General features: G+C 38.9%; 177 protein-coding genes, 2 tRNA genes and 4 pseudogenes (2 of these 183 only partly in view). 103 read left to right on the top strand and 80 right to left on the bottom strand.

Annotated features, from left to right (window positions below; translation table 11 throughout):
• The 9 genes from CJ263_RS05025 to CJ263_RS04990 all read left to right on the top strand — a co-directional run.
• On the top strand, positions 1-1,332 hold the 3' portion of the coding sequence (locus CJ263_RS05025; RefSeq protein WP_094996252.1) for a ParB/RepB/Spo0J family partition protein. The gene continues 456 nt to the left of window position 1, outside the view; 1,332 of the gene's 1,788 nt are visible here — the last part of the coding sequence; its start codon lies beyond the left edge, outside the window; it ends in the stop codon at positions 1,330-1,332.
• Between the two features lie 263 nt (positions 1,333-1,595).
• The gene (locus CJ263_RS20870; RefSeq protein ID WP_158657088.1) at positions 1,596-1,757 is read left to right on the top strand and encodes a hypothetical protein; all 162 of its coding nucleotides are present in this window, start codon (positions 1,596-1,598) and stop codon (positions 1,755-1,757) included.
• An 888-nt stretch (positions 1,758-2,645) separates the two neighbouring features.
• Positions 2,646-2,990, top strand: a complete 345-nt coding sequence (locus CJ263_RS05020) for a single-stranded DNA-binding protein (protein ID WP_008610761.1) — start codon at positions 2,646-2,648, stop codon at positions 2,988-2,990.
• Positions 2,991-3,063: 73 nt separating this feature from the next.
• The gene (locus tag CJ263_RS05015) at positions 3,064-3,408 is read left to right on the top strand and encodes a single-stranded DNA-binding protein (protein ID WP_094996251.1); all 345 of its coding nucleotides are present in this window, start codon (positions 3,064-3,066) and stop codon (positions 3,406-3,408) included.
• A gap of 77 nt (positions 3,409-3,485) precedes the next feature.
• A complete protein-coding gene (locus tag CJ263_RS05010) occupies positions 3,486-3,866 on the top strand; it encodes a DUF6876 family protein (protein ID WP_094996250.1) in 381 nt (126 codons plus the stop codon).
• Positions 3,867-3,877: 11 nt separating this feature from the next.
• On the top strand, positions 3,878-4,075 hold the full coding sequence (locus CJ263_RS05005) for a hypothetical protein (protein ID WP_008610764.1): 198 nt from the start codon (positions 3,878-3,880) through the stop codon (positions 4,073-4,075).
• Positions 4,076-4,518: 443 nt separating this feature from the next.
• The gene (locus CJ263_RS05000; RefSeq protein ID WP_008610923.1) at positions 4,519-4,899 is read left to right on the top strand and encodes a BfmA/BtgA family mobilization protein; all 381 of its coding nucleotides are present in this window, start codon (positions 4,519-4,521) and stop codon (positions 4,897-4,899) included.
• A gap of 11 nt (positions 4,900-4,910) precedes the next feature.
• A complete protein-coding gene (mobB, locus tag CJ263_RS04995) occupies positions 4,911-5,942 on the top strand; it encodes a MobB family relaxase (protein WP_094996249.1) in 1,032 nt (343 codons plus the stop codon).
• Positions 5,943-5,951: 9 nt separating this feature from the next.
• Positions 5,952-7,532, top strand: a complete 1,581-nt coding sequence (locus tag CJ263_RS04990; protein WP_094996248.1) for a type IV secretory system conjugative DNA transfer family protein — start codon at positions 5,952-5,954, stop codon at positions 7,530-7,532.
• A gap of 16 nt (positions 7,533-7,548) precedes the next feature.
• Here CJ263_RS04990 and CJ263_RS04985 read toward each other — a convergent pair whose 3' ends face one another.
• On the bottom strand, positions 7,549-8,283 hold the full coding sequence (locus tag CJ263_RS04985) for a LytR/AlgR family response regulator transcription factor (RefSeq protein WP_094996247.1): 735 nt from the start codon (positions 8,281-8,283) through the stop codon (positions 7,549-7,551).
• Positions 8,284-8,337: 54 nt separating this feature from the next.
• On the bottom strand, positions 8,338-10,116 hold the full coding sequence (locus CJ263_RS04980) for a tetratricopeptide repeat-containing sensor histidine kinase (RefSeq protein WP_158657087.1): 1,779 nt from the start codon (positions 10,114-10,116) through the stop codon (positions 8,338-8,340).
• 150 nt (positions 10,117-10,266) lie between these two features.
• On the opposite strand from CJ263_RS04980, the gene CJ263_RS04975 reads away from it, so the two are divergent.
• On the top strand, positions 10,267-10,830 hold the full coding sequence (locus CJ263_RS04975) for a hypothetical protein (RefSeq protein ID WP_158657086.1): 564 nt from the start codon (positions 10,267-10,269) through the stop codon (positions 10,828-10,830).
• 62 nt (positions 10,831-10,892) lie between these two features.
• Positions 10,893-12,938 carry a coiled-coil domain-containing protein gene (locus CJ263_RS04970; RefSeq protein ID WP_094996244.1) on the top strand — a complete coding sequence of 682 codons (2,046 nt, stop codon included), beginning with the start codon at positions 10,893-10,895 and terminating at the stop codon, positions 12,936-12,938.
• A gap of 22 nt (positions 12,939-12,960) precedes the next feature.
• Here the strand turns inward: CJ263_RS04970 and CJ263_RS04965 are convergent, their stop codons facing one another.
• The 9 genes from CJ263_RS04965 to CJ263_RS04925 all read right to left on the bottom strand — a co-directional run bounded on the left by CJ263_RS04965 (position 12,961) and on the right by CJ263_RS04925 (position 20,205).
• Positions 12,961-13,323 carry a hypothetical protein gene (locus CJ263_RS04965; protein ID WP_094996243.1) on the bottom strand — a complete coding sequence of 121 codons (363 nt, stop codon included), beginning with the start codon at positions 13,321-13,323 and terminating at the stop codon, positions 12,961-12,963.
• Positions 13,324-13,329: 6 nt separating this feature from the next.
• Entirely contained in the window at positions 13,330-14,163 is an 834-nt protein-coding gene (locus tag CJ263_RS04960; protein WP_094996242.1) for a DUF4138 domain-containing protein, read from the bottom strand.
• Positions 14,160-15,089: a conjugative transposon protein TraM gene (gene traM / locus CJ263_RS04955; protein WP_094996241.1), complete on the bottom strand. Its 930-nt coding sequence runs from the start codon at positions 15,087-15,089 to the stop codon at positions 14,160-14,162. The genes CJ263_RS04960 and traM overlap by 4 nt, the downstream gene beginning before the upstream one ends.
• Positions 15,090-15,141: 52 nt before the next feature.
• Complete coding sequence (locus CJ263_RS04950; protein ID WP_094996240.1) at positions 15,142-15,756, bottom strand: conjugal transfer protein TraK; 615 nt, start codon at positions 15,754-15,756, stop codon at positions 15,142-15,144.
• 12 nt (positions 15,757-15,768) lie between these two features.
• Complete coding sequence (locus CJ263_RS04945) at positions 15,769-16,611, bottom strand: hypothetical protein (RefSeq protein WP_094996239.1); 843 nt, start codon at positions 16,609-16,611, stop codon at positions 15,769-15,771.
• Position 16,612: 1 nt separating this feature from the next.
• Positions 16,613-17,167, bottom strand: a complete 555-nt coding sequence (locus CJ263_RS04940; RefSeq protein WP_229702374.1) for a conjugal transfer protein — start codon at positions 17,165-17,167, stop codon at positions 16,613-16,615.
• A gap of 76 nt (positions 17,168-17,243) precedes the next feature.
• On the bottom strand, positions 17,244-19,646 hold the full coding sequence (locus CJ263_RS04935; protein WP_094996237.1) for a TraG family conjugative transposon ATPase: 2,403 nt from the start codon (positions 19,644-19,646) through the stop codon (positions 17,244-17,246).
• Positions 19,633-19,917 carry a hypothetical protein gene (locus CJ263_RS04930; RefSeq protein ID WP_094996236.1) on the bottom strand — a complete coding sequence of 95 codons (285 nt, stop codon included), beginning with the start codon at positions 19,915-19,917 and terminating at the stop codon, positions 19,633-19,635. The genes CJ263_RS04935 and CJ263_RS04930 overlap by 14 nt, the downstream gene beginning before the upstream one ends.
• Entirely contained in the window at positions 19,918-20,205 is a 288-nt protein-coding gene (locus CJ263_RS04925) for a hypothetical protein (protein WP_094996235.1), read from the bottom strand.
• A gap of 188 nt (positions 20,206-20,393) precedes the next feature.
• Here CJ263_RS04925 and CJ263_RS04920 point away from each other — a divergent pair, with 188 nt between their 5' ends.
• Positions 20,394-21,047: an N-acetylmuramoyl-L-alanine amidase family protein gene (locus CJ263_RS04920; RefSeq protein ID WP_094999120.1), complete on the top strand. Its 654-nt coding sequence runs from the start codon at positions 20,394-20,396 to the stop codon at positions 21,045-21,047.
• 170 nt (positions 21,048-21,217) lie between these two features.
• Here the strand turns inward: CJ263_RS04920 and CJ263_RS04915 are convergent, their stop codons facing one another.
• The 37 genes and pseudogenes from CJ263_RS04915 to CJ263_RS04735 all read right to left on the bottom strand — a co-directional run bounded on the left by CJ263_RS04915 (position 21,218) and on the right by CJ263_RS04735 (position 64,020).
• A complete protein-coding gene (locus CJ263_RS04915) occupies positions 21,218-21,613 on the bottom strand; it encodes a hypothetical protein (protein WP_094996234.1) in 396 nt (131 codons plus the stop codon).
• Position 21,614: 1 nt separating this feature from the next.
• Positions 21,615-22,277, bottom strand: a complete 663-nt coding sequence (locus tag CJ263_RS04910; protein WP_094996233.1) for a P-loop NTPase family protein — start codon at positions 22,275-22,277, stop codon at positions 21,615-21,617.
• Entirely contained in the window at positions 22,261-23,022 is a 762-nt protein-coding gene (locus CJ263_RS04905; RefSeq protein ID WP_094996232.1) for a hypothetical protein, read from the bottom strand. Before CJ263_RS04905 ends, CJ263_RS04910 begins: the two co-directional genes overlap by 17 nt.
• A gap of 7 nt (positions 23,023-23,029) precedes the next feature.
• Positions 23,030-23,308, bottom strand: a complete 279-nt coding sequence (locus tag CJ263_RS04900; protein ID WP_094996231.1) for a helix-turn-helix domain-containing protein — start codon at positions 23,306-23,308, stop codon at positions 23,030-23,032.
• A 275-nt stretch (positions 23,309-23,583) separates the two neighbouring features.
• Positions 23,584-24,435 carry an RteC domain-containing protein gene (locus tag CJ263_RS04895; RefSeq protein WP_094996230.1) on the bottom strand — a complete coding sequence of 284 codons (852 nt, stop codon included), beginning with the start codon at positions 24,433-24,435 and terminating at the stop codon, positions 23,584-23,586.
• Between the two features lie 129 nt (positions 24,436-24,564).
• Entirely contained in the window at positions 24,565-25,161 is a 597-nt protein-coding gene (locus CJ263_RS04890) for an HD domain-containing protein (protein ID WP_158657083.1), read from the bottom strand.
• Positions 25,142-25,630: a hypothetical protein gene (locus CJ263_RS04885; protein WP_094996228.1), complete on the bottom strand. Its 489-nt coding sequence runs from the start codon at positions 25,628-25,630 to the stop codon at positions 25,142-25,144. The genes CJ263_RS04890 and CJ263_RS04885 overlap by 20 nt, the downstream gene beginning before the upstream one ends.
• A gap of 15 nt (positions 25,631-25,645) precedes the next feature.
• Positions 25,646-26,362, bottom strand: a complete 717-nt coding sequence (locus CJ263_RS04880; RefSeq protein WP_094996227.1) for a VIT1/CCC1 transporter family protein — start codon at positions 26,360-26,362, stop codon at positions 25,646-25,648.
• Positions 26,363-27,529, bottom strand: a complete 1,167-nt coding sequence (locus CJ263_RS04875) for an efflux RND transporter periplasmic adaptor subunit (RefSeq protein ID WP_094996226.1) — start codon at positions 27,527-27,529, stop codon at positions 26,363-26,365.
• 2 nt (positions 27,530-27,531) lie between these two features.
• Positions 27,532-31,866 carry a CusA/CzcA family heavy metal efflux RND transporter gene (locus tag CJ263_RS04870; protein ID WP_094996225.1) on the bottom strand — a complete coding sequence of 1,445 codons (4,335 nt, stop codon included), beginning with the start codon at positions 31,864-31,866 and terminating at the stop codon, positions 27,532-27,534.
• A 285-nt stretch (positions 31,867-32,151) separates the two neighbouring features.
• Entirely contained in the window at positions 32,152-33,525 is a 1,374-nt protein-coding gene (locus tag CJ263_RS04865; protein ID WP_094996224.1) for a HAMP domain-containing sensor histidine kinase, read from the bottom strand.
• Positions 33,522-34,190 (bottom strand): response regulator transcription factor, encoded by a 669-nt coding sequence (locus CJ263_RS04860; RefSeq protein WP_094996223.1) that lies wholly within the window; start codon positions 34,188-34,190, stop codon positions 33,522-33,524. The genes CJ263_RS04865 and CJ263_RS04860 overlap by 4 nt, the downstream gene beginning before the upstream one ends.
• A gap of 308 nt (positions 34,191-34,498) precedes the next feature.
• Positions 34,499-35,341: a bestrophin family protein gene (locus tag CJ263_RS04855; RefSeq protein ID WP_094996222.1), complete on the bottom strand. Its 843-nt coding sequence runs from the start codon at positions 35,339-35,341 to the stop codon at positions 34,499-34,501.
• A gap of 23 nt (positions 35,342-35,364) precedes the next feature.
• Positions 35,365-35,781: a DUF4440 domain-containing protein gene (locus CJ263_RS04850; protein WP_229702327.1), complete on the bottom strand. Its 417-nt coding sequence runs from the start codon at positions 35,779-35,781 to the stop codon at positions 35,365-35,367.
• 97 nt (positions 35,782-35,878) lie between these two features.
• On the bottom strand, positions 35,879-36,427 hold the full coding sequence (locus tag CJ263_RS04845) for an ion channel (protein WP_094996220.1): 549 nt from the start codon (positions 36,425-36,427) through the stop codon (positions 35,879-35,881).
• A gap of 575 nt (positions 36,428-37,002) precedes the next feature.
• Positions 37,003-37,550, bottom strand: a pseudogene (locus CJ263_RS04840) (DUF3347 domain-containing protein).
• A 22-nt stretch (positions 37,551-37,572) separates the two neighbouring features.
• Entirely contained in the window at positions 37,573-38,025 is a 453-nt protein-coding gene (locus CJ263_RS04835; protein WP_094996218.1) for a heme-binding domain-containing protein, read from the bottom strand.
• A gap of 37 nt (positions 38,026-38,062) precedes the next feature.
• Positions 38,063-39,424 carry an APC family permease gene (locus CJ263_RS04830; RefSeq protein WP_094996217.1) on the bottom strand — a complete coding sequence of 454 codons (1,362 nt, stop codon included), beginning with the start codon at positions 39,422-39,424 and terminating at the stop codon, positions 38,063-38,065.
• Positions 39,425-39,552: 128 nt separating this feature from the next.
• Positions 39,553-41,859: a multicopper oxidase domain-containing protein gene (locus CJ263_RS04825; protein ID WP_094996216.1), complete on the bottom strand. Its 2,307-nt coding sequence runs from the start codon at positions 41,857-41,859 to the stop codon at positions 39,553-39,555.
• Positions 41,860-41,891: 32 nt separating this feature from the next.
• Positions 41,892-42,725, bottom strand: a complete 834-nt coding sequence (locus CJ263_RS04820; protein ID WP_094996215.1) for a carbonic anhydrase — start codon at positions 42,723-42,725, stop codon at positions 41,892-41,894.
• On the bottom strand, positions 42,718-43,518 hold the full coding sequence (locus tag CJ263_RS04815; RefSeq protein WP_094996214.1) for an AlbA family DNA-binding domain-containing protein: 801 nt from the start codon (positions 43,516-43,518) through the stop codon (positions 42,718-42,720). The genes CJ263_RS04820 and CJ263_RS04815 overlap by 8 nt, the downstream gene beginning before the upstream one ends.
• Before the next feature lie 69 nt (positions 43,519-43,587).
• On the bottom strand, positions 43,588-44,151 hold the full coding sequence (locus tag CJ263_RS04810) for an AraC family transcriptional regulator (RefSeq protein ID WP_094996213.1): 564 nt from the start codon (positions 44,149-44,151) through the stop codon (positions 43,588-43,590).
• A gap of 287 nt (positions 44,152-44,438) precedes the next feature.
• Positions 44,439-44,852 carry an HYC_CC_PP family protein gene (locus tag CJ263_RS04800; protein ID WP_094996211.1) on the bottom strand — a complete coding sequence of 138 codons (414 nt, stop codon included), beginning with the start codon at positions 44,850-44,852 and terminating at the stop codon, positions 44,439-44,441.
• A gap of 61 nt (positions 44,853-44,913) precedes the next feature.
• A pseudogene (locus CJ263_RS21220) lies at positions 44,914-45,505 on the bottom strand (type IV secretory system conjugative DNA transfer family protein); the annotation flags it as partial.
• A 93-nt stretch (positions 45,506-45,598) separates the two neighbouring features.
• Entirely contained in the window at positions 45,599-46,120 is a 522-nt protein-coding gene (locus CJ263_RS04790; RefSeq protein WP_158657082.1) for a hypothetical protein, read from the bottom strand.
• Positions 46,121-46,506: 386 nt separating this feature from the next.
• A pseudogene (locus CJ263_RS21500) lies at positions 46,507-46,636 on the bottom strand (HYC_CC_PP family protein); the annotation flags it as partial.
• A 58-nt stretch (positions 46,637-46,694) separates the two neighbouring features.
• Positions 46,695-47,909 (bottom strand): site-specific integrase, encoded by a 1,215-nt coding sequence (locus CJ263_RS04785; RefSeq protein WP_094996209.1) that lies wholly within the window; start codon positions 47,907-47,909, stop codon positions 46,695-46,697.
• A gap of 600 nt (positions 47,910-48,509) precedes the next feature.
• Positions 48,510-49,460: an alpha/beta hydrolase gene (locus CJ263_RS04780; protein WP_094996208.1), complete on the bottom strand. Its 951-nt coding sequence runs from the start codon at positions 49,458-49,460 to the stop codon at positions 48,510-48,512.
• 104 nt (positions 49,461-49,564) lie between these two features.
• Entirely contained in the window at positions 49,565-52,279 is a 2,715-nt protein-coding gene (locus CJ263_RS04775) for an alpha/beta hydrolase-fold protein (RefSeq protein WP_094996207.1), read from the bottom strand.
• Between the two features lie 36 nt (positions 52,280-52,315).
• The gene (locus CJ263_RS04770) at positions 52,316-53,209 is read right to left on the bottom strand and encodes an alpha/beta hydrolase (protein WP_094996206.1); all 894 of its coding nucleotides are present in this window, start codon (positions 53,207-53,209) and stop codon (positions 52,316-52,318) included.
• A 49-nt stretch (positions 53,210-53,258) separates the two neighbouring features.
• Positions 53,259-55,010: a glycoside hydrolase family 43 protein gene (locus CJ263_RS04765; RefSeq protein ID WP_094996205.1), complete on the bottom strand. Its 1,752-nt coding sequence runs from the start codon at positions 55,008-55,010 to the stop codon at positions 53,259-53,261.
• A gap of 30 nt (positions 55,011-55,040) precedes the next feature.
• Positions 55,041-56,399, bottom strand: a complete 1,359-nt coding sequence (locus tag CJ263_RS04760; protein WP_094999119.1) for a glucuronyl esterase domain-containing protein — start codon at positions 56,397-56,399, stop codon at positions 55,041-55,043.
• A 17-nt stretch (positions 56,400-56,416) separates the two neighbouring features.
• Positions 56,417-57,619, bottom strand: a complete 1,203-nt coding sequence (locus CJ263_RS04755) for an esterase (RefSeq protein ID WP_094996204.1) — start codon at positions 57,617-57,619, stop codon at positions 56,417-56,419.
• Between the two features lie 29 nt (positions 57,620-57,648).
• A complete protein-coding gene (locus CJ263_RS04750; protein ID WP_094996203.1) occupies positions 57,649-58,815 on the bottom strand; it encodes an alpha/beta hydrolase-fold protein in 1,167 nt (388 codons plus the stop codon).
• A 21-nt stretch (positions 58,816-58,836) separates the two neighbouring features.
• A complete protein-coding gene (locus CJ263_RS04745) occupies positions 58,837-59,958 on the bottom strand; it encodes an alpha/beta hydrolase-fold protein (RefSeq protein WP_094996202.1) in 1,122 nt (373 codons plus the stop codon).
• Between the two features lie 22 nt (positions 59,959-59,980).
• Positions 59,981-61,555 carry a glycoside hydrolase family 43 protein gene (locus tag CJ263_RS04740; protein WP_094996201.1) on the bottom strand — a complete coding sequence of 525 codons (1,575 nt, stop codon included), beginning with the start codon at positions 61,553-61,555 and terminating at the stop codon, positions 59,981-59,983.
• Positions 61,556-61,557: 2 nt separating this feature from the next.
• Positions 61,558-64,020 carry a glycoside hydrolase family 95 protein gene (locus tag CJ263_RS04735; RefSeq protein WP_094996200.1) on the bottom strand — a complete coding sequence of 821 codons (2,463 nt, stop codon included), beginning with the start codon at positions 64,018-64,020 and terminating at the stop codon, positions 61,558-61,560.
• Between the two features lie 586 nt (positions 64,021-64,606).
• Between CJ263_RS04735 and CJ263_RS04730 the strand changes: the two genes are divergently transcribed.
• From CJ263_RS04730 to CJ263_RS04720, 3 genes are all read left to right on the top strand, one after another.
• Complete coding sequence (locus tag CJ263_RS04730) at positions 64,607-67,687, top strand: SusC/RagA family TonB-linked outer membrane protein (RefSeq protein WP_158657081.1); 3,081 nt, start codon at positions 64,607-64,609, stop codon at positions 67,685-67,687.
• A 32-nt stretch (positions 67,688-67,719) separates the two neighbouring features.
• Positions 67,720-69,252, top strand: coding sequence for a RagB/SusD family nutrient uptake outer membrane protein (locus CJ263_RS04725; protein WP_094999118.1), 1,533 nt, complete (start codon positions 67,720-67,722; stop codon positions 69,250-69,252).
• A gap of 110 nt (positions 69,253-69,362) precedes the next feature.
• Positions 69,363-72,698, top strand: a complete 3,336-nt coding sequence (locus CJ263_RS04720; RefSeq protein WP_094996198.1) for a VCBS repeat-containing protein — start codon at positions 69,363-69,365, stop codon at positions 72,696-72,698.
• Here CJ263_RS04720 and CJ263_RS04715 read toward each other — a convergent pair.
• From CJ263_RS04715 to CJ263_RS04695, 5 genes are all read right to left on the bottom strand, one after another.
• Positions 72,695-74,635 (bottom strand): sialate O-acetylesterase, encoded by a 1,941-nt coding sequence (locus CJ263_RS04715; RefSeq protein WP_199768159.1) that lies wholly within the window; start codon positions 74,633-74,635, stop codon positions 72,695-72,697. The two genes, CJ263_RS04720 and CJ263_RS04715, sit on opposite strands and share 4 nt — an antisense overlap.
• A 116-nt stretch (positions 74,636-74,751) precedes the next feature.
• On the bottom strand, positions 74,752-75,789 hold the full coding sequence (locus CJ263_RS04710; protein ID WP_094996196.1) for a glycoside hydrolase family 43 protein: 1,038 nt from the start codon (positions 75,787-75,789) through the stop codon (positions 74,752-74,754).
• A gap of 1 nt (position 75,790) precedes the next feature.
• The gene (locus CJ263_RS04705) at positions 75,791-77,248 is read right to left on the bottom strand and encodes an MFS transporter (RefSeq protein WP_094996195.1); all 1,458 of its coding nucleotides are present in this window, start codon (positions 77,246-77,248) and stop codon (positions 75,791-75,793) included.
• 10 nt (positions 77,249-77,258) lie between these two features.
• The gene (locus tag CJ263_RS04700; RefSeq protein WP_094996194.1) at positions 77,259-78,470 is read right to left on the bottom strand and encodes an endo-1,4-beta-xylanase; all 1,212 of its coding nucleotides are present in this window, start codon (positions 78,468-78,470) and stop codon (positions 77,259-77,261) included.
• Positions 78,471-78,606: 136 nt separating this feature from the next.
• A complete protein-coding gene (locus CJ263_RS04695) occupies positions 78,607-82,743 on the bottom strand; it encodes a hybrid sensor histidine kinase/response regulator transcription factor (RefSeq protein ID WP_094996193.1) in 4,137 nt (1,378 codons plus the stop codon).
• 396 nt (positions 82,744-83,139) lie between these two features.
• Here CJ263_RS04695 and CJ263_RS04690 point away from each other — a divergent pair, with 396 nt between their 5' ends.
• The 3 genes from CJ263_RS04690 to CJ263_RS04680 all read left to right on the top strand — a co-directional run bounded on the left by CJ263_RS04690 (position 83,140) and on the right by CJ263_RS04680 (position 89,099).
• A complete protein-coding gene (locus CJ263_RS04690; protein ID WP_094999117.1) occupies positions 83,140-85,284 on the top strand; it encodes an alpha-glucuronidase family glycosyl hydrolase in 2,145 nt (714 codons plus the stop codon).
• A 243-nt stretch (positions 85,285-85,527) separates the two neighbouring features.
• Entirely contained in the window at positions 85,528-87,804 is a 2,277-nt protein-coding gene (locus CJ263_RS04685) for an outer membrane protein assembly factor BamB family protein (protein ID WP_233726895.1), read from the top strand.
• A gap of 56 nt (positions 87,805-87,860) precedes the next feature.
• On the top strand, positions 87,861-89,099 hold the full coding sequence (locus CJ263_RS04680; RefSeq protein WP_094996192.1) for a cupin domain-containing protein: 1,239 nt from the start codon (positions 87,861-87,863) through the stop codon (positions 89,097-89,099).
• An 11-nt stretch (positions 89,100-89,110) separates the two neighbouring features.
• Here CJ263_RS04680 and CJ263_RS04675 read toward each other — a convergent pair whose 3' ends face one another.
• Positions 89,111-91,048 carry an SMP-30/gluconolactonase/LRE family protein gene (locus CJ263_RS04675; RefSeq protein WP_094996191.1) on the bottom strand — a complete coding sequence of 646 codons (1,938 nt, stop codon included), beginning with the start codon at positions 91,046-91,048 and terminating at the stop codon, positions 89,111-89,113.
• A 111-nt stretch (positions 91,049-91,159) separates the two neighbouring features.
• Positions 91,160-92,341, bottom strand: a complete 1,182-nt coding sequence (locus CJ263_RS04670) for a fumarylacetoacetate hydrolase family protein (protein WP_199768158.1) — start codon at positions 92,339-92,341, stop codon at positions 91,160-91,162.
• Between the two features lie 404 nt (positions 92,342-92,745).
• On the opposite strand from CJ263_RS04670, the gene CJ263_RS04665 reads away from it, so the two are divergent.
• From CJ263_RS04665 to CJ263_RS04590, 16 genes are all read left to right on the top strand, one after another.
• The gene (locus CJ263_RS04665) at positions 92,746-93,243 is read left to right on the top strand and encodes an RNA polymerase sigma factor (RefSeq protein WP_158657080.1); all 498 of its coding nucleotides are present in this window, start codon (positions 92,746-92,748) and stop codon (positions 93,241-93,243) included.
• A 112-nt stretch (positions 93,244-93,355) separates the two neighbouring features.
• Complete coding sequence (locus tag CJ263_RS04660; protein ID WP_158657079.1) at positions 93,356-94,552, top strand: FecR family protein; 1,197 nt, start codon at positions 93,356-93,358, stop codon at positions 94,550-94,552.
• Positions 94,553-94,632: 80 nt separating this feature from the next.
• Entirely contained in the window at positions 94,633-98,193 is a 3,561-nt protein-coding gene (locus tag CJ263_RS04655) for a SusC/RagA family TonB-linked outer membrane protein (RefSeq protein WP_158657078.1), read from the top strand.
• A 4-nt stretch (positions 98,194-98,197) separates the two neighbouring features.
• Positions 98,198-99,763: a SusD/RagB family nutrient-binding outer membrane lipoprotein gene (locus CJ263_RS04650; RefSeq protein ID WP_094999113.1), complete on the top strand. Its 1,566-nt coding sequence runs from the start codon at positions 98,198-98,200 to the stop codon at positions 99,761-99,763.
• A 61-nt stretch (positions 99,764-99,824) separates the two neighbouring features.
• Positions 99,825-101,324, top strand: coding sequence for a mandelate racemase/muconate lactonizing enzyme family protein (locus CJ263_RS04645; protein ID WP_094996188.1), 1,500 nt, complete (start codon positions 99,825-99,827; stop codon positions 101,322-101,324).
• A gap of 199 nt (positions 101,325-101,523) precedes the next feature.
• Positions 101,524-102,462, top strand: a complete 939-nt coding sequence (locus CJ263_RS04640; protein ID WP_094996187.1) for an RraA family protein — start codon at positions 101,524-101,526, stop codon at positions 102,460-102,462.
• 19 nt (positions 102,463-102,481) lie between these two features.
• The gene (locus CJ263_RS04635) at positions 102,482-102,952 is read left to right on the top strand and encodes a nuclear transport factor 2 family protein (RefSeq protein WP_158657077.1); all 471 of its coding nucleotides are present in this window, start codon (positions 102,482-102,484) and stop codon (positions 102,950-102,952) included.
• An 11-nt stretch (positions 102,953-102,963) separates the two neighbouring features.
• The gene (locus tag CJ263_RS04630) at positions 102,964-104,070 is read left to right on the top strand and encodes a bile acid:sodium symporter family protein (protein ID WP_229702328.1); all 1,107 of its coding nucleotides are present in this window, start codon (positions 102,964-102,966) and stop codon (positions 104,068-104,070) included.
• Positions 104,071-104,111: 41 nt separating this feature from the next.
• The gene (locus CJ263_RS04625; RefSeq protein ID WP_094996185.1) at positions 104,112-105,392 is read left to right on the top strand and encodes a mandelate racemase/muconate lactonizing enzyme family protein; all 1,281 of its coding nucleotides are present in this window, start codon (positions 104,112-104,114) and stop codon (positions 105,390-105,392) included.
• A 27-nt stretch (positions 105,393-105,419) separates the two neighbouring features.
• Positions 105,420-106,355, top strand: coding sequence for an RraA family protein (locus CJ263_RS04620; protein WP_229702329.1), 936 nt, complete (start codon positions 105,420-105,422; stop codon positions 106,353-106,355).
• Positions 106,356-106,521: 166 nt separating this feature from the next.
• On the top strand, positions 106,522-107,610 hold the full coding sequence (locus CJ263_RS04615; protein ID WP_094996184.1) for a Gfo/Idh/MocA family protein: 1,089 nt from the start codon (positions 106,522-106,524) through the stop codon (positions 107,608-107,610).
• A 158-nt stretch (positions 107,611-107,768) separates the two neighbouring features.
• A complete protein-coding gene (locus CJ263_RS04610) occupies positions 107,769-108,779 on the top strand; it encodes a zinc-binding alcohol dehydrogenase family protein (protein ID WP_094999110.1) in 1,011 nt (336 codons plus the stop codon).
• 14 nt (positions 108,780-108,793) lie between these two features.
• Positions 108,794-109,627 carry an amidohydrolase family protein gene (locus CJ263_RS04605; RefSeq protein ID WP_094996183.1) on the top strand — a complete coding sequence of 278 codons (834 nt, stop codon included), beginning with the start codon at positions 108,794-108,796 and terminating at the stop codon, positions 109,625-109,627.
• A 6-nt stretch (positions 109,628-109,633) separates the two neighbouring features.
• Positions 109,634-110,428 carry an SDR family oxidoreductase gene (locus tag CJ263_RS04600; RefSeq protein ID WP_094996182.1) on the top strand — a complete coding sequence of 265 codons (795 nt, stop codon included), beginning with the start codon at positions 109,634-109,636 and terminating at the stop codon, positions 110,426-110,428.
• A gap of 19 nt (positions 110,429-110,447) precedes the next feature.
• Positions 110,448-111,767, top strand: a complete 1,320-nt coding sequence (gene fucP / locus CJ263_RS04595) for an L-fucose:H+ symporter permease (protein ID WP_094999109.1) — start codon at positions 110,448-110,450, stop codon at positions 111,765-111,767.
• A gap of 3 nt (positions 111,768-111,770) precedes the next feature.
• The gene (locus tag CJ263_RS04590; protein WP_094996181.1) at positions 111,771-112,118 is read left to right on the top strand and encodes an L-rhamnose mutarotase; all 348 of its coding nucleotides are present in this window, start codon (positions 111,771-111,773) and stop codon (positions 112,116-112,118) included.
• Between the two features lie 170 nt (positions 112,119-112,288).
• Here the strand turns inward: CJ263_RS04590 and CJ263_RS04585 are convergent, their stop codons facing one another.
• The gene (locus CJ263_RS04585; protein WP_229702330.1) at positions 112,289-113,872 is read right to left on the bottom strand and encodes a sulfatase family protein; all 1,584 of its coding nucleotides are present in this window, start codon (positions 113,870-113,872) and stop codon (positions 112,289-112,291) included.
• Between the two features lie 442 nt (positions 113,873-114,314).
• Here CJ263_RS04585 and CJ263_RS04580 point away from each other — a divergent pair, with 442 nt between their 5' ends.
• From CJ263_RS04580 to CJ263_RS04550, 7 genes and pseudogenes are all read left to right on the top strand, one after another.
• The gene (locus tag CJ263_RS04580) at positions 114,315-114,701 is read left to right on the top strand and encodes an HYC_CC_PP family protein (RefSeq protein ID WP_094996179.1); all 387 of its coding nucleotides are present in this window, start codon (positions 114,315-114,317) and stop codon (positions 114,699-114,701) included.
• A gap of 106 nt (positions 114,702-114,807) precedes the next feature.
• Positions 114,808-118,593: pseudogene (locus CJ263_RS04575) on the top strand (efflux RND transporter permease subunit).
• Positions 118,590-119,804 carry a TolC family protein gene (locus tag CJ263_RS04570; RefSeq protein ID WP_094996178.1) on the top strand — a complete coding sequence of 405 codons (1,215 nt, stop codon included), beginning with the start codon at positions 118,590-118,592 and terminating at the stop codon, positions 119,802-119,804. The pseudogene CJ263_RS04575 and the gene CJ263_RS04570 overlap by 4 nt, the downstream one beginning before the upstream one ends.
• 8 nt (positions 119,805-119,812) lie before the next feature.
• Positions 119,813-120,340 (top strand): DUF3347 domain-containing protein, encoded by a 528-nt coding sequence (locus CJ263_RS04565; RefSeq protein ID WP_094996177.1) that lies wholly within the window; start codon positions 119,813-119,815, stop codon positions 120,338-120,340.
• 9 nt (positions 120,341-120,349) lie between these two features.
• A complete protein-coding gene (locus CJ263_RS04560) occupies positions 120,350-121,579 on the top strand; it encodes a permease (protein ID WP_094996176.1) in 1,230 nt (409 codons plus the stop codon).
• Positions 121,580-121,581: 2 nt separating this feature from the next.
• Entirely contained in the window at positions 121,582-122,319 is a 738-nt protein-coding gene (locus CJ263_RS04555) for a heavy-metal-associated domain-containing protein (protein ID WP_094996175.1), read from the top strand.
• 11 nt (positions 122,320-122,330) lie between these two features.
• On the top strand, positions 122,331-124,073 hold the full coding sequence (locus CJ263_RS04550) for an efflux RND transporter periplasmic adaptor subunit (RefSeq protein ID WP_094996174.1): 1,743 nt from the start codon (positions 122,331-122,333) through the stop codon (positions 124,071-124,073).
• 35 nt (positions 124,074-124,108) lie between these two features.
• Here the strand turns inward: CJ263_RS04550 and CJ263_RS04545 are convergent, their stop codons facing one another.
• Positions 124,109-125,134 (bottom strand): sugar phosphate isomerase/epimerase family protein, encoded by a 1,026-nt coding sequence (locus CJ263_RS04545; RefSeq protein WP_094996173.1) that lies wholly within the window; start codon positions 125,132-125,134, stop codon positions 124,109-124,111.
• Positions 125,135-125,682: 548 nt separating this feature from the next.
• Between CJ263_RS04545 and CJ263_RS04540 the strand changes: the two genes are divergently transcribed.
• On the top strand, positions 125,683-128,880 hold the full coding sequence (locus CJ263_RS04540) for a SusC/RagA family TonB-linked outer membrane protein (RefSeq protein ID WP_094996172.1): 3,198 nt from the start codon (positions 125,683-125,685) through the stop codon (positions 128,878-128,880).
• Positions 128,881-128,929: 49 nt separating this feature from the next.
• Entirely contained in the window at positions 128,930-130,684 is a 1,755-nt protein-coding gene (locus CJ263_RS04535) for a RagB/SusD family nutrient uptake outer membrane protein (RefSeq protein WP_094996171.1), read from the top strand.
• 507 nt (positions 130,685-131,191) lie between these two features.
• On the opposite strand, the gene CJ263_RS04525 is transcribed toward CJ263_RS04535, so the two are convergent.
• The 4 genes from CJ263_RS04525 to CJ263_RS04515 all read right to left on the bottom strand — a co-directional run bounded on the left by CJ263_RS04525 (position 131,192) and on the right by CJ263_RS04515 (position 135,400).
• A complete protein-coding gene (locus tag CJ263_RS04525) occupies positions 131,192-133,018 on the bottom strand; it encodes a tetratricopeptide repeat protein (protein ID WP_094996169.1) in 1,827 nt (608 codons plus the stop codon).
• 623 nt (positions 133,019-133,641) lie between these two features.
• Positions 133,642-133,770, bottom strand: coding sequence for a hypothetical protein (locus CJ263_RS21330; protein WP_262494258.1), 129 nt, complete (start codon positions 133,768-133,770; stop codon positions 133,642-133,644).
• Between the two features lie 113 nt (positions 133,771-133,883).
• Positions 133,884-134,144, bottom strand: a complete 261-nt coding sequence (locus tag CJ263_RS04520) for a hypothetical protein (RefSeq protein WP_094996168.1) — start codon at positions 134,142-134,144, stop codon at positions 133,884-133,886.
• Positions 134,145-134,164: 20 nt separating this feature from the next.
• Entirely contained in the window at positions 134,165-135,400 is a 1,236-nt protein-coding gene (locus CJ263_RS04515) for a 3-deoxy-D-manno-octulosonic acid transferase (protein ID WP_094996167.1), read from the bottom strand.
• Positions 135,401-135,491: 91 nt separating this feature from the next.
• Between CJ263_RS04515 and CJ263_RS04510 the strand changes: the two genes are divergently transcribed.
• From CJ263_RS04510 to CJ263_RS04495, 4 genes are all read left to right on the top strand, one after another.
• On the top strand, positions 135,492-136,646 hold the full coding sequence (locus tag CJ263_RS04510) for a DegT/DnrJ/EryC1/StrS family aminotransferase (RefSeq protein ID WP_094996166.1): 1,155 nt from the start codon (positions 135,492-135,494) through the stop codon (positions 136,644-136,646).
• Between the two features lie 42 nt (positions 136,647-136,688).
• On the top strand, positions 136,689-137,705 hold the full coding sequence (galE, locus tag CJ263_RS04505; protein ID WP_094996165.1) for a UDP-glucose 4-epimerase GalE: 1,017 nt from the start codon (positions 136,689-136,691) through the stop codon (positions 137,703-137,705).
• A gap of 74 nt (positions 137,706-137,779) precedes the next feature.
• Complete coding sequence (locus tag CJ263_RS04500) at positions 137,780-139,054, top strand: metal-dependent hydrolase family protein (RefSeq protein WP_094996164.1); 1,275 nt, start codon at positions 137,780-137,782, stop codon at positions 139,052-139,054.
• A gap of 21 nt (positions 139,055-139,075) precedes the next feature.
• The gene (locus CJ263_RS04495; protein ID WP_094996163.1) at positions 139,076-139,429 is read left to right on the top strand and encodes a hypothetical protein; all 354 of its coding nucleotides are present in this window, start codon (positions 139,076-139,078) and stop codon (positions 139,427-139,429) included.
• A gap of 32 nt (positions 139,430-139,461) precedes the next feature.
• On the opposite strand, the gene CJ263_RS04490 is transcribed toward CJ263_RS04495, so the two are convergent.
• Positions 139,462-140,565 carry an acyltransferase family protein gene (locus CJ263_RS04490; RefSeq protein ID WP_094996162.1) on the bottom strand — a complete coding sequence of 368 codons (1,104 nt, stop codon included), beginning with the start codon at positions 140,563-140,565 and terminating at the stop codon, positions 139,462-139,464.
• Between the two features lie 42 nt (positions 140,566-140,607).
• Positions 140,608-141,117 (bottom strand): alpha-ketoglutarate decarboxylase, encoded by a 510-nt coding sequence (locus CJ263_RS04485; protein ID WP_229702331.1) that lies wholly within the window; start codon positions 141,115-141,117, stop codon positions 140,608-140,610.
• Between the two features lie 122 nt (positions 141,118-141,239).
• Here CJ263_RS04485 and CJ263_RS04480 point away from each other — a divergent pair, with 122 nt between their 5' ends.
• Both CJ263_RS04480 and odhB read left to right on the top strand, forming a co-directional pair.
• Positions 141,240-144,044, top strand: a complete 2,805-nt coding sequence (locus CJ263_RS04480) for a 2-oxoglutarate dehydrogenase E1 component (protein WP_094996161.1) — start codon at positions 141,240-141,242, stop codon at positions 144,042-144,044.
• Between the two features lie 21 nt (positions 144,045-144,065).
• Positions 144,066-145,343 carry a 2-oxoglutarate dehydrogenase complex dihydrolipoyllysine-residue succinyltransferase gene (gene odhB / locus CJ263_RS04475; RefSeq protein WP_094996160.1) on the top strand — a complete coding sequence of 426 codons (1,278 nt, stop codon included), beginning with the start codon at positions 144,066-144,068 and terminating at the stop codon, positions 145,341-145,343.
• 51 nt (positions 145,344-145,394) lie between these two features.
• Here the strand turns inward: odhB and CJ263_RS04470 are convergent, their stop codons facing one another.
• Positions 145,395-145,850, bottom strand: a complete 456-nt coding sequence (locus CJ263_RS04470; RefSeq protein WP_094999107.1) for a retropepsin-like aspartic protease family protein — start codon at positions 145,848-145,850, stop codon at positions 145,395-145,397.
• An 84-nt stretch (positions 145,851-145,934) separates the two neighbouring features.
• Between CJ263_RS04470 and CJ263_RS04465 the strand changes: the two genes are divergently transcribed.
• The 8 genes from CJ263_RS04465 to CJ263_RS04430 all read left to right on the top strand — a co-directional run bounded on the left by CJ263_RS04465 (position 145,935) and on the right by CJ263_RS04430 (position 151,102).
• On the top strand, positions 145,935-146,702 hold the full coding sequence (locus CJ263_RS04465; RefSeq protein WP_094996159.1) for a TatD family hydrolase: 768 nt from the start codon (positions 145,935-145,937) through the stop codon (positions 146,700-146,702).
• Positions 146,703-146,718: 16 nt separating this feature from the next.
• Entirely contained in the window at positions 146,719-147,750 is a 1,032-nt protein-coding gene (locus CJ263_RS04460) for an asparaginase (RefSeq protein WP_094999106.1), read from the top strand.
• Positions 147,751-147,820: 70 nt separating this feature from the next.
• Positions 147,821-147,908 (top strand) — tRNA-Ser (locus CJ263_RS04455).
• Between the two features lie 77 nt (positions 147,909-147,985).
• Positions 147,986-148,735, top strand: coding sequence for a MotA/TolQ/ExbB proton channel family protein (locus tag CJ263_RS04450; protein WP_094996158.1), 750 nt, complete (start codon positions 147,986-147,988; stop codon positions 148,733-148,735).
• A gap of 32 nt (positions 148,736-148,767) precedes the next feature.
• Complete coding sequence (locus CJ263_RS04445; RefSeq protein ID WP_094996157.1) at positions 148,768-149,199, top strand: hypothetical protein; 432 nt, start codon at positions 148,768-148,770, stop codon at positions 149,197-149,199.
• Between the two features lie 11 nt (positions 149,200-149,210).
• On the top strand, positions 149,211-149,831 hold the full coding sequence (locus CJ263_RS04440) for an ExbD/TolR family protein (RefSeq protein ID WP_094996156.1): 621 nt from the start codon (positions 149,211-149,213) through the stop codon (positions 149,829-149,831).
• A gap of 24 nt (positions 149,832-149,855) precedes the next feature.
• The gene (locus CJ263_RS04435; RefSeq protein ID WP_094996155.1) at positions 149,856-150,338 is read left to right on the top strand and encodes an ExbD/TolR family protein; all 483 of its coding nucleotides are present in this window, start codon (positions 149,856-149,858) and stop codon (positions 150,336-150,338) included.
• A gap of 74 nt (positions 150,339-150,412) precedes the next feature.
• Positions 150,413-151,102 carry a porin family protein gene (locus tag CJ263_RS04430; protein ID WP_094996154.1) on the top strand — a complete coding sequence of 230 codons (690 nt, stop codon included), beginning with the start codon at positions 150,413-150,415 and terminating at the stop codon, positions 151,100-151,102.
• Here the strand turns inward: CJ263_RS04430 and CJ263_RS04425 are convergent.
• From CJ263_RS04425 to pyrH, 6 genes are all read right to left on the bottom strand, one after another.
• Positions 151,097-151,702: a hypothetical protein gene (locus CJ263_RS04425; RefSeq protein WP_094996153.1), complete on the bottom strand. Its 606-nt coding sequence runs from the start codon at positions 151,700-151,702 to the stop codon at positions 151,097-151,099. The two genes, CJ263_RS04430 and CJ263_RS04425, sit on opposite strands and share 6 nt — an antisense overlap.
• Positions 151,702-153,159, bottom strand: a complete 1,458-nt coding sequence (gene rpoN, locus CJ263_RS04420; RefSeq protein WP_094996152.1) for an RNA polymerase factor sigma-54 — start codon at positions 153,157-153,159, stop codon at positions 151,702-151,704. Before rpoN ends, CJ263_RS04425 begins: the two co-directional genes overlap by 1 nt.
• Before the next feature lie 38 nt (positions 153,160-153,197).
• Positions 153,198-154,631 (bottom strand): asparagine--tRNA ligase, encoded by a 1,434-nt coding sequence (asnS, locus tag CJ263_RS04415; protein ID WP_094996151.1) that lies wholly within the window; start codon positions 154,629-154,631, stop codon positions 153,198-153,200.
• Positions 154,632-154,715: 84 nt separating this feature from the next.
• Complete coding sequence (locus CJ263_RS04410; RefSeq protein ID WP_094996150.1) at positions 154,716-157,103, bottom strand: efflux RND transporter permease subunit; 2,388 nt, start codon at positions 157,101-157,103, stop codon at positions 154,716-154,718.
• 132 nt (positions 157,104-157,235) lie between these two features.
• Positions 157,236-157,790: a ribosome recycling factor gene (gene frr, locus CJ263_RS04405; RefSeq protein WP_094996149.1), complete on the bottom strand. Its 555-nt coding sequence runs from the start codon at positions 157,788-157,790 to the stop codon at positions 157,236-157,238.
• Positions 157,791-157,829: 39 nt separating this feature from the next.
• Positions 157,830-158,537, bottom strand: coding sequence for a UMP kinase (pyrH, locus tag CJ263_RS04400; protein WP_094999105.1), 708 nt, complete (start codon positions 158,535-158,537; stop codon positions 157,830-157,832).
• A gap of 175 nt (positions 158,538-158,712) precedes the next feature.
• Here pyrH and CJ263_RS04395 point away from each other — a divergent pair, with 175 nt between their 5' ends.
• Positions 158,713-160,581 (top strand): M61 family metallopeptidase, encoded by a 1,869-nt coding sequence (locus CJ263_RS04395; RefSeq protein ID WP_094996148.1) that lies wholly within the window; start codon positions 158,713-158,715, stop codon positions 160,579-160,581.
• Between the two features lie 72 nt (positions 160,582-160,653).
• Here CJ263_RS04395 and tsf read toward each other — a convergent pair whose 3' ends face one another.
• From tsf to rplM, 4 genes are all read right to left on the bottom strand, one after another.
• Positions 160,654-161,478, bottom strand: coding sequence for a translation elongation factor Ts (gene tsf, locus CJ263_RS04390; RefSeq protein WP_094996147.1), 825 nt, complete (start codon positions 161,476-161,478; stop codon positions 160,654-160,656).
• 61 nt (positions 161,479-161,539) lie between these two features.
• Positions 161,540-162,682 carry a 30S ribosomal protein S2 gene (gene rpsB, locus CJ263_RS04385; protein WP_094996146.1) on the bottom strand — a complete coding sequence of 381 codons (1,143 nt, stop codon included), beginning with the start codon at positions 162,680-162,682 and terminating at the stop codon, positions 161,540-161,542.
• A gap of 242 nt (positions 162,683-162,924) precedes the next feature.
• Positions 162,925-163,311 carry a 30S ribosomal protein S9 gene (gene rpsI / locus CJ263_RS04380; RefSeq protein WP_094996145.1) on the bottom strand — a complete coding sequence of 129 codons (387 nt, stop codon included), beginning with the start codon at positions 163,309-163,311 and terminating at the stop codon, positions 162,925-162,927.
• Positions 163,311-163,766, bottom strand: a complete 456-nt coding sequence (rplM, locus tag CJ263_RS04375) for a 50S ribosomal protein L13 (protein WP_094999104.1) — start codon at positions 163,764-163,766, stop codon at positions 163,311-163,313. The genes rpsI and rplM overlap by 1 nt, the downstream gene beginning before the upstream one ends.
• Positions 163,767-164,008: 242 nt before the next feature.
• On the opposite strand from rplM, the gene CJ263_RS04370 reads away from it, so the two are divergent.
• The 6 genes from CJ263_RS04370 to CJ263_RS04345 all read left to right on the top strand — a co-directional run bounded on the left by CJ263_RS04370 (position 164,009) and on the right by CJ263_RS04345 (position 171,668).
• A complete protein-coding gene (locus CJ263_RS04370) occupies positions 164,009-166,642 on the top strand; it encodes a DUF5916 domain-containing protein (protein ID WP_094996144.1) in 2,634 nt (877 codons plus the stop codon).
• A 91-nt stretch (positions 166,643-166,733) separates the two neighbouring features.
• The gene (locus tag CJ263_RS04365; protein WP_094996143.1) at positions 166,734-167,231 is read left to right on the top strand and encodes a lipocalin family protein; all 498 of its coding nucleotides are present in this window, start codon (positions 166,734-166,736) and stop codon (positions 167,229-167,231) included.
• Between the two features lie 141 nt (positions 167,232-167,372).
• Positions 167,373-167,798 (top strand): hypothetical protein, encoded by a 426-nt coding sequence (locus CJ263_RS04360; protein ID WP_094996142.1) that lies wholly within the window; start codon positions 167,373-167,375, stop codon positions 167,796-167,798.
• Positions 167,791-168,069 carry a hypothetical protein gene (locus CJ263_RS04355; RefSeq protein WP_158657076.1) on the top strand — a complete coding sequence of 93 codons (279 nt, stop codon included), beginning with the start codon at positions 167,791-167,793 and terminating at the stop codon, positions 168,067-168,069. Before CJ263_RS04360 ends, CJ263_RS04355 begins: the two co-directional genes overlap by 8 nt.
• Before the next feature lie 19 nt (positions 168,070-168,088).
• Positions 168,089-169,243, top strand: a complete 1,155-nt coding sequence (locus CJ263_RS04350) for a DUF4249 domain-containing protein (protein ID WP_158657075.1) — start codon at positions 168,089-168,091, stop codon at positions 169,241-169,243.
• Between the two features lie 10 nt (positions 169,244-169,253).
• The gene (locus CJ263_RS04345) at positions 169,254-171,668 is read left to right on the top strand and encodes a TonB-dependent receptor (RefSeq protein ID WP_094996139.1); all 2,415 of its coding nucleotides are present in this window, start codon (positions 169,254-169,256) and stop codon (positions 171,666-171,668) included.
• 3 nt (positions 171,669-171,671) lie between these two features.
• Here CJ263_RS04345 and CJ263_RS04340 read toward each other — a convergent pair whose 3' ends face one another.
• Positions 171,672-172,001 carry a T9SS type A sorting domain-containing protein gene (locus tag CJ263_RS04340; RefSeq protein WP_094996138.1) on the bottom strand — a complete coding sequence of 110 codons (330 nt, stop codon included), beginning with the start codon at positions 171,999-172,001 and terminating at the stop codon, positions 171,672-171,674.
• Between the two features lie 248 nt (positions 172,002-172,249).
• Between CJ263_RS04340 and CJ263_RS04335 the strand changes: the two genes are divergently transcribed.
• Complete coding sequence (locus CJ263_RS04335; RefSeq protein ID WP_094996137.1) at positions 172,250-172,810, top strand: hypothetical protein; 561 nt, start codon at positions 172,250-172,252, stop codon at positions 172,808-172,810.
• Positions 172,811-172,859: 49 nt separating this feature from the next.
• On the opposite strand, the gene polA is transcribed toward CJ263_RS04335, so the two are convergent.
• Positions 172,860-175,697: a DNA polymerase I gene (gene polA, locus CJ263_RS04330; protein ID WP_094996136.1), complete on the bottom strand. Its 2,838-nt coding sequence runs from the start codon at positions 175,695-175,697 to the stop codon at positions 172,860-172,862.
• A 59-nt stretch (positions 175,698-175,756) separates the two neighbouring features.
• A complete protein-coding gene (locus CJ263_RS04325) occupies positions 175,757-176,752 on the bottom strand; it encodes an isoaspartyl peptidase/L-asparaginase family protein (RefSeq protein ID WP_094996135.1) in 996 nt (331 codons plus the stop codon).
• Between the two features lie 41 nt (positions 176,753-176,793).
• On the opposite strand from CJ263_RS04325, the gene CJ263_RS04320 reads away from it, so the two are divergent.
• The 3 genes from CJ263_RS04320 to CJ263_RS04310 all read left to right on the top strand — a co-directional run bounded on the left by CJ263_RS04320 (position 176,794) and on the right by CJ263_RS04310 (position 179,191).
• A complete protein-coding gene (locus tag CJ263_RS04320) occupies positions 176,794-177,516 on the top strand; it encodes a copper homeostasis protein CutC (protein WP_094996134.1) in 723 nt (240 codons plus the stop codon).
• 56 nt (positions 177,517-177,572) lie between these two features.
• Positions 177,573-178,802 (top strand): metallophosphoesterase, encoded by a 1,230-nt coding sequence (locus tag CJ263_RS04315; protein ID WP_094996133.1) that lies wholly within the window; start codon positions 177,573-177,575, stop codon positions 178,800-178,802.
• A 92-nt stretch (positions 178,803-178,894) separates the two neighbouring features.
• A complete protein-coding gene (locus CJ263_RS04310; RefSeq protein WP_094996132.1) occupies positions 178,895-179,191 on the top strand; it encodes a thioredoxin family protein in 297 nt (98 codons plus the stop codon).
• Positions 179,192-179,227: 36 nt separating this feature from the next.
• Here the strand turns inward: CJ263_RS04310 and CJ263_RS04305 are convergent, their stop codons facing one another.
• Entirely contained in the window at positions 179,228-182,578 is a 3,351-nt protein-coding gene (locus tag CJ263_RS04305; RefSeq protein ID WP_094999103.1) for a glycosyltransferase family 117 protein, read from the bottom strand.
• 168 nt (positions 182,579-182,746) lie between these two features.
• Between CJ263_RS04305 and CJ263_RS04300 the strand changes: the two genes are divergently transcribed.
• From CJ263_RS04300 to infB, 6 genes are all read left to right on the top strand, one after another.
• A tRNA-Gln gene (locus CJ263_RS04300) sits at positions 182,747-182,817 on the top strand.
• A 249-nt stretch (positions 182,818-183,066) separates the two neighbouring features.
• Complete coding sequence (locus tag CJ263_RS04295) at positions 183,067-183,396, top strand: hypothetical protein (protein WP_094996131.1); 330 nt, start codon at positions 183,067-183,069, stop codon at positions 183,394-183,396.
• 381 nt (positions 183,397-183,777) lie between these two features.
• Positions 183,778-186,192 carry a TonB-dependent receptor plug domain-containing protein gene (locus CJ263_RS04290; RefSeq protein WP_094996130.1) on the top strand — a complete coding sequence of 805 codons (2,415 nt, stop codon included), beginning with the start codon at positions 183,778-183,780 and terminating at the stop codon, positions 186,190-186,192.
• Positions 186,193-186,303: 111 nt separating this feature from the next.
• Positions 186,304-186,765, top strand: coding sequence for a ribosome assembly cofactor RimP (gene rimP, locus CJ263_RS04285; protein ID WP_094996129.1), 462 nt, complete (start codon positions 186,304-186,306; stop codon positions 186,763-186,765).
• Positions 186,766-186,777: 12 nt separating this feature from the next.
• Positions 186,778-188,010 (top strand): transcription termination factor NusA, encoded by a 1,233-nt coding sequence (nusA, locus tag CJ263_RS04280; RefSeq protein WP_094996128.1) that lies wholly within the window; start codon positions 186,778-186,780, stop codon positions 188,008-188,010.
• A 42-nt stretch (positions 188,011-188,052) separates the two neighbouring features.
• The gene (gene infB, locus CJ263_RS04275) at positions 188,053-190,737 is read left to right on the top strand and encodes a translation initiation factor IF-2 (RefSeq protein ID WP_094996127.1); all 2,685 of its coding nucleotides are present in this window, start codon (positions 188,053-188,055) and stop codon (positions 190,735-190,737) included.
• A 14-nt stretch (positions 190,738-190,751) separates the two neighbouring features.
• On the opposite strand, the gene CJ263_RS04270 is transcribed toward infB, so the two are convergent.
• Positions 190,752-191,123 (bottom strand): SPOR domain-containing protein, encoded by a 372-nt coding sequence (locus CJ263_RS04270; RefSeq protein ID WP_094996126.1) that lies wholly within the window; start codon positions 191,121-191,123, stop codon positions 190,752-190,754.
• 233 nt (positions 191,124-191,356) lie between these two features.
• Here CJ263_RS04270 and CJ263_RS04265 point away from each other — a divergent pair, with 233 nt between their 5' ends.
• From CJ263_RS04265 to CJ263_RS04225, 9 genes are all read left to right on the top strand, one after another.
• Entirely contained in the window at positions 191,357-192,736 is a 1,380-nt protein-coding gene (locus tag CJ263_RS04265; RefSeq protein WP_094996125.1) for a cytochrome c3 family protein, read from the top strand.
• A 33-nt stretch (positions 192,737-192,769) separates the two neighbouring features.
• A complete protein-coding gene (locus CJ263_RS04260) occupies positions 192,770-195,886 on the top strand; it encodes a TAT-variant-translocated molybdopterin oxidoreductase (protein ID WP_094996124.1) in 3,117 nt (1,038 codons plus the stop codon).
• Between the two features lie 31 nt (positions 195,887-195,917).
• The gene (nrfD, locus tag CJ263_RS04255; RefSeq protein WP_094996123.1) at positions 195,918-197,666 is read left to right on the top strand and encodes an NrfD/PsrC family molybdoenzyme membrane anchor subunit; all 1,749 of its coding nucleotides are present in this window, start codon (positions 195,918-195,920) and stop codon (positions 197,664-197,666) included.
• 3 nt (positions 197,667-197,669) lie between these two features.
• On the top strand, positions 197,670-198,200 hold the full coding sequence (locus CJ263_RS04250; protein WP_094996122.1) for a DUF3341 domain-containing protein: 531 nt from the start codon (positions 197,670-197,672) through the stop codon (positions 198,198-198,200).
• A 2-nt stretch (positions 198,201-198,202) separates the two neighbouring features.
• Positions 198,203-198,763: a c-type cytochrome gene (locus CJ263_RS04245; protein WP_188669404.1), complete on the top strand. Its 561-nt coding sequence runs from the start codon at positions 198,203-198,205 to the stop codon at positions 198,761-198,763.
• 15 nt (positions 198,764-198,778) lie between these two features.
• Positions 198,779-200,110 (top strand): quinol:cytochrome C oxidoreductase, encoded by a 1,332-nt coding sequence (locus tag CJ263_RS04240; RefSeq protein WP_094996121.1) that lies wholly within the window; start codon positions 198,779-198,781, stop codon positions 200,108-200,110.
• Between the two features lie 32 nt (positions 200,111-200,142).
• A complete protein-coding gene (locus tag CJ263_RS04235) occupies positions 200,143-201,252 on the top strand; it encodes a cytochrome c oxidase subunit II (RefSeq protein ID WP_094996120.1) in 1,110 nt (369 codons plus the stop codon).
• Between the two features lie 56 nt (positions 201,253-201,308).
• On the top strand, positions 201,309-203,138 hold the full coding sequence (locus CJ263_RS04230; RefSeq protein WP_094996119.1) for a cytochrome c oxidase subunit I: 1,830 nt from the start codon (positions 201,309-201,311) through the stop codon (positions 203,136-203,138).
• 135 nt (positions 203,139-203,273) lie between these two features.
• Positions 203,274-204,101 (top strand): GIN domain-containing protein, encoded by an 828-nt coding sequence (locus CJ263_RS04225; RefSeq protein WP_094999101.1) that lies wholly within the window; start codon positions 203,274-203,276, stop codon positions 204,099-204,101.
• Here CJ263_RS04225 and CJ263_RS04220 read toward each other — a convergent pair.
• Complete coding sequence (locus CJ263_RS04220) at positions 204,098-206,362, bottom strand: acyl-CoA dehydrogenase family protein (RefSeq protein WP_094999100.1); 2,265 nt, start codon at positions 206,360-206,362, stop codon at positions 204,098-204,100. The genes CJ263_RS04225 and CJ263_RS04220 overlap by 4 nt on opposite strands.
• Positions 206,363-206,456: 94 nt before the next feature.
• On the opposite strand from CJ263_RS04220, the gene ruvB reads away from it, so the two are divergent.
• From ruvB to CJ263_RS04120, 20 genes are all read left to right on the top strand, one after another.
• Complete coding sequence (gene ruvB, locus CJ263_RS04215; protein WP_094996118.1) at positions 206,457-207,479, top strand: Holliday junction branch migration DNA helicase RuvB; 1,023 nt, start codon at positions 206,457-206,459, stop codon at positions 207,477-207,479.
• 29 nt (positions 207,480-207,508) lie between these two features.
• Complete coding sequence (gene queG / locus CJ263_RS04210) at positions 207,509-208,411, top strand: tRNA epoxyqueuosine(34) reductase QueG (protein ID WP_373288256.1); 903 nt, start codon at positions 207,509-207,511, stop codon at positions 208,409-208,411.
• 172 nt (positions 208,412-208,583) lie between these two features.
• Positions 208,584-209,903, top strand: a complete 1,320-nt coding sequence (locus CJ263_RS04205) for an MFS transporter (protein ID WP_094996117.1) — start codon at positions 208,584-208,586, stop codon at positions 209,901-209,903.
• Between the two features lie 116 nt (positions 209,904-210,019).
• Positions 210,020-212,314 carry an NADP-dependent malic enzyme gene (locus CJ263_RS04200; RefSeq protein ID WP_094996116.1) on the top strand — a complete coding sequence of 765 codons (2,295 nt, stop codon included), beginning with the start codon at positions 210,020-210,022 and terminating at the stop codon, positions 212,312-212,314.
• Positions 212,315-212,343: 29 nt separating this feature from the next.
• On the top strand, positions 212,344-212,925 hold the full coding sequence (gene ruvA, locus CJ263_RS04195) for a Holliday junction branch migration protein RuvA (protein ID WP_094996115.1): 582 nt from the start codon (positions 212,344-212,346) through the stop codon (positions 212,923-212,925).
• A 5-nt stretch (positions 212,926-212,930) separates the two neighbouring features.
• Positions 212,931-220,121: a T9SS outer membrane translocon Sov/SprA gene (gene sov, locus CJ263_RS04190; RefSeq protein WP_094996114.1), complete on the top strand. Its 7,191-nt coding sequence runs from the start codon at positions 212,931-212,933 to the stop codon at positions 220,119-220,121.
• Between the two features lie 85 nt (positions 220,122-220,206).
• Positions 220,207-220,587, top strand: a complete 381-nt coding sequence (gene gcvH, locus CJ263_RS04185) for a glycine cleavage system protein GcvH (RefSeq protein WP_094996113.1) — start codon at positions 220,207-220,209, stop codon at positions 220,585-220,587.
• Positions 220,588-220,669: 82 nt separating this feature from the next.
• Positions 220,670-220,978 (top strand): VanZ family protein, encoded by a 309-nt coding sequence (locus CJ263_RS21435; RefSeq protein ID WP_394339921.1) that lies wholly within the window; start codon positions 220,670-220,672, stop codon positions 220,976-220,978.
• 62 nt (positions 220,979-221,040) lie between these two features.
• Positions 221,041-221,745: an energy transducer TonB gene (locus CJ263_RS04175; RefSeq protein WP_094996111.1), complete on the top strand. Its 705-nt coding sequence runs from the start codon at positions 221,041-221,043 to the stop codon at positions 221,743-221,745.
• 178 nt (positions 221,746-221,923) lie between these two features.
• Positions 221,924-222,823: a heme o synthase gene (gene cyoE, locus CJ263_RS04170; RefSeq protein ID WP_094996110.1), complete on the top strand. Its 900-nt coding sequence runs from the start codon at positions 221,924-221,926 to the stop codon at positions 222,821-222,823.
• Positions 222,824-222,829: 6 nt separating this feature from the next.
• The gene (locus tag CJ263_RS04165) at positions 222,830-223,411 is read left to right on the top strand and encodes a cytochrome c oxidase subunit 3 (protein ID WP_094996109.1); all 582 of its coding nucleotides are present in this window, start codon (positions 222,830-222,832) and stop codon (positions 223,409-223,411) included.
• Between the two features lie 97 nt (positions 223,412-223,508).
• Positions 223,509-224,483 carry a cytochrome c oxidase subunit 3 gene (locus CJ263_RS04160; RefSeq protein WP_094996108.1) on the top strand — a complete coding sequence of 325 codons (975 nt, stop codon included), beginning with the start codon at positions 223,509-223,511 and terminating at the stop codon, positions 224,481-224,483.
• A gap of 34 nt (positions 224,484-224,517) precedes the next feature.
• The gene (locus CJ263_RS04155; RefSeq protein WP_094996107.1) at positions 224,518-224,901 is read left to right on the top strand and encodes a cytochrome C oxidase subunit IV family protein; all 384 of its coding nucleotides are present in this window, start codon (positions 224,518-224,520) and stop codon (positions 224,899-224,901) included.
• Between the two features lie 130 nt (positions 224,902-225,031).
• Complete coding sequence (locus CJ263_RS04150; protein ID WP_094996106.1) at positions 225,032-225,658, top strand: hypothetical protein; 627 nt, start codon at positions 225,032-225,034, stop codon at positions 225,656-225,658.
• 5 nt (positions 225,659-225,663) lie between these two features.
• Positions 225,664-226,389 carry an SCO family protein gene (locus CJ263_RS04145; protein ID WP_094996105.1) on the top strand — a complete coding sequence of 242 codons (726 nt, stop codon included), beginning with the start codon at positions 225,664-225,666 and terminating at the stop codon, positions 226,387-226,389.
• Between the two features lies 1 nt (position 226,390).
• Complete coding sequence (locus CJ263_RS04140) at positions 226,391-226,921, top strand: DUF420 domain-containing protein (protein WP_094996104.1); 531 nt, start codon at positions 226,391-226,393, stop codon at positions 226,919-226,921.
• 22 nt (positions 226,922-226,943) lie between these two features.
• Entirely contained in the window at positions 226,944-227,195 is a 252-nt protein-coding gene (locus CJ263_RS04135; RefSeq protein WP_229702332.1) for a hypothetical protein, read from the top strand.
• Between the two features lie 118 nt (positions 227,196-227,313).
• The gene (locus CJ263_RS04130; RefSeq protein WP_094996103.1) at positions 227,314-228,561 is read left to right on the top strand and encodes an ABC transporter permease; all 1,248 of its coding nucleotides are present in this window, start codon (positions 227,314-227,316) and stop codon (positions 228,559-228,561) included.
• A 34-nt stretch (positions 228,562-228,595) separates the two neighbouring features.
• The gene (locus CJ263_RS04125) at positions 228,596-229,855 is read left to right on the top strand and encodes an ABC transporter permease (RefSeq protein WP_094996102.1); all 1,260 of its coding nucleotides are present in this window, start codon (positions 228,596-228,598) and stop codon (positions 229,853-229,855) included.
• Between the two features lie 42 nt (positions 229,856-229,897).
• Positions 229,898-230,686, top strand: the 5' portion of a protein-coding gene (locus CJ263_RS04120) for an efflux RND transporter periplasmic adaptor subunit (RefSeq protein WP_094996101.1). The gene runs 327 nt beyond the window's last position; the window shows 789 of its 1,116 coding nt (coding positions 1-789); the start codon lies at positions 229,898-229,900; its stop codon lies off the right edge, out of view.

The following is a 230,686-nucleotide window of genomic DNA, read 5'->3' as shown; positions in this document are numbered from 1 at the left end:
GGAAGAACGGGTAACTTTATCAGACAACGACTAAAACTGGCAGGTTTGATAGAAGGCTTTAAACACTTTGTCCGTAATGGCGAAATGACCATTTCCTTGGGTGTAGGTGTCGCGCTCTTTGAACCGGAAGAACAGCAGATGATGTTGGAAACGATGGGCGAGGATTTTAATGCGCATCAGATAAACAGGATGATTAAAGACCAGACCTACGATTTGGAAAAAGTATCTTTTGATATATATGACAAAAAATTGGTTCCAAAAGTTGGGTCTTGTGTAGAATGTCCTTTCAATGCAGCAAATCAAGGCAATCTTTTCGGCGAAGGAAAAATGGTCTGTACAAAAGCAGCCTGTTTTGAAACGAAGAAAAGCAAATCGCTTTTGAACCTGATTGAAAAATCCAAAAAAGAGAATATCCTTTTAGTCCCTGAAATACAACAGTATTGGGTAGATGACGAAAACAATCAGCTCATTATATCCCAATTGGAAAAGAACGGATTGAAAGTCTATCTATTGGACGATGTTGAAATTATAGAGAATCCGATTGAGCCAACAATCGAGGCTATTCAGAAAGAATATCAGCATTACGATTATTCTGAAGATGAATTAAAAGCAGAATTGGATGAAGCAATGCAGAATTATAAAGAAGCATTGGAAAAATTCAATTCAGCAAAAGAAGATGGATTTAAAAACGGTATTGTGTTCCATCCCGATTCATTCCAGCACAAAGAAATTTTTGTAAAGATTGTTGAAAAATCAAAGAACGATTCTACGGAATATTCGGCACCATTGGCCAACAGAAAAATGGCAGATTGTACGCCTGAAGAACAAATCGTAAAAATCAACGAAAGGGAAATCCGGAAGAAGCAAATAGAGAACAACAAGCAGTTTGAAGAAGTTGTAGAAATGATTCGTGAGACGAAATACATTGATACCAAGAAGACACTTTCAACAGATGAAATGGTGGCATTCTCGATATCGCTATTTGAGAACAATGTGGACTATATGAGCCAACAAAAGTATTTCTCAAAGTTCTTGGGCGACACTTCAAAGATGACCAAAGTTGAAATGGTTGAGAATTTCAAGAAGAAGTTCAAAAAAGAAATCTTTCACAAGTTGATACGCTATATGCTCACAAAGCAAGTGCATTTTGGCGAAAGCAATCACGTCAATAATCTGACGAACATTTCATTCTACAACGCAATGCAAGGATATTACAAATCCAAGATTGCCGGCATAGAAAAGGAATATGCCGAGAAGAGAGACAAACGTGAGGAACGTTTGAAAGAGCGCATCACAGTTCTTGAAAAGCAAATTGAAGAACTCAACGATTAGCTTTTGTTGTTTGAAGAAGGGTCGGCATTCGTGCTGGCCCTTCTTCTTTTTTATGATAGTTTTTTAAAAGATGTATTTACAAGGAAGGGGTTATCAATCAATAGTTAACGCAAAGGTAAACTCGTAAAATACACCCATCAAAAGACTACGGCATAAAGCCAACGCAACATCCTAAGCTTATTTATTCCGTTTCCTTTTGAGCCAAGATTTTAGCTTCCGTTTGGTTTCTGCTCAAATATTGTTTAACCAAAAATTTTAACATTATGAAAAATACAGCTGTAAAATCCGACATTTCATTGCAAGAAGCAGAAGAACATTATCAATTGAGTAGTGAAAATTACACCATTGAAAGTGCGGAGAGTCATTTAGCTTACTACAGAGAAAAGCATCCCCTTTACTACCAAGTACTATTAAATAATGTTTAATCTGAAAATCACGAAGAACTTTTTGTAGAATGAGCTAACTACTCACAAAAGTAATATTGACCTTTTATCGAATTCAATTTTCTTAACCCGTTCAGCACATTCCCCTACATTCCGCGAAAAGCTACATTTCGGGAAAAGAGCTTCCTGTAAAGGTCTTGGACAAAACTCCAAAGATTCCGATTTCCATTACGTTAATCCCGAAAAAAATCGGGAAACACTTCATTCCCAATCTCCATCTTTGAAGTTCAGCCCCGCTTTAAACCCTACTGCATAAGGACAATCCATTTTCATAATTGTTCAGCACATTCCCCTGCATTTCGCGAAAAGCTACATTTCGGGAAAAGAGCTTCACTACAAATATCTTGAACACAATCCCCAATTTCGACTTTCCATTCCGTTAACCCTTCCCGATTCTCTGGGAAGGAACACTACATTTCCAAGCCAAAATCGTGAATAGCGTCCGCCAAATCGGAATTCCATTTAATCATTTGGTGCCACTTCCAATGTTATTGTACTTCACAAAGTCTTTAGAAATACTTCCGCACCCTCGCTGCCCTAACCTTTTTTTGCCAGCAAAATACCAACATTTTGAACTTGAACAGACTGCATAAACCATTACGCTGCGCTTCACTTTTTATAAGTCCTTATCAATTCAAAATCTTGAAACTGTATCAGCAACAAAAAAAGGTAACAGCGAGGGCGCTATGGGAAGTAAATCTAAAATAAAACTTATGAAATCTTACAAAAACATAAAAAAGGAAGCGACACCAAAAAAAACAAAAAAGGAAAACGCTCAAGATATAATAAGTAAATCACTTCAAAAAAATATAACAATAAACTGTCTGAATGGTTCGGATAGCATTTTAATTAATCTTTAAATCTTTTATTATGAGTACTTTAAAAAATCACGTACAGTTAATCGGAAACGTTGGACAAGAACCAACCATTACAAACCTTGAAAGCGGTAAAAAAGTAGCCCGTTTTTCACTCGCAACTAACGAGTATTACAAGGATGCCAAAGGCGAAAAACAAACAGAAACCAATTGGCATACCGTTGTGGCTTGGGGCAAGACTGCCGAAATTATCGAAAAATTTGTAGGTAAAGGCAAGGAAGTAGGTGTTACGGGAAAATTGAAATCCCGAAGCTACGAGGACAAAGAGGGTATCAAACGATATGTTACCGAAATCGAAGCAAATGAAATCCTTTTGCTTGGAAGCAAGAATGATAAGTAATCATTGAAATTTTAGAGGGCGTACCTCTCGAAAGTTGCGCCCTTTTTTATTAATAATCTTTAAAACTTTTATTATGAAAACTATTAAAAATCACGTTCAGTTAATCGGGAACATTGGGCAAGACCCACAGGTTACAAATCTTGAAAATGGAAAAATTGTGGCGCAGTTCTCAATGGCTACAAATGAAAATTACAAGGATGCAAAAGGCGAAAAACAATCTGAAACCCATTGGCATAGTGTTGTGGCTTGGGGAAAACTCGCTACAATTATTGAAAAATATGCAGTAGTAGGAAAACAAATTGCTATTGAAGGCAAATTGGCACAACGCTCTTATGAAACCAAGGAAGGCGAAAAACGATACTATACCGAAGTTGTAGCAAGGGAAATTCTTTTGCTCGGGTCTAAAAATGGTAAGTAACCATAAAAATTAAAGAGGGCGTTCTCGTCGAAAATTGCGCCCTCTTTTTAATTATCCACTAATAAAAATAGATAACAATGAAAGCACAAGTTAACGAAATCAAAGAAGGATTGCAACATTTTCACGGAACGGAAATGTTCTACCAAATCCCATTATTAAGAACACGTTTTACAGACGGACTAAAATATCTTGCCAATGTAGCAGATTGTTTTTGGCTCATTACGGACACGTCCGTAATTGCAAAAAGTCTGATGAACCGAAGCGAGTTTATAACCATAGACTTTAAAAGATTGTCCGAGGAAAAACAAGATTTTACAGGATACGAAGCTGAAATTATTTATACAGATGGCAACGATAATATTTTGGAAAAACACGGTTATCGGGCAACCGATTTTCCACTCGATGAACTGCGGTTATTTTTTGTAAATGATACGCTGATGTTACCAAGCGAATACTAAAATTTAAAGCTATGGTTTATCTCAATTTTACAGACTTGAGCGAAGAGGCTCAAAACCGACTTTTGGAAGATTCCAAAAAAGATGTGGAACGAAAATTTGGCGACGATATTCGCAAATACGTAAGAGAAAATTACACCTGTTTTGAAACGATGATAGAGGAAGAAGCATTGCGAAATTTATATTCCTATACGTTTGTATTTAACATCTGATTTTCTAAACTTTATAGTCAAGCACCTCTAAATTTTTGGAGGTGTTTTTGTATGCAATTAATTTCAAGTCGAGAAAAAAGCGTATCTTTATTTCGCTGAAATTCAGCACACATAAATTCATATAGTTATCCCATTTTTAACTTTCGCTGATAGCTGTATCCATCTATATTTTACATATAGGAATTTTCGGATTCCTAAAAGGCAATTGGCTTTTTAGCCAGATTGTATGAAATTTTTGTCACGCTTTGGCGTGACGAAAAGGAATAGCAAGAGGGTAACGGGCAGAGCCGCGTTACATATTCCTTTTAGCGTATAACCAATTGATTTTCAATAACTTGAAAATTAATGGATTATATATATTTCTTCGATTTGCGTCAAATGCCCTTGAACAACCTGTAAACAGGGATGGATTTACGTCAAATGCACAAAAAAAGCGAAAGAAAATGGATTCATTCATCACCATCAGGTTCAAAAGGAAAACTGCCAAACGTTTTCAGGAATTTTCAAAGACACACTTCAAGACCCATACCGAAGCAATGGAAAATATCCTTGATTTTTTCTTCTATAACGAGATATCGCCAAAGGAAAAATTGGGTCCGACAGGGCGAACCATCGAAGCCAAACTATTAAAAAGAATCAATGCAGTCATCGCTATAATGCGTGATGTTGAAAAGACACAAACCAAACCCACGGTCGCAATGATTCAATCCCTTTTTGAGACAGAACAGCCAAACAAAAAACCGCTGATTTTAGAAAAGAAATATGCCGAAGAAAAAAAGGAAGTACGCTTCCGTGAAAAACAAAATCCAAGTAACCAACTGTAAATTTTTGAGCTATGTACATTACAATCACACCTCAAAAATTAGGAGGTAATTATTCTAAAAGTTCGGCTGATTTTGTTGGCTATCTGGAGAAGGAAAACCAAGGATTGGAACAACAGGATATGGAGCATTTTTTTAACCAATATGGCGACGAGATTTCAGCAGAGGAAGTGGTCAGGGAAATTGATGGCAATACCGCAAAACTTGAAAAGCACGAGCCACGGTTTTATTCTATTACCGTAAGCCCTTCAAAATACGAACTGAAACGGTTGCAAAACCATAGTAAAGATTTGCAAAAATATACCCGTGAGATTATGAAGGATTATGTGGCTTCATTTAATCGCGAAATCAATGGGCGACCCATTACTATCGATGACATAAAATACTATGCAAAAATTGAACATCAAAGAACCTTCAAAGGCACGGACTTTCAGATAAAAGAAAACCAACCGTATGCCACAAAAATACTTCAGCTTAAAACTGAAATCCGAAATGTGCAAGATGGGCGAGCGGAAGGGAATGTCAAAAAATTGGAAAAAGAAATTGTGAAACTCGAAAGAGAAGCACCGCACCAACAGAACGGAAAACGAATCGTACAAGGAATGCCAAAAGCGGGAAACCAAAGTCATATCCATATAATTGTGAGCCGTAAGGATGCTTCCAATAAATTCAGCTTGTCCCCAGGAAGTAAATACAAAGCTTCCGATGTTGAATTAAATGGTAAAACGGTAAAACGAGGATTTGATAGAGATGGATTTTTTACGAAAGCAGAAAAGACTTTTGACCAGACTTTTGGCTATCGAAGAAACTTCGCCGAAACCTATAAGGCAAGAAAGGATTTCATCAAGAATCCGAAAATCTATTTTGCTTCATTAATGAAATTGCCCACCAACGAAAAAGCATTGGCGTTCAAAATAATGGGAAAAAGTGGCATCCCGATGATGCCGAGTATTCCTGTTACACAGGCACAATTGGCAATGAAAATTTTTAATAGGCTACGACGTGGTACGGAAGTGGCCATCAAATCGAGTTCCATCGGAATCTAATTTAAAATTATGCAAATGGACAATCTCGTAACGGTACTTTTTATTATTGGTTTGGCCAGTAGTGTTTTCTATGGAATATTTCGGGTTAGCAGATATGCCTTTGTCGTCAATTTTCTATTGATTGGCGCTTTTGTGTATTATTTAAATGAACAATTACCATTGGTGCAAATAGCACTTTATTTTGTTTGTCCTCTGATATTAATTAATATAGGAATGTATGTATTCTTGCATAAAACGGACACCCCTAAAAGTGGAAATGCCAAATATCAGGTCAACTTTGCCACGACCAAAGGAAACTTCAAATTGGATAACATCAAACGAGGTGTATCCATAATCGGTTCTGCGGGAAGTGGAAAGACAGAAAGTGTAGTCTATGGTTTTTTGAAACACTTCGAAAAAGAAGGGTTTTGCGGAATTATCCACGACTACAAGGATTTTGAACTGACTGAAATGGCTTATCCTCTTTTTAAGGATAGCGATATCCCGTTTAAGGTTATTTCCTTCGATAAAATCATCCATAGGGTAAATCCTATTGCGCCACGCTATTTAGAGAACGAGGAAAGCGTAAACGAAGTCTCACGTGTATTAATCGAAAACCTTTTAGAACAAAGAGAAAGCGGAACTACAGGAACAACAAAATTCTTTAACGATGCAGCTGAAGGTTTGATTGGTGGATTGATTTGGAAACTGAAATGCGATTATCCCAAATACTGTACGCTGCCACATTTGATTGCCATTTATCAAATGCTCGATACCGATAGCCTTATCCAATTTCTGGAAACCAACACCACATCAAGAGCGATGGCAGATGCTTTTATTAGCGGAAAAGATTCGGATAGGCAGACGGCTGGTGTTAAAAGCACTTTGGCGAATGCGCTGAAACGAATTAGTACACAACGTATTTTTATGGTATTATCCGCAGACGAAGTGCCATTGAATATCAATAGCGAGGAAAACCCTGCAATCATTTCGGTAGTGAACAATCCAAAATATGAAACATCCTATTCGCCAGTCATCGCCACGATTATTCACACTATAACCAAGCAAATGAGTATTCGTAACAGTAAGCCTTCATTTCTCTTGATGGAAGAAGCGCCTACCATTCGATTGTTGAATATGCACCGTATTCCTGCGACACTTCGGAGCTATAATATTTCTACGATTTACGTAATGCAGGACAAAATACAAAACGATATGATGTATGGGGATAAGGCAAGCAAGGCGATTTTGAGTAATTTGTCCTATCAGTTTTTCGGAAAAGTCAATGACCCAGACACGGCTAAATATTATGAGCGCTTTTTTGAAATCATCAAAGACCCTACGAAAAGCATAAGTCGAGGGCATAATCTCGATTTTGATACACGTATTACGACTGGAGAAAAAGAAATACCGAAAATTAGAGCAGATGTATTCTTTAGATTAAAACAGGGCGAGTTTATAACATATGCAGATGGAAAGGATAGGAAAGTGCAGTTTAAATTGGCTAATATTCAAAGGGAGCTACCGCAAGAATCGAAACAGTTTTCTCAAGTTGATTTGGAGGAGAATTTTGGGCGAGTTTATGAAGAAGTTAGGTCTATTTTTAGTTAGTTTATATTTCATTTCTTCAATAAAATTTTTTTAAAAACACATCCTTCCTTCTTGTAGCTATCGGTACTTGATTACCATTTTCCATTTGAACATAAGCCTGCTTTCCTTTATTAAATGTCTTAATCATTTCCATATTGATGAGATGGGATTTATGGCACTTAAAGAACAGCTTTTCGTCTAAAAGGTTTTCATAGAATTTTATTGGTTTACTAACAATTTGTTTTTTATGCTTAGTGTGAATATAGGTATAGTTACCATTCGCTTCCAAATGCACAATATCCGCTACCAAGACAGTTTCAAACCCTTCAACAGATGGAATTGTTAGCAGTTTCGGATGTTCCTGTTCTATATTTTTAAGTAATGATTCTACGCTATTGTTGTGCCCTTTTGATTGTAGTTCTTCGTTTAAACGAGCAATAGTTTCATTGAATTCGTCAAAATCTATGGGCTTCATCAAATAATCAAAAGCACTGAACTTAAAAGCCTTAATTGCATAATTGTCAAAAGCTGTGGTGAATATGGTCTTAAAGGAAATATGGTTAAGCTGTCGCAAAAAGTCAAACCCAGTTTTGTCATCGATTTCAATATCCAAAAAGACCAAATCCAAGGGGGTATCTTGGGCTATCTTTAATGCTTCATCTACCGTTTTACAGGTGGCAATAACATTAAATATTCCTGGCTTTCTATCGATTAAATACAATAAACGTTTAATGCAGTGAGATTCATCATCAACAATTAAGGTGTTTAGCATAGCAATTTTTGTTCAAGTAGGTTAAATTTAGGACTTCAAGATACTAAAATCCAATTAGCTCAATACCAAAGGAAGTGATACGATTACTTTGGTGCCTACTTTTTTATCTATGATTTTGACCGACCCATAAGTGCCTTTGGTTTTGTTCAGCACCTCGATTCTATTTTGAGTGATGGAAACACCCATAGAACTCTTTTTACGATGTTCGATTTTCATCTTGCTCATAGTCCGTCCTACACCGTTATCCTCTACGATACCTATTAGTTTGTGCTGTTCAGAATGGAAATTAATAACGATTTTACCACCTTTTTCCGATTTGGATAAACCGTGAACAATGCTATTTTCTACAAAAGGTTGCAGCAACATTGGTGGTAATAATACTTCATCTATATTGAGGTCATCAGAAACCTTAATTTCAAACTCAAAGGCTTTATCAAAACGTTTTTGCTCGATGGCCAAATAGGTGTTAAGCAACTGAATATCCTCTTCCAAAGTAATGAGCTGCTTATCCGAGTTTTCAAGGGTCATTCGCATTAATCGTGCGAATTTGCTGAGATAATCGCTTGCCGCTTGAGTATCATTATTCAAAATATAATCACCGATGGAATTCAGGCTGTTAAAGATGAAATGTGGATTCATTTGCGCTCGAAGTGCCTTCAGTTCAACTTCCGCCACAGTGACATTGAACTCAGCTTCTTTTTTGACCGTATCCGATTTCTGCTTTCGTCGATAGAATACAAACGCTAATAACGACGCCAAAACGATACCGCTTCCACTCACCAACGATATGTTTTTGATGGTACGTTGGCGTTCCGCTTCCGCGAAAGCGAGTGCTTCCTTTTTATCAGCCTCGTACTGTATTTCCTTTCTGGAAATTTCCACTTTTCGGTCTGCACTTACCAAACTGTCATTAAGAATATTGGCAGCTTTAAAATTTTTCAAAGCATTTTCATAGTCACCCTTTTTTTCTTGAATAGTTGCCAAGGTCTGTAAAGACTTGGTTTCCGTGTAAAGATTATTCAAGGATTTTACAGCATTAAGGCTTTCAGTAGCGTAATATTCAGCTTTATTCAAATCGTTACTGAGCATATAGACTTCTGCGGCATTGACATAAGCAGGGACTCTAATCACTTCAAGACCTAGAGAATCAATCATTTTAAGACCTGAAACTGTGTTTGTTAATCCTTTATCCAACCGTCCAGCCTGCGACTGTACAAGTCCTAAGTTACTGTATACGTTTGCCAGTTGCATCATATCATCAGTTCGCTTCGCCTCGTTAATGGAAGCTTTAAAGTAATACACAGCGGAGTCAGTTTGTTGTTGGAGGCCATAGATATTGCCAATGTTAGACAACGTATTGCTCTTTCTTTGTGGGTATTTTAGTAACTTTCTAAAAGTGGGCATAGCTTTGCCATAATCTTCCTGTTCATAATGTATTAACCCAATATTGGTCAACATTGAGAATTGATAGCGTTCCAAGGAAGGATTTTGTTCAGATATGTTGTATGCTGTTTGATAGTAATCCAACGCTGTCAAAGGGTCTGAACGAAAGTAATGATAGATAACACCGATATTATTGTTGGCTAACAGTATGCCTTTGGTGTAATTCAATTCCTCGGCCATAGACAATGTTTTCTTATTGAAGGACAGCCAAGTGGTATCGGAAGGTGTCAACATTGATTTTTTAGCAGAATAGCTATGTCTCAGATTGATTAGTGTAGTATCTATACCCTCATAATTTTCAATACGTTTCTGAATCGAATCTGCTTCTTTAAGTTGTGAATAACCAAGATGGTAGAAACATAGTAAGGCAAGGATTAATCGTATTTTCATTAACAGTTTGGTTTGGCTTAACAAAATACTCATTAAAAACGGTAATACAATTAAAACCTGACGATGCGCTAAAAAATACTAGCGATAATACATTTTCTATGGCTAATACAAAATGAATTAAGCATCTTTAATTCTTAAAATCTAAAGTATATGAAACGTTTTTTAGTAATTCTATTCGCAATGATATTGACCGCTTGTAGTAGCGACGATGATTCTGGCTTAACCGATGATGACAATGGTAATTTGTCAAATTCGTTCATTACAGCGAAAATAAATGGAAATGATTTTGAGGCGGTACCTGTAGATAGAGGTGTATCTACGATTTCGGCACAACTTGTTCAAAATGAAGCTTTTTTTACGTTTACCATTGCCGGTATTGACCTAGGTGTAGAAATCACCCAAGGTGAAGCTATTGCTTTTTCCTTGGCGGGAACAAGTTTTGACCTTGTCACGGAAGGCCTTCAGATTAACAATCCGATAACCAACCCATTGGCGCTACAATTCGCAGGTGGATATTCATCCAATGGAACTGGGGGTGAAAATTTTGATTTTGATACGGACGGTAGCTCGGGATTTTTAAGAATAGATATGATTGATAAACAGGAACAGATAATTTCCGGGGCGTTTGAATTTGAAGTGGAAAATTCAGACACTGGTGAAGTATTTCAAATTACCGATGGCACTTTCAATAATATTAATTATGTTATTGACTAATTGTTCTGTGTCTAGTACACTTAATTTAAATTTCAACCCATACCAATAAATTTATTTCATCTATGCTGGTCAAAAGAGTTTTATGCATATTCATTTTTACCTTTAGTACCTTTTTATTGACTGCACAGAATTGTAAAGATTTGGTAGAATGGATGGATTTGATAAAACAAGAATATCCAGAAACCACTTCCCTTCGGTATATGAACCGTGGCAAGATGCAAAAACTCGCTGCAAATTATTTCTCAAAGAACTATTTTGAATCTTACCGAGGAAAGCCTTACGCACAACTTTCCCAAAAAACATTGGCCAAGGATTTTAGAAAAATTCAGCTCTGTTTCGTTAAAGGCAACTATAGAAATGACCCACATTACAATTGGGTATTCCAAAATATCATTTACAACAATTATCTAGCTTACAGTAATCCAAATTTCATCAATCAAATAGCTACAGTCGATACTAAACGTAGTAAGTTGAAAAAAGAACTAGTAAATATTTCTGGAAACACTACATCCAGAGATGAACTTTTACAATTAAAGCAGCGTTTATCCGTTGAGTATGCTGTACTTTTAGACAGCGAATTACGGCAGGCTATTACAGAGATTGATGCTATCATTGCCAAAAAATCAGATGCCCAGCTTGATGAACTTCTTACGTATATTGAAAAATTAAACAGAGACAAAGAGTCCTTAGTCAAAATATCTAAGCTAAATCAAAAAGCTACTCAATTATTGCCTGAAGCTTCTCAAGCAAAGCAAACCGAATTTCAATCCAGACTGGACGCTAAAACAGTAGCCTTATTACAAAATGCGATAGACATAGACCTGGGTCCGCTCAATCAAAACTTGGATATTGCTCAAATCAATCAGAAACTTAAAGCCTTTAAACAGGATTATGGTTCCTTCTCAAGACATAGCCAAGTGAAGAAGGGTGAGCAAAAGCTGATTGCACAAAAAGAGAAGTTGGTCAATACTCAAATCAAAACCATCGAAGCTCAAATAGTTCAAGCCGATAATACTAGTTTCCCACGTTTGGAAAATAAATATATGAGCTATCTGCCACAACAATCCAGTCAATATCAAAAACTGAATGCACTATTTGCTTCAAGAAAAAAGCAACTGGTAGAACAGCAACGATTGGCACAACAGCAGAAGAAATTGGAAGGAAGCAATGAGCGCATCGCCTTTTTAGAAGCCAACGGCAAGGACGAGGGCTCGATGCAATTTAAAACGGTGGGATTAAATAATGCTGCCTTTTTTGACTACATCTATCGTGGCCATTTTGAGAACATTGAGCTAGATGTGTTCAGTAGTCATTTCTTGATGATTTTAAGTGGATATTTAAACACCTTTGGTAGTCTTTGCCCAGATGAGCTTCCAGAAAACAAGGTTGAGATAATGACCGACGTTTGCTCTCGGGAAAGCGTCACGACAGACGGCTATGGTGTGGAAGTCAGCAGATACTGTACTGCTTGGAAGACTATAGGTACAGGTATCTTTGCAGACCCAAAGTTGTATGCTGCAAAAATGCGTTTGGTTGCACAGCAAAATCAAGATGCGTTTCGTATTGCAGTCGATATGTATACCAATCCCGATGCTATGGGTAATTCCATAGACCAAGTCCACAAAGCAAAAGCACTGCTGAGTGATTGGTCCAATTTTTTTAGATTTAACGCGTGCGACTCAAAAAGTGTTAAGCAGTTTGAAACTAATTTATTGGCATTTGCCAATCAGCAAAAACCAGAACGCTTAAAAGGAATGAGCGTCTATGAAAAAATCAAAATTTTAGGTGGTCCAGCTGGTGACCAGAACCACGCTAAACTGCTCAATGACATAGTCAGTAATCAATCCAAAACTTGGGCATTGAACAAGTATACTGGTAATAGTATCAGTAACGTTCGCGAGTTAAAGTCGGCAGACCAAACACAAATGGTCACGCTAAAAGCTGATTATAACTTTAGTGGTTTGTTAGGAAAACAGACGGGTGGTGTAACTGTTAAGTTTAAAGATGGACTGCCAGATTGCATCTATTTTTCCGACTATCCTAATAACTGTAAAAAACCAAATAGCGCACTGGTCGCTAAATATGGATTGGGCGAATACGCCAAGTGATATCAATGAAAAGAGTGGTTTTTCAAAAAGGCCCTTTTTCCCTAGGACCTTTATTAGTGACTTTCCATTGGTTATCCTCTTTGACAAGTTTAAAGACACCTGATTTTCCATCAAAAGAGGTTTTATATTTCACCCAAGCAATCTCACCATCAACAGCTTCATCTAAAATTTCCACTTCGATGTTTTTATCAGAATCTGGTATCATATTCTGTACAGTAATCAAACTGGCATAGCCTTCTGTAGTAGTATGCTTTTTTAAAGCTGATTCATCTTTTGAGAAAAAACTTTCCGCAACTGCCTTGGCAGTTTCAGAAGGGGATTTTGTTGTGCTTTCTGAACAAGAAAGGAACAACAGTACAAGCGAGCAAATGACTATTCTTTTCATAATATTCTAATTTGGGTTATTGATATATCTGTGTGATAGTTTCATTTCTATGTTCCGTTCGCCATCCTTCTCGTTCAATTCCAAAATTGCCCTGCGGTCTTCTGATAACGAAAATTTGGGCATTACATAAATAAACTTAACTGTTTTACCTTCTGTAATTTTTGAAGGTAGACGATGCTTGTAAATTGGCTCTTGATGTAAACGCTGTAAAGATTTTCTTTTCCCTTTTTGTCGAGTCTCGATGGATAGTTTTAAGAAATTCAAATCGTAATCCAAAGTAGAATTATTCTCAATCTGGATAACGAAGTAGAGTTCTTCTTTATCAAAAACAACATTTTCAACATTCAAGACAATGCCTTGCGTTCGCTTCTTAATCCGACCAATACGTTGGTTTCTGTTAAGAAGATAGGAACAGAATTTTTGATAATAGTATGTTCTGTTATCTACATTCCTTTCAGAAGTTACAACCTGAATCGAATCGGTTACCATTGTTTTTTCATTCCCAATACTATTTGATAAAGGAATAAAATAATTGAGCTTTGATAGCTGTTTTTTATATCTTACAATATACGAAAAAATTGAACCATTTCTATTGACTACCAACAGATTACTTTCCTTCCCAGGCTTTGCCTGAAGAAGTCCAAAATACTGTTCTTTTTCACGATTGTAAGTAAATACAAAATTATCTGAACCGGTTATTCCTTGCCGTATGGGTTCTGGAAAGAATAACGCAACATTTTTGGTGTCGTTAGCATAAATGGTGTCGAGTGGTATTGGTTGCTGTTGTGCTTTCGCGAAAGCGGAAATTAACACCATCAATATTAGAATAAATGTTCTCATAATTTCGGTTTTAAGATTAATCTGTAATTGTTCAGGACAGTAACCTTTACGTTGCGGTTACTTCGTCTTAGTACTTTTGTAACGCCACCTACTTGCGGAACGGTAGGTATGTTGATGTCGCCAATAATATCGTCCAGAACTTCGGTGGTGGCTTCTGCCCTAAAATTGTTCTGTACATAGATACCTTCACTACCATCAGATAAATCAAAAGCTTTGAGTTTTGTAGGATGGTGCTTTATGTTTTCAATTTCGATTAGCGCACGATTGGGCTGAAAGCTGATGAAACCGAAAATAGGTGTGTTCTCAGGCATTTCTTTACCATTGATTGTAGCAGTTTTGGTCAGGCGCATCCGCAATCTAGTATTCGCTTTTACGACTTGGTCGCCATCTACTACTACGTATATAGTTTCATCTGTATTACCTATGATTGAAACTTCATTGGGTTTTGGCGAAGCAGCAAAGAACAATTGATGTTCTAAGCCTAATTCTTTGGCTTCAATTTTTTCTTCCCTTTTTACTTCAGCAGAATCAATTTTTGATACCATTTCGCGAACAGTTCTTCTCTGTCCCAAATTCTGGTATCGCTTTTCTGAATACTTAATCTTACCAGCTTCATAAATGCTATCTACGATACGCTCTTTTTCGCGTTCTGGAAGGTCTGGGTCGTAAAATCCCAAGGAATCAATCAGCTTTTCATCGTAGATGCTGGGTGCATTGTTTTCACGTACTTTTTTTAAGTCGTTGATTGCATCCAATTTGGAATCATACTCTTTTTGGCCTTCTTCCAAATCAGGAACTAAGGTCTGCTTAAGGTTTTCTGTTTCACTTTCATCATCGCCCATTACCATCACGGAATAGGAAATCAGAAATATGAAAATCACGGCCAATACCGCTGCAAATACTATCTTGTTTTTTTCTACTTTCATAATCGTGTTTTTTTTAAATGCCAATTACCTGCCCGAAGTCAGGCGGGTCGGCTCAACTTTCATCTGATATTTTCTTTAAGGTGTTTTCGAAATAGTTTGTAATCAATAATCCGTGCGGATTGTTCGGAAAGTTTCGGTCGACCATAATCAGGTTTCCGGTGGAAACCAATTCGTAGGTGTCGATGATTGAACCTCTATTGATTTCAAAAATGGTCGTCGTGGTAAAACTATACGAACCATTATTTTCAGTTATCCTTGAATCGATACTCAGCACTTTTTGAACCAATGAATACTGAAGTAATCTATTGTAAACACCATCGGCTTTTTTCTGGCGGTAGAGATTGTCCACGGAACTGTTACCCAACCACAATGCCTTTTCCAAGTTGCGCTCGTAATTACTGGCATCGATGTTATAGAAGTAGTTGTGGAACAGATCTAAATGTGCCATAGCTTCTACTCTGAAATTCTCTTTTTGAGTCACGAGCTTCAGCGGAATGATACTGCCATCGGTATTGATGGCAAAGGCACTATTGAGTGCTTTTTGATTGGTGTTGAATACCATCCATACTGAAAAAGTACTGGAAAGCAAGGCACATACAACAACCGCCAAAACGATAAATCGATTCAGTTTTAGGACATTGTAAATATTCTTATATGGTGTTTTCATATTTAATCTGATTTAGGCAGTAAATAATCTGAGTGTGAAGGACGTGGCACGTTTGTACAATTTGAATTTTAGGAAAACAATAAAGCCTACTGAGCCTAATTGAACCACAGGTGCAAAAAATCCACTTCCAACATCGGTGCCGAATAAATTCGTCCAAAAATTGGTGTTGATTTCTGTATAGAGCGCATTGATAAAAACGTTGACCAAAAAGAAGGCTGGTACGAGCATATAAACCGCAGCGTACAATTTGAAAAACGTATAGGCAAGTGAACGGAACTTTTCAAATACTGCCAAACTAATGACCAATGGAAAAAAAGCCTGCATTATCCCTAAAAGAAAAAAGCGTTCTGCCAAAAACAGCGGATAGATGAACAAATCTAAAATCCAGAGGAAAAGGCTAATGATAAAGGCAAATATTTTGAATCCATAAAGTGGTGTTACCAATGCTTCATATAATAGCGTCATAGCTGCCTTGGCTACTTCGATGATACTTACATCTTCTTCAATCGGGATGTCCTGCATTTGTAGGGGCAATAACGCAGGTGCAGTCCCTCTATATTGCCCTTCAATAGCCACTAAAATACCATCAAAAAATCCCAATATTTGCGTTGAAAATATGACTGCAATAACTATTGCAAAATTCTTGGCAAGTTCACCTGGACTTAATCCCCAAGTATATCCGTCCTTATCTGCAACACCTTCATTGTACTTTTTAAGGATATTGACCAGAAAAAATAGGACAGCAAGCGTTTTCATTCCGGCAATTGTATATTGCGAAAAGCTGCTGCTTTGTATAGTCTGGAACACCGTATCTATATATTCCAACCCAATCCCTAAAAGTATAGTTGCGGTCATTTTAATATCCTGTTTCGCGGTTATTTACCTTATCCTGCATTTTTCTGAAGGAAATAATATCACGATAGCGTTTCGTTTTTGTCTTTATATTGGAAACCATTTCATTTGATTCCTGTTCTTTCTGCTTCAAAACTTCAGCACGTTCAGCATCGCTCATTTTGAGATAGTCGCTCGATAGGACTTCATCGATAAAATCAACCGTGTCCAATGAGTTTTGAACTATGGCATCAAAAGATTCCACAACCCTTGAAACTGCATCGGGTTTGATGTAAGGCGAGTTAAGGATGTCCTGTACATCGTTTTGCATTATATTGATAAGGCGCTGATTGTTTTGTCCAATTTCTTCAACTGCCCTAAGTTGTTGGACAACACTTGATACTTTCTCTATGGCCTCTTTTGCATCTTTCAGGAATTTTACAGACTTAATCATTTGAGCCGTTTGCTTGCCAGATTCTATCAGTTGTTTTACCAAGCTGATAAAATTGGTATTATCATAAGTGGGCATTCCTTGGGCGGTAGCATTACCCGACACAAATAAGGTCAGGGCTACGGTCATTACTAAAATTTTGATTTTTGTTTTACTCATTGTAAAAAAAATGTTTTGGTATTCGTGAATCTTCGATTTCATAATATTATGTTTTAGATGTGAATTGAATAATTGCTTTTTGCATATCGTTATGCTCATTGTAGAGCTTCATTATTTCCTCATTTTCCTGTCCATCGGTCAAGTAAGCGGCATATACTTCTTTCGGAACTTCCAGACGGAAAATGTTGCTTTCCCGTCCAATTTTAATAAACATTTCGGTGTACTTGCGTGGACCGGAAAGATTGTTTTTAATGGATTTTAATTGGTTCAGGTCGTGGCTGGATAGGTTGAGCCTTTTGACCAATTCGTCATAGCCTTTCTCATTGTTAAGGCTATAGATGACCTGCGTATTTTCGAGTATGCTTGCCGATGTAGAATTGTTCGGAAGCTGATTTATCGACTGAAGAATAATCCCAATCGCACCGTTTTGTTTACGGATAGCTTGATAATAGAACTCGACACTTTCCAATACATTTTCAAACTTTAGTTGTTTGGCAAACTCATCGAACAGGATAATGCCTTTTTCAGCTCTGTTTTTCCAAATGGTTCTTTGTATAGCCGACTTAATCAGCTTCAGCATCACGGACAAGATTTCCTTATTGTCCTTTACTTCATCCAGTTCAAAAACAATCAATCTTTTGTCTTCAATCTTATAGGTTTGGTCTTCGCTTACTTCAAAGAGGAAGCTATATAGACCATCGCCGACATATTCGGACATTACGTGCAAGAAGCTGGTAACGTTGAAGTAGTCGGGATGGATTTTTAAGGTTTCCAGAAGATCTTTCTGATTCCTTTCTATAAAACTGTAGAAACCTTCCAAAGAATGATTCTCAGAAGTGCTATCATAATAATGGCGCAGTATTTTCTTGATGGAAACCGATTGGGCTTTGGTCACTTTCAAATCTGAAGCAAACAATTCAAAAAGAAACACAGATAAATCTTCAAGACGGTCTGGTGTTAAGTCTTTTAGATTACTGATGTAAAAAGGATTGATGCCCAAATTCTTTCCGCTCTCGTAACGCAGTACGGTATATTTTTCAGGATAGAGCTTTGCAAATTTGGTATATGAGCCACCCAAATCGATAATGACCAAGCGTACGCCACTTTCAAAATATTGGCGCAGAATGTTATTTGCCAAAAATGATTTGCCCTCGCCCGTTGGTGCAAAAATGGCAAAGTTTCGAGCCTTGATACGTTTTTTGCGTTCATCCCAAACATCCTTTAAAACGGGAATGTTATGCTCACGGTCATTGAAGATGATTCCAGTTGCATCGCTTTTGTAGTTGGTATTGTTGATGAACAGGCAAAGTGCGTGTTTTAAATCAGTAACGTATAAATCATTGTTCGAGAAGTTTGAAGAGAAACAGCAGTAACTATTTAGTATGTAATTTTTGCGTTCTTCCCCTCTTGGATAGTATGGGATAATATCTAGTTCCTTAAATTCAGTCTTGATTTTCGAGGTTATTTTGTCCAACTCTTTAGCTTCCTTCGCCCAATAGATAATATTGAGATGACCACGAATAATACGTGCATTATCATCCGCATTGATTTGGTCCAGAATGTGCTGGATTTTACCAAGTACCACTTTATTTTGCGAACCGAAATTTGAACTCTTATTGAGTTCCTCAATTTTCTTATCGAGCAACTTGCACCACTTCTGTTTGTCATCCAAATAAAGGATTTGGTTGACGATGTGATTCTCGTTAAGCGTAAGCCCTAAGCCATCAATAAACCCTTGATGAAACACAAAATCGTCAGAAGTGAATTTCTCATTGGTTTTGCTACTCTGTACACTTTCGCCAAAGCACAGTTCGCTATTGATGGCAAGGGCATCAAAATGGTTTTCGCCAATATTGACGCTTTTTTTATCCAGTAAAATATCAGTATCATAGCCTTCATTAAAGCCATTGAAATAGGCATTCGTTAGTTGCTGTATTTCTTCCGCTTTAAGCGAAACAAAATCCATCTTTCGGCTATTGTTAATGAAAGAAACCGAATCACTAACCGAGTTTACGAAGCTCTTTATGTTTTCATCCAGTTCCTGTACAATTCCCTTTGAAATTTTTCGGAATGGATTGACATATTTTGGGTTGTTGAGTGCCTTGTTCTTGGTTAAAATGAAGAACAGATAACATTTGTGTTCAATATGTCCACGACCTTTAAAATGCTCGTGTGTTGCTTTCTCTAAAAAAGTTTTATTGGGAAGCTGTGCCGAAGAATAGGATTTCTTCAGGTAGATATCCTGTTTGTGAACCACAGTTCCCACAGGCAATGATTTCAAAGCCTGAAACCAGGCACCGTGCATATCCTCAAAGTCTTTTTCTGATAAAGAGTAGATTTCTGGCAAGTTACCTTCATAGCACAAGACCACGTTACCATTATTGGCAAACACGATATTGTCCTGAATATCTGCAATGGGTTGATATGCCGAAAGGTTAATCTTGTTCATAATCGAAGCCAGAATTTCTTTTGTTACTGATGATTTGTGGAAATGTTTTTGCCATTTGGAAAAGTTGCGGATTGTGGTTTATTCGAGTCAAGGCGACATATAAGGCAGCATTGAAAACCAATATCCCTATAATTATCCGAAAGCTGAAAGAGAAAATAATTACTAACAGCGATGCAAGTATGGAAACCATCATCAAGGCAAACAGGGAAATGGGCAGCCCAAATATGACCGCCCGTTTCCTAATGTTTTTATAGACCTCGAACCGTTTCATTTATACTACGATTCCTATTAGGTAAGTGAAGATGCCTACGACTGCGCCTGCAATCAAAACAAATACGAGAACCCTTGTGATTCCTTTTTTGAGGTCAGCATTTTCCCCAAAGAAATGTCCTGCATTAAATAGGAAACCAACAAGGAAAATAACCCCTAAAATGATGGGAAAAATGGTTCGGATGGTGTTTGAAACATCATCGACCGAATCTTCAATGCCACCAATTTGTGCAAAAAGAGATGTTGAGATAAGTGAAAGAAATACTGCGAAATAGATTGATTTTTTCATAACGGAACGGTTTAAATTTTCTGTTGTTTTCGTTATTGGAAATTTACATATATTTGTTTATAAATAACTGATTATCAAATATTTGTGAATAAAATATTATTTGATTTAGTTTGAATTCGTTTGTTATTATTTGGCATCAAATTCTATGGATTTTAGAAAGTAAATTGTTGATAACCCAAAAATTGAAAATGAAAAAAGTGCTCAAAAACGTCAGCTTTGTGATTTTGCTCTTAAAAATGTGCATCATTTTTGGGCAGGAAAATTCAACTCAAAAACGAATTGTAATTGATGTTGGACACGGTGGAAAAGATTCTGGTGCAATCGGAATAAATAGTATCCAAGAAAAGGATGTGGTTTTATCAATTGCAAATGAGATTTTGAAGTTAAATAACGATTTGGATGAGCCTTTGGATATTTATTTGACCAGGTACAAAGACACTTTAATTTTATTATCGGACAGAACTAAATTGGCCAAAACCTTAAATGCTGATTTGTTCGTTTCTTTGCATTGCAATCATTCCAATAATCCGAATGCTAGAGGAATTGAAGTGTATGTGGCAAACGCCACTTCACAATATTCAAAGGATGCCAGTTGGTTGGCTTTTCAATTGCAAGCTGCGCTTAATAAAGAATTGGGTTTTGAAAGTAGGGGTGTGAAGTTTGCAAATTTTCAAGTGCTACGGGAAACGATTGGTTATTGTCCTTCTGTCCTTTTGGAATTGGGGTTTTTGAGTAATTGGGATGAGGGTAGCTATTATTGTAAGTCCAATAATTTTATAGCTATGGCTAAAGTATTAATTCAATATCTAAAATATGTAGTACATGAAGGAGTTAGGGATTGAAATAATGAAAGCTATTAAGAATATCATCGTAGAATTATACAAGACGCTCTACAAAGAGGGAATTAGGTAAAGAATTATCAAAAAGTCAATTAGAACTCAAACAACATTCACAAAAATATTTTAAGCTACTTCATTACAGATAGTTCAATTTTTTTCAAATTCTGAAAAACCTATTTTTCATCCTTAAGAAAATCGTCGTTAAAATAATCATAGCTATCAAAGATTTTTTTTGAATTCTTCTTTTTCTCAAACGTTTCTTTGGAAGGCATTATAAAGTTAGAATCAACTGGTTGATAGCGATAAGTACCACCATCATTTATTCTAATCGTTCTAGATTTAGTGTTTTCATTGATTGCATTAATTGAATTTGCATAGTAAAGCTTTACGAATACTTTGGGATTTGTAAAGTAAGGCGGATTTCCTGTAAGCCTTTTCCCTTCTTGAACACCTGCTATAAATAAAACCTTGCCAATCGATTGCCATGTATGTTCTCGTAAATAGAAACCGTACTTTAAGTTTGCCTCATAGTATTGCTCATATATGTTGAGTAAACCATTTGAATCCATATTATTTTCTTTTATCGTTAGTGGCTGTGTCGAAAGCAATCAAGTTAAACAGTTCTCGCATTCTGCTACGAACACGGTTTCCGTAACGTTCTTCCAATTCCTCGGCATTTAGGTTGGTGGTAGCGTGGGTTTTGACTTTGTGTTTGGTCTCAAGGTAAAGTTCGTATCGGGAAAGTAATACTTCGCCCATCACATTGAGATCCTTGCCATAAAACCTTCCGGCAGGTTCAACACCTAAATCATCAAAGCAATAAAATTTGGTATTGCCATATTCCTCGACCGTTTTAAAACCTAAATGATTGAAACTAAACGCTACATTTCTGCACGGTATCATTTCGTAAGATCGCTGTAATGGGACGATGTGTCGAAGTAATTTCATCAGCGTAGTTTTTCCGCAGCCTACGGGACCAGAAAGCAGAATGCCTTTGTCAATATCTATTTCATATTTTTCACAATTGTCCTTATCCTTTATGAAATAATGACAGAGTTTTCGGATGATTTCGATGTCTTCATCGTAGATTCTAAAATTCTTACCAAACAATTGTTTTCCCTTTGTATTGAGGTAAATCAGTATTTTCTCGAAATCGTATAGAACGCTTTTGCCATCAAACTTGCCAAGTGAATATTCCATACCACCTTCGATAATTTTAGAGGGGTTGTCCATAATCTTTGTTTTTAGTGGTTCGCAAGTTGTCCTTGATTTGGGACGCCTGTTTTTTGTTTGGTTTGTTTTCCTCGGCATATAATTCTGTTCTGTCCATCCAGTTCGTGGCCAAGGCACGCCAATCTCTAATTTCATTTCCATCACTCGTTTGCCAGTTCCGGGTTTCATAATGCTCAAAGAATTTTTTTCCTTCATCAGCATTAAAACCTTTTTCAATAAAAAAATTAATAACGGCCTGCCAGCCCTTTGGTTGTTTTATATTGTTTACTTGTTTGGTATTGTTTATAGTAGATACCAATGCTTGTCCACTGGTGGGACGGTGCGAGTCCACAGCTTGTCCATTATTGGGATGGTGTTGGTACACTACTGGTTCACGTATGGGACAGTACTGTTCCGCAAGTTGTTCTAATATGGGATTGTAGTGTCCCGTAACTGGTTCATCACTTGTCCCAAAATTGAACATCTTGATTCGGCTACCTTTAAATGGATTGTGTGAGGGTTCGTACAATAGGTATTTCCAATGGTGCATTTCTTTGATGCAACGATGGTAAGTAGTTTTTGAACCAATCTTGGAAAACCGCATCGCTTCTTCTCGATTGATATAGAATTCCATAGGAAAGTGATAATTGTTCCACAACTGAAATAATGCCACGTATAAACTGATGTGCGTGGGATTTAAACGGCCGTCTTTTGAGAATTGTAAGAATACGGCGTTCAAGTGCTTGATGTAGTTGACCTGCTCCAAAACGATTTTAAAATTTGTTATGAATTTTGTTATTTTCCATTACGCTCATTATTTCTTCATAATCGTAATAGAGTACACCGCCAACTTTGGTGAAGGGCAATGTGCCATTGATTCTTAAATTCTGTAAAGTGCCGGAAGAGATTCCCAAAAGTTTTTTTATTTCAGGGGATTTTAACCACCTTTTGGTAATATGGCCAGATTGGTTGTTGAGTAGTTCCTTGATATCATCGAGCAGTTCAAGTTTCAACTCTCGAAGGTCGTCTGTGGTAATAATACTTGTAGGCATAATAGAACGGATTAAAAGAAAGGGACTACCGTTTTGCTTTCATCTAAAATGATAGGCCCTGACCTGATTTGACTTTCGTTCTACAAAATTGGGGTAGTTTGATGGATTTTATTCACAAGTTAGGCCTACTTGGGTATTTTTTTTCTCTCATTTTCAATGTAATACAATAGAGGATTTTGGTACTTTCCTAAAAAAATACCCTATCTAAAAACCACCAAATAAAATGAGATTTTCAATAAAACGAGAAACACCCAAGTTGAAGCATCTTGGGTATTTTATTTTACGTTATCAGTATCATCCATCCTTTTGGTTAACTGCTTTTTTAGTATATCCAAAAATTTGGTTCTGCCATTTTTACGCATCCGTATTTCCAGAAATGCTCTGTAATAATCGCCCAAGTCCACTTTAAATGTTTTTTCAACAAAATAGGCAATATCTTTAATGTCAACAGTACCATTGTTGATGACATCTGTACTGTGCAAAGCGTAAATCAGTTCTATTAAATATATTTTATGGGCTGTCCACGTAATTTTGGTTTTCCTTTGTAACAATCTTAAATTTGTATAATTGTTTGTATTCTCCAATTTATCAATCTCCCGTTTTAACTGTACAATCAAAAGGTCATAAGCCAAAATTGTAGCTACTGTACTATCGTGGCTTGTTGCAAATTGTTCATCTACAAAAAAGTGAAATGAATCTGGGAATAACCGAATATCTGCCTTACCTCTTAAAAAATATTGTTCATCAAATACAGTAGCTTCCCTACGGTAATAATGGTAAAAATCGAGATTGTCGTTAAAGTAGGTTTGAAGTTTTTCAATATTACTGTTCAAATATTTTACTTGAGATTTATTACTTCCCCTTGGTCTTTTGCTTTCAATGTTAAATAGTTTTACGTAATAAATGAGTTTACTGTAAATTTTTGGTTTAGTACATTTAAAAAAAAGTATTTCCTCTAACTTGGTTTCAAATTCATAATCGATAATGATACTTCTAATTGTTTTAAGGGTTTGTTTTGAAAGTTTAATCCCTTTTTCGGCTTTCACTAATATATCTTCTTCTTCTATTTCAAGAATATCAAGGTCATTGTCTAATTTTTTTAATATGTATTCGTAATCTGTCGTCATTCTTGCACCGGTTAAAAAGCTTTAATCTATAACATTCGCTACATTATAGTAATTGTACATTTCGGGACCGAAGTAAACAAATAGAAAAAGAGATGCGAAATAAACATAAAAGTTTTGGAAATATCATTTTCATTGTAATCGTATCAATTGTTTTAATTTATCTAAATTTTCCTGTTTTCCATTTTCCAAAATCTCTTTACCATAAGTGGTCTTGAATCTGTGCTCTTCCAAAAAATTGATGTTAAGCATTTGCCATTCATCATCAGCCATAATTATATCACTAAACAGTTCCCATTCTTTTCGTAAGAGCATATTCTTATACAAAAAATTAGTTGTTCCCAAGTGGAACAAATCGGCATCACAAAGTACTTTGGCTAACACATTTGTTGGACGTTGAGGCATTTTAGTAGCATCTATACAATTACAGACTTTGTTGATAAAACTTTTATTAGCCTTTTGCTCTTTTAGAAATGTAGTAGCAATGAATTTACTTTGGTCTTCGTGACCTTTGTAAGTCATTGAAAAACCAGTATCGTGAAACCAAGCTGCAATGAGCAAAACCTCAGTATCCTGCTCATTTATATCCATTGCAGCACATAGGTATTTTACATTTTGTACTACTTCTTTAGTATGCTCCAAATTATGAAATGGTAATTCCTTACATTTTGAAGTTGTCAATAAATCTGTACAAAATGCAGCAACGCTACTAATCATCGTTGTGGTCATCGCGTCCATCTAATTGAATTGTATTCGTATTGCTTCTAATCTCTATATGGGTTATTTCGCCACCACTTGTTCCAACGTATTTTGAAATGCCTATTACCGTTACAGAAAGCAATAAAACGGCAACAAAACCGTATTTGTAAAATGAAAGTTTTTTGTATTGTAAAAAAAAGGTTATTAGCGATACGCCTCCTAAAATCAGCATCATCGTAAGAAACAATTCTGCATATTCTTCGTGTTTATGGATTAGTGTTTCACTAATTCCTGGTAAATTCTCAACTATTTCTTCAGCACCTTCACCTGTTAAAAAAGCTGCAATAGCTGTTAATGCAGAAAAAATAAAAATACCTAATGCTGTATTTTTGATTTGCGGTTTTTTCATAATTAAACCTGCTAACAACACTAAAAAACCAATCAATACGCCCACAATAGGCAAATGATTGACTACTAAATGAAAATGTGCGTCGTTCATAATTTTAAAATTTATTTAAGCAATATTTACATTAAACATATAACCCACTAATGCGGTTAGACCCATTGCAACTGTTCCCCAAAATGTGATACGAATTATAGCTTTCCCTATACTTGAACCACCGGTTTTTGCTGCCAATCCTCCTAATACAATAAGAAAGAAAAGTGCAAAACCATAAAGAGAATATTCCATACTATTTAAAGGCAGAAAAAGTGTTACCAAAAAAGGAAGTAATCCACCAACGGTAAATGCCGCCCCAGATGCAAAAGCCGCTTGAATAGGTTTGGCTTGGCTAATTTCATTTATTCCAAGCTCATCTCTTATATGTGCACCTAAGGCATCGTGTTCCGTTAATTCTTTAGCGACAATTAATGAAGTTGTTTTTTTTAACCCTCTTTTTTCATAAATTTCAGCTAATCGCTGTAATTCGATTTCTGGAATTTCATTTAGTTCTTGTTTTTCACGTTCAATATCAGCTTTTTCAATATCTGTCTGTGAACTTACAGAAACATATTCTCCTGCTGCCATGGATAAAGCACCAGCAACAAGACCAGCTAATGTTGCTAAAATAATGGGCTCTCGTGTGGCACTCGCTGCTGCAACACCTATTGCAAGACTCGCTGTAGATAAAATACCGTCATTAGCTCCAAGTACTGCTGCCCTTAACCAGTTACTTCTGTGGATGTAATGGTTGTCTAAATAATTGTCCATTTCTTCTGTTTTTTCTTCCATCTATTCTGTTATTAAATTAAAAGCTCCTTTGGTTAAAAATTGGGTGTCTGGTTTAAAATCATCCGCATTAAGGATTTGTGTAAAACCATTATTGGTTGTTCCTACCTTAACCAATACTCTTCTAAAAGTTTGCTCATTCTCTTTAACCAGAACAAAAAAGTCATTGTCAATATTGGCAACCGCCTCTGTTGGTAATGCAGGATGCTCTGACGAAGTGGTTAAAATTTCTGCTTCAATGTACATTCCAGGGGCAAATAATTTGGCGTCATCTTCATTCACCAAATCTCCGTGTATGTTTACAGTTCTATCTTCGGCGTTAATAGTTTTATTGACTAAATGTACTTTCCCTTGATACACTTTGTCCATATTGTTTTGTAATCGAAAATTGATGGGTTGCCCCATTTTAATCATTGGTAAATCTTTTTCAAAAATTTTCAACTCTATGTGCAAATCGTCTGTATTTGTGACTGTTATGGCCACATCCGAAGGGTTTAAATACATTCCTTTAGTAGCATTAATAGTTGTTGCGTAACCTGACAAGGGTGAAAGTACGCTAATTACTGACCGAATGTTATCTCCAGACAAGGTGTTTGGGTTAATATTCATTAAGCTCAACCTCTTTTTTAGCGATTGATATTGTGCTAATGTCACGGTATATTCTGATTCTGCTTTTAGGAAGTTCTTTTTGGATGTTACATTATCTGCAATCAATTCTTTTTGACGGTCATAGTCCGATTTTAGATAATTTAAGCGTCCCTTGGCTTCTAAAAAATTTTGTTGCACCTGTACATATTCAGGGTTCTCAATAGTGAATAATGTTTGACCTTTTTTGACTGCATCTCCAGGTAATAGGTTAATATCTTTTACATATCCAGCAAAATAAGCACTTACGTCTGCTTGATTTTCTGGCGGAACGGCAAACATACCATTCGCTTTTACAACAGTATTAAATGGTTGTGTTGTTATTTTGCCAAGCTCCATATCGCCTGATTTAAACTGATTCTCTGTTATGGTAGCTATATCTGTATTCTCTGCTTTTTCAGTTGCATCTGTATTTTTTACCTCAGATTTTTCTTTTGAATTACAGGATGCTAAAGCCATTATTGCCACCAATAAAAGACTCTTGATGTATATAGAATTCGATGAATTGTTACGTGTATTTTTCATTGTTAATTAGTTAAGTAATTTAATTCTAAAACTGTATTATTATACTTGTTTAGGTTTTGTAAATAGTTGATTTCGATATTTTTGGCACTCTCTAAAAGCTGTACATATTGCAAGAAATCTATCTCGCCATTTTGAAATGCTTTAGAAGCTGTTGTTGTTAATTCTTTAGAAAGTGCTCTTCCTGCAGTTTCATAATAATCTACTGTTTCTTGATATTTTTTTACATCGGAAAGTAAGGCGTCGTATTTTGATTGCAATTGAATTTTATAGTTTTCATATTCGTTGGCTACAATAAAGGTTTCGGTTTTTGCCGCATTGATTTTTGACTTGTTTGCTCCAAACCATAAGGGTATTGCAACACCCAATTGAAACCCATTGTAATTTTTTGCATTAACACCATTATTAGTACCTTGAAATACAGAAAATTGCAAACCTGGTAATAGCTTTTGTCTCTCTAAAGAAAGGGACGATTTTGCCAAATTTTCTATTGTATTATAATATAAAATCCCTGGGTGGTTTGCTATGGAAAAATCATCTAAGGTTAATCTCGGTAGTACATCTTCATTAACGGTAATCAACGAATCGCTTTGTACCCATTGATTGAGCATTGTGTAGGCTTTAGAAACGTCTTCTTTAGCTTGTGCAAGTGCAATGCTAATTTCTTTTTGTTTTGTTTCAGCGGTTAATTTTTCTAATAAATTGGTTTCTCCAACATCATATCGCTTTTTCGCTGCACTAGCAAATTGCCCGTATAAACTATCTAAATACGTATATTGCTTGACTAAATTATGACTGTAGACCACATTATAATAAGCGACATAAACCTCTTTAGTTAACATCCTTTCATTTAACTGATACAGTTGCGTTGTTAATGCCACTTTTTGTTTTTCTACTTTGTGCTGAGCTCCATAAATGGTTGGAAATTGAAATGACTGACTAACTCCAAAAACATTAAGAGGTAGACCATTTTCAGCTATATTATTTTGGTCATAACCATAGGAAACTTGTGTTTTATCTATATTAAAGGCACTACCTACCAATTGTTCTGATTGATTGATTCTTTTTGCGTTGGCTTGCAGTCCTTTATTATTCTCGATTGCCATTTCTACAGTCTGTTCTGCACTTATTGGATTTTGTTGTGCGCTACCAACAATTGGTGCTAGTAAGACCGCTATAATGCCAAGAGCTTTAAAGTTTACTTTTGTTTTTACCTTTGGATGATGCCCTTTTCTATCAAGCATTGCATACAAAATAGGTAATACTACAAGTGTCAATATGGTTGCAGTTATTAAGCCACCAACCACTACTGTCGCTAGAGGTCTTTGAACCTCTGCACCTGCGGAAGTCGAAATTGCCATCGGTAAAAATCCTAAAGCTGCTGCTGCTGCTGTTAATAATACAGGGCGCAATCTATTTTTTGTACCCATTATTATTCGTTTATTAATATTATTGACTCCGTGTGCTTTGAGTTCTTTAAACTCTTCAATCAACACAATACCGTTTAAAACTGCAATACCGAAAAGCGCAATGAAACCAACACCTGCCGAAATACTAAAAGGAAGGTCTCTCATATAAAGAAGCATAACACCACCAATTGCGGATAATGGAATGGCGCTGTAAATCATTAAGGCTTCTTTTACAGAATCGAAAGCAAAATACAACAAGACAAAAATTAGAATTAACGCGATTGGTACTGCTATTTTCAATCGTGCTGTAGCAGTTCTAAGGTTTTCGAATTGTCCACCGTAGCTTATGGAATATCCGGTTGGAATCTTCACATCTCTTTCTATTATTGCTTGAACATCTTTCACTACAGATTCTAAATCACGGTTTCTAACATTTACACCTACAACGATTCGACGTTTGGTATTATCGCGTGAAATTTTAGCAGGTCCTTTGGTATAACTAATATTAGCAAATTCGCTAAGTGGTAATTTTGTGCCATTAGGCAACGAAACCGATGCAGTTTCTAGGTTTTCAATATCTTTTCTGTGAGCATCATCAAAACGTAACACTAAATCAAATTGTTTTTCTCCTTCAAATACAGTTCCAGCAGTTTTTCCTGCAAATCCCATCGTAATAACTTTATTCAAGTCCTCAATGTTTAATCCATATTTAGCAATTTTCTGGCGGTTATATTTTACAGACATCTGTGGTAGACCAGCAGTTTTTTCTACAGAAATATCTGCTGCCCCCTCAACATTCTGAATAGCCTTTTCTATTTCTAATGCTTTTCTATACAATACATCTAAATCTTCTCCAAAAACCTTGATGGCCAAATCGGCTCTTACCCCTGTAATTAATTCGTTAAATCGCATTTCGATAGGTTGGGTAAATTCAAAATCTACCCCTGCAACTTCTGATAATGCCTCTTTAAATTTATCGGCCAATTCGTCTTTAGTCTCCGCGGATACCCATTCTTCTTTTGGCTTTAATTTGATGATAACATCGCTTTCTTCCATAGACATGGGATCCGTAGGTACTTCAGCAGCACCAATACGACTCACCACTTGTTCCACCTCAGGGAATTTTTTTAATATTTTTTCCATTCTGGTAGTAGCTTCAATAGTTTTACTTAAGGATGTTCCTGTCTTTAAAATTGGCTGAATTACAAAGTCGCCTTCATCTAAAGTGGGCACAAATTCACCACCCATTCTCGTAAATAAAAACCCTGTAAAAACTAATAAAGCTACAGCCATACCTAGTACTAATTTCTTTTTACGTAATGCCCAAGTAATAATAGGTTGGTATTTGTTTTCTAAATAAGTAATAAGTCTTGATGATATCGTTTTCTTTTCTGTATTAGACGGTTTTATAAATAATGAAGCCATTACTGGTATGTAGGTAAAGCATAAAATCATAGCTCCAATTAGGGCGAAACAAAACACTAATGCCATAGGACGAAACATTTTTCCTTCTACGCCTACTAGTGACAGAATTGGGATAAAAACGATGATGATGATTAACTGCCCAAATACGGCTGAATTCATCATTTTAGTTGCGCCTTGGTAGGTTATCGCATCTATCAACCCTTGTCTTTCATTTTTAGGCAGAGCCAATAATTTAGTACGCTGACTCGTAATTTTAAAGGCAATAAACTCAACGATAATTACAGCACCATCGATGATGATACCAAAATCTATAGCTCCTAAACTCATTAAGTTGGCATCAACCCCAAAAATGTACATTAGCGAAAGTGCGAATAGTAAACATAGCGGAATTACAGAAGCTACAACCAATCCTGAACGCCAGTTTCCTAAAAGTAACACTACTACAAAAATGACTATTAAACATCCTAAGATTAGATTTTCAGCAATTGTAGAGGTTGTTTTCGCAATGAGCTCACTTCTTTCTAAAAATGGATTAATTGAAATGCCTGTAGGTAAGGATGATTGTATTTCTGCCACACGTTTTTTTACTGCCTCGATTACAGCATTGGAATTGGCATCTTTAAGCATCATTACTTGTCCGAGTACTTTTTCTCCTTCTCCATTTCCTGTGATTGCTCCAAAACGATTTGCGTGACCAAATCCCACAGTAGCAACATCCCTAATATAAACAGGTAAATCACCCTTATTGGTTACAACAATATTCTCAATATCTTGAACTGAAGTAACTAAGCCTTCACCTCTTATAAAATAACTTTCATTAATTTTTTCAATATAACCTCCTCCGGCAACACTATTGTTTTTTTCTAAAGAAGAGAAAACATCAAAGACAGAAACATCCATAGCTCTTAGACGTTCTGGATTAACCGCAACTTCATAAGTTTTTAAGTAGCCTCCCCAAGTATTTACTTCTACAACACCTGGAATTCCAGAAAGTTGGCGTTTTACGACCCAATCCTGAATAGTACGTACATCTGATAATGAATACTGGTCTTTATATTTAGGGTCTACATCGATTACATATTGGTAAATCTCCCCAAGACCTGTAGAAACAGGACCCATAAAAGGTTTGCCAAAACCTGCGGGAATTTTTTCTTCTGCACTTTTTATTTTCTCTGCGATAAGTTGGCGCGGTAAGTATGTACCTAAATCATCATCGAATACAACTGTAACCACGGATAGCCCAAACTTTGATATGGAACGGATTTCCTTGACCCCAGGCAAATTTGCCATCTCCAACTCTACAGGATAGGTCAAAAATTTCTCTACATCTTCCGTCGCCAAGGTTCTTGAAGTCGTGATGATTTGAACCTGATTATTGGTTACATCTGGTACAGCTCCGATAGGAATATTGGATAGGGAATACAGGCCGAATCCAATAATTCCGGCGGTAAATAACAGTACGATAAGTTTGTGATGGATACTGTACTGGATAATACGTTCTAACATTTTTTGGTGGTTTATTAAATAATGAAACAAATGTAGATGCGTTATCTAAGTGTATTCTAAACGGTTTCTTAAGATTGGCTTAAGAATGTTTTATAGAAAAAGCAAAGGCCTTGAGAGTTCTCAAGACCTTTGCAGCTATTAACCAATAAAAACCAACCAAAAAACATTTAAAGGTTAAGGGGAACTTTTTTCTTTTTCAAATAGTAATTATTGTACTGTTGCTAATTCTTGTATAAATGTAGTATTGTAGTTTAAAGACTGTCTAAGGATAGTCTTAAGATTAGCTTAAAACTGAAGTGTGAAAGTAGTTCCGCTACCTAATTCACTTTCGACAAAAATACTTGCATCAATAGCATCAGCAGCTTTTTTAGCTATGGAAAGCCCCAAGCCATTACCAGAAATATTTTTATGGTTCAGTGCTTCAGACCTGAAAAAATTATTGAACAGGTTCTCTAAATCTTCTTTTCTAATTCCTATCCCTTCATCTTTCACTTTACAAACAAGTTTAGACTCTAATTGTGTAATAGAAATATGGATCTTGGTAGCATCCTTAGCATACTTTACTGCATTCCCAATAATATTTTCAAGTATTAGATTCGTAAAATATTGAGGCACTAAAGTCTCATTGTCAACCTCATTTTTGAAATTGATAGAAAGCTTCTTTTCTGAAATTTTGTTTTTATATCTTGATAGAATTTCGTCTATTATAGTTGCCAAAGGCCGCGAAGATTCGTCTGCTGCTTTTGAACTTGTATCTAATCTAGCCAACAGTAAAAGCTGCTCTAATGTAGCAGTCATTCGGTCTATTTCTGAAAGACAGAACTTGATTTTTCCCTCATATTCTTCTCGTTCCCTTGGCTTGCGAATTAATACTTCTAACGTACCTTTTAAAGTTGCTAAAGGTGTTCGTAATTCGTGAGACGCATCTGATGTGAATTGACGTTCCCTTTCCAGAGCATTCTCGATGCGTTGCAATAAGTCGTTAATCCCTGAAGATAAATCAAAAAGTTCATCTTTGTTTTGAGGTAATGTAACACGTTCGTTTAAGTTGTTTCGCGTAATTCTGTTAGTCGTTTCTGTAACATTCTTGACAGGTGTAATACTTCTACCTGCTATAAATTTGGAAATAAAATAAAGACTCGCTAAAAGTAGCAAATACACTAACAGCAAAATATTTCTTAAATTTAGCAATACCATTTGTGATGCTTCTAACGACATAGCCGCCACTATAAAACCTTTTATTTTACCGTTTTCTTCTATGGGTAATTGAATTTGTCTAATTGGTTTTTCATTAAGTATATCGTTAACATGACCACCATATTTAGATCGTGGATGAAATTCGAGCTCATTTTCTTTTAGGTTTGGGGATTTATCCATAAAAACACCGTTCTTATCTAAAATTTGGATAAAAACAGGATTTACTTGAACTTCTCTATGTTCTTTTTCTTCCCACTCTTTTTTATTTTTTATTTTGATGCTGTCGCCAACGACTTTCATTTCTCCGGTATGCTTTTCCGCTTCAAAAGAAAGGTCGTGGTCTATATTTTGATACACCACACCTTTGACCACAAAATAAACAGCTGTAAATGCTACAGCCATAATGATTGCGGTCGCAATCATATAATGAAATGCGATTCTATTTTTAAAACTTAAATTCATATTTCCTTTGCAATGTAGCCCACACCTCTAACTGTCTGAATGTAATTCTCGTCTTTCCCTAATTTCAATTTCTTGCGAAGCGCATTGATGAACACATCTATAACTCCTGTATTGTAGTCGAAATGAATATCCCAAACACTTTCAATAATTCGAGATCTTCTGCATACTATTCCCTTATTCCGTATCAAGTATTCTAATAAAGCAAATTCTTTTTGTGTAAGACTTATTTCTTCAGCTTCTTTATGCACTTGGTATGTTGAAGTATTGAGCGTGATATTTCCTATTTTAAAAACAGAATGCTCTCCAGTTTTAGGGCGTAGTTGTACCTTGATTCGTTCTAATAATTCTTCGAAATGAAAAGGTTTTTTTATGTAATCGTTTGCACCAGTTTGAAGCCCAAAAATAGTTTCGTCTAAAGTATCTTTCGCTGTTAAAAATATGACGGGTGTTTCTTTAAATTGTTTCCTAAATTGACGGCAAATTTCGATACCGCTTAAACCTGGCACCATCCAGTCCAATAGTAATAAATCGTATTCTCCTGAAAGGGCTAATTGAAGACCTTTCTTGCCTTCTTCGGCAATATCTACCGCATAGGACTCTTCCTCTAAACCTTGTTTAAGGAAATTAAATATACCTGGTTCGTCTTCTACGATTAGAATTCTCATTGCGCAAAAGTTACAATATTTAATTAAGTTAAGATTTGGCTTTTCTTAAGAATTGCTTAAATTTCTAACAAACAATAAATTTAAGAGAACATTATAGTGCTTTATCAGTTCTTCATAAGGGAACCTAAAAGCTAGCCTACCATAACAAAAACATTAAAACTAAAATAGTCGGGTTTTAATCTTATAAATTTATATAGATTGTTGACTAACAACCTTTTCTTTTTTGTATTAGACTATTTTGCCTTACATTATATAGAATTTTTCTGGTTTAAATGGTTCTGGTACTGATTCATCTTCTATAAGTTCCTTTATGTTATTTCAATAGTTCTGGCTATTGACGTTACAGCTGTATCCGTTGGTTGATTTTCAAACGGGTCTTGTATTTGATATGCTATCTTTTCTAAAAGAAAAAAAGGAATTGCAATCGCAATTAATAATGGTATATGTATAAAGTCATGAAATTCAGACAATGAATTAGACATGGACAAGGAAAGTAAAATCAAAAACAGATAAATGAATAATCTTAAAGTTAACCTATACGTTTTTGGAAAAAAGGTATTTTTTATGCGCTCCGCTCGTCCCATAGAAGTACAAAGCCTTTGCATTGTACTTTCTATCTGTATTTCGTGAAACTCACTAATCAATTCTGTTTTACGCATTTTTTTTAGATCATCGTAATGCAAGTCTAACAGCATCACCGGTATATTGCTTTTATTGTTCACAAGAATAAACTCTTCTTCAGATATAAACTCTTTCGAGTATTTCATTACCTCTTGTTTGCGTAGATTTTGACCAAGTGCATAACACCATGAAATTTGACGATATGCCATTTTGTTCAGAATGATTTTTCCAGCCTCGTTATCTGGCTGAATAAACGTTTTAAGTTGCATAACTAGAGACCTGGAATCATTCACAATGGCACCCCATATTTTTCTAGCTTCCCACCACCTATCATATGACTGGCTCAATTTAAATGAGAGAATCAAAGAAATTGATGTACCAAAAAAAGCACTAAAAGAGATGGGTAGTTTAAAGTCTATAAAATTGGAAGAAATTAAATGTATGACGGTTGCAAATGCTGAAATTATCAAAATATCAACAATAATCATTTTAAAGGGATAGTAAAGTGGTATTCTTTTGTTTATAATCATGATTTTCTAAACTTGTTATACTGTTAGCTTTTAAAATTTATGAAAGAGAAGCAACCACAACTGACCTTTGTTTCTGCTCTCTGTAGTTTCGCGCTTATAGGTAAGCTCCATCCTTTACTTTTAATAGTTCGCTCCTCTGTCCCTTTAGCCTTGTCACCCTTTAAAACTATCTTATACAGGTAATTTTCAGTTGTATATGCATGCGGTAAATTTACATTTGCATTAATTTTATAATCTGAAAATGTAAAACTTTTAAAGTGACCTAATTCTGGACCTAGATGCCCATTAATGTACTCTTTATAAGTGCCCTCTACTTTACCTTGTTCAAAAATAGTAGCATCCTCCGTAAAAAGTTCGAAAGTACCGTCTGTAGTCAGGTTTTGAATGGCATCTTTATACGACTTCATTACTTCTATGACCGCTAGTTCTTCTGTATCCAAATCTGTATTTTGACTAAAGATGTGGCTAGTTACAAATAACAATAGCGTTAATAATGTTGTAAGTTTTACTGTTTTTATACTGTTTTGTATTTAAAGATTATTTATTTACTCTGATTCTATTCACATTTGCGATACCAAAAACCAACACGAAAAATCTAAGTAATACCTCAAGTGTTACTAAAATTTTAGCTGGAACCGTTATTGGAACTATATCTCCAAATCCTACAGATGAAAATGTAATAAGGCTGAAATAGGATAAATCGAAAAATACCGAGAGTCCATTATTTCCAATGCTATTGTTGACTTTAAAATGAGTAGCGTCCAAAAATTGTAATACAGTAAAATCTATTGCAAACGAGAAAATAACCAACACAATCAAATATCCGAACAGCACCAATACGTGGCTCAAGAGATGACTTTGAGCAATTATTTTCATCAACTGATTAAAGGACAAGGCTATAATAAACCCAATTTTAATCAATGTTAAAACTAAAATTATAATTGTAACGTAAGACGCATCAAGACTAGGTATAGCATACAGTTCGACTACCGAAGCGATAAGCAGCACTAATAGTACATACTTTGAACCATAGAATAGCTGCCCATAAAACGCAGTTGTAGTTTCTATGTCTTTTTCTTTACCCATTCATTAATTTGTTAGCTATGATTTTTCATCATAGGTCTCTTCAATTATATTATTCTTTTAAACTAATATCTGTAGCACCAATGCACCGCCAATTATTGCTATTAATATTGCATACACTAAATAATTGAACCATTTTGCAAAAGAGCTCTTATTTTGGACTTTGCCATTATTTGTATTACAACAATCCTTCATTCACTTAACATATTTTTTGATTGTGATTAATAAACTGAAATCTTTATATTATACTTAAAAATGTGGGGCGAACTAGTATTAAACGATTAACCACTTAAGTCTTTCTTCTCATAAAATCAGATATTCTTTACTATTTTTTTTAAATAAACACATTGTGCCTAAAAAAAGAGAAAGGGTTTACTAAACCAACCAATGAAAAAAACATCCCTTTCTCTTATTAGGGCTTTAATTTGTGCCTGAATTGGGAAGGAACTAACACTAACCATCAATTATTTTTCCTTCCAAAACAGGACTTTTTAACTATTCAGATATCCTTATCATCAATCAACTTTCTGTTAATTAATAAACCAGAGTATTGAAAAGATTTCTATTCAAGGGACTATCTATTGAATAGTTTTTTGAACTTTTCCACACTTCAACCTTGAGCTTCCATAATAAGGATTTCTAATTTCGTGACTTGTGCTTAACCAAGCACTCCCTTTATCATACATTGGGCAAAATTGTTGGTACAATGTGCTTTTTGACCCTGTAATAGCTATCATATCAGTAATATCCTTACTCAAGATCTTAAAATGCTCTCTTTGGTGGTCTATGGCACTTTCAACAATATGTTCTGAGTGTTCCGTAGCATCTTCTATAATGTCGGTTAGCTCCTTTTGCTGATCTTTTGTGTAGCTACTTTTATCAAATGATTTAAGAGAGGCTACTAGTTTAGTGCCTGCTTGTGCGGCTTTTTTGGTGTCATCTCCTACTAGAGCATCTTTCAACATAAAATAATCAGCAAGAACTGCTTCTGTTTTGGCATCTTCCATTTTCATTTTACTATGATCCATTTCCATTTCTCCGTGATTCATTTTATCCTTTTCCTGTGCATTTGTAAAAAAACTGTTAACAATAGCATTGCTGCTATACTCATTTTTAAATTTTTCATTTTATTTTTATTTAATTATTGTTTATAAATTATCCTTTAATTGTGTGATAAAATTGATTATTTCATTCGTTTCTTCCTTTGAAAACTTTGCGTCTTTGTGAATTAAGGTGTAAGAATCCAAAGGCATTTCTCCGCTTTCTATTTGTTTAATAATTGATCGAAGTTTACTTTTCTTTCTTCGGTTTGATAATGAATCCCATTCGTTAAAATTAAGTTCAGCTTTCCCTTCTTTAATGTGACCTTCTAAAAACCAAGTAACAGGTTGTACTTTATTATACCAAGGGTATTGGGTGTTATTACTATGGCAATCATAGCAGGATACTTGTAACTTTTTTTGAATTGTTTCTGGTACATCATTTACCAGCATGAAATCGGTTCTTGGTATCGTGTCACTTTGATTGCGCATTGTGGGTACAAATTGGATGCCCACAAGTACAATTAATAACACAATGGCAATTCTTTTAAAAATCTTCATACTCCAAAAGGTTTATTAATTGATGTTAATTTTGTTTTTAGTTCTTTGATTTGGTGGTTTCCATTCCCATTTCCATATTACCTTCATTATCTGTATGCGACTTCATAAAAAGACGTTCCGCAACAAATATTAATATAATTCCAATTGCTGCAACTATAAGCACCATCGGATCGTTGAGATATTTTAAATATAGAAAGGCAACGAGTACGGCTATATCCATTACAATGGCTATTAACGGAATGATAGGTTGAAATTTCACATCCTTTTTTAAGTGGCGGAAAAGCCCCCAATGAATGGCTATATCCATTATAAGGTAAAAAATAGCTCCTATAGAAGCAATCCTCGTTAAATCAAACAAGGCAGTCAGTAATATGGCAAGAGAGGCTGTAAATATGAGAGCAGGATTCTTAAAGTTTCCTAGTTTTTTTAAGGATGGCACTTGTTTCATATTGCTTAACATTCCCAATAAACGAGATGCTGAAAACATACTCGCTAAAACGCCTGAAAAGGTCGCAACAATTGCTATGGCTATGGTAATCCATAAACCCCAATCTCCAAAGACAGGTTTTGCTGCCGCTGCCAAGGCATAATCTTTTGCCTTGATTATTTCAGGGATGCTTAAACCTCCTGCAACAGAAAGTGCCAATGCCACATATATAACAGTACAGATAAGAATAGAATATACAATGGATCTACCAAGGTTTTTATGAGGGTTTTTAATATCTCCACCTTGATTGGTTATTGTTGTGAATCCTTTATAAGCAAGGATTGATAATGCCAACGCAGCTACAAAGCTGAATCCTCGTGGCAACGCTTCGGAATTATTAGGAATATAATTCCCAGTAATATCTGCAATCCCAGAAATTATTAGGCCTGCAATGGCTAGCAACGCAATACCAGCAACCTTAATAATTGCTGTAAAGGTTGCTGTTGTTCCAATAACTTTATTACCTAAAATATTCAATATATAGGCAGTTACCAAAAGTAGAATACCGAGAATGGATGCATAGCCGGCAAAACTTTCGGGAAATAGCCGAAGCGTGTAAGCTCCAAAAGTACCGGCCACTAAACTTTCTGAAACCACCATTGAAACATACATCAACAGGGAAAAGACACCCGTTGTCGTTCCTGGGCCATACGCTCTATTGAAGAATTTAACAACACCTCCAGAGGATGGATATGCGTTAGAGAACTTTACATAAGAATATGAACTGAACCCTACCACAATGGCACCAGCAATAAAGGCAATTGGGAATAAATCTCCAACCAACTCAGCTATCTGGCCCATAAGCACAAATATTCCGGCACCAATCATTACACCTGTGCCTAGAGATATAGAACCGATTAGGGACAGTTTGTTATTTTCTTTTATGGGATTCTCTTTTTTAGGTTTTTTCATTTCGTTGATGTCTCAGGTTTTATTTTAAATATTTTTATTGGCAGTATATCTCTAAAATATTTACCAAGAAAGCAACGATTAGCAGTAGCACTGCCAATTTTGAATAATTGCTATGCATTTATAATTTATTAAAATCGGACAGACAAGCCAGCTCCTCCTCCAAAACGACTATCGTAACTCGCCATTAAAGAAAAATCTCTAGACAACATATACTCCGCACCAGCGCTCCATAAAGACTCACCACTAAAATTATTATTATTGGGCAAGGTATTTACCCATCCAAAATCAAAAGTATACTCATAGTACCCAAAAGCCAAAAACTTTTTAAATAACATAATACTCCTCCCAACACCAATTCTAGGACGTAATTGACTATCTATTCTAGCATCTAGAGAAAATAGATATGGAGTTAAAAAACGGATTCCTGCCACAGCAGTTGTATTAAAACTATCATAGCTATCAGGTGTTGCATTTTCTATATTAACACCACCAAAAACACTTAGATAGTCATAAAGGTATCTTTGATACGTAAATTCTGCCTCCATATTTTTGTTCCAACCAAACTCCGCACCTAGGTTAAATTGATTTCGAATATTAGAACTAACTAAGTTGATACGCCCTAAATTTGATGCAGCATCTACAATGCCCCAAGTATAAAATTTATCAGTTTCGGCAACGGCAGTAGACGCCGGAAATTCCTTCATTCGGCTGTCTCTTGGTGTCCCATAACTTACGACACGAGCCATTCCTGCTTCAAGATGGTATAATATATGACAATGAAAAAACCAGTCTCCATATTCATTACCATAAAACTCTATGGTAATCTTAGACATTGGCGGTACATTTACCGTATGTTTTAAAGGGGAATATTCCCCATTCTCATTAATAACCCTAAAAAAGTGACCGTGTAAGTGCATAGGGTGATGCATCATAGTAAGATTATTAAATGTAATACGAGTTACTTGATCGCCTTCAATCTTAATTTTATCTGCCTCTGATAGTGGTATTCCGTTTAAACTCCAGATATAACGTTGCATATTCCCAGTAAGATTCAGCAAAATTTCTTTAACAGGCACATCCTTATCGTATGAGGTTTTGTTGGGGGATTTTAAATAGTCATAATTATATTCTGAAAAAGCATTCATCCCTTTCATGGGACTCATTTTTGTTTCTTTATTCATATCCATTTTACCTTCCTTCATATTCATATTCATATTCTCCATGCCATTAGCAGGTTTTTCTACTTTATTATCCATAGGCATATTGCTCATTTTCCCCATAGATTTTTCGCCCTTCATTCCCCAATTTTCTGCCATTTTATAAGGTTCATCAATGTTTGGTCTATATTTTAATGCTGGTGCGCCCATTCTCATTTTCATTTTGGCAATCTTTTGCATTAAGGCAATTTTATCTGGTTTTGGAACTTCTGGGGCTGGATAGATTTTTCCACTTCCAAGAAAAGTCGATGCTGTACCAGACCCATCTTGCGCCGTGATTTTGAATTCTATTTTTCCATCTTGTGGTATGGTTACTATATAATCATAAGTTTCAGCAATACCTATGAAGGTCTTGTTATGCTTAACTGGCACTACATCTTTTCCATCTGCTGCTATCAAAATAGGGTCTTCACCGCCAAAAGTCATCCAAAACGAAGTTGAAGCTCCACCATCAATAACACGTAAACGTACTTTATCTCCAGGTTTAAACTCTGGGTGTTCAGAGGTTTGCTCACCGTTAATTAGAAACGCAGGATAATAAATGTCAGCTATATCTGCACTATTCATGCGCTGTTTCCAAAATTTTAGCTGAGCACCCAATGCCCCTCTGGCAATTACTTGATTTAAAGGTGTAGAAGTTCCTTTTCTTATATTAAACCACTCAGACCCTCTCTTTAAATAGCGCAGGACGGTTTTAGGTTTTTCATTGGTCCAATCAGATAACATTACAACCAATTCCTTATCATAGTCTAATGTTTTTTCTTTAGGTTGTATAACTATAGACCCATAAACCCCACTTTGTTCCTGTAAACCGGTATGAGAATGATACCAATAAGTTCCATTTTGTTTAATTGAGAACTCATAGGTAAACGTTTCTCCCGGCTCAATTGGTGGAGTAGTTATATAAGGTACTCCATCATAGAAGTTTGGCAATAATAATCCATGCCAGTGAATAGAGGTTTCAACATCCATATTATTTTTCACATGGATTATGGCATATTCACCTTCAATAAATTCTAGGGTAGGGCCAGGTATTTGACCATTAATGGTCATGCCCACAACATCTTTCCCTGCTTTATTTACAATCTGTTGATCGATGGTCAATGTATATTCATGTACAGGAAGATTTTCAACATTTCCTTCTACAGACATTTCATCGGTTTGTGCTTGTCCAATAAGTCCTGCACTTAGAAATAGCGTTAATAATAGTGTTCTCATAGTAAATAGTTTTAAAGATTAATTAGTTATAATTAGTTTGTCGCTAAAGGCATTATTTTATTAATTTTTCGATCATTCAAGGGTTGTATATCACGATAATTGTTTATTGGCATAGAAATACTTAGCATTTTTATTTGCTCTTCAGAAACACTAATGGGTTTTTCCAATACAAACCAATTAACCTTTTCTGTGCAAGGAGGTGTTGTTAATGAACCTCTATAATTATATAGTGCGCCATCAATACTTTCATTTAGTGCATAACTTAATTGTTGAGATTTATTTACGGTCTTTGTTTCTCCTTGTTTTAAAGGAAGGAACTGTCCTAAAAACTCAAAAGTTTTGCTGGGATCACCTTGTTGTGCCATTATTGCAAATACCAAATATTCGCCACTATCATTATCATAATGTACCATATGTAGCTCTAAGGGATAGCGAATTCCATTAATAGTATGCTCAGAAGGCGAATGAAAATGAAATTGTTTTAACAAATATTTTCCACCATCATAGGCCATCGTGTTTTCATTGGAAGTAAAGTTGTATTTAATTGTATGTCCATTATTTTTAACGGACTGAATATCCGTTGCTTTTTCATAATGAAAATCAGAAACTTTAATATCATTGGTAATTAGTTCAGAGTTAGTAGTATTAATATTTATTGGAGATTGATATTGACCACCGCAATCTGATTCCTTTTCTAGCTGAGTCCAAAATTCGGGTCCAGATTCACCTGAATAGCTCCACTGTTCAGTAGTTTTTTGTTTTGACAATTCTTTATCAGTATTTTCACTCTTTTTGTTTTTATTGGAATTATTGCATGAGATTAAAACTAAACTTATCAATGTGGTGATGGATAGTAATTTATTCATGTTTTCTAATTTTTAAATATTTAACGGTTTCCCTTACTGTAAGTGGGTTGGTTGAATTGCCGGTTCTTAAATAAAAAGTGGTTTTATTTGAAACGGACATGTAAACAGGTTCTTTAGAATTATTTATGCGTATGATGCATATAAATTCATCATTAATCTTATGAAAATCAACTTGGCACAAACTGCTAAATTCAGCGCCAATATAGGTAGCTATTATTTCATAGACCTTACGCTCGTAACCATCTGGATTTTTATGCTTTAAAGTGTTCATATCTTTTTGTAAACCAATAATATCCATATTATCCTCAACACCTATAATTAACTTACCTCCTTGAGCATTCATAAAACCAACTATGGTTTTTGCAATCACTAGCTCTAAATCCCTATTAGTTGTTTTTTTGAGAAAATCATACCTTATGGATGATTTGAATTCAACATAATTATTTTCGCCATTTTTAATGAGAATTAAAGCATCAGCATTTAAAATGCGGTGTTGTCTCTGATTGATGACCTTTTTATGGAGGATATTAAACCAGTATAGACCTGAGATTAAGCCAAAAATTATCCCAACCACAATAAATATATATGACATTGGAAGCATTTCAAAGGAAAATGTCTTTGATAAAATTACTCCCATCATACTTAATAGTTCATTGAATGTATATTTTTCTTGTGCGCATTCAAAACCATAGATAGCCATGGTTAAAGGATGCAGGATGAAATAAAAAACAAGTAGGCCAAATAATATATGGCTTGATAACACTTTAACTATTTTTGTTTTTTTTATAATCATAAAATTTTGGTAAAAATTATAAAAGTATTCCTATTGCATCATTAATGTTTATTATATATCATGAATGTTTTATCTTATTTTATCTAAGGGAGTTCTGACTCCTCGTTTTTCCTTATATTTTTTCATTGTATCACCAGTTTCCTGTTTAAATTGGCGTGATAGAGCAGAAAGGTTTTGGTACCCTAAACAATATGCTATTTCTGTAAAATTTAGCTCACCCATTTCAATAAGCTCTTTTGCTCTTTCTATTTTTATTGTTAAAGCATAACGCTCAACAGTATATTCAAATATTTTTGAAAAATTATCGCTAATAAAACTGTAACTTTTATTAATATGAGAATTTAGGTATGAGGAAAGTTTTGTGTTCAAATCGGAATTATATATATAATTTATGATCCATCTCTTTGTTTGCTCTCCAAGGATTTCATTATCGCTTGTTATTATTTCAAATTCATTCCCAACAATTATGTGCTCGATAATTGAACGATTTATTTTTTCAGGTCTATAATTGATTACAACTTTCCCTAATTGAATATCTAATACCTTGGCTCCTGTCGCGTTCAGCTCATTATTTAAAACTTTTAAACAACGGCTACAAATCATACCTTTTATTTTAAACTCTTGTGTTATCATATATGGACGTTATTTTTTTCTTCAGGCTCCTGACAAGAACAATCATCTTATCTGGCAAATAGTATTCAATAAATCTTGATAATATATGTTTGGCATTGACTGCTGCCGAATTATTTGGTATCAAATTTTTATCTCAATTGAGATTTGATATTACCTATTCTCTAAAAGCTATTGATCTTTTTTTAGTATTAAAACAATTTAATATTTGTATTGGGGGAATGTCTAAATACGGCAACTATCCTAACGGAAAATATCCATTGGATAATAAAAGATTAACAGTAAAAAAATCAAATTAAATAAGTCTCGTCAATTTTGTAGATTTGCCTGACGACCAGTGGGGGAGCGTAATCTCTATATAAGGATATTGTTTCCTTTAAACCTTCAAAAAGATTTATATAACTGTAAACAAATGATGCAACAAATATTTGTTGGTTGAAAGCAAGTGTATTAAAAGATAATTGTAATTCATCTTGACCGTCAAAACTTATTTGTTCGTCATTGCAGCAATCCTTTTTAGTAATGGAACAACCCTCAGTTGAACGATTTTCCATTTCCATTCCACAAGTACCTACCTTTGTAAAAATTGCAGAATCAACCAAAATACCACCACAATAGTGCGAATTTATGGTATACGACATTGTAGAAAGCAATACTACAATAGCTATTAAAAGGGATGATATTTTATAAAATATTTGTTTCATTAGTTTTGCAAATTTATAAAAAATAAAATAATTTATGTTAAAAAATTTGCTAAATCGAAAATCAGTTCAGTCTAAAAACGGATTTAATCTCTCTATAAATCCGTTCAAAATTGAGATTTAATTCATCAGTTGTGAAATGTTGATGAAGATTTGGTATTTTTCTTTTAATCGCTTGTAGTTTAAATTGAACTCTTTTATCCTCGCCATCAGCAAAAGTTATAAACTCGCCTTGTTTCAAACGAAAGAAAACATCTGCTCTACGTTTAGAAACTTCTTTTTCGCCTGTGGTAATCCGTGTATCAAATTCAGGTTATGAGCAAATCATTCTGTATTTTGTCCTGTATCACATAGATTGCAGCAATATCATAGCTTCCTAACGTAGCCGGAATACGGTGCATATTTAATAGTTTGATGGTTGGGGCTTCTTCCATCATTAAAAATGACGACTGTTTACCTCTCACGCTCATTTGCTTGATGACTGTTTGTATAATTGCAGCGATGATAGGCGAGTAAGCAGATTCGTATTTGGGATGGTTTACGATGGTTATAACAGCAGGATTATCTTTGTTGTTTATGTTCAAGGATACTTCATCTTTCGATAAGGCCATAAATAATTGTTGTGTACTAATTCGTTTTAGCACATTTGCCAGCGATTAATTGCTGTATTTTTTTGTTTTATACAATTTAGCAGATAATTAATTTTAAACCCAAAGTTTTTTTTAATTGCTTTCAATCAATTACAATGGCTATAATTTGAAGGCCAATCCAAGGCCAATAGTAGTAGTACTATAACCATCAAATCGCTGGTCATAAAAAAGTGTAGGCATCAAATAAAAGTCGGTACCAATCTCATATTCGTATTCTAAGCCTATACGTGCCAAACCAAACGATTCATTTTGCTCCACCTCAATCCCTGGTCCCACAGTCAAAACTAAACTGTTGGATATATTGTAGAGTGCATCTAAAGTAAATACAAGCGGATATTTCCGCTCGATTTCTTCATTATTATTGCGGCGCACAACCACAAAATTGTCAGCCCTAATATCACTATGTAGTCCTATACCCAATTTATGATTTAACCTATAACCTATGTTCAGTCCCCAAGAAGGAACAAAAAGTTGGTTGCCCTTCCCATTGCTACCGATGTAAGTGTGACTTATAACGCCAGAGATGTGCCACCTTTTTTCAAATGATTCACTTTCATTTTGTGTATTTGTCTGATTCTGTTCTTGTGCTGTAACAGTGATACTATATAGCAGCAATAGCATAATGGTAATTGAAATTTTAAACATATTATAGAAGTTTTATAGGTATAGATTATTTAAGTTTCCCAAACGAGATTAGCAATTGATTTTTCAGGTCTGTAACATACTGAAATAATATGAACTGCTTTTATTTCCTCCAATTTTACATTTTTTTCGATATATTAAATCTTTTAAATTGTTTTTTTTACAATCATAAAATTTTGGTAAAAGCTGTAAAATTATTCCTATTGCATTATTAATATTTATTATATATCATGAATGTTTTATCATATTTTATCTAAGGGAGTCCTGACTCCTCTTTTTTCCTTATATTTTTTCATTGTATCACCAGTTTCCTGCTTGAATTGGCGTGATAACCCTTATAGATTATTATACCCAAGAGTACCTATCTTTTTAAAAATTGCAGAATCAACCAAAGTATCACCACAATAATGTATATCAATAGTAAATGACATTGTAGAAAGAAATACAACAATAGCTATTAAAAAAGGATGCTATTTTATAAAATATTTGTTTCATTAGTTTTGCAAATTTACCAATTAATCGCTGGCAAATGTGCAAATATTGAAATGGTGTTCTAGAAATTCACAACACTATCCAAAGCATCATCGGCTTCTTTATGAATGAAATTTGCCTGATAGTTCAATGTAGTTTTCAAATCGCTATGACGATATAGCTTTTGAAGCATTAACGGATGTATTGCATCCCCAGCGATATTTCCAAAGCTATGACGCGCTATGTGCATAGTTATATGCTTATTAATTTTAGCCTTTTTAGAGATTGATTTTAAATTGTCATTAAACTTTTTAGTAGCTGTTTTCCTCTTATTGTAAATATCTTTAGCATCATCTAGATTGGCTTTTTTCAATTCAGGGAAAACAAAATCATCATCATTTCTTTTATCGTCTTTATATTGGTCTAGAATCTTTAGTACTTTTTCTGGAATTTTTAATGATAGAAGCTTTGCGTTTTTATGCATTCTATAATGCAGCCTGTTATCATAAATGTCCGACCATTTGGTTCGTAAAACATCAGATACCCGCATACCTGCAAAATTGAAACTAAAAAGCCAGACATTTCTAGTATGTTCTTCAGAAGGTTTAAGGTTTATCAAATTTTCAATTTGTTGAATCTCTAAAATATTTAGCCCTACTTTGGTGGTTTCAGGAAATTTGATTTTGATTTTATCGCCGCCGAACGGATATAATTCTCTGCTTACAATTTTGTATTTGATTGCTCTATTAAATAATAGTCTTACAAATACCAAAATGTTCATTATTGAGGTTTCTGATAGAGAGTACTTAACTTTTAAAGTTAACATCAGTTTTTTAAGAAAACGTTCATCAATTTCTTGAAAAGACAGTTGCTTCGAATTGTGATATTTTATAATAAAGCTCAACCACGCTTTATCAGTAGATAAACGATTTAGCTTTTCTGTACTTTCTAAATCGTCAAGATGCTCTTGTGCTAATTCAAAGAATGTAGCATTGATGCCAGAGGAATATATTTCCTTCTTAATTTGATTGGCAGAAGCATCCTTATGTTTGGATTGGAGCGTAATAAGGGCATTGTTTAGTTCAGAAAGTTTCGAAGATAACAAATTGTTCAATTTTTTGAAATTTATGTGTGATTTCTTAACCCGAATATTCTTTTCATCCCAATCTTCCAATTCAATATAGTGACCTATATATTGGTATGTTGAGCGACGATTTTTTGTGATACGTATAGCAAGAGGATACAAGCCTTCTTTATTAGGCTTTTTGCGAAGAACTATTTTTGCGTTTGATGACATTGTTACCTGTTTTTAGCACGAAAGTCAAATCAGGTACAACATTTGGTCTTAGAACCAGTATAAAGATACGATTTTATTAGGTTCTTTGGGTACAACATAGGTACAACAAATGCTGAAATCAATTGATATTAGATGATATCAAATAAAATGTGAAATCACTTAAACAATTGGAAATGAATTACTTTGCTATTGTTTGGGCAAATGTACGCTAGACTTAGGATCTAGTGCCGCAAGGTGTGAGAGTTCGAGTCTCTCCGCCTGTACTTATTAAAGCTTCTTGGAAACAAGAGGCTTTTTTTATTGAACATTCCTTAATGAAGTTAGAAATGAAGGGGAGACGAGAAGTTCATGCTGAGCGCAGTCGAAGCAAGTCTCTCCGCCTGTACTTATTAAAGCTTCTTGGAAACAAGAGGCTTTTTTTATTGAACATTCCTTAATGAAGTTAGAAATGAAGGGGAGACGAGAAGTTCATGCTGAGCGTAGTCAAAGTAAGTCTCTCCGCCTGTACAAAGGGAAAAGCCGACTTTTTATAAGTCGGCTTTTTTATATTGACTGGAATAATAGCCAATTTAGTTATTGGATATTCAATATCTAATAACCTTATTTTTCCGCTGTCATTTCCGATTGAAAACCATTGACGTCCAACCAATGTATAAAGGCATCGAACCAACGATTGCTTGTACGGTTCGGGTTTCCTAGGCCAAATCCATGTCCACCATTTTGATAGAGATGGAATTCCACAGGAATCCCAGCCTTAAACCATGAATCAATAATCCCAAACTGACCCCTAAAAAGGAAGTCATCACTAGCTATTACATTGAACATTGGTGGGGCATTCTTAGGTACCTCAACAGGTCCCATACCACCATAAATTGGGCCTATAAAAGCTAATTTCATAGTTTTTGAATTAAGCGTTGAGTGCATAGTAAGTCCGGCCCCTGCTGAAAATCCTATCATCCCTATTCTATTGGTGTCAACGCCCCACTCCTTAGCACGATCTACAATCATGGCGTATGCAGCCTCCGCATCCTCAAGTTGGTTGGAAAGGTCCCTTTGTACAGGAGGTGCAGGTGCTTCTTCCTTTTTTTCACTCGAGTTTTCAGCTGGCGCAGGCGCAGGAGGACGTGGACGGTTCATCCAAGCCGTAAAATCATCAAGCGATTCTGCTGTAGGGTATAGACGATATTTAAGTACAAATGCAGCGTAACCCTGTTTTGCAAGTGCCTCCGCTACTTCCCATCCTTCGTTACCCATGGAAAGCCATCTAAAACCACCACCAGGTGCTACAATTACCGCTGCTCCGTTCGCTTTGCCTGGTTCTGGAAGAAAAGGGGTCAAAGTGGCTTTTGTTATATTTCTTGCCATGGGGTCGCCCCATTGTTTGAACCAAGATTCTGATGCGGGTTGGTCATCCACACCACCTGTGTTGAGTGGAATGGCATTTGGCTCCGAAGGAGCATCAAGTGGATAAATGGTTCCATCTTGTGCGAAGGCTGATATGGCAAAGAGCGATAGCATGCCTAGAATTGCGAATTTAAATTGGTGTAACATAGTGTCTTGTTTTAATGAGTTTAATTTATTTTAATGTTGCTATTTGATTTTCCTAAAGGTTGTTTGTACTGAATTTTTCAATAATCTGATTCGTTATAATTCGCCTACTCTTTAAATAAAAGCTGGGCAAATTTATAAAGGTCATGTCGCCATACCGGCCATGTATGTCCTCCTGGATATTCGCTGTACTCATATTTGATTCCCATCTCGTCAAATTTTTTCATCATCACCTGACAGTTTTGATAGGCGATATCCTCTTTACCTCCCATGGAAATAAAGAAGTGGTCCAAGTCGCTATTGATTTTTTCGGTATGCTCTTTCATAAAAGCATATTGGGGACCGGATAGTTCATCGTTATTGGCGAACCATCCCGAACTGAAAACACCCAGATAAGCGAACATGTCCGTGTTCTGAATGCCTGCGTATAGTGTTTGTAATCCACCCATGGAGAGTCCGGCCAAGGCTCTATTTTCGGCTCCTGTCTTAACACGGTATTTGTTTTCCACAAAGGGTATCGCTGCTTGCTTTAGTTCGTTTTCAAAGGCCTTCAGTGAATTTTCGTTAAATCCGGCGAGACCGCCAGAGGAAACATTTCCGTCCAACATGGCAATAATCATCGGTTTGGCTTCATTTTCGGCAATTAAATTGTCCAATATTAGATTGGTCTTCCCTTGCATGGCCCAGCCCCGTTGGTCTTCGCCACCGCCGTGTAAGAGGTAGAGTACCGGATAGTTACCGGTTGACCCATCATACCCCGGAGGCGTATAGACATACATTTCTCGCCAGGAACGGGATGCCTTGGAATAGTACTTGTTAATGCGAATATCACCATGGGGAACCTCCTTTAGGCTGTAGTATTCATCTCCCTTAAACGGAATCTCGATTCCACTGGCCATGCGGCCCATTCCATAAAATGATTCGCTGGCAGGGTCCGCGACCGCTACCCCGTCGATGATCAGGGAATAGTAATGAAAACCTTCTGTGATGGAGTCTGTGGTAACGGTCCAAAAACCTTCATCATCTATTATTTCCATGTCGTATTTTTTACCCAGGTCTATTTGTAGCTGTTTTGCTTCCGGAGCCTTGGTCTTGAAAATAACACGCTTATCCGGCAGTATTTGAGGATAGGACGACCTTCTTATATTGGTGCTTGCTGGTAATCCGAGTACGCTGTATTTGTTGAAAAGTGATTTATCAACCGGTTTAAAGAGTAATTGAGAAAACATGTACAAGTCATTTTTCCACACCTCAAAATCATGTCCACCTGGTTCCACATAAAAGATATGGGGAACATCTTGTGCACTCAAGTAATCACTCGTACGTTTACTAAAAGGCATCAGACCGTCGGCATTGCCACAACTGATCCATAATACTTCCAATTCTTTAGCCTTTTCAGGATTTGGCAGTAATTCTTCAGGTATTTTTGTATTTGGGGCCGAAGAAAAGGCACCCACCCAAGAAAAAGTATCCAAATTGCCCAAACCAAAATTCAGGGTTTGCCCACCACCCATAGAGAGACCTGCAATGGCGCGGTGCTCCCTATCCTTATAGACTTTGAATTTTTTCTCTACATACGGAATCAAATCGTTCAACAAGTCTTTTTCAAAAGTGGCAAAGGCGGCCACTTTATCCTGGGCAAAAATATTACCCTCGGCCCGGTCATTTTTCATGGCGCGACCGTTTGGCATGACCACGATCATCGGTTCCAATTTTCCTTCCGCATAGAGATTGTCCAAAATTGCGGCCGGAGCTCCATTTTTATACCATTCCTTTTCATCGCCACCGATACCATGCAACAAATACAACACTGGATAGCGTTTTGATTTGGAATAACCTCGAGGGGTGTAGATGAGCGCTTTCCTCTGAGCACCGACCGTTTTTGAATCATACAGAATACTGTCGATACGACCTTTCGTTATTCCGGATTTTTCCATATCAAACCCTTTAGGAGCGTGCCTTTCGGCAATTGGATTGTTGGCCTGATTACGAAGAGCATTCAATAGTTTAATGGCATATCTTCTGCCAAGAATACGGTAGCCTTCGGCATTAAAATGAAGATTATCCTTTGCATCCGGCACTCCCTTTGACGAAACAATATGTGCATTGGGTATCGTTTCTGGAAGTGTTGCAACAATTTCGTTCATACTCGAACAAATACCGCCTTGATCCGCATGTACCATTTCACCGGCAATTAAAGGTGTTTTGGAAGCCTCAAGCCCCAAGTCTTTAAGCAGGTTGTCATATACTATTTTTACTTTTTTGGGCCATAGGGTGTCCCCGGTGTTCGATTCTCCCTGATGTAATAAAATACCTTTTATAACACCATCTTTTTGAGCAATCTTTGCCATCTCTACAAGACGACCATATGGATTTCCGTCATATTCCTTAATCATATTCAGCATCCAATCTGGGGCTGTTTTGACATAATCCTCATAACCATCCTTGTTGAAAAGTTCAATTTTACAACCTCCTACAGCTACATTGATGACCCCAACTGTAATGCTTTCGGGCAAACTTTCTACCATTGTTCTTCCGAAATAATCTGTAGGAGTAAGGCCCGTTTTACAACGGCATAGTGGCGGTATGGCCGTGTACCAATTTCCTTTCTTTCGATTAAGTTCCGGACAGTCTACTGCTGCCAAAACCTTAAAACGGTCCGTTACATCAATAGTGTCCTGTGCTTCTATACGAGCGTTCCCTTCCATGTTTGACTGACCAAAACTTAAATAAATATGGAAGTTTGGGTCCTGACCCATAATTTTTATGGAAGACATTAGGAGTATTGCCAAAACGCCGATGTGGATTCTTAGTTTTTTCATTTTTAGTGTTGTGTATCTAGTTTACAATTAAAAATATCAGTCATTCATTAATTGGTTCCTTTTCATCCAATCAAATAAGGGAGTAATCCAGCTGGAGTGTTTGAAAATAAATCCATGACCTCCTTTTGGATAAATATGCATTTCCACATTTACTTTTTTGTGTCTCAATTGTTCAAAATATTCAATACTATTGTCCACATCAACAGTGATAGCATCTGCAGCATGCGTTATGTAAGCAATTGGTGTATTTGTATTCACTTGTAATTCGTTGGAGAAAAGTCGAATATCTTCTTCACTTGGATTTTCACCAATTAAAGCATTTCGAGAACCATCGTGGGTTAAATTACTGGTCATGCTAATCACTGGATAAACCAAAATTTGAAAGTCGGGCCGTAAGCTTATGTTCTTTACATTTTCTATATACGCTTTTTCAAAATGGGTGGAAACAGTTGAAGCTAAATGCCCTCCAGCAGAAAACCCCATTACACCAATTTTGTCTTTGTTCAACCCCCACTTTTCAGCATTTTCACGCACTATTTTTATGGCTTGTTGGGCATCTTGTAAAGGACCAATTTTTCTATCTACCATGATCTCATCATTTGGTAAGCGATATTTTAAAACAAAAGAGGCAATACCTTTTTCAGCTAAAATTTTTGCATTGCTAATGCCTTCACCTTGATAAACAATAACACTATAACCGCCGCCGGGAATAAGAATAACGGCTGTGCCTGTCGCTTTTTCGGGATTTGGTTTAAAATATTCCAGGGTAGGATGGGTTACATTCCTATACAAACCTTCTCCAGATTCTTTTATTTCAGAGGGTTTTGAATTTGGAATTTCAGAAGAATATAGATTTATTATTTCCTGAGCATTTATAGCGGAAAATGATAAGAAGAATAAAACTATATGATAAAAAATATTTTTCCCCATTAAGTAGATTTTAAGTTACTCGGTAATTACTTTTCAAAAAATAATTGTACTAATCCTCCAGTATGATGTCGTTACCTGATGTTGCATACAATCCTAACAAGGCACCGGTAAAACCTCCGGCAACATCGGTAGAAAGAATATCTCCAGAAACTGTTCCGCCAACCGTTTTGAAATCCGAACCGTCTACCGCATAACTGAATTGATATTCATCCCCTTCGGCTGATATTTTTAGGTCTATTGGGCCATTCAAATCAATCGGTTCCGTTGCGATGATTTCAGAAACTGTTTCGCCACGCCAATTTGGTTTACTGTTTTTCTGAAGAACTAAATAGTTTTCCTTTCCTTTTTTTGTGATACCGAATACATAATTGGAATTTTCATTTTGATAGGCCGTAACTCCGGCCATGTCTTTTTCCGATTTGGGCTCATATTCCAACGTTGTTGTAAAGGAAAAGGTTCTATGCTGTTGCCGATGAAATAATGTTGAGGTAGGTTTTCGTTCCTTGATGTTGGTACTGAACGGGGTGATTTCCAAACCTTTCTTTGTTTGTTTAATGAACGCTTCCCGTGTACCCCTTAAACCAATCCATCTATAATCCAGGTTGTCCGAAGAGAAATTTTCTTCAAAGGTGAAGTTTCCATTGGGTATAAAACCATCTTGACCAGTTTTATTGGTTACGCCTTGTGGCATTTTAAGCTTTGGCTCCATAGGGACCAAACCATTTTTGAAGACAGGATATTCACCGGACCAATCTACGGGTAGAATGAAGGTCTCCCGACCCGTATTAACGCGATTTTCTTCATTGGGCCTAATGGCAAGGAATACGCCGTAATATTGGTCATCCGGACCTTTAACCAAATCGGCATGACCGGCCCAGTCCACCATATTTTCTCTGTCTTTTGGAAAGTAACGTTGGGTCAAAATCGGGTTACTCGGAGCAGGAATGTAGGGTCCTTTTGGGCTATCACTTTTAAAAATCACTTCACTGTGCCAGTCACCCGTACCACCTTCGGCGCACATTAAGTAATAACTTCCGTCTTTTTTATATATATGTGGTGCCTCGATCCAAATGGGTTTTTCGGTAATATCTACGCCACCATCTACAATGATTTCGTCTGTACCGGCTATTACTTGATCATTCTCAATATCATATTCCCATATTTTGATGACCCTGTGCCCATTGTATAACTCTTTTCCTTTATCTGGGGCATCATTATGTACAACATAAGCCTTACCGTCATCATCAAAGAAAATGGAGGGATCAATTCCGCCAAAATCTAGCTTTTTTGGGCTGCCCCATCCTTTCATAGGATCTTTTGTTTTTACGATGATATTTCCTAGTCCCCCAGAAAAAGCCGTAACAATCATATAAAATGTATCATTATTAGGGTTGTAAGTTATACCAGGGGCATAAACACCTTGACTAATACCAGTATCATGAGGGTTGAACTCGGTAATATCATCTAAAACACCACCTAAGTCGGTCCAATTAACTAAATCTTTTGAGTGGAAAATGGGCACGCCGGGAAACATGGCAAAAGAGGAGCAAACCATATAATAGTCGTCTCCCTTTCTGGTAATGGCAGGATCTGGGTAACAACCCTGTAAAATGGGATTATAAAATTCCCCTTCTTCCAATGGATAATCGTTGTAGACCTGATCGTTACCCTCATAGATGACTTTAGTAAATATGGGGACGTTTTTTTTAGGTGGATGCGTACTGTATTCCGAAATGGTAAAGCTTACCATTGCAAACAGCGATAAAAAGACCATTGCTAAAAGTGTATTTTTTTTTCTCATTTTTAAAGTATTCAAAAGTTGTATTAATTCTTATTCATCTTTCCAGTATTTATGTGCCCACGCAATCCAGGTACTCCAGTTGGGCCCTGTGCTATGCCCGCCCGCATGTTGTCTAAAAGCAACTTCTCCGGAAGTCAAGGCTTGACCAATTACCGGATATTCTTCGCTTTCCATACCTTTTTTGCCGAGCAAGGTATATACCGGGGAGGCATGAAGTCCTGCAAGGAACATGCCCTTTCCATCCACCCAATTTCCTTCGATGAGCGGTGAACCCACACTTATAAAAACAGGTCTAGGCGCACATAATGCGATAAGTTCATGGGCATCAACAGGCAAGTCATTTACCGTGAGGGTGCTCGCATATTTAATGAAATTACCTGCAAACCAGTGGTACTCTGCACTAGAAGCCAAATTTTCTACCATCTCACCAAAATTCCTTCGTAATAGGGAAGCTCCTCCAGCTCCAGAGCTACCAATAAAGCCCAAAGAAAACCGTGGGTCAAAAGCCATGGTGACCAAGGCCGCCTTGCCATAGCGAGAGGTTCCTTCAATACCGATTTTTGAGGCGTCGATTTTTGGATTAGTTTCATAATAGTCCATGGCTTTTCCAGCTCCCCAGGCCCAAGCACGGAGTACACCCCAATCTTCCGGGCTTCTATGCTCTCCTTTATTGACGAGACCTATAATACCTGAGGTTAATCCCGCACCATTATCTGCCTGAATGGTTGAAGGTACCAAAATGGCATAGCCCCAGTCTTGTGAGATTAGTTGTTGTTTCCATAAAGGTTCATAAGAGGACATAAAATAACTGCTAGGTTCTGCGGGAGGCGGACCAAAAGGCCAAGTGATAAAGCCAAAACGTGTGACCAAAGGCACCGCCTTTTCACTGTTTTTGGGAAGGCCTATCAGCAACTCTATATTAACTTCGATATCGGGATGATTGGAATTGTCCACCTTGCCTATGAGCAGCGTTTCCGTTACCGGATACGGACCGGCTGTGGTGTCTTTTTCCGATACGACGGTCCAGCTTATATCGGGGATGTTTTCGGGGACATGACCGTACATCTCTGTTTCAAACTGTGCTACTATTTCTGGTTTTCTAATCTTCCACCAAGCTTCTTCTGTTACTATTTGAGTTCCTTTTGAAGTAGTTAAAGGGTCAGGAAGATTATATGCAACAACTTTATTTTCGTCACTATTGGCTGCATTCGGGTCAGCTGGATTTCCCGAAGGTCCTGGACGATTGGGAATCGTAATCCCCAATTGCTCCTTCATTTGTGCAAAATCTTGTTGGGTATACTTGGCGATACTATCCCTTGACAAATCACTATTCTGGGCACCTACTAGGATAGTACTTAAAAAAATAAAGAAGTATAGTAGTTTTTTCATGTTGGAAGGATTGTTGTTCAATTATCAAGGTCTTCCCAAAGATTAGGTAGAAACCTGTAATATAAGAGATGACGCCAAGTAGACCAGTCATGCCCACCATTTCCTCCATCATAGTATTCGTGTTCTATGTTGTGGTTGTTAAGAGCATCTACGAGTCCTTTCACCCTTGCGTTGAAAAAGCCTTCCGCTTCCTTGGTTCCTTGACCTACAAAAAGATAATCGACCTTATCATTGACTTTAGGATTATTTAAAAAAGCTGCCAACGAAGTTTCTGCATCGGTATCGCCAGCGCTAAGAATTCCAAAGTTTGCAAAAAGGTCAAGTGACCTAAAACCGATGAACATGCTGTGACGGCCGCCCATGGACAATCCGGAAATGGCCCTTCCTTGAGGAGATTCTATTGTACTGTAATTTTTATTTACTATTGGAATCACATGGTTTCGTAGCTCCTTTTCAAAAATACCAAAGGTTAGTTCAGCATGCTCCGGATGATTCCGATGAATGACCTGATTGTTGGGTATGGCAATAATCATTGGTTTTGCCTTGCCTTCTGCCAAAAGATTGTCCATAATAAAATTTGCCCTTCCATCATAAATCCAGTTTGAAGGTAGTTCGCCACTTCCTCCTACCAGATAGAGTACTGGATATTCTTTACTGGAATCATAGCCAGGAGGAGTGTAAACATATAATTCTCTTTCGCCATTGGTGACATCCGAATGATAAACGTGACGCGTAACATTTCCATGGGGTACATTTTTCGCATCATAATACGCAGGGCCGTCTCCATGCACCACCAAAGTACTGTATGGTGGCATGGCCGTAAAAGCGGCCTGGGTATTATTAGGATCTGCAATTTGTGCACCATCTATTCTAAAATGATACGAATACATATCCACCGGAAGCGGGCCAATAGTCAATGACCAGACCCCATCATCACCTTTGGTAAAAGGGATGGGCTCTCTTCCCTTGCCCAAAGCAGTGTTGATGGCACCCGGGTTCAATTCCACATTTTTTGCGTCGGGAGCTTTTACCCGAAAAGTAACGGTGCGGTCATCGTGCACTTCGGGAGAATTTACCGCTGCACTAAAAGGAATCAACCCTTCCGTATCTTTTTGGGGGTTATAGTCCAAGTTGACATTCGCTTGCTGACCAAAGCTAGGGGCTGCAGTTAACAGCAGAGCCGAGGTGAAAATTTGTAAATAAAAATTCTTAAAATTCATAGTAGTGTATTAAAGTTTCATCGCCTGCTTCAATTTTTAAAAATGAGCTGGGCAAATTCATAAAGGCTTCTACGCCAAGTCAACCATTCGTGTGCCGTCTTGGGCGATTCGTAAAAGGTGTAGTCAATACCTTGTTTGTCCAACATGTTTTTGAAGGCGCCGATAGACCCGGGAAAAGGGTTTGGTTCTTTAGTACCCATGCTCAAAAAGAAAACATCCATTTTTTTATCAAGCGACACACCATCATCAAATACCCCGTTCAAGAAAGTAGAAGTATCAATGGCGTCACTACTGGGGTAGTTAGAAGTACCGCTAAAACCTCCGTATGAAGCGAAAGTATCCAAGTTGTTCAGGCAGATACGCATTGTCTGGTTGGCTCCCATGGATAGGCCAGCAATAGCCCTTTGTGTGCGGCCCGTTTTAGTCCTGAATTCAGCATCGATCATGGGAATGATTTCGGTCATCATCACTTCCTCGAAAGCGGAGGCGGGTCTGCCACCGGACTGACTTTTTTCCAATTCCTCCGGTCTGTAAGCATAGCCATTATCCATGACGATAATCATCGGTTCCGCTTTATTTTCGGCTAATAGATTATCCAAAATCAGATTGGTATGCCCTTGGGAGACCCATCCTGTTTCATCCTCAAAACTACCATGTTGCAAATAGAGTACAGGATAACGTTTGTTGGTTTCTTTAAGGTAGTTTGGTGGGGTATACACAAAACAGCGTCTCCAGGCCTTGGTAATCTCCGAGAAATAGATTTTTTCCGAAACCAAACCATGAGGCACCTTTTTAAGGACATAAATTTCCTTGTCGCTTGGCGGTATTTCGATTCCGCTTCCCCATCTGCCAGCACCGTAGTAGTATTTGGTGCCCGGATCGGGAACCGATGCCCCATCCACATTCAGTTGATAATAATGAAAGCCTTCATCCTGCGGTCCGGATTCCCCGGTCCATAGGCCGTCTTCATTTTTGACCATCTCATATTTAACCCCTCCGATATCCAAACGGACATCAGTAGCATTGGGAGCCAAAAGCTGGGCACGCACTTTCCCTTCGGAATTGACCTTCGGAAATTCTTTTCCAGGTTGATTGGTCACCGATGGTTGATACCCATCACTGTTTTTGGATTGGGCAAAACTGTATCCATATCCAAATAATGTGATGAGCGCCAGCGTAAAAATGCCATTTTTCATGTGTTCTCGGAATTAAGCATTTTACTTGGTAAACAACATGGGGGCCATTTCTTTCAAACTGCGGCGCCATGTCTGAAATTCGTGGGCCGTGCCTTCAGATATATAGGAGGCCACTGGATAACCGGCCTCTTTTAATTTTTCTGTAGCTTCCTTTATGCGCTCTGGGCGTTCCTTACTGCCGCAGCTTAGAAATATAAGTTTCACATCTTCTTTGTCGACATCCTCAGGGGCATACGTACCACCACTTAATAAGCCGTAATATGCAAATACATCAGGCTTGTTCAAGGTAATCATCTTGGTTTCCATACCACCCATGGAAAGTCCCGCCATGGCCCTATGCGATCCATCGGCTAGGGTACGGAAATTTTTATCCACATAAGGAATCAGTTCATCCACCATTACAGTTTGAAAAGGGTTGATGTCAAAATTTCGAAGTCCCCCGAACTTGATTTCGTTCGTCATTCCGTAGGTCATTACAATCATAAAAGGTTCAATTTTACCGTCGGCAATAAGATTGTCCATTATCAAATTGGCATGACCTTGGTTGCTCCAAGCGGTTTCATCCTCGCCCCAACCATGTTGCAGGTACAATACCGGATATTTCTTATCAGGGTTATCGGCATATCCGGGAGGGGTATAGACAAATGCCCTTCTAGATGTGTTCGTACTGGGTGATGGAAATAAGATTTGTTCCACCTTACCGTGAGGAACATCCTTTAGCGCATAGAACTCTTGGTCATGTGCAGGAATTTCTATACCGCTTTCCCATCGGGTGGAACCGTAATAGTTCTTGGCTCCAGGGTCGTTGAAAGTACCGCCATCTACATTCACATGATAGTAATGGAATCCCTCATCCATAGGCCCTTCTGTTGTTCCGGTCCAAAATCCGTCTTTGCCTTTTTCCAATTTGGTGCCCCCTCGGCCACCTAGGCCTAAACTGACCCGTACACTATCCGCAGCAGGTGCCTCAATTCTAAATCGGGCATAACCTTGGGAGTTTACCTGTGGATATTCCTTTCCCGGTTGGTTTTTTGTAGAAGGTTTAAAATCTTCGATGACTTTGTTGGATTGCTGGCCAAATGCTAAAGGAATATTCCCTGCAAAAGCAACTGCGAGTACTAGTAGCTTTATTTGTTGTTTCATAAGTGTTCTCGTTATTAAGGTTTTAATTCATTTCTGTTAATTCATTTTTAATTCGGAAATAGTCGAAATCCACAAAGCCTCCGGTTTCGGAAGTGGCGTAATTGAAGAGTCCGAAACGGTATCCCATAAAGTGGGGTAGGGTATAGGACATTTTTAATTCCGACCCTATTCTTTTCCAATTTTTGTTATCCAAACTATAATAAAACCAAGCCACGTCCTTTTTGTTCGTAAAATCGCAGTTTGCTTTTATATAGATTGTTTTTTGATTTAGTGGCAGCTCCTCCACAGTCTTCTCACCTTCATCATTACCCAAAACCATGACAATTTTATTTTTACCATTTTCCTGGGTTACACCCACCCAGCCGTAGTTTTTTTGGAGAAGTACCATTCCGGCATTATCACCCTCTTTCATGTTGGAAACGTCTATGGAGGTTATGCCCGTACAAACGGGCCCAATCGTTCGTTGTGTAAGCGTATTTCTGGTATCCACCAATGTTTCGTCCGTTCGCCCTGTGGTCAATCGTAAAAAACCCTTACGGTCCGAAAGTGACCATAAACTGTCCACAGGATTGTGGTTCCATTGCCAAACCAATGGAAGCTTGTGTTCATTCTGTTTACACTTGAATTCATCCGATGCTACAATGTTTGGAATCAGCCCTTTACTTGGAGATAAATTCAAGGAATCTGGGACTTTTCCCTCTACGCCCAGTATGGGCCAACCATCTTTCCATTTGACGGGAACTATATATGGAATTCTACCCACGGAGCCATAATCCCTAAAGAGATAAGAAAACCATTTGCCCTCCGGAGTGTCTATAAGACCGCCTTGCGCAACTCCTTTGTCCTGTAGGGCAAGTCTGCCTTGCCAAGGGCCATTAATGTCGTCAGCTCGATGGATTAGCACGGTACGCATGCCGCCTCTAGGCCACGTAATGTTGAAGAGATAATATTTCCCATTAATTTTAAAGAGTTGTGAACCCTCTGCACCCAACATGATATTGTCACCCGCAGGGGCACTGGCATTTTCAATTAGTACCCTTTCCGTTCCTTTTTTTACTCCGGACAAATCGCTTTCAAGTTCTGCTATCATTAATTTTCCCGCACCCCATATCATGTATATTTTGCCATCATCGTCAAAATGGACTGTCAGGTCATGATACGAAGGTTCAAAAGATATTGTGTCCCAAGGGCCGTTTTCTATATCCTCGGTGGAAAACACGTAAGTTTTTCCGGTAGTGGCAGCAAACGTGAATACGTAAAATGTTCCATTGTGGTATCGTATACAGCTGGCCCACGAACCCCTGCCATAGGCATTCTTACCGTTTTCTAGCTTGAGGTCATCCACTTCACCAAGCCGGTCATAGGCGTAGTTGACCAATTCCCAATTGACCAAGTCTTTGGATTTCATGATAGGAACCCCCGGACTCAAATGCATGGTGGTACTGCTCATATAATACGTGTCTCCTACGCGCACTATGGATGCATCCGGAACATCCGCAAACAAAATGGGGTTCTGTGCGTTTTGCTCTTGGGCATGAACGGAAAACTGAAGCATCAGTAAAACGAGCAAAACAGTATCGGCGTAAAATCGGTTCATACTTACTTCTTAATTATAAAGGTGTACGTTCTTCCTTTTTCGGTTTCCAAATCGTATAGAAACGTGTTTTCCAATTCAAGATTTTCCAAGGTGGCCTCTTTGGAAATTATGGGTGCAGCTGTTTCAGGTACATAAAAGAGTGGATTCGGGTTTTCGCCTCCCGCTTTTTTCAAGGTTCCCGTTCCTATTAATTCTACAGCATTTGGAACTCGAAGCCGAAGGTTTCCTCCCAAATGCGATTTGATCGTAGCGACCACTAATTTTTTATCCTCCCATTCCATCGAAACCAATTCAAAATCGCCCCTGGCTTTTAATCCGCCTACATAACCGGACTTTAAGGCATCCGGAATGGCAGGGAGTAAATGAACCGACCCATCGGAACTTTGCAATAACATTTCGGCAATACCGGAAGTACACCCAAAATTACCATCGATTTGAAACGGTGGGTGCGCGTCAAAAAGGTTATTGTAGGTACCGCCTCCACCTTGGTTTATGCCGACCGGAGTCAGTTGGTCTTTTATCAATTTATAGGCGTGGTTGCCGTCCTGCATTTTGGCCCACCAATTTACCTTCCAGCCCATGCTCCATCCCGTAGAAACATCACCACGTTGTAAGAGCGTATTTTTAGAAGCTGCAAAAAGTTTGGGAGTTCGGTAGGGCGAAATCTGGTTGGACGGAAAGAGACCGTACAAATGGGAAATATGCCTATGATGGTCTTCGGGTGAATCCACATCATCCAGCCATTCCTGTAATTGGTTGTGCTTGCCCACTTGCATGGGGGGTAGTTGTTTGCGTAATGTTTTAAGGGAATCGGCAAAAGCTTCATCCTTTCCCAAAATTTTAGAGGCTTTGATTGCGGTATTGAAAACATCAAAAACTAGCTGATTGTCCATGGTAGAACCTGCCGTAATGGAAGAACCTTGATGTTCCTCTGGGGCGTTTTCGGGGGAATTTCCAGGAGCAACTACCAGATAGGGATAATTCGGATGTTCAACCAAAAAATCGGCATAGAACTCGGCAGTACCTTTTAAAACGGGATAGATGGATTGTAAAAATGAGGTATCACCGGTATATAAATAGTGTTCCCAAAGATGTTGACTGGTCCATGCACCACCGCCGTTCCAAATACCCCAAAACGCACCGTCTATGGGGCCGGTTATTCGCCATATATCGGTATTGTGGTGCGCCATCCAACCCTTTGCGCCGTACATCACTTTTGCGGTTTCTTTTCCCGTTTCCGAAAGCTCTTTCACCATGGTCAAAAAGGGTTCGTGCAATTCCGAGAGGTTGGTTCGCTCTGCGGGCCAATAGTTCATTTCGGCGTTTATGTTGATTGTATATTTACTGTCCCACGCGGGTTTCATGCGTCCGTTCCATATCCCCTGCAAGTTGGCCGGTTGTCCGCCAGGTTGGGAAGAGGATATCAATAGATATCTTCCAAATTGAAAATAAAGGGCAACAAATGAGGGGTCTTCGGTATTTCTAAAGTTCGCCAAGCGCTCATCTGTAGGTAGTTTTGAAGCCTCCGAACTTCCAAAATCCAATACAACCCTCTCAAAAAGTTCCTGGTATTTTTTAATGTGGTCGGACTTTAATTGGTCATACTCCTTTTCAAAAGCAGTATCCAAATACGCTTTTGCGCGTTCCATTTCATCACCACCCAAATCATGGTATGAATTAAAGTTCGTAGCAATGGAAACCATAATAATAGCATCACTTGCATTTTTAACTTTTACGGAGGAATTGGTTTGGGTGACTGTTCCGTTAGTAGTTTTTATTTTGGCCAGTGCATTGAATTCCACTTTACCTTCTATTCCTTCGTGGTCGCTTGTTTTACCCCAAAGGGAAAGTTGGTCGTTATCCTGAGTCTCAATTCTTGGTTCTAGATGTGGCGAAGTAAAGTTTGCCGTAAATGAAACTTTACCCGGTTCATCAGCGGAAAGTTTGATGACCAACACACGGTCGGCCAAAGAAACAAAGGCTTCCCGGGTATAGGTAACCCCATTTAATTGGTATGAGGTTTTGCTGATGGCCTTGCTGATATCCAATTCCCGATAATAATCTTGGTAGTTGTCGTGGTTTGGAAACGATAGCTCCAGATTACCCACGGGTTGAAACATTTGGCCATGCGATTTTTTGGTAATGATTTTCTCATTGGCCAGTTGTTCGGCGGCCTTATATTCGCCTTTAAAAATCAGCTCGCGCACTTCGGGCAAAGCTTCCAGTGCATTGGGATTATCGTTACGGTTAGGGCTTCCACTCCAAACCGTATGTTCATTCAATTGAAAAATATCTTTATCCACATTCCCATAGACCATGGCTCCTATCCTACCGTTTCCTATAGGTAAGGCTTTTTCCCAAACCTCTCCTGAAGGCTCGTCATACCATAATTTTAAATCATCTGATTGTTGGCCAAAAAGAATTATGGGAATAAAGGAAATAAGGAAATAAAAAGGACTTTTCATAATAGTCTACCGGACAGTTTAGAAGCTCAAATTCATTTAAGTGTTGAATATACACATATATTTTTATTTTCAAATCAAATTTTTCAATGGCAAGTCATTTGTTCATTCTGCGACGCAGATAGAAAGCAATTGAATTAAAAATGTTGGCCCAATTATTGGAAAATATTTTAAGATTCATTCAATTAAAAATGTAAAGTCTCTATACTGTTTATTTTTGAAAATTGCTCTTACAAATCTTAACCTCTGTATGTGTATTCAAGTGCTTTTTATTTTCTTTTAGACTTATGTATTTTTTAAATGATGAATCGTCTTGTTCCAAGAGGATATACTTTTTTACCCTATTTGTGAATATGGAAATATTTAATTCTTAATATTCACATACCCTCTATAATTTTAAGCTATATATGGCATATAATTAAAAAATTAACACTGTTTGCCTTGAAGTTGCAACATTATTTTCAGTAAGTGCATCATATGTTTTATAGTTTATTTGGCTATTCCAATACATTTGAGCAAAGGATTGTTTAGGCAATTTCCTACAACAAATTTGAACATGGGATTAAAGCTAACTTAAACCAAAATGATTATGAACAAACTTAAAACGGCATTTATTGTAACACTCTTATTAGGTGTGCAATTTGCATTTTCCCAAACTTTAACTGTTACCGGTACAGTGACCGATGATTCCGGGACACCTTTGCCAGGTGCTTCCATATTGGTGGCGGGTACAAGTAATGGAACTCAAACGGATTTTGACGGTAACTATGTTATCTCCAATGTTCCTTCAAACGGAACCTTGGCCTTTAGTTATATAGGATTTCAGTCACAAAACATTCAAGTGGATGGCAGGTCTACTATCAATTTGGTTCTTTTAGAGGATGCAGAGGCATTGGACGAAGTGGTCCTTATAGGATACGGTACACAGAAAAAGGAGTCGGTCACGGGTGCGGTGTCTACAGTATCTTCAAAGGATATTGTGGCATTGCCAGTAGTTAGTTTTGCTGAAGCCCTACAAGGACGCGTACCTGGTATACAAATAAATAATTCCGGTGGTCCCGGTACAGATCCAATTGTACGTATAAGAGGGATTGGTTCCATTAGTTTTGCGTCTAGTCCATTATATGTTGTGGACGGTTATCCTGTAGGGGGATTAGGGGATTTTGACAATAATGATATAGCTTCCATTTCTGTTTTAAAGGATGCCAGTTCCTCAGCAATATATGGTTCGAGGGCTGCCAACGGTGTTATTTTGGTTTCTACAAAAAAGGGACGTCCTACAAATGGGGTAGAGCTTAATTACAGAACATTTAGTGGATTTGCAACGGCTTCCAAAAAATTAGACCTTTTGAATCGGGAACAATATCTTGAGTTTGGTAGGGAATTATTGGACAATGCCGGTGCCACTTACCCTTCCCGTTGGAGCCAACTGGACACACCTATTTACGCCGGTACGACCCAGACCTATGCAGAAACGGATTCAGACTATCAAGATGCGGTTTTCACTACGGGAATTACAACACAACATCACCTAAGTGTGCGAGGAGGTTCGGAAACTTCTAGGGTGTATGCTTCTTTTGGCTACTTCAAGCAAGACGGTATCATGTTGGGAACTGGATTTTCCAGATATAATTTCAGGGTGAACTCAGACCATGATGTTAACAAGTGGTTGACCGTTGGGGAGTCATTGACTATTTCCAATGGCGAGAGACTTAATGAGGCTGAGTTGGGAGGCCGTACGCAAATCCAGAACATTATTAGGGGGATACCATATATACCATTAAGAGATCCAACTTTGCAGGGAGGACTTAGGGCTCCGGATGGTGCCGATGGTACAGATCCTGAAAACCCTTTAAGACCGGCCGTCATAGATAGGAACACAAATTCCAATGTAAGAATTTTTGGAACTGCTTATGCCAATATCAAACTTTTTGATGGATTGGATTATCGTTTCACTGCAGGTATCGACTGGAACAATTTTAGAAACTTGCAATTGCAACCTATCTATTTCGATGGTTTCGCGGGTAGAACGGAAAACATTACTATCGACCAGCAGAATACCTCTACAGGAAACTACTTTTCCAATCAATTGAACTTTGCTAAGACTTGGGGAAAACATAATATAGATGCCATTGCGGTTGCGGAACGTCAAGATTTTGATATATACACTTTAACTGGAAATGGACGTCGTCTCAGTAACGATTTAAATGTTCTCCAAGGAACGCAGGCTCAGACCGTTTCGGGAACAGAAGGGTCAAATGTCATTTATTCCTTTTTGGGAAGATTAAATTATGATTTTGGAGGTCGTTATTTGTTAAGTGCTTCCTTAAGAAGGGATGGTTCATCTAAGTTTTCTGAAGGTTACAAATGGAAAACATTCCCAGGTATTTCTGCTGGTTGGAACATTGCTGCAGAGCCTTTTATGGAAGGAGTTGAAAACTTATCCGAATTAAAAATAAGGGGTAGTTGGGGACAAGTAGGTTTTGAAGGTATAGGTGATTATGAAAGTCAGGCCGGTATATCAACTAATACCAATGCGATTATAAACAATGAAGAAGTGCAAGGGGCCTTTTTCAATCGTCTGGCGAATCCGGAATTGGAGTGGGAAGTTACTACCATGACCAATATTGGTTTGGATCTGGGATTATATCAAAACAGGGTGCAGTTATCTGCGGAGTGGTATAAAAGGACAACGGATAACCTAATTCTAAATGTACCTATTCCTGCTTCACTTGGATTTGCCGGTAATACCATTGCAAATGTTGGGGGCATGGAAAACTGGGGATTGGACTTTAGTGCTTCTTATTACTCAAATCCAGGAACAGATTTCCAATGGAATGTTTCCGCAAATCTTGGGCTTTTCAGGAACGAAGTAGTTGCTCTAGCTACAGAATCGGGTAGTATTTTTGGAGGGCAGAATGCAGATGCTGGAGGATTTGACATAACCCGAACGGCTGTTGGTGACCCTATTCAATCTTTCTATGGATGGAAGGTTGAAGGTATTTTTCAAAGCCAAGCTGAAATTGACCAGTACAATGCACTGGATGGTGACCCATCAACGCCTTACCAAAGCAATGCAGCTCCCGGTGATCTTATCTTTCAGGATTTGGATGGCAGTGGTGATATTACGGCTGAAGATCGTGATGTACTTGGAACTTTTATTCCTGATTTTAGTTATGGTTTAAATTTTGATTCTTCTTATAAAAACTTTTATCTTAACATGTATTGGTATGGTAACCAAGGCAATGACGTTTATAATGCTACCCGGGTTTATACAGAAGGAGGGTTGAGGTTGTTCAATCACGGTACTCAAGTACTTAATGCCTGGACTCCATCAAACACGGATACTAACATTCCAAGAATGGTAAACGGAGATCCTAATCAGAATACTCGAACTTCTGATCGTTTTGTAGAGGATGCTTCCTTTTTACGTCTACAAAACCTAAAAATAGGTTACAGGTTTCCACAGGACTGGTTGGATAAAGGTTTGTCTGGACTCAGCAATTTTAACGTCTATCTTTCAGGAAATAATCTCTTGACCTTTACAAAATATCAAGGATACGACCCTGAAATCGGTGCAAGAAACAATAACCTTAACATCCAAGGTGTAGATTATGGTCAATATCCAAGACCTCGAACTATTCTAATAGGATTGGAACTAGGATTCTAAAAATTGTTAAAAAAGAAAGTAAAATGAAAAACATGAAAAATTTTAAACTAATTATTGCTGTAGTTGCGGCATTTCTCTTTACCCTGTCATGTGGTAGAGAAGATTTGGATGTAACTAACCCGAACCAAGTGGTCGTAGCTACCTATTATAAAAACGGGAATGAACTAAGAAATGGAGTCTATTCCATATATGCGTCTTGGCAGAGTCTTCAATTGTACGCTAGGGAATATTTCTTTCTTCACGACTTAAGGGGTGATGATAACAAAGCAGGCGGAGGTCAGCTAGAGACACCGAGAAACCAGTTATTGATCGGTACAAATGATCCCGGTAATTCAGTGGCCAGAGATGTGTGGACTGGATTATATGCCGTTATTTTAAGGTCCAATATTGTCATCGAGCAAGGTCCAGGGGTAGAGGATATAAGTGAAGGTCTGAGAACGGCTCTAATAGCAGAGGCAAAACTTATGAGGGGTTGGGCTTATTTTGAATTAGGAAGTTTGTGGGGAGGTGTTCCCATTTATACTACTTATGCCTCCACTTTTGAGGATAGCGCTCCAAAATCGTCCCAAGAAGATGTTTTGGCACAAGCTATTCAGGATCTTCAGGATGCCGCTTCAGGACTGCCTTTAGCTTCGAATACGGAGCAAGTAGGAAGGTTTTCAAAAGGTACAGCTCAGGCCATGCTAGGGCGGGCCTTAATGTTTACAGGGGATTATGCAGGCGCTAAAAATGCTTTTGAAGCCATTGTGAACTCAGGTGAGTACGCCTTGGTAGATGAATACGATGATAACTTTCAGGAAGAAAATGAATATAACAGCGAGTCTATCGCAGAAATTGGTTACGCCAATGTTGGAGGTTTTAACTGGAATGGTACCGGTGACGACGTAGGAAACGAACAAAGCGTGAGAACACAAGAATATTCTGCGGTAGGATGGAGAAACTTAATACCATCTGAAGGACTTTTAAATGAGTTTGAGCGCACCTCCAAGGGTGATGCCAAAGATGATCCTCGTTTTGCAAAGAGCTTTTATACCTTGGGAGACACATTTAATAATGGTGAAAGTGTTTTGACCGATGTTCAGGGCGAAGAAACCACTTTTGAGGGCGTTACCACCAAAATAAGCTGGAGAAAGTATTCGCTAATGTACAAAACCGACCCCGGAGGATTCCTGACTGGAGGAATCAATATGAGGGTTATTCGCTATGCGGAAGTGCTTATCAATTTGGCTGAATGCGAATTGGAATTAGGGAACTCTTCTAGGGCAATATCCTTATTGAACCAAGTTAGAAGTAGGCCCAGTGTTGATATGCCTCCTTACCCTACAGCTAATGTTCCCGTAAGCAATCCTACAGAGGTTATGGAAGCTATAATTCATGAAAAAAGGGTAGAATTAAGTTCTGAACAAATTAGGAACAGGGATATATTGAGATGGAGAAAAGAAGGCAAATTGGCTACTGAACCCATTGCCCACTACAGTCCAAAATTGGAATTACTCCCAATACCTCAAAGTGAAATAGATAACAACTCCAATTTATCGGAGGCCGATCAAAACCCTGGATACTAGAATTTAAAAATAATTGAGTTAGATTGAGTTAGTTTGAATTGGTGCCAATCCCCTGTAGGTTTTGGCACCTTTCTTTTTATCATTAAACATTATATTTAGTACATTTCTGTATGCGAAAGATTATCGGTATTGTGTCATTTTTATTATTTCTGGGCTGCGACACCAAAAAGTCCCCTAAAACCATGTTTGAAATGGTTTCGAGTGAGCATTCCGGACTCACTTTCAGCAATACGATTACAGAAAACGAAACATTGAATATTCTTGATTACGAGTACCTGTATAATGGTGGAGGTGTGGGTATAGGTGATTTCAATTCAGATGGTCTACCTGATGTTTTTTTTACGGGCAATATGGTGAACAGTCGTATTTATCTTAATCTTGGCAATCTTAAATTTAAGGATATTACAGAATCTTCTGGTATTAAAACCAATGCCTGGTGTACTGGTGTTTCCATAATGGATATAAATAACGATGGAAAGCCGGACATACATATTTCAACCGCTCACGACCTTTCTTTGAATAATTCTGAAAACTACTTTTTTATTAATGATACGGACGAAAAAGGCAATGTACAATTCAGAAACCTATCAAAAGAAATGAATCTGGCCGATTTATCCTATACTATGCAAGCCGTTTGGTTGGATTATGATCGTGATGGTGATTTGGATCTTTTTTTGGCCAATAATTCCAAAGAGGAATATCCAAAGAATAATCCATTTGGTCAGCGAGAGGATGGTAAAGGAAAAAGTACGGACAAGCTCTATAGAAATTCGGGGGTAAGTGAAAGCGGGATACCATGGTTTGAGGATGTCTCCAAAGAAGCAGGAATAAGTATTGAAGGTTGGAGCTTAGGGGTCGCCGTATTAGATATAAATAATGACCAATATCCAGATATTTATGTGGCGAATGATTTTATATCCAACGACTTACTTTACGTCAATAATGGGAATGGTACGTTTACCAATAAAATAAATTCCTATTTCAAGCATCAAAGCCATAATAGTATGGGAATGGATGTAGCCGATATCAATAACGATGGTGCGCAGGATTTACTGGTTCTTGATATGCTTCCCGATGACAATTTGAGAAAGAAAACAATGTTTGCGGATATTCCCTTTGATCGCTTTAATACTTCCGTAAACGTGGGCTACCAACCTCAGTATGTAAGAAATGTTCTTCAGCTAAATACTGATGAAGCAGGATTTAGTGACATAGGCTACTCCGCAGGTGTAGCACAGACAGACTGGTCTTGGTCTCCCCTCATTGCAGATTTTGACAATGATGGTTTACGGGATATCTATATTACCAACGGTTACCGAAAGGATATTACAGATATGGATTTTGTGGATTTCTACAATTCCATGAACACTTTTGGCTCCATAGCGGACCGTGAGGCCAGGCTCAAGGAACAATTGAATACCATGAAAGGAATGAAAAAATCCAATTTTTTCTTTAGAAACAATGGTTCCAATTCCTTTACCGATGAAACCCTAAATTTGGGCCTTTCAATTCCGTCGTATTCCAATGGGGCCGCCTATGCCGATTTTGATCAGGATGGGGACTTGGACCTAGTGGTCAATAATATTAACGAGGAAGCCTTATTTTTTGAAAATAAACTCAATGGTTCAAGTGGGCAAAATACAAACTATCTCAGAATAGCCATGGAACCAAATGCCGAATTCTTGGGAGCAAAAGTCTGGGTTTATTCTAGTTCCGGTGTAAAATATGGTGAATATTACCCTCAGAAAGGCTATTTGTCCTCATTTGAGCCTTATTTACATTTTGGTATGGGTCCTGAAACTTCCGCGGATTCGCTAAAAATACTTTGGCCAGACCAAACGGTTTCTCTTTACAAAAATGTGAAAGTCAATCAAGTGCTCAGTCCAAAAAAACAAATTTTGGATAGCAAAAATGTTCCAAAAAACGTAAAGGGCGAACCGATGTTCTATCAAACTTTCTTAAAGGGCGTCAACTATGTTCATCAAGAAAGCCTCTTTGATGATTTTAAAAAATGGCCGTTGAATTTTCGGGGATATAGCAAACCCGGTCCAGTACTTGAATCCGGCGATGTTGATGGAGATGGTTTGAAGGATTTTTTTGTGGGTGGTACAGCGAACAACGAAGCAATCATTTATATTCAAAACAAATCTGATGGTTTTACAGCACAGCGATTTCAAATTTCAAAAGAAGAGATTCTACCGGAAAATTCAGGCGCATGCTTTTTTGATGTGGACAATGATGGGGATTTGGATTTATATATTGCCAATGGTAGTTCCGAAAATTTTGCTAAACCACAGTTGTATCAAGATCAGCTCTATCTAAACGATGGTCTTGGCCATTTTGAAAGAAGTTTAGATGCCCTTCCTGAAATAGCATATCCTACCAATACTGTAGTTCCAATGGACATGGATAAAGATGGTGATATGGATTTATTTGTAGGTGGGCGTCTAGATTCAAAGAATTTTCCCTTTTCTCCCAGGTCATATATCCTAGAAAACAGTAATGGCAATTTTAAAGATATTACTGATAAAATTGCGCCTGAGCTGCGCTTTCCTGGAATGATAACAGACGGCACGGCTAGTGATGTCAATAATGACGGGTGGATAGACCTAATGCTTGTTGGGGAATGGAATCCCATTCAGGTATTTTTAAATAAGGAAGGCCGTTTTGAACTGGACAGGAGTAAGAATGGGCTGGTGAATACCAATGGTTGGTGGAACTGCATAAAGGCGGCTGATTTTGATGGCGATGGGGATACTGATTTTGTAGCAGGCAACTGGGGATTGAATAATCCCTTTAAAGCTAGTATTAAAGAGCCTTTGGGGTTGTATGCCAAGGATTTTGACAATAATGGCTCTATAGAGCCTATAATGACGTACTTCGTTCAAAATAAGGAGTACATTTTTCATCCTAGGGGTACCTTGATGAAGCAACTTCCCATGATCCGAAAAATGACAAATAATTACGAGGGCTATGGAAAAAAGACGTTCTCCGAACTTTTTGATAAAGATAAAATCGACAAACAGGGTACATTCAAGGCCTACCAACTTTCTTCGGTATATATTGAAAATCTTGGTAATGGAAGTTTTAAAAGCATACCCTTACCACAAGATGTGCAATGGTCTCCCGTTTTTGATTTTAAGATTACCGATCTGAATGGCGATAATAGACTGGATGTTTTGGCCGTGGGTAATTTTAACGATACGGAGGTTCTGACCGGTCACTATGACGCTGGTAACGGTAACGTGCTCTTGAATTTAGGGGAGGGTAATTTTAACAGCTTATCTATCGGTCAAAGTGGTTTCGCAGTTCTTGGAGAAGCGCGATCTATCCTAAACTTAAAAACGAAGGAAGGTAGTGAACTATTTATTATAGGTCTTCAAAATGACAGCCTAAAGGTGTTCACTAAAAGTTCGGTGATTTCAAAGAAACCACTATTGCCTTAGTGTATAGTTTGAAAAGGGGAGGCGGGCAAACCCTCTTTGTTATATAGGTTTGGATTGTCGGGATTATCCGCCCATGCATATCGGACATATTTGGGGTCCTTAATTTTATCGTTCCAAACAACGATTTTATCGTTTACTATCCTTGCTTTGGCCCAAACAAAATTTCTATCTCCACCCGCAATGGCAAATTCGCTAAGCGGTTTTCCATCGTTAGAAACAAGACCGCTTCCAATGTGATCAAAGGATATGGTAATTTTACCGTTTGTAATCTCGTAGTCTTTATAAATGGGACCTGAATAAACGATGTTTTCATCATAAGCCAATTTCAAGGCGGCAAGGGCCAGGCGTTCGCCAACGTCTTTTTTGTTATCTGGGTGAATATCGTTCCATTCCCCCAAATCTATATTTACGGTCATGGCCGTATTTGGAATAGACAATGCAGCCAACTGTGATTGTCTAAGTTTGGCCCAATCACTTTCTTCGGGTAGATAGTTCACTTCCATAAAATTGGGTAACTGTGCATAGATGAAAGGTAGATTGGGTTCATTAAATTTGGTGCGCCAATCTATTATTAAAGTGCGCAGCAAATCATCGTATTTTTCTGGATTACGGGAATTACTTTCCCCTTGGTACCAAAGTATTCCCTTTAAGGAAAGCTGGGTGTACGGCGCCACCATAGCGTTAAACAGTGCCGTAGGTTCGTTTTGGGCATTTATAGGTCTGGTTGCTGCAGTTGACTGTTCTTGTGGTTTAAAAACTTCGCCTACTTTATACTCCCAATACCCTTTTAAATCGACGGTGTCCGTTTCGTTAAAAAGATAATAGGGCTTATCAGGAACAAACCCACCCTTTCCATTATAATTGGTCACTTTTATAACAAAGACGTTTTTGCCCGATTTTAAAATATTTTCTGGAACAGAATAACGTCGTTGTGGATACTGATAGGTGGTTTTCCCTATTTGATGGCCATTGATATACAACATATCGGCATCAACTATTCTACCTAAAAAAATGCGGGAGGCTTTTCCCGCCATCGATTTGGGCAGCTTAATTTCCTTACGGTACCATACTACTCCATTTAAGTTTCGTATACCCTGATCTTCCCAATACCCAGGTATGTTGATTCTTCTCCAATCCTTGGGCTCAAAATTGGGTGCATACCATGGGATGCGACCATTTAAACCCTCATCGGTAGGCTCAAGAATACCATTGTCTACAACGCTGTTTGCTGCAATACGACTATTGACATAGGCGGTATCCTTATTTTTATTGACGACTGCCAATATTTCGGGAAAATTTTCGAAACCCTCTGTACTCGTCCAAGCTTCAATTGGGGTTCCGCCAACACTGGCATTTATCAATCCTATAGGAATTCCATATCGTTCATAGATTTTTTTTGCAAAAAAATAGGCCACCGCAGAAAAGTTTCTAATTTCATCCTTTGTGGCAACTTGCCATTCCCCTCCTTGAAAATTCTGTTCAGGGCCAATTAGACTTGTTTGGGTGGGAATCTTAAAATGTCGAATTTCCGGATAGTTGGCAATGGCAATTTCATCTGCATAGGTAACATCGTGAATATTGAGTTGATGTACCATATTGGATTGCCCGGCACATAACCATACGTCTCCAATTAAAATGTCTTTTAACTCGATTTCGTTTCTAGCGTTAATTTTAAGTGTATAAGGTCCTCCTGCCTTCATTTTGGGGAACTCAACGTTCCAACTTCCATCGGAAGCCGTAATGGTATTCCGTATTTTTCCATTGAAAGATACTTTTATATGTTCTCCTTTCGTCGCCCACCCCCAAATTTTTATGGGTGAATTTCGCTGCAACACCATGCTGTCACGTAATATTTGGGGCAGGGAAACCTGCGCATGGCATTTTAATCCTATTATAGCGAAGCATAGAAGTATTAGATGGTGTATTTTGTAGTTCACGCTATTTGAAATAGTTAGGAAGGTTATGTTTCAAAATTAAAGAAGCTGAATAGCCAATAATCAATCACCAAAAAAGTGAAATCACCAATCCAAACGGTATTTACGTTTTGTTCAAACTAGTCCATATACGGCTTTATGGTGGTTATACTACCGTCAGCTTGATGTTCGATTACGGTCATTTTAATCGACCTTAAATGCGTTGCCCCTTTGGACAAGGAGGAATCGTGATAGAACAAATACCATTTCCCTTTAATTTCACAAATGGAATGATGCGAGGTCCAACCCACTACGGGTTCTAAAATACGCCCACGATAGGTAAAAGGGCCATACGGTGAATCTCCAGTAGCATAGCAGATAAAGTGGGTGTCTCCAGTGGAATAGGAGAAATAATAGGTGCCCTTATACTTGTGCAACCAAGCCGCTTCAAAAAACCTACGTTCGTTATCTCCCGCTAAAAGTAAATTGCCCTTTTCGTCCAGTATGGAAATTTCTTTGGGTTTTTCAGAAAACTGCAACATGTCATCGGCCATTTTGGCGACCCATGGCAATAGGGCCGGTTCATGATCTGCCGGTAAGTGGGCAACTGGACTTTCCGGCTCATCAGCATTAAAAGTACCGGTTCGCCAGCGTTGTAGTTGTCCGCCCCACAAACCTCCAAAGTACATGTAGTGGCTACCGTCTTCATCCTCAAAAACCGCTGGATCAATAGAGAAACTTCCCTTAATTGCCTCTTTTTCAGGAATGAAAGGTCCGGTTGGGGTATCACTCACGGCAACCCCTATTCGAAATATACCATCATACGCTTTGGCAGGAAAGTACAAATAGTACTTCCCGTTCTTAACCGCTGCATCAGGAGCCCACATCTGTCTCTCTGCCCATGGAACATCCTTAACATGAAGGGCCACGCCATGATCTACAGCTTCACTATCTACCGTATCCATACTGATAACATGGTAATCTTCCATTGCAAAATGGCTTCCCAAATCGTCGAATGCCTCTCCCGCATCCACATCATGGGAGGGATAAATATATATTTTACCATCGAAATAATGTGCAGATGGATCGGCGGTATATATATGGGTGACCAAAGGTTGTGAGATGGCCTTTTTGTTCAATTCATCAAAATCGATATGTTCAATACTTTCTTCTGGCATGCTATTTATTTTCTCTTCTTGTGATTAAATCGTTTTCAATCTGCGTTTCCATTTTTTTGTTTATTTCATAAAGAAACAGCAGTGCTATGGCTGTAAAAAATGCAATGGATGGATATATACTCACCAGCATTCTAGTACCTTCAATTGCGCTGTCTGGCTGCACAATGGTATCGGTCGTGGCAAATTTCTTTGGTATGTAGTCGTATAGACCCAATATCCATGTTACCAAGGAACTTCCAATAGTAAGTCCTAATTTTAATCCGATCATCATGGCAGAAAATATTATGGCGGTAGCCCTTCTATTGTTTCTCCATTCTGAATAATCGGCCACATCCGCAATCATGGCCCACAATAGAGGTATGGTAATCCCATAAAAGAATCCATGTAGGATTTGTGAAAAGAACATTAATCCTACCGATGTAGGGGCGAAGAAATAGAAAATGGCTATAAATATGGTGGATACGAACAGCGCCGCTCCAAATACGTCCCGCTTGCCAAATCTGTCCGCTAAGCCCTTTGAAAGGGATATGCCGACAATCATAAATATGATTCCCCCTGCGTTGAACAATCCAAAACCGGCAGAAGTTGGATCATCTCCAAAAAAGTCGACCCCAATATTGGTTAGACCATTCAAAAGCGGACGAATAAATTGATCCAAACTAGCAGCATCTACGTAGTTTTCAAAATAGTAAACGTAAGAACCTCCCTTCATGGCTAGCGTAATAAAAACGAGTGTTGTTAGTACAAGCATTATTATCCAAGGTCTGTTCTTCATTAAATCGCCTAAATCCTCTTTCAAACTTGATTTTTGTTCCGGAGTAGGCACAACCCTTTCTTTGGTAGTAAAGAAAGTAATTAAAAGCATTATGGTCCCTATTATGGCCAAATAGGTCATAACGGTCTCGATACCTTCCGCCTTGTTGCCATCTCCAGCGTACATGATAATAGGGAGCATAAAAACCTGTACAAAAAACTGTGCAAACATTACCGCAACGAACCTATATGAGGAAATGCTGTTGCGTTCCTTCATACTACCGGTAATTACGCCACTCAATGCAGCATAAGGCAGGTTATTTGCAGCATATAGCAACAACAATAAGGTATAGGTAATTGCCGCATAGGCAACCTTACCCGGGTAATCAAAATTGGGCGTGCTGAATGCCAAAAGGGCGACGATGCCCAATGGAACCGAAGTAAATAAAATCCAAGGTCTGAATTTACCCCATTTGCTTCTGGTTCTATCGGCAAGAGCTCCTACAATTGGATTGAAGGCAAAGGCAGATACAATACCTACCACAAAGATAATTACCGATGCATCGTCCGTTTCCAATCCATAAATATCCGTATAGAAATAGGCCAGATAGGTTACTAAAGTTTGGAAAACGAGATTGGCTGAAAGGTCACCAAGACTATATCCAATTTTTTCCCTTACGGATAATTGATGTGATTCTTTGGTCATTCTATTTTTATTAATTGGCTAAAGGTTGTTGGTCAAATCTTTTTTTTAAGGCAATTATGCTGTCATAGGCCGCTTTTGGCTTTAAATCCCTGTCAAAAAGCAGTGGGTAGTTGGTCCTGCCCCTAATAGGAAAGCCATTCAACCATGATTGACCATCACTGAGACCCCAAAAGGTAACCCTGCTTATTTTGTCTTTGTGTTTTAAAAAAATATTGAAAATATCCTTATATCTGTTTGCCAACTGTACTTGTACTGAATCAGGAAGGCCATTGCTGTAGGGATTCATACCTTCATTGTTTTCAAAGTTTTGACTAATTTCGGCGCCCTCCAAATCCCATGGGTTGGGCAAAACACTTACATCCAATTCCGTAATGGCGACCTTGACACCTAGAGCCGAATAATCCAAAATACTTTGCTCAATTTCTTCCAAAGAGGGTGAATTTAAATGCCAGTGGCCCTGCATACCTATGCCGTCCACTTTTCCTCCCTGCTCTTTTATTTTTTTCACCATTCTAATGGCACCCTGTCTTTTTTCTGGATTGGTCATATTGTAATCATTATAATATAGGTCTGCCTTTGGATCCACCTCTGCGGTCCATTTAAATACCGAGGTCAAATAATCCTCGCCCATTTTTTCTAGAAATATTGATTTTCTAAGCGTACCATCTTCATTCAGGGCCTCATTAACCACATCCCATGAATCTACTTTTCCCTTAAAATGTTGAGCTAGGTCCTTTATATGTTTTTCTGTAGCGGTTGAGAACTCCAAGCTATCCTCGATAGTACTGAACCAAGGGGATAATTGGCTGTGCCAAATCAATGTATGACCATGGATGAACATATCATACTTTTCACCTAATGCCACAAATTTATCCGCCATTTCGAAGTTGAAACTGTCGCGTTGCGGGTGAATGATCATCGATTTCATTATGTTTTCTGCCGTAATGCTATTGAATTCCTTTTTGACAACGTTAAGCGAAAGGCTGTCCGCTTGGTCTATTATACGGCCGTTTAATGCAACACCTATATAGAAATCTTTGCTAAAAGTGTCCTTTAGACACTCGGTACTGGGAATGCTTTTTTTGGGAGCATCAGAGCAACTAAGAATAATAAGGTTGCAAATAATAAGTAATGAAACATTGATTGGATTGCGATTGATACGAAGTTTTTTAGACTTTCCCAACCGAATAACTAGCTGTTCATGTTTTAACGTGACTTTCATTGTTGTCGTTTTGGATAAAACTAAAGGAAATTGAAATGATGCTATATTACATTTGTAGCCTTATCTCTTACAGATGTTGTATGGATGACAAATATAATTTTTCTTCCGGGATGTTCCTGAGGTATCATTCTTCGGGCTATTTTGTTTTTAGTTCTGTGGGTAAAACACCAAATTCGGATTTAAAACAACGGCTAAAATAAGAAGGGGATGAAAACCCAACCTTGAAGCCAACTTCGGCAATTGATTCGCTACCATTTTCAATCATTTTCTTGGCTTTTTCCAATCTTACCTTTCGTATCAACTCATTAGGGGTCAAACCGGTCATGGCCTTTATTTTTCTATACAATTGGCTTCTGCTCAGATGCATGTCGTCTGCCAAGTGCTCCACGTTCAGGTCACTCTTGTCAATATTTTTGTTGAGATGGTCCAATACTTTCTGCATGAAAGATTTGTCCATATCCGTAGTTTTTTCCAAAAGGCTTAACTTATTAGGGTCGTTCAAATTTTTATTGATATAAACTTGACGGTTTTCAATCAACCTTTTTAGATATGAGTTTAATAGCCCCATATCAAAGGGTTTGGTCAAGTAAACATCTGCACCCGCATTAACACCTTTTATCTTATCGTCACCCATGATCTTAGCGGTAAGCATGATTATGGGAATATGGCTTGTACCGAGATTACTTTTAAGGGCTCGACTAAATTCAACGCCATCCAATTCAGGCATCACCACATCGGTTATAATTAGGTCTGGTGATTTTTTGGTTGCTATTTCCAATCCTTGTAGGCCATTGGAAGCTTCCAATATATTATATTCAAAAGAGAGCTCATACTTTAAATAGGAGCGCAATTCAGTATTGTCCTCAACGATAAGTAAGGTCCTTTTTAAATCGTTTTCAAGGTCCGGTGAAATTTCAGTTTGGATTGAATTTTGTTCTGGCAAAAAACTTACATTATTTTGTTTTACAAACATTTCATCGGTGTTGAAGTGGTCATTCCCCAACGGAAGAAAAATCCTGAACTTTGTGCCCACGGACACTTCACTTTCCACTATTATTTCACCCTTTAGTAAATCAACAAAATTTTTGACTACTTCAAGTCCAATACCTGTACCGCCATAATATTGGCTGTTCATATTTTTCACTTGATAAAACCGGTCAAATATCTTTTTTACTTCTTCTTGGTTAATCCCACTGCCCGTATCCTCAATATAAATTTCAACAGCGGGTAATGAATTTTTTTCATCGATCAAAGAAAAAACAACGTCGTTGCTGCATTGAGTTACACCTATAGTAATAGTGCCATTTTCAGGTGTTACCTTAAAGGCATTTGAAAGAATATTAAAAATTATCTTTTCCAACAGCCCTGGGTCGCTCCAAAGACTTATGGGCAACTTTTCATATTCTAGTAGCATGGCGATATTTTTTAATATGGCCTCCTCTTTAAAATGATTCGTAATTTCCTTTACGAAGGAATGAGCATCTATTTCGGAAACTTTGATTGAAAATTTATTCAATTGAAGTTTTCTAAAGTCCATCAATTCATCAATTAGTCTTTTTAGCCTGGTGGCATTTTTATAAACAATATTGTGTTTGTCATGCACTGCCTTGGGAAGTTCATAAGAAGAATTCGACATAATATCGTTCAACGGATTTAAAATGAGCGTCAGCGGGGTTCGGAACTCATGAGAAATGTTCGTGAAGAACTGTATTTTTCTGTCATTAAGTTCTTCTTCTTGAATGCGTTTAGCACGTTCAAGCTGTACGAGGCGCTTTTCACGAATGCGTTCCTTTAGTAGTCGATACAGCCAAGATGAAAACAGAATAATAATTACCAAATAACAGGCAATGGCCATGTGGGTTTTCCACCAAGGAGCCAAAATATTTAGTTCTAAAGTTGTCACTTCATCGTTCCATATACCATCATTATTGGCGGCTTTTACCTTGAAAACATATTCCCCAGGTGAAAGATTGGTGTATGTTGCACTTCTGGTATTGCCAACATAGTTCCATGTGTCTTCCAAGCCTTCCATATAATAGGCATATTGGTTTTTTTCGGGCCTAGTGAAATTTATGCCCATAAATTCAATGGTAAAGACCCCCTGACGATGGTTTAACGTGACCTGATCTGTTTCGGAAATAACTTGTTGAAGTGGCGAATCCTTCTGATGGATATCTACTGATTTGTTGTAAATTTTAAAATCGGTAAAGTAAACTTCCGGTTTTTTTTTGTTTATCGGAATATTGGCAGGTTCAACAATATTTACTCCTTTGTAATTCCCAAAATATAAAGTACCATCAGTATCCTTATAGGCAGCATTGAAATTGAAATCATTTGTAAGTAGACCATCATACGTATCATAGTTGGTAATTTGGTTCCTTGATTTGTCAAAGCACGATAGACCTTTGTTTCCGGCCATCCATAGTCTTCCATCATCTGATTCTATTATGGTGGCGATTGTCTCCTGTTGAAGACCATGTTCTTTGTTGAACCATTTAATGGAATCGTCCTTGGTCGTATAACGCCAAACACCGGCACCATCTGTACCTATCCATACATTTTGGTTTTTATCCTCGTACAGTGAGACGATTACATCTATGCTGGTTTTCAGGGAATTTTCCTCTTCCAAAGTAGTTTTTAATACAACTTTGCTAAATGTTGAGCTGGAATTTGCAGGTCTTTTAAAAAGACCACTGGTTGTGGCAACCCAAATCTCGTTTTTGTGATCCACCAGAATTTTTCTTATTTCTGCCCGGTTGGTTTTCAAATCGGTAAACAACTTATCGTCCACGAAACCAAAGGAGCGTTTTTGGTAATCGTAATAATGAAGTCCGTTGGAAAAGGTGCCGATCCAAATTTTACCGTTAACATCTTCGGAAAAACTCATGACCCTGTTTGATTTCAGGCCATTGTTGGTATTTTCCATATGAAAATGTTGGAAAACCTTTTTATTTTTTGGCAGAAAAAATATACCCGAATTCCAAGTACCTACCCATAAGTTATCCTGGCTATCCAAAAACAGGGTTTGGACATCATCTGCTCCTAATCCGTTGGCGATGCCATTATCGGGTTCCAATAAGTGCACAATTTTTTTGGTATCCAAATCATAAACATCGATACCTCCACCGTCCATGCCGATCCAAAGCCTATTTTTTAAATCCTTGATGATTCCTGTAACAGAGGAAGATTGTAAGGAATTTTGAACATTCGGGAGGCTTTGTATGTCCTTGAATTTATCATAATATCGATCGTAAACACCTACACCCTTGTTGTAATACCCAATCCAAATACGTTCTTGTCGATCTACAAATAGGGACCAGACCGAATTAGATTTTATACTGTTCAAGTCAAATTTATCATATCGATAGTTTTTGACCAGATCACCTTCTTTGGAAACAACAAATAAACCGTCATTTTCAGTACCACAGAGGATATTGCCATCCGGGGCTTGCACCATTGTCAATATGCGTTCTGTGGTAATTTCATAGACATGTAGCGAATTTTGATTTGGGAATGTTGTTACTACTTTCATCAACCCTTTAGAATGGGTGCCCATCCAAAGTGAGCCATCGGTATCAATTAACAATGATTCCACATTAACATCTGAATTCGAAGTAAGGACTTCATCCTTAAAAATGACTTTTTTTATTTGCCCATTATCATATTCAAAGAGGCCCTTATTGGAGCCAATAAAAATTTTCCCCGAGCCATGACGAACCATACAATTGATCATTATGGGTACGGAAACATGGTTACCGATTGATACCGATTTTCCTTTTAAAGTCTCTACATCTACCTCAAATAACCCATTGGCGATGGAACCTATTAATAATTTGTCGTTAGCTACCTCAACAATGGCGTTGACGACTACGGTATTGAGTAGTATTCCCTCATTATAAAAAGAAACCTGTTTGAAGTTATCATATTTGCTTTGGTAGATATTTAGACCTACCTCGGTACCTATCCATAGTTGGTTTGCACTGTCAATGTATGACGTATGTACCAAGGAACTGTTCAAAGAGTTAGGATTGTCAAATTCCTGTTTGTAGGCAACGATATCACTACCGTTATATTTGTTAAGTCCTACGCCGTAGGTGCCTATCCAAATTAGGCCTTTTTGATCTTGTACTATGGTTGAAACGGCACGCTGGGTTATGGGTTCTTCTAAATCTTCAAAAGAATAGGTGCTTTCCTGTGCGGATAATGGTTGAAATAGACATAAGACATATAGAATGCCCCAGGTATACCTGCCAAATATGTCTCCAATGTCCATCACGTTCAAATAATAAAGTACTAATATAATTTTTTTACATGGTTTACTTGGTTTAAAATGTCATATCGTCATTTTAAACCTATAATTAAAATCAAAATGATGGTGTAATTTCTAAAAACTAATTATATTCCTAAAATTAAGCTGATCAACCAATGGAGGTCGAATTTTATATTGCCCAAATCTTGGTTTATGCTTCAAAATTGACATTACAAGCAACATACCTCTTATTTGGCCCAGTGCATTTGAACTAAATTTGAGCGATATTTTATATAAAAGGTTGGGATTCTATGGATTGGTTAGTCCGTATAAATCTATTTATTCCTTTTGTAAACCTATTAAGGACAAAGACCAAAAAGGACAATGATAATTCCATTTAAAAATATACTTCTGTTTTGTATGCTACTTCTTATGGCGACAGCGTTTTCGCAATCCGTGGCCGATTATGACTTGTGGCTTTCTTACCAAAAAATATCAGATACTGAACTAGTGAACAAATATCGGGCCCAGACCAATGACATCGCTTTTATGGGTAATTCCGAAACCATAATCGTGGCCAAAGAGGAGCTTCGCTTAGGGTTGGGAAACATGTTGGGAAATTCTTCCGTGATAATGAATGCGGACCCGAACAGCGCTGACCTGATTGTCGGTACCAAGGACCAGCTCCATACAACAATACAAAATAGGTTGGCCAAAGATTTGGAGCAAGTAGGTGAGGAAGGCTTTGTTATAAAGGCTTTGGTACAAAAGGGCAAAAACGCTTTAGTACTTACGGCAAATACCGATATCGCAATTTTATATGGGGTTTTTAGGTTACTTGAATTAATGGGGCAACACCAAAGTCTTGACAAAATAAATTTGGTCGATGCTCCCAAAATAGATCTACGAATGCTCAACCATTGGGATAATTTAGACCGTACTGTAGAACGAGGCTACGCAGGGGCTTCCATTTGGAACTGGCAAAAACTCCCAGAATATATAGACCAACGTTACATTGATTATGCTCGGGCAAATGCCTCAATAGGCATAAATGCGGTATCGTTGACGAATGTCAACGCCAACGCCCTGATTTTAACGCCCATGTATTTGGAAAAAGTACAGGCTCTTGCCAATGTATTTAGGCCATACGGCATCAAAGTGTATCTCACGGCTCGTTTTTCTGCACCTATAGAAATTGGTGGGTTGGACACTGCAGATCCATTGGATCAAAATGTACAACAATGGTGGGATAAAAAGGCAGCGGAAATCTATGGTTTAATCCCGGATTTTGGCGGATTTCTGGTCAAGGCCAATTCCGAAGGACAACCGGGGCCGCAGAACTACGACCGTAACCATGTAGACGGTGCTAACATGATGGCGAAAGCGTTGCAGCCCCATGATGGCAATGTAATTTGGCGGGCCTTTGTATACTCTGAACATGATGCCGATGACCGTGCCAAGCAGGCCTATTCTGAATTTGTTCCTTACGATGGGCAGTTCATGGACAACGTTCTTGTACAGACCAAAAATGGTGCTATTGATTTTCAGCCTAGGGAACCTTTCCACCCCATGTTTGGGGCCATGCCCAAAACATCACAAATTATAGAATTTCAGATTACCCAAGAATATTTGGGTTTTAGTACCCATTTAGTGTTTTTACCCAAACTTTTTGAAGAAGTACTGGATTCCGATACGTATAGAAAGGGAAAGGGGTCAACCGTTGCCAAGGCCATAGATGGTTCTTTGTATGACAAGAAAATGACCGGTATGGTGGGTGTAGCCAATATCGGGTCCGACCTGAACTGGACCGGACACCCCTTTGCGCAGGCCAATTGGTACGGATTTGGACGTTTGGCCTGGAACCCTTATTTAGACGCTGAGACTATTGCCGATGAATGGTTGCGACTGACCTATTCCAACGAGAACGCCTTTGTTAATCCGATGAAAGAACTCTTGATCGATTCTCGAGAAGCTGTCGTAAACTATATGAATCCCCTTGGCCTGCACCATATTTTTGACACCGGCCACCATTATGGCCCTGGACCTTGGGTTAGTGAGCTTGGGCGACCCGAATGGAACCCCACCTATTACCACAATGCTGATGTAAATGGAATTGGTTTTGACCGTACAACGAAAGGTAGTAACGCCGTAGCACAATATGCTGAACCTTTGAGATTGCTATGGAACGACCCAAAAACAACTCCTGAAAAATATTTGTTGTGGTTCCATCATCTACCATGGGATTATGTCTTGGAGGATGGAAATACGCTCTGGGATGGCATAGCCTTAAAATACCAAGAAGGTGTGAACCAAGTAGCCGAAATGATTTCAACTTGGAAGAAAATGAAACCCTACGTGAGCGAAGAACAGCACAGAGAAGTCAAAATGCTGCTCAATATTCAATTAAAGGAGGCAAAATGGTGGCGAGATGCCTGTTTACTTTATTTTCAGACCTTTTCCAATAAGGATTTACCTAAAGGAGTTGAAAAACCAACACAAAGTCTGGACTATTTTAAATCCTTAAAGTTTCCTTTTGCACCGGGTATCCGGCCACAGTGGGATTGACGTTTTGGATTAGAGTTAGGTAGCTGTAACATGTATTTCTAAATGAGAATTAACAAAAATAAATCTGAAATTTTCGTAAAATTATGTGGTATTCAATGAAAACAGAAAAGAATAGTAACTCAACAGTGATTTTAAACGGATCGGATAAATACTAAATTTTTTCACTTGCAAAGTATTTTGAAGGATATTAGAATGCCCCAAATTTTGAATAGTGGTCGATTAAACTTTAAAACTAAATATAGAATGGTTTATCCATTTAACAAACTTATGTTCAAGCCTCGATTTTTTTTCATTTCCCCAAGTAAGCTAATTTGCCTTGCCATTTTAATTTTAACTATAGGTTGCCAACAAAAAGAAACAAATGCTACGCGCCATACAACGTGGTCCCATTATGGTGGAAGTCCGGACCAATCCAAATTCTTTGAATCACCCAGTATAACAAAGTCCAATGTGGCTCAAATGGAGCTGCTGTGGAGCTATCCTTCCGGTGATGACCGGTTTTATTTTTTCAGTCCCATTATTGTGGACAGTACCATGTATGTATTGGGAAAGAATAGTTCGCTAATCGCGATACATGCCAAAACAGGTGAAGAACTCTGGATACATACAGACCTTCCCGGTATTACGAGACGAGGTATTAATTATTGGGAAAGCGAGGATAAAAAAGACAAAAGATTGTTGTTTACCCTTAATAATTCTATTCAGGCCATAAACGCGGATACTGGAAAATCAATTTTAGATTTCGGAACTGAGGGATATGTTGATCTTAGGGAAGGATTAGATCGAGATCCAACATCCATTACTAGAATTCAACCCATGATGCCGGGGGTTATTTATGATGACCTTCTGATACTAGGTTCGGCACCCGGAGAAGGCTATTTTTCTCCACCAGGTCACATTAGGGCTTACAATGTTGTTACAGGTAAACTGGAATGGACCTTTCATACCATTCCGCATCCAGGAGAATATGGTTATGATACTTGGCCCAAGGATGCTTATAAATATGTAGGTGGGGCCAATGTATGGAGTGAAATTTCGGTAGACCCCGAACGTGGGATTGCTTATTTGCCAATAGGGTCGCCAACTTATGATTATTATGGTGCAGATCGCTTGGGCAGTAATTTGTTTGCCAACTCCTTGGTCGCCGTAGACGCCAGAACAGGGGAACGGATATGGCACTACCAAACCGTTCATCATGACCTTTGGGATTATGATCTTTCACCCGCACCTCAATTACTTACAGTGGATAAAGACGGTAAAAAAGTGGATGCCGTGGCCATAGCCACAAAACATGGTTTTGTATTCGTGTTCGACCGTGAAACCGGTGAGCCCTTATTTCCTATTGAGGAGAAACCATTTCCCAAAAGCGAAATGCCAGGAGAGGAATCCTGGCCAACACAGCCTATAAGCTCGCTTCCCAGTTTTACCAGACATGAGGTAACTAAAGAGAACTTGAATCCCTATTTTTCGGATAGCCTTCGTCAAGATTGGTTACAAAGACTGGATTCTGCCAAGTCTGGATTGTACGTACCGCCTTCGGATAAATATGAGACCATCATGATGCCCGGTGCATTAGGTGGCGCCAATTATGGCAATACCGCGGCTGACCCTCTCAATGGTATCATGTACATTCAAACCCAAGAGTATGCATCTACATATCGGTTGAACAAGGTTGAACCACCAAAAAATGAACTCACTGACAACGATGTCGATAGGGTCAAAAACCTTTATAATTCCTCCTGTATCGCCTGCCATGGTCCAAATATGGAGGGTGGGGCAGGACCTTCCCTAAAAAACATTGGGCATCACATGTTTTATTCGGAATTCAGGAATACCGTAATCAATGGAAAGGGTGTAATGCCTGGTTTGGTTCACGTAGACGAAGAGTCCTTAAAAGCTTTATTCAAGTTTCTTGGTGGTGATCCGGAACGCAGAAGTTTTAGATTTGGTAATCAACAGGCAGAACCTGTGTATGGTCCCGTAGTAGCTTCGGGAGGAGTAACCACCTCACCAGATGCACAACGTGGTGCTCCAATGCAGGATTATCCTGAAGGTGTTGACCATCCGGAAGATAGATACACTACGGATTATGGTTTGGATTGGCCCGGACTAATCGACCCGCCTTGGTCTTCAATTCTAGCCTATGACCTTAACAATGGCACTATTAAATGGCGACGACCCATTGGAGTGGATTCACTTTATGTTCAAGGTGACGAGAGCAAAGGAGCACCTAACGGTACCCAACGAAAGGGCATGGTTATTACGTCTACTGGCATTGTATTTACAACAGCTAAGGGAGGCAGGATTTATGCTCTGGATGCGGATGATGGGAGTGTGCTTTGGGAAACGACCTTGAGCAATGAGACCAATGCCCAACCAAGCATGTTTACTCTGGACGGAAAGCAATATTTGGTAATCAATGCAACCTCTAATTTTAGAAGTGACAGTTACGACCATTCAAAAAAGCCGGGAGCAATTGCCAAGGGATATGTGGTATACGGTATACCGGATAAGAAATAGAACTTTGGAAAAAATGGCATGCGTTTGTATGTTGAGTATTATATAAATAATTTATTATGAAAACAGTACTTAGTTTAGTGTTCTGCATCGTGGGCAGTTTCTGCATGGCCCAAAATTTAAATGAAAGGGTGGTTCACAATGATCCATCTGCCTATCGTGAATTGAGCGCAGTACATGCCGGTGCCGGCAAAATGGGATTTACACAGATGATCGGTCGGAATGACCTGGCAACTAACTTTTTGTATTTACATTCAGGTATTATCCAGCCTAAATCGGGTATCGGACATCATTTTCACCATACCATTGAAGAAATGTATGTCATTCTGGATGGGGAAGCTGAGTTTACCATTAATGGAAGAACATCAAAAATTAAAGGTCCAGCGTTGGTTCCTTGTAAGCTAGGGGATTCTCACGGAATTTATAATACTTCGGGAAAACCGCTAAAGTGGTTGAACTTTGCGGTAAGCGAGGTAAAAGCACAGGGTGACGCTTTTGATTTGGCGGATGATCTAGTTGGGTCCAAAACAGATGAAATCCCAACGTTTGTCGCTTCGCGATTGATAAAGGAAGAGCTTAAGCCTGAAGACAAAGGTTTTAGGGGTTTAGAGGACAAAATTTATAAGGGTGAAGGAGTGCTTTATAGACGAGTGTTAAGACCGGAAGTATTCCGAACAAACTGGCACCACGTGGACCATTTGGTTGTTCCTTCTGGCAGTAAAACTGAAAAACGTCAATTAGAGGGCGTAGAGGAAGTATATTATGTGATGAATGGTACTGGGGCGGTAACTGTAGGTTCTGAGACGGTCAATGTCGGCAAAGACGATTCTTTTTATGCCGGTTTGGGGGAGGAAATTTCTTGGTCGAGTACAGGTGGGGATGACCTCGAAATATTGGTCATCGGTATAGCCGGATCCAAGGATGACGGAATGGCAATTGCTCGGCCATTGGAAAAACCAAAGGCCATGGCTTTGCAAATGGATTTTGTAGTGGACAAGGAAAACGCGGCCGCTTTTGAAAAAATGTACTATTCAATCTATGTGCCCGCTATGGTGGTACAAGATGGATATTTAAGCTCAAAATTGCTTCGGCTTTTTTCAGATGATTTGGCGAAGGAGATTCAAGCGGAACCTACAACCTACAACTACCAAATTCAGATATCCTTCGATACCGAAGAAAACCGTAGAAAATGGGTGGCAAGTGACCAACATCAGATTGCATGGCCTGCTGCCTCCGGCCTAGCCAAGGAATTTAAATGGCGAGGCTACGATGTTATGGGTGATGATGTACAGCATTAAACCGATATTTTTTATAGGTAGTTTACATACCCTGTCCTATTGGTTGGTATCTTGTAGACCTTATCATAACTAACAATGTACAAGGTTTTCATATCCTCCCCACCAAAACCTAAGCTTACAGGAAAGGAGGGAAGGTTTATCATCCCTATGAAGCTACCCTTTGAGTCAAATATCTGTACTCCAAAATAAGTGGCCACATAAATATTGCCCATAGTATCAATAGCCATTCCGTCTGCGCTGGAGGATTTGCCTTTGCGATTCAAAACATTTCCTGTCAATCGTAATTCCGCAAATTTTCGGCCGTTTGAAATGGTGCCATCATCGTTTACATCATAAGCCCAGACAAAATTTTCTTTGGAACTATTTACGGGATACCAGGATTCATCGTCATAGCAATTGTTTATGTAAAGCGTTTTGCCGTCCGGGGATAATAAAATTCCATTGGGCATAGCAAATTCATTGGGTTCAACTAGCCGAGTTATATTTTTATCCGGTGATATATAGTATACGGCACGGCCGGGCTGAAACTTCTCCGCTTCCATGGTAAACTGGGGATCTGTGAAATAGATACCGCCTTTGCTATCGGTGATTATATCGTTTGGGCCATCTATAGGTTTTCCGTTGTAGGAATCCGCAATGACATGTACCACATCGCCAGAAGTGGTCATTTCCAACACGCAGTGCCCTATCATATCACAGACCAACAAATTTCCATTTTTATAGGGATATAGGCCGTTGGCCTGCATTTTGCCCTCCATAATATTTTTGTACGAACCATCGGGTTTTAGTTCTACAATGGAACTTCTTTTTGGGTCGGCGTTCCAATTCTGGTCAAAATACATGTTGGAAAAATAGAGTTTACCATCCATCCATTTAGGACCTTCGCTAAACGTTAATGTTGGTTTTGTCTTTGCTCCGTCGATAACCAACTGGGGCTTTGCTCCCTCAGGTATAATTTCTTGATATTTTTCAAGTGCTATCTTTTGCTTGGTCAAATAATCTTCACGTACGGGCCAAAAGATATCCAAGGCATCATAACCCAATTCACCTGCAACCCCAGAATGGACCACGTTTCCGGGAACCAAGACTATATCCTGTGGTACCATGTCCAATTCCTGATCCAGAACGGTTTCTTTAAGGCTTCCCCTAAGCAAAATTGTTATTTGTTCCTCAGGATGTATATGTGCCTGCGATTGTGTATTTGGGTCTGCAGAGACTAAGCTAAGTTGTATGTCGCCAGCCGAAACAAGTCTGGTGTATACCCCATTTGTAAGTTGTGTTAACTGAATATCATAAAAGTCATACACGGTGTTGGTATTAATCGTCGCTTCCTTATTGGAACTTCTTTGTGGAATTTCGGAGGGAAGGTCGGAAACACCTAATTTTTCAAGATAATCCAAACGAAGAGGGCTATAGACTTCCATAACTTTGGCACCTGTGTCTCCTGCTTTGATTTCACTTTTGCTACCTTTTTCCTGAAAAATAAAATCCATTCTCGGAGTTCCGCTGTGAGTGCCGTCCGGTTCTTCCCGCTCCTTGGCCATCATGTGATGCTTTTGCCCATCACTGTTTAATTCAAGTGATCCTTGGGAAAGTATCAGAAACCGGTCCGCTGGCAGAGCTTCTTCTGGCAGGGTTGCATTGGCCTCTAGTTCCAATACACTGACTAAATTTCCATTTCCCCAGAAAATTTTGGCGGTTATACCGGGATATAGTAAGATACCTTCCATATTCCCAAGATTACTAAGGGTACCCACTTTTAAGTTGGGGGCTACATCTGAGGAAGGTAGGTTGGGCAGATTCCTAGCGGTGAGGCCAAACTCCTCGATTAATTCCGAATTGCGCTTTTCCCATTCCGGTTTGTTGGAAGTATCACAACTTAAAAGAAGTAGGTTCAGAAAACCTATAAAAAGGAGTGCGCTTGCTGGTCGATAACTATTAAATGGCATAGGCAATTTATTTTAAAGGATATTTGATGCACTTGTTTTTTAAAAATATATTGACAATCTATAATTGAATTAATGAGCTTGGATTTATCCTATGAAGGCAATTGATTAATTTCAATTTTTGGACCTTTCCAGGGTATAGTTGACAAAAGCATTGATTCCGAACGTCCATTGTGGAATTTTATCCGAATAGTTCACCCAATTGATCAATTTACCCAATTTTGGTGCGGCAATAGTAACTTTGTCGTTGGGTTTATGGGTAAAGCCCATACCTTTTTTATCGCGATCCAATGTGGGTGCGAACATGGTGCCGCAGAAAAGAACGAATCCATCAGGATATTGATGATGCTCGCTTAAGACCTGTGCTACTAGATCTTCGGGTGATCTGCTAATTTCCCCCATATCTGAAGAATCTTCCAATCGGAAGCCGTCCGAGCCCTCGATACTAAGGGCTACTCTTGAGGATTTAACGTCGTTCAATGTAAAACTATCATCGAACATTCTAAACAGAGGACCTATGGCACAAGAACCGTTTTGATCTTTGGCCTCTCCCAATAGCAAAGCACTTCGCCCTTCAAAATCCCTTAAGTTAACATCATTTCCCAAGGTTGCTCCTAATATTTGGCCAGAATTTGAAACGACAAGTACCACCTCGGGCTCTGGATTGTTCCATCCCGATTCACTGTGTACCCCAACTTCTGAACCGAATCCAACCGACGAAAAAGGCTGACCTTTTGTAAAAACTTCGGCATCGGGACCAATACCTACCTCTAAATATTGTGACCAAATCCCTCTTTTCTTCAATTCCTCCTTTAATTTCATGGCATGCGGAGATCCAGGCTTGACATTACTAAGTCCCTCCCCAATTGTTGAAGTAATTTCATCCCGTATTTGCAGTGCCAATTGAGGTTCTCCTTTTGCTTTTTCTTCAATGACCCGTTCCAAAAGGCTTTGAATAAAGGTCACCCCGCAAGCCTTAACAGCCTGAGTGTCGTTAGGAGCTAACAAAAAGGGTTTGGAGGTATCCTTTTGATAATGTATGGAATTTTCCAAAAGTTCCGGTAATGAGCATACCTCTTTAATGTTGGGGTCCCCCTCCTTTAGATATATTTTATAATTGGGAGTATTGATCAATTCACTGGTGGACTTAAAATAATAGGATAAATCAAACACCTTCTTTTGATGTACCCATATCACATGAGGGCCTTCCACATTTCGATAAGCCATTTTTTTAGGTATATAACACCTTCCTATCCATGTACCTTCTAGTCCCATTTCGGGAATTATTTCATTCATTTCCATATTTTAATTAAGTTGTTAAACATTATATTTTAAATGAATTCTATTTCTCAAACAACTGGATTGATCCATAGAAATATTCCGGTAACAAATTAGCCTTCCATATTGATTTCCGAACAAAAACTAGTGTAAAATCCTTCCTTTAATAGCACCTCATATCTTTTAATAATGCTCATTAATTATGCCGTGCACTTACCGTAAAGCCTATCAGTTCAAATATATTAAGATGCTTGTCAGTATTTATGGCGTTCACATCAATTCTGTTAAATAAATATTTTTATTGTAAAAAAAATATCAAATCTATATATTAGCCATCTATTAAGTGTGAAATATACAATTATTTTAATACATTTAATATTACTTAATAGTTTGGATTCTACATATAAATAGGATACATGGGAATGATAAACTCTTTAGTTCTTGAAGAAATGTTTCTGAAACATTATCAGGAATGGTGTTTATTGTCTTTTAGTTATGTTGGGGATTTAGAGGATTCCAAGGATGTTGTACAGAACATTTTCATTAAACTTTTACAGAAAGAATTTGATGCTCCTATTGTTGACTTAAAAAAGTACATCAATACTTGCATAAGAAATGAAAGTTTAAAAAAAATTAAAAAAAGTCAACGAACTTTTTCTCTTAAAAATTATTCAACCGAGGTCTCTTCACACGAAAACGAACTAATACGTTCGGAAATATCCGATACACTTTTTAGACAAATTGATGCTTTACCGGACCATAGCAAAAAAGTATTTGAGCTCTGTGTTCTAGAAGACCTCAAGTATGAAAATGCAGCGGAAATTATGGGAATTACCGTGAATACGGTAAAGTACCACTTGAAGAAATCCTTTAAGTTACTACGTTTAAATTTGAAGGATGTGTATTTTTGGCTCTTCTAAAATATCTAATTGTCAAAAAAAGATACATTTTTTTGACGAATCCACTACCCGATATTAATCTTGCTAGGTCTTATTAGTAGACAATGTTGTTTTGTCTATTAAAGAAATAAGATTGATAGCAGATATTATAATTAGGAAAATTAAAGGTCATTTAAACCAAGAAGAAGAAATTCTTTTTGAGAATTGGCTTTCTGAGAAGGATGAAAATCTTTTGACCTTTAAAAGGCTTCAGAAATTACACGAGCTTAAAGTGCCTATCCCTGATATTGAGGAATTGGATGCTCAAAAAGCATGGCAGTTGCTTCTTGATGCTCAAAGAAAGCAACGAAAGGGGGTGGTTAGATTTTCAAGTCGCACACTTTTAAGATACGCAGCCATTTTCGTAGGAATCTTTGGTTGCTTTTTAGCTTACAGGTCTTTTAAATCTGAGGCTACAGTTATTGAGCCAATAGATCCTAATTCCATTACGCTGGATTTGGGAAATGGAAACACGCAAGTACTTACAAGAGAAGGTACATTGCAAATTGTAAACAGTGAAGGAGAAGTTTTAGGTAAGAAAGTAGACGGTCTAGTGGACTACTCCCAATCCAAATCTGATGATGTGGATGATAGTGCACCAGAATATAATACACTGCGTATACCCAATGGCAAGACATTTAAAGTAGTGCTTTCGGATGGTACATTGGTGCACTTGAATGCAGGGTCTTCTCTAAAGTATCCCGTACAATTTCAAAAAGATAAGAATAGAGAGGTCGTTTTAATAGGTGAAGGTTTCTTTGAAGTCACCAAGAATGAATCCAGTCCATTTATAGTTACCTCAGGAGGTGTGGATGTTAGGGTTTTGGGGACAAAATTTAACGTCACCTCTTATCCGGAGGATAAACGTCAAAATACGGTTTTGGTAGAAGGTTCAGTTAGAATCTATGAAACAGGTTCTACATATGATGTTGAGAATTCTACCCTGCTTTCCCCAGGATATAAGGCAGAATGGAATCCAGAGGAAAAAAATATGCAATTGGAAAAGGTGCCCACGGAATTGTATACAGGTTGGATAAACGGTAAGTTGATGATGAAGGAAATGGTTTTCTCAAACATTGTAAAAAGACTTCAACGACACTATAATGTCAACATAACCAGTGAGTATCAAGAACTAAATAGTAGAGTTTTTACCGCCACTTTCGAAAAGGAATCCATTAGGGAAGTTTTGGAAACCTTTAAGCTGGAAACACCCTTTGATTATGAAATCGAAGGAAATCACATTCTTATAAAAAGACAACCTAAAACCGACAAGCCTATGGGTAAAGTTTAAAGAACGAAAATTTAATCTACGGAGCATACTCAACTCTGTAGGATAGACAGACTAAATCAATTAATAATCAACAATATGATATGAAAACTAAAGAACTATTTGGATCATTACGATCTAGTACCATGAAGATTGGTTTAAGAACCAAATTATGTGCACTCTTATTTATCGCCGCATTTATCTCTGCACAGGCGAATACCTTATCCCAAAAGACCAAGATGACCATTAACTTGGAAAATGTACCAACGTACAGGGTAATGGAAGAAATCGAGGCCACTACGGAATATAAATTTCTCTATGATGTCAATAAAGTGAATACATCGAGAAAGGTTTCCATAAAAGTTAAGGATATAGCCCTAGAGAATGTACTTGAAGTACTCTTTAACAATGCCAACATTGACTTTATATTTAGTGGTAATCAAATTGTATTAAAGCCCAAAGAGGTACAAACTAATAAACCGAAGCCCAATGTAAAAACAACGGACAATGAAACGACTTCTGTTCAACAAAGCGTGTCAGGAAGCGTAAAAGATAACAACGGGCAACCAATTCCTGGAGTGTCAGTGGTTGAGAAAGGTACTTCTAATGGAGTTGCGACCGACTTTGATGGGAATTACTCCATTACCCTATTACAGCCCAATGCGGTTCTAGTTTTTAGTTCGCTAGGGTTTTCTAGAAAAGAAGTAACTGTGGGACAATCCAGTGAGGTTAATGTTGTTTTGGAAGAAAATGTCGAGGGCTTGGACGAAGTGGTCGTAACTGGTCTAGGTATTAAAAGAGATGCCAAAAAACTAGGATACGCGGTGACCTCGGTAGATACAGAGGAGCTTACCAAAACCAGAACAGTAAACGTTATGGAATCCCTTGAAGGTAAGGTCTCGGGACTTAACATAACCCCTCCATCGGCTGGGGCTGGTTCAAGTATGCAAATACGTTTACGAGGACAGTCAGCATTTGCAGGGGCCAGCAACTCACCTTTGTTCGTTATCAATGGTTTGCCTATAGATCAAGGAGCCAGAGGTGCCAACGGAAGGGATAGTTCAAGGGATTTAGGGGATAACCTCCAGAATTTGAATCCCGATGATATAGAATCCATGACCGTTCTTAAAGGAGCTACCGCTGCAGCAATTTATGGGGCAAGAGCAGCCAACGGTGCGGTAATCATAACTACAAAATCAGGTAAACTGAATCAAGGGATTGGGATAGAATTCACCTCTAGTTATACCTCCTCACACGCCTTGAATTTTTTAGATGAAATAAGGCAAACCGAATATGGTCAAGGGACTGGTGGGGTAAGACCCCAGACCCAGGGAGAAGCACAAAGTACGGGGCAATTTAGCTTTGGGGAAAGGTATGATGGAGTGCCTACTGTCAACTTTGACGGTGTTTTAAGGCCATATTCACCAAATCCATATCAACTATATGATTTTCTGAGAACAGGAACAAACCAAACAAATACCATAGGGTTTTCCGGGGGCAACGAAAAGGGAAGCTTTAGGGCATCCTTCGCCAATACCGGAGCCAAGGGTATTCAACCTGCTAACGAATACAAGAAAAGAATTTTCAATGTGGGTATAAATTATAATCTTACGGAAAAGTTGAACATGCTATTGAACGTTAACTATGCCAACGAAGAAAACATTAATCCGCCCCAGATTGGAACACAAGGGCCAGGAGCGGTCAATTTCTTCAACAGATTGGCCATTTCCACACCCATAGAGGCCTATAGGGAGAATGCAATTGACCCACTTACCGGAGCCGAGGTAAGAACCAACGGTTTCTTAGGAACCATAAACAATCCTTATTATCAACTACAAAAAAACCAATTTTTTAATGATAACAGAAAGCGTTTACTGGGAACAGCAACGCTGAGGTATGATTTTACAGACTGGCTTTACCTACAAGGGCGTTATAATTATGATTATGCCACAAACTTTACGGAGTGGAATGAGCTTAATGGAGCTGGTGCCACCACTACTGTGGAAGGTAACGGATTTTATCGGGGACGATATGATATACAGCAGACCCAAACTCAGGATATAAATGCCGACTTTTTATTAGGGGCAAGCAAGGAATTTGGTAAATTTTCAGTAGATGCCAGTTTTGGGGGTAACACATGGAGGTCTAAATTCCAAAGAAACTCTCAATATTCCAGGTATTTTGTTTTGCCAGATCTGTATTCAATAAAAAACGGTACCAATTTTGAAACAGATGATGCTAATTTTGAACCTTACCAATACAGTACTTTTAGAATTAACTCTCTTTATGGACTTGCTGAATTTGGTTATGACAACCTTGTCTATTTGAACTTTACCGGAAGACAGGACTGGTTCTCAGTACTCAATCCACAGGATAACAGCGTATTCTATCCTTCAGTATCTGGTAGCCTTATCTTTTCAGAGTTTATGAAAGAGCAAAGTTGGTTGACCTACGGTAAGCTAAGAGCTTCTTGGGCCGAAGTAGGTAGTGCAAATGGTGTGGGCACCTATGAGGGTGTTCTAAACTATAGCATTAATCCACCGTTTAATGGTCAGACAACCGCCGGTATTGAAGGAAGTTCTGCACCAAACCCATTTTTAAAACCGTTTACGGTGACCGAAAAAGAGGTTGGTCTAGAAATGAGAATGTTCAATAGCAGATTGCGTTTGGATATAGCGGCCTTTGATAAAGTTACTACGGATCAAATTTTGGACGTTACACTGTCCAATGCATCCGGCTTTGATAATACTCCAAAAAATTTAGCCTCGTTAAGAAACAGGGGGCTTGAAACAATGATAGGAGTTGTTCCCATTGAAACAGATGATTTTATGTGGACAAGTACTTGGAACAATGCCTATTTATCCACGGAAGTTTTAGATGTAGGGAATGACAGTGGAACCATATTATTGCTTTATTTTAATGGTACTGGAAATGAATTTCTAGGAGAACTTCGCTATACAGAAGGCCTTCCTATGAATCAATTATATACCAGAACATATAGAAGAAATGATAGTGGACAAATTTTAGTAAATGATGATGGGCGACTATTGGCCACAAATAGCGATACGCCAGGAGCAGAGAATACCAATGGATTTTTGCCAGTAGGTAGCTCAATTCCAAAACATACGGGAGGCTGGAACAACGATTTCACCTATAAAAATTTAACCTTTGGCTTCTTGATCGATTATAAGTTTGGAGGGACCATTTTGTCTTCCACACATTTGAACATGACTAGACAGGGGCATTCCCAATTTTCTTTGGAAGGACGTAGAGAAGGGGAAAATGGTGTTGTGGTGCCCAATAGTGTGTATGAAAGCAATGGACAGACCAATACCACGGCGGTTAGTAATTTACAGTCGTTCTATGCTGACTACCGTAACCTTCAAATAGGGGATCCCTTTACCTTTAAATCGGATTTCATCAAATTGAGGAGTATATCCCTTTCATATAATCTAACGGACGCCATCAGAAATATATCTGAACTACAGTTCATAAAAGGATTGACGTTATCTGCTTCTTGCCGTAACGTAGCAATTCTTTATAAGGATATTCCAGGACTTGATCCTGAAGCTATTCAGTCCTCGGGTGATTTTAGGGCCGGTTATGAAAATTCCGCGTTGCCTACCACCCGAAATTATAATTTCAGCCTAAATGTTAAATTCTAGAACAATGAAAACGATAAAACATTTTATACCAATATTATTGGCATCCTTAATGATTGTGGGGTGCGATGAAGACTTTGTGGAAGTAAATACAGATCCATATGCCGTTAGGGATATTAACCCAGCTCTTCTATTCGCAGGAGCGCAAAGAAGCCATTTGGGCAATTGGACTGCTGAGCACACCATAGTACAGCAATTTGTAATTCCTTATAACCAGGGAGCCACCTTAGGCTTTAATTTTAATGAGGATATTGATGGGGTTAACAATCCCAAATGGAATGAATCTTACCCTTCGGTTATACGAAGTCTTGTACAGGCTATAGATTTGTTGGGTGAAGACACCGATAGAACCAATCTGTTAAGTATGATTCGTATTTGGAAAGCGCAAGTGTTCATGGGTCTGGTTGACACCTATGGGGACGTACCTTATTCCGAGGCAGGAAAGGCGGTTGGGGATTTCATTTACTTTCCTTCGTATGACGATGATGAGGCGATATATGAAGACCTGTATAAAGAAATAACAAGTGCATTGGCTGCCCTAACCCCAAGCGGTGATTTTGTTTCCGAGGATCTTTTCTATGGTAGCAATAGTAGCCAACCAACAAATTCCGCATCGGCCCAAGTCGAAAAGTGGAGAAAATTGGGAAATTCACTGTTGTTGAGATTAGGGATGAGATACAGCAAGGTAAATCCTTCCAAAGCCGAGTCCATTGTTTCGGAGGCTTTTTCTGGAGGAGTTATGACATCAAATGCCGATAATGCATATGTGAAATATGATGGAAACCTTTATGTTTGGAACGACAATAATACCTTAAGGGACTTCTCCCAGTTCAATTATGCGGCAGAACCCTTGGTGGATCAGTTGAAAGCTACCGATGATCCAAGGGCAAAATATATGATAGCGACTTATGAGGATCCCGGATCAGTCGCCAATGACCCCAATCCCGATACCGACTTGGCCAACCAATTCGGGGTTCCAATCGGTGTTTCGGATTTGGAACTGTCGGACACTTCCCTTGGATATCGAGGGCCACGTGGTGGTGGACTGGATTATAGTCAAATAAACATTTTATCTGCAGCTTCACCGGCAGCCCCAGCATTCTATGTTACTTACGGACAAACCTCACTTTTATTAGCAGAGGCTGCCTTTAGAGGTTGGATCTCTGGGAATGCCCAGGCTTATTATGAGGAAGGTATCAGAGCCAATATGGATATTTATTCATTATATCCCAATACGGAGCCCATACCAACGTCTGAAGTAGATACTTATTTAGCCGAACCTGAGGTTGCCTATAATGCTTCCAATGCGTTGGAACTTATAAATACTCAATATTGGCTGACCAACTTCCGTAATGGAACGGAAGCCTTTGCGAATGTTAGAAGAAGCGGATTTCCTGATTTAGCTCGCAATGATTTTAATGATAATTTATTGGCAAACGGTGGAGATGGATATGTGCACAGAATGACGTACCCTGATCGTGAGGGTTCTGCCAACTCGGATAGTTACACTGCAGCAGTCTCTGCCATAGGCGGGGATAATCTAGTTTCCAGGGTATTCTGGGATGTGGAATAAAAGAATTAATTTAAAGGGATAATTTATCAGCTAAAAATTTGAAATCCCTAACTAAATTATAATGGAAAACACACTGCAAAAACTAATATCGAAATTTAAAAAGGAGGAAGAAACTTTCTTGGCCCTTAGAAATAGGGAACTGGAAAATCCCAGAACCACGGACCAAAGAAGAAATTTCTTAAAGAAGACGGCATTGGGAGGCATCGCCATGACCGGTATGATGGGTCTTGGTATCGAGGATACCATTGCCCAAACAACTTCGAAGGTGAGTAGAATGTCTGCCCCTTCGGAGTTGAAGATTACCGATATGCGCTATGCCTTGACCAATGTTATGGGCGGTACGGCCATTATTAAAATCGAGACCAATCAAGGTATTTATGGTCTTGGTGAGGTAAGGGACGCCGCCGATGTTCGATATGCCCTGTTTTTGAAGAGTCGTATTTTAGGAGAAAACCCTTGTAACGTAGAAAGGATTTTTAAAAGTATCAAACAGTTCGGCGGACCTGCAAGACAGGCAGGTGGTGTGTGCGCGGTGGAAATGGCGCTATGGGATATTTGCGGAAAGGCATACAATGTTCCGGCCTGGCAGTTGTTGGGAGGAAGATATCGGGACAAGGTTAGACTATATGCGGATACACCGGAAGCATCTTCTCCAGAAGAACAAAAAAGACTGATTGACTTCAGGGTAAATGAACAAGGTTATACCTGGCTAAAAATGGATGTTTCCATTGGGGAGCTGCGCGGCAAACCGGGCACTGTAGTAAATGGTAAGTTCTGGGAGAACGATAATGGCGTTTTGGCACAATGGGGCGATCGTAGAAATATGCTGTCCTACGGCAATACGATGCATCCATTTACACAGATTCAGATTACCGAAAAAGGTCTGGAAGTTTTGCAGCAGGTTGTTGAGGACGTACGTAACATGGTCGGCTATGAAATTCCCATTTCTACTGATCACTATGGACATTTTGATTTGAACAACGGAATCCGTTTGGCAAAAGCCCTAGATAAGTATAGACTTGCTTGGTTTGAGGATATGGTTCCTTGGCAGTACAACGAGCAATGGAGGACCATAACCGATGCCATTGAGACCCCAACCACGACAGGTGAGGATATCTATTTGTTAAAGGATTTCCTGCCACTCATCCATGATAGGGCGGTCGACATCGTTCATCCAGATTTGGCCTCTTCCGGAGGACTTTTGGAAACAAAAAGAATCGGTGACTACGCGGAAGAATATGGCATAGCCATGGCGATGCATCAGGCGGGTACCCCGGTTTCTTTTATGGCCAATGTACACTGTGCCGCGGCTACCCAAAACTTTTTGGCCTTGGAGCATCACTCCGTCGATGTGCCTTGGTGGGAAAGTTTGGTGAAAACAGTTGGTGGTTTCAAAATGATCGATAAAGGTTTTGCCACCGTACCGCTGACAGCACCAGGTTTGGGTATCGAGTTGGATGAAGAAGTAGTCAAGGCCCATTTACATCCTTCGGATAAGACTTTCTTTAAGTCTACCGAGGAATGGAACGAGTTAAGATCACACGATAGAACGTATAGTTAATGGTATTAACAAACTCATTTAAATGTTTAAAATAGGAATATTGAAACGCATTTTTATGAGCAAGATTTTGAGTTAGTTTGAGTTAGTTTGAGTGAGGTATGCGGACTCCCTTATTCATGAGGGAGTTCCTTGCCTTACTGAGTATTATTGGCTAAATTTTGAGAAAACTTAACCAATAAAAACTTTAATAGAACTAAAAATGAAAAATTTAAGGATAATAATTGCACTAACCTGTTTAGTTTTTGGGTATGAAGGAATCTCCCAAGGCGTAGCGGGGTCTGTAGAATATATTAAGGAATTAACCTCTGAATGGAACGGTGAGCGCTTCAAGGACGGGAGGCCCAAGGTCTCGGATGCCCTGTTGAAAAGAATGAAAAATATCCAAATAGAGGAGGCATGGGGATACTTGCGAAGAAAAGGATATAACAATCAATATGAGGGGGAATGGGAAATTATACACCCAGATAGTGTAATGACCGGAAGAGTAGTAACCGCCCAATACATGCCATTAAGGCCGGATTATCAAAAACTGATAAAATTAAAGGGAGCAAAGGAAAATAGGGATACCATAGGAGGAAGTAATTCATGGCCGATCCAGCAATTGGTTCCTGGGGATGTATATGTCGCAGATGGCTATGGTAGAATTATAGATGGTACATTAATAGGTTCCAATTTGGGAAATGCCATTTATACCAATTCCAAGAACGGGGTCATATTTGATGGCGGAGTTAGGGATGTTGCGGGGCTATTGGATATTGAAGGTTTCAATGGATGGCATAAGGGGGCGGACCCTTCCTATCTCCAGGAGGAAATGTTGACGGCCATCAATGTACCCATCCGCATTGGAAGGGCTACGGTATTGCCCGGGGATGTGGTTTTGGCAAATAGACATGGAACCGTATTTATACCGTCATATTTGGCTTCAGAATTAGTGCTTTCTTCCGAAATAGTTGGTCTAAGGGACCTTTTTGGATTCCAGAGATTACGTGAAAAAAAATATACAGCAGGCCAAATTGACACCCGCTGGACCGATGAAATCAATGCCGATTTTGAAAATTGGTTAAAATCCTATCCGGATAGTAAATTGCCCATGACCAGAAAAGAACTAAATGATTACATGGCGTCTAGAAAAAATTAACAACCAATACTTTTTAAAAATGAACAATCAGAAATCCATTAAGTTACCCATGCTGTTCAGGCCATCAGTAATTCTTACCCTGGTAAGCATATTCTGTTTTTCGTTATTATCGGCACAAAGCGATGATAAAAATGTTGCCAAAATAGAGAAAACGGTCACAGAATTATACAAAGCAATGGTAGATAAGAATAAGGCCATACTGCAGGACCTGACAATGGATGAATTAACCTATGGCCATTCTAGTGGTACTATAGAAAATAAAGCCGAATATGTTGATGGTGTATTGAATGGGGCATTCCAGTTTACGGAAATTACGCCCAAGGATCAAACCATTTCAATTTCAGGAAAAGTAGGTGTTGTGCGCCATATATTTGAGGCAAAAGGCACCAATAACGGTAAACCTGCAGATGTTAGAATTGGTTGCCTTTTGATTTTTCAAAAAGAAGGTGGTGGATGGAAATTATTGGCAAGACAAGCATATAAACTTTAAACCGTATACTCTTGGGAAAACTAAATATATATTCAATTTCTTTGGGCTTGGCTGGCCTTTTATTTCTAGTAATTATTGGTATGATTGTGACGGGAAACATAGACAAAGCCGGACCCTTTGTTCTAGGTTTCTTTGCATTATTGGCACTTGGTTTCAATGGCTATGAAAAAATGAAGGGATTAATATTTACCACTATGATTTTTGCGGGTGTTGCCGCAGCTTTATATTACCCTACCTATTTTACCAATTTCGGGGATTTTAAGTACACGGTCTTGATCATACCATTAATACAGGTTATCATGTTCGGTATGGGGACTACCATGAGCATCAAGGATTTTGCCGCAGTATTTCAATCGCCTAAGGGAGTTCTTATCGGGGTTTCGGCACAGTTGATCGTAATGCCGATAGTGGGCTATTGTTTGGCCCAAATAAGTAATTTTCCACCGGAAATTGCGGCCGGAATTGTGCTTATTGGGTGTTCGCCCAGTGGTGTAGCATCCAACGTAATGGCATTTTTGGCCAACGCCAATGTCGCCCTTTCTATTACAATTACTTCGTTAGCAACATTACTCGCGCCTTTTTTGACACCTTTAATGATGAAGTTATTTGCTGGCGAATTCATTGAAATAGATGTTCTTGCCATGATGTGGAGTATCGTTAAAATGATAATCATACCTATTGGTGCCGGGCTACTTTTCAATAGGATATTCGGTAATAGGGTCAAATGGTTAGAAAAGGCTATGCCTTTAATTTCCATGCTGGCCATTGGACTAATAATTACAATTATTACTGCAGCGGGAAGGGACAGCCTGTTGGAAATAGGAGGGATTCTAATGGTTCTTGTACTTGTACATAACTTTTTCGGCTATTTGCTGGGATACTGGTATGCCAGACTGTTTCGTATGACGGAAGAGGATTCAAGAACAATTGCCATTGAAGTAGGTATGCAGAACGCTGGTCTGGCCTCGGGTATTGCCAACAGCCTTGGCAAAATTGCTACTATGGGGTTGGCTCCTGCGGTTTTTGGACCGTTAATGAACATAACGGGATCTATACTTGCCTCGTATTGGCACGGAAAGCCCACGGAGATAGAATCTAAAGTTTTGGAAACTAATTAAAGGAAATAATTAAATTATATTAACAATAATCAAAAGAACCAATGAAAAATTCAAGAAGATCTTTTATATCAAAATCACTAATGGCCGGTGCCGGTTTGGGTATGGTTTCAAGTACCTATGGTAACGAGTATGTAACGGCTATTGACAAAAACCCTAAGCTTTCTGCACCCTCTGATTTAAAGATTACGGATGTAAAATGTGGTTTTATTCGCCGTGGTAGTGGTCTGTTTGTGAAAATACATACCAATCAGGGAATTTATGGTTGTGGAGAGGGTGTAGATGCAGTACCCGGTACCTACCACCTAGTCAAAAGAATGGGCTTTTTTTTAAGAGACAAAAGTCCCTTCAATGTTCATAAAATATTTGAGGATATTCGCCGAGCAGGTCATTTCGGTGGTGCCCAGTCAGGTACTTATGTAGCTGTTCTTTCGGCTATAGAAACTGCTTTATGGGATTTGGCTGGCAAAGCTTTGGACTTGCCTGTTTACAAATTATTAGGTGGAAAATTTAGGGATAAAGTCCGCGTTTATTGTGACACGGCCTTGTATCGTGTTCGTTTCCCGTCACCGGACGATTTTGCAACTGCGGCCAAGGATGCCATAAGCAACTGGGGCTTTAACGCATTGAAGTTCGATTTGGACTATGCCAGCGACCCGGATAAATATGATCGTTATAATTGGACGGCGAGTCCAGGGGAAATCATAAGAATGTATGACCAACTAGCAGCAGTAAGGGAAGCCGTTGGTCCAAAAATAGACCTTTGTGTTGATATGCATGGGCGATATGATCATGTTACGGCCCAGACCATTGCAAAAAAGGTGGAAGATTTAAACCTGACCTGGTTGGAGGAACCCATTCCTGCTGAAAATTTTGATGCCTTTAAAACCCTTACGGAAGAAACCAGTACTCCGATTTCTGCAGGAGAAAATGTGTATTTAGGTCATGGGTTTAAACAACTGTTGGACAATGGCGTGGATATTATTATGCCAGACCTTCAAAAATGTGGAGGTCTAGGTGAAGGTCAACGTATAGCGAACTTGGCTAATCTTTACTATGTTCCCTTCTCACCGCATATGGTTGCTTCTTTCTTAGGCGCAATGGCCTGTGCACATGTTTGTGCCACAGTACCAAATTTCCATTTAATGGAATGGCAATCCTATTTCCATACAGATCCAATGTTCAAGGAAATCGTTACGTATGACGAGGGAGACTGGGTAAAAGACAGTTTTGTAACAGTTTCAGAAAAACCAGGTATTGGAGTGGACATCAATGAAGATGCCATGCGAAAATATGCTCCTGAAGGAATACCATTTTTTGAATAATTAATAACACATTAAATAGAGACTATCATGTTACGAAAAAAGTATATGCTCATTGTGGTTCTTGTCGGTTTGGCAACCCAAATGATGGGGCAACAAATCAGTAAGGAAGAACTCATTTTTTTAACTCCCCAATGGACGGGAGAACGTTTTGATGATGGAAGACCCAAGGTTTCCGATGCCCTTTTGGAAAGAATAAAATCCGTTAGTGTGGAAGAGGCTTGGGCCGTTATGAAGAATGAAGGGTACAGATATCAAATTGCCGAAGGTTGGAAAATGATAAACCCGGATAGTGTACTTGTAGGACGTGCGGTTACGGCAACCTTTATGCCTGGTCGGCCCGATGTTTGGAAAGCCATCGATGATCGAGGAAAGGCCCAAGGAAAGCGAGGACAGAATACGTGGCCGGTAGATATTTTGGTAAAAGGTGATGTTTACGTAGCCGACCAATTTGGAGCGGACAAAGATGGACCAACGATTGGGGATAACGTAGGTAATGCCATATATGCCAAATCTGGGAATGGAATTGTTTATGATGGTGCGCTAAGGGATGTTGAGGGACTCATGGAAATAGGTGGTTTTACTTCTTATTATACCAGTTATGATGCTTCACACCATAATCCGCCAGGGGATTTGAACACTATGCTGATTGGAATCAATCAACCTACCAGAATCAGAACGGTAACCGTAATGCCTGGAGACGTAGTCTTGGGAAAAATGGGAGTGGTAACCTTTATACCCCCACACTTGGCAGAAAAGGTGGCTACGGTTTCCGAAGTTGTCCGTTTACGGGACATGTTTGGGCATCAACGGATTAAGGATGGAGTTTACACTGCCGGACAAATTGATACACGTTGGGCCGATGAAATTGAAAAGGATTTTAGTAAATGGCTAAACGAACATATTGATGATCTTCCCGTATCCAGGGAACAAATTCAGGAAATATTAAAGAAACGTACATGGTAAGTTAATGTAGACAACAAGCGGATATTATCTTCTAAGATAAAACTAGTCTAAAAATCTATTCCTTACTTTCATGAAAATCATGTAGGATTCATATTTTTTGTGTGCAATTGAAATGGGAAGTAGGAAAATTGATGTACAATGTAATTGATTTGAAGAACATGTCACTATGGAAAACCAAAGAAGAATTTTCATCAAAAAAGCGGGGATAATAGGTGCTGCGATAGCGTTTTCACCAAACGTATTATTATCGGCCACGGCTCCTAAAAAAGAAAAATTAGGGGTAGCCCTAGTTGGATTGGGTTACTATAGCACGGATCTTTTGGCCCCGGCATTGCAATTGACCAAGAATTGTGAGTTGAAGGGGATTGTTACGGGAAGCCCGGAGAAAATTCCAATATGGCAGGAAAAATATGGCATTGAGGATAAGAACGTTTATAACTATGGGAATTTTGACTCCATTTCCAATAACCCCGACATTGATGTTATCTATGTCGTGTTACCTCCTTCCATGCATGCTGAGTATACGATACGTGCTGCCAACACAGGAAAACATGTATGGTGCGAAAAGCCTATGGCTCCTTCTGTAGCTGAATGTGAAGCCATGATTAAGGCATGTGACGATAACAAGGTAAAATTGGCTATAGGGTATCGATGTCAGCATGACCCAAACATACAGGCTTACATGAACGTTGCCAAGGAACGCCCTTTTGGAAAGGTGAAAATGGTCACTTCCGCTGCTGGGTATTTTGATGGTAGAACAAACCATTGGAAACAGAACAAGGCTTTGGGAGGCGGTGCAATGGGGGATATGGGTGTTTATGCCTTACAAGGAGCTCGATTGGCCACAGGGGAAGAACCCAATTCCGTTATGGCACAAGCTTCCACAACACGACCAGAAATTTATCACGAAGTGGAAGAGACGATGATGTTTCAATTGGAATTTCCGAGTGGTGCCCGGGCCTCCTGTCAAACCAGTTTTGGGATAAACATGAACCATCTACAGGTCAATTATGAAAAAGGATGGCTTAAAATGGAGCCGCATTCTTCCTACAATGGCAACAACGGCAGTATGTCCGACAGTACCATAATTAATTTTCCCATAGAAAATCAACAGGCAAAGCAAATGGATGAAGATGCATGGGCCATAATGAACCAAGAATCTTTGTTGGTTCCTGGAGAGGAAGGCTTGAGGGATATTCGGGTCGTGGAGGCAATTTACAAGTCGGCAAATCAAAACTGTGCTGTAAAAATATAATCATTAGGGTTTGAGGCATTAATTTGCTTTAAACCCTATCCTTTCGTGTTGGCTGAAATATGAACTTCCATATGAAATCCGACAAAATATAATGGTATATTGGGTTGATGTTTTAGGTATGTGGATGATTTGCCATATGCCAAAGAAAAATGCAATTGATGAAATATATAGTTTGCGAGGAGCCCAACTATTTTGTTTTGAACGAAAAGGATGTCCCAACAAGAAAAGAAGGAGAGGCCTTATTAAAAGTTCACCGTGTAGGAATATGCGGCACCGATCTACATGCGTATAAGGGTAGCCAGGCATTTTTTAAATATCCACGGATATTGGGGCATGAACTCGCCGCGGAGGTATTGGAAATCGGAGAAAATAAACAAGGCCTAAAAGCCGGAGACCATGTGATCATTATGCCCTATGTTAGTTGCGGTACTTGTGTAGCCTGCAAAAAAGGTAAAACGAACTGCTGTACAAACATTAAGGTACTTGGCGTCCACGTAGATGGTGGAATGCAAGAGATAATCAGCGTTCCAACTGATTTGCTAATTCCGGCAGGAAATCTATCCTTTAATCAAATGGCTATTATTGAACCTTTGGCCATTGGGGCCCATGCCCTTAGAAGGGCAGGGGTACAAAAAGGAGAAACCATCGTTGTAATCGGTTGTGGTCCCATTGGTATCGGATTGATGAAACTTGCCCAAATAATCGGAGCAAACGTAATTGCTTTAGATGTCAATACAGACCGATTGAACTATGCAAGGAATGAAATAGGGGTAGCCCATGCTTTCCCTGTTCAAGAGAATCCGCAGGAAAAAATATCAGAAATCACAAACGGGGATATGGCAACAGCCGTTTTTGATGCTACAGGAAACCGCAAGGCGTTGGAGTCGGGCATCGACTATATGTCGCACGGGGGCAGATATGTTTTGGTAGGGCTTTCCAAAGGGGAGTTGACCTATAACCACCCCCAAATCCATGCTAAGGAAACGACACTTATGTGCAGTAGAAATGCCACATTGGAGGATTTTCAGTTCGTCATAGAACATATTGGACAATTTCCGACCGATACTTTTGTAACACATGAAGTACATTTTTCAGAAATGATATCAAATTTTGATTCTTGGTTACTTCCGGAAACGGGTGTGGTAAAGGCGATGGTTACTTTTGACTGAAATAAGGGTATAACATGATTATAGACGCACATCAACACTTCTGGAGGTATGGAACTGAAAAACATGCATGGATAGATGATGAAATGTCCAGTATAAGAAGGGACTTTCTACCCTCGGACTTAAAACCATTATATGAGGAAAATGGGGTTACTGGTTGTATTGCGGTACAGGCAGATCAGACCCTGAAAGAGAACGACTTTTTGTTGGAGCAGGCAAGAAAACACGATTTTATTAAGGGAATTATAGGATGGGTAGATTTACGTAGTAATGAATTGAAGAGTGATTTGGATTATTATGCCCAGTATCCACGGATTAAGGGATATCGCCATATTGTTCAGGCCGAAACAGACCCGTTATTCCTACTAAGAAAGGAATTTTTAAGGGGTATAGCGGAACTTCAAAAAAGAGATTTGGTTTATGAAATTTTGGTGTTTCCGCATCAATTACTCGCCGTTTTGGAATTTGTAAAACACTTCCCCCATATTACATTTGTCCTTGACCACATGGCCAAACCATACATTAAACAAGGTTTTTTTGAATCGTGGGCCTTGTTGATGAGGGAAATTGGACAAATCGAAAATGTAAACTGTAAAGTTTCGGGTTTAATTACGGAAGCAGATTACCAAAATTGGACCGAGCAAGAAATGGTACCTTACTTTGATTTAGTATTGGAATCTTTTGGGACACGGCGTATTCTTTATGGTTCGGATTGGCCCGTTTGTTTGGTAGCAGGAGAATATAAGGAGGTCCTGGCGTTGGCCAAAAATTTCGCCGATAAACTGTCAGCAAATGAGCAAGTGGATTTTTTTTATAACAATGCCCAACGAATTTATAATTTAAAAAATTGATGTCGTATGGATTTAAATCTTAAAAATAAAGTTGTTGTAGTCACAGGTTCTGCGGGAATGGAAGGAAGTATTGGGCATGCCATTATTTTTTCGTTGGCCAATGAGGGAGCTATTCCGGTTTTGATAGATAGAAATAAACGGGGGGTCGAATATGAAAAACAACTTCAGAAAATTCATCCGGAGTCCTCTTTTTATCAGACCGATTTAACCGATGTTTCACAAATTGAGGAGGCCATAACCAAGATTTCAAAAAAATATGGTAGGATTGATGCTGTAATAAATAATGTAGGGGTCAATGACGGTGCTTCATTGGAAGGTTCCATCGATGATTTTATGGATTCCCTTCGCCTAAATTTGGTCAGTTTTTTTGCGGTTGTCAAATTTGCCCTTCCACTCCTAAAAAGGAGTAAGGGCGCTATTTTGAATATTGGTTCCAAAGTGGCATTGACTGGGCAAGGAGGAACTTCCGGATATGCGGCTGCCAAAGGTGGTGTGTTGGGCCTAACGAGGGAATGGGCGGTCGATCTAATCGGCTATGGTATAAGAAGTAATGCGCTGATTATAGCAGAATGCTATACCCCGGCTTATGAAACATGGATAGAATCACTGGAAAATGGAACCGAGAAATTGAATTCCATAAAAAATACGATTCCATTGGAGTCAAGAATGACTACACCGGAAGAGATAGCAAATACCGCCCTCTTTGTAATTTCGGACAAATCCTCGCATACCACGGGTCAATTTGTTTTTGTCGATGGGGGATATGTCCATTTGGACAGAGCCCTGCTTCCTTCAAAATGATATAACCAACTCGATAACCATGACCAAGAAAAATACCACTCCATTAGTAAGAAGGACCATTTTAGTTCCTTTTATTTTAATAACCTCACTTTTTGCGCTTTGGGGCTTTGCCAATGATATTACAAATCCAATGGTTTCCGCATTCAAAAAGGTGCTGGAACTGGATAATTTTCAAGCCTCCTTGGTGCAATTGGCTTTCTATGGAGGGTACTTTACCATGGCACTACCCGCTGCTATTTTCGTGAACCGGTATTCCTATAAAAAGGGAATTCTAATGGGTTTGGCCCTTTATGCTATTGGGGCACTTCTCTTTTATCCTGCTACAGCCTATGAGCAATTCGGATTTTTTCTAGCGGCATTGTACATTCTTACTTTTGGTCTAGCTTTTTTGGAGACAACGGCCAACCCTTATATTCTGTCCATGGGATCGGAAGAAACGGCAACCAGACGTTTAAATCTGGCACAGGCTTTTAATCCCGTTGGTGCCCTGTTGGGACTTGTGGTAGCACAAAAATTCATTTTGGCCGCACTTCAATCGGATGATTTATTACCCAATGGAGAACCCGTTTATGGTACATTGACTGAAAGTGCCAAAGAATTGGTAAGAACCTCTGATTTATCCGTAATTAGGAATCCCTATGTTATTCTGGGTTTAGTTGTAATCGCTTTTTTTGTGATTATAGCTGCCATGAAAATGCCACATAATGAAAGACAGGAAGGAAAAGTAGCCATTGGGGACTCCATTAAAAGATTGTTCAAATCCAAAAAATTTGTTGGAGGCGTTGTGGCACAGGCCTTCTATGTAGGCGCCCAAATAATGTGCTGGACGTATCTTTATCAATATGCCGAATCTTTTGGTATAGACAACGCCAGTGCAGTCAATTATGGCATTGCGGCATTGGTCATCTTTTTGTCCGGTAGATGGGTGGGCACGGCAATGCTTCGTTCTATAAGACCCGGTAAATTGTTGTTCTTTTTTGCTTTAGGTGCTTCGATATGCACCTTGGTCACCATATTTGTTCCGGGAATAGTTGGACTTTATGCCCTGGTAGGAATCTCTTTTTTTATGTCAATAATGTTTCCAACCATTTATGGAATTGCATTGGATGGGCAGGGTGATGATTCCAAGTTCGGGGCTGCATTTTTGGTCATGGCAATAGTGGGAGGTGCGTTAATGCCAACATTGCAAGGTCTTATTTTGGATTTGGGCGGAACCGGTTATACCGATGTCAATATATTAGGTGTGCCTGAAGTTAACTTCTCCTTTATATTACCGTTGGGCTGTTTTGTTTTGGTAGCGATTTATGCCCGAAACGTATACGCAAAATATAACATTTAATCAATGAAAACTACGAGACGTTTTTGTTATGCCTGTGATTTGGTAAAGGATTCAAAAATAATAGCACAATACCGGGAATATCATTCGGAAGGCAAAGTTTGGCCAGAAATTACGGATAGCATTAAAGCTGCCGGTATTGTGGATATGGAAATCTATTTGGTGGAAAATCACTTGTTTATGATTGTAGAAGTAGACGATACCTTTAGTCCAGAACGAAAGAGAAAAATGGACGAAGGGAATCCAAAAGTTCAAGAATGGGAACAGTTGATGTGGAAATTTCAGCAAGCATTACCCTCCGCATTGGAAGGTGAAAAGTGGGTGGCCACAGAATGTATTTTTAAATTGCGTTGACACCTGTTTAAATGGGTTTCTTAAATAACGGATTTGTTTATGGCGCCTAATGCTATACGGTAATGGCTAGATGTCAAAACAAAGACTAGTACGGTAATTCAAAAGCCTACCTTTAACGGTAGGCTTTCGCATATTTAAACGAGAAAAGGATATTCAGTCCTTTGAAACTATCAATCTTCTTTCTTTGAACTTTCCCATTTTTCTACCATAGGCTTCAAAATATCATCTTCAACGCCATATACTTTACCCTCTTTTGCGAGTGGCATAAATTCGTCTATATACTTTTGACTGAGTGCTTCAGAGTCACCATATTGTTCACGTAAGGCATCCAATTTTTGGTGCAGATCCTTTTGTATTTCTGCATAGGCCGGATCATCATAATAATTGTGCTGTTCCAAAGGGTCTTTTTTTCTATTGATCAATTCCCAATAGTCCATATCGAAATAATAATGAATCAATTTATAGTCCTTGGTAATCGCTGCATAATGCCTGTTGACATTGTGCTCGGAAGGATGTTCGTAATAGTGATAGTAAACGGCATCCCTGTTCCAATTTTCCATATCACCGGTAAGAACGGGAACCAAACTCTTTCCCTGCATGTCCTCGGGTTGTTCTACGCCGGCCACGTCCAAGAATGTTTCGGCAAAATCCAGGTTCTGGACAAGTTCATCGGATACACTTCCGGCTTTTACCCGATTTGGCCAAGAAACCAAAAGCGGCGTTTTAAGACTTTCGTCGTACACGAATCTTTTGTCGAACCAGCCATGTTCCCCAAGGTAAAAACCTTGATCGGACGTATACACAATAATCGTGTTGTCCATCATGTTATTGGCTTCTAAATAATCCAAAACCCGACCCACGTTCTCATCGACAGATTTGATAGTCCCCAAATAATCCTGCATATATCTTTGATAGCGCCATTTGGCAATATCCTTTTCTGTCATGCTTGGATATTGTTCAATGAAATCTTCCGCAACTTTTCTGTAGTATGTATCAAAATTTGCTTTTTGGGTGGAGTCTAATCTTCCAACCGTCATTTCGTATCTGCGCTTGTCAAAACCAATTTGTTCTTCCAACCCTAATTGATCCATAACTTCAGGATAGAGCTTGCTGTCGGCCGCCCAACCCATATCGCCGTCTATTTTCATTTCGGCCACCTTAGCCGCGGGCATTCCTTCATGGTCATCGAACAAGGTTTTGGGTTCTGGAAAAGTTTTATTCGTGTATTCCTCCATATGTCGTTCCGCCATCAACCAGGACCGGTGTGGGGCTTTATGCAGGTACATGAGCATAAAGGGCGAATCTTTTTTACGTTCATTTTCCAGCCATTCTAGGGTCATGTCCGTTACAATATCTGTTACATATCCCTTTACGTTGATTTCACCTTCATTTTTTGTGATAAAATCTGGATTGTAATAAGAACCCTGGCCCGGTAATATTTTGAACTGGTCAAAACCTTTTGGGTTGTTTCCAAAATGTAACTTACCAAACATGGCGGTTTGGTAACCCGCCTTTTGCAATAGTTGTGGAAAGGTGACATTAGTAGTGTCGAAAGGGGAGACATTGTCAATCTTGCCATTTATATGGGAGTGCTTTCCGGTTAAAATAGTAGCTCTAGAAGGAGCACAAATAGAATTGGTAACACTGGCATTGGTAAATAACATGCCCATTTTGGCAATCCTATCAATGTTGGGTGTCTCGATCAAGCTATTGTCATACGCAGAAATAGCTTGATAGGCATGGTCGTCCGACATGATAAACACAATATTGGGCCGCCCCGCTTTCTCTTCAGATTCAGGTTTTGTTTCAGAATTACATCCAAGTAAGCAAATCGAAGAAAGTAAAAGGCTCCCAAACCCTATAAAAAATCTTTTAAGGAGTTTATATTGGTTGGGTTTAAAATTCATATCAAATAGTATATATTAAAGCCCTTTAAGTTACTGCATTTTCGAATTAATTATTTTAGTCTAAAAAATAGATTTTTCTTCATCTTCTTGGGCGTTTTTTTGCTAATAAAAAAAGAAGAACCTCTATAAGCCGTATTTTCATTTGATTGATTATCAAATATCATCTTGAAATCTGCGTTATTCCAGTACTATTAAATTAGAATCAAAGACTTTACAGTAATACAATTTGTTTATTTTGTATTTTTGAAGGGCAATGAAGGACATCTTCCAATAAATAGTATCTATTACCATGGCACTTTTAGTGCTGTTTACCACGACATCGTTCTCGGTAGACATGCATTATTGTGGAGACCATCTTATAGATTTTAGCCTTTCTGGAGACGTGGAACGTTGTATGATGCAACCACAGATTTCCCATGAAACGTCTAGTTGTCCTATGATGGAAATGAAAATGGATTGCTGTTCCGATGTGGAACTTGCTGTTACGGGTCATGACGACTTACAAATTTCCTTCTATCAATTGTCTTTTGATAAACAGTTGTTTATTACCTCCTTCGTATATACTTATTCCTGTTTATTTGAAAACAGGCATCAAGAAAAAGTACATTTTAAGGATTATTCCCCTCCTCCCTTGATCAGGGATGTCCAGGTTCTAGACCAGACCTTCCTAATTTGATTTTTAGGCATTTAATTTTTCCCTGTTAACTAATGGTTTCCAGGCATGTTTTGTTATAAACTATTTCAAGACTTGAAAATGTTTAACTGTCTAATTATCAAAGTATATGCTGAATAAAGGCATAAATACCTTATAGAAAACAAACTGATTGCGGTTCTCATGCTCCTCCTATTTGTAGGATGGGGTATAGTAAACGCCCCGTTCAATTGGAATATTGGAATTTTACCAACCGATCCGGTTGCAGTTGATGCTATTCCGGATATTGGTGAAAATCAACAGATTGTTTTTACGAAATGGGAAGGTCGCTCTCCACAGGATATAGAGGATCAGATTACCTACCCTTTAACGAGTTCCTTGTTGGGTATTCCCGGAGTTAGAACTGTTCGCAGCTCTTCCATGTTTGGGTTTTCCAGTATCTATATCATTTTTGAGGAAGAGGTAGAGTTCTATTGGTCCCGCAGTAGAATTCTGGAAAAGCTCAATTCGCTGCCAAATGGATTGTTGCCGGAAGGGGTAACCCCTACATTAGGTCCGGATGCTACCGGATTGGGACAGATATTCTGGTATACCTTGGAAGGTAGGGACGAAGAAGGCAATGTCACCGGCGGATGGGATTTACAGGAACTACGAAGCATACAGGATTACTATGTAAAATATGGATTGTCGGCTGCTGGTGGGGTTTCAGAAGTGGCTTCCATTGGTGGGTATGTTCAGGAATATCAAGTGGATGTTGACCCGGAATTGATGCGACAGTATGGTATTGGACTTACAGATGTTGTGAAGGCCGTAAAGCAGAGCAATCAAGATTTAGGAGCCCAAACTTTGGAAATGAACCAGGTCGAATATCTAATTCGGGGACTGGGATATATAAAATCCCTAGCGGATATTGAAAATGCGGTAGTTGCATCTGAAGACTTTACATCCATTCGTATCAAGGATATTGCCAAGGTACATTTAGGACCCGCAAGCCGACGGGGCATATTGGACAAGGAGGGAGCAGAGGTCGTTGGCGGTGTTGTTGTAGCCAGATATGGTGCCAATCCTTTGGAAGTCATTACAAACGTGAAGGACAAGATTATGGAATTGAGTGGCGGACTGCCGTCTAAAGTTTTAGCTGACGGACGTACCTCGCAATTGACCATTGTGCCTTTCTATGACCGTACGGAACTGATTCAGGAAACCTTGGGTACTTTAAACGAAGCCCTGACCTTGGAGGTGCTCATTACCATTTTGGTAATCATCGTTATGGTTTTTAACCTAAGGGCATCGCTGCTTATATCTGCACTGTTACCCGTGGCCATTCTTATGGTTTTTATCACCATGAAATTATTTGATGTGGATGCCAATATCGTAGCATTATCCGGTATTGCCATTGCTATAGGAACCATGGTCGATGTTGGGGTCATATTGGCGGAAAATATGATACGGCATTTGGAGGATGAAAAGCTGAGAATTCGGGAGGATGGAAGTCACCTCACAACGAATGAAATCGTCTACAATGCGACTTCAGAAGTTTCGGGAGCTATCCTTACAGCGGTGTTGACGACCATTATAAGTTTTATCCCTGTTTTTACCATGATAGGTGCGGAAGGTAAATTGTTTCGGCCCTTGGCCTTTACCAAAACCATGGCTTTATCCGCCTCTCTAGTAATCGCCTTGTTTTTGATTCCTCCCTTTGCTGCATTCCTTTTTAAAAAATCAAAAAGACAATTGCCATTCCGCAAAGTTTGGAACTATGCTCTTATAGCTTCGGGGGTTTTGGCTATAATTTTTGGTTTTTGGTTGGGCTCGGCCTTGGTCGCCTTCGGATTCTTAGGGTTATGGTTTGGTTTTAAGGCTATAGAAAATTTCAGGTTTTCCATAAATCGTTATCAGGTATCGGTTTCTAAAAAAATTGGCAAACATTGGTATTTCCGTTTTGGTTATTGTTATTCTCCTTGCGGAATATTGGAGGCCCTTGGGCTTTGATCGGGGATTGGTCATAAATTTCATTTTCGTTGCGATTATCTGCTTTGGTCTATTGGGGATTTTCTCTTTATTCAAAAAATACTATTCCAAAATCCTACAGTGGGCGCTTGAAAATAAAGGACTTTTTATATTAATTCCTTCTACCGTATTGATCTTGGGAATATGGATTATGAGAAATACAGGCAAGGAATTTATGCCATCACTTAACGAAGGTACCTTCCTTTTGATGCCTACTTCTCTACCGCACGCAGGAGTGGCTGAAAACAAACGTGTTTTGCAACAGTTGGATATGGTGGTGGCCAACATTCCCGAGGTGGAGACTGTGGTAGGAAAAGCAGGGAGGACCGAATCGGCTTTGGATCCTGCACCGCTCTCCATGTACGAAAACGTCATTCAATACAAGTCGGAGTTTATGCGAAATACCGAGGGTAAAAGGCAAAGGTATAAAGTAAACACGGACGGACTTTTCATTTTGGAAAATGGAAAGCTGCATATTAACCCGAACAATCCTATAGACAATAACGGCAAGTATGATGCTACCCAACTGGCTGAAACGGTATCTCGAGAGGATTTGATTGAAGATAGCAATGGGGATTATTTTAGAAACTGGAGACCGGAAATTAATACTCCGGACGATATATGGAATGCAATTGTATCCGCCACCAGATTGCCCGGTGTAACCTCGGCACCTAAACTTCAGCCCATAGAAACTAGGTTGGTCATGTTACAGACCGGCATGCGTGCACCCATGGGTATTAAGGTCAAAGGACAGGATTTACAGCAAATTGAAAGTTTCGGTCTGCAGTTGGAAGATATCCTTAAGGAGGCTGAAGGTGTAAAGGAACAGGCGGTATTTGCGGACCGAATCATTGGTAAGCCCTATTTGCTTATCGATATAAAAAGGGAACAGTTGGCGCGATATGGTATCTCCATAATGGATGTTCAGAATATTCTTGAAGTCGCAGTCGGCGGTATGCCCTTGACACAAACGGTAGAGGGTAGGGAAAGATATTCGGTTAGGGTCAGGTATCCTCGAGAGCTTAGGGATAATCCTACCGACCTAAAAAACATTTATGTTCCTGTAGAAAATGGAAGTCCTGTACCCCTTGGTGAATTGGTGGACATTCAATATGAAAAGGGACCTCAAGTCATTAAAAGTGAGGATACCTTTTTGGTAGGTTATGTGCTGTTCGATAAGCTGGACGGTTTTGCTGAAGTAAATGTCGTTGAAAATGCACAGGCTTTAATACAGGAAAAAATAAATAATGGAGAGTTAAAGGTGCCTAGCGGTATAAGCTATAGGTTTACGGGTACTTACGAAAACCAATTAAGGGCAGAAAAGACATTGTCCTTTGTAGTTCCCTTGGCCTTGTTGATTATATTTCTAATACTTTACTTTCAATTTAGGTCGGTCACCACATCTTTAATGGTGTATACCGGTATTGCAGTAGCTTTTGCTGGTGGATTTATCATGATTTGGCTTTACGGACAGGATTGGTTCTTGAATTTTAGCTTGTTCGGGGAAAACCTTCGGGATTTATTCAACATGAAGACCATCAATTTGAGTGTTGCCGTCTGGGTCGGGTTCATTGCCCTATTCGGAATTGCAACGGATGATGGGGTGGTTATGGCCACCTACTTGACGCAGACTTTTGATAGGGAAAATCCCAACAATGTAAAGGAGATTCGTTCAGCAGCTTTGGAGGCTGCCAACAAACGAATTCGGCCTTGTTTGATGACCACGGTTACCACTATTTTGGCTTTGTTGCCTGTCATGACCTCTACAGGGAAGGGAAGCGATATTATGATTCCTATGGCCATACCCATTTTTGGGGGAATGGTAATAGATATAACCTCCTATTTTCTGGTACCTGTGCTGTACAGTTGGAAAAAAGAGTATCAATTAAAACGAGCTAACAAATGAGAACAATACTAATTATATTTCTGATACTGTTCGGATTTACCCTGAATGCGCAAAGTCTGGAATCCTATTTGGTAGAGGCAGAAGCAAACAATCCAGAAATACAGGCCTACGAGCTCCGATATAACATTTCCAAGGAAAAAGTGGGGGAAGCTAAGAGCTTGCCCAACACATCTATCAGTGCTGGTTATTTCGTAAGTGAGCCGGAAACCCGTACCGGGGCACAGCGTACCCGACTTTCCGTTGCACAGATGCTTCCTTGGTTTGGAACGATTACGGCTAGGGAAAGCTATGCAAACTCCCTTGCGGAAGCGGATTATTTAGATTTGGCTATAGCCAAAAGAAAGTTGGCATTATCGGTAGCTCAATCCTATTATGAACTCTATGTGTTAAATGCGAAACAAATAGTTTTAAGGGAAAACATGCAATTGTTGGATACATATGAAAAATTGGCATTGACCTCCGTTGAGGTAGGGAAGGCTTCGGCTGTGGAGGTACTGCGTTTGCAAATTTGCCAGAATGAATTACAGCAACAAATTGATGTTTTGGAGCAAAAGGCCTTGGCGGAAAAGGCTAACTTCAATGGACTAAGAAACCAGGAAAAAAGTCTATCGGTAGATGTGGTATCGCAACTCGATATACCCTTGGAAGATCCAATTTACGAGAATAAGAACTTGGAATTGAATCCTGAACTTTTGCGGTATGACAGATTGTATGAATCGGTCGTACAATCGGAAGCATTAAATCAGAAACAGAGTGCCCCGAGTTTTGGGGTAGGGCTGGATTATGTCGCCGTTTCCGAAAGGCCCAATATGGATTTCAGCGACAATGGAAAGGATATTGTCATGCCAATGGTTTCCCTGTCCATTCCCTTATTTAATTCATCCTTTAAATCGGTATCCATACAAAATGAACTTCGGCAAAAAGAACTTCAATCTCAAAAACAGCAACGGTTGAACGTGCTGGAAACTACTTTGGCAAGGGCGATTTCCCAGAGGAATCAAGCAAGGATTGCATACAATACTTCGAGGAAGAATTTGGAGCAGGCAAAGGATGCAGAGGAAATACTTACTAAAAATTATGAAACTGGAACCATTGATTTTAATGACGTGCTGGATATTCAGGAATTACAGCTCAAGTTTCAGATAAATCAATTGGAAGCAGTAAAATCGTATTACGAACAAAGTTCAATAATTAACTATTTAATTCAATAACAACAACTATGAAAAAAGTAACAACTGCCCTAATGACAATGATTTTAATGTTATCACTTGCTTGCAAGGAAGAAAAGAAAGTTGCCGAACCTTCAACTCAAGAACCCGTGGTAGAAGAACAGGCCAAAGATATGGCAGTGGCATCTTTCGATGATGAAAGTACCCATGCATTATTTAATGAGTATCAAAAATTAAGGGTAGCCTTGGTAGAAACTGCTCCAGATAGGGCCAAAACGGCAGCTGAAGAAATGAAAGCCACTATAAGTGAGAGCTACAATGAAATAGGTACTTTGGCCGATGAAATTTCCAAAGCGGGAGATGTTGAAAAACAGCGTGAACTATTTTCTCAGCTTACGGAAAAGGTAGAGCCTGTTTTCAAAGGATCCATTGAAGGCGGCGTAATTTATAAGCAATTTTGTCCGATGGCCTTTGAAGGAAAGGGGGGATATTGGATTTCGGATGTAGCGGAAATAAGAAACCCTTATTTTGGAGATAAGATGCTTACCTGTGGTAAGGTGACCGAAACAATACAATAAGGAACTATTATGAGCGACTTTTTTAAACAGTGGGGTGAAGCGGCTTATACAACTACCGGATTTTTCTGGATGGCCCTTTGGGCCTTCATTTTGGGTTATGTCATAAGTAGTATGATACAGATTTTTGTAACCGAAAAGCGTATGCAGAAAACCATGGGAAAAGATGAGTCCAAGAGTGTTCTGTTGGGTACATTCTTTGGCTTTATTAGTAGTTCCTGTAGTTTCGCGGCTTTGGCGAGTGCAAAATCACTATTTAAAAAAGGAGCAAGTTTTGTGTCCTCCATCGCTTTTTTGTTAGCTTCTACAAACTTGGTCATTGAACTGGGAATTATCATTTCCATTTTCTTGGGATGGCAGTTCGTGGTTGGTGAATATATCGGAGGGTTATTATTGATAGGTATTTGCTGGATTCTTATTAGGGTAATCAACCCAAAAAAACTTATCGATACCGCACGTAAAAATCTGGAGAGTAAGGATGATGGCGGTTCCATGGACGATTCAAAGGATTGGAAAAAACAGATTAGAAAGGAAGATAGTTGGGCAAGGGTCGGTAAAAATTATAAGATGGAATGGCAGATGGTCTGGAAGGATGTTACGGTCGGTTTTACCATAGCGGGCATCGTGGCCGCATTTGTTCCCGATGCTTTTTTTCAGACCTTGTTCATTAACAGTGGCCAAGGCAGTACGGATTTCTCATTTTTTGAAATTTTGGAACATATCATTGTGGGACCGGTCGCGGCATTTCTAACCTTTATAGGTTCTATGGGAAATATACCATTGGCCGCCTTACTTTTTGGAAAGGGAGTAAGTTTTGCTGGGGTAATGGCCTTTATTTTTAGTGACTTGGTAGTCTTTCCCGTACTTCGAATAAATGCAAAGTATTACGGTTGGAAAATGTCCTTTTTCATCCTTTTTTTACTGTTCACGGCGTTGATAGGTGCTTCGTTGGCGCTGCATTATAGTTTTGACTTTTTGAATGTTTTACCGGACCCCTCCCAAGTTAAAATTCAGGATAGTACTTATTTTAAGATAGATTATACGTTCTTTTTGAATATTATATTCCTAATTGTTTCAGGGTATTTAATTTATTTGGGATTCTTCAAGAAAAAGGACGTAGAACATTCCATGAGCGAAATGGCCCCTAAAAGCAAAATTTTGGAAGCTGTTTTGAAATATGCGGCTTATGTCTGTTATATATGGTTAATAGGAGGACTTATCATTAAATATTTAATTCAATAGAAATGGAACATACATATTATATAAAAGGAATGACCTGTGGCAGCTGTAAAGCTAAAGTAGAAGAAACGCTCTCTAAGATAGATGGCATATCCAGTGTATCTGTGAACCTTGAGAAAGAAGAAGCAGTTATAAAAATGAAAACCCATATTAGTACGTCCAATCTACAAGAAAAACTTCCTTCGAAATACAGCATTACGGAAAAATCAAAAGTTGGAAAGACTGCTGCAATGCATTCAAATAAGGAAATTGGAACTGCTTCAAAATCAAAATTATCTCAGCTTAAACCCTTGATTATTATTTTGGGTTACATAACCATGGCAACAGTGTTGTTAAATTATAAACGGGAGAATTGGAATGGTGCAATGCTCGATTTTATGGGACTGTTCTTTATCGTGTTTAGCTTTTTTAAAATTTTGGACTTAAAGGGTTTTCCGGATAGTTTTAGAATGTACGACCCTCTTGCTAAAGTTCTGCCCGTTTATGCACGGATCTATCCCTTTATTGAAACGGTCTTGGGATTAATGTTCTTGTTGCGCTTTGAGATTCCTATTGCACTAATAGCTACATTGATAGTTTTGGGAATAACTACTGTTGGTGTAACTAAAACATTGCTTGATAAAAAATCAATTCAATGTGCATGTCTGGGGACGGCACTCAAGTTGCCCATGACCGAAGCCACTTTTATCGAAAATGCCATCATGATTGTTATGGCCCTATTAATGCTGTTTCAGTATAGCTAATTATTAAAATTATGAACAAAAATATCATCTATATCGTTTTAGCCGTTTTTGTAGGTCTTTTTGGAGGTTGGCTTATTTTCGGTGGTTCGCAGGAAGAGTTAATATCAAAAAGGGAAACATCCGAACATGAGCATTTGGGAAATGCCATTGAAAAAAAATGGACTTGCTCCATGCATCCACAGATAATGCAGCCGGAACCAGGGGATTGTCCCATTTGCGGTATGGAGTTGATTCCGGCGAATATGGATGATGAAGGTCTGGCCGTGAACGAAATTAAAATGACCAAAAATGCCATGGCCTTTGCCAATATTAGCACTACCCTAGTTGGTGATGGTAAAGACGAAGGTTCAATGAAGGATATTTCCTTATCTGGACGTATAAGGGTAAATGAAGAGGAAGAAATGGTTCAGGCAAGTTATTTTGATGGTCGTTTGGAGCGTTTGAATGTATCTTATGAAGGGCAAGACGTAAAACGGGGACAGCTCTTGGCAACTATTTACGCGCCGGACTTGGTTGCTGCGCAGCAAGAGCTAATAAGTTCGTTATCGCTAATGGAATCTCAACCAGCTTTATACAAGGCGGTCAGAAACAAATTGAAGCTTTGGAAACTTACCGAAGACCAAATCAATACCATCGAGAAAACAGGGAAGGTTAGGGAGTACTTTCCAATTTACGCCACAGTTTCTGGAACTGTTTCTGAAAAAATGGTTGCTGAAGGCGATTATGTAAAACAAGGTGAGCCGCTCTTAAAATTGATGAATCTCAATTCTGTTTGGGTGGAGTTCGATGCCTATGAGAATCAAATTTCTTCCTTGGAAAAGGGCGACAAAATATCACTGACCACAAATGCCTATCCAAATAGGTCATTTGAAGCTACGATTACTTTTATCGATCCAATTTTAAATCAAAGAACCCGTACCGTGGCGGTACGTGCTACCTTAAATAATGGCGATGGGATTTTTAAACCAGGGATGTTCGTTAAAGGAAATTTGGAAAGTTCAAAAGGGAAGGAAGATAATCTCCCTGAAGCAATTATGATTCCGGCTTCCGCGGTTATGTGGACCGGTGAACGTTCTGTTGTTTATTTGAAAGTGAATGGTGATACCCCTATTTTTAGGATGAGGGAAGTTCACTTGGGCAGCAGAAACGGGGATATGTTTGTGGTGAATTCAGGTCTTCAAAAAGGGGATGAAGTTGTGACCAATGGAGCCTTTACCGTGGATGCGGCAGCGCAGCTTCAGGGTAAAACTTCCATGATGAATCAAAATCAAGAAGAGGAAATTTCATCTAGTGAAATTGGAAATATGAAAATGGTACTGTCGGATTCCTTTAAAAAGGAATTTAAATCGGTCTTGCCATCTTATTTCAATATTAAGAATGCCTTGGTTATAGGAGACGTAAGCGGAGTATCTAAATATTCCAAAGATTTTCAGAATGGTCTTGTAGTAATAGATGAATCTGACCTCCATAACATAGAAAAATCACATTTTTCAAAAATTATTGATTTGGCGGAAGATTTGGTAAATAGTAAAGATCTTAAATATCAAAGGGACATCTTTATCACACTAAATGAGAATTTGGTTCCGATTGTAATGAATATAGGTAAAACAGATAACCTGGTTTATCTCCAAAAATGCCCAATGGCAAATAACAATAAAGGGGCATTTTGGCTAAGTATGGAAAAGAAAATCAGAAACCCATATTATGGAGACCAGATGCTTACTTGTGGAAGTATTATAGATTCAATTCAATAATTTTATATAGGGAATGAAATTGGGCCCCTAAAGCTTCAAGTAAGTTCTCGACGTACTTTTTCTAATAACGATTTGGTGGCACTTACTCCCTCATCATTACTTAAATACCCGGGTTTTCCTGCTAGGTCACGCATGATACCTCCTTCATATTCAATACCCACATACTTTCCAGACCAACCGTTTTCCTTAATGATTTTAAACATTTTATAAAAATCTGTTTTTTGAGCCTCTCCGTTTTCATTAAATAAATAGGTTTTGGCGGATATGGCCTTGGTGTAGGGCATCATTTTGGTTACACCTTCATATTTGTCATATTCATGGAGGCATTCCGTATTCAATAAATCTTTAAAATCCATACTTGCCGCCTTGCTTCTCTCGGAACAGAAGTTTCCAAAATCTGGTAGGAATCCTTTATTCTCTTGATTTAACTGTTTCATAATTCCCACTAGCCAATCTGGGTTGGTGGATAACCCGAAATGATTTTCCACCAATACCTGTATTCCAACCTTATTCGCATAATCCAATAATTGACCATATCCATCAACGGCGGCTTCTGCAATTTCCTCAGGTGCCCCAGGTTCCTTTTTGCCTGTCAGAGCTGCCATAGTATCTCCCAAGTTTACTCGGATGGCAGTACAGCCCAAGAATTTGGCGGCATCTACCCAAGGGTAGTGCCCCTCTACTGCTTTATTTCGCTCTTGTGCATCAATTGAGGCAATATTACCACCATCTACCATAATAAGATGGTTGATCATGCCAAGATCATCACATCGTTGTTTTAACTCCTTTAGGTAATTATGGTCCGTGTGTTTTTCTTTAAAAAATCCTGAGACATATTCCAGAACATTAATACCATGCACGTTTTTGGCCCTTTCTGGAAAATCCATATTGGACATTTTACCGGTATAAAGCTCGGAGGCAAAGGAGAATTCCGCTAAAGAAATCTCAAAATCGAATGTTTTGGGTGGTTTTATTATTGTTAAAGGTGTGAACTTAACTAGCGGTATGCAGGCCGCAGCCGTTCCAATTTTAGCAATGAAAGCACGACGGTTTGTTTTCATAATCTACTCTTTTTGAACTATAATTTTGAATATAATAAGAATACGCTTTATTCTTGAATTTGCTCTAAAATTTATTTGACTGAGGGGATATTTCGATAAGTAATTAGGTAAATACTTTTAAACTATTTAATTTTTCTAAGAAGTAAAGAACTTAGAAGTCTTTGTCCTTAAATGAATGCTAGTATGATGAGGGCTAAAAATTTCGTTTGAAATATTTTTAACGAAAATTTTAGTTTTTTTATGTTTTTTTCTTAAAATTACATTAATATTATTGAAAAATAATCAGTTTTTAACCGTGTATTTTAAACACTTAATAATATTGTTTAAATCTATACTTTAACAGCTAAAAGGCTTTCGTAAAACTGAAAATTCATGAATTTGATAGTTTTTGTGTTCAGAATACCTTTTGATTTCATTTCGTTAAGGTAGTTTTAAGAAAAAATTGAAATATTAACATAATTTTTCAAGAGTTCTAGTAGTAATGGTAACTAATTAAAGGATTTCATTTTAACTAACAACAATCAATATTAACTTAAACCAAATTTTTTATGAAGAGTACATTCTTAAAGGGTTTATTGCTATTTGGGGCATTTTTATGTTTTGGATTGGCAAATGCCCAAACAGTAACCGGAACTGTTTCTGATCAAACGGGGCCTTTACCCGGGGCCAGTGTTCTGATAAAGGGCACAACTAGTGGTACCCAGACGGATTTCGACGGTAATTACACCTTGGATAACGTGGATAATAATGCTACTTTGGTGTTTAGCTACATTGGATTTAAAACAGTTGAGGTTCCTGTTAATGGACAATCTACCATTAACGTAACCTTGGAGGAGGACGCCGCTGCCTTGGACGAGGTAGTAGTAACAGGGTATGGTTCTCAGTCCAAAAGAGATGTGACAGGTTCGGTATCTACAGTAGATGTTGAGCAGTTGACAGCTGTACCCGCAACCACCTTTGCTCAGCAGTTGCAGGGTAGGGCAGCTGGTATTGGAATTGTAAGTGATGCGACTCCAGGAGGAGAGGCCAAGGTGCGTATTCGTGGTTATGGTACTATTGGTAATAACGACCCATTATACATCATCGACGGTGTTCCTTCAAGATCTCAAGCAAATTTAAATCCTGGAGATATTGAATCATTGCAGGTGTTGAAAGACGCCTCGGCAGCTTCTATTTATGGTTCACGTGCAGCCAACGGTGTTATTATCATTACCACAAAAAAAGGTAAGTTGGGTAAACCTGTTATTAGCTATGAAACATATTATGGAATGCAAACAGCAGCTAATGATGTGGAAGCTTTGAACGCTAGGGAATTAGGTCAATATTTGTATCTAGCTGATTTATACGCTGGAAAAACACCAAGTCATGGTCAGTATACGTTTGGACCTAATGGCGAGGTTACCATTCCAGATTATGTGTTCCCTAGTGGAGCCAATGAGGGTGACCCAGGTACAGACCCAAGTTTATATGCTTTGGAGCCTGGAAATATTTACGCCATTACCCGTTCTGCAGATACGAACTGGTGGGAAGAATCTATCCGATCTGCCCCAATTTTAAATCATCAGATTAGTGCATCTGGCGCAACCGAAAGTGCTAGATATGCTTTTACTTTGAGTTATTTTGAGCAGGATGCGATTACTAAGTTTGTAGGCTACAATAGAACTTCCATAAGAGCCAATACAGAATTTCGGGCATTGAATAACAAACTAACCATTGGGGAAAATCTAACGGTGAGTTTGGATAACAGAAAAGGAGGATTTTCCAATGATGATGAGCAGAACACCGTTTCTGGTGCCTACAAGCATCATCCTTTGTTACCTATATATGACATAGCAGGTAATTTTGCAGGAAGTAGGGGAGCCAACCTTGGTAACAACTTCAATCCGGTCGCTATTTTAACCAGGGATGCAGATGATAGACGATATAGGACCCGTTTATTAGGTAATGTGTATGCGTCTTATGATATTTTACCTGAATTGGAGTTAAAAACAAGTTTTGGTGTAGATGCGGAAAATGAAAGAGGCATAGACCTAAGGAGACCTCAGCCGGAATATGTGGAAGGTAACTTTATTAACGGTTCTACCTCAAGTAATAGATATGAATATAACTGGCAGTGGAACACTGTACTCACCTATAGCAAAACGTTCAATGAGGTTCATAATGTGGATGCTTTTGTAGGGATAGAGGGAATTCAGGCCTTCGGTGAATTCTTTAATGCAGGTAGAAATCAGTTCGCCTTTGAAACAACTGACATTCTGAGATACCTAAGGTTGGGTGATGCAACGACTTCGTTCAATGACGGGGCAGCATATATCGACTACTCATTATTTTCCCAGTTTGGAAAATTCAACTATGATTATGACGGTAAATACCTGGCACAGTTGATTCTTAGAAATGATTCATCTTCAAGATTCCAATCAGCATCTAGGAGTGCTTTCTTCCCGGCCTTTAGTTTAGGTTGGAGGGTTTCCGATGAAGGCTTTATGGAGAACGTAGAGTGGATAGACGAATTGAAATTACGTTACGGCTGGGGTAAAACAGGGAACCAAGAAATTGGGGATTACAATGCCTATACTACATACCGGTCAAATATATTCAATGCTGGGTATCCAATAGATGGTTCTACAAGTGCGCCGGCCATTGGTTTTGATGCAGCGGGCTTTGGTAATCCAAATGCAAAATGGGAAACTACTACCTCCAATAACTTTGGTATAGATATGACCATGTTTGCAAGTAGGTTGAATTTCAATTTGGATATTTGGGACAGAGTAACGTCTGATATGTTGTTTAGGTCGCCAATTGCCTATAGCGCGGGTGATGCTAGCGCTCCATTCTTTAATGTGGGTCAAATGACCAACAAAGGGGTGGATTTGGCTATCAATTGGAATGAGAATAAAGGAGATTGGGGCTACGGAATAGGAATCAACTTCTCACAATATAACAATGAGGTTAACAGGTTAAGTGAAAGCGATGATACTCGACTCTTTGGGGATGCTTCCCGTGTGCCTTCATTAACTGTAACTCAAGCAGGTAGTCCAATATCATCTTTTTATGGCTTTGTAATAGACGGAATCTTTCAGTCTCAGGCAGAGGCAGACGCTTGGCCTGATTATGGAGATTATAATGCTCCAGGTAAATTCAGGGTTGTTGATGTGAATAATGATGGTGAAATTACGGATGATGACAGAACGATTATTGGAAGTCCTCACCCTGATTTCACTTATGGTATCAACTTGGATTTCAATTACAAGAATTTAGCCTTGAATATTTTTGGTAACGGTTTCCAAGGTAATGATGTTTACAACTACGTTCGTTATTTTGCTGATTTTAACACGTTTCAAGGTAATAGGTCAACAAGGGCGCTGTATGATGCTTGGCAGCCTACTAATCCTACTGCACCGCGTAGCGAATGGGTAGCCGCAAATCCAAACGCTACCGTACCAATAATGGATGCAAACGATCAGGTAAGTAGTCGTCCTTCTTCCTATTTTATTGAAGATGGCAGTTATTTTCGCTTGAAGAATGTGCAATTGACCTACAACTTCTCTGAAGACCTCCTAGACAATATTGGAATTTCTAGGGCGCAGGTTTATATTCAAGGCCAAAACTTGGCCACATGGACTAAATATTCAGGTTTGAATCCTGAAATTAATTCACCGAGAAGTGATGCGACTCTTGGCTTTGACGGTGGATTTATGCCAGTATCCAAAACCTATACAGTAGGGTTAAGAGTAACTTTTGACTAATTAAATAGATAGGATCGTGAAAGCTTTTAAAATAAATAAATTATAAAAAATGAAAAAGATAAAACTAATTTTCACAGCACTGACTGGTCTTCTGGTCCTGGTTACGGGCTGTAGTGATGAATTCTTAACAAGGGAACCTGAGGGGCAATTTGGTCAGCCAAGTCTTTTAACACCAGATGGCGTGGAAGGTATCTTACTGGGTGCCTATGCCATGATAGATGGTTCTGGACTTGATGGTACCAATGATTGGAATGTAACAGTAGAAAACTGGGCATTTAATATTGCTTCTGATGATGCCCTTAAAGGAACGGATGCAGGTGACCAACCTGAGCAGTCGTTTATAGAAGCCTATGATTTTCAAGCGTTTAATGGGCATATTACCAATAGGTGGCGGTCTTTGTACAAAGGTATTGCACGGGCAAATGATGCCATTGTTTCTGCCAATACTGTGGAGGAATTGGATGACGCAAGAAGACAACAAATAATAGCTGAAGCAACTTTTTTAAGAGGGGTGTTTCATATGGAAGCCCGTAAAATGTGGAGGATGCCAAAATATGTGAGTGACGAAAACTTTGACATCAATGATGTCAATAGTACATTGGTTCCAAATGATCGGGAGATTTGGCCATTGATTGAAGCTGATTTAGAAGCGGCGGCATCGGTATTGCCCGATACGCAAGGTGATGTAGGTAGACCAACGAGTTGGGCTGCCAAAGCATTTCTGGCGAAGGCCAAGGTTTATCAGGGATGGAACAATGATGGTTCGGCCAATATTTCAAAATTACAAGAGGCAAAACCAATATTAGAGGATATTATAAACAATGGTCCTTTTAGTCTGGTGGAAAATTTCGAGGACAACTTCCTAGTGGCTACTCGAAATAATTCAGAATCCATTTTTGAAATTCAGTATGCTATTAGTAGTGCCGCGGATCAAGCTTCTTCAAGAGGTATGGGATTGGCCCATCCATATACCGATCCTTGGGGCTGTTGTGGGTTTTATCAAGTTTCCCAAAACTTGGTAAATGCCTATCAAACGGAAAATGGATTACCGTTGTTAGATAACTTTGATGACACCGATGTTTCTTCAGATACGAATCCAGATGGATCTTCTGTAGTAACCACTACTCTGGATCCACGATTAGACCATACCGTAGGTAGACCTGGAATTTTATACAAAGGTTTTAAAATCTATCAAACTGATTTCGTGAGGGATCTGTCCTATGCCGGTCCTTTTTTCTCCAAAAAGCATGTAGCGGAACCAGAAGGCTTTGGAATTGGTGGATGGGGTAACCTAACTGCTAATAATTATCGCTACATGAGATTGAGTATGATAATTTTATGGTTAGCAGAAGTGGAAGTGGAACTTGGAAATTTGGAAGAAGCTAGGGCATTGGTGAACCAAATTAGGGCAAGAGCAGCCAATCCAGTTGGATTTGTGCCAAATGCTATTCAGGGTGCTAGCAGGAATGATTTTACTGTTGAAGAAGGAGTTCCTGCTGCCAATTATGACATTGCTACCTATGATACCCCGTGGACAGATCAGGACTTAGCCAGAAAAGCGGTACGTTTTGAAACTCGATTGGAGTTCGCCATGGAAGGTCATCGTTTTTGGGATTTGGTTAGATGGGGAATAGCTGCCGAAACGTTAAATGCATATCTAGCAAGTGAGTCTCAGCATAGAAGTTATTTAAATGGAAGATCCTTTACTGAGGGAAGAAATGAATACTTCCCAATTCCCTCACAAGCAATTGACCGCTCCTTCCTTGATGGAACGGCGACTTTAACACAAGATCCTGCTTATTAATTGAGCTTCTCATTTTAGTCTAATTTTATATAAGCTTGGAGATATTAATCTCCAAGCTTTTTTTATGACTAATTGGGTATGTTGGTAATTATACCTTCACTTGTTTTTGTTTCAGGAGCTTAACGTTCCACTTTTTGTTGGTCATCATTACATGTTTCCCTTGGAATTTATAGGATATTGGCTAATAGTACCTGTTCCTAGTTGAGAAAGTAAAGTATAAGGTAATTTGCTATTGGGAAATGAATTACAAGGTTGGTAAGGTGAAAGTTTTTTTGAAAATTTATGCTCAATTACGATTAAAATATTCAACTTGCCCCTACATGTAATACTGTACTCCAAATTCATGAATTTTACCTGATTTCGGCTAAATTATAACGTAAGTGACTGGTTTTTAGTGTATCTTGTTGTAGTAATAGTTGCAAAATTGTTAGAGTTAGTTTATTTAATTTCAAAAAAAGGTAGTATTGGTTCCACATACTACCTTTTTCGATTTTAAAACTTGCCCAATTAATTATTTTCTTCATTCAATTGCTTAATGAAGTATGAAGGAAGAATTCCTTGTCTTTTTTTAAAGGCTGCATTAAATGTATTTAGATTGTTGTAGCCTACCGATGAGGCAATGTAACTGAGCTTACTTTTACGGAATTCTTCATCCTGCAATAATCTGGTTAATAAATAGTTGATTCTCAACTCATTTATGTAGTTGTTAAAGTTGGAACCCATCTCAATATTGATAACCTGGGATAGGTACTTAGGATTCGTCTTAAGTTTCTCCGCGAGTAGATGAAGATTACAATGGGAATCAATAAAGAAATTTTCTCTTTCTAGTTTTTTTAATCGCTTTAGGATAATGTCCTTTATATTATTGTCAAGAGGGGTATTGGTTTTATCTTCTACTTTAGAACCTTTATTTTTGACTTGAACACTTTGGTCATCCCTCTTTAGCTGTGCCTCTAGTTTTTCAATGGTTCTTCTATAGATGACTTTGTTCTTTTCCTTTATCTTGACATAGGCTATTACAATAAACAATCCAATGACCAGAAAAGATGCCAAAGCTGTAATGATTGCAGTTAATTGTGATTTTTGAGTAACGTTTTTCAATTCAAGGGCTTGCTCTCTTTGATTAGCCTCTTTGATTTTTCTTCTAGTTTCAAGAATGATGATACGTTGTTCCTTTTCATTGTTGAACAGGGAGTCCCTTATGGCATCGTATAAGGTTTTGTATTCATCCACTTTTCCGGGTTCATTCGTCCTTTTATAAAGGTCCATGAGAATAAGGCTATTGGACTTTATGACATCAAAAGCATTTATGTTTTCAGCGGCGTCGATACTTTTTTCATAGGCCTGTATGGCATTGGTGGTATCCTTGGTCCTTAAATGAAGCTCTGCCTGAATCATGAGAGCCCTTGGCAGCCTAAATCTATAGTTATTACTTTTTACCATATTCAAGGCTTGGTCAAGATAATTCTGGGATTTATCGAATTCACCATTAGACATGTAAATATCCGCCATGTTCATATAAACAACACTTTGGATATAGCTGCCTGGTGAGTACAATTCTTTTTCGATCTTCAAATAAAAATCATAAGCTTTTAAAGCGGCTTCCTTATTTCCTAGTTTAGCGGACATCCTTGCTATTTCATCCACTTTTTGAAAAATGTAGTGGGTGTCCTTTTGTTTTATGATATAATCCAACCCCTTTAAACAATGTTCCAGAGCTTTCTGGTAATTCTCTATTCGAAGGTAATAATGGGATAGAGCGGCATGTGCTTTGGATAGAACAAATTCGTTCTTGGTGTTTTCTGCAATGTCCAAAAGTTTAAGTCCCGTTTCCAAGGCAATATCGTACTCTCCCTTTTCTGTATGAATGTCAGATTTTAAGGTTTCAAATTCCGCATAGGTTTCAGGATATTTTCTATAATTTATTTCTTGTTCTAGGCTTTTTATAACTTCCATGGAACGATTGAAGTCTCCCTGAATGAAAAGTAAATAGGCCCTATTGTACTTGGCCTTGATAATGCCATTGTAATAGTTCAGTTCTTCGGAAACCGCCAATGCTTCTTTATTGTAATTTTTTGCAATTTCTATGTTCCTGTACTTGTATAAATGGCAAAGTTGTAAAAGGATATCGGCTTTCTTCTTTCCAAAAGCATTGTCCTTTAAGGCTGTAAGTGTATTTATCTCCTGGTATTTATTTTGGTGCTTAGTTTCTGAAACTAACTTTTCAATACGATTAAAATAGTCGCCTATACTATCATTTTCTTGTTTTTGGGAAAAAACAAATGATTGAATAGAAAAAAAAAGTATAACGAATATTTTGGAGCTTTTGTTCAAACCGTCATTGTCAGCTTTAGGAAGTCCCCTAAATTATAAAATAAACTGGTCAAATACTATTAAGGAATCGTCTATTAGAAGCTGATTTACATAACAGCTGTTTACAGCCCATTGATTATCATGAAGTTGATTTTGATTGAAAAAATAATTAAATAACTTAGACTGGTCTCTTCAAAATTTAAACACAAAAAAACCCTCTTTTTGAGAGGGTCCTTTTGGTTAATTGTAGATTTAAATCTATAATCGAAAATTTTAATTGTTTATATTAAGCCAAATAAGGCCAATAGAGATCCAACTGCAACAACGGCCAAAAAGGCGTTCATTGTAATAATGAGAATTGACAGATATGCATCAACCCCGGTTTTAAATGATAAATTGTTCATAACATTACCTACTTTAAAAGTTATTTACCTTAAAATACGGATTATTGGAAGTTTAATTGTGTTTCATGTTGTGTATCAGGGCTTTAACGTGGTGTAAGGTCTTATTTTTGTTGTCGGATATCCCAAAATTTTTGTATTACATCGATATTAATAAACTTTTGGTCGATATTGAAAACAAAAAGGATGTACCGTTCGCATAGTACACCCCTTAAATACTTTGTTGGTTCTATAGTTATTGGTTTAAATAAGCCCCATAGCATCTAAAATCCACGCAATGGGTATTGCAACCAAAATGCAAATAAGACAAGCAATCATAATTTTTAAAAAACCATTGAGGATTTTTACTCCAAAGGGTAGTTCTTGTTCCATAATCCTATTAGTGTTGTTTACTACAAGATACCCAATTTTGAACAAAGATCTTGAAAAACAGAGTCTTAATTCGATTAAGGGGTGAAAATATCCCGTTAAGAACGAAATTCAATTTATCCTTTTTGAGCTTCTAAATCCTTCCAAGATGGAATTAAGATTGCTATGCCGGGCCTCAAAGTATCCAAGGCCTTGTTTCTTTTAGGGCTCTTAATTTTTCTTCTAGGTCGTTCAAATAAGCTCGAATCTATTTTGGTAGAATCCATTCTTTTTTGGATTTCTTCCTTATTGTTTTCCTTGGAATTTACATAGGGGTCCCAACATGACTTAAGTATGACAGAAAGCAGTAAAATATAAAAGATTTGAGGGCTTTTCATCTTAATTGAGACTAGGATTACTATAATAATGTACGTATCCCTTCCATGATTTGGATGCTTGCCCCTTTGTTGTTTAAAATGTATTGAGAATTAATGGCTCCTATGCTGCTACTTTCTTTCGCGTTATTAAACAGTTGATTTATAACCTCGTTAAATTCTTTTTGATTCTTTATAGGAAGTATTCCACCTAGTTGGACCAAATCCTCGACTTCCAGAAATCCCTTATAGTTTGGCCCGATAATAACCGGAATACCAAAAACTGCTGGTTCCAGGGTGTTGTGGAGTCCCGTGGCAAATCCCCCACCCACATAGGCTATATTTGCATAACTATAAATTTTGGTCAAAAGTCCAATGGTATCTATAATGATTACTTGTATGTCAGCAGATATTTGTTTTGGAAGGTCGGTATAAAGCAATGTCTTTTTACTGATGCTTTTTTTTAGATTTTGAATGTGCTCCCCATTAATGTTGTGCGGAGCTATGACAAATTTCTCATCACCCTTAGTGTTATTTATGAATTCGACCAGTAATTTTTCATCTTCTGGCCAGGTGCTTCCAGCGACGAGACAATTTTTTCTTTGTTGGAATTGGTCCATGAACCCGAGAGAATTATCCTGTTCCAATATTTCCAATACCCTGTCCAATCTGGTATCTCCTGCTACCGACACCTTTTCAATTCCAATGTTTTTTAATAACATATAGGAATTATCGTCCTGTACAAAAATGTGGGAAAATTGACTTAATGAACTTCGCATAAACCCGCCATAACTTTTAAAGAATATTTTATCGGGCTTAAATCTTGCCGAAATTAGGAGAGCTGGAATCTTCCTCTTATTCAGCATATGTAAATAATTTGGCCAAATTTCGTATTTGATGAAGATGGCCAAACTGGGTTTCACCGTATCCAAAAACATGGCCGCTTTTTTTGGGGTGTCAATAGGCAGATACGTGGTGATGTCCGCCGGGGACGAATCCTTTTTCACTTCGTATCCCGACGGAGAGAAAAATGTCAACAGAATCTTATGGGTGGGATATTCCAATTTTAATCTCTCCAATATGGGCAACCCCTGCTCATATTCTCCCAAGGACGCGGCGTGTATCCAGAGCACCTTATCGGTTTCTGAAGTTCTATTTTTTAAGACGTCAAAGACTTCTTTACGTCCCGATACAAATTGGGAAATCTTGGGATTGACAAGTGCCACTAACTTTAGAATTTGCCAGCTTATGAAAACAATAAAGGAATAGATGTATCTCAATTTGATTTGTTTGCGACTAAATTACGGTTCTTTAAAGAAAATCATTATGGCACGTTTCGTATTTTTGCCCTACTTCACCTAATAACGCAAAATGAAAAAAATACAGATGGTTGACCTTGGTGGTCAATATCAGGAAATAAAGGAGCAAGTCAATGAATCAATTTCCAAAATACTGGAATCGTCGTCTTTCATAAATGGACCGGAAGTCCACGCCTTTCAAGAGGAGCTGGAAGATTATCTTGGCGTTAAACATGTCATTCCTTGCGCCAATGGAACAGATGCCCTACAAATAGCCATGATGGGGCTCGGTTTAAAACCTGGGGATGAAGTCATAACCGCCGACTTTACTTTTGCGGCCACGGTAGAGGTTATAGCCCTATTGCAACTTACACCGGTTCTGGTAGATGTGGATATGGAAACCTTCAATATAGATATTGAGGCTGTTGAGAAGGCAATAACTTCAAAAACAAAAGCCATAGTGCCCGTACATCTTTTTGGCCAATGTGCCAATATGGATGCCATAATGGGGATAGCTCAGAAACATAATCTCTACGTTATCGAGGACAATGCTCAGGCCATTGGAGCTAAATATCAGTTTGCCGATGGGACAAAAAAAATGGCTGGAACCATTGGTCATGTAGGGGCAACTTCCTTTTTTCCCTCAAAAAATCTGGGATGCTATGGCGATGGGGGAGCCATTTTTACCAATGATGATGTCTTGGCACATACCATAAGAGGAATTGTAAACCATGGTATGTATGAGCGATACCACCATGATGTTGTGGGGGTGAATTCTAGATTAGATTCTATTCAGGCTGCCGTCCTTAGGGCCAAATTGCCAAAATTGGATGGATATTGCAATGACCGAAGAGCCGCAGCCAAGAAGTATAATGAGGCTTTAAAAAATGAAAAGAATATTGTGCTACCCAAAACGGTAAGATCTTGCGAAGGCATTTGTGAAAATTGTGATTGCCACGTATTTCATCAATACACATTGAGAATTATAAATGGAAAGCGTGATGATTTAGTCAAATTCCTTAACGGCAATGATATTCCTTGCGGTGTGTATTACCCAATTCCATTGCACCGCCAAAAAGCTTATTTGGATGAAAGGTATAATGAAGTGGATTTTAAGGTGACCAACCAATTGGTGGAAGAAGTTATTTCCCTGCCGATGCATACTGAACTTGACGATGAACAAATTACCTTTATTGCCGATAAGGTCATCGAGTTTATGAATTCTTAGGTTTTTTATGTACTATTTTTAAAGCCTAACAAAATAATTGAAATGAAAATACTAGTTACGGGAGGTCTGGGTTTTATAGGTTCCCATACGGTAGTAGAACTGCAAAACAAAGGATTCGAGGTTATAATCATAGACGATTGTTCCAATGCCGATGAGAAGGTTCTAGGTGGTATAGAAAAAATAACCGGGGCAAAACCAATTTTTGAAAAGTTGGATTTAAAGGATAGAAACAAGGTCGAAGACTTTTTTCAAAGATATCAGGATATAGAAGGGGTAATACACTTTGCCGCTTCCAAGGCGGTAGGGGAGAGTGTTGAGAAGCCATTACTGTATTATGAGAATAACATTGGTACCCTTATTTATATATTAAAGGAGCTCAGTAAAAAGAACAAGTCCAGTTTTATTTTTAGTTCTTCCTGTACCGTTTATGGCCAAGCAGATGAAATGCCCATAAACGAAGATGCTCCCGTTAAGGAGGCCGAATCTCCCTATGGAAATACCAAGCAGATAGGCGAGGAAATTATTAGGGATACCTGCAAGGTAACCCCCCAGTTAAATGCCATTGCACTCCGATACTTTAATCCTATGGGTGCCCATCCTAGCACTGAAATTGGAGAATTACCCATTGGTGTACCACAGAACCTAGTGCCATTTATAACACAAACCGGTGTTGGGCTTAGAAAGGAACTATCTGTTTTTGGCGATGATTATCCCACGGAAGATGGCACCTGTATTCGAGATTACATCTATGTCGTGGATTTGGCAAAGGCCCATGTCGTGGCTTTGGAGCGCTTATTGGCTTCAAAGAACAGCCAAAATTATGAAGTCTTTAATGTAGGTACTGGAAAAGGAAGTTCGGTCCTGGAAGTAATTCATAGTTTTGAAAGGGTTTCAGGCGAAAAACTGAATTACAAAATAGTAGGCAGAAGACCTGGCGATATCACTTCGGCATATGCAGATACGACCAAGGCCAATAATGTACTTGGTTGGAAATCGCAATACTCGTTGGACCAAGCTATGAAATCGGCATGGGAATGGGAACAAAAAATTAGAAATTGATTTCTTTGGATAGAAATCTTTAATAAGGGGAAATATGCTATATTTCCCCTTAATTTATTATAAATACCAGCGTCATGAATTTTAAATTACTATTTGCCTTGTTTTTTGTGGGCTTAATTGCCAGTGCCCAAGATACTTATCTCCAATGTGGTGAAATTTTGGATGTGAAATCCGGAAAGCTGCAATCCGAAAAGACCATTGTTGTTTCAGGGAATAAAATCAAAAGTATTCTGGATGGATACGTTTCAGGAACTACCGATGATAACGTAGTGGATTTAAAATCAAAGACAGTTTTACCAGGTTTTATCGATATGCATGTTCATATAGAAAGCGAATCGAGTCCTTCAAGATATTTGGAACGATTTACCAAAAATGAGGCGGATGTTGCCTTGCAATCTACCGTCTATGCCAAAAGAACATTGATGGCGGGTTTTACGACCGTACGGGATTTAGGGGGTTCAGGTGTAAACATAGCCTTGCGGAACGCCATCAATAAAGGGACTGTTGTTGGCCCAAGAATATTTACCGCCGGTAAATCAATAGCTACTACAGGAGGTCATGCGGATCCAACCAACGGTGTAAGAGATGATTTGATGGGGGATCCAGGGCCAAAAGACGGGGTGGTGAATTCTCCGGATGATGGAAGGAAAGCGGTTAGACAGCGTTATAAAGATGGTGCCGATGTTATTAAGATAACGGCTACGGGCGGTGTGCTTAGCGTTGCCAAAAATGGTCAAAATCCGCAATTTACTTTTGACGAAATAAAAGCAATTGTAGAAACTGCCAATGATTATGGAATGCTTACAGCAGCACATGCCCATGGGGACGAAGGCATGCAAAGAGCGGTCAAGGCGGGTATAAAAACAATAGAGCACGGTACCATGATGTCCGATGAAACCATGGACCTTATGATTGAAAAAAATACTTACATGGTACCCACTATTTCCGCAGGACAAGAGGCGGCACGTTTGGCCAAAATTCCAGGCTATTTACCACCTGTTGTGGCAAAAAAAGCTTTGGAAATAGGACCGCTCCTTAACGCTACTTTTGCCAGAGCTTACAAGAAGGGAGTGCCCATTGCCTTTGGGACGGATTCTGGTGTTTCTCCGCATGGAGATAACGGTAAGGAATTTGGATATATGCATGCCGCGGGAATGCCCATTATTGAAACCCTGCGTTCCGCTACCATCACCAATGCTCGGTTATTGGGAATGGAAAATGAGTTGGGACAATTAAAGGAGGGTTATGTTGCCGATATTGTGGCCGTAGACGATAATCCTTTGGATAATGTGAATACCTTGGAAGAAGTTTCTTTCGTGATGAAGGAAGGGGTTGTCTATAAGCAGTAACTTCTCGATTTAAATCATTATATGGAGCACCAAGTTCAGAATAGTAGGCAGTTATTAAAATTATCTGAAAATCAAGAATTGTATTACAGTTTGGTGTTGCAATTGGAAAAGGATTTTACGTTAGCCAATAATCCCTTGAATATAACTAGTGATATCAAAAGTGAAGAACTGATTAAGGTGCTTGTTGAGAAAATCTATTTCCTGATGATGGAAAAGTTTTCTGAATATTTAAATGTGCTTTATGTCATAGATATCCCGGAAAAAGAATTTCAACATATAGAGGTGACCGATGCCGTTGAGGTTTCAGGCCAAGTGGCGTTTCTAATCCTAAATCGGGAATTTCAAAAGGTTTGGCTCAGAAACAAATACAAGTAAATGCGCTTCGTAGCTTGTTGCGATTCAAAAAATTAAACCTTTATGTAAATACCTTTCTTGTCCATAATATAACCAACCAGCCAGCACGTTAGCATAACCCAAAGGGCGAATAAAAAGGACCCCACGTAGTCTCCAGTTGTTGCAATGAATATATTATCCGCTATCCAATTGTAAGCACTTGTTCCTTTTATTTTAATTTCAAACAAGCTGATAACGAAGATTTCGGATAAGAGGTAAATAAAGAGGGTATTCCTTCCAAAAACCTCAAAAAAGTATGTCCTTTTAAAGTTCTTGGTCATGTCTAACAAGTAAACCAAAATAGCAATAACGAAGAGGTCAATTCCGCATGTTAAAAGCACAAAAGAACTGGTCCATAGTTTTTTATTAATGGGTAAAATTAAATCCCAAGCCAATCCTGCAAAAACCAAAACGCAGCCAAACATTAGAAGTTTCGCCACCGTTTCGTAGTTCTGTCCATTTTTTTGAATGAATTTACCTGTAAGGTATCCAGCTATGACATTCACGATGGAAGGCAATGTGCTTAATAGCCCTTCAGGGTCGAAAGCTACACCGCCATTGCCATGGTACATATGATCGGCACCAATTAAAAATTTATCTAGCTTTAAAACAGCATTGCCTAGTAAAGTAAGGTCTCCAAAAGTCAGTAAAAGAATGTGGTAACCTATCAAAGCGCATGCGCTAAATATAATTACAGTTCGTGTTTTGAAATAATAGACTAGAATAGAAGCAAAAAGATAGCACAGGGCAATGCGCTGAAGAACGCCAAATATTCGGGTTTCGGCAAGAGGTTTTAGCGTTCCGTTTTCAAAAAAAGGAAACCAATACATTAAGAATCCCAAGAGAAATATAATCGCAAATCGCTTCAATACTTTTTTGAAAAAGGCAGCATCTCCTAGGGTCTCATACTTTTTCATACTGAAGCTCATGGCGTTTCCAACCACAAATAAAAAGGTGGGAAAAACAAGGTCCGTTAAGGTAAACCCATGCCACTCCGCATGCTTTAAAGGCGCAAAGCTGGTATCTCCATTGCCGGGAGAATTTACAATGATCATTAAAGCCACATCCAATCCCCTAAAAACATCAAGGGAGAGGTATCTGTTTTTCAGTTTATTCATATTGGTTGGTTTGGTTATTGGTTTGTGAGGCGAATTGATTGCTTAAAAATATACACGAACAAATGGCATTAATGCATTTCCGTAAATACTTTTATTGTCATTGTAAAGTAAATCATATCGCAGGCCAAATGTAACATTATACGTGCTATATCCCACGCCTAAAAATAGGGCCGGAAGCCAATAATTGTCCTCTAGGGTATAGGGAACGGCTTCCAAAGATCTATTTATTCTAAGTTGCTCAAATTCTGCGGAAAGTTGTATTTGAGGGATTGGGTTATAAAGGGACAAAATGCTTCCTCCATAGGCCAAAAGTTTTTCATCGTCGAATTCGGCATAATTAAAATTAAGGCTGGCCCCTGCGGAAAATTCATTGGTTACGGGATAAATTGCACTAGGAGAAACATTGATATTGAATCCACCATTAAAAAATCCCATTCCAAGACTTCCTCCGTATCTTACCCTACCGAAAAAGTTGGAGTCACTATTAGAGGATTGGGCATGGCATATCACCTGAAAAATTGTAACAAAACCGATAAAAATCCAATTTTTCATAATAGTTTTTAAAAATTTGTTTTAAACATTATTTTTTTCAATAAACGCTTCCAACTTTCTGTTAGATATCGTAAATGTTGTATTTTTGTTCAAATTTCTTCTAAAGATACAGAAAGTAATTCATGGATAAATATTCCTTTTTGAATGCTGTTCATACCTCCTATTTTTCCGAGTTATATGACAAGTATTTAATCAATCCGGATAGTATTGAGCCCAGTTGGCGAGCTTTTTTTCAGGGATTTGATTTTGGTATTGAAAGTTCGTTGGACGAATTGGATATAGACCCTGAGCATAGAACTACCGTTACAATAAATGGAAATCAGGTAGAAATGCCGGAATCCTTGCAAAAGGAGTTTCAGGTAATTAGGTTGATCGATGGTTATAGAAGCAGGGGGCACCTTTTTACGAAAACGAATCCGGTGCGCGAAAGAAGGCGTTATGAGCCTACCCTTTCTATCGATAATTTTGGATTGACGGATGCCGATTTGGATACTGTTTTTAATGCAGGTGATATAATAGGCATCGGGCCTAGTTCGCTTCGTGAGATTATTGCCCATTTGACCAGTATTTACTGTGATTCCATTGGGGTAGAGTATATGTATATTCGAAAGCCCGAAAGTATAAAATGGATTCAGAATTGGATCAATGTCAATGACAATCATCCCAACTTTAGTCCGGAAAGAAAAAAGCATATCCTCAAAAAGCTGAATCAGGCCGTGTCCTTTGAAGGCTTTTTGCACACGAAATACGTGGGCCAAAAGCGATTTTCCTTGGAGGGGAATGAATCATTGATTCCTGCCCTTGATGTTATAGTAGAGCGTGCCGCGGAAATGGGGGTCAAACAATTCGTAATGGGAATGGCCCACAGGGGCCGCCTAAATGTGCTCACCAATATTTTTGGGAAGTCTGCCAAGGATATTTTTAGTGAATTTGACGGTAAGGATTATGAACAGGAGATTTTTGATGGGGACGTAAAATACCACTTGGGTTGGACCTCGGATAGAATGTCCGATAATGGTAACAAGATTAGAATGAACATTGCGCCCAATCCATCCCATTTGGAAACGGTGGGTGCCGTAGTGGAAGGTATTGCCAGGGCGAAGCAAGATGCTCATTATCAGGATGATTTTTCAAAAGTACTTCCTATAGTAGTACATGGCGATGCGGCCATTGCCGGCCAAGGCATTGTATATGAAGTGGTTCAAATGGCCAATTTGGACGGTTATAAGACCGGGGGTACAATTCATATCGTGGTAAATAACCAAATTGGGTTTACAACGAATTATCTAGATGCCAGAAGCTCGACGTATTGTACTGATGTAGGTAAGGTGACCTTAAGTCCGGTATTGCATGTAAATGCTGATGATGCGGAAGCCGTGGTCCATGCCGCTTTGTTCGCTTTGGAGTATAGAATGCAGTTTGATCAGGATGTTTTCATAGATTTATTGGGATATAGAAAATATGGGCATAATGAAGGTGATGAGCCTAGGTTTACCCAGCCCAAATTATATAAGGCCATAGCAAAACATCAGAATCCTCGTGATATTTATGCGGAACGATTGATAAATGAAGGAGTAATAGATGATGGGTATGTGGCCGAACTTGAAAAACAATATAAGGATAGTCTTGAAGTAAAGCTGGAGGACTCCAGAAAAGAGGACAAGACTGTCATTACCCCTTTTATGGCTGATGAGTGGAAAGGGTTTGAAAATGTTCGCGAGTGGGAGATGATGGACCCTGTGGACACCACATTTGACAAGGAAAAACTTACGGAAATAGCAAAAGTGATTACCCAATTGCCAAAGGGTAAAAAATTCCTTCGTAAGGTAGAGAAGTTAATAAAGGATAGACATAAAATGTTCTTTGAGTCGGATTCCTTGGATTGGGCCATGGGCGAATTGTTGGCTTATGGTACTTTGCTTCAGGAAGGCTTTGGAGTTCGTATGTCCGGTCAGGATGTTGAAAGGGGAACGTTCTCCCACAGACATGCGGTGATGAAGGTCGAGGAGAGCGAAGAAGAGGTTCTATTGTTGAACAATATATCAGAGGACCAGGGCAGATTCCAAATTTATAACTCCCTATTATCAGAATATGGGGTAGTCGGTTTTGATTATGGCTATGCCATGGCAAGCCCAAATACCTTGACCATTTGGGAAGCCCAATTTGGGGACTTCAGCAATGGGGCGCAGATTATGATCGATCAGTATATCTCCGCCGCAGAGGATAAATGGAAGTTGCAGAATGGACTTGTAATGCTTCTGCCGCATGGGTATGAAGGCCAAGGGGCTGAACATTCTTCAGCAAGAATGGAGCGTTACCTTCAATTGTGTGCCAGGGATAATATGTACATTGCCGATGTTACAACGCCGGCTCAAATGTTCCATATCCTAAGAAGGCAAATGAAGGCAAATTTTAGAAAGCCGTTGATTATCTTTACCCCAAAGAGTTTGTTAAGACATCCAAAGGCAGTCTCCACTGTTGAAGAGTTGTCCAATGGTAGTTTTAGGGAAGTCATAGACGATGCCATGGCGGATGTCAAGAAAGTGAAAAGTTTGGTTTTTTGTACAGGAAAGTTTTATTATGACTTGTTGGCCGTCAAGGAGGAGCTGGATCGTGATGATGTGGCTTTGGTACGATTGGAACAATTATTCCCTTTGCCCGAGCAACAAATGAAGGATATTATCAAGAAATATAAAAATGCCGATGATATTGTATGGGCGCAAGAGGAACCTAGAAATATGGGGGCTTGGAGCCATTTGTTGATGCATTTTAGCGATGTCAATAAATTTAGAGTAGCCTCGAGAAGGTTTTATGCCGCACCGGCAGCGGGAAGTGCGGTTAGGTCGAAGGCGAGGCATCAGCAAGTGATAGACTATGTTTTTGATAAGAACAAGGATAATATGTCCAAACCTAAAAGTAAGAATTAAGAATATCAAATTATAGAAAGAATGATTCTAGAAATGAAAGTTCCCTCACCAGGGGAATCCATAACTGAAGTTGAAATCGCCGAGTGGTTGGTAGAGGATGGGGATTATGTGGAGAAAGACCAAGCAATTGCGGAGGTAGATTCGGATAAGGCGACATTGGAGTTGCCTGCAGAAGCCAGTGGTACCATTACCCTCAAAGCGGAAGTCGGGGATGCTGTTGCCGTGGGTGCGGTCGTTTGTTTGATCGATACCGGTGCAGAAAAGCCTGATGGTGCCAGTAAGGCGGCTAGTTCATCTTCAGGAGGTGACGAAGGTTCTTCGAGCAATGCCGAAAAGGATTTGGATAGTCAAAAGGCAGAAAAGGATAAGAAGGAAGATAGTGAAAAGGCACCTCAGCCTCCTCAAGCCAAGGAAACCTATGCATCCGGTGTGGCCTCACCTGCAGCTAAGAAAATACTTAATGAAAAAGGTATTGATGCATCAAGTGTTTCCGGTACGGGTCGCGATGGTAGGATTACAAAGTCAGATGCCATGAACGCCAAACCTTCAATGGGCTCTCCCGTTACTGGGGGTAGCCGTGGGGAAACACGCTCAAAACTGTCCATGTTAAGGAGAAAGGTGGCTGAGCGGTTGGTGTCCGCTAAGAATGAAACTGCGATGTTAACTACCTTTAACGAGGTGGATATGTCGGCAATTTTCGAATTACGAAATAAATATAAAGAGGAGTTTAAGGAAAGGCATGGAGTAGGACTTGGATTTATGTCCTTCTTTACAAAAGCTGTCGTAAGGGCTTTGGAAATGTATCCAGCTGTTAATTCCATGATCGATGGAAAGGAAATGATTTCTTATGATTTTTGTGACATCAGTATTGCTGTATCTGGACCAAAGGGTTTAATGGTTCCTGTAATCAGAAATGCTGAAAACCTTACTTTTAGGGGAATTGAGGCTGAGGTGAAAAGATTGGCGATACGGGCTAGGGAAGGTGAGATAACAGTAGATGAAATGACTGGAGGTACCTTTACCATTACCAATGGAGGTGTGTTCGGTTCTATGTTGTCAACACCTATCATCAATCCGCCTCAAAGTGCAATTCTAGGTATGCATAATATTGTGGAGCGTCCTATTGCTAGGGATGGTGCCATTGCAATAGCTCCTATAATGTATGTAGCCTTGTCGTATGACCACCGTATAATAGATGGCAAGGAATCCGTTGGTTTCTTGGTAGCGGTTAAGGAAGCATTGGAAAGTCCGGAAGAATTTTTGATGGACAACGACGTTAAAAAAGCTTTGGAAATGTAATTACCTAAGGTATTTAAATAATAACAGAAGCATCGGGATACCGATGCTTTTTTATTTTTCATTCTTCTTGGATTTTAAGTATACGCACATTTTCCTGTAATCTATAATGGCCTTGGCTTTGTTGAGAATATCGGCACCAATAACTCCATCCACGGGCTGGGCATTATGGGAGATTAATGCCGTATTTACATGAACAAGGTCAAAAAGAACAATTTTTAGTTTCTTTTTTTTCCATTGGCCTATTTCAATATGGTTTTTTGTTGAAGTAAGGGTGTCCATTTCCGTTGCTCCCGCACCGGCGGCTTTAATTTCGGAGGATTTCGAGATAAGATCAAATTGGTCCATTCGGTCGAACCCAATACAGGTATTGGATGCACCGGTATCCAGAATAAATCTTCCGGACCTGCCATTGATTTTTGCAAAAACTTCCAAATGGTTGGTGTTGGTGAGTGTCAGGGGAATTCTATGATACCCTCTTTTTATTAATTTTTTTTTAAGTGATTTCATGATGTCCGGTACGGTGTGTCTTTTTCTTGGGATTGATAGCGATTGAATGTTCACAAAAGCCAAATATAAGCCTATTTTTGTGCTATGGTTATAACAGATACACATACACATCTCTATAGTGAAGCTTTTGATGAGGATAGGGATGAGTTAATCCAGAAGGCTTTGGATATGGGGGTCAAACGCTTTTTTGTTCCGGCTATAGATTCCACCTACACAAAGAGAATGTTGGACTTGAAAAACAAATACCCGGACCACGTTTTTTTAATGGCTGGGCTGCATCCAACCCATGTAAAGGAAGACTTTGAGGCGGAATTGGCACATATTGAGAAGATTGTGACTGAGAATAAATATTTCGCTATTGGTGAAATAGGAATTGATTTATATTGGGACAAGTCATTTTTAAGGGAACAACAGGAAGCGTTTAGGCGTCAGATTCAATTGGCTAAAAACAATAAACTGCCCATTGTGATCCATTGCCGGGATGCTTTTGATGAGGTGTTTCAAATTTTGGAAGAACAAATGGATGAGGATCTGAGAGGTATATTTCATTGTTTTACAGGGAATCTGGAACAAGCAAAAAAAGCGATCGATTGTCATATGAAACTTGGGATAGGGGGTGTGGTTACCTTTAAAAATGGTAAAATAGATAGCTTTTTGAATCAAATCGATATTCATGATATCGTATTGGAAACTGATGCTCCTTATTTGGCCCCAACCCCTTTCAGGGGTAAAAGAAATGAGAGTTCCTATATCCTTAACGTATTGGAAAAGGTAGCTGATATTTATAAAATGGATATAGAACAAGTCGCTCAAATCACCACGGCGAACTCCAAGGAAGTTTTCGGGATATAGATGAAAAATGGAAATCATGAACTTGGATAAAATAAAGATTTTATTGTTGTATACAGGGGGAACCATTGGTATGGTTAAAGATTATGAAACGGGAGCATTAAGGTCGTTCAATTTTAATAAGCTCTTGAAACATATTCCGGAATTGAATCAATTGGACTGTTCCATTAACTCCATTTCATTTGAAAATCCAATAGATTCTTCCAATATGAATCCTGATGAATGGGTCAAGATTGCCACAATTATTGAAGAAAGTTATTCTGAATATGATGGCTTTGTAGTTTTGCATGGAAGCGACACCATGAGCTATACGGCATCCGCACTTAGCTTTTTATTGGAGAATTTGGATAAGCCAGTGATTTTAACAGGTTCGCAATTGCCAATAGGGGATTTACGAACAGATGCCAAAGAAAATCTCATTACATCAATTCAGATTGCGGCATTGCAAAAGAATGGCATGCCTGTCATTAAGGAAGTGTGTCTTTATTTTGAGTATAAGCTTTATAGAGGGAACAGAACTACCAAAATAAATGCGGAGAACTTTCAGGCATTTACATCCTTTAATTATCCCCATTTAGCAGAGTCCGGGGTTCACCTGAATGTATTCACGGAGTATCTCCTTCCCAAGAAAAGAAATAAAAATTTAATAGTTCATAAAAAATTGGATTCCAATATTGGATTGTTAAAACTTTTTCCGGGAATAAACTGGGCCTTTGTGGAAAGCGTATTACAAACACCAGGTCTAAGGGCTTTAATTTTGGAAACCTATGGCTCCGGTAACGCTCCTACGGCTGATTGGTTTTTAAATTGTTTAAAAAAAGCTATCGATAGTGGTTTGCACATAATTAATGTGACTCAATGCTCTGGTGGTGGTGTAATTATGGGTAAATACGAAACGAGTTCCCGTTTAAAACAAATGCAAGTTATTAATGGTAAGGATATTACCACGGAGGCCGCTATTTCAAAGGCCATGTACATGTTGGGAAGTGGAGTGTCCGGCAAACACTTTAAAACGGTTTTTGAAACTTCCCTTCGTGGAGAAATGCACTAAAATTAACGGGTATAATTTTATTGTCTAATATTTTTTTTGTTATTTGCCCAACCTTTAAAAAGGCTAAACTAGAGAGGTGGCCGAGTGGTCGAAGGCGCACGCCTGGAAAGTGTGTATACACCAAAAGTGTATCGAGGGTTCGAATCCCTTCCTCTCTGCAAGTAAGTTTTACTTTTTTTATATTGATTTTTTTTTATCTTTAACCCTATTAACTAACTAATTTAAGTTTGAAAAAATGAAAAAATTATTTCCAAGCCTAGCTGTAGCTGGGGCGTTTGTAGCAGGTACAAATATGGTAAGTGCAAAAGTGGCGGCAGTGGCTTTGCTAGTTCAAGATGCAGCTCCTGAGGCGGAGAGAGGATTTACCCAAATATTGAAAGAACAGTTCATCCAAGGTGGTGCAGGTTTCATGGGAATCGTTCTTTTGTGTTTAATTCTTGGTTTGGCCGTAGCGATTGAAAGAATTATTTATTTGAATATGGCAAGTACAAATACCGCCAAGTTGAAGCAACAAGTGGAAGATGCTTTAGCTTCTGGGGGAGTAGAGGCTGCCAAAGAAGTATGTAGAAACACTAAAGGTCCTGTTGCTTCCATCTATTATCAAGGTTTGGATAGGGCCAATGAAAGTGTAGAGTCTGCAGAAAAGGCTGTTGTGGCTTACGGTGGTGTGCAGATGGGACAATTGGAGAAAAATGTTTCTTGGTTGTCTTTGTTTATCGCTATTGCTCCAATGCTTGGTTTCATGGGTACGGTAATCGGTATGATTCAGGCCTTCCAGAAGATTGCGGCGGTAGGTAATTTAAGTGCTTCCCTTATTGCAGGTGATATCCAGGTGGCGTTATTGACTACGGTATTTGGTCTTATTACGGCTATCATACTTCAAATCTTTTACAACTATATTATCGCTAAGATTGATAGTATCGTTAATGATATGGAGGACTCTTCGATTACTTTGATCGATATGTTGGTAGACCACAAAAAATAATTTTCACCTTTAAATACTAAATTGTAAGTATTATGCAAAAAATTGTAAAAATAGCATTGATTGTCATTGGCTTGCTGAGTGCTGTGCTTTGGTACATGTTGCCGGATAGCGACATGCCTGCAGCGGAGGCGGCTCAAAGCGGTGCCATGAATACCATGTTCATGATTACGTACATTCTTTTGGGGATTGCTGTGGTGACCGCATTATTGTTCACATTAAAGAATTTGTTCTCTAACCCTCAAGGGCTTAAGAAAACTTTGTTCGTAGTCGTAGGATTGGCGATAGTTGTAGGAATTTCCTATGTACTTTCCAGTGGTACAGATGTTGCACCAGAATATATGGCAATGTCCAGTGAGTCTACGGTTAAGAAAATTGGGATGGGACTAAACGTATTTTTTATTTTAACGGTAGCTGCCGTTATTTTGATGATTGTACCCGGAGTAAAGAAATTATTCGGTAAATAAAAAAATAAATTATGGCTAGAAGAGCAGGAGCACCAGAAGTAAATGCAGGTTCCATGGCGGACATCGCGTTTCTACTGCTCATCTTTTTCTTGGTAACGACTACCATAGAAACGGATGCAGGCTTAGACCGTATGTTGCCTCCAATTGAACCGCCAGATCAAGATGTTGTAATTAAACAGAAGAATATCTTTCAGGTCAACATAAATAAGAATGGTCAATTGTTGGCCGATGATGAGCTGATTGAGATTTCTAATCTAAGAGAGAAGGCTATGGCATTCTTGGACAATGGAGGTGCGCCTCAAGGAAGTCCAGATTATTGTAGCTATTGTCAAGGAGCTAGAGATGCTTCTTCATCCGATAGTCCTGGAAAGGCAATTATCTCCTTAAAGAATGATAGGGAAACCAAATATTCAACCTATATCACGGTTCAAAATGAACTTGTGGGCGCTTATAACGATTTAAGGGATAGGGAAGCCCAGAGACTCTACGGAAAGAACTTTGTGGATATGGAAGCGGAATATTTAAATCCTGAAACTTCGGACGATGCTAAAGAGGAACTAAAGGAAAAGGTTAAAAGAATCCAGGATTTGTTCCCGCAAAAGTTGTCAGAAGCTGAAACAACTACGAATTAATAAAGAAGAAAACTAGAAAACACTATGTCTAAATTTGCAAAGAAAAAGGATGGAGAAGTACCGGCAGTATCAACTGCCTCACTTCCTGACATTGTATTTATGCTTTTGTTCTTCTTTATGACGGTAACGGTTATGAAGGATAGTTCCCTTAAAGTAGAAAATGTGTTGCCCAATGCCAATGAGGTAAAGAAACTTGAAAAAAAGGATAGGGTAATTTATATCTATGTTGGAAAGCCAACTAGAGAGTACGAAAAGGTATACGGTACAGAACCACAAATACAATTGAACGATAAGTTTGCCAAGCCATCTGAGGTTGGGGACTATATTTTAATGGAAAGGGCTAAAAAGCCTCAGGAACTTCAGAATGTATTAACAACTGCCTTAAAGGTCGATAAGAATGCCAGTATGGGACTCATATCTGATATCAAACAGGAATTGCGTAAGGTGAATGCATTAAAAGTAAACTATACTACATATGAGGGTGACGCATTTAGGAACCTTCAATAATTAGTAATTTTTCAAACTTTTTAAGACGCTTCAAAATTATTTGAAGCGTTTTTTATTTGTTTAAATTTGATGTTATGAGGCTATTTATATTCCTACTTTTCCTTTCATGTTATTTTAGTTGTTTATCGCAAGATAGTTCATCCAATGAAGTTAGTGACAACCAGCGTTATTTTGAAGACCAATTTTATCTTGGTATTACCTACAACTTTATTAGAAAAAGGCCAGATGATTTAAATCAAAGAAACTTATCTTATGGACTACAAGGGGGTATAATAAAGGATATACCATTGAACAAGGGCGGTACAAGAGCATTGGCTGTAGGTTTAGGTTTGGCATTGAACACCTATTATTCCAATTTGGTAGTTAGGGAGCTTTCTAACGGGTTTTCATACGATATTGGTGGATTGGTCGGCGGTTTTAAAAGAAGTAAAATTGAGACCCATTTAATTGAGTTCCCCCTAGAGTTTAGATGGAGGAATTCCACCCCTTCAGATTATAAGTTTTGGAGAATTTATGCGGGAGTTAAATTTGGATATGTCGTAGGCGCAAGATCAAAATTGGTAACATCTGACTATAAGGATGGTTTTTTCAATAGCGACGTAAATAGATTCCAATATGGGCCTACTTTTAATGTTGGATACAATACTTTTAATGTCCATATTTACTATTCCCTAACTGATTTGTTTAGTGATAAGGCCCTTTTGAATAATGAATCCATTGGTCTTAAAGCCTTAAGGGTCGGCCTAATTTTCTATATTCTATAGCCAAAATTTAACGGTAAGTAGTTGGGTCAACAGGCCAATTAGAAGACCTACAATAACCTCTGATTTTGTGTGTGCCTTTAAATATAATCTGGCGGAGGATACTATTCCTGTAAAAAAAGTCATTAACCCAATGGCAATGACAATGTTGATTTCAAAATGAATGCTTAGATTAATTAGGTACATGAGTATTCCAGAAATTCCAACGCTATGAAGGCTTGTTTTAAAATTGAAATAAAGTAAAAATAAACAACAAAAAGCTGCCCCTATAAGACCTACGAAATAAAAATAAAGTTCAGCTATGTAATTGTTGGGAATGACCTTTATAAGTATCAATCCAAGTAATATGATATGAATTAATAGAGGGTATTTTCTTTCTGAAACTGAGTTGAGGAAGACCGTGTTCGCAACGCCTAGGTTTTTTAATATTAAAAAGGCAATGATTGGAATAATTACGGTTAGAATAAAAATAGGAAGTATATTGCCACTTTGTAATTCTAAAGGACTGTACTTAGGTGTTGATAGAAAATAAGCAATGGTTCCTGCTATAGGCGCAAAGATGGGGTGGAATATAAAGGATATGACCTTGAAAAAGAACTTCATTAAATCTCTTTTCGGAGTCTTGCAACGGGAATCCCCAATTGTTCCCTATATTTGGCGACGGTTCTTCTTGCAATTGGATATCCTTTATCTTTCAAAATAGCTGCTAGTTTATCATCGGTTAAAGGCTTTCTTTTTTCTTCATTTTTGATAACCGTTTCTAGAATTTTTTTTATCTCCTTGGTAGAAACATCTTCACCCTGTTCGTTCTTCATGGATTCAGAAAAGTATTCCTTTATCAATTTTGTACCATATGGGGTGTCTACATACTTGCTGTTGGCCACCCTGGAAACCGTACTCACGTCCATATCGATTTTATCTGCAATATCCTTAAGTATCATCGGACGTAAATTTCGCTCATCACCGGTCAAAAAATACTCCTTTTGATATTGCATAATGGCGTTCATTGTAATGAACAAAGTCTGTTGTCGCTGTCTTATAGCATCAATAAACCATTTGGCAGCGTCTAACTTTTGTTTAATAAAAAGAACCGTGTCCTTTTGGGATTTTGTTTTATCCTTAGATTCCTTGTACCCCTTGAGCATGTTGCTGTACTCCTTGGAAACATGTAATTCTGGTGCATTACGTCCATTAAGACTGAGTTCCAGTTCTCCTTCTACTATTCGAATGGAAAAATCCGGCACTACGTGTTCTATAATTCGGTTATTACCAGAATAGGAACCTCCAGGTTTTGGGTTCAATTTTTCAATTTCTGTTATTGCGTCTTTTAATTCCTCCTCAGTTACATTGTGCTTTTGAATCAGTTTTTTATAATGCTTTTTTGTGAATTGATCAAAAGACTTTTTAAGTATGGCGATGGCCAATTCAATACTAGGAGTAATTTCCTTTCGCTCCAACTGAATTATAAGGCATTCTTCTAAAGATCTTGCAGCCACTCCAGGTGGGTCCAGTTCCTGTACAATTGCTAAAACCTTTTTTATGGTTTCCTCGTCCGTAAACACATTTTGTGTAAAGGCCAAGTCGTCCAGAATATCGGAAATGGGTCTCCTTATATAGCCACTTTCGTCCACGCTCCCTACTAAAAACTCGGCAATGGCCCACTCCTCGTCGTTAAGGTATACTGTGTTTAATTGATTTATCAAGTATTGGTTGAAGGTTGTTCCAGAGGCATAGGGAACACTCTTTTCATCATCGTCTGCACTGTAGTTATTGGACTGCGTTCTGTAATCCGGTACCTCGTCGTCACTTAAATAGTCATCAATATTGATATCGTCTGCAGCAATGGTTTCGCTATCGCTTTCGTTGTCATAAATATCCTCATAATCATCCGAAGCGTTGTCCAAATCTTCCTTACCACTTTCCAGTGCGGGATTCTCTTCCAGTTCCTGTTTTAAACGTTGTTCAAACGCCTGCGTAGGAAGCTGGATCAACTTCATCAACTGAATCTGTTGAGGAGACAACTTCTGGGAAAGCTTAAATTGTAAGTGCTGCTTTAACATTCTTTTTTTCTGTTATCTATAAAAATAACCAAATACCCTTAAAATTCAGCATTTTGAGGTGTTCTTGGGAAAGGTATGACATCCCTAATGTTCCCCATACCGGTGGCAAACAAAACCAGGCGTTCAAATCCTAATCCAAAACCACTATGAACGGCCGTACCAAATTTTCTTAAATCTAGGTACCACCATAACTCTTCTTCGGGTATATCGAGAGCGGCCATTTTTTCCTTAAGGACATCCAAACGTTCCTCTCTTTGTGAACCTCCTACAATTTCCCCTATTCCCGGAAAAAGAATATCCATGGCCCTAACGGTCTTCCCATCCTCATTTAAACGCATATAAAATGCCTTTATTTTTGCGGGATAATCAAAAAGGATTACGGGACACTTAAAATGCTTTTCTACCAAGTAGCGCTCATGCTCACTTTGAAGGTCCGCACCCCATTCATCGATTAAATATTGGAACTTCTTCTTTTTGTTCGGTTTGCTGTTCCTCAATATTTCAATGGCTTCCGTATAGGTGACACGCTTAAAGTTATTATCGGTGATGAACTTTAGTTTTTCAATAAGAGGCATTTCACTGCGTTCTGTTTGAGGTTTTGATTTTTCCTCTTCCAAAAGCCTATTTTCCAAAAACAAAAGATCTTCCTCACAGTTTTCTAGAACGTACTTGAGAACACTTTTAATGAAGTCTTCTGCCAAATCCATGTTGGCATCCAAATCGTAGAATGCCATTTCCGGTTCGATCATCCAAAACTCTGCCAAGTGCCTAGAGGTATTAGAGTTTTCGGCCCTAAAGGTAGGTCCAAAGGTATAAACCTTGCCCAAGGCCATGGCATAGGCTTCGGCCTCCAATTGTCCCGAAACGGTTAAATTGGTTTCCTTGCCAAAAAAGTCTTCCTTGAAATTTACCCTTCCATCATCGTTTAGGGGTGGGTTCTTTTCATCTAATGTGGTCACGCGGAACATTTCACCAGCGCCTTCTGCATCGGATCCTGTAATGATGGGCGCATGGAAATAATAGAAACCATTATTTCTAAAATATTGGTGAATAGCGAACGATAAGGCCGAGCGAACACGCATTACAGCTGAAAAAGTGTTGGTACGTACCCTCAAGTGCGCTTTTTCCCTAAGGAATTCCAAAGAATGTTTTTTGGGCTGAATAGGGTATACTTCGGGGTCTGCGCCTCCATGTACGAAAATTTCCTTTACCTGTATCTCTACATTTTGACCCTTTCCCTGGCTTTCTACCAAGGTTCCCTTTATTCTAAGGGCGGCACCAGTATTTATTTGCCTTAAAATATCATCCTCAAACTTTTCAAAATCTACCACACATTGTATGTTATTGATAGTAGAACCATCATTTAGGGCAATAAACCTATTGCTCCTAAAGGTTCTTACCCATCCGTTTACAGTAATTTCCTGTAGTAATTGTTTTCCTGTTAGTAGTTCTTTGATGCTTACTGAGCGCATGTTAAATCGATTGAAAATTAAAAATTCAAAGATAGGTTTTTGACCTAAAAGAATACATGAATCCCTTGTGGTTTTAGCCGATGCTTAGTCGTTTTCCTCGTCTTGGGGCAGTATGTCTATTTGGGGTTCCTTTAGTGTTTTCTTATTGGCTATACTTTTCTCCAAGGATAACAATAAAGAAGGTAACAAAATCAAGTTGGCCAACATGGCAAATAGCAAAGTTGCCGAAACCAGTGCTCCTAATGCAACGGTTCCCCCAAAATTTGAGATGACAAAGACCGAAAAGCCAAAGAAGAGTACAATGGAAGTATAAAACATGCTCACCCCGGTTTCCCTTAAGGCAGCGTATACTGACTTTTTGATTTGCCATTTTTTTGATTCCAGCTCCTGTCTATACTTGGCAAGGAAGTGTATCGTATCGTCCACAGAAATTCCAAAAGCTATGCTGAATACCAGAATCGTTGATGGCTTAATAGGTACTCCAATAAATCCCATAATACCAGCCGTGACAATTAACGGTAACAAGTTTGGGATTAGGGATATGACAATCATTCTAAAAGATCGGAATAAATAGGCCATGAATAAAGCAATCAACCCAATGGCAAGTGCAAGGGACATAATCAAGTTTTTTACCAGATATTTGGTTCCTTTTAAAAACAAAAGGGCACTTCCTGTCATGTAAACGGTATAACGTTCCTCGGGAAATATTTTGTTTATGTTTTCTAAAAGGCGCTCCTCAATTTGTTCCATCCTGCTTGTCTTGACATCGCGCATATAGGTAGTCATCCTTGCGACTTGACCAGTACTGTCCACAAAACTTTTAAGTAAGTTCCCATCATCGGATGATTTTCTGGCCACATCCATGATAAATGTATTTTCCTGACTTGTAGGTAGCTGATAATACTTAGGAATCCCATTGTAAAAAGCCTGCTTGGAATATTTAACCAGATTGACTACGGATAGGGAAGGGGATAGTTCGGGAATCTCGGCAACAACCTCTCCAAGACGGTCCATTCTTTTTAAGGTTGCCGGTTTCATTACTCCCTTTGGGTTTTTGGTGTCTACCACAATTTCAACGGGCATAATACCATCGAACTCATTTTCAAAGAAACGGATATCCTTAAAAAACTCAGCCTTTTTGGGCATATCTTCAATGGGACTTCCTGAAATATCGATTTGATAAATGCCAATTATACTCACCACCAATAGGCAGATGGAAACGATATAAACCGCTATTCTTTTATTGCGAACAATATTTTCCATCCAACTCACAAAGGCATCTATCCATTTTTTGTTCAAATGTTTTAAGTGTCTTGTTTTAGGTAAGGAAAGGAAACTGTAAACGATTGGGATTATCAATAAGGATAGGATAAAGATTCCTATAATATTGATTGAGGCCACGATACCAAACTCTTTCAGCAACTTACTATCTGTTATAATAAAGGTGGCAAAACCGGATGCCGTGGTGATATTGGTCATCAATGTGGCATTTCCAATTTTTGAAATAACCCTTTGTAGGGATAATGCCTGGTTACCATGTTTTTTAACCTCTTGCTGGTATTTATTGATAAGAAATATACAATTAGGTATTCCAATTACAATGATCAAAGGAGGTATAAGTGCTGTAAGTACCGTTATTTCGTACTGTAAAAGACCAAGAATACCAAAGGCCCACATTACACCTATGATTACCACACACATAGATATAAAAGTGGCACGAAAACTTCTAAAGAAAAAGAAGAATATTAAAGAGGTTACTCCCAAAGCGGCCAAAATAAACTTCCCGATTTCATCGATTATGTTTTGGGAGTTCATGGTTCGCACATAGGGCATTCCCGAAATATGAACATCCAAACCGGTTTCTTGCTCAAACCTATTTATGAGATGACTTAGGTCTTTTAGAATAAAATCTTTTCTAACACTGGTATTTACAATATCCTTATCCAAGTACATTACCGTTCTAATGGTACCGGATTCCTTGTTATAAATAAGATTATCATAGAAAGGGAGTTCGTTAAAAAGATGTTGGATAATACTATCTACTTGTGCGGCGGATGAGGGAATTTCCTTGATTAAGGGCTGCATTACAAATTTCTGCTCTACCGTATCCTTTACAAGTTCCTGTAAATTATCGGTAGAAAGTACAAAGTCTACCTCTGGGAAAGCGCCCAATTGTTTGCTTAGCTTGTTCCAGCGGTTAAAATTTTCTGGAGTAAATAAAGCAGAATCCCTAATTGCAAATACTACGGCATTACCTTCTTCGCCAAATTGGTTTAAAAAATGTTGATATTCCAGATTCACAGGGTGGTCATCTGGTAAAAGATTGGCTTGCGAATTGGAGAAACGCATATTATCCCACTGCATGGCAAGGAATACGGTAATCCCTGCTATAATAAACAAAATGAGAATTCTATTTCTTAGTATAATGTTGGCCGTTTTGGCCCAAAATCCTTTGGTAAGTTTAGCAACCATACTCCTTTTTAGCAGATTGCAAAGGTAACCAATGTAGCTAATTGTACCTAAAAAGAGATTGAAGAATATATAGGACAAAAAAAGAGCAATCTATGGTCGACTGCTCCTTTTATATTTGAATTTTCAAAAAACTTACACTTTCATGATTTCGGCTTCCTTTGCGATAAGGAAATCGTCTATTTTCTTTACATATTTATCTGTAAGATCTTGTACGTCTGCAACGGCATTCTTTTCCAAATCCTCAGATACATCCAAATCCTTGATTTCCTTATTGGCATCCTGTCGGGCGCTCCTAACACCTACCTTGGCATGTTCTGCTTCCGCCTTGGCTTGCTTAGTCAATTGAATCCTACGCTCTTCGGTCAATGGTGGTACATTTATGATTATCAAATCACCATTGTTCATAGGGTTGAAACCTAAATTTGCGTTCATGATAGCCTTTTCTATTTCAGCAAGCATTCCTTTTTCCCAAGGTTGTACGGAAATTGTTCTACCATCGGGAGTGTTGATATTGGCAACCTGGGATAGAGGTGTTTGTGATCCATAATACTCCACCAATACGGAGGATAGCATAGCCGGGCTTGCCTTTCCAGCTCGTATTTTAAGGAAGGCCCTTTCCAAATGGGCTATTGCGGCATCCATACTTTCTTTGGCCGAGTCTAAGACAAATTGTATTTCTTCGTTCATATCAAAATTTTGTATTCAAAGGCATAAATTATACCAAAATCACATATTTACGGTAGTGCCAACCGCTTCGCCATCCACAATTTTTAAAAGATTTCCTTTTTTATTCATGTCAAAAACAACAATTGGAAGTTCATTTTCTTGGCTCAACGTAAAAGCGGTGGTGTCCATTACCTTAAGGCCTTTCTGGAGCACATCCTGAAAAGAAATGGTGTCAAATTTGGTTGCATTTTTATCTTTCTCAGGGTCTGAGGTATAAATGCCATCCACCCTAGTTCCTTTTAGGATTACATCGGCCTCAATTTCAATGGCCCTTAAAACTGCAGCAGAATCTGTCGTAAAATAAGGATTCCCGGTTCCTCCTCCAAAAATCACGACCCGGCCCTTTTCCAAATGCCGCATGGCCCTTCTCCTAATGAAGGGTTCGGCTACTTCGTTAATTTTAATGGCAGATTGCAAACGTGTTTGCACATCCTTCATTTCAAGGGCACTTTGTAGTGCGAGGCCATTTATAACCGTGGCAAGCATTCCCATATGGTCCCCTTGAACCCTGTCCATTCCCGTGGCAGCACCTGACAAGCCCCTAAAAATATTGCCGCCGCCAATTACGATGGCCACTTCGATACCTTTGTCTACAACATTTTTAATCTCTTCTGCATATTCCTCCAATCTTTTTGGGTCTATTCCGTATTGTTTTTCGCCCATTAAGGCTTCTCCGCTAAGTTTTAAAAGTATCCTTTTATAATGCATCGTTCGATTTGTTTCAAAGCAAAAATAATGAAAAAATTCCATGAAAAGCATTGGTAAATATCTGAGTTCAAAACATAATTATTTGCTAATTGATATTGCTGTCGTTCCTATTTTTAATATCCTTGCAGGATGTTTGATTTTTTTCTATTTATAAAATATTGTAATAATACATAGCATGAAAAAAGCTTTTTTGCATCTGTTGGTCGCCCTATTTTTATATGGTTGTGGCGCATCTAAAAATTTGAGTACCATAGATAAGTCTCCTTTAGTGGTTTCTATGGATTTAGTAAATGTTGTCGATGATCAGGTGAAAGTAACAATAGATCCAGGTGCTTTCACGGCAAATCAAATTTCATTTAGAATTCCAAAGACTGTTCCTGGAACATATAGTAGTGATGATTATGGCCAATATGTGGAAGGTTTTGTGGCTTATGATTATTCTGGAAATCCCTTGGAGGTTTCCAAACAGGATCAAAATACATGGACTATTTCCAATGCAACCAAATTGGACAAGATTTCCTACATGGTCAATGATACCTATGATACAGAGAATGAGGTAGAAGATGCCGTTTTTTCCCCAGCTGGAACAAATATTAAAAAAGGGTCTAATTATATGCTAAACCTGCATGGATTTGTTGGCTATTTTGATGGGTACAAGGAAATTCCCTATCAGTTGACCATTCAAAAACCCGTTGGTTTTGAGGCAGCCACTTCGTTGACCAAGACATCATTGGCAGATGAAGGAAATGGAGATGTGTTTTTGGCCAATAGGTATTTTGAAGTTATTGATAACCCCATCTTTTATACCAAACCTGATAAGGAAGTTTTTAAGGTGGGTAGTATTGAAGTTACCTTAAGTGTGTTTTCACCAAACGGCACGTACCATGCTAGCGATTTGAAGGAACGTATGGAAAGTATGATGACTGCCCAAAAGGCTTTTTTAGGAGATATCAATACTACAAATAAATATAATATTTTACTGTATTTGTCTACTATGGAGGATACCGATGCAAAGGGGTTTGGAGCACTTGAACATCACACATCCACAGTGGTAGTTCTTCCTGAAGCTATGCCTAAGGAAAGACTGGAGCAGGCAATGGTAGATGTAGTATCACATGAATTCTTTCACATCGTAACCCCGCTGTCCGTGCATTCCAATGAAATTCATTATTTTGATTACAATGCACCAAAAATGTCACAACATTTATGGATGTATGAAGGTACTACGGAGTACTTTGCCAATTTATTTCAGGTGCACGAAGGGTTGATAGACGAAGCAGAATTTTATGAGCGCATGAGACAGAAAATGGCTAATGCGAAGGCCTATGATGATACCATGTCCTTTACGGTAATGAGCAAAAATATATTGGAAGCTCCATATGAAAGCAATTACGCAAATGTTTACGAAAAAGGAGCTTTAATCAATATGGCATTGGATATTTTGATTAGGGAGAAAAGTAACGGTGAAAGAGGAGTACTTTGGTTAATGAAGCAACTCTCAAAAAAATATGGGGTTAATACACCTTTTAAGGATGATCAGTTAATCGACGAAATAGTGGCCTTAACATATCCTGAGGTCCAGGATTTTTTTAATGAACATGTTATTGGCGATACTCCTATAGATTATGCCATGTATCTGGAAAAAATGGGATTAAGTATGGCAAAAGTAGAGGAACAAACGGGTTATTTTTTACAAGGTGAGATTCCTTATATCGATGTGGATCAATCTGCCGGCGACGCAATTTTTGTAAGAAAAGGAATTGAATTGAATTCTTTTTTTACCAGCTTGGGTGTTCAAGGAGGGGATGTTATTAAGAGCATCAATGGAACAGACATAAATTTGGAGTCTATAAGACCGATTATTGGTCAAAGTTTTGGATGGACCCCGGATACTACCATTTCAATGGAACTAGAGAGGGATGGGGAAACCATTACTGTAGAAGGATCTGTAGGTAAACCTACCATTGTTGTAAATAAAATCACTCCAATGGAAGATGGCTCTAGCGAGGTTCAGAAACTTAGAAATGATTGGTTGAAAAATTAGTAAAGAAGTATGGAACAAAAAATGCCGGGCAATCGCCCGGCATTTTTATTTATGTTTGGTTGAATCTGATGATTAACCCAAAGCAACTCTTTTAAATCCTGTCACTTCCAAGTTTGAATCAACAGATTTCACATATTGAGCAACACTTTGTTTACTGTCTTTAATGAAATCTTGATTAACCAAAGTATTGTCCTTAAAGAATCTTTTTAATTTTCCTTTGGCGATGTTGTCCAACATGGCCTCAGGCTTTCCTTCTTGACGCAATTGGTCCTTTGCGATTTCTATTTCTTTGTCAATAACCGCTTGGTCAACGCCTTCTTCGTTCAAGGCTACCGGGTTCATGGCAGCAGCTTGCATGGAAACGTCCTTGGCAACGACATCAGCACCATCAACAGCAGCTGATAAACCTGTAAGAACGGCGATTTTGTTACCTGCATGAATATAGGAGCCTACGAAAGGGGCACTTAATCTTTCAAATCCACCAATTTCGATTTTTTCTCCAATAACACCGGTCTGTTCGGTCAATTTATCCTGAACGGACATACCTTTGAAATCAGCAGCCAAAAAATCTTCTTTATTATCATAGTTTATGGCCAAATCTGCCAATTCGTTGGCCAATGAAACAAAGGAATCATTTTTGGCTACGAAGTCAGTTTCACAGTTAAGGGAAATAATGACCCCACTGGTATTGTCATCATTAACTTTCGCGATGGCTGCACCTTCTGAGGAATCCCTGTCCGCCCTATTTGCAGCAACTTTTTGACCTTTTTTGCGAAGGATTTCGATTGCCTTGTCAAAATCACCTTCGGCTTCAACCAAGGCTTTTTTGCAATCCATCATTCCGGCTCCGGTAGTCTGTCTTAATTTATTTACTTCTGCGGCTGTAATCTTTGCCATTATTTATGTTTTTTATTCCCTAAACAGGGAGGTTCAATTATCAATTTGTATAAAAGTACTTTTATTCAACACCGCCTTTAACGCTGTCTTGCCATTCCTTTAGCTCGTCCCATTTTCCATCAGCGGCCATTTTGGCTTGTTTTGGCCATGAAGTTGGATCTAGATGGGCCATTCTGGAGCTGGCTTCGGTCAAAATCTCTTTCATCTTATCCGCATCTGCTTTTGCAACTTTGGCAAACGTGTCCAATCCGGCATTGGAAAGTGCCTCTGCGGCTTTTGGTCCAACACCTTCAATTTTGGTCAAATCATCAGCATCGGCAGAATCTGCTTTTTTATCTTCCTTAACAGCTTCTTTAGTTGCTTCTACATCAACGGTTACGTTAGGAACTTTATCAACTACCGGTGTAGGTTTTGTATCAACTTTATCCGGGGTAGGTTTTAAATCCTCCTTATTTTCTTTTTCCTTTTTCTTGGATCCTTTTTCTTTCTTGCCTTCTGGAGATTCTGCTTTTTCAGACTTACGCTCAGCAAGACCTTCGGCAACGGCCTCGGTTACTTGAGACATAATAATCTCGATGGATTTTGAGGCATCATCATTGGATGGAATTACAAAATCAACATCCCTTGGGTCTGAGTTCGTATCCACCATGGCAAAAATTGGAATGTTCAATTTTTGAGCTTCTTTTACGGCGATGTGTTCCCTCATAGTATCAACGATGAACAAAGCACCTGGTAAACGGGTCATTTCAGAAATAGAACCTAAGTTCTTTTCCAATTTTGCCCTTAAACGGTCAACTTGCAAACGCTCTTTTTTGGATAGGGTGTTGAAAGTTCCATCTTTCTTCATTCTATCGATGGAAGCCATTTTTTTAACGGCTTTACGGATAGTTACAAAGTTGGTCAACATACCACCTGGCCATCTCTCTGTAATGTAGGGCATGTTTACGTTCGCTGCCTTTTCAGCAACAATGTCCTTTGCCTGTTTTTTAGTGGCAACGAAAAGAATTTTTCTTCCGGAAGCAGCAATTTTGCTCAAAGCTTCATTAGCCTCGTCCAATTTTGCAACTGTTTTGTAAAGATTGATTACGTGAATACCATTACGCTCCATGTAGATGTAAGGAGCCATGTTCGGATTCCACTTTCTGGTTAGGTGGCCAAAATGCACACCTGCTTCTAATAATTGTTTTACTTCGACTTTCGCCATTTTAAATTTAGTTTACGTTCTTATGAAATAGCAATGATAAAGTGGTATCCCAAACTATGGAAAGCCTTTATCATTTAGATGCTAAACTAATTTACCTTTATTTTAAAGTGAATAAAGGGTTTTTAAGTGTCCAAAATTGGACTTTCAATGAACTTGTTAATAAATATACCGGACGTAGACCGGCACTCAAGAAATATAAATAAGCATCCGCCAGAGGACGGATGCTTTGAAAATTCGTTTGATTAACGCTTGGAGAACTGGAATTTCTTACGGGCCTTTTTCTGACCAAATTTCTTACGCTCTACCATTCTTGGATCCCTTGTCAATAAACCTTCTGGCTTAAGGGTAGCCCTGTTTTCAATATCCACTTCGCACATGGCTCTGGAAATGGCCAACCTGATTGCTTCGGCCTGTCCTGTAATACCACCACCGTAAACATTTACCTTAACATCGTAATTGTCAGTAGTATCGGTAAGTGTAAATGGTTGTTTTACTTTATACTGCAAAGTGGCAGTTGGAAAATAAACGTTCAAATCTTTATTGTTAATGGTGATAGTACCATTTCCTTGTGAAAGGTACACCCTGGCAACAGCAGTTTTTCTTCTTCCTATTTTATGAACTATTTCCATTATTTAATATCTTTTAAATTTACTGCAGTAGGTTTTTGAGCTTCTTGTCCGTGTTGCTGTCCCGCATAAACCTTAAGGTTTCTGAAAAGATCGGCACCCAATCTATTTTTAGGAAGCATTCCTTTGATGGCTTTTTCTACAATGGCAGCTGGGTTTTTACTCAACAACTCCTTTGCAGAAGTAAAACGTTGTCCACCTGGATAACCAGTGTACCTTTGGTAGGTCTTGTCTTCCCATTTGTTGCCGGTCAAGATAATTTTTTCAGCGTTGATGACAACAACATTGTCACCGCAATCAACATGTGGAGTAAAGCTTGGTTTATGCTTTCCTCTCAATAAATTAGCCACTTTTGAGGATAAACGACCCAACGTTTCTCCTTCGGCATCTACCAACAACCACTCTTTGCTTACGGTAGATTTGTTGGCGGAAATGGTTTTATAACTTAGTGTATCCACTGCTACTGTTTTTAACAATTAATCTATTCAATCCCGTGAAACGGGCTGCAAATGTACAACTATAAACTTGAATTGCAAATAGTTGTTTCTTATTATTTTTAGTTTTTTTCTTTTCTTCTAATCAGGGCAAAAATACGCTCAAATATCCTATTTCCTTACAATGTTAAAAAAAGACTAAAATACACGTAATAAAGTAACAATTACCCAATTTTTGGGTCTTTCAATCAAAGCAACGATCAACCATGTTAAACAAATTGGGATGGACGTCAATATTCCTGTTGGCGTTTTTAAGCCTTTATGCACAAGAAGATTCTGTAAGCGTTTCTAAAAGAACTTATGTCACAAAAGCATTACCTGTAGGGGAAGTATTGGAAATTGATGGTATGTTAAACGATAAAGGTTGGAACGTTGTGCCGTTGGAAGGTGATTTTACCGTTTTTGACCCTAATAATGGTGAAACTCCCAGTCAACCCACAAAGTTTAAGATAACATACGATTCCAAATTTCTTTATATAGGAATACGGTGCTACGATAGTATTCCTTCCAAAATTGAAAGGCGATTGGCGCGAAGGGATAATTTTGCGGGGGATTGGATTGAGATTAACATAGATAGCTACAACGACAAGCGTACAGGATTTTCCTTTAATGTTTCCGCGGCCGGGGTAAAGGGGGATGAGTTTATTTCTCAAAATGGAAACAACTGGGACCCCAGTTGGAATCCTATTTGGTATACAGCTACGAATATTGATAAAGAAGGATGGACGGCCGAAATGAAAATTCCCTTTAGCCAAATAAAATTTGGCGCCAAGGAAGAACAGATATGGGGTTTGCAGTTAAACAGAAGATTTTTTAGGGCCGAAGAACGATCTTTATGGCAACCCATGCCAAGGGATGCTCCCGGCTGGGTTAGTGAATTTGGAACGTTGAGAGGTCTTTTTGATATACAGCCACAAAAACAATTGGAAATCCAGCCCTTTGTGGTCAATCAATTGGACACCTATCCCCCAGAGGCGGGCAATCCATTTAGGGACGGCAGTGATTTTAGGTTTAATGGTGGTTTGGACGCCAAGATCGGAATAACCAATGACTTAACATTGGACTTGACGGTCAATCCAGATTTTGGTCAGGTTGATGCAGATCCAGGTGCAATTGCCTTGGATGGTTTTCAGATATTCTTCGAGGAAAGAAGGCCTTTCTTCATTGAGAACAAAAATATTTTCGATTACGAATTTGCCGATGGTAACGATAACCTTTTTTATAGTCGCAGAATTGGTAGAAGTCCGCAGGGTTTTGTTGTGGATGAGGATGCGGAATATGTTGATCAACCCAAAAACTCCACAATATTGGGGGCTGCAAAATTTTCTGGAAAGACAAAGAATGGTTGGTCCTTGGGATTGTTGGAAAGTGTCACCGGAAATATGTATGCCGATGTACTGGACACTTTAGGAAACGGCCGAAGAGAATTGGTGGAACCTCTGACAAATTATTTGGTGGGCAGGGTTCAAAAGGATTTTAACCAGAGGAATTCTTACGTTGGTGGAATTATTACTGCTACCAATAGAAATATTCCCGATAACCTTAATTTTTTAAGAAAATCGGCATACTCCGGAGGTTTGGATTTTAAGCACAATTGGAAAGAGAGGAAGTACTATGTTGAAGGTAACTTTGTAGGAAGCCATATTGTAGGAAGTGAAGAAGCAATAGAACAAACCCAGACCAGTATCACACATCTTTTTCAAAGGGTGGATGCAGATCATGTGGAGGTGGATGGTACAAGAACATCAATGACAGGAACAGGAGGCAAACTAGAAGCGGGAAAAGCCGGTGGGGGTAGTTGGAGATATAATGGAGGGGTCCTATGGCGTTCTCCCGAACTGGAATTGAACGATGTAGGCTTTTTAAGGCAGGCCGATGAAATAAAACAATATGCCCAGCTTCGTAGGTTGTTTTTAAAGCCTACAAGTTTGTACAGGACCGCACAGTTGGGGTTGGAACAATTTACTACCTATGATTTTCAAGGAAACTATAATAGGATTCAATACGAATTCCAAGGTTTTATAAATTATAAGAACAATTGGTGGACAGAAGCTGGAGCAGCCCATAAACCTAGGATTTTCTCGAATACAGTTTTACGAGGTGGCCCGAGATGGCAATGGTCCGAAGAAAATTTTTGGTATGTATTTTTTGGATCGGACAGAAGAAAAAAATTCAACTTTACATTGGGTTATGTAAACAGTCAAGCCGCAGAGGACAACTTTTCGTTAAAGCGATACGTGTTCCGATGTAATTACCAGCCTTTTGATGCATTTAGTCTATCCCTTTCGTCAGAATATGAGGAAAACCCCAATAAGACGCAGTATGTGGCCGAAACCTCATTCAATGGATCCCCTAGATATATTACAGCCAATATAGACCAGCGTACGTTTAATACCACCATTCGGTTTAATTATAGCCTGAATCCCAATCTCTCCATCCAATATTATGGTGAACCCTTCATCTCTAGGGGAATCTATGATGCCTTTAACTATGTGAACAATCCTATAGCGGAGAAATTGAATGAGAGAGTAACCCTGTTTTCGGACACACAAATTTCAAGGCCCAACAATACAGGTTCATATCTAGTCGATGAAAACCTGGACGGAAATATGGATTACGAGATTGAGGACCCCGACTTTTCTTTCGTACAATTTAGGTCAAATTTGGTTTTGCGATGGGAATATATTCCCGGATCTGAAATCTTCTTGGTTTGGTCCCAGGGGGTGGTTGGCTTTGGTGACCCTACAGAAACCTTGGGAAGGAATTTGGACAGTCAGATTCTCGGTCAGAAAAAGGACAATACTTTTCTTTTAAAGGCAACCTATAGATTTATCTTGTAATTCCTTTTTTGAGACTTAAAAAGCATTTATGTTTTAGGGAAATATTATGATATTTAATACGTTCTATATCTGAACAATAAATAGCGTATATATGAGAAATAGTATTTTCTTGTTTCTTCTGTCATCATTCATTTTTTCTTGTAGTTCTGATAAGGGCAACGGTTTGGAAATAGAAACTTCTGCTAGTATCGTTGGGACATGGGATGCCACTGAGCTTCGAATTGATGAGTCTACCGCCAGTGATAATGCCATTTTTGGAAAGGAAATTCTTGACTACCTAACGGACAAGGATTGTTACATAATCACCTTACGATTTAATGAGGATTTGACCGCTACGGCAACGAATTCTGCAAACTACATAGAAATTAATGCTACTCAAACAGGCTTGGACATTCCTTGTCCAACAACATCGGATACGGAATCCAGTACCTATACCTATGAAAACAATGTGGTATCCTTTGTGGATATAGATGGAAATATCGTCGAGGTAGATGTCACCATAGACGGGGACATTATGTTGGTAGACGCCGCCGACTTGCAAATACCGGAGTTCAATGAAAGTGGGCAATTGGTTTTCCAAAGAAGATAATGACCATCTTAAATGATATTAAACAAAAACCTTCAATGTAATGTTGGAGGTTTTTTGTTTTCCGTATTATTTTAACATTTTTAATGCTAAAATGGTGTATTTAAGTCCTATTTTTCAGGCTATATTTTTCAAAGCCAAAAATTGAAAGCATTAAATGTTAAATCTTTCCGACTAGGAGTAATTAAATTCCAATCGTTTTTATTTTTCACTTTATTGCTAAATGGCTGTATTGATCCCGTAGCACCTGAATTTGATTTTAATGGAGGCCTTATTTTCGTAGATGCTTTTGCCTCTAATATACCTATTTCCTGTTTTGTAACCATTGAAAAGTCTGATACACAATTTGGATTTTCCTATCCTTGCGAGGTGCCATGTTGGAGAATTCGTTATAACGAGGAAGTAAGTTTATTCAAGGACGAATTTACCAATGGCAAATCAATTCAGGACTTGTCTGTGGCGATTTTAACCTTGTATACAAAAGAAAATACCCTTGTTTTCGTAGAACAGTTATCTTTAACCCCTAAGGCTTACAAATATTATAAAAACATTAAAGGACATAGTGGATAATAATGAAGGTATTAATGCTCCTCCGCCAGCTGCTTTGATCGGGAATATGTATAACGTTTCGGATGAGGAAGTAATTGTTCTAGGAAGATGTACAGCCACGGCAAGTACCGACTTTTCTATTCTTATTGACCGTTCGGGTATAGAGGAAAGACCTTTGGAGGAAAAACCGCCATTCCGGATTGAAACCGGACTTGGGCAAGTCGTAGTGACTTTTCCCTGTGTAGAAGGTAGATACAGAACATCTCTAACACCAATGGGATGGCGGGATTAATAATTTTAAATGGATGAAATTGAAAAGGATTTTTGTTTTTTTTACCATTAAACCAAAACGGTTAGTTTTACTTGCTACGGTTCTTCTACTAAATTCGTGTATCGACCCAGTAACTCCTGAATATGACTATGAAGATGGTTTGATCTTTATAGAAGGTTTTGCCAGTTCCAATGCTGGTGCATCATTTGTCACAATCAATGAATCTATAACGGAATTTGGTATCAGAGGGTTAAACTTTATACAGGGTGCATCCGTGGTGGTTGAAAATGTTGATAATGGTCAGTCAATAAATTTTATAGAAATAGCGAATACTTACGTCTCGCCCCAGGAATTTATGGTAGTACCTGGAGAACGATGGAAGCTTACGGTGATTCTCCCCGATGGTAGAGTATATGAGTCCGAACCTGAACCGGTTTTGGAGCCTGTGCCAATAGAGGATGTGTCCATAGACTATGTTAAGGAGTTGGAATATCGGGAGGGGTTGGACAAGTTTATACCCGGACACAAAATTATTGTCAGTTTTGATGACCCTGGAGAAGGGGAGAATAATTATTATTGGAGTTACCGGTCTTTTGAAAACCTTAATTATTGTATTCGATGTTATGAAGGAATATATAGAAACGGAAAATGCATTCCATACGATCTTAGTAATAGACAATTAAGGTATTTTGATTATCTCTGTGAAACCGAGTGCTGGAGAATTAGATATTCAGAAGAAGTAAATATTTTCGATGATCAATTTACCAATGGGAAGACCATCTCTGGTTTGGAAGTTGGTAAAATTCCTCTTTATACCAATGAGGAGATGGTCATTGAGGTACAGCAATTTTCTTTGACTCCTGCAGCCTATAAATACTATAAAGTCCTAAAGGATATAGTGGACAATTCGTCAGGTTTCAACGCTCCACCCCCTGCCGCCCTTATTGGAAATCTTTATAATGTGAACGACGCCGATGAATTTGTTTTGGGTAGGTTTACGGCAGCGGCCTCTTCGGTGGCCAATGTTTTTGTGGAAAGAGTATACATTGATGATCCGGTCCTGGAAGGTTTGCAGCCGCCTAATATATCGTTGGAACCCACAATGAATTCTCCATATCCACCGCCGCCAACACAGCTTGCCCCCTGTGAAGAATCGAGATATAGAACGGCCATAGAACCCGCAGGCTGGCAATAAAAAACAAAATATGACAGATAAAGCCCAACACCTTATTGCTGTAATAGTTCTACTCCTTGTAGGCCTTATCTCTAATGCCCAGAACTACACATTATCCTTGATAGTTTTGACCGAGGGAACAGATTTGCCTTTGGATAATGCGCAAATAGCCATAAACCCTTGTTCTTGTGGTGGTGTTTCCAACGAAGCTGGTCGTTTCTCAATAGAGTTGCCACAAGGGGAGTACACATTAACCGTAAACTATATAGGATTTGCTCAAGAAGCCTTTAACGTGTCACTCAAAGAGAGCAAGATAATTACAGTAAAATTAAGACCGCAAGAAGAACAGTTGTCAGAGGTAATCGTGCGTGCAAAACAAGTCTTGGATAATCTAGAATCCCCCCAAATGGGCGCTTTGGAACTAAATGCCCAAGAACTTAAAAAAATCCCTGCTGCTATAGGCGAATTTGATGTACTAAGGGGCATGACCTTATTGGCCGGGGTTAACAATGCAGGTGAACTTAGTAATGGACTGTCCGTTCGGGGAGGGTCTTTGGACCAAAATTTATTACTTTATGACTATGCCCCCGTTTTTAATCCAACCCATCTTTTTGGGCTTTTTTCAGTTTTTACCCCGGAAGCCGTATCCTCGGTTGATCTGTATCGGGCCAATATTCCGGCCAGATTTGGGGGCAGAACTACTTCGGTATTGGATGTTAAGGTAAAGAATCCCTACACAAATAAGTTTAAGTTAAGTGGAGGCGTGGGTTTGGTATCCAGTAGGTTGTCTATGGAAACTCCCTTGATTCAAGATAAGTTGATGGTAAGTATAGGAGGCAGGGTTGGCTTTACGGATTTTTTACTTCCGCTCTTCTCTGAAAGACTGAAAAATACTAAAGCCAATTTTCAGGACGCTACGATGAAACTATTGTATTTGCCATCAGAAAAGGATCAGGTGTCTTTTACAGGTTTCTATACCAAGGATTTCTATCAACTAGATCTCATTACCAAAATTCAAAATATCAATTCGGAAAGCAATCAGTACGATTTTAGAACTTTGAACGGAACTTTAAACTGGACACATAGTTTTAATAATGATGTCAATTTAAGGAACATTTTTGTGGCTAGTGATTATAAACCTAGGACTATTTTTCCAGAACAGGGAAATGACAATGATATTGAATTTGTTTCTGGTATCAATTATTTAAGTTTCGTTTCGGAATTATCCAATATAGTAAATGATAAGGTAGATTATTATGGTGGGGTGCAGGTCAATAAATACACTATTCAGCCAGGTAACCTTGATCCTGGAAACGGAAACAGCATTCTTCCGGTTGATCTTGGTCAAGAAAATAGCTATGTCTTTGCAGGATACGGTAACCTAAATTGGTTGTTGGGAGAAAGATTTAAATTTTCGGCGGGTCTTAGATTCAATCATTTCGTTTTTGTTGGTCCGTATACCCAAGGATATTTTAATGATATCACGGGAGAGCTGGTCGGGACCACAATATTTGAAAAAGGTGCAGGAGTAAAGACTTATAATGACTTGGAACCTAGATTAGGCCTTAACTATAAGGTCAGCGAAGTTACTTCAATAAAGGCAAGTTACGCGCGGTTAAATCAGTATTTACAGAATGTGTACAACTCTACAACGCCTTTGCCAACATCACGTTGGAAAACCTCGGACCCCAATATTGTGCCACAGTCCAGTGATGCTTTTGGAGTAGGGATTTATACGGGTATTGAGGATAATACCATTGAACTTGGTCTGGAGGGTTATTATAGAACCTCGGATAATAACCTTACCTACAAACCCGGAGCTGACTTTTTTTTGCAGGAATATTTGGAAAGGGATATTGTGCAGGCCGAAGGGAAGGCCTATGGGGTTGAACTAAGTTTTAGGAAACCCAAGGGTAAGTTTAATGGGTGGTTCAATTATACGTGGTCCAGAAGTTTATTGAAATCCCAGAATGAAAAATTGGCCGATCGGATAAACAATAATCAATGGTACGCCTCTGATTTTGATCGCCCTCATGTGTTTAATGGTACGGTAAACTTTGAAGGTGATCCCTATAACACTTGGAGCTTCAATTTTACGGCGCAAACAGGTAGACCCTATACCGCGGCCAATAGTGTATTTAAGCTAGAGGACTTGGATATACCCATTTTCTTGGAAAGAAATAACGCAAGGTTAAGGCCTTATCATAGATTGGACTTCTCTTGGAAGGTTTCCTACAGTAAAAAGCCAAATAGAAAATGGAAAGGTGACTGGATATTTACAATTTACAATGTCTATGGCAGGAGAAACCCTTTTAATCTATATTACACCCAAAGACAAGGGCCTGAGGATGCAAATGTTTTCCTAGGTAGCCCTTTGGGATCTTATGAGATATCTGTTTTGAATAGTCCCTTGTTCGCCCTGACCTATAACTTTGTTTTTGAATAGTCCTTATTGCTTAAAAAACTTCTTTTGAATCTTTTGTTCGGATGAATTGATGGTAATAAGATAAATGCCCAGCCCCAAATTGGCAATGGGTATATTCAAAGCATTGTTCTTTATTTCCCATTGGTAGTTCATCATTGTATTTCCATAGGTATCTGATATTCTTATGAGTGCCCTTTCCGAGTTTTGAAGCCCTAAAATGTTGATGACGTTTGTAGCGGGATTGGGAAAAACTTTTACTTCCTGATGATTTGATTTTACTTCTGGACCTGTCTTTTGTTGTGAAAACATCTGGGTCGTAAATAAGTAAAACAAAAGAACGACCATTCGCTTCATCGGTCTAGATTTTTATAGTAGTTAATAATCCAACGCATTCTTGATTCACTTTAGTGTGCTTTTAGGATTGTTTAACGTTTCTAGAAGTTATAATTAGTTTTCTGTTAAATTAAATATGGTATTTTGGCTTGTTTGCTCAATAAACTTGGTATTACTGGTAAAATAGCATAGAAATTGGAGAATATTCTTGTTTTAATGGCCAAAAACGATGGTCAACTTTGTACCGTATAATTTTAATACATTTTGTTATGAAGCATACAAAAGTTTACCCTACAATATGGCAGTCGATTCCTTTCTCCTTGGATATGATGGATCAATGGGACGATAAGGGAAATAGAATAGAGGATTTGATACTTAGCAACGAGACCGCTTTGGAAAAAGGAGTTTCTGAAATGATATTGAATGTTTCCAAATTATCAGTTTTTGATGATAGAGGGGAAGAACATTTTATAGATAAGTTCAAGGGAAATGAAGCTCTTAACTTAAAAGGGGTTCATACTGGGTTGTTCATAAAAACAAGAGAAGTCTTGGAATTGGAACCGGGTAGGTATGTGTCGTTTCGGTTTTATTTAAAAGGCAGAGACAATAGTTTTATCTATAAAGATAGGAGTGTACAGGAAATTTCTGGGTTTTTCTTTTTGGATTTTGAAATCCAGAATGGATTGGTTCTTAACGGAGAAGAATCCAAACAGGTTATCCTAAGGTTTGATTTTGAACCCTATTCGCTAAGCAGTTTTTTTAAGTCTATAATTAGTCGCTTTAAAAAGCGCGAATCCAAAAAGCAGCGTTGGGCCAATAGTTTAGGTTAAGAATAAAATGAAAACAAAAAGGCACCTTTTAAAGGTGCCTTTTTAAATTTTAATGGGCAACAAGCCAGTTGTTACCTTCGCCCAGCTCCACATCCAAAGGAACAGATAGTTTATAGGCGTTTTCCATTTCGGATTTTATCAATGTTTTTAGTTCTTCCAGTTCAGGTTTATAGATGTCAAAAACCAATTCATCGTGTACCTGTAAAAGCATTTTTGATTCGTAATCACCTTTTTGAAGTTTTTTATGGATATTTATCATGGCGATTTTAATAATATCCGCGGCGCTTCCTTGTATGGGGGCATTCACCGCATTTCGTTCTGCTGCTCCACGGACTACGGCATTGCTGCCGTTGATGTCCTTTAAATATCTTCGTCTACCCAAGACTGTTTGTACATACCCATTTTCACGGGCAAAATCTATCTGCTCACTTATATAGTTCCTAAGCTTGGGATAGGTTTTGTAGTAGGTGTCAATAAGCTCCTTGGATTCTGATCGTGACAAGTCGGTCTGATTACTTAGGCCAAAGGCCGAAACTCCATAAATGATTCCAAAATTTACGGTCTTGGCATTGCTTCTCTGTTCTCTGGTAACCTCTTCTATGGGTACATTGAATACCTTGGAAGCGGTGGAAGCGTGAATGTCTTCCCCATTTTTGAACGCCTCAATCATAGTGTCCTCCTCACTTAAGGCGGCAATGATGCGCAATTCTATTTGGGAATAATCCGCCGCCAATAAGGTATAATCATCATTTCTTGGTATAAAGGCTTTTCTCACCTGCCTTCCGCGTTCTGTTCGTATTGGAATATTTTGGAGGTTGGGATTATTACTGCTTAGCCTGCCTGTTGCCGCTACGGTTTGCATATAATCCGTATGAACCCTCCCTGTAGTAGGTTCTACCTGACCGGGAAGCGCGTCCACATAGGTACTTTTTAGTTTGGTAAGCCCACGGTAATCTAAAACATTTTGAATGATTTCATGGTCCTTGGCCAAGTAGGACAATACGTCTTCCGCCGTAGAGTATTGCCCTGTTTTGGTTTTCTTAGGCTTGTCCACCAAGTTCATTTTGTCGAACAATATTTCTCCCAACTGTTTTGGAGAGCCAATATTGAATTCCTCGCCTGCGGCCTCATAAATCTTCTTTTCCAAAGAGGCAATGTCACTTTCCAAGGCTTCGGATAGGGATTTAAGGAAGTCAATATCCAAATTGATGCCTTCCAGTTCCATGTCTGCCAAAACTTTTAATAAAGGGATTTCGATGTCATTGAACAGCCCGTCGGTTTTGGCTTCTTCCAGTTCCGGTCTAAAATGTTGGGCCAGTTGAAAGGTTACATCGGCATCCTCAACCGCATATTCCGTTTGTTTTTCCAAGGGGACATCACGCATGGATAATTGGTTTTTTCCTTTTTTTCCTATGAGTTCCGTTATGGAGATTGGCGTGTAGTTCAGATAGGTTTCGGACAAAACATCCATATTATGCCTCATATCCGGATTGATGAGGTAGTGTGCCAACATGGTATCAAAGAATTTTCCCATGACCTTGATATTGTATTTGTCAAGTACTTTAATATCATACTTTAGGTTCTGTCCAATTTTCTCTATGTCTTCGGCTTCAAAGAAGGGTCTTAGTTCCTCCAAAATTTCTTGTGCGTTCTCCTTTCCTTCCGGAATGGGAATATAAAACCCTTTAGTGGCTTCCCACGAGAATGAAATACCCACGAGTTCCGCTTCCAACGGATTAATGGATGTGGTTTCGGTATCAAAACAAACCGATGTTTGCTTCATCAGGTTTTGAAGAAATAACTTCATGCCTATTCCAGGAGTCACGCTTTGGTAGGAATGTGGGATGTCCGAAATCGTATTTCTACTGGAGGTATCCTTGATGGTCGCTGGCGAAGCACCGTCACCACCGAACAAGGAAAACTGACCACTACCGGCCGAGGCGGACACTTTTTTTGCAGTCTCGGTACTGGTTACCTGAGTTTGGGTGGTTTCTTCTGTTTCTCCCGAAAATATTTTAATGAACTGGTCTTTGAGTCTTCTAAATTCCAGTTCCTCAAAAATCTTTTGTACGGCCTCACTATCGGGAACGGAAAGTTCATAGTCTTCCGCATTAAAGGTAACGTCACAATCGGTACAAATGGTCGCCAATTTCTTGGATAGTAACCCTAGCTCCGCATTTTCGATGATTTTCTCTTTCATTTTGCCTTTCAACTGGTCCGTATTTTCCAAAAGACCCTCCAAAGTACCAAACTGTTCGATAAATTTTTTGGCGGTTTTGTCCCCTACGCCGGGAAGCCCTGGTATATTATCACTGGCGTCCCCCATCATGCCCAAATAATCGATTACCTGTTCCGGACGCTCAACCCCAAAACGCTTTTGAACTTCTGGGATACCCCAAATTTCAATACCGTTACCCATTCGGGCAGGACGGTACATAAAGATGTTTTCGGTCACCAATTGCCCAAAATCCTTGTCCGGAGTCACCATAAAGACTTTATAACCTTCTTTTTCCGCCTGCTTTGACAGGGTGCCGATAATATCATCTGCCTCCCAACCTTCAAGAACAACGGATGGAATGTGCATGGCTTTCAAAATATCCTGTATGTAGGGTATCGCAATTCTGATGGCATCGGGGGTTTCATCCCTATTAGCCTTATATTCTGGGAAAAGCTCTGTTCTTTCAGCACTTCCGCCTTTATCAAAACAAACTGCCAGATGATCGGGCTTTTCGCGCTTTATTACATCGAACAAAGAATTCATGAACCCCATGATAGCCGAGGTATCCATCCCCTTGGAATTTATTCTCGGGTTTTTTATCAAGGCATAATAGCCACGAAAAATCAATGCGTAGGCGTCTAGAAGAAATAGTCTTTTTTGTTCGGACATTTTAGGAAAATAAAAGTGAGTTTATAAAAGTACGAAGTTTGTTTTTAAAGCCGATAGACTTAAGATTCTAAATAACTACCCGAAGGATTATTGACATGACCTTCTTGGGTATAGGTCCTATAGGTAAACCCGGGATGAATGCAATAGGCCCCGGTTTCCCCATTTTTATTGATGGCGATAAATCCTATTTGGAAGTCCTGTTTGTCCTTGTTTTTGGCAATAATTCGTTTTACGCCTTCCTCACAGGCCTCTTGGGGCGATTTGCCCTGACGCATCAGTTCAACGATCAAAAAGCTGCCTACGGTACGCACCACTTCTTCTCCAACCCCCGTGGCCGTGGCACCGCCGACTTCATTATCCACAAAGAGTCCTGCGCCAATAATGGGGGAGTCGCCCACGCGTCCGGCCATTTTATAGGCCATACCACTCGTTGTGCAGGCTCCTGCAATATCCCCATTTTTGTCTATGGCCAACATGCCAATGGTGTCATGGTTTTCTATATTGATTATGGGCTTGTATTGGGAGGTTTTTTTCCACTCTTCCCATTCTTGTTTTGATTTTTCGGTCAATAGGTTTGTCCTTTCAAAGCCTTGCTCGTAGGCGAATTGTTCTGCACCTTTTCCAACGAGCATGACATGGGGTGTTTCTTCCATCACCTTTCGGGCAACTGAAATAGGATTGGCTATATTTTGAAGTGCCAACACGGCACCGCAGTTGGCATCCTTGTCCATAATACAGGCATCCAAGGTCACGTTCCCATCACGGTCTGGTCTACCACCGTTTCCTACGGTCTGGTTATCCAGATTGTCCTCTTCTACCATAACACCTTGATGAACGGCATCTAAGGAGTTTCCTCCAGAATTCAGAACTTCCCATGCCTTGGCAGTAGCGTTTCCAAAATCCCAAGTGCAAATAGCAATGGGAATATTGCTTTTTGATGCATTGTTCATGGTTCTAAATTCCTTGAGGGGACTTCCGGACGATGCGATTAATGGGGCGGTTATCATTCCTGCGGTCAAGGTGCTGGAATTTTTAAGAAACTTTCTTCTTTTCATGGTCGTGGTTCTTTACTTTTAAGAAATTTAAATATAAGAAGATGCTTGTAGAAGTTTGTGCAAATTCTTTGGAATCTGCCATCAATGCGGAAAAGGCAGGGGCCGATAGAATTGAGCTTTGTTCCGAGTTGGCCGTTGGCGGTATCACCCCTTCCTATGGACTGTTAAGGGCGGTAAAGAAGCATATTTCCATTCCTGTACATGTATTGATACGGCCCAGAAGTGGGGATTTCACTTATTCCGAATATGAATTTGATAGTATGGGAAGGGATATAGAACTATGCAGGGAATTGGGTTTTGAGGGCATTGTCTCAGGCATATTGCACAGGGACTATACGCTGGACGAAGCCCGTACAGCGGACTTGATAGCTTTTTCCAAAGGACTTCGCTTTACGTTCCATAGGGCATTCGATTGGGTTAGGAATCCATTGGAAACCCTGGGTAGATTGAATGACTTGGGCGTGGATTGTGTACTTACCTCTGGTCAGCAAAAATCTGCTAAGGAAGGACTACCACTGTTGAAAGCATTAAAGGAGAGTTCTTCAAATATTATGATTTTGCCAGGGTCAGGAATTAATGACCATAATATAGAAATGTTCAAGAAAGAAGGTTTTGGTGCAGTTCACCTATCCGGCACAAAATTCCATCGGACCTTGTCGATACCACCTTCCATATCCATGAATACAGCTTCTTTTTTGAAGGATGACCAACTTGGTATTTCGGATTTTGAAACCATTAAAGCTGTTGTAAATAAGGTTAAATAAAACCAAATGGACCTTTTTCTTGGGCGACTTAAAATATCTTTGTAGAAAATAGGATTATGCTTCGCTGGATTATTTTCGTGCTCATATATTTAGGTTTGAGCTTTTACATCGTTCAGGCCCTAAGGACTTTGTTTAGACAACCATGGGTCTATCTCGTATACGTTTTGGTTTCTTTGGTAGTTTTGATAAACTTTATTTATCAATTTACGGCAGGTGAGGAAGCGGGTCGCGTACTCAGTAGACCAAAGAGCTATGCTTTTGGATTTCTTTTGACCATACTTTCATTCAAATTGGTCATTATATTTTTTCTTTTCTCAGAGGATATCTTTAGAATACTTTCCGGGTCATATCAAAGAGTATTTGGAGTTTCCAAGGAATTTACCTTGCCGGAAAGGCGACGTTTTCTGACTATGATTGGATTAGGGATAGCGGCCCTTCCTTTTGGTGCTTTATTGTATGGGATGTACAAGGGTAAATACAATTTTAAGGTACTTAAATACACCTTGGAGTTTGAGGACCTACCCGATAGTTTTGATGGTTACCGAATTACCCAAATATCCGATATTCATAGTGGTAGCTTTGATGACCGTAAGAAAATCGAATACGGGGTGGAATTGATTAAAAAGCAGAATAGCGATCTATTGCTCTTCACCGGCGATATGGTCAATAATAAAACCGAGGAAATGCTGCCCTGGGCCGAGTTGTTCAGTACCTTGAATGCTAAGGATGGAAAATATTCCGTGCTGGGCAATCACGATTATGGAGATTATATTGCTTGGGAAACGGAGGAATTGAAACGTCAAAACCTGCAGGATTTAAAGGACTTACAGAAAAACATGGGTTTTGATCTTTTATTGAACGAACACAGATACCTTCAAAAAGGAGAGGACCGGATAGCCTTGGTAGGGGTGGAAAACTGGGGAAAGGGAGGCTTTAAAAAAGCCGGAGACCTTAAAAAAGCAACTTCCCAAATTAATCAGGAAGATTTTACCATTCTCATGAGCCATGATCCTTCCCACTGGTCGGAAGAGGTAATCCATGATGATAAACATTTTCACTTGACCTTGAGCGGACATACCCATGGGATGCAATTCGGAATTGAAATTCCTGGATGGGTAAAATGGAGTCCCGTAAAGTGGCGCTATAAGTATTGGGCTGGAGTCTATAAGGAATTGGGACAGTTTATCAACGTGAACAGGGGGTTCGGCTTTTTGGGATATCCAGGAAGGGTAGGTATTTGGCCGGAGATTACCGTAATTACTTTAAAAAAGAAGGCCTTAACATGATTTTAACTTGTGCAAAGTTCTACAAACCTTAAGGCTCATATTGTATTTTAACATTTTTTACTACATTTGGCCAATAACGTAAAGCCGATTCTATGTCTAAATTTGGTGAACTTATAGATTTGAATGTTCCTGTCCTTCTTGATTTTTATGCGGAGTGGAACGAGCAATCTACCTCTATGCATCCGGTAATGAGGGATGTGGCAGCTGCCCTAGGTGATAAGGGTAAGGTAATTAAAATCGATGTAGACAAGAACAAGGAACTTTCCCAAGCATTAAGGGTAAAGGGGCTACCTACCTTAATGATCTATAAAAAAGGTGAAATGGTATGGCGCCAAAGCGGCGAACAGGATGCCAAAACCCTCATCGGAATTTTAAACGAATACGTTTAGATAGCTTTTTTTCTTTCTTTCAAAAATGCTCTCAGCTTATTGAATTGGATTACCAATTGTATCCTGAAGTAAATCCGTTGTGGTTCTATCTGTACTGATTGTATCTACCATGGGTAAGGTGTCGATAATCATATCGGGATTGTCCTGAAATTCACCATCCGGCATTTCCATACTATCCTGGTCCTTGTAGAAGTGCTGAAATTTGTCGATGTATTCATTGAATATCAATGTCTCTTTTTCGGCAAAATCCTTTTCGTCATTGGCAATGACAGTATCTATATTTCTTCGATATGCCTCCATATCCGCAATTATATCATCAATATTGCTATACTGCTCATCCAAACTGGTCAAGGCATAATATTCCAACCTTTCCTGATACTTTTTCTTTAACAAGGCAAATAATTCACGTGCTTTGTTGGTTTCGCCCACTTTATAATAACCGTCCACAAAGGGTTCAACCAAAGAGTAATATCCAAAGGCTTCTACGGGCATATTTTTTAGGGACATTTCAATGATTTCCTTGGCCTTGTCTATTTTATTCTCCTTTATCAAGGCTTCCATCAACCGTGCTAGGTTTCCTCTGTAACTTACACTTTGGATTCGGGTTTGCGTGTCGTGATAGATGTCTCCCCCAGCATTGCCCCAATCCCATTTCTTAACAATATCGTACATGAGGTCGGTATCAATTCGACCCATTTCAAAGGAATTAGGTCTCTCGGTCCTAATGGGTACCAATTTATAGGCAAGACCATCCAATTGCAGGTAGTCCTTCATCCAAAGATATTCCGCATCATCAAAACTTCCCCCAGAAAAATAAAGAGGACGTTTCCAATCATTGTTGGCCAAAATATCCAACATCATCATGCTTTTCTTGGTAATTGCACTGGGTAAATCAATGTCGATGTAATCTACAATCAAGGCTGAATCTTTTGGTTTGACGAGACCACTTTCAAGTACGTTCTTTTTGTTTACGGGAACCCTGATTTTATTCGTAGGGTAAAACACCATATTCTGGGTGTTTTCAGAAAAATTGCTTAAATCTGAACCTTGTTGCTCTAGAAGATAGCCCAATTTGGTTCTGGGTTTATCGCTATCAATCCAATTGATAAAATCCTTGATAGGCCACCTGTTTTCCGTAATACCCTGATGATAGAGTACATCCCTTGAGCCAAATCGATATTTGTCATGTTCTATTTGTGAGGGGATAGGATCACTTTCATAAGCTTTTCGCTTCATTTGATCTATATACCAATCCGTTTCGAACAAGCTGGTACATACGATACGTACATCGGTACGATACCCTTCTATCTCCTGGGCATACCATAATGGGAAGGTATCATTATCCCCAATGGTGAACAAAATGGCACCGGCATCTTCCTGACAGGAGTCCAAATAGGATGTGGCTGAAGAATTGGCCGTAAATTTATTGGAACGATCGTGGTCATCCCAGTTTTGAACCGCCATCACCGTGGGTACTGCGAGTAGGCAAATAACCACTACTGCGGGAGCCAAAACCTTTGGGGTAATCCAATCTTTGAATCCGTCATAAAGACCGTATACTCCAAGGCCTATCCAAATGGCGAAAATGTAAAAGGAACCGACCAAGGAGTAATCCCGTTCCCTAGGTTGAAATATGTAAGGGTTGGTGTAAAATTGGATGGCAATTCCGGTAAAAAGGAAAAATATCATCAGCACCCAAAATTGTTTTGGGTCTTTTGAAACCTGAAAAACAAGACCTATGATTCCTAAGAGCAAAGGCAAAAAGAAATAAGTATTTCTGCCTGGATTGTTCAAAATGTCGCTTGGCAGATTTTCTTGGCTACCCAACCTTGCACTATCAATAAAATTGATACCACTTAGCCAGTTTCCATTTTCGTTGTAGCGTCCTTGTACGTCATTTTGTTTTCCTACGAAATTCCACATGAAATATCGCATATACATGTAATTGAATTGAAATTCGAACATGTATTTGATATTGTCCCAAACGGATGGTGGTTCAACTTCGATGTAGTCACTAAACCTTTTTATAAAACTAATATATTGGTCCGCATCTATCTCTCCGTTTGCAAATCCCGTTTTTACTTGATTAATGGCTTCGGCAAGATCGGCATTGTATTCCGTCATTTTGAAATCCAAGGGCCCAAAATATCGCATATAATTGGACGCGTGCTGTGAGCTCCACATTCTGGGGAGAATTCCTTGGTGCTTGGGGTTAGGGCCTTGCTCCGAATTTTTGTATTTGTTTACGACAATATATTTGCCCAAGGTGTAATCCTTTTCATATTTAGGGGTGCCATCCCTGTCCTCGCCGGCGGGAGCGAACATATCCGAATAATAGGTACCGTATACGGGACTATCCACACCTGGATACTGTTCCCTATTGTAGTAGGCCAAAAGTGCACGGGCATCTTCGGGATTGTTCTCGTTGATGACCACCTGTGCATTGGCACGGATAGGGAGCATCAACCAAGATGAAAAGCCAAGAAAAAGGAACATCAAACAAAGTACAATGGTATTTGCCACCTTGTAATTGTTTTTTCGGGTATAACTCAGACCAAAATAAAAGGCGGCAATGAACAGTAGCCCAATAATGATGGAACCCGAATTAAAGGGAAGACCAATAGTGTTTACAAAGAACACTTCGCCCCAACCAAATAACATCAGTACGTAGGTAAGGGAGAATTTATAGACCAACATTAAGATGGCTATCACAATGATATTGGCCAAAAGAAAGTTTTTTACGGTGGTCTTTTTGTATGTCTTAAAGTAATAGAGAAGTCCTATGGATGGAATGGCTAAAAATCCCATGAACTGAATCCCAAAGGTAAGCCCAACCACAAAGGAAATGAGTATGATCCAACGGTTACCCCGGGGGTCCTCCAAATTGTCCGTCCACTTTAACCCCAACCAAAGCAATAGGGCCATAATAAGGCTGGCCATGGAATAAACTTCGGTCTCTACGGCATTGAACCAGAAACTGTCCGAAAAGGTAAAGGCCAATGCGCCTATCAAGCCACTTCCCAATATAGCAATGGCCTTACTATTGGTCATAGGCTCATTATTGTCCATTAATTTTTGGGCAATATTGGTAATTGTCCAGAACATGAATAAAATCGTAAAGGCGCTGGAAACCCCGGATACTAAATTTACCATCATGGCCACTTGGCTAGGTTCTAAGGCGAACATGGCAAAAAATGCACCTATCATTTGTAGTAAAGGTGCCCCTGGGGGGTGTCCTACTTGCAGCTTGGCCGATGTTGCTATGTATTCACCCGCATCCCAAAAACTATTGGTGGGTTCAACGGTAATAAAGTAGGTGATAAATGATATGAAAAAAACGGCCCACCCAAGAAGGGTGTCCCATTTTTTGAAGTTCTTTGAAAACATGGCACCTTGGTTAAAGCTATCCGGCGAATTTACTAATTTATATAGATACCAACCCATTATTTTTATAAACCTTTAACAGGCAATGAAATATGTATTTTTCCTTTTTTGGATTAAAAAATGTTTGTTCAGATCAAACTTTGTTTTAAATTTGCACGCTCTTAGAGGTATTGGCCCATGGTGTAATGGTAACACTCCGGTTTTTGGTACCGTCATTCTAGGTTCGAGTCCTAGTGGGCCAACTAAGTAAGATTATAGAATCCTAACATTGATGAGATGTTAGGATTTTTTTATTGAGTTTCTCCATTTTATGGAAATAGCTATGTAGATTGGCGTCTGTTATCGATGGATGTTAAACTTCAACGAGTATTTGGAATCATGAAATGGATATTTTGTACATTGCCCATTGATTGCGTCAAGAATTAGCTGTTTGTAGATATTAAATTTTGACTCTCTTATTTAGTTTTGCCCCACTCTTATGAACTAATGTTATGAAGTTGACCGCAAAAAGTTTAAAGATCATACTAGTCGTTGTGCTGGTTGGTTTTGGTGTGGGTATTTATCTTCAGGACCTACAACATCAAAAAAGTACCCAGCATGCCTGGAAGGCCAATCGATATAATCTTTCAAGATTTGATAAGATTACGGAATACAATAAGAAAATGAATGCCGCCAATTGGCAGAAAATGAGAGATAGCATCCAAAGTCAATTGGATACCCTTATGATACTAAGGTTTAGGAGAGAGGTGGATAGTATAAATGATTTGACCTCTCCAGAAAAAGATTCCCATACTGCAGGTATTTTTAGTGTGGTGCAATAATCATTATTCAAAGTTAAATACCTTGGCAACAGAACGGTGGCTTTTTTTAATTAACACTTAAGGTTATTCGGCTTAAAGTTTTGTTGTTAACTTACTTTATATAGACTTTTTTAGGTTAAACAATTTGAGGAACTTCATCTTAATTACTGAAAAATCCTCGTATTAAATCAATTTTTTTATTTAAGGCTGATTTTAACCTAATAAGTCGTCACCAATCTTCAGAAACACAATATTCCGGTTCGCACAAAACTTAATTGAGTCTTCAAATTGAATTTTGAAAGAGTGAAGTATTTAGATATGCTGTTGGTTTAAATCAATAAAAAAGTTTATCTTTTAGAAGATTTAACTAGAAAAAGATTACAAATTAATTTTAATTAGTTTATGCGGAAAATTATATTCACTTTGATTGTTCTACTCCTAATCGGATCTGCCCCGCCTATATTTCATGAATCCGAATCACAAAGTGTAGAAGGGCTAATTGGGCAATTAATGGGTTATGGTTTAATGGTCAATGAAAGAACAATGGTCATAACGGACAAAGATTATTATGAAAAAGGTGAGACTATATGGTTTCGAATATTTTTGACAAATGGTTTAAGCAACCAAGAAAAGCCCTATAGTGGTGTTTTGTATACAGAATTACTTGACGATAAAGGTCAAATAGTGGATAGGAGTAAGCTAAAGGTTTCGGAATTTGGTGCTTACGGGAATTTTTCTGTTAAGAACAATTGGGATGCAGGAAAGTATTATTTGAGGGCCTTTACTAAGCTTATGCTGAATAATGAGGTTCCGCGTGTGAATACTAAATCGTTGTATATAAATTCGGAAAAAAAGTTTTTTGGAAATGAAAATGAAAAAAGGGCGAATGTTGTTCCTGAAATTATGGTTAGAAGTGAAGGTGGTTCACTGGTTCATGATGTTATGGCAACTATTGGTGTTCAGGCAATTGGAAATGAAGGGCTAATACTTGGTGGGAAGGGACAGGTTCTGGATGATATTGGAAATGTGGTAACTCATTTTAATTTGATTTCTCCTGGTTATGGTAAAGCCAGTTTTTTACCAAATTTTAATCGAGAATACAAAGTGGTAATTAGATCTGGAGGTTATGTATATGAAAAGGAATTGCCTACAGTAAAAAAAGAGGGATATTCCTTGAGTGTAAAAGAAAGAGGGAGTCATTTTGTTGCTAATTTGGTCAACACTGAAAAAAATGGTCTGAAAGGCTCCTTTCTCTTAGTTCATTCGGGAGAAAAAACTCTAATTTCTTATGAGTTTGGAAAGGAGCTCAGTGAAAATTCGAAATTACTCAAAATTGGCAAGGATAAAATTGAGGCTAATTTGATAACTTTTTCCCTTTTTGATAAAAACGGAAATATTCAGTGTCAAAGGCAAATCTACTTCGATGGTAATTTAGAAAGTTATCGTCTAATTCTAGAAACAGAAAAGATAAAGATTAAAAAAGGGGATTCTATCCTTTTAAAGTTAAATAACCCTGATGTTGTAAAAGGTAATATTTCGCTAGCGGTCACCCCCATTGATAGGATTATTATGGGAGATAACAATTATAGCAGAAAAATTATCGAAGTAAAGGACCCTTTTAGGAAATGGGAAGTAATGCGGGATTTGTACATTAACGAACCCTTGAAAAAAAAGGAGGTCTGGGACGCTATTATGATTTTAGATAGTTCTAATGCAATAGATTGGGGAGAGGTCAAGCAATTTGATTTGAATACCTTGAAATATAAACCTGAATTGGGAATAATGATATCAGGTCACATTAAAGCAAAAAACTATAATGATGCTTCAAAGACTAGTGCGCTTTTAACCGTTGCTGGAGAAGCGCCATTTCAAGAGACCGTGGTAACAAACGATAGTGGGAAGTTTAAGTTTGGCCCATTTATGTTCTATGATTCTTTGAATGTGATAATTCAAGCAAATAACTTAGGTGGTAAACAGTTTAAAGAGAATAATTTGGTCATTGATGTGGTTGATGAATGGCCCAAGGTTGGGGCCTTAGATGTCAATGATTTTACTGGTAGAAATGATGTCCAATTTAATAGATATCTAAAAGAGGGAGAGTATTTGGGGGCAATTGATTTTGATGAAGATGTGACTCTGTTGGAAGAGGTGGTGGTAACATCAAAGACTTCTTGGGACGAAACTAAAATTGGTAAAGAACTCAGTAAATTAACGCCTTATTTATCATATGATTATAGGGTTATGGCTGATGCTTTGAGGTCCAAAATAGCTGCGGTGAGTGCTATGGACTTGCTAATGGAAGCTCCAGGTGTGTATCTTTTTGGAAGTTTCCCAAATCAAAAAGCTGTAATCAGGGGTGTTGGAAGTATCAATGAATCCAATGACCCGCTCTTTCTTTTAAACGGAGTACCAGTTTCTAAATTATCTGTACAGCAAATGCTGGCAGAAGAAATAATGTTTGTTGATGTAATAAAGGGGGGTAGAACGGCTGCCTTTGGTGCTAGAGGTGGCAATGGTGTTATTGCCTTTTATTCTAAGAGAGGCAAGTTGTCCAAAAAGTTGGGCTATAATGAATCTCTAAATTGGGTCAACACCCAAGTTCCTGGTTTTTCTCGTTCAGGTAAATTTGCTGACATGAGGGAAAAAAAGGAGAAGTTGTCGTCGATATATTGGGAGCCTTTCCTGGAGCCTAGCAAGAGTACAGTGGTCCATATAGATAGAAATGTATCTTCAGGAACTTATTTAGTAATATTATATGGAATGGATAAATATGGAAACCCTATTCGAGAAGAAAAAGCTATAGAAATCATTGAATGATGACACTATAAATTAGGAGATTAATCTTTAATGCAATATATTTGCACTACTGAAAGGATAAAAAGTATTCGTGAGGGGACATTAGTCCCCTCTTTTATTACTTAATTTTTTATGCTAAAGGAAAAAGTCAGGACATTGTTGGAAAAAGGGTTGGAGGAAGATCCTTCGCTATTTTTGATTGATTTTACAATATCCTCGGATAATAAAATAAAGGTTATTATTGATGGAGATCGTGGTGTAACGGTCAACGATTGCATCAAAATCAGTAGGGCCATTGAGCATAATCTGGATAGGGAAGAGGGGGACTTTGCCCTTGAAGTTGCATCTGCCGGGGCGACGGCTCCTATGGTAATGCCCAGACAGTACATTAAAAATATAGGAAGAAAACTGGAAGTAGAGACTTCCAATTCATCATATGAAGGTAAGCTCACCCAAGCCAACGAAGATTTTATCATATTGGAATGGAAAGCAAGAGAACCCAAACCTATTGGTAAGGGAAAAGTTACGGTTCAGAAAAGGGAGGAAATACCTTTTTCTGATATTAAAAAAGCAAAAGTCATTTTAAAATTTTAATTGTAGTAACCAATGGAAAATATTGCGTTAATTGAATCTTTCTCGGAGTTTAAGGATGACAAGTTCATTGACCGGGTAACGCTTATGGCAATTTTGGAGGATGTTTTTAGAAATGCCCTCAAAAAGAAGTTTGGGTCAGATGACAACTTTGATATTATCATCAACCCGGATAAGGGAGATTTGGAGATTTGGCGTAATCGTGTTGTGGTAGAAGATGGGGAAGTTGAAGATCCCAATGAAGAAATATCGCTAACTGAGGCGCGTAAGATAGAACCTGATTTTGAAGTTGGTGAGGATGTGTCCGAAGAGGTTAAATTAATCGATCTTGGAAGACGTGCGATTTTGGCACTGCGCCAAAATTTGATTGCCAAGATTCACGAGCACGATAATACAACCATATATAAGCAGTTCAAAGACCTTGAAGGAGAAATATATACGGCAGAGGTTCATCATATTCGCCACAAAGCTGTTATTTTGTTGGATGATGAAGGAAATGAAATAATCCTTCCAAAGGATAGGCAAATACCCTCGGACTTTTTCAGAAAAGGGGACAATGTTAGGGGAATTATTGAAAGTGTTGAGCTTAAGGGAGCTAAACCTACAATTATAATGTCCAGAAGTTCCCCGTTGTTCTTGGAGCAATTGTTCTTCCAAGAGATACCAGAGGTTTTTGATGGTTTGATTACTATTAAAAAGGCGGTCCGTATCCCTGGTGAAAAAGCAAAGGTAGCGGTAGATTCATATGATGACCGAATTGACCCAGTAGGGGCTTGTGTAGGTATGAAAGGTTCTAGGATTCATGGAATCGTCAGGGAGCTTGGAAATGAAAATATTGATGTAATTAACTGGACCTCCAATCCTCAGTTATTGGTTACAAGGGCTTTGAGTCCGGCAAGAGTCTCATCGGTAAAGCTAGACGATGAAAAAATGACCGCACAGGTTTATCTTAAACCTGAAGAGGTGTCAAAGGCCATTGGAAGGGGCGGTCACAATATTCGTTTGGCAGGACAATTGACAGGTTACGAGATCGACGTATTCAGGGAAGGTGTTGAAGAAGATGTTGAATTGACAGAGTTCTCTGATGAAATCGATGGATGGATTATAGACGAGTTTAAGAAAATAGGATTGGATACGGCAAGAAGCGTACTGGACCAAGATGTGGATGATCTTGTGAAGCGTACGGATTTGGAAGAAGAAACAATTGTTGAAGTTGTACGTATCCTAAAAGAAGAATTAGAAGATTAGCTATATATTAGCGGTTAAATAAAAGAACGGGAATCAGTATTTATGGCAGATAATCCAAAAATAAGACTTAACAAGGTTCTTCGAGAGCTTAATATCTCTTTGGACAGAGCAGTAGATTATTTGAACAGCAAAGGACATGATGTGGACGCCAGGCCGACCACAAAAATTTCCGATGAGGTGTATCAAGTGCTACTGGACGAGTTCCAGACCGATAAGAGCAAAAAAGTTGCTTCAAAGGAGGTAGGAGAGGAAAAGCGAAAGGAGAAAGAAGCCATACGTGTTCAATTGGAGCAGGAGCAGGAAGAACGTCGTTTGGCCCGTGAAAAAAGGAATGCTGCCCAAGAAGATAAAAAGCTTGTAGGAAAAGTTGAGCTGACAGGACCAAAAACTGTCGGTAAGATTGACCTGAATCCCAAGAAAAAAGAAGAGGCTCCCCAAGTAAAAGAGGAGGAAAAACCCAAGGAGGAACAACCTGTATCCGAAGAGAAGAAAACAGAGGAGAAACCGAAACAGAATTCTCCGGTGGCAGAAAAACCCAAAGAAGAAACCCCTGAGGTAAAATCCGAAGCACCTGAAACTTTGGAGACCCAGTACAAGAAATTATCGGGGCCAAAAATTACAGGTGATAAAATAGATCTTTCCAAGTTTCAAAAGCCTAAAAAGAAGAAAGAGGAAAAAAGTAATACGGATAATTCTGACCGTAAAAAACGAAGAAAGCGTATTGTTAGTAAAAACACCTCGGGCCCTGGACAAGGGGGTAGGGGAGGTAATTCCAACGATCGTAAAGGAAATAGACGTTTTTCAGCTCCCAAGGTAGAGCCTACTGAGGAGGATGTACAGAAGCAGGTACGAGAAACCTTGGAGAAATTACAAGGTAAGTCCAAAAAAGGGAAAGGTGCCAAATATAGAAGGGACAAGAGAGATCAGCACCGTCAACAGACGGAAAAAGATCTTGAACAGCAAGAACTTGAAAGCAAAATCCTGAAGGTTACTGAGTTTGTAACTGCCAGTGAAGTTGCCACGATGATGGACGTCTCCACAACCGAAATTATTTCAGCATGTATGTCTTTGGGAATCATGGTGACCATGAATCAAAGATTAGATGCCGAGACCCTATCGATTGTAGCCGATGAATTTGGGTATGAGGTAGAGTTTGTTACTGCTGATATTGAAGAAAGTATAGTTGAGGAAGAGGATGCACCAGAGGATTTGGAACCAAGAGCGCCAATTGTTACCGTTATGGGTCATGTGGATCATGGTAAAACATCCTTATTGGATTATATTAGGGAAGAGAATGTTATTGCAGGCGAAAGCGGTGGTATCACCCAGCATATTGGGGCATATGGGGTTACTTTGGATAATGGTCAGAAAATTTCCTTCTTGGATACTCCTGGTCACGAGGCGTTTACCGCTATGCGTGCAAGGGGTGCGCAGGTTACGGATATTGCAATTATTGTTATTGCCGCTGATGATGATATTATGCCTCAGACCAAAGAAGCAATCAGTCATGCGCAAGCGGCCGGTGTACCTATTGTATTTGCCATAAACAAGGTGGATAAACCAACTGCAAATCCAGATAAAATTAAGGAAGGACTTGCCCAGATGAACTTATTGGTAGAGGATTGGGGAGGTAAAATCCAATCCCATGATATCTCTGCTAAAACAGGTCAAGGAGTGCAAGAGCTTTTGGAAAAAGTCTTGTTGGAGGCCGAATTATTAGAGTTAACGGCCAATCCAAATAAATTGGCTTCCGGAACGGTTGTTGAAGCATTTTTGGATAAAGGAAAAGGTTATGTGTCTACCATTTTGGTGCAGGCAGGTACCCTTAACATTGGAGATTATGTCCTTGCCGGAACTACAAGTGGAAAGGTAAAGGCGATGCAGGATGAGCGAGGTAAAAATGTTAAAAAAGTAGGTCCGTCACAACCTATATCCATATTAGGTCTAGATGGTGCCCCCCAAGCAGGCGATAAATTCCATGTATTGGAAGATGAAAGGGAGGCCAAGCAGATTGCGGCTAGAAGGTCCCAATTACAAAGGGAGCAATCCGTAAGGACCCAGCGTCATATTACCTTGGATGAAATTGGTAGACGTATCGCTCTAGGTGAATTCAAGGAATTGAATATTATTCTTAAAGGTGATGTGGACGGTTCTGTTGAAGCATTGACGGATTCTTTCCAGAAGCTATCTACGGAGGAGATCCAAGTAAACATTATTTATAAGGCTGTTGGGCCTATTACTGAATCTGACGTATTGTTGGCTTCCGCTTCGGATGCCGTTATAATAGGGTTTAATGTTAGACCTATGGGTAATGCCAAGGCCATGGCGGAAAATGAGGAGATAGATATTCGTATGTACTCCATCATCTATGATGCCATTAATGACCTTAAGGATGCCATGGAAGGTATGCTTTCCCCAGAAATGAAGGAAGAAATTACCGGTACTGCAGAAATTAGGGAAACCTTTAAGATTTCAAAAATTGGTACAATTGCTGGATGTATGGTTACCAGTGGCAAAATCTATAGGAATTCCAATATTCGTTTAATACGTGACGGTGTGGTTATTTATACCGGTGAACTCGCTTCCTTAAAACGATTTAAGGATGATGTTAAGGAGGTTTCCAAAGGCTACGATTGTGGTCTTCAGATCAAAAACTACAACGATATCAGCGTAAATGATATTGTAGAGGCCTTCCAGGAAGTTGCAGTTAAGAAGAAATTGAAATAAAAAAAATCGGCCTTTTAGGTCGATTTTTTTGGTTTTAACAACATGGCATTTGGATACTTTTTCCTAACCTCATTGAACTTGCGCTCTGCCTCTAATTTCGATTTAAAGCGCCCTACCCTTATGCGGTAGGTCGGCGAGTCAAAGTCTATTTGGGAAGGAAGGTCTGGAAAATCAATTTCTACGTTACTTTTTATTTCCTGTGCCTTTGCATTATTACTTACAAATCCCACTTGTATTCTATAGTAATCGTTGTTGTCCAGGTTTTTTTTATAGATTTCTAGTAATTCAGCAATTTGTGCGTCCTGATCTATGGATATTTTGCCCTCTTGTGCGCATATGTTAGTTGTTATAAAAATAGAAACTAGGATATAAAATAGTTTTTTCATAGAGAAAAAAATAGGTGATTTATTTACTTCTGCAAATGTAATTTTTTAAGGTATAATCGGTTAGCATTTTCAATTATTTAGAACAACTATAAATTATAAATTATAAATACATTAACGTTTTTCCAAATAAAGTCTATGTCGTATTTTTGCCATCGATTAAGGCATTTTTTTACCGTTTATCGTTAAAATACGGTCCAAAATCGTGCCAAGATTCCGATTGAAATATTCTATTTATGAAAAAGGTACCATACCGCAATCAGTTTTCTAAAGTCTTTGTTTTCAGTTTAGTAGTTACACTACTTTTTTCAGTTTCGTTGGTGGCACAGGACGCTGTTGCAGAGTCTGGTGATGCCGCTACTACTGAAGATTCCAGTGCTCCCAGTGGCGATGCCGCTGCAGGTAAGGCGTTATTCAATCAGAATTGTGCGGCTTGTCATGCCTTGGATCGAAAAATGACCGGTCCGGCCTTGGCAAACGTTGAAAGTCGTTTGGCTGAAGAGGAAGGATTGGACAAGGAATGGTTGTATGCTTGGATTAAGAACAGTCCTGGGATGATCAAGTCTGGCGATGCTTATGCCAATAAAATCTATAATGAGTTCAACCAGGCGGCAATGACGGCTTTCCCTACGTTGACCAATACCGACATTGATAATATTTTAGCCTATACAGCTGCACCTCCTCCTGCCCCGGCTACACCGGCCGCTGGAGAAGCCGCGACTGTAACTAATGGGGCCGCTTCTGGTGGTATCTCAAATGAGGTCATTTTGGGTGCCTTGGCGTTGGTCTTTGCCTTGTTGGTGGTAATGTTGTTCTTGGTTAACAATACCTTGCGTAGAATTGCCGAAGCAAACGGTATCTCTGTAGAAAAGGAAAGGGCTGAGAAAAGAACTCCAATTTGGAAGGCTTTTGCTCAAAATCAATTTTTGGTTTTGGTGACTGTAATTTTTCTATTGCTTGGTAGTGCCTATTATGCCTATGGTTGGATGATGCAAATTGGTGTTGACCAAGGGTATGCTCCAATTCAGCCAATACACTATTCCCATAAAATACATGCCGGGGATAATAAAATTGAGTGTAAGTATTGTCACTCTTCTGCTAGGGTGTCAAAGCATTCCGGTATTCCGGCCATGAATGTTTGTATGAACTGTCATAAGTCCATTTACGAGTACAAAGGGAATCCTGAAGGTCCTTCCAAGGAGGATTTGGCCAATGGGTATACCAATGAGTTTTATACGAATGAAATCAAAAAGTTGTACAAGGCAGTAGGTTGGGATGAGGAGAATCAAAAATATACTGGCGAATCACAACCAATAGAGTGGGTCAGAATTCATAACCTTCCAGATTTTGCATACTTCAACCATTCCCAACATGTTTCCGTTGCTGGTGTTGAGTGTCAGACCTGTCATGGACCGGTAGAGGAAATGGAGATTATGTATCAATACTCTCCTTTGACAATGGGATGGTGTATTAATTGTCACCGTGAAACCAATGTTAAGGTCGAGGGCAATGAATATTACGAAAAAATTCACGCTGAGCTTTCCAAAAAATATGGTGTGGAAAATTTGACAGCTGCCCAAATGGGTGGGTTGGAATGTGGAAAGTGTCACTATTAATATAAATAAAGAAGCTAATTACAGATAATACGTATGGCATCAAACAAAAAATATTGGAAAAGCGAAGCGGAGTTAAATCCTAACGATTCCATTGTTGAGGCGCTAAAACAAAATGAATTTGTAGAGCAAATCCCAGTTGATGACTTTTTGGGCGATAAGGAAAATTTGTCCTCAACAAGCACCAATCGAAGAGATTTTCTTAAATATGTTGGTTTTAGTACTGCTGCGGCTTCTTTGGCTGCCTGTGAGGGACCTGTAATAAAATCAATTCCTTATGTGGTTCAACCGGAGAATATTGTACCGGGCGTGGCTAATTATTATGCTACAACCATAGCAAATGGTTTTGATTTTGCAAGCGTCCTTATTAAGACGCGTGAAGGTCGTCCTATTAAAGTTGAAAATAATACTTTGGCTAAAGTGGGCGGAGGTGCAAATGCTAGGGTTCAGGCTTCTGTATTGTCATTGTATGACGGTACTAGGTTGCAAGGGCCAATGGCAAATGGTGAGCCAATTGAATGGGATGCCCTAGATGCGGCCGTAAAGGCTAAAATGGGCAGTCTAAGTGGTTCTTCCAAAAAAGCGGTCTTTTTAACGCAAACGTACGCAAGTCCATCCACGAATAGGTTGATGGGCGAGTTGATGGCGGCAAATGAAAATGTAGAGCATGTAACATACGACGCTATCTCTGAGGATGCTGCCTTAACGGCCTTTGAGAGTTCATATGGCGAACGTGCATTGGCCGATTACGATTTTGAAAAAGCTGATTTAATTGTATCTATTGGTGCGGATTTTCTTGCGGATTGGCAAGGTGGCGGATATAGTTCAGGTTATTCCAAAGGACGTGTTCCGAAAAATGGAAAAATGTCCAGGCACGTACAATTGGAGGCGAATATGTCCTTGACCGGCGCCAATGCGGACAAGAGATTTCCATTGACGCCTACTGCGCTAAAGGTAGTATTGGCAAAATTATATGGTAAGTTAAACGGTACATCTGTAGGAGGTAATACCTCAGAATATGATGCTATTGTAGACCAATTAGCTGCTGAAATTAGAAAAGCAGGGTCTGGCGCCGTTGTTGTGACTGGTTTAGATGATATCAACGCTCAGACAGTTGCCTTGGCCATTAATAAAATGTTGGGAAGTAGAGCCTTTGACCCGGATTCCCCTCGATATGTAAGGCAAGGAAGCGTTAAAATGTTGGAAAGTTTGATTTCTGATATGAAAGGAGGTAGGGTAGGAGCCTTGATCATGGATGGTGTAAATCCAATGTACTCCCTTCCTAATTCAATTGATTTTAAAGAAGGTCTTGAAAAAACCGATTTTTCCGTATTGTTTACCACAAACTGGAACGAAACAGCCGAGGTAGTTCAATATGCTGCGGCTTCCAATCACTATTTGGAGTCCTGGGGAGATCTTGAAATGAAGAAGGGGCATTATAGTTTGATGCAGCCTACAATAAAAGAATTATTCGATACTCGGCAATTTCAAAGTGCATTGCTAAATTGGATGGGTAGTGAAAGTTCTTACTACGAATACATTAAAGAGACTTGGAACCAAGGGATACTTAATGGTGCAAGTTGGAATCAAGCATTGCAAGATGGTGTTTTTGCTTCTGAAACTATGGCCATTACTGTTGATGAAGGAGCAGTTGCAGATACTAATGAAGGTGAAGAAGTTGAAACTCCAAATGTTCCAATAGCTTCAGCTGTAAGAAGTTTAGCGAATGCCACAAGTAATGGAATGGAGTTGATCCTTTATTCAAAAGTGGGTATGGGTGACGGTCAGCAAGCTAGTAATCCATGGCTGCAAGAGTTCCCGGATCCAATCACTAGGGTTTCTTGGGATAATTATGTTACAATTTCTAAGGCCGATGCAGAGGCATTGGGTGTAGAGAATGTAAATGTTGCCAATGGTGGAATGGATGGTAGCTACGTTAACTTAACGGTGAACGGCGTTACTGTAGAAAATGTCCCCGTTGTGGTTCAACCAGGACAGGCTAAAGGTTCTGTAGGTCTTGCATTCGGTTACGGTAAATCCGTAGGTATGAAAGAAGAGATGCAGACTGGAGTCAATGCATTTAGATTATATGAAGGTTTTAATGCCAATCAGTCCGTAAGTATTGAAAAAGTTGCAGGAAATCATGAGTTTGCCTGTGTTCAGCTTCATAAGACACTTATGGGTAGGGGCGATATTATAAAGGAAACTACTTTAGAGGTCTTTAACACTAAAGACCATTCGGAATGGAATCATGTTCCTCAGGTTTCCTTAAACCACCAAGAAGTGCCGGCAACTTCTGTAGATTTATGGGAGAGTTTTGATCGCTCCATCGGGCATCACTTTAATTTGTCTATAGATTTAAACGCTTGTACGGGTTGCGGTGCTTGCGTTATTGCCTGTCATGCAGAAAATAATGTTCCCGTAGTAGGGAAAAGAGAGGTGAGGGTTTCAAGGGATATGCACTGGTTGCGTATCGATAGATATTACTCTTCTGAAGAGTCCTTTGAAGCAGATAACACGAAAAAGGAAGAGTTTGATGGTCTTAGCGGAGATAATGGTTCTTTAGGAGGTTTTGGCGAGTTGGAAGATCCGGCAGAGAATCCACAGGTTGCTTTTCAGCCTGTAATGTGCCAGCATTGCAATCATGCTCCATGTGAAACGGTTTGTCCTGTTGCGGCTACTTCCCATGGTAGACAAGGACAAAATCAAATGGCTTACAACAGATGTGTAGGAACCCGATATTGTGCTAACAACTGTCCTTACAAGGTTAGAAGGTTCAACTGGTTCTTGTACAATAACAATGAAGAGTTCGATTTCCACATGAACAACGATTTGGGTAAAATGGTATTGAATCCAGATGTAAATGTTCGCTCAAGAGGTGTTATTGAAAAATGTTCCATGTGTATTCAAAGAACACAGAAGACCATTTTGGATGCTAAAAGAGATGGAAGAGTTATAGAAGATGGAGAATTCCAAACAGCATGTTCCGCCGCCTGTGATAACGGTGCTATGGTCTTTGGAGATGTAAATGATGAAAGCAGCAAGGTATCAGAATTAAAAGAAAGTAACCGTATGTACCATTTATTGGAGCATGTAGGTACTAAACCAAATGTATTCTATCACGTAAAAGTTAGAAATACCAACGAAGCATAACAATACTAGAAAGTAATTATAACAGAAGTCTATGGCGTCGCATTACGAAGCACCTATACGAAAACCCCTAGTAGTTGGAGACAAAGGCTACCACGATGTTACTGTGGATATTGCCGCTCCAGTAGAAGGAAGGGCCAATAAGCATTGGTGGATTGTTTTTTCCATTGCCTTGGTGGCATTTCTTTGGGGAGTAGGTTGTATTATTTATACTATTTCAACGGGTATTGGAACCTGGGGATTGAACAAGACCGTTAACTGGGCTTGGGATATAACCAACTTTGTTTGGTGGGTAGGTATCGGTCATGCCGGTACATTGATTTCAGCGGTTTTGTTATTGTTCCGTCAAAAATGGAGAATGGCTATTAACCGATCTGCGGAGGCCATGACTATTTTCTCTGTTATCCAAGCTGGTTTGTTTCCGATTATACACATGGGTAGACCTTGGTTGGCATACTGGGTATTGCCTATACCTAATCAATTTGGGTCTTTGTGGGTAAACTTTAACTCTCCGTTGCTTTGGGATGTGTTTGCGATCTCAACATACCTATCTGTTTCTTTGGTATTCTGGTGGACAGGACTGCTTCCTGACTTTGCAATGTTGCGGGATAGGGCCATTTTACCTTTCCAAAAGAAAATATACAGTTTACTAAGTTTTGGATGGAGTGGACGTGCCAAGGATTGGCAACGTTTTGAAGAGGTTTCCTTGGTACTGGCAGGTTTGGCCACACCTTTGGTACTTTCTGTACATACCATCGTATCGTTTGACTTTGCCACATCCGTAATACCAGGATGGCATACCACCATCTTCCCTCCATACTTTGTTGCGGGAGCTATCTTCTCTGGATTCGCAATGGTAAATACCTTATTGATTATTATGCGAAAGGTATGTAGTCTGGAAGCTTATATTACGGTTCAACACATAGAGTTAATGAACATTGTAATTATGCTTACAGGGTCCATTGTAGGTTGTGCTTACATTACGGAGCTATTCATGGCATGGTATTCCGGTGTGGAATATGAGCAATACGCATTCCTGAACAGGGCTACCGGTCCTTATTGGTGGGCATATTGGTCAATGATGACTTGTAATGTATTCTCTCCACAATTTATGTGGTTTAAGAAATTGAGAACGAGTATTATGTTTTCGTTCTTTATCTCTATTGTGGTAAACATTGGAATGTGGTTTGAGCGTTTTGTAATTATAGTAACATCATTACACCGTGATTATTTACCATCATCATGGACAATGTTCTCACCGACCTTTGTAGATATAGGTATATTTATTGGTACCATTGGATTTTTCTTTGTACTCTTCTTATTATATGCCAGAACATTCCCAGTAATTGCACAGGCCGAGGTTAAGTCTATATTGAAATCTTCCGGAGAGCGCTATAAAAAACTAAGAGATGCGGGTAAGCCTCTTTATCAAATATCCAATGAAAGGGTTGTTGTAAAAGAAGAGCCAATTATTACGGATGATGTGTTAATGGGGGAAACAGAGCCTACCACGGGAGATAAAGTAGGGGTTAGTGAACTTTTAAGTTCCATAGGAACCTTTGATTCCACAAAGCAAACCCCTGATGATTTGAAGAAAGTTAAGGGTATAGGTCCTCAAATGGAAGCCACCTTGAATGAAATTGGAATTTTCACATTTGCACAAGTGGCAAGGATGACGGAGAAGGAATATAACTTGTTGGATTCAATTACGGGTTCTTTCCCAGGAAGGGCTCAGAGAGACGATTGGGCAGGACAAGCGAAATTATTAAACAACAAAAAGTAGGCTATGGCATCTAAAGTAATACAAGCATTTTACAATGATGATGATGTGCTAATGCATGCTGTCAAAAAAGTTAAGGCTGCCAAACATCATATAGAGGAAGTCTATTGTCCATTTCCTGTTCATGGATTGGACAAGGCTATGGGGCTAGCTCCAACTAGAATTGCCATAACTTCTTTTTTATACGGGTGTGTAGGTCTTACTGTGGCTATTGTAATGATGAACTTTATTATGATCAAGGATTGGCCCCAAGATATTGGAGGTAAACCAAGTTTTAGTTACATAGAGAATATGCCTGCGTTCGTACCTATTATGTTCGAGCTTACTGTGTTCTTCGCAGCGCACCTAATGGTAATTACATTTTACTTGCGCAGTAGGTTATGGCCTTTTAAAAAGGCAGAAAACCCAGATGTTAGAACCACTGATGATCATTTTGTTATGGAAATAGAGATTCACGGGAACGAGAGGGAATTAAAGGATTTGCTTGTTGGAACTGGGGCAGTGGAAATTAATATATCAGAAAAAAACAGTCATTAAACATGAACAGTTTTATAAAATTAACGGTTGTAATATGTTTATTGGTGGTTGTTGTGGCTTGTCAGAACAAGCGTGAACCCAATTACCAATACATGCCTAATATGTATGAGCCCGTAGGGTATGAAACTTACGAAGAGGTGGATTTTCTTCCATCGAATCAAGAGGCCATGGTTCCACCGGCCAATACCATCAATAGAGGTTGGTTGCCGTATGAATTTGAAAATACTCCTGAAGGTAAGGAACTAGCTAGATTGAATACAAGTCCATTGGATTCTATGTCAAGAGACGAAAATTTGGCAAAAGGAGGCCAATTGTATACTATTTACTGTGCTATATGTCATGGGGATAAAGGAAAAGGACAAGGAACTTTGGTAAAAAGGGAGAAGATTCTTGGGGTGCCAAGTTATGATGACCCAGCTAGAAATATTACGGTAGGTACAGCTTATCACACGCAGATTTATGGTCTTAATTCTATGGGGTCCTATGCATCCCAGATGAATTCCACCGAAATGTGGCAAGTTGCGGAATACGTAATGAAGCTGAAACAAGATTTAACCAAATAATAGGTAAACAATACTATGTATACGTTTTCAAATAGACTTAAAATAGGTTCCATCATTCTAATGGCCGTAGGCTTATTGGGTATTATTGGTGGTTTTGTTATGGCTCCTGGAACAGTCGAGGAGGCAAAGGCAATGGTTGCCAGTCATGATGACGGACATGGAGGTGGTCATGATACGGCCGCTTCTCACGACGCAGAAATGGAACATGGTGCTGCTGCCGAACATGGCGGAGGGCATGATGTATCCTACGATGAGCATTTATTAAGTCAGTTAAAAAATAGGCCTTGGGCGGCACTTTATGTTGCGGCATTTTTCTTTATGATGATTGCTTTGGGTGTCCTTGCCTTTTATGCAATACAAAGAGCGGCACAGGCAGGTTGGTCCCCTTTATTATTTAGAGTAATGGAGGGTATAACAGCATATTTGGTACCAGGCGGAATTATTGTATTTGTAATCTTAGTACTTTCTGTACTTCACATGAACCACCTGTTTGTTTGGATGGATCCTGAAGTAGTTGCACACGATGAGTTATTGCAGGGAAAATCGGGATACTTGAATCCTACTTTTTTCTTGATAAGGGCAGCAATTTTTTTAGGTGGTTGGATTGCTTACAGGGAATACTCAAGAAAATTATCCTTAAAGCAGGATGAATCAACGGATAATTCAAGTTTCAAATTGAATTTTAGAATATCAGCTGCATTCTTGGTATTTTATCTTATTTCCGAATCTATAATGTCTTGGGACTGGATAATGAGTGTAGAACCACATTGGTTCAGTACGTTATTCGGTTGGTATATTTTTGCCAGTATGTTTGTATCTGGTATTACGGTAATCGCCATGGTTACTATTTATTTAAAATCAAAGGGTCTCTTGCCAGATGTTAATGACAGCCATATCCATGATTTGGCCAAGTTCATGTTCGGTATCAGTATTTTTTGGACCTACCTATGGTTTTCACAATTCATGCTTATTTGGTATTCCAACATTCCGGAAGAGGTTACCTATTATGTTACCAGAATACAGGACTACAAGCTGCCGTTCTTTGGAATGGTCGCAATGAACTTTTTGTTTCCCGTACTTCTTTTAATGAACAGTGACTACAAAAGAATTAACTGGTTCGTTGTTTTGACCGGTATCGTTATTTTGGCCGGACATTATATGGACATTTTCAATGCCATTATGCCTTCTACAGTGGGAGATCAATGGTTTATCGGAATTCCTGAGATAGGTGCAATTCTATTTTTTGCAGGATTATTTATATTTTGGGTCTTTAGGGCACTCACCACAGTACCTCTGCAACCTAAAAGAAATCCTTTTATTGAAGAAAGTAGACACTTTCATTATTAGTAAGTTTTTAAAGTATAACATCAATATATACAATGACAACATTATTGACTTTAGCTGTTTTAGTTCTCGTGGCAATTGCCATCTGGCAAATGACCAAGATATTTGAGTTATCACAGCTTAGAACAGATAATTCAGAGGTTGCGAATGACAAGGATAACAAGAACAACGGTTATCTTATGTTTGCATTTCTTGTCTTTATTTACGGTATCACTATTTTTAGTTTTGCAAAGTATGGTAAAGTGCTTTTGCCGGAAGCAGCTTCAGAGCATGGTTCTGACTATGATACTTTGATGTTGATATCCATGGTAATCATCTTTATTGTTCAAATTATCACGCAAGCACTTTTACATTATTTTGCATTTAAGTATAGAGGCGAAAAAGGTAAAAGGGCATTATTTTATGCCGATAATAACCGCTTGGAGTTCATTTGGACCATCATACCGGTTATTGTATTGGCCGGTTTGATTCTTTATGGATTATATACTTGGACAAATATTACCGATATTAACGATGACGACGACCCTTTGGTCATTGAACTGTATGCGCAACAGTTTAATTGGACAGCTAGGTACGCAGGTGCGGATAACACCCTTGGTAGTGCGAACGTTCGTATGATCGATATTGATAGGGCTAACGTATTAGGTTTGGATGAATCTGATTCCTATGCGGAGGATGATGTAATAGTAAAGGAGCTACATTTGCCCGTAGGAAGAAAGGTGAATTTTAAAATGAGGTCTCAAGATGTATTGCATTCGGCGTACATGCCTCACTTCAGGGCCCAGATGAACTGTGTTCCCGGAATGATTACGGAGTTTTCTTTTACTCCAGTCTATACTACAGAAGAGATGCGCCAAAATCCCGATATCGTGGAAAAGGTAAAAAGGACAAACCAAATCAGGGCCGAAAAGTCGGCTGAAACCGGTGAGGTGATTGATCCATGGGAGTTTGACTATGTATTGTTATGTAATAAAATTTGTGGTAAATCACATTATAACATGCAGATGAAAATCATTGTAGAGACGGAAGAAGAATATATGGAGTGGATGAAGGGTCAATCTACCTTCGCAGAAACGGTTATGAAGGATGATAGTAATCCTGCATTCAATTCTGTAGATGGAGTATCTATGTCCGAAATGGATTAAGGTATATTAGAAAAGGGCTATAAAAGGAAATTAATAAAAAATTAAAGATTGCGATTATGTCAGCAACAGCACATGCACACGTAGATGATCACGCACATGACGATCATGGACATCATCATAAGGAAACGTTCGTTACAAAATACATATTCAGTCAAGACCATAAAATGATTGCCAAACAGTATTTCATTACTGGAATACTCATTATGGGATTTATTGGTATAGCCATGTCACTTTTGTTCAGGATGCAATTAGCTTGGCCAGGAGAATCAAGTATATTTTTCGAGGCATTACTGGGCAAATGGGCACCAGAAGGCGTAATGGATGCGGATGTATATTTGGCCTTAGTAACCATGCATGGTACCATTATGGTATTTTTCGTTTTAACAGCTGGTCTTAGTGGTACCTTTAGTAATTTATTGATTCCCTTACAGATTGGTGCAAGGGATATGGCCTCTGGCTTTTTGAATATGATATCTTATTGGATGTTTTTTGTGTCCTGTGTTATTATGGTTATTTCTCTTTTTGTGGAAGCAGGGCCCGCGGCTGCAGGTTGGACCATTTACCCTCCATTGAGTGCCTTACCCATGGCACAACCAGGTTCGGGAATGGGTATGACCCTTTGGTTGGTGTCTATGGCTATCTTTATTGCCTCCTCATTATTAGGGTCACTTAACTATATTGTTACAGTATTGAATTTACGAACAAAAGGTATGACCATGACGAGATTGCCTTTGACCATTTGGGCATTCTTGGTAACGGCAGTAATCGGGGTAATCTCCTTTCCAGTATTGTTATCTGCAGCTCTTCTACTTATTATGGATCGTAGCTTTGGAACATCCTTCTTCTTGTCGGACATTTTCATTCAAGGAGAGGTGCTGCATTATCAGGGAGGCTCCCCTGTTCTTTTTGAGCATTTGTTTTGGTTCCTAGGACACCCGGAAGTATATATAGTTATTTTGCCGGCGATGGGAATTGTTTCAGAGGTAATGGCGGTTAATGCTAGAAAACCTATTTTTGGTTACAGGGCGATGATTGCCTCTATTTTGGCCATTGCCTTCCTATCCACAATAGTATGGGGTCACCATATGTTTATTTCAGGGATGAACCCATTCTTGGGGTCTGTATTTACGTTCACAACCTTACTTATTGCGATACCATCGGCAGTTAAGGCCTTTAACTGGATTACAACCCTTTGGAAAGGTAATCTACAATTGAATCCTGGAATGTTATTTTCCATTGGGATGGTTTCTACCTTTATTACAGGTGGATTAACCGGAATTATTCTTGGGGATAGTACCTTGGATATCAATGTTCATGATACTTATTTCGTAGTAGCACATTTCCACTTGGTAATGGGTATTTCGGCACTTTATGGAATGTTTGCAGGCGTATATCACTGGTTCCCAAAAATGTTCCAAGGTAGGATGATGAACAAAAATCTTGGGTATGCCCATTTCTGGATTACCGCCATTGGTTCCTATGGGGTATTTTTCCCAATGCATTTTGTTGGGATGGCCGGTGTTCCTAGAAGATATTATCAAAATACGGCTTTTCCAATGTTCGATGAGTTAACTGATGTTCAGGTATTAATGACCGTGTTTGCTATCATTACTGCGATGGCTCAATTATTCTTTGTGTTCAACTTTGTGAGAAGTATTTTCTATGGAAAACGTGGGCCTCAAAACCCTTGGAAATCTACCACTTTGGAATGGACAACTCCAACAGAGCATATTCATGGTAACTGGCCTGGAGCTATTCCAGAAGTACATAGATGGGCATACGACTACAGCAAAGTTGATGAAAACAATGAATACATCATCGCTGGACAGGATTACGTTCCCCAAACGTTGCCTCTGTTCGACGGTGAAGAGGAATTACAGCATTAATAAGTCATATAAAGAAATTTAAAATGCCCAACTCTAGAGTTGGGCATTTTTTTTGATATACTATTCTACCTTCATCAATTATTAATTTATAATATCTTTGAGCTGGTTGTTAATTTCAAAATTCACAAAAGTCAAATGAAAAATGTACTTTTTTTTAGTCTCGTATTACTTTTTGGATTCCAAACGTTTGCACAGCGCAAACCCAAGATAAAGGGTAATAAGAATGTTGTAGAAGTGCGTGAAAGTTTGCCTGTTTTTAATGGGATACAATTAGATGATGATTTGGAGGTAGTATTGAAAAAGGGGACTTCTGAAGCTTATACATTGAAAATAGACGATAATCTCATTGATGTTCTCAAGTTTAAGGTTGAAGGCAATACTTTATTTATTTCTTCTTTTTACAATATTACTTCAAAAAGAAAACTAGAAATAACTGTTTATTATAATGAGTTGAACCAAATCACTATGAACAATGGTGAAATTAGTATGTCAGATGTAATATCTGGCGAGCGATTGGATGTCTTGACCAAGGAAACCTCTCGTTTAGAATTGAATGCAACGGCTGATGTTATAAATATTAATATGGAAGGCATTAGCTCTGGAGATTTTAATGTGGCGAGCGATTCTCTGGTGATGACCTTAAAAGATCGTATAGATGTAAAGGTATATTCAACGGGTGACACCAATAACTTGTTTATGTATGAGAATGCATCGGCAAAATTAGAAGGTGCCACGGACAACTTTATGGCTAAACTTTACGGGAAAAGCACTTTAAAGGCTGAGGCTTTGGAGGCAAAAAATACAATGCTGATACTTGAAGATTCTCCAGAGGCCCATGTAAATGTGTTGGAAGAACTGCAATTGTCATCTAGGGGCTCATCTAGAACCAGTTTATATGGTAATCCTAAGATTACTATACTAGACTTTTTGGATACATCCCGATTGGATAAAGAGAATAACTAGTGCGCTATGGGTGCCGTAATGCAATGGCCCGGAATTCCAAAACCATCGACTAATACACCTATATGGGGTCTGAGCTCTGTGCACAAACGTTCTACACGCTGGCGTATAGCCTTTGATTTGGTACCTCCAATATATCCTTGCTCCAGATACCAGGACGCATCCTGCCTAATTTCGTAAAGCGCATACAACGTCCCCAGTTTTTGAAATAACTCCCTGTTTTTTGTATCCTCAATAGTTTCGGTAAATTCGATATAGGTATTATAGGCCAATTCTACACTATAGGCTTTTCCCAATGCTAACAAATGGGTCTGTACCTTTAGAAATGCTTGGTACGAAGGCACACCTTTTTTAATATAGTCCCGAATGCGCATCGCTAAAGTATAGGTCAACCTACGGGTTCTATAGTCGAAAGCATGTTTATGGAATTTTGGATTGTATAGATGCTCCTTGTCCACTTTATTTGAATATAAGGGATTTACCATGGCTAATTTATCCGAAATCTGCTGACTTAACAATTTAAGAACGGATGAGAAACCTGCACTATTGAATTCCGATTTAAAATCTGAGAGCACTCCCTTTGCCGCCAACTGAAGGAGAACGTTGTTGTCACCTTCAAAGGTTGTAAAAATGTCAACATCACCTTTAAGGTCGGCAATGCGGTTTTCCAATAAATATCCCTTGCCCCCACAAGCTTCACGACATTCTTGGATCGTATTGTTGGCATACCAGGTAATTATAGATTTCAATCCGGCTACCTGGGTTTCCACCTTACGTTTATCGGGTTGGCTTTCATCGCAATATACTTCCATCATCTTGTCCAAAGTGGCATGGTAAACATAAGCGCTGGCTACCAACGGGGTCAAACGTAATTGATGTGATGGGTAATCCATCAACAAATCTTCCTGTATTTTAATATTGTCGTTGAATTGTCTTCTTTTTAAGGCATGTTTAATGGCGATGGCCAGAGCCATTTTTGCTCCTCCTAGACCGGCCCTGGCTACACAGATTCTTCCGCCCACCAAAGTACCCAGCATGGTAAAGAATCTCTTGTTTGGATTTTTTATATCCGAATAATAGGTGCCATCCTCTTTAATGGACCCGTATTTGTTCAACAAATTTACTCTGGGAACCTTGACCTGATTGAACCATATTTTTCCATTATCTACGCCATTAAGGCCAAGTTTATAGCCATTATCCTCAACGGTAATACCTGGTAGGAGTTCATGGTTCTTATTTCTCAAAGGTACCAGAACGGCATGTACGCCTTCATTTTTTCCATTAACGATCAGCTGTGCAAAGACCGAGGCCATCTTGGAGTGCAAAGCATTACCTATGTATTCCTTATTGTCATTTTTTCCAGGAGTATGAATGATAATGCTGTCCGTTTTCTTATCATAGGTAGCTGTGGTTTTTATTCCACGAACGTTGGATCCATGACCGGTCTCCGTCATGGCAAAACAGCCTAAAAGTTTTGCCTGTCCTGCAGCAGTTAAATACGTGTCATGATGGATCTTAGTACCTAGTTTTTGGATGCTGCCCCCAAACAGACCAAATTGAACCCCGAATTTTATAGTGAGACTACCATCAACATACATTAAATTTTCAAAAATGGTCGCATAGCCTTCCATATCCCCGGTACCTCCATATGCTGCCGGGTAGGCCATAGCTCCATATCCTTTTTGGGCCAAAACCTTCAGTTGCTCCAAAACAACATGTCTAAAATCCTCTTTGTTCCGATGAATGCCCCAATTAAAAATAGGGTCAAGCAAAAACTCTTGAAACGCATCGATTACTGGAGCATGGCTTCCTTTTAAGATTTTGGCTATTTCATTTGCATCATAGGTTTGAGCACTAATACTATGTTCAACTTCTACTTCGAACAAATGGTTATAATGGTTGGGTTGAATGCCTAAATTGACTTCAATACTTTTTAATTGCTCATTTAAAGGATAGGTTTCATGATATTGGCAGACCACTTTTTGGCTAAAGGTAGTCAGGGGATAGGTCTCCCCTTCGATTAATTTGGTGCCGGAATTGGAAATGGTCTGCTTCCAGTTTTTGAATTCCTCGTTCTTGGGAGGATTTTTTACCTGTAACCAAGAATGTAAAAGTACTTTTTCTGTATCCGATAGGGTATGATCACCATCAATGGCCTTCTCGACTATATTCACTTCTGAAGCAGAAACAAGGTCATCGGACCATATTACATAAAAAAAAGGGATGTATTGAAGAATCCCTGGGGTATAAATTTTCTTTTCCATTACTTGAAAATACAAATTTATACCTGAAATTCTATGGAATAAAGAGAAGGAGCGTTGAAAATAAATTACAAGTGTTTGCCTATCTTTGTTAGGCATGAATGAATACTTAGATCCATCTACCAACGGTTTTTCCGATGCGGAGCTCGATATTGAAAGGGCATTAAGGCCTGTAAGCTTTGATGACTTTACAGGTCAGGAGCAGGTATTGGAAAACCTTAAGGTTTTTGTTGAGGCGGCCAATCGAAGAGGGGAAGCTTTGGATCATACATTATTTCATGGTCCTCCAGGATTGGGAAAGACTACATTGGCGAATATTCTGGCCAACGAATTGGGCGTTGGGATAAAAATCACTTCTGGTCCAGTTTTGGACAAACCCGGCGATTTAGCAGGATTGCTTACAAACCTTGATGAAAGGGATGTGCTTTTTATTGATGAAATTCATCGTTTGAGTCCCATAGTAGAGGAATATTTGTATTCCGCCATGGAGGACTACAAAATTGATATCATGATAGAAACGGGGCCGAATGCCCGTTCGGTCCAGATAAATCTTAATCCCTTTACTTTAATAGGGGCAACAACAAGATCGGGACTTTTAACTGCTCCCATGCGCGCTCGCTTCGGTATTCAAAGTCGACTGCAATATTATGATACGGAATTGCTTTCTACCATTGTACAACGCAGCGCAGACATATTAAAAGTGCCTATCACGAATGAGGCAGCCATTGAAATAGCGGGCAGGAGTAGGGGAACCCCTAGAATATGTAATGCCTTGCTACGTAGAGTCAGGGATTTTGCGCAAATAAAGGGTAATGGTAACATCGATATTGAGATATCTAAATTTAGCCTAAAAGCCTTAAACGTAGATGCGCATGGTTTAGACGAAATGGACAATAAGATATTGACTACCATTATTGATAAATTCAAGGGAGGCCCTGTTGGTATTACCACATTGGCCACCGCGGTTTCGGAAAGTGCCGAAACCATTGAGGAAGTGTACGAACCTTTCTTAATTCAACAGGGCTTTATCATGCGTACCCCTAGGGGTCGTGAGGTAACAGAGTTGGCCTACAAACACCTTGGAAGGATAAAGGGAGGTATTCAACCGGGATTGTTTTGAGTATTTCCAATCAAACAAAATATACAAAAATGATTAAAACCGAAGCCAAGCGCCTCGGTTTTTTGTCGTGTGGTATTTCCAAAGCGGATTTTTTAGAGGAAGACGCGCCAAGGTTGGAAAAGTGGTTAAAGCAAGGAATGCATGGGGAAATGGGGTATATGGCCAATCATTTTGATAAAAGATTGGACCCGCGGTTACTGGTTGATGGTGCAAAATCCGTAATCTCATTATTGCTAAACTACTATCCTTCTCAAGAACAAAGGGATGACACCTATAAAATCTCTAAATATGCATATGGGCAAGACTATCATCATGTAATAAAGTCCAAATTAAGACAATTGCATGAGTTTATATTGGAAAAAATTGGAGAGGTTAACGGTAGGGCCTTTGTCGATTCCGCTCCTGTATTGGATAAAGCTTGGGCCGCAAAGAGTGGTCTGGGGTGGATTGGAAAAAACAGTAATTTATTGACCAAGGAAGTAGGTTCTTTTTACTTTATTGCCGAATTGATCATTGACTTGGAATTGGAGTATGATACACCTGTGACCGACCATTGTGGTACTTGTACGGCCTGTATTGATGCGTGCCCTACCCAGGCAATTGTAGAACCCTATGTTGTGGATGGCAGTAAATGTATTTCCTATTTTACTATTGAGTTGAAGAATGAAATACCTAAAGAATTCCATGGTAAAATGGATGAATGGATGTTCGGATGCGACGTATGCCAAGACGTATGTCCTTGGAATCGATTCTCCAAATCCCATAACGAACCATTGTTCGACCCAAAACCTGAATTATTGTCCATGTCCAAAAAAGACTGGGAGGAAATAACCGAAGATGTTTTTAAAAAGATTTTCAAAAAATCGGCAGTGAAGCGGACCAAATTTTCAGGTTTAAAAAGAAACATAGAATTTTTACGAAAGGACTCCTAGCAACTACAACGTTATAGTTTGGGTGTGTTGCCTAATTCCCTGCTCTTTTATGTTTACTTTTCATTAATTATATTATATTGCTAGGCGACTTTTTATAGGGATTCTTAAAAAATAGCTGATATTTTTTGACTATCCCGTAATGAAAGTTACGTAAACTAAAGAACCAATTAGTATGCAACTAACGAAACCAAGTCTTAGCTTCTGGCAAATTTTTAATATGAATGTCGGGTTTTTGGGCATTCAGTATAGTTTCGGACTTCAACAAACGGCAATCAATCCAATTTTTTTGTATTTAGGAGCGCCGGAGGATATGCTTCCTATATTAAATATTGCGGGACCTGTTACCGGCTTGGTCATTCAACCTATTATTGGTGCTATGTCAGACAAAACCTGGTCTCCACGCTGGGGTAGGCGTAAACCTTATTTTTTAATCGGTGCATTAATAGGAAGTATTTGTCTTTTTATGTTTCCTTCTAGTCCGGTACTTTGGTTCGCAGTTGGATTACTATGGATTTTGGACGTAGGTAACAATATGGCTATGGAACCTTACAGGGCTTTTGTGGGGGATAAACTTCCTGAGAAGCAATTTAGTTTAGGATATCAAATGCAAAGTCTGTTCGTGGGAGCAGGGATATTGTTGGCAAATGGCTCCATTGTCCTTTTCCAATATTTATTTGGGGATGAATCTGTCGAGGTTGCAGGGTCAATTCCTACATGGTTATATTACTCATTCTATATTGGAGGTATTCTTTCTATAACTACCATACTATGGTCGGTTTTAAGAACTCCGGAAATACCACCTACAGAGGCAGAATTAGAGGAAATAAATGAAGCTAAGCGTAAACCATTGGGAACTAGGATAGCAAAACCTTTTACTGAAATAAAGGAAGCAATAAAAAATATGCCCCCGTTCTTATGGAAGCTGGGTGCCGTATATTTGTTTCAATGGTATGCCCTGTTCGTCTATTGGCAATACATAACTCCTTTGTTCATGAATACGTTGGGCTATTCAACATCGGAAGCGGCTTCACAATCGGCACAGATGAGTTTAACTTATAACATTGTTACTATGGTCGTTGCCTTGGGGCTTGTACCTTTGACCCTTAGTTTTGGGGGTAAAAAAGTCTATGCCATCAGTTTGGTAGGTACTGCCATTGCATTATTTACCATCCCATTTATTGAAGATCCCTTATTGGTTTTGGCTCCTATGGTTTTGTTTGGGGTTGGTTGGGCCGCCATGATGGGAATCCCTTATACTATGGTTTCCAAAGTGGTGCCCCAAGAACGAAGAGGGGTGTATATGGGTATTTTAAATATGATGATCGTGATTCCAATGGGTGTCGAAACCTTGACCTTTGGTCCTATCTATAAGTACCTTTTAGGGGGTAATGCCGTAAATGCAATGTTGTTTGCAGGAGTGTTTTTTGTGATTGCAGCTGTATTGGCTATGCGCTTAAACGTAGGCAAGGCAAATTCCTCCGTGGTTTTGTAGAAATTTCGTGTATTTTTTCTTTTAAATGTGTTTGTTACATTTATTTGTATAAAACCTATATGTTTTTCTTTTGTTTTCAGGAATACCGTTAAATTTGTTTCTTAAAATTAAACAAGATGAGCAAGGAAAAACAACGCAGGGAAGCATTGGTCTATCATGCCAAACCCCAACCTGGAAAAATCAAAATTGTTCCTACAAAACCATACAGCACACAGCGTGACCTTGCACTGGCATATTCTCCTGGAGTTGCGGAACCTTGTCTGGAAATTGCAAAGAATAAGGAGAATGTCTATAAATATACTTCCAAGGGTAACCTTGTTGCCATAATTTCTAACGGAACAGCTGTTTTAGGCTTGGGGAATATTGGTCCGGAAGCTTCTAAACCGGTCATGGAGGGAAAAGGTTTGCTTTTTAAGATTTTTGCTGACATCGATGGAATCGATATTGAGGTTGATACTGAGGATGTTGAAAAATTCATAGAAACCGTAAAAATGATAGCTCCTACTTTTGGAGGAATCAATCTAGAGGATATTAAGGCTCCTGAAGCTTTTGAAATCGAGCGGAGACTTAAAGAGGAATTGGATATTCCGGTCATGCACGATGATCAGCACGGAACGGCTATAATTTCGGCCGCGGCCTTGTTGAACGCCCTAGAATTGGCCAAAAAGAAAATAGAGGATGTAAAGATAGTGGTTAGCGGTGCAGGTGCTGCAGCCGTATCCTGTACAAAACTGTACAAAGCATTTGGGGCAAGGGCAGAAAATATTGTGATGTTGGATAGTAAGGGGGTTATACGAAAGGATGCGGATAACCTGTCGGATTCAAAACGTGAGTTTGCTACGGAGAGAAAAATTGACACTCTGGAAGAAGCTATGGTAAATGCGGACGTGTTTATAGGTTTGTCCATTGCCGATATCGTTACTCCAGAAATGCTAAACTCCATGGCAAACAAACCAATAGTTTTTGCCATGGCAAATCCTAATCCTGAAGTTAACTATGACCTTGCTGTAAAAACGAGAAAGGATATTATCATGGCCACGGGTAGGTCGGACCATCCTAATCAGGTGAATAACGTGCTGGGCTTTCCTTTTATTTTTAGGGGGGCATTGGACGTAAGGGCAACCTCCATTAACGAGGAAATGAAAATGGCTGCGGTAAAAGCATTGGCAGAACTAACTAAACAGCCTGTACCGGAGCAAGTAAATATAGCTTACGGGGAAACCCGACTCACCTTTGGAAAAGACTATATAATCCCTAAACCATTTGATCAGCGTTTGATTCATGAAATCCCTCCCGCGGTTGCAAGAGCGGCCATGGAAAGTGGTGTGGCAAGAGCCCCTATCGAGGATTGGGATAAGTACAAGGAGGAATTGATGCTTCGTTCAGGGAACGATAATAAGGTGGTACGATTACTTCATGGAAGGGCAAGAACCAATCCAAAACGAATTGTATTTGCGGAAGCGGACCATTTGGATGTTCTCAAGGCGGCACAGATTGTGTATGAAGAAGGACTTGCAGAACCAATTCTTTTGGGTAGAAAAGATGTTATTCTTGAGCTAAAGAAGGAATTGGAATTTGATGCCGATATTCCTATCGTAGACCCCTTATCGGACGAATTTGACGAACGTCACATTAGATACGCCACCAAATATTGGGAAAGTAGAAAACGGAAAGGAACCACGCTTTACAGTGCCAAGATTAAAATGAGGGAACGCAATTACTTTGGTGCCATGATGGTGCTCGAAGGTGATGCCGATGGTATGATATCCGGGTATTCCAGAGCGTATCCAACGGTGGTCAAACCTATTTTGGAAGTCATAGGAAGAGCATCGGGTGTAAAGAAAGTTGCCACGGTAAATATTATGATAACCGAAAGAGGTCCTTTGTTCTTGGCGGACACCTCAATCAATATCGACCCAAATGCTGAGGAAATAGCGGACATCACTAAAATGACAGCGAATGTTGCCAATACCTTTGGTTTTGACCCGGTAATTGCCTTATTGAGTTATGCTAATTTTGGCTCTTCGGCACATAATAATGCCATAAAAGTAAGGGAAGCTGTAAAACTGTTGCATGACACTAATCCCGAATTGGTGGTAGATGGGGAAATACAAATGGATTTTGCTTTGAACAAAGAGCTTCATGAAAGTAAATTCCCATTCTCTAAATTGGCAGGTAGAAAGGTAAATACCTTGATTTTTCCAAATCTGGAATCGGCAAATATTACCTACAAGTTGCTAAAGGAATTGAACAAGTCAGATTCCATAGGACCTATCATGGTAGGTCTTAGAAAATCCGTTCATATTATGCAATTGGGGGCCAGTGTGGAGGAAATAGTCAATATGACGGCTGTCGCGGTGATAGATTCACAGGAGCGGGAAAAAAGAAAGCAGGCAAAAAAAGGAGAATAATCCCCGATATTAATAAAGCAAAACACTAAATGATTCATCATTTAAAAGGGAAGTTGATTGAAAAAAATCCAACTCATATTATCGTAGAATGCGGTGGTGTTGGATATTTTGTAAACATTTCCCTAAACACCTTTTCCAAATTAACCGATGGTGAGTTGGTGAATGTCTTTACTCATCTACAAGTGAAGGAAGACTCCCATACACTTTTTGGATTTGCCGAAAAATCGGAGCGAGAGATATTCAGATTGCTGATATCCGTTTCCGGTATAGGTTCCAGCACAGCAAGGACCATGTTGTCCTCCATGTCACCCTCCCAAATTAGGGATGCCATTGCCAATGGCGACGTACCTGCCATACAGGCAATAAAGGGCATTGGAGCCAAAACGGCCCAGCGTGTAATTTTGGACCTTCGGGACAAAATTTTAAAAGTGTACGATATAGACGAAGTTTCGTTAACTCCAAACAATACAAATAAAGATGAAGCGTTATCTGCTTTAGAGGTTCTAGGGTTTGCCAGAAGACAAGCTGAGAAGGTAGTAGATAAGGTAATTTCCCAAGATTCCTCTTTAAGCGTAGAGAACATTATAAAACTAGCGCTGAAAAATTTGTAGCAAGTTTGAAACAAGGGGCATTTAAAATTCTTAAAAAATCTTTTAAGTATAATTTCCTATTCATTGTTTTTTTCGGTTTTATGGAGTACTCCATGGCCCAAGAAACAGATGAACAGGAGATTGACTCTGTAAAGACCGGTTATGATCTTGGGCGGATTGTCCTCGAAAATCCGGATAGTATTGTCTCCAAATACATTTATGATCCTGAAATGGATCGCTACATTTACAATGAAAGCATAGGTGACTTTAATATTGGTTACCCCATCATACTAACACCTGAGCAATATTATGAGCTCATCCGGAAAGAGGGAATCAAAGATTATTTCAAGGAAAAATCCGATGCTTATTCCGGTAAGAAAGTGGGTAGTGAAGAGGCGAGAAAAAATCTGCTACCCAACTTTTATATCAACAATGACTTTTTTCAATCGGTTTTTGGGGGAAATACGATAGAAGTAATTCCACAAGGTTCCGTAGCGATGGATTTGGGGGTTATATGGCAAAAGAATGACAACCCATCCTTATCACCTAGAAACAGGACCAACCTTTCCTTTGATTTTGATCAGCGCATCAGTTTAAGTATGTTGGGTAAGATTGGTGAACGTTTACAGGTTACAGCCAATTATGATACCGAGGCGACTTTCGATTTTCAGAACATTGTAAAGTTGGACTACACGCCTACAGAGGATGATATCCTAAGAAAAATAGAGGTGGGTAACGTAAACATGCCCTTAAACAGTTCCCTGATTCAAGGAGCGCAAAGCCTTTTTGGTGTAAAAACACAATTACAGTTTGGAAAAACTACTGTAACCGCTGTTTTTTCCGAGCAACGTTCGCAGAACAATACAGTAGTGGCCCAGGGTGGAGGTACCATAAATGAATTCTCCCTCACTGCGCTTGACTATGACGAGGATAGGCATTTCTTTTTGGCCCAATACTTTAGGGATAATTATGATAGCGCCTTGGAGAAGTATCCCTATATCCAAAGTCAGGTACAGATAACCCGTTTGGAAGTTTGGGTAACGAACAGAAGTCAGCAAACCCTAAATGTGAGAAATGTTGTGGCTTTGCAGGATTTGGGGGAACCCAATCCCGATAAGACCAGAATTGGTAATAATAATGGTTTTGCGGGTGGATTCTTCAGTAACCCTGGAGATGGAAGACCCCGTAACAATGCCAATGCCTTCGACCCTGCTTTGATAGGTGCTGGAACAGGGGCATTGAACGATAATATTAGGGAGATAGCCACGGTAGAAGCAGGTTTCAATGCCAATCGTTTTGCAAATAATTACACGCCGGATCAAGGGTTTGATTATGCTATCTTGGAAAATGCCCGTAAGCTGGAGCAGGGAAGAGATTATGATTTCAATACACAATTAGGCTATATATCCTTAAATCAAAGGCTTAGCAACGACGAAGTTTTGGCCGTTGCATTTCAATATACTTTTGCAGGCGAGGTATATCAGGTTGGGGAATTTGCCAATGGAGGCTTGGATGCCACGACGATTTCTGGTGGGGCAGCTCCAGTAATTGAAAACAATACCTTGGTTTTAAAACTCTTAAAAAGTAATATTACCAACGTCAGCGATCCTATCTGGGATTTGATGATGAAGAATATTTATGCCACTGGTGCCTTTAGGTTGAGTGAGGACGATTTTAAAATGAATATCCTCTATTCAGATCCTACACCAAGGAACTATATTACTCCTGTTGTTGAGGGACCTGGAACTGGATGGCCGGAAGGGTTACAGGACCGTATCCTTTTGGACGTTTTTAACTTGGACCGATTGAATGTTTACAACGATGTGCAGCCTGGCGGAGATGGATTTTTTGATTTCTATCCGGGGATTACCGTAGATATTCAGGGAGGCCGTATTATTTTTACCAAGGTAGAGCCCTTTGGTAAATTTCTTTTTGAAACCTTGGACAACGGTACAGGAAGCTATGACAATGCGTCCAGCTATAATGAAAACCAACAAAAATATGTCTTCAAGGATATGTACGAGTCCACCAAGGCGGCGGCCCTGCAAGATCCTGAAAAAAATAAGTTTCTTTTAAAAGGACGATACAAGTCTGAAGGAAATAATGGTATTCCCATTGGGGCCTTTAATGTGCCCAGAGGTTCCGTGACCGTGACCGCTGGAGGCAGACAGCTACAGGAAGGAATAGACTATACGGTAAACTATCAGGCAGGGACCGTACAAATTTTGGACCCAAGCTTGGAGGCGTCCAATACGCCCATCAATATTTCCGTAGAGAACAATGCGGTTTTTGGTCAGCAGACCAGAAGGTTTACCGGGGTGAACTTGGAACATCAGTTTAACAAGAACTTTGTGCTGGGGGGAACCTTGTTAAATCTCAATGAGCGCCCATTGACCCAAAAATCGAATTTTGGGGTAGAACCGGTAAACAATACCATTTTTGGTCTTAATGGAAATTTCTCTACTGAGGTTCCGTGGTTGACAAGAATGGTGAACAAACTGCCCAATATAGATACTCATGTGCCTTCAAATCTTTCGGTTCGTGCTGAGGTTGCTTGGCTAAAACCCAATTCGCCAAAGAATGCGGATTTTCAAGGAGAAACCACCACCTATTTGGATGATTTCGAAGGGGCACAGGCCTTGATCGATATTCGAGGTTCCTTGGGGTGGACCTTGGCCAGTACACCTTTGGAGTTTACGCCTGGGGGCCAGTTGACCGGTAGCTCTCCGGAGGATCCCGCGAATTTGGAAAATGGATTCGGACGTGCAAAAATGGCCTGGTATACTATTGATCCTATTTTTTACACCAATCAGAGGCCATCTGGAATCAGTGACAACGATATTTCAACCAACCCTACCAGAAGGGTGTTTATAGATGAGGTCTTTCCACAGGTGGATATTGCCCAAGGGCAAACAACCGTTCAAGGTACTTTGGATATTGCCTATTACCCCAACCTAAAAGGTCCTTATAACAACAATCCGGATTTTCAGAATACCCAATCAGACCAAAAATGGGGAGGTATCATGAGATCTTTGAGCAGTACGAACTTTGAGCAGGCCAATGTGGAATTTGTCCAATTTTGGGTTTTGGATCCCTATGTGGATGGTGAGGCAACAACCCCAGGTGAGTTGGTGTTGAACCTAGGAAATATATCCGAAGATATTTTAAGGGACGGGAAAAAGCAATATGAAAATGGTCTTCCCGGTGTGGATAGCAATGAATTTGTGGCCCCTACCAGTTGGGGCGAGGTACCCGCCACCCAGTCCTTGGTCTATGCCTTTGATGCCAGTGAACCTAATAGGGCTTTGCAGGATATCGGTTTTGATGGGTTAAACGATGAAGCCGAAGCTGCCATTTATGATGCCAACCCGGGACCGGACCCTGCCCTGGACAACTATCAGTATTACCTAAATAGAGAAGGAGGCATTTTGGAGCGTTATTTGGATTTCAACAACCCGGATGGCAACTCTCCCGTACAGGTGACCAATACTAACAGAGGTTCTACTACCTTGCCCGATGTGGAGGATGTGGACAGGGACCTGACGATGAATACCGTAAATAGCTACTATGAATATCGTATTCAAATTAAACCAGGGACGACGATAAACGATAAATACGTCACCGATATTAAAGAAGGTGTTACCCCAGAATTGCCCAATGGAGACCAGTTGAATAGAAGGTGGATTCAGTATAAAATTCCCCTTAGCGATTTCACCGATGCCGTAGGGGGTATCACAGACTTTAGGTCCATCAGTTTTATGCGTATGTACATGACTGGTTTTTCAGGTCCTACAGTACTTCGTTTTGCTACTTTGGATTTGGTCCGGGGCGATTGGAGAACCTATGTTAAAACCTTACAGGACCCGGACATTGATGATAATCCAGCGGATGATGGTACTACTTTGGACGTGAACACCGTCAATATAGAGGAGAACAGTGGAAGGATACCAATTCCCTATGTGTTGCCTCCAGGGGTCGCTAGGGAGCAGTTGAACAATAACAACACGATCATCAGGCAGAACGAGCAATCTTTGTCCTTGGTAGTGGAAGGGCTGGAGTCTAGGGATTCCAGAGGGGTCTTTAAAAATTTGAACGTGGATATCCGCCAGTATGAAAAAATAAAAATGTTCATGCATGCCGAGAAAATCGTGGACAGTGATTATGCAGATAGTTCCACGCCTTTGGTAGGCTTCTTGCGAATAGGTACGGATTTTACCCAAAATTACTACCAAATTGAATTACCGTTACAGTTTACACCTTTTAATGCCGCATCGGAAAGTGAGATATGGCCAGATGTAAATGAAATGAATATTGCGTTAAGCGATTTGAACAAGGTGAAATCGGCATGGATACAAGGGGGCGATTTGAGCGAAGTGCGATTTTTTGAGGTGGAAAATGGCGAAGTAATACCGGTCAACGAATTTGATGATAGGACCGAAGGTAGGTTGCGAATCGGTATAAAAGGTAACCCTTCCTTGGGGAGTATCCGGAGTATGATGGTGGGTATCAAAAACCAGGATATTTTACCGGCAAGGGGAGAAGTATGGTTCAACGAACTTCGTTTGGCAGGTTTGGACAATAACGGCGGTTGGGCGGCCATTGCGGCAGTCGACGCCAATGTTGCAGATTTTGCGAACGTAACCGCCACGGGAAGCAAGAGTACCTCCGGATTTGGATCTATTGATCAAATGCCAAACGAAAGGGCGCGGGAAGACGCTACCAGTTATGACGTGGTTACTAATGTTAACGTAGGGCAGTTGCTTCCAAAGAAGTGGGGCATTCAGTTACCTTTCAACTATGGTATTTCTGAACAGTTGATTACTCCTGAATTTGATCCTGTTTATGACGATTTAAAATTGAACGATTTAATAGATGCCGCACCAGACCAGCAGGCGGCGGAAGAAATACGGGAACAAGCGGAGGATTATACGAAACGGACCAGCATCAACTTTATTGGGGTGCGAAAGGACCGTGGTGAAGAGGCCGATGCCAATTTCTATGATGTGGAGAATTTCACCTTTAACTATTCCTATAACGAAACCCAGCATCGGGATTTTGAAATAGCGGAACTTCGTGATCAATCTGTCAATACCGGTTTTGTATATAACCACAGTTTTGACCCTGTGGAGGTAGCCCCATTTGCCAAAAAGGATTCCCTGTTCACGGGCAAATACTGGCAATGGCTAAAGGATTTAAATTTGAATTTGTTGCCGGCAAGTGTTTCGGTCAATTCCAACATCAACAGGCAATTCAACGCACAGCGTTTTAGGGACGTTAGGGAAGAAGGCGTGGACCGTTTACCGCTTCCAGAACTGCAACAAAGAAATTATCTTTTCAATTGGCAATATGCCATCAATTATAATTTGACCAAGTCCTTGAGGTTGAATATGACGGCATCCAACAACAACATAGTCCGTAACTATTTTGAGGAAGATGGGAATCCAAGGTCGGAAATTGATAAGACCTTAGAGTTGTGGGACGGATTTTTTGATTTGGGAGAGCCCAATAGACATTCCCAACAAATACAGTTAAATTATGAGTTGCCCTTTGCCAAGATACCGGCCTTGGATTTTATCAATGCCCAATATAGTTACACCAGTAACTTTGACTGGCAACGTGGAGGCGATGCCCTAGCAGAGGTGGCCCAGGAAGCATTGAATGACCCCAATGCACGCATCAATACGGTTCAAAATGCCAATACGCATGCATTGACGGCCTCCTTGACCATGCAAAAGTTCTATGATCTTATCGGATTAAAAAAGAGGGAAAGCCCAACAGCACAAAAGGGTGGAAGTTCTCGCCCCAATATTTTGAACCAAGGTCAAACGGAAGAGGAAAAGGTAAAACCAAAAACAAGTGGTCTTTTCAATACTATAGTGGATGTGGTGACCATGGTAAAACGTTTGAATATAAATTATAATGAAAATAATGGAACCGTACTACCGGGGTATACCCAGTCCATAGGTTTTATAGGAACCACCAGACCTACCCTTGGTTTTGTATTGGGTAGTCAGTCCGATGTGCGTTTCGAGGCCGCCAGAAACGGCTGGTTAACGGCATTCCCGGATTTTAACGAACAGTTTATACGCAGAACCAACAAGCAATTGAACATTACGGCAACTGCACAGCCTACCAAGGATATAACCATTGATTTGGTGGCCGATAGACAATATTCCAGCAGCATACAGGAGAACTATGATCTGGAAGCCTTGTTGAATAATAGGACCGGACTACAGAACGAATTTGGAAGTTTCAGTATTTCCACCATGATGATAGGTACTGCGTTTAGTAAAAGTGATGAATTCGATTCTGAAACCTTTCAGCAATTCAAGGAAAATAGAATAACAATTGCAAATCGTTTGCTTGCCGATAGGGGGCAATCAGCGGGTACATTGGATGAGGATGGCTTTCCCCAACGGTATGGAAAAACCCAACAAGAAGTTTTGTTGCCGGCGTTTTTTGCGGCTTACACAGGTCAGGATGCCGAAAGGGTAAATTTAGATGTATTTAGAGAGATTCCAATCCCCAATTGGAATATCAAATACACGGGTTTGATGAAAAACAAGTGGTTCAAGAAAAAATTCAAACGTTTTTCCCTTAGCCATGGTTACAGATCGGCTTATAGTATCAATTCCTTTCAGACCAATTTGGAGAAGGAGCAATTGAGAAACGATAACCTACCTTTGGTCAATTCGGAAAACGGGGATTTGTTACCGGATTTGATACTTAATAACGTGGTGCTTACGGATCAATTCAATCCATTGGTAAGGGTAGATTTTGAAATGCAGAATTCCGTAAGCGTTTTGGCCGAAGTACGAACAGATAGGGCTTTGTCCTTGAGCTTTGACAACAATTTAATGACCGAAATCAATGGTAAGGAATATACAGTAGGTTTGGGGTATAGAATTAAGGACGTACAATTCGTTACAAACATAGGGGGCAACAAAACTAGGTTGAAAGGTGACCTGAATTTAAAGGCCGATGTAAGTCTTAGGGATAACATTACCATCATTCGAAACCTCGACATCAACAACAACCAGATTACCTCCGGCCAAAACCTATTGTCAATTAAATTTGGGGCGGACTACGCACTGAGCAAACAATTGAACGTATTGTTCTTTTACGATCACAACTTCTCCCAGTTTGCCGTATCCACTGCCTTCCCGCAAACTACGGTCAACGCAGGTTTTACCCTGAGATATAATTTTGGCAATTAATAACCCTGTCTTTTAAAGAATTGAACTTATTTTTTGAATTCCTTTTGGGAATAATTTACATTTGTCGCTCAAAAAAGTAAAGAAAATGAATATACCCGCTGATTTAAAATATACCAAGGACCACGAATGGGTCAAGGTCGAAGGAGATTTGGCCATTATCGGAATTACGGATTTTGCCCAAGGGGAACTAGGGGATATTGTTTATGTGGAAGTTGATACCTTAGATGAAACACTGGATAGGGAAGAGGTGTTTGGTACAGTGGAAGCCGTAAAAACGGTCTCCGATCTTTTTCTTCCATTATCAGGGGAAATCGTAGAATTCAATGAAGCGTTGGAGGACGAACCTGAAAAGGTGAATACCGATCCTTATGGTGAAGGATGGATGGTGAAGGTAAAATATAGCAATGCCGATGAATTGGAGGATTTATTAAGTGATCAGGCCTATAAAGATTTGGTAGGTGCTTAAAGGGCTTCTTTATAAAATTCTATTTATAAGCTGGATAGTGTTTGTCACTTTTTCCAGCTTATTTTCTTTTAAGGGTGTGCAAATGGGTTCTTTTGCCTTTAATGTTCCCCATGTGGATAAACTAGTCCACTTTATATTTTATTTTATAATGGTGATTTTGGGCTTTCTTGCGCTAAGGAATGACTTTAAACACCGGTTTTCCTTAAAAAGGACACTTCTCTGGATAGTTCTCTTTTCAATAATATATGGCATAATTATTGAGGTTTTACAGTACACGATTACCGTGGACAGACAAGGTGATATTTTGGATGCACTTGCAAATTCATTAGGCGCGTTCATGGGGTTACTCCTTGTAAAATCTACTAAATACAGGGATGGGTCGTTAAAATGAAAATTTTAATTGCATGTTTAAGGATTAATTAATTAAATTAGCAAACACTAAAATGATGATATATGGAACCTAAAAAGAATCCAAAGGCGGATTTGACCAGAAACAGTAGCCTATATTTTGTTATAGGTCTTTTCGCTGTGATGTTGCTAACTTATGTAGCATTTGAATGGAAAACGTACGATGAGGCAAATAACTATGATATCTCCATGAACGTGGATGATTTATTGGATGAGGAAGTTCCAATGACGGAGCAAATTAAAACGCCACCACCGCCACCGCCACCGGCAGCACCCGAAATTATTGAAGTTGTAGAGGATGAGGAAGAGGTTGAGGAAACGGTAATCGAGTCTACTGAAACAAGTCAGGAAGAAGAAATCATTGAAGTGGAGGACGTAGTTGTTGAAGAGGAAGTTGAAGATGTGGACGTACCTTTTGCGGTAATCGAGGATGTACCTGTATTTCCAGGTTGCGAAAATGAAAGCGATAAAAGGGCATGTTTTAACTCCATGATTCAAAAGCATATCAGTAAAAACTTCCGGTATCCTGAAATTGCCCAAGAAATGGGTATTCAAGGTAGGGTAAGTGTTATGTTCGTAATCCAAAAGGATGGTAGTATTGGTAACATTAGAATGCGTGGACCTGACAAAAACTTGGAAAAGGAAGCTGCCAGGATTATAGAAAAATTACCTAAGATGACTCCAGGTAAGCAAAGGGGTAGAGCTGTACGTGTACCTTTTAGTATTCCTATCAACTTTAAGTTGCAGTAGTTTTTCAAATGATATTTAAAGGGCCCGAACTTTCGTTCGGGCCCTTTTGTTTATACTGGTTTTATTTTCTTCAATTTATTACTATTTATTTTCAAATTAAGTTATACCGAAATCTGTATAATAGGTTGCAGAACTATAAAGGGCGGATTATCTTTGCAGTCCAATTTTTTCAGTTAGGATGAAGACTGCTGTCGGTATGGCAAAATATAACACGTTGGCATTGATTTTTGCTGATTTTAAAGAGATTACCAAGGTAAGGCTAGCGGTCAGTGTAGTGTTTTCTTCTATTGCGGGGTACTTTTTGGGTGCCTATGAAATCAATCTTCTTTCTATTTTTTTGTTGGCATTTGGAGGCTATTGTATGGTTGGGGCCAGTAATGCCTTTAATCAGGTAATAGAAAGGGATTTAGATGCTTTGATGAAGCGCACGCGGAATAGACCCATACCTTCCGGAAGAATGTCCGTTTCCACGGCAATGACCATAGCCATCATTTTAACCTTGCTTGGAGTTATAACTTTATACCTTCTTAACCCGAAGACTTCAATGTTCGGTGCTATCTCCATATTCCTATATACCAGTGTTTATACTCCCTTAAAGACCAAAACACCATTATCTGTGTTTGTTGGGGCCTTTCCTGGCGCTATACCTTTTATGTTAGGTTGGGTGGCAGCTACAAACGATTTTGGAATTGAGCCGGGAACACTTTTCATGATTCAATTTTTTTGGCAGTTTCCTCATTTTTGGGCTTTGGGTTGGATGTTGCACGAAGATTATGAAAGAGGTGGGTTTAAAATGTTGCCTACAGGAAAAAAGGATGCTGGTACTGCCCTGCAAATTATTATGTATACCATATGGATGATGGTCATTTCCGTAATTCCCGTATTTGGGATTACCGGCAGGTTGACCCTTTCTATTCCCGCAGCGGTTATTATTTTAATGCTCGGAGGGGTCATGCTGTTTTATGCATTTAAACTATACGCAAAAAGGGATACTATTACGGCAAAAAAATTAATGCTTGCCAGTGTAAGTTATATTACACTTGTGCAAATTATTTATGTGATTGATAAATTTATATAATCAGAAATGGACTTAACCGAAGGTACTGAAAAGGAGAAAAGCGATCGATCGAAGAAGATGATTCTTTGGTTTGGGATGGTGAGCTTGTTGATGGGATTTGCAGGATGGACAAGTGCTTATATTGTTAGTAGTTCTCGTGAGGACTGGGTCAGTAGCTTAAACCTGCCGTCGTCATTTTATGTAAGTACGGCCATTATCATCGCAAGTAGCTTTACTTATATTTTGGCAAAAAAGTCGGTTAAAGAAGGCAATGGGAAGGCGACCACAAACTGGCTAGTAGTTACTTTGGCCCTGGGAATAGCCTTTATTGTTATGCAATTCAATGGCTTTTCCCAGATGGTGGCAGACGGGTATTATTTCACGGGCCCAACAAGCAATATAAAGTTGTCCTATGTGTTTTTAATAGCTATGGTCCATATAGTCCATGTAGTGGCAGGATTAATTTCACTATTGGTCGTATTATACAATCAGTATAAAGGGAAATACACAAAAAATGAATATTTAGGAATAAGTTTGGGAGCTAATTTTTGGCACTTTTTAGATTTGCTCTGGGTTTATCTTTTGTTATTTATGACCTTTGTAAAATAATATTTGAGACAAAAATAGTTTTGGGTCAAATTCAGCTTTTATATAGTTGAAAAAAATGTAAATTTGCTAAAGTTTTATTAAAACGATACTTAAATCTATGGATACGACGGTTACAACGGAAATTAAAGGAAGCGTTTGGGGAGGTGGCAATAGGCCTTTAGGCGCTAGCTACGGTAAATTGATGATGTGGTTTTTCCTGGTTTCGGATGCACTTACTTTCTCTGGTTTCTTGGCCGCTTACGGTTTTTCTCGCTTCAAGTTTATGGAAACTTGGCCCATCGCCGATGAGGTTTTTACCCACGTTCCGTTTTTTCATGGTAATTATCCCATGATTTATGTTGCTTTTATGACCTTTATTTTGATTATGTCTTCAGTAACAATGGTTTTGGCTGTTGATGCAGGTCATAGAATGAAAAAAAATTCGGTAATATGGTATATGTTCGCCACTATAATTGGCGGTGCCATATTCGTAGGTTCCCAAGCTTGGGAATGGGCTACTTTTATAAAGGGAGACCATGGTGCAATTGAGACGAAAGGAGGTAGAATTCTTCAGTTTGTCGATGCTGAAACGGGTAGTAGGGTTACCCTAGCGGATTTTGCAAAGACTATTCCAAGTGAACGAGTGGCGCATAAGGAAAGTAATGGAATATGGTTTTATAAAGAAGCTACGCAACCTAGTTTTACCGTAAATGAGGTAATAGAGGGTTTCAAAGCGAACCCTGGTTTGGTTATTAAAACGGAAACCATTAATGAAGAAGGAGAAAAAGTTGTTTTAAATAGACAGGAGTCTCTTTCTAAATTAGCAGATGCTTCCCAGGTTGTAGAGGGGGCCAATTTGGTTCACAATGAATATGGTAGCCGTCTTTTCGCAGACTTCTTTTTCTTTATTACAGGATTTCATGGCTTTCACGTTTTTTCCGGTGTGGTTATTAACATCATCATATTTTTTAATGTTATTCTTGGCACTTATGAAAGAAGGGGGCACTACGAAATGGTAGAAAAGGTTGGTCTATATTGGCACTTTGTGGATTTGGTGTGGGTATTCGTATTTACGTTCTTCTATTTGGTATAATATTAAGTTTCAGGAAAAAGTTTAGACAAGAGTTATGGCACACGAACATAAATTAGAGATTTTTAGAGGATTGTGGAAGTTTAAGTCCAATACACAGAAAATTTGGGGTGTTTTGGCCTTTCTTACATTGATTACGGCAATTGAGGTTGTGTTGGGTATATACAAACCGGCAATACTGACAGGTTCGCATTTACTTGGTATGAAGGTTCTAAATTGGATTTTTATTATCCTTACATTGGTTAAGGCTTATTATATATCATGGGATTTCATGCACTTAAGGGATGAAAAAAGTGCGCTAAGACGGGCCGTAGTTTGGACTCCTGTTTTTTTGGTGCTGTATTTGGCCTTTATTCTGTTGGTAGAGGGAAATTATATTTTCGATGTTTACAGGGATGGTTTTGTAAAATGGAATTTTTAATGGTCCTTATAAAACTATAATTAACAAAATTAAAAGACGGTTTAAGAGCCGTCTTTTTTATTTTTGTCACGACTTTTAAAGTGGCGTTCTTCTAAGTCTGAATTACCAAAAAACGATTTTTTTCTGTTCTATGAAAAAGACCTTTGTACTTGTTGTTTTGTTTGTATTACCTATAGTGGCGTATCTTTTCTTTGCTTCAGGGGTAACTAATTTTGGAAGGTTGCCCATACTCAGAGAACGTATTCTTGAAATTCCTAATGGGCCGGATGACATCAGGTTTACAAATAAAATTACCGTATTGGGATTTTTGGGTAGCGATGTACAAGGAAGAAAAGGCAACGCATTTAATTTGAACCAAAAGATTTACAAACGATTCCATGAATTTGACGATTTTCAGTTTTTGATGGTGGTCCCTAATGGAACGGAAGCCGCAGTTTCAGATCTAAAAAAGGAGTTATCCAACCTTGAAGAGACCGATAAGTGGAATTTTTCCTATTTGGATGAGGAGAGTATCCAAACACTGTTTAAAAGTTTGGGAACAAATTTAAATCTTGAAAATGACTTGAGTTCTCCGTATGTTTTTATAGTTGATAAGGATTTAAAACTTAGGGGAAGGACAAACGATGAGGATGAAGGAGTCAAATATGGATATAACACCAGTTCTGTGGCCGACCTAAACAATAAGATGGTGGACGATGTTAAAATTGTTTTGGCCGAGTATAGAATGGCAAGAAAGGAAAATAACCTGGACAGATAAAATTAATGAACAAAAAGTACACATACATTTGGGTTTCACTTATCATTCTGATTTTCGGTATAATCTTTATACCTAAAATTGTTGAAAGGTTAAAATCTGGCGAAGTGGTGGAGAATGACCGAATGAATACCGCTTCGGCCGAAGGAAGTCTTAGCTACATACTTCTTAACGGGAATAAAAGAAAAGTACCTTCCTTTCAATTCATTGACCAAGATAGTTTAATGATAACGGACAAGGATTATTTGGGCAAGGTATACGTGGCGGAGTTTTTTTTTACCAGATGCCCCAGTATTTGTCCTGTTATGACAAAAAATTTGGTTGGATTACAAAATGAGTTTAAGGATGAGGAAAATTTTGGAATTGCCTCTTTCAGTATAACCCCAGATTTTGATACCCCCGAAGTTCTGAAGGAATATGCGGAAAAATATGGAATCACCGATATGGATTGGCATTTGATGACCGGCGATAAAGAGAAGGTCTATGATTTGGCCAATAGTGGATTCAATATTTTTGCAGCCGAAATGCCCGATGCTCCAGGTGGCTTTGAACATTCAGGTTTATTTGCTTTAATCGATAAGGAGGGATATATTCGATCGCGTAAGGATGAATTTGGAAATCCGCTTGTTTATTACAGAGGTGCAATTACCGAGGAGATGGGTGAAAATAGCGAAGGCGAAAAGGAACAGATCAGCTTGTTAAAGGAAGACATTAAAAAGTTATTGGAAGAATAGTATGGAAAACACACTTGCAAAGGAAAAGAGGTTTAACAGGTTAATTACCGTAGTCTCCGTAATAATTCCGGTAGTTGTCGCCCTTTTATTCGGTATTAAGATTCCTAATGTGGAGCCTTTATCTTTCTTGCCACCAATATATGCAACAATAAATGGTCTAACGGCGGTATTATTGCTTGTTGCGGTTTGGGCTATTAAAAATGGTAAACAGTCCCTGCATCAAAAATTAATGACTACCAATATTGTTTTGTCCCTCATGTTTTTAGTAATGTATATTCTTTATCATATGACATCGGATTCAACCCCTTATGGAGGGGAAGGTTTTGTTTCTTATGTATACTATTTTATCTTGATTACACATATCATTTTGTCTATCGCCTTGATTCCTTTAGTCCTTAGAACGTATGCCAAGGCTTACTTACAACATTTTGAGGAACATAGACTTTTGGCCAGATATACATTTCCTATTTGGCTATATGTTGCGATTACCGGAGTTGTAGTTTATTTAATGATTTCCCCATATTATGCCTAATAATGAATAAAAAAGTCATTGTATGAAACCTCATCGTTATTCAATATTTACCAGAAGTAACCACAAAGGCTTCCTTCTTGTTTTTATTATTGGTTTTTTGTTTTTTCCTTCGGCAACGGAAGCGCAATGCGCCATGTGCAGGGCCGTACTGGAGAGTGAGGCATCGGGTACTGCTGCGGAAGGAATCAATAATGGTATAGTATATCTGATGGCCATACCCTATATATTGGTAGCCGGAGTCTTCTATTTTGTGTATCGTAAAATGCGATCTTAACACAGTTTTAGAACTTTAACACTTTTTTTGTGCTTTATCTGTAACATTGCTTAGACTTTTTAGTCTGATGTATGTGCGATACGTGTATTGCATTCATCAATCATCAAAAAACCAATCAATGTTCGACATCGAAAGATGGCAAGAGATTTTCGATACTATCCGTAAAAATAAACTACGGACAGTCCTAACGGGTATCTCGGTAGCTTCCGGAATTTTTATCCTCGTAATTTTACTGGGTTTTGGTCAGGGCATGCAAAATGGTATTGCCCAAGAATTTGAGGAGGATGCCAGTAATCGTATTGGTGTGTGGACTCAAGTGACCACCAAAGAGTATAAGGGATTAAATCCAGGCCGACCGATACGTTTGCGAAACGAAAATTACGACTACATAGAGGATAAATATGCGGATGAACTTGAATACAAATCACCCAATTTTAGGGTGTTCAATGCGAGCATCAATTATAAAAAGGAATCTGGTGCTTATTCCGTTCAGGGTATTTCCCCAGAATACCAACAAATAGAGAACGAGTTCATTTCCAAAGGGCGGTTCTTAAATTACAAAGATCATCAGTCTGTATCCAAGGTTGCCGTTATCAGCAACAAAATCCATCGGGAATTATTACAAAATGAGGAAGACCCTGTTGGGCGTGAATTAAAGATAGCGGATTTAAGCTTCCAGATAATCGGGGTTTATGGCGACAAGGGAGGCGAACGGGAAGAAGACCGTATTTATATTCCCTTAAGCACCGGTCAGCGTGTTTTTAATGGGGGCGATAGTTTGAACATGATGTTTTTTACATTAAAGCCTGCTGCCACATTTGAAAAAACACTTGCAGAGTCCATAAAATTTACAGACGAAATAAAGACGTATTTAAAGCAATCCCACACGGTAGCTCCTGATGATTTGAGCGCTATAAATACCTTTAACACGTTGGAAAATGTACAACGGTTCATGAACCTTATTGGTGGTATCAAGTTTTTCTTTTGGTTCGTGGGCGTGTGTACGATTATCGCTGGTATTGTTGGGGTGAGCAATATAATGTTGATTATCGTTAAGGAAAGAACGAGGGAAATAGGTATTCGAAAAGCTTTAGGTGCCAAACCATGGTCCATTGTAGGCATGATTTTGCATGAGGCCATCTTTGTTACTGCAGTTTCAGGATTTGCAGGGCTTATTTTCAGTATGGGTCTGTTGGAATTAATAGGTCCAAATGTTGAAGTCGACTACGTGGTCAATCCCTCCATAAATTTTAATGTTGCGATAACAACGGTCTTATTATTGGTTTTTGCCGGTGCTTTAGCTGGGTTTTTTCCGGCGTGGCGCGCCGCAAAAATTAAACCGATTGTGGCCTTAAAAGAAGAGTGATATTCAAGGGTTTAACCGATTAATTTAGCTTAAAATGTTTAATAAAGACCGATGGGACGAAATATTGCAGGTGCTGACCACAAACTGGTTCAGGACATTGCTTACGGCCTTTGGTGTCTTTTGGGGAATTTTTATACTGATCATATTGTTGGCCGCTGGAAAGGGACTCGAGAATGGGATAAGGGCCGATTTTGGGGATATCGCCACAAATACCATGTTCATGTGGACGAGAACGGCTTCCAAAGCGTATAAGGGACTGCCTAAGGATAGGGAATTCAGTTATAAAACAGGTGATGTCGCGGATATTTGGGAGAATGTTGATGGGCTTCGGTTCGTTTCTCCAAGAAATCAACTTGGTAATTTTCAAGGTGCCAACAATGTGGTAAGAGGTTTAAAAACAGGTGCCTTTAGCGTATATGGGGATTATCCGGAAATCATAAAGCAGGAGCCCATGGACATAACCTCCGGACGTTTTCTAAATTATGGCGATATCAATGAGAAACGTAAGGTTGCGATTATAGGTGTAGATGTAAAGTCAAGTTTATATGACAAGGGTGAAGAATGCCTTGGAACCTATATAAAAATTAACGATGTTAATTTTATGGTAGTCGGAACATATAAAAAAAAGAATGCAGACGGGAATAGCGAAAATGCACAGAAGGAAATATATATTCCTTTCACTTCCTTTTCGCAGGCCTTTAATAGAGGTGATAATGTAGGCTGGATGGCCATTACCGCCGTGGATGAAGTGCCAATTACCAATATCAAGGACAAAATATTCACAATTGTTAAGGAAAACCATAGAATACATCCTGAAGATACACGAGCTGTTGGTCATTTTGATTTGAATGAACAATTCCAAAGAGTGGTCAGTCTTTTTGGAGCCTTGAGGTTGATTGCCTATTTCGTTGGGATATGTGTGCTTCTTTCCGGTATCATTGGGGTTAGTAACATTATGCTGATTGTAGTTAAGGAAAGGACAAAGGAAATAGGTATTAGGCGCGCGTTAGGGGAGAGTCCATGGTCCATTAAACAACAGATTTTAATGGAGTCTATATTTTTGACCATTATCTCAGGTATGAGCGGAATCGCCTTTGGAGCCTTGGTAATTTATGGTATCAATTACGTATTGGATATTAGTGGGCCGGTGATGATGTTCGTAAATCCAAGCGTAAACCTTGGGGTGGTAACCGTTGCGCTGATAATTTTAATTGTTTCAGGGTTGTTTGCCGGATTCATTCCTGCCAATAGTGCTATCAAAATTAGACCGATAGAGGCCCTAAGAAACGAATAAGAGAAAGAAATTAAAATATTCATCAATCAATTCAACTAAAAAATGAAGAAAAAAGTAACCATTTTTATTTTGCTGTTCATTGTAGTCGCCTTCGGTGGAGCGATGTACTATTTATACCAAAAAAATGCGGAAGACCCCGTAGTTTATGAAACCGAGACTCCCACTACGGAGACCATTGTGAAAAAGACGGTGGCTACCGGGAGTATCTTACCACTAGAGGAAGTCTTGATCAAACCCAATATTTCAGGGGTTATAGAAGAAATTTATGTTGAAGGTGGGGATTATGTAAAATCCGGGGATCTGATATGTCTTATTAAGGTAGTGCCAAATTTAAATGCTTTGAACGATGCTAGAAACGCCATTGACGAGGCGAAAATAGGCTTGGACGATCAACTACGTAATTTGGAGCGTCAAAAAAATCTATTTTCAAAAGGTGTTATTTCCAAAGTAGATTTAGAACGAGCTCAAGTTGCCTATGATCAGGCCAAGCAGGCTTATGGTGCTGCCAACAAGAGGTTTGATATTGTAAAAACAGGTACCACTCAGGGCTACGGAAACGCTGCAAATACCCAAATAAGGGCTACGGTAAGCGGTATGGTACTGGAAGTTCCCGTAGAGGTTGGAAATCAGGTTATCGAGAGTAATACCTTTAATGAAGGAACTACCATTGCTGCCATAGCCGATGTGGACAAAATGATTTTTGAAGGTAAGGTAGACGAATCCGAAGTTGGGAAAATAAAGGAAGACTTGCCATTGGAAATCACCGTTGGAGCTATTGAAAACGCTGTTTTTAAAGCTGTATTGGATTATATAGCTCCAAAGGGGAAAGCG

Source organism: Maribacter cobaltidurans (genome assembly GCF_002269385.1).
Classification (GTDB): Bacteria; Bacteroidota; Bacteroidia; order Flavobacteriales; family Flavobacteriaceae; genus Maribacter; species Maribacter cobaltidurans.
The sequence above is the reverse complement of the archived record's forward strand: the minus strand, read 5'-3'. Positions and strand labels throughout refer to the sequence as shown.

What these genes read in the sequence shown, in the direction of transcription:
- CJ263_RS20870 (WP_158657088.1), top strand. Translation starts at nt 1,596, where the DNA reads ATGAAAAATACAGCTGTAAAATCCGACATTTCATTGCAAGAAGCAGAA.
- CJ263_RS05020 (WP_008610761.1), top strand. Translation starts at nt 2,646, where the DNA reads ATGAGTACTTTAAAAAATCACGTACAGTTAATCGGAAACGTTGGACAA.
- CJ263_RS05015 (WP_094996251.1), top strand. Translation starts at nt 3,064, where the DNA reads ATGAAAACTATTAAAAATCACGTTCAGTTAATCGGGAACATTGGGCAA.
- CJ263_RS05010 (WP_094996250.1), top strand. Translation starts at nt 3,486, where the DNA reads ATGAAAGCACAAGTTAACGAAATCAAAGAAGGATTGCAACATTTTCAC.
- CJ263_RS05005 (WP_008610764.1), top strand. Translation starts at nt 3,878, where the DNA reads ATGGTTTATCTCAATTTTACAGACTTGAGCGAAGAGGCTCAAAACCGA.
- CJ263_RS05000 (WP_008610923.1), top strand. Translation starts at nt 4,519, where the DNA reads ATGGATTCATTCATCACCATCAGGTTCAAAAGGAAAACTGCCAAACGT.
- mobB (WP_094996249.1), top strand. Translation starts at nt 4,911, where the DNA reads ATGTACATTACAATCACACCTCAAAAATTAGGAGGTAATTATTCTAAA.
- CJ263_RS04990 (WP_094996248.1), top strand. Translation starts at nt 5,952, where the DNA reads ATGCAAATGGACAATCTCGTAACGGTACTTTTTATTATTGGTTTGGCC.
- CJ263_RS04985 (WP_094996247.1), bottom strand. Translation starts at nt 8,283, where the DNA reads ATGCTAAACACCTTAATTGTTGATGATGAATCTCACTGCATTAAACGT.
- CJ263_RS04980 (WP_158657087.1), bottom strand. Translation starts at nt 10,116, where the DNA reads ATGAAAATACGATTAATCCTTGCCTTACTATGTTTCTACCATCTTGGT.
- CJ263_RS04975 (WP_158657086.1), top strand. Translation starts at nt 10,267, where the DNA reads ATGAAACGTTTTTTAGTAATTCTATTCGCAATGATATTGACCGCTTGT.
- CJ263_RS04970 (WP_094996244.1), top strand. Translation starts at nt 10,893, where the DNA reads ATGCTGGTCAAAAGAGTTTTATGCATATTCATTTTTACCTTTAGTACC.
- CJ263_RS04965 (WP_094996243.1), bottom strand. Translation starts at nt 13,323, where the DNA reads ATGAAAAGAATAGTCATTTGCTCGCTTGTACTGTTGTTCCTTTCTTGT.
- CJ263_RS04960 (WP_094996242.1), bottom strand. Translation starts at nt 14,163, where the DNA reads ATGAGAACATTTATTCTAATATTGATGGTGTTAATTTCCGCTTTCGCG.
- traM (WP_094996241.1), bottom strand. Translation starts at nt 15,089, where the DNA reads ATGAAAGTAGAAAAAAACAAGATAGTATTTGCAGCGGTATTGGCCGTG.
- CJ263_RS04950 (WP_094996240.1), bottom strand. Translation starts at nt 15,756, where the DNA reads ATGAAAACACCATATAAGAATATTTACAATGTCCTAAAACTGAATCGA.
- CJ263_RS04945 (WP_094996239.1), bottom strand. Translation starts at nt 16,611, where the DNA reads ATGACCGCAACTATACTTTTAGGGATTGGGTTGGAATATATAGATACG.
- CJ263_RS04940 (WP_229702374.1), bottom strand. Translation starts at nt 17,167, where the DNA reads ATGACCGTAGCCCTGACCTTATTTGTGTCGGGTAATGCTACCGCCCAA.
- CJ263_RS04935 (WP_094996237.1), bottom strand. Translation starts at nt 19,646, where the DNA reads ATGAACAAGATTAACCTTTCGGCATATCAACCCATTGCAGATATTCAG.
- CJ263_RS04930 (WP_094996236.1), bottom strand. Translation starts at nt 19,917, where the DNA reads ATGAAACGGTTCGAGGTCTATAAAAACATTAGGAAACGGGCGGTCATA.
- CJ263_RS04925 (WP_094996235.1), bottom strand. Translation starts at nt 20,205, where the DNA reads ATGAAAAAATCAATCTATTTCGCAGTATTTCTTTCACTTATCTCAACA.
- CJ263_RS04920 (WP_094999120.1), top strand. Translation starts at nt 20,394, where the DNA reads ATGAAAAAAGTGCTCAAAAACGTCAGCTTTGTGATTTTGCTCTTAAAA.
- CJ263_RS04915 (WP_094996234.1), bottom strand. Translation starts at nt 21,613, where the DNA reads ATGGATTCAAATGGTTTACTCAACATATATGAGCAATACTATGAGGCA.
- CJ263_RS04910 (WP_094996233.1), bottom strand. Translation starts at nt 22,277, where the DNA reads ATGGACAACCCCTCTAAAATTATCGAAGGTGGTATGGAATATTCACTT.
- CJ263_RS04900 (WP_094996231.1), bottom strand. Translation starts at nt 23,308, where the DNA reads ATGCCTACAAGTATTATTACCACAGACGACCTTCGAGAGTTGAAACTT.
- CJ263_RS04895 (WP_094996230.1), bottom strand. Translation starts at nt 24,435, where the DNA reads ATGACGACAGATTACGAATACATATTAAAAAAATTAGACAATGACCTT.
- CJ263_RS04890 (WP_158657083.1), bottom strand. Translation starts at nt 25,161, where the DNA reads ATGACCACAACGATGATTAGTAGCGTTGCTGCATTTTGTACAGATTTA.
- CJ263_RS04885 (WP_094996228.1), bottom strand. Translation starts at nt 25,630, where the DNA reads ATGAACGACGCACATTTTCATTTAGTAGTCAATCATTTGCCTATTGTG.
- CJ263_RS04880 (WP_094996227.1), bottom strand. Translation starts at nt 26,362, where the DNA reads ATGGAAGAAAAAACAGAAGAAATGGACAATTATTTAGACAACCATTAC.
- CJ263_RS04875 (WP_094996226.1), bottom strand. Translation starts at nt 27,529, where the DNA reads ATGAAAAATACACGTAACAATTCATCGAATTCTATATACATCAAGAGT.
- CJ263_RS04870 (WP_094996225.1), bottom strand. Translation starts at nt 31,866, where the DNA reads ATGTTAGAACGTATTATCCAGTACAGTATCCATCACAAACTTATCGTA.
- CJ263_RS04865 (WP_094996224.1), bottom strand. Translation starts at nt 33,525, where the DNA reads ATGAATTTAAGTTTTAAAAATAGAATCGCATTTCATTATATGATTGCG.
- CJ263_RS04860 (WP_094996223.1), bottom strand. Translation starts at nt 34,190, where the DNA reads ATGAGAATTCTAATCGTAGAAGACGAACCAGGTATATTTAATTTCCTT.
- CJ263_RS04855 (WP_094996222.1), bottom strand. Translation starts at nt 35,341, where the DNA reads ATGATTATAAACAAAAGAATACCACTTTACTATCCCTTTAAAATGATT.
- CJ263_RS04845 (WP_094996220.1), bottom strand. Translation starts at nt 36,427, where the DNA reads ATGGGTAAAGAAAAAGACATAGAAACTACAACTGCGTTTTATGGGCAG.
- CJ263_RS04835 (WP_094996218.1), bottom strand. Translation starts at nt 38,025, where the DNA reads ATGAAGATTTTTAAAAGAATTGCCATTGTGTTATTAATTGTACTTGTG.
- CJ263_RS04830 (WP_094996217.1), bottom strand. Translation starts at nt 39,424, where the DNA reads ATGAAAAAACCTAAAAAAGAGAATCCCATAAAAGAAAATAACAAACTG.
- CJ263_RS04825 (WP_094996216.1), bottom strand. Translation starts at nt 41,859, where the DNA reads ATGAGAACACTATTATTAACGCTATTTCTAAGTGCAGGACTTATTGGA.
- CJ263_RS04820 (WP_094996215.1), bottom strand. Translation starts at nt 42,725, where the DNA reads ATGAATAAATTACTATCCATCACCACATTGATAAGTTTAGTTTTAATC.
- CJ263_RS04815 (WP_094996214.1), bottom strand. Translation starts at nt 43,518, where the DNA reads ATGATTATAAAAAAAACAAAAATAGTTAAAGTGTTATCAAGCCATATA.
- CJ263_RS04810 (WP_094996213.1), bottom strand. Translation starts at nt 44,151, where the DNA reads ATGATAACACAAGAGTTTAAAATAAAAGGTATGATTTGTAGCCGTTGT.
- CJ263_RS04800 (WP_094996211.1), bottom strand. Translation starts at nt 44,852, where the DNA reads ATGAAACAAATATTTTATAAAATATCATCCCTTTTAATAGCTATTGTA.
- CJ263_RS04790 (WP_158657082.1), bottom strand. Translation starts at nt 46,120, where the DNA reads ATGCTATTGCTGCTATATAGTATCACTGTTACAGCACAAGAACAGAAT.
- CJ263_RS04785 (WP_094996209.1), bottom strand. Translation starts at nt 47,909, where the DNA reads ATGTCATCAAACGCAAAAATAGTTCTTCGCAAAAAGCCTAATAAAGAA.
- CJ263_RS04780 (WP_094996208.1), bottom strand. Translation starts at nt 49,460, where the DNA reads ATGTTACACCAATTTAAATTCGCAATTCTAGGCATGCTATCGCTCTTT.
- CJ263_RS04775 (WP_094996207.1), bottom strand. Translation starts at nt 52,279, where the DNA reads ATGAAAAAACTAAGAATCCACATCGGCGTTTTGGCAATACTCCTAATG.
- CJ263_RS04770 (WP_094996206.1), bottom strand. Translation starts at nt 53,209, where the DNA reads ATGGGGAAAAATATTTTTTATCATATAGTTTTATTCTTCTTATCATTT.
- CJ263_RS04765 (WP_094996205.1), bottom strand. Translation starts at nt 55,010, where the DNA reads ATGAGAAAAAAAAATACACTTTTAGCAATGGTCTTTTTATCGCTGTTT.
- CJ263_RS04760 (WP_094999119.1), bottom strand. Translation starts at nt 56,399, where the DNA reads ATGAAAAAACTACTATACTTCTTTATTTTTTTAAGTACTATCCTAGTA.
- CJ263_RS04755 (WP_094996204.1), bottom strand. Translation starts at nt 57,619, where the DNA reads ATGAATTTTAAGAATTTTTATTTACAAATTTTCACCTCGGCTCTGCTG.
- CJ263_RS04750 (WP_094996203.1), bottom strand. Translation starts at nt 58,815, where the DNA reads ATGAAAAATGGCATTTTTACGCTGGCGCTCATCACATTATTTGGATAT.
- CJ263_RS04745 (WP_094996202.1), bottom strand. Translation starts at nt 59,958, where the DNA reads ATGAAACAACAAATAAAGCTACTAGTACTCGCAGTTGCTTTTGCAGGG.
- CJ263_RS04740 (WP_094996201.1), bottom strand. Translation starts at nt 61,555, where the DNA reads ATGAACCGATTTTACGCCGATACTGTTTTGCTCGTTTTACTGATGCTT.
- CJ263_RS04735 (WP_094996200.1), bottom strand. Translation starts at nt 64,020, where the DNA reads ATGAAAAGTCCTTTTTATTTCCTTATTTCCTTTATTCCCATAATTCTT.
- CJ263_RS04730 (WP_158657081.1), top strand. Translation starts at nt 64,607, where the DNA reads ATGAACAAACTTAAAACGGCATTTATTGTAACACTCTTATTAGGTGTG.
- CJ263_RS04725 (WP_094999118.1), top strand. Translation starts at nt 67,720, where the DNA reads ATGAAAAATTTTAAACTAATTATTGCTGTAGTTGCGGCATTTCTCTTT.
- CJ263_RS04720 (WP_094996198.1), top strand. Translation starts at nt 69,363, where the DNA reads ATGCGAAAGATTATCGGTATTGTGTCATTTTTATTATTTCTGGGCTGC.
- CJ263_RS04710 (WP_094996196.1), bottom strand. Translation starts at nt 75,789, where the DNA reads ATGCCAGAAGAAAGTATTGAACATATCGATTTTGATGAATTGAACAAA.
- CJ263_RS04705 (WP_094996195.1), bottom strand. Translation starts at nt 77,248, where the DNA reads ATGACCAAAGAATCACATCAATTATCCGTAAGGGAAAAAATTGGATAT.
- CJ263_RS04700 (WP_094996194.1), bottom strand. Translation starts at nt 78,470, where the DNA reads ATGAAAGTCACGTTAAAACATGAACAGCTAGTTATTCGGTTGGGAAAG.
- CJ263_RS04695 (WP_094996193.1), bottom strand. Translation starts at nt 82,743, where the DNA reads ATGGACATTGGAGACATATTTGGCAGGTATACCTGGGGCATTCTATAT.
- CJ263_RS04690 (WP_094999117.1), top strand. Translation starts at nt 83,140, where the DNA reads ATGCTACTTCTTATGGCGACAGCGTTTTCGCAATCCGTGGCCGATTAT.
- CJ263_RS04685 (WP_233726895.1), top strand. Translation starts at nt 85,528, where the DNA reads ATGGTTTATCCATTTAACAAACTTATGTTCAAGCCTCGATTTTTTTTC.
- CJ263_RS04680 (WP_094996192.1), top strand. Translation starts at nt 87,861, where the DNA reads ATGAAAACAGTACTTAGTTTAGTGTTCTGCATCGTGGGCAGTTTCTGC.
- CJ263_RS04675 (WP_094996191.1), bottom strand. Translation starts at nt 91,048, where the DNA reads ATGCCATTTAATAGTTATCGACCAGCAAGCGCACTCCTTTTTATAGGT.
- CJ263_RS04670 (WP_199768158.1), bottom strand. Translation starts at nt 92,341, where the DNA reads ATGAATGAAATAATTCCCGAAATGGGACTAGAAGGTACATGGATAGGA.
- CJ263_RS04665 (WP_158657080.1), top strand. Translation starts at nt 92,746, where the DNA reads ATGATAAACTCTTTAGTTCTTGAAGAAATGTTTCTGAAACATTATCAG.
- CJ263_RS04655 (WP_158657078.1), top strand. Translation starts at nt 94,633, where the DNA reads ATGAAAACTAAAGAACTATTTGGATCATTACGATCTAGTACCATGAAG.
- CJ263_RS04650 (WP_094999113.1), top strand. Translation starts at nt 98,198, where the DNA reads ATGAAAACGATAAAACATTTTATACCAATATTATTGGCATCCTTAATG.
- CJ263_RS04645 (WP_094996188.1), top strand. Translation starts at nt 99,825, where the DNA reads ATGGAAAACACACTGCAAAAACTAATATCGAAATTTAAAAAGGAGGAA.
- CJ263_RS04640 (WP_094996187.1), top strand. Translation starts at nt 101,524, where the DNA reads ATGAAAAATTTAAGGATAATAATTGCACTAACCTGTTTAGTTTTTGGG.
- CJ263_RS04635 (WP_158657077.1), top strand. Translation starts at nt 102,482, where the DNA reads ATGAACAATCAGAAATCCATTAAGTTACCCATGCTGTTCAGGCCATCA.
- CJ263_RS04625 (WP_094996185.1), top strand. Translation starts at nt 104,112, where the DNA reads ATGAAAAATTCAAGAAGATCTTTTATATCAAAATCACTAATGGCCGGT.
- CJ263_RS04620 (WP_229702329.1), top strand. Translation starts at nt 105,420, where the DNA reads ATGTTACGAAAAAAGTATATGCTCATTGTGGTTCTTGTCGGTTTGGCA.
- CJ263_RS04615 (WP_094996184.1), top strand. Translation starts at nt 106,522, where the DNA reads ATGGAAAACCAAAGAAGAATTTTCATCAAAAAAGCGGGGATAATAGGT.
- CJ263_RS04610 (WP_094999110.1), top strand. Translation starts at nt 107,769, where the DNA reads ATGAAATATATAGTTTGCGAGGAGCCCAACTATTTTGTTTTGAACGAA.
- CJ263_RS04605 (WP_094996183.1), top strand. Translation starts at nt 108,794, where the DNA reads ATGATTATAGACGCACATCAACACTTCTGGAGGTATGGAACTGAAAAA.
- CJ263_RS04600 (WP_094996182.1), top strand. Translation starts at nt 109,634, where the DNA reads ATGGATTTAAATCTTAAAAATAAAGTTGTTGTAGTCACAGGTTCTGCG.
- fucP (WP_094999109.1), top strand. Translation starts at nt 110,448, where the DNA reads ATGACCAAGAAAAATACCACTCCATTAGTAAGAAGGACCATTTTAGTT.
- CJ263_RS04590 (WP_094996181.1), top strand. Translation starts at nt 111,771, where the DNA reads ATGAAAACTACGAGACGTTTTTGTTATGCCTGTGATTTGGTAAAGGAT.
- CJ263_RS04585 (WP_229702330.1), bottom strand. Translation starts at nt 113,872, where the DNA reads ATGTCGGACGACCATGCCTATCAAGCTATTTCTGCGTATGACAATAGC.
- CJ263_RS04580 (WP_094996179.1), top strand. Translation starts at nt 114,315, where the DNA reads ATGGCACTTTTAGTGCTGTTTACCACGACATCGTTCTCGGTAGACATG.
- CJ263_RS04570 (WP_094996178.1), top strand. Translation starts at nt 118,590, where the DNA reads ATGAGAACAATACTAATTATATTTCTGATACTGTTCGGATTTACCCTG.
- CJ263_RS04565 (WP_094996177.1), top strand. Translation starts at nt 119,813, where the DNA reads ATGAAAAAAGTAACAACTGCCCTAATGACAATGATTTTAATGTTATCA.
- CJ263_RS04560 (WP_094996176.1), top strand. Translation starts at nt 120,350, where the DNA reads ATGAGCGACTTTTTTAAACAGTGGGGTGAAGCGGCTTATACAACTACC.
- CJ263_RS04555 (WP_094996175.1), top strand. Translation starts at nt 121,582, where the DNA reads ATGGAACATACATATTATATAAAAGGAATGACCTGTGGCAGCTGTAAA.
- CJ263_RS04550 (WP_094996174.1), top strand. Translation starts at nt 122,331, where the DNA reads ATGAACAAAAATATCATCTATATCGTTTTAGCCGTTTTTGTAGGTCTT.
- CJ263_RS04545 (WP_094996173.1), bottom strand. Translation starts at nt 125,134, where the DNA reads ATGAAAACAAACCGTCGTGCTTTCATTGCTAAAATTGGAACGGCTGCG.
- CJ263_RS04540 (WP_094996172.1), top strand. Translation starts at nt 125,683, where the DNA reads ATGAAGAGTACATTCTTAAAGGGTTTATTGCTATTTGGGGCATTTTTA.
- CJ263_RS04535 (WP_094996171.1), top strand. Translation starts at nt 128,930, where the DNA reads ATGAAAAAGATAAAACTAATTTTCACAGCACTGACTGGTCTTCTGGTC.
- CJ263_RS21330 (WP_262494258.1), bottom strand. Translation starts at nt 133,770, where the DNA reads ATGGAACAAGAACTACCCTTTGGAGTAAAAATCCTCAATGGTTTTTTA.
- CJ263_RS04520 (WP_094996168.1), bottom strand. Translation starts at nt 134,144, where the DNA reads ATGAAAAGCCCTCAAATCTTTTATATTTTACTGCTTTCTGTCATACTT.
- CJ263_RS04510 (WP_094996166.1), top strand. Translation starts at nt 135,492, where the DNA reads ATGAAAAAAATACAGATGGTTGACCTTGGTGGTCAATATCAGGAAATA.
- galE (WP_094996165.1), top strand. Translation starts at nt 136,689, where the DNA reads ATGAAAATACTAGTTACGGGAGGTCTGGGTTTTATAGGTTCCCATACG.
- CJ263_RS04500 (WP_094996164.1), top strand. Translation starts at nt 137,780, where the DNA reads ATGAATTTTAAATTACTATTTGCCTTGTTTTTTGTGGGCTTAATTGCC.
- CJ263_RS04495 (WP_094996163.1), top strand. Translation starts at nt 139,076, where the DNA reads ATGGAGCACCAAGTTCAGAATAGTAGGCAGTTATTAAAATTATCTGAA.
- CJ263_RS04490 (WP_094996162.1), bottom strand. Translation starts at nt 140,565, where the DNA reads ATGAATAAACTGAAAAACAGATACCTCTCCCTTGATGTTTTTAGGGGA.
- CJ263_RS04485 (WP_229702331.1), bottom strand. Translation starts at nt 141,117, where the DNA reads ATGAAAAATTGGATTTTTATCGGTTTTGTTACAATTTTTCAGGTGATA.
- CJ263_RS04480 (WP_094996161.1), top strand. Translation starts at nt 141,240, where the DNA reads ATGGATAAATATTCCTTTTTGAATGCTGTTCATACCTCCTATTTTTCC.
- odhB (WP_094996160.1), top strand. Translation starts at nt 144,066, where the DNA reads ATGATTCTAGAAATGAAAGTTCCCTCACCAGGGGAATCCATAACTGAA.
- CJ263_RS04470 (WP_094999107.1), bottom strand. Translation starts at nt 145,850, where the DNA reads ATGAAATCACTTAAAAAAAAATTAATAAAAAGAGGGTATCATAGAATT.
- CJ263_RS04465 (WP_094996159.1), top strand. Translation starts at nt 145,935, where the DNA reads ATGGTTATAACAGATACACATACACATCTCTATAGTGAAGCTTTTGAT.
- CJ263_RS04460 (WP_094999106.1), top strand. Translation starts at nt 146,719, where the DNA reads ATGAACTTGGATAAAATAAAGATTTTATTGTTGTATACAGGGGGAACC.
- CJ263_RS04450 (WP_094996158.1), top strand. Translation starts at nt 147,986, where the DNA reads ATGAAAAAATTATTTCCAAGCCTAGCTGTAGCTGGGGCGTTTGTAGCA.
- CJ263_RS04445 (WP_094996157.1), top strand. Translation starts at nt 148,768, where the DNA reads ATGCAAAAAATTGTAAAAATAGCATTGATTGTCATTGGCTTGCTGAGT.
- CJ263_RS04440 (WP_094996156.1), top strand. Translation starts at nt 149,211, where the DNA reads ATGGCTAGAAGAGCAGGAGCACCAGAAGTAAATGCAGGTTCCATGGCG.
- CJ263_RS04435 (WP_094996155.1), top strand. Translation starts at nt 149,856, where the DNA reads ATGTCTAAATTTGCAAAGAAAAAGGATGGAGAAGTACCGGCAGTATCA.
- CJ263_RS04430 (WP_094996154.1), top strand. Translation starts at nt 150,413, where the DNA reads ATGAGGCTATTTATATTCCTACTTTTCCTTTCATGTTATTTTAGTTGT.
- CJ263_RS04425 (WP_094996153.1), bottom strand. Translation starts at nt 151,702, where the DNA reads ATGAAGTTCTTTTTCAAGGTCATATCCTTTATATTCCACCCCATCTTT.
- rpoN (WP_094996152.1), bottom strand. Translation starts at nt 153,159, where the DNA reads ATGTTAAAGCAGCACTTACAATTTAAGCTTTCCCAGAAGTTGTCTCCT.
- asnS (WP_094996151.1), bottom strand. Translation starts at nt 154,631, where the DNA reads ATGCGCTCAGTAAGCATCAAAGAACTACTAACAGGAAAACAATTACTA.
- CJ263_RS04410 (WP_094996150.1), bottom strand. Translation starts at nt 157,103, where the DNA reads ATGGTTGCTAAACTTACCAAAGGATTTTGGGCCAAAACGGCCAACATT.
- frr (WP_094996149.1), bottom strand. Translation starts at nt 157,790, where the DNA reads ATGAACGAAGAAATACAATTTGTCTTAGACTCGGCCAAAGAAAGTATG.
- pyrH (WP_094999105.1), bottom strand. Translation starts at nt 158,537, where the DNA reads ATGCATTATAAAAGGATACTTTTAAAACTTAGCGGAGAAGCCTTAATG.
- CJ263_RS04395 (WP_094996148.1), top strand. Translation starts at nt 158,713, where the DNA reads ATGAAAAAAGCTTTTTTGCATCTGTTGGTCGCCCTATTTTTATATGGT.
- tsf (WP_094996147.1), bottom strand. Translation starts at nt 161,478, where the DNA reads ATGGCAAAGATTACAGCCGCAGAAGTAAATAAATTAAGACAGACTACC.
- rpsB (WP_094996146.1), bottom strand. Translation starts at nt 162,682, where the DNA reads ATGGCGAAAGTCGAAGTAAAACAATTATTAGAAGCAGGTGTGCATTTT.
- rpsI (WP_094996145.1), bottom strand. Translation starts at nt 163,311, where the DNA reads ATGGAAATAGTTCATAAAATAGGAAGAAGAAAAACTGCTGTTGCCAGG.
- CJ263_RS04370 (WP_094996144.1), top strand. Translation starts at nt 164,009, where the DNA reads ATGTTAAACAAATTGGGATGGACGTCAATATTCCTGTTGGCGTTTTTA.
- CJ263_RS04365 (WP_094996143.1), top strand. Translation starts at nt 166,734, where the DNA reads ATGAGAAATAGTATTTTCTTGTTTCTTCTGTCATCATTCATTTTTTCT.
- CJ263_RS04345 (WP_094996139.1), top strand. Translation starts at nt 169,254, where the DNA reads ATGACAGATAAAGCCCAACACCTTATTGCTGTAATAGTTCTACTCCTT.
- CJ263_RS04340 (WP_094996138.1), bottom strand. Translation starts at nt 172,001, where the DNA reads ATGAAGCGAATGGTCGTTCTTTTGTTTTACTTATTTACGACCCAGATG.
- CJ263_RS04335 (WP_094996137.1), top strand. Translation starts at nt 172,250, where the DNA reads ATGAAGCATACAAAAGTTTACCCTACAATATGGCAGTCGATTCCTTTC.
- polA (WP_094996136.1), bottom strand. Translation starts at nt 175,697, where the DNA reads ATGTCCGAACAAAAAAGACTATTTCTTCTAGACGCCTACGCATTGATT.
- CJ263_RS04325 (WP_094996135.1), bottom strand. Translation starts at nt 176,752, where the DNA reads ATGAAAAGAAGAAAGTTTCTTAAAAATTCCAGCACCTTGACCGCAGGA.
- CJ263_RS04320 (WP_094996134.1), top strand. Translation starts at nt 176,794, where the DNA reads ATGCTTGTAGAAGTTTGTGCAAATTCTTTGGAATCTGCCATCAATGCG.
- CJ263_RS04315 (WP_094996133.1), top strand. Translation starts at nt 177,573, where the DNA reads ATGCTTCGCTGGATTATTTTCGTGCTCATATATTTAGGTTTGAGCTTT.
- CJ263_RS04310 (WP_094996132.1), top strand. Translation starts at nt 178,895, where the DNA reads ATGTCTAAATTTGGTGAACTTATAGATTTGAATGTTCCTGTCCTTCTT.
- CJ263_RS04305 (WP_094999103.1), bottom strand. Translation starts at nt 182,578, where the DNA reads ATGTTTTCAAAGAACTTCAAAAAATGGGACACCCTTCTTGGGTGGGCC.
- CJ263_RS04295 (WP_094996131.1), top strand. Translation starts at nt 183,067, where the DNA reads ATGAAGTTGACCGCAAAAAGTTTAAAGATCATACTAGTCGTTGTGCTG.
- CJ263_RS04290 (WP_094996130.1), top strand. Translation starts at nt 183,778, where the DNA reads ATGCGGAAAATTATATTCACTTTGATTGTTCTACTCCTAATCGGATCT.
- rimP (WP_094996129.1), top strand. Translation starts at nt 186,304, where the DNA reads ATGCTAAAGGAAAAAGTCAGGACATTGTTGGAAAAAGGGTTGGAGGAA.
- nusA (WP_094996128.1), top strand. Translation starts at nt 186,778, where the DNA reads ATGGAAAATATTGCGTTAATTGAATCTTTCTCGGAGTTTAAGGATGAC.
- infB (WP_094996127.1), top strand. Translation starts at nt 188,053, where the DNA reads ATGGCAGATAATCCAAAAATAAGACTTAACAAGGTTCTTCGAGAGCTT.
- CJ263_RS04270 (WP_094996126.1), bottom strand. Translation starts at nt 191,123, where the DNA reads ATGAAAAAACTATTTTATATCCTAGTTTCTATTTTTATAACAACTAAC.
- CJ263_RS04265 (WP_094996125.1), top strand. Translation starts at nt 191,357, where the DNA reads ATGAAAAAGGTACCATACCGCAATCAGTTTTCTAAAGTCTTTGTTTTC.
- CJ263_RS04260 (WP_094996124.1), top strand. Translation starts at nt 192,770, where the DNA reads ATGGCATCAAACAAAAAATATTGGAAAAGCGAAGCGGAGTTAAATCCT.
- nrfD (WP_094996123.1), top strand. Translation starts at nt 195,918, where the DNA reads ATGGCGTCGCATTACGAAGCACCTATACGAAAACCCCTAGTAGTTGGA.
- CJ263_RS04250 (WP_094996122.1), top strand. Translation starts at nt 197,670, where the DNA reads ATGGCATCTAAAGTAATACAAGCATTTTACAATGATGATGATGTGCTA.
- CJ263_RS04245 (WP_188669404.1), top strand. Translation starts at nt 198,203, where the DNA reads ATGAACAGTTTTATAAAATTAACGGTTGTAATATGTTTATTGGTGGTT.
- CJ263_RS04240 (WP_094996121.1), top strand. Translation starts at nt 198,779, where the DNA reads ATGTATACGTTTTCAAATAGACTTAAAATAGGTTCCATCATTCTAATG.
- CJ263_RS04235 (WP_094996120.1), top strand. Translation starts at nt 200,143, where the DNA reads ATGACAACATTATTGACTTTAGCTGTTTTAGTTCTCGTGGCAATTGCC.
- CJ263_RS04230 (WP_094996119.1), top strand. Translation starts at nt 201,309, where the DNA reads ATGTCAGCAACAGCACATGCACACGTAGATGATCACGCACATGACGAT.
- CJ263_RS04225 (WP_094999101.1), top strand. Translation starts at nt 203,274, where the DNA reads ATGAAAAATGTACTTTTTTTTAGTCTCGTATTACTTTTTGGATTCCAA.
- CJ263_RS04220 (WP_094999100.1), bottom strand. Translation starts at nt 206,362, where the DNA reads ATGGAAAAGAAAATTTATACCCCAGGGATTCTTCAATACATCCCTTTT.
- ruvB (WP_094996118.1), top strand. Translation starts at nt 206,457, where the DNA reads ATGAATGAATACTTAGATCCATCTACCAACGGTTTTTCCGATGCGGAG.
- queG (WP_373288256.1), top strand. Translation starts at nt 207,509, where the DNA reads ATGATTAAAACCGAAGCCAAGCGCCTCGGTTTTTTGTCGTGTGGTATT.
- CJ263_RS04205 (WP_094996117.1), top strand. Translation starts at nt 208,584, where the DNA reads ATGCAACTAACGAAACCAAGTCTTAGCTTCTGGCAAATTTTTAATATG.
- CJ263_RS04200 (WP_094996116.1), top strand. Translation starts at nt 210,020, where the DNA reads ATGAGCAAGGAAAAACAACGCAGGGAAGCATTGGTCTATCATGCCAAA.
- ruvA (WP_094996115.1), top strand. Translation starts at nt 212,344, where the DNA reads ATGATTCATCATTTAAAAGGGAAGTTGATTGAAAAAAATCCAACTCAT.
- gcvH (WP_094996113.1), top strand. Translation starts at nt 220,207, where the DNA reads ATGAATATACCCGCTGATTTAAAATATACCAAGGACCACGAATGGGTC.
- CJ263_RS21435 (WP_394339921.1), top strand. Translation starts at nt 220,670, where the DNA reads ATGGGTTCTTTTGCCTTTAATGTTCCCCATGTGGATAAACTAGTCCAC.
- CJ263_RS04175 (WP_094996111.1), top strand. Translation starts at nt 221,041, where the DNA reads ATGGAACCTAAAAAGAATCCAAAGGCGGATTTGACCAGAAACAGTAGC.
- cyoE (WP_094996110.1), top strand. Translation starts at nt 221,924, where the DNA reads ATGAAGACTGCTGTCGGTATGGCAAAATATAACACGTTGGCATTGATT.
- CJ263_RS04165 (WP_094996109.1), top strand. Translation starts at nt 222,830, where the DNA reads ATGGACTTAACCGAAGGTACTGAAAAGGAGAAAAGCGATCGATCGAAG.
- CJ263_RS04160 (WP_094996108.1), top strand. Translation starts at nt 223,509, where the DNA reads ATGGATACGACGGTTACAACGGAAATTAAAGGAAGCGTTTGGGGAGGT.
- CJ263_RS04155 (WP_094996107.1), top strand. Translation starts at nt 224,518, where the DNA reads ATGGCACACGAACATAAATTAGAGATTTTTAGAGGATTGTGGAAGTTT.
- CJ263_RS04150 (WP_094996106.1), top strand. Translation starts at nt 225,032, where the DNA reads ATGAAAAAGACCTTTGTACTTGTTGTTTTGTTTGTATTACCTATAGTG.
- CJ263_RS04145 (WP_094996105.1), top strand. Translation starts at nt 225,664, where the DNA reads ATGAACAAAAAGTACACATACATTTGGGTTTCACTTATCATTCTGATT.
- CJ263_RS04140 (WP_094996104.1), top strand. Translation starts at nt 226,391, where the DNA reads ATGGAAAACACACTTGCAAAGGAAAAGAGGTTTAACAGGTTAATTACC.
- CJ263_RS04135 (WP_229702332.1), top strand. Translation starts at nt 226,944, where the DNA reads ATGAAACCTCATCGTTATTCAATATTTACCAGAAGTAACCACAAAGGC.
- CJ263_RS04130 (WP_094996103.1), top strand. Translation starts at nt 227,314, where the DNA reads ATGTTCGACATCGAAAGATGGCAAGAGATTTTCGATACTATCCGTAAA.
- CJ263_RS04125 (WP_094996102.1), top strand. Translation starts at nt 228,596, where the DNA reads ATGTTTAATAAAGACCGATGGGACGAAATATTGCAGGTGCTGACCACA.